Below are 215,041 nucleotides of genomic sequence, written 5' to 3'. Positions count from 1 at the left end.
AAGGCGGGGCCGTATCCGTAGCCGTGGTCGAGGAGTCGTTCGTAGACGTCCTCGAGGTCTGTCTCCTCGGCGTCGACGGGGGGCCACTGCGACAGATCCCCGTCGACCACCGGTACGGCGTCCTCGGCGGCCGCTGCCAGTGAACCGGTGGCGTGCAGAACCCAGTTGGTCTCGTCGTCGGCACCGGCGGGACGGGCGTGCAGCGAGAAGCGGCGCGAGCCGTCCTCGTCGGCGGCCTCCACCACGATCTGGATGGGTGTGTCGCCGTGGTCGGGGATGACGAGGGGTGCGGCGAGGGTGAGTTCGTCGATGCGGTGGCAGCCGACCTGGTCTCCGGCGCGGAGCGCGAGTTCGACGAATGCGGTGCCGGGGAGCAGTGCGGTGTCGTGGAGTCGGTGGTCGGAGAGCCAGGGGTGGGTGCGGAGGGAGAGGCGTCCGGTGAAGACGGTCTCGTCGCGTCCGGCGACGCCGACGGCGGCGCCGAGGAGGGGGTGGTCGGTGGCCATCAGGCCGAGTCCGGAGGCGTCGCCGGCAGTGGTCGGTGCGGCGTCCAGCCAGAAGCGGCTGCGCTGGAACGCGTACGGGGGGAGATCCACCCGACGGGCCCCCGAACCCCCGAAGAACGAGCCCCAGTCCAGCGAGTTGCCCCTCAGATGCAACAGGGTCATCGCCGAGGTCACGGTCTCGGACTCCGGGCGGGCCGAGCGCAGTAGTGGTGCGACGGCGCCCGGCTCATCGGACAGGCACTCCTGGGCCAGCGCGGTGAGCACGCCGTCGGGGCCGAGCTCGAAGAAGTCGGTCACGCCCGCCGCCTCCAGGAACGCCACACCGTCCTGGAAACGGACCGCCTCACGGATGTGGCGGGCCCAGTAGTCCGGCGAGCGGAGCTGCTCCTCGGTGGCGAGCACACCGGTCACGTTGGAGACGACCGGGATGCGCGGCGCGTGGAAGGTGAGACCGGCGACGGTACGACGGAACTCGTCCAGGACCTCGTCCATGCGCGGCGAGTGGAACGCGTGGCTTACCGGCAGCCGCCGCGTCTTGCGCCCCCGCTCGCGCCAGACCGCGGTGATCCGGTCGACGGCATCCTCGTCACCCGACACGACCGTGGACTCGGGCCCGTTGACCGCGGCGACCACGACCGTGTCGCCGCAGCCGTCGAGCGACTCGCGTACCTCCTGCTCGCCCGCCCGGATCGCGGCCATCGCACCGCCGGGGCGCGCGGACTGCATCAGCCGTCCGCGGGTGGCGACCAGGACGCACGCCTCGGCCAGCGAGAGGACGCCGGCCAGATGCGCCGCCGTGACCTCGCCGATCGAGTGGCCGAGCAGGTAGTCGGGGGTGATGCCGTGGTGCTCCAACAGCCGGAACAACGCGACCTCCAGTGCGAACAACGACGCCTGCGTGTAGACGGTCCGGTGGATCAGGTCCGCGTCGGCGGAGTCCGGAGCGGCGAACAGCACCTCCTTCAGCGGCCTGTCGAGCAGCGGATCGAGGTGGGCGCACACGGCGTCGAGGGCTTCGGCGAAGAACGGCGAGGCTGCGTACAGCTCACGGCCGGCCCCCAGGCGCTGGCTGCCCTGCCCGGTCAGGAGGAACGCGGTCCTGCCCGCCGGGGAGCCGGAGCCCCGCACGACGTCCGGCGACGTCCCGCCGTCGGCCAGCACTCGCAGCGCGTCCAGCAGTCCGGCCCTCTCGGAGCCGACGACCGCGGCCCGCTGCTCCAGCAGGCCCCGGGACGTGGCCAGCGACAGGGCGACGTCGGCGGGGGCGAGGGCGGGATGTTCGGTGAGGTACGTGTGCAGCCGGTCGGCCTGGACCCGCAGGGACTGCTCGTCCCGCGCCGACAACACCCACGGCACCACACCGCCGACCGCGGAGCCGACCGTGGTGCGCTCGGGCTCCTGACCGGTCGACGCCTTACCGGTCGACTCCTCACCGGCCGACTCCAGTCCCGCCAGGGTCCCTTCGGTCACGGTCGGGTCGCCCACGGCCGCATCTGCTGCCGTAGGTCCGGCGGCGGGCTGCTCGATGATCACGTGGGCGTTGGTGCCGCTTATGCCGAAGGACGACACACCCGCCCGGCGGGGCCGGCCGCCCGTCTCGGGCCACGGACGCTGCTCGGTGAGCAGCTCGACCTCGCCGGCGTCCCACTCCACGTGCGGCGTCGGTTCGTCGACGTGGAGCGTCCTGGGCAGCACACCGTGCCGCATCGCCTCGATCATCTTGATCACACCGCCCACACCGGCCGCCGCCTGCGCGTGGCCGATGTTGGACTTCAACGAGCCGACCCACAGCGGCCGGTCCGCCGCACGGCCCTGGCCGTACGTGGCGAGCAGCGCCTGGGCCTCGATCGGGTCGCCCAGCGGCGTGCCCGTCCCATGGGCCTCGACGGCGTCCACATCGGCCGACGACAGACGCGCGGCGGCGAGCGCCTGCTGGATGACGCGCTCCTGCGACGGCCCGTTGGGAGCCGTCAGACCGTTGCTGGCGCCGTCCTGGTTGACGGCGGAGCCGCGCACCACGGCCAGCACGCGGTGGCCGTTCCGGCGGGCGTCGGACAGCCGCTCCAGGAGCAGCAGGCCGGCACCCTCCGACCACGCGGTGCCCGCGGCGGATGCCGCGAACGAGCGGGCGCGCCCGTCGGCCGCCAGGCCGCGCTGGCGGGAGAACTCCACGAAGGTGCCGGGCCCCGACATCACGGTCACGCCTCCGGCCAGCGCGAGGTCGCATTCTCCCTGCCGCAGCGAGCCCGCCGCGAGATGCAGCGAGACCAGCGACGACGAGCAGGCGGTGTCGACCGTGACGGCCGGGCCCTCCAGACCGTAGGTGTAGGCGAGCCTGCCCGAGACGACACTGGAGAGGTTGCCGGCCAGCAGGAAGCCCTCGAACTCCTGAGGGGCCTTCGCCAGTCGCGAGGCGTAGTCGTCGTACATGGCGCCGGTGAACACGCCCGTGCGGCTGCCCCTGAGAGTGGCCGGATCGATGCCCGCGCTCTCCAGCGTCTGCCAGGCGGTCTCCAGGAGCAGCCGCTGCTGCGGGTCCGTGGCGGTCGCCTCACGAGGCGACATGCCGAAGAACGCGGCGTCGAACTGGTCCGCGTCGTGCAGGAATCCGCCGTGCCGGGTGTACGAGGTGCCCGGCTGCTCGGGGTCGGGGTCGTACAGGTTCTCCAGGTCCCAGCCGCGGTTGTCCGGGAACTCGCTGATCGCGTCGACGCCCTCGGCGACCAGGCGCCACAGCTCCTCGGGGGAGGACACCCCGCCGGGGAAGCGGCACGCCATGCCCACGATCGCGATCGGCTCGTCGTCGGTGGTCGTACGGGCGACCGGCACCGAGGCCGTGGCCGCGGGCGTGCCCGAGACCTGCCGGCACAGGAACGCGGCGAGCGCCGTGGCGGAGGGGTGGTCGAAGACGGCCGTGGCGGGCAGCCTGACCCCGCTCCGGGCGGTGAGCCGGTTGCGCAGCTCCACGCCGCCCAGCGAGTCCAGGCCCAGCTCCTTGAAGGCCCGCCCGGGGGCGATCGTGGCCGCGTCGGTGTGGCCGAGGACCGTGGCCAGGACGTCGCGGACCAGATCCACGGCGGCCGCCTGCCGGGCCTCTTCACCGAGCGAGGAGACCGACTGCGCCCAGGACGACCCGTTCGTCGTCCGGGGCTCGCCGGACGCGGCGCGCCGCGTCCTCGGCGGCACGAGTCCGCGCAGCAGCGCGGGCGGTTCGTCGGTCCTGGTGCGGTAGCTGCCGAGATCCAGTGCCGTCGGCACGAGCAGCGGCTCCCCGTCGGCGGCCAGGGCCGCGTCGAACAGCGCGAGGCCCTGCCGCGGCGTCAGCGGTACGGAGCCGGTGCGGGCCCAGCGGGCGCGTGCGGCGTCGTCGAGCAGGGCGCCCATGCCGTGCGTGCCGTCCCACAGACCCCAGGCCAGCGAGGTGGCGGGCAGGCCGGCGGCCGCGCGGTGGGCGGCGAGCGCGTCGAGATAGGTGTTGGCGGCAGCGTAGTTGGACTGTCCCGCCGATCCCGTGATGCCGGAGACGGAGGAGAACAGGACGAACGCGGCGAGGCCGGCGTCGCGGGTCAGCTCGTGCAGGTTCCAGGCGCCGTCCGCCTTGGGACGCAGTACGGCATCGAGGCGGGCGGCGTCCAGAGACTCGACGGTCGCGTCGTCGAGGACACCCGCCGTGTGCACGACGGCGGTCAGCGGATGCTCGTCGGGCACGCCGTCCAGTACGGCCGCCAGGGCGTCGCGGTCGGCGGCGTCGGCCGCCGCCACGGTGATGTCCACGCCGAACCCGGCGAGCTCCGCCACGAGCTCCCGCGTGCCCTCCGCGGCCGCGCCGCGCCGGCTGACGAGCAGCAGGTGGCGCACGCCGTGCTCGGTGGCGAGGTGCCGGGCGAACAGGCCGCCGAGGCCGCCGGTGCCGCCGGTGATCAGCACGGTGCCCTCGGGGTCGAACCCGGCCGTTCGGTGCGCGGTCTTCGTGCGGGCGAGCCGCGGCGCGTGCAGCTTCCCCTGCCGTATCGCGAGCTGGGGCTCGCCCGTGGCGAGCGCGGCGGGCAGCAGGGCGGGCACCGTGGCCGGGTCGTCGGAGTCGACCAGCACGACGCGGTCCGGGTGTTCGCTCTGCACGGACCGGACCAGGCCCCACACCGGTGCGGCGGCCAGATCCGTCACGTCGCCGCCGAGCACCGCCACGGCGCCCCGGGTGACGACCGCCAGCCGGGAATCGGCCGGCCGCGTCTCGTCGGACAGCCACTCCTGGACGAGCGCCAGTGCCTGGCGCGCCACCCCATGGGCGGCCTCCGGGCCCGCGCCCCCGTCACGGCCCCCGCCGCCGATCGTCACGACGGCGACGTCGTGGTCGCCGGCCGGGACCGGCGCCTCCACGCTCGCCTCGGCGAGCCGCACACCGGGCGCCTCGGGAGCTGCCACCTCCGGCCAGGTCAGGTGGAACAGCCCATGGTGGCCTGCGTCGCCGGTCCGGCGCAGCCGCTCCTTGGGAGCCGGACGCAGCACCAGCTCCGCCACGCTCGCCACCGGCGCCCCCGAAGGGTCGCTGATCCTCAGGTCGTACGTGCCCGAGCCGAGCGGTCGGACACGGGCACGCAGCGCCGTGGCGCCCGTGGCGTGCACAGTGGCCGAGTGGAAGGAGAACGGCAGCAGGATGTCGTCCGTGGACCGCTCGTCCCGGTCGTCGCCGGAGGCGGCGTCGAGGACGAGCGGATGCAGCACGGCGTCGAGGAGGGCGGGGTGCAGTACGAACCCGGCGGCGGCCTCGTGCAGGTCCGCGTCGAGCCGGACCTCTGCGAGCACGTCGTCGCCGTCCCGCCACATCGCCGTCACCGCCCGGAACGCCGACCCGTATCCGTAACCGAGGTCGTTCAGCCGCTCGTACACGTCCTCGATCGGCAACGGGACCGCGCTCGACGGCGGCCACGGGGTGGGCGTGCCGTCCTCCGCCCCGGTTCCGGCCCCTGCCGGTGACGAGAGGAGTGTGCCGGAGGCGTGCCGGGTCCACCCGGCGCCGTCGCCACCGGCGTCCGGCCGGGAGTGGACGGAGAACGCGACCGCACCGGCCGCGTCCGGGGAGCCGAGCACGACCTGGATGCGCCGGGCCTGGTCCTCCGCAAGGACGAGCGGGCTTTCCACGGTGAGTTCGCCGACACCTCCCGCACCGACGTGGTCGCCCGCGGCGACGGCCAGCTCCACGAAACCGGTGGCCGGGAACAGCACGGTGCCGACGATCGCGTGGTCGGCCAGCCACGGGTGGGCCGTCGGCGACAGCAGGCCCGTGAACACCGTCTCGTCGCGCTCGGCGACCTCGACGACGGACGTCAGCAGCGGATGCCCGAGCGGGGAGAGCCCCAGGCTGCGCGCATCGGTGCGCGGCTCCGCGGCCAGCCAGAAACGCCGTCGCCTGAACGCGTACGTCGGCAGGTCCACCAGGTGGCCGGCGCCCCGGAAGAACGAGGCCCAGTCCACCTCCGCGCCCGCGGCATGGGCGCCCGCGAGGCCGGTGAGGAACGCGTCGGGCTCGGCGCGTCCGGCACGCAGCAGCGGAACCGCGGTGGCCGCCTCGTCCGAGGCGCCGGCCACCAGAGGGGTGAGCACCGCGTCGGGTCCCACCTCGACGAACACGGTCGCCCCCTGCTCCCGCAGGCAGCGCACCGCGTCGGCGAAGCGCACCGTCTGCCGGATCTGCTGCGCCCAGTAGTCCGGGGACGTCATCTCCAGGGCGGAGGCGAGCTCGCCGGTGACGGACGACACCAGCGCGATCGCGGGCGGACCGAAGGTCAGGTTCTCGGCGACCTCGCGGAACTCGGCCACCGCGTCGTCCATGTGCGGCGAGTGGAAGGCGTGGCTGACCTGCAGCCGCCGGGTCTTGTGACCCTGCTCCCGCCACAGCGACGCCACCTCCTCGGCGGCGTCCTCGTCACCGGAGACGACCACCGCGCGGGGACCGTTGACGGCGGCGAGGGTGACACGGCCCTCGTACGGTGCCAGCGACCGCTCGACCTCCTCCTCCGCGCCTTCGATCGCGATCATCGCGCCACCGCTGCGCGCCGCCTGCATCAGGCGGCCCCGGGCTGCGACGAGCGCGGCCGCGTCCGGCAGCGACAGCACACCGGCGACGTGCGCGGCGGCCAGCTCGCCGACCGAGTGTCCGGCCAGCAGGTCGGGGACGAGGCCGTGGTGTTCGAGGAGCCGGAACAACGCCACCTCCAGGGCGAACAGCGCCGGCTGGGTGTAGCGGGTCTCGTGCAGCAGGTCGGCCTCGTCCGTGCCCTCCTCGGCGAACACGACCTCGCGCAGCGGCTGTTCGAGGTGCGCGTCCAGCGCCGCGAACACCCGGTCCAGCGCGTCCGCGAACACCGGATACGTGCCGTACAGCTCCCGGCCCATGCCCAGACGCTGGGCGCCCTGCCCGGTGAAGACGAACGCCGACCGGCCCGCCGTCGACGCGTCGCCCGTCATTACGTTCCGCGCCGGCTCGTCCGAGGCGAGGGAGGCAAGTCCGGCCAGGAAGTCGTCCGTGCCGCGGCCGACCACGACGGCACGCCGCGGGAAGCGGGTCCGGTGGGTGAGCGACCGGCCGATGTCCGCCGGCTGTACCTCCACCGCCCCCGCGGCGTACGCGTGCAGTCGGGCCGCCTGAGCCTTCAGGGAGTCCTCGTCCGGGGCGGACACCACCCACGGCACCGGCAACGGCTCAGGCGCCCCGTCCGCCGCCTCCGTCACGGCGGACGTGTCCGTCACGGCGGACGGCGCCGCGGTGTCCGGCGCCGCCGTGGCGGCCGTCTCCCGCACGGTCTCCGCCGGGGCCGCGGGCAGCTCGGACGCGAGCGGTGCGCTCGGCCTGCCCTGCTCGATGACCACGTGGGCGTTGGTGCCGCTGATGCCGAAGGACGACACCGCGGCGCGCCGGGGCCTGCCCGTCTCGGGCCACGGCTGCTCCTGGTCGAGCAGACGCACCGCCCCCGAGCTCCAGTCGACGTGCGGGGTGGGGACCTCGGCGTGCAGGGTCCTCGGCAGCACCCCGTGGAGCATGGCCTGCACCATCTTCATCACACCGCCGATGCCGGCGGCGGCCTGGGTGTGTCCGATGTTGGACTTCAACGAGCCCAGGTACAGCGGCTCCTGCCGGTTCTGTCCGTACGTGGCGAGGATCGCCTCGGCCTCGATCGGGTCTCCCAGACGCGTGCCGGTGCCGTGTGCCTCCACCGCGTCGACCTCGGTCGCCGACAGTCCGGCGTCGGCCAGCGCCTGCCGGATGACACGCTGCTGGGAGGGGCCGTTGGGGGCGGTGAGCCCGTTGGAGGCGCCGTCCTGGTTGACGGCCGTGCCCCGGATCACCGCCAGCACCTGGTGGCCGTTGCGCACCGCGTCCGAGAGCCGCTCGACCAGCACGAGGCCGACGCCCTCGGCCCACGAGGTGCCGTCCGCTTCGGCGGAGAACGCCTTGCTGCGGCCGTCGGACGCGAGGCCGCGCTGCCGCGAGAACTCCACGAACATCCCCGGGGCCGACATCACGCTCGCCCCGCCGGCCAGCGCCAGAGTCGACTCGCCCGACCGCAGTGAACCGACCGCCATGTGGAGAGCGACGAGGGAGGAGGAGCAGGCGGTGTCGACGGTGACCGCCGGGCCGGTCAGAGCGAGCTGGTAGGCGATCCGTCCGGACATGACGCTGGGCGTGGTGCCGGTCAGGACGTACCCCTCGACGCTCTGCGGCGCGTCGGCCATGCGCGGCCCGTAGTCGCCGGCCGTCGCGCCGACGAACACGCCCGTTCGGCTGCCGCCCAGCGCCCGCGGGTCGATGCCGGCCCGCTCCACCGCCTCCCACGCGGTCTCCAGCAGCAGCCGCTGCTGCGGGTCCATGGACAGTGCCTCGCGCGGCGAGATCCCGAAGAAGTCCGCGTCGAACTCCGCGGCGTCGTGCAGGAATCCGCCCTCGCGCACCGCGCTCCCGCCCGAGCGCTCAGGATCGCCGTCGTACAGGTCCGCGGCCCAGCCCCGGTCCGTGGGGAAGCCGGAGATCGCGTCACGGCCCTCGCTCACGAGCCGCCACAGGTCCTCGGGAGAGGACACCCCGCCCGGGTAGCGGGCGGCCATCCCGATGATCGCGATCGGCTCGTCCGACGCGGTGCGGGGCACGTCCTCGTCCGCCGCCGTCGGCTCCGACTCCTCCAGCCGTGAGCGGAGGTGGCCCGCGAGCGCGCCGGGCGTCGGATGGTCGAAGAGCAGGCCGCTGGGCAGGGAGAGCCCGGTCGCCGCGCCGAGGGCGTCCCGCAGTTCCACGGCCATGAGGGAGTCGAAGCCGAGGTCCTTGAACGTGCTCCGGAAGTCGACCCGGCGGTCCGGTCCGTACTCCAGCACCGCACCCACGTGCGCCGCCACCAGGGCCGCGGTGTCCAGGCTCTGCCCGCCCGCGGCACCGGGACCCCCGGCCGTGCGCGGCGAGGCATCGCCGAGGCCGTCCGCCCGGGCGGGACGCGTCCGCGCCGGTGCGCCGCGCAGGGTGTGGTCGATCCAGTGCCGCTCGCGCTGGAACGGATAGGTCGGCAGGTCCGTACGCCCGGCGCCGCCGACGGCGTCGTACACCGTCGTCCAGTCCACCGCCGTACCGCGGACGTACGCCGCGGCCAGCGCGGCCGTAGCCGTGCGCTCCTCGTCCCGGCCGGCCCGCAGCAGGGACACGGCGCTCACCGCGCCCGGGTCGAGCACGCAGGCGGCGGCCATCGCCGAGCAGACCCCGTCGGGGCCGAGCTCGAGGAAGGTGGTGACGCCCTCGGCCTCCATGGCCCGGACCGCGTCGAGGAAGCGGACCGGCCGGCGCACCTGGTCCACCCAGTACTCGGGCGAGGACCACTCGTCCGTGACCGGACGGCCGGTGACGGTGGAGACCACCCCAAGGCGCGGGGCATGGAAGGTCAGCTCCCGCACCACCTCGCGGAACGCGTCCTGCATGGGCTCCATGAGCGGCGAGTGGAAGGCGTGGCTGACGTCGAGCCGCTTCGTCCTGCGGCCGTCCTGCGCGGCCTCCCGGGCGACCGCGAGGACGGCGTCCTCCGCACCGGCGACGACCACCGCGCGGGGACCGTTCACCGCGGCCACGTCGACCCGCTCCCGCCGGCCCTCCACGAACGGCTCGACCTCCTCCGAGGAGGCCTCGACGGCGACCATCGCCCCACCGCCCGGCAGCGCCTCCATGAGCCGCCCCCGGGCCGCGACCAGGCGAGCGGCGTCGGACAGCGACAGCACACCGGCGACGTGCGCGGCGGCGACCTCGCCGATCGAATGCCCGGCCAGGACATCGGCCCGCACTCCGAACGACTCCACCAGCCGGAACAGCGCCACCTCGACCGCGAACAGGGCCGGCTGCGTGCGGCCGGTCCGCTCCAGCCCCTCGCCGGATGCGATGACCTCGCCCAACGGCCGCTCCAGCAGCGGATCGAGGTGACGGCAGACCTCGTCGAAGGCATCCCGGAACACCGGGAACGCCCGGTACAGCTCCAACCCCATCCCGATGCGCTGCGACCCCTGCCCGGTGAACAGCAGACCCAGCTTCCCCGGCCGCGCCTCACCGCGCACGAGGCCCGCGGCGGGTGCCTCGCCGGCCAGTGCCTCCAGGCCCGCGAGCAGCTCGTCGTGGGACGTGCCCAGGACGACGGCACGGTGCTCGAAGGCGGTACGGGTCGCGGCCAGGGACCAGCCGATGTCGGCCGGCCGGGGGGCGTCGCCGTCCGCGGCGAAGGCGCGCAGCTGCCGTGCCTGGGCGCGCAGCGCGGCGGGGGAGCGCCCCGACAGCACCCAGGGGAGGGTCACGGCACCGGTCCCGTCCTGCGCCCGGCCCGGCGGTGTGCCGTGCCCGGTGCCGGCCCACTCGCCCAGGACGACATGGCAGTTGGTACCGCCCATGCCGAACGAGCTCACACCGGCGACCAGAGGCCGGTCGGGCCTCGGCCAGCCGGTCAGCTCCTGCTGCACGGTGAGGTTGAGCTGCTCCAGGGGGATGAGCGGGTGCGGCGACGCGAAGTTGAGGGAGGGCGGCAGCTGACGGTGCCGCATGCTCAGCAGCACCTTGAGCAGGCCGACGATGCCCGCCGCACCTTCGAGGTGCCCGATGTTGGTCTTCACCGACCCGACCCGCACAGCCGGTCCGGCGAAGTCCCCGGAGTCACCCTTCGTGCCCCGCGCGACGACGGCGCCACGTCCGTCGGCGGCGAGCACGGCCCCCAGAGCCGCTCCGAGCGCGGAGGCCTCGATCGGATCGCCCACCGGCGTGCCCGTACCGTGCAGTTCGACATACTGGAGCTCCCCGGCCGCCACGCCCGCCCGCTCCCACGCCGTGCGCAGCACCCGCTCCTGGGCATCGGCGCTCGGTACGGTCAGGCCCGGGGTGGCGCCGTCGTTGTTGACGGCGCTGCCGCGGATGATCCCGTGCACGCGGTCGCCGTCCGCCAGCGCCTTCCGCAGCGGTTTGAGGACCAGTACCGCGCCGCCCTCTCCGGGCACGAAGCCGTTGGCACGGGCGTCGAAGGTGTAGCTGCGCCCGTCCGGCGACAGGGCACCGAACCGTTCCTCGGTGAGCGCGTTCTCGGTGAGGATGTTGAGGTTCACACCCGCGGCGATCGCGGTCTCCGACTCGCCCGACCGCAGGCTCTCGCACGCCAGGTGCACGGCCACCAGGGAAGAGGACTGGGCGGCGTCCACTGTCAGACTCGGGCCCCGCAGACCCAGGTGGTACGAGACCCGGTTCGCGATCACACCCCGGTTCAGGCCGGTCATGGTGTGCTGGGTGATGGCCGCCGCGCCGTGCTGGTACAGCAGGGCGGCGTAGTCGTCGCGGAGCGAGCCGACGAACATCGCGGTACGGCTGCCCCGGAGACGCTCGGGCAGTGTGCCCGCGTCCTCCAGGGCCTCCCAGACCAGTTCCATGACCAGTCGCTGCTGGGGATCCATGGTGGCGGCCTCACGCGGCGAGATACCGAAGAACGTCGCGTCGAATTCATCGACCGCGTCGATGAATCCACCCCGCAGGCCGGCTCGTTCCTCCTGAGGCAGACCTTCCCAGCGGCCTTCCGGAACCTCGGTCACACCACTGGAACCGCTGCGCAGCAGCTCCCAGAAAGCGGCGGTGCCGTTCGCCTCGGGGAGTCGGCAGGACATTCCGACAACAGCGATTTCCTCAACCCACTCGGCGTTTTCCACGGAGTCGCGCTCGCCTGCCATCACGATCGGCTGCCCCTTCATTTCTGACCCCACCGGGCCCCGTTGTCCGCGCGGCTCTCGAATTCGCCAGTCGCGTGCATTCCACGTGCAGGGGAGTCATGTTAGGGAGATTCCGCACTGGCTCTTCAGCGGCCGGTAACGGCCCGTCAACCAGCTGTCTCGGCCGGCCGACGACCGGCCGATTACCGGCCGGTTCGCGGCCGGTTCCGGTGCTGCGGATAACTTGCTCAGCGGTCGCCGCCGGTCCGGCCTGGCGACACCCGTTCAGGACCCAGTACCTGGAGGTATTCCCGTATGACCGCCACCGCGAACACGACCGTCCACGCCGGCGGCGTGGCCGAGCACGTCGAGAACTTCGTGCGCACCTTCAATTCCGGCGACTTCGACGCGACGAACGCGCTCTATGCGGAGGACGCCATCTCCGTGTGGGAGCCGGGAAATCCGCTCAGCGGTCAGGCCCGCAAGGACGCACTCGCGGAATTCATCGCCATCAGGCCGGTGCTGAGCGCGAAGATCCGCGAGTCGTACGTGACGAACGACACCGCCCTGCTCATCACCGACTGGACCCTCGACGTCCCGAACGAGTCCGGCGGGGTGGACCACCTCGAGGGCATCGGCACGGACGTCATGCGCCGCGACCCCGCGGGCAAGTGGCGCTACGTCGTCGACGAGCCGTACGGCGACCCCCGCAACAAGTAGGCGCCGCCGCCCCTTTCCGCCCCTCCGCTCCACCCGGTCGATCACAAAGGACCCCGTCATGACAACTGGCCAGACCGCTGCGGACGCCGTCGTGCAGGCTGTGGCGGACATCGTTCCGACACTCCGTGACAACGGCCCGAAGGCCGAGCAGCAGCGCTGGATCCCGGACGAGAACATCGAACTCCTGGAGAAGGCGGACGTATTCCGCATCGCGACCCCCGGCCGGTTCGGCGGTCTCGACCTGCCGCTGGCCGACCAGGCGAGGATCCTCGCGGAGATCGCACGGGGCTGCCCCTCGACCGGGTGGCTGGCGATGGTGTGGGCGTCGAACGCCTGGTGCGCCACGCTGTACCCCGACCGCACCCAGGAGGAGGTCTTCGCCGACCCCTCGGTGCGTATCTCCGGTGGTTTCACGCCGTCGGGAACGCTCACCCCCAGCGGTGACGGCTATCTGCTCAACGGCAGCTGGCGTTTCAACTCCGGTTGCCGGGGCGCCGACTGGAACATCGCCGCGGCGATCCTGGAGCTGCCGGACGGCACGCACGACGAGGTCGTCGCCATCGTGCCCATGTCCGAGTTCACCATCGCCGACGACTGGCACACCTCGTCCGCCGAGGCCACGGGCAGCTCCACGACCACGGCCAAGGACGTCGCGGTGCCGGCGCATCGCGTCATCGGCTTCGGCGACGCCATCTTCAACAGCACCGCCGGCCGTACGCAGCTCACGCCGGGCCGCGGGTACGGGCTGTTCAGCTTCGTGGTCGCCGAGTGCGCGGCGACCTTCCTGGGCATGGCGCGCGGAGCGTACGAACTGTTCCTGGAGCGCGTTCCCGGGCGGCCGATCACCTACACCTCCTGGACCGACCAGCGGGAGCACCCGCTGACCCAGATCCAGCTGGCCACCGCCGCCAACAAGATCGCCGCCGCGGAGGGCATCGCCGCGAGCTGGTGGCCGCTGCTGCAGGGCCGTGCCGACGCCGGCGAGCAGCCGACCACGGAGGAGAAGGCCCTCGTGCGCGGCCAGAGCGCCTACGTCATCCAGCTGGCCAAGGAGGCGGTGGAGATCCTCTACAACGCCAGCGGCGCCTCGGCCATCCAGCGCAGCGTCCCCATCCAGCGCTTCTTCCGCGACACGCAGGGGTTCTCGCTCCACGCGCTGCTGCTGCTCAGCACCAACCTCGAGGTCCAGGGGCGCGTTCTGCTCGGCCTCGACCCCGACACCCCGCTGCTCTGATTCCCCTTCACCGCCCTGCACGAGCCGACGTGATTTCCGAGGAAGACATGAACCCTGGCACGGCATCGACCTCTCCTGATCCGGAGCGGCGGATCGAACGCCGCGGGCTGCTGAAGGCAGCCGCCGCCACCGCGCTGACCGCCGGTGCCCTCGCGACCGCGACGCCGGTCGCCGCCGCCTCCACCGGCCGGGCGGCCGCCACGCCGCGCTCGGTCGACGCGGTGGTCGTCGGCGCCGGATACGCCGGCGTCACGGCTGCCCGGGAGCTTGCCGCCAGGGGGCTGCGCCCCGTCGTACTGGAAGCACGCGACCGGATCGGTGGCCGCACCTGGACCACGCAGTTCGCCGGCGAGCAGATCGAGCTCGGCGGCGCGTGGGTGAGCGATCTGCACCCGCTCGTGATGGCGGAGCTCAAGCGCTACGGGATCAGGACCGTGGCCGGCGGCGGCCCGCCGGAGCGCTCGTTCTACCCGACGCCCGGCGGTCCGCGGGAGTTCGACGCCGAAGAGGCCGGCGCCCGTCTCGGCGGGCTCATGACCAAGCTCTTCGAGGGCTCCGAGCGCTACTTCGAGCGGCCGTACGAGCCGCTCCACCGCAAGGACCTGCTGGAGACGGTCGACCGGCTCTCGCTGCGGGACCGGCTGGCGCAGATGCGCCTGTCCGCCCAGGACGAGCTGTGGCTCAGCGGTGTGACCGCTTCGCAGTCCGGCGGATCCAGCTCCTACGGGGCGCTGACGGCGCTCGCCCAGTGGTGGGCGCTGTCGGGCTGGAACATGGAGGGCTGGGACGGTCTGGTCAAGTACCGCCCCGAGGGCGGTATGGTCCGCCTCCTGGAGGCGATCCTGGGCGACGCGCACGCGGAACTGCGGCTCGACTCCCCGGTGGCCCGGATCGCCGACGAGGGCCGCCGCGTGGTCGTCACCACCCGGGCCGGCGAGCGGTTCTCCGCCGCCACCGTCGTGGTCGCCGTACCGGTCAACTCCTGGCGGACCATCGACTTCCGGCCCGGCCTGCCGAAGGTGCACCGGCGGGCCACCACGCAGCGCGTGGGCGTCCCGTACGCCACGAAGCTGTGGGTCCGTCTGGACGGGAGCGTCGGCCGGGTCTACGCGGCCGGGTCCGAGGGCTATCCGTTCTCCACGGTGATACCCCACACGGAACTGCCGGGCGGGGACCAGCTGGCGATCGCGTTCTCGCACGATCCGCTGCTGGATCCGAACAGCAAGCGGCAGGTCGAGGCGGGGCTGCGGCATCTGATCCCCGACGCGAAGGTGGTGGACCTGGTCTCCCAGGACTGGGGCCGCGACCCGTTCTCGCAGGGAGCCTGGGGCATGCGGCAGCCCGGCCAGCTCCTCGCGCAGCTGCCGGACATCCAGCGGCCGCAGGGCCGGATCGCGTTCGCCACCGGTGACATCGCGACCGGATGGAACGGCGGGTTCATCGACGGCGCCATCGAGTCCGGACTCCTGGCGGCGCAGCAGGCCGCGGACGCGGCCTGACGGGTGGGCGACCGCGCCGCCCCCGGCGCGGTCGCCCACCTCGATCGCACACCAGGAGGTGAGCCATGAGGGACGAGGATTTCGACTACGTGATCGTGGGTGCCGGTTCGGCGGGCTGTGTGCTCGCCGCCCGGCTCTCCGCGTCACCCGACACCAGGGTCGCGCTCGTCGAGTCGGGCGGAGAGGACAAGGGCGAGGACTTCAGGGTCCCCCTGGGCGCCGTGAACCTGCTGGGTTCGTCGAGCGACTGGGGCTACAGCACGCAGGAGCAGGACGGTCTGGCGGGCCGCCGTGTGTACTGGCCGCGAGGGAAGGTGCTCGGCGGGTCCTCGTCCACCAACTTCCAGATGTGGATCCCGGGCCACCGCCTCGACTACGAGGCGTGGGAGGAGGCCGCCGGACCGTCGTGGTCCTGGGAGACCGTCCGACCGTACTACCGCCGGACGGAACGCTGGAACGGACACCCGGACCAGGGCGGGGCGTTCGGGACCGGGGGACCGCTGTGGATCTCCCCGCCCCGCGACCCCGATCCGTCGACGGCCCGCTTCCTGGAGGCCTGCGCGGAGGCCGGCCTGCCGCCGATCACCGGCGGTCTGGACGGCGCGGACGACAGCGGTGCCACGCTCACGCCGCTCAACCAGCTGCGGGGAACCCGCTGGAGCGCGGCCGACGGGTATCTGCACCCGGTCCGGGACCGCGAGAACCTGAGCGTGTTCACCGGGGAGACCGTTCGACGGGTGCTCCTGGAAGGCGGCCGGGCCACCGGCGTCGAACTGTCCGCCGGACGCCTCACGGCCCGCCGCGAGGTGATCCTCAGCGCCGGCACGGTGGGCTCACCTCAGCTGCTGATGCTCTCCGGCATCGGTGACCCCCACGCCCTGCGCCGCGCCGGCGTCGAGCCCCGTGTCGCTCTGGACGGAGTCGGACGGAACCTGCACGACCATGTCGGCCTCGACGTGGTCATGAAGGCGACCGGTCCGGTCCGCCTGGCGCGCGCGGACACACCCGCGAACCGGCGACTGTACGAAGAGGACAGGCTCGGCCCGCTGACCTCGAACATGACCGAGGCCGTCGCGTTCCTCCGGGCGGACGGCGCGGCCGGGCCTCCCGACCTGGAACTCATCTGGGCCCCGGTCGCCTTCACCGACGACAGCCCGGAAGGTACGGACGGGCTCACCGTCGCCGTCGTCCTCCTGCAACCGGACAGCCGCGGCACCATCACCCTGGCCACCGCCGACCCGTCGGCCCCGCCCCTGATCGACCCCGGCTATCTGACGGAACCGTCCGACCTGAAGACCTTCGTGGCCGGAGTCCGCTTCGCCGAGCGTCTCTTCGAGACGGAGGCGCTGCGACCTCTGGTGGACGGAGCCCTGGCGCCCTGGCGGGGCGGACTCGGCGACGACGCGCTGGCCCGCACCGTACGGGAACGGGCGCAGACGCTCTTCCACCCCGTCGGCACGTGCCGGATGGGTCACCGCCCCGACGAGGGCGCCGTGGTCGACAGCCGGCTGAAGGTGCACGGAGTCGAGGGCCTGCGGGTGGCGGACGCCTCCGTCGTCCCGCGTATCACCCGAGGCCACACCCACGCACCGGCCGTGATGATCGGCGAGCGGGCGGCGGATCTCGTGCTGCGTGAGGCCCGTCTCCAGCCGTCGCACTGACCCGTGCGCATCCCACCCATCCCACCCTTCAAGAGGAATGATCAAGTGACGAAGTACGCAGGCAAGAAGGCCGTGATCTCCGGCGGGACGCACGGCATGGGGCTGGCCGTCGCTCGGGCGCTCGTCGCCGAGGGCGCCGAGGTGGTGGTCACGGGACGCGACGAGGCGAACCTGGCCGCCGCGCGGGACGCGCTCGGACCGGGTGCCCACGTGGTGCGCTGCGATGTGACGGACCTGGCCGAGATCGGGGCCCTGGGCAGGGCCGTGGAAGAGCGGCTGGGAGGGGTCGACTTCCTCTTCGTCAACGCCGGTTACGCCAAGCTGGAGCCGTTCGAGCTGGTCACCGAGGCGGTGTACGACCGCATCTTCGCCGTCAACACCAAGGGCGCGTACTTCACCGTGCAGCGGCTGGCGCCCCTGCTGCGCGAGGGCGGCTCGGTCGTCTTCACCACGTCGATCGCCCATCACTCCGGCACGGCCGGCATGAGCGCCTACGCCGGTGCCAAGGCCGCCGTCCGGTCCTTCGCGCAGGTGTTCGCCGCCGAGCTGCTTCCGCGGGGCATCCGGGTCAACACGGTCGGTCCCGGCTTCATCAAGACGCCGAGCATGGGCGTCGAGGCCTCGGCGGAGGAGCGGGCCGTGTTCGAGAAGATCGGGGACGAGATCACGCCGATGAAGCGGCACGGGTCGGTCGAGGAGATCTCCCGGGCCGTGCTGTTCCTCGCCTTCGACGCCACGTTCACGACCGGTACCGAGATCACCGTCGACGGCGGGCTCACCGAAGTGCTGACTCTGCCCGCGCCGTAGCCCTCGCACCCGTCGAAGTACACCCGCCTCCGAGGCGCCCGGCGGATCCCCGGCCGGGCGCCCGGAGCCCCCACCGCTGGCCTTGGAGGGCCGATGACAGAGACTCAGTGCCCCTACCACATGGACCTTTCGGGTCGCGACGTGCACGGCGAGGCCGAACTGCTGCGCAAGCGCGGCCGGGCCACCCAGGTGGAGCTTCCCGACGGCGTCGTGGTCTGGAACGTCACGGACTACGCGCTGGCCAAACAGCTGCTGACCGACCCCCGTGTGTCACGGGACGCCTACCAGCACTGGCCGGCCTGGGAGAACGGTGAGGGAGAACTGGCCAGGAGCTGGCCGCTGGCGATCTGGGTGGCCGACCGGAACATGATGGCCGCCTACGGCGCGGAGCACACCCGGCTGCGCAAGCTCGTGGCGAAGGCCTTCACGGCCCGGCGCTCGGCCGCTCTCAGGCCGCGCATCGAGGCGATCACGTCCGAGCTCCTCGACGGCCTCGCGGCGACGCCTTCCGGTGAACCGGTCGATCTGCGTGAGCAGTTCGCCTACCCGCTGCCCACACGGGTGATCTCGGAACTTCTCGGCATGCCCGACGACGTACGGGACTCCCTGCTCGGCTTCGTGCACAAGATCTTCGACACCCAGGCCTCGGTGGAGGAGGCCAGGGCCAACGAGGAGGGGCTGTACACGCTGCTGGCCGAACTGGTCGCCGTGAAGCGGGAGTCGCCGGGCGACGACCTGATCACCGGCCTGATCCAGGTACGTGACGCAGACGGCGGCTCGGGTCTGAGCGAGCGGGAACTCGTCGACACCGTCCTGCTGATGTTCACCGCCGGCCACGAGACCACCGTGAACCTGCTGGACCACGCCGTGTATTCGCTGCTGCGCCACCCGGAGCAGCTGGCCCGGGTCCACGGCGGCGACAGCACCTGGGAGGACGTCATCGAGGAGACGCTCCGTCTGGAGGCGCCGCTGGCCAACATGCCGATGCGGTACGCGGTGGAGACCCTCGAACTCGGCGACGTGACGATCCCCGCGGGCGACGCGATGATCATCTCCTTCGGGGGAGCGGGCCGTGACCCGTCGCAGCACGGCGACACCGCGGGCGAGTTCGACATCGCGCGGGACACCCGCCGTGACCATCTCGCCTTCGGCCACGGTGTGCACCACTGCCTGGGGGCCCCGCTGGCACGGCTCGAGGCGTCGATCGCCCTGGCGGCCCTGTTCGATCGCTTCCCCGGCCTCGATCTGGCCGTTCCGCCGCAGGAGATCGTTCCGCTGGGATCCTTCATCTCCAACGGCCACCTGTCGCTTCCCGTCAGGCTCGGTCACTGACGTGCCACCGAGAGGGCGTCACCGTCGCGGGCGGGTGACGGTGTCCGCCCCGGACGTCAGGTCAGCTGGGCGAGCACGGCGTCGAGCAGACCGGGGAAACGCGCGTCGAGATCCTTGCGCCGCAGGCTGACGTAGCGGGTGCGGCCCTCGATCTCGGTCCAGGTCACCCCCGACTCACGCAGTACCCGGTAGTGGTGGGACATCGTCGTCCTGTGGACGTCGATGCTCTCGCCCACCGCCGAGCAGCTGTCGCGGCCCTTGTCGGCCAGTTGGGCGACGATCTGGAGGCGTACGGGGTCCGCCAGCGCGTGAAAGACCTCGACGAGCCTGATCTCCTCCGTCGCCGGTTGCGTCACGTCGCGCATCGGCGGTCCATCCGTGGCGTCATGCCTCAACCGTAACTCACGATTGGATACGTGGACAACCATCCACGTGTTTGCTACTTTGCCACTCTCGAAGCCATCCCCACACCCCTCAGCAGCGGAAAGAGTGCATCGTGTACAAGCGGTTAACCCCCCTGGCGCTCGCGACGTTCGCCGTCGGCACCGACGGCTTCGTCATCGCAGGCCTGCTTCCCGCCATCGCCGAAGACCTGAACGTCAGCATTCCCGCGGCGGGCCAGCTGGTCACCGCCTTCGCGCTGACCCTGGCCGTCGCCGCCCCCGTCCTGGGCTGGGCCACCAGTTCCATGGACCGCCGCAAGGCCCTGATGATGGCCCTGGTCGTCTTCGCGATCGGCAACGTCGTCACGGCGCTCGGCACCACGTACGCCGTCGTCCTGACGGCCCGCATCATCACCGCGGCCGGCGCCGGCATCATCACCTCCACGGCCTCCAGCGCCGCGGCCGTGGTCGCCCCGCCGGAACAGCGCGGCCGGGCCCTGGCCTTCGTCCTGGGCGGTCTCACCCTCTCCAGCGCCATCGGTCTGCCGCTCGGCACCCTCATCGGCAGCAGCGACTGGCACGTGACCCTGTGGGCGGTCGCCGGACTGGGCGTCGTGGCGGCCCTCGGCGTGGCGTTCGCCCTGCCGAAGATCATGCTCCCGGCCACGACGTTCCGCGCCCGCCTCGAGCCCCTCAAGGAGCGCTGGGTCCTCGGCACCCTGGCCGTCACCATGCTGGCCCTGACCGGCGCGTACCTGCTGTACACGTACATCGGAGCCGCGCTCGAGGACACCGTCGACGGCTCCGAGACCACACTCACCTGGGTGCTGTTCGTCTACGGCATCGGTGTCCTGGCGGGCAACCTCCTGGCCGGACGCCTCTCGGACCGCTATCCGGCCGAGCGGTTGCTGCTCGGCGCCCTGGTCGTCTTCGTCGTCGTCCTGGTCCTCGCCCGCCCCGCCATCGAGAGCCTGGCCACCACCTTCGTCTGGGCGGCGGTGTGGGGTGTCCTGGTGGGTGTTCCCACCGTCCTTCAGCAGCACCGGCTCGTCGCCCACGCACCCGCCGCCACGCCCGTACTGCTCGGGCTGAACTCCTCGGCGATCTACCTCGGCGTCGCCCTGGGCGGGGCCCTCGGCGGACTCTTCCAGAACTGGATCTCGCCCGTCTGGCTGGGGCTTCCGGCAGCCGGGGTCACCCTGCTGGCGTTCCTCCTCACCCTGGTGAGCGCCCAGAGCCGCAAGCGCGTGGCCGCCGAGGAACCGAGCCTCGCCGCCGGCTGACCGGCCGCGCGTACCGAGCCGGGCCCCGTCCCGTCCCGCACCCGGCCCCCCGGGCGACGGGCCTGACGGGCCCCGGCTCGTCGGCGTCCCCGGGAGACGGGTACGCCGCCACGAGCCGGACAGACCCTCGCGACCCGGAAGCACCCCTGAACGGCCGCCGCATCCCACCGACGCGACTCCACCGTCGCCCGTACCCGGAGGACCTTCCTTGACCGAGTTCACCATGACGATCGACGGCTCGGCGGCGACGCCGGAGGCGTACTTCGACGTCGTCGACCCCGCCACCGCCCGTGTCTTCGCCCAGGCGCCCGACTGCACCCCAGGACAGCTCGACGCCGCCATGGCCGCGGCCGCCGGGGCGCAGCCCGCATGGAGCCGGGACGAACGGAGCCGCCGCCACGCCCTGAACGAGGCCGCCGCCGTCATCGAGGCCCACGCCGGGCCACTGGCCGCCCTCGTCACGGCGGAGCAGGGCAAGCCCCTCGCCCAGGCCCGAGACGAGGTCATGGCGTCCGCCGTCTGGCTCCGCCACTACGCCCGGATGGAGCTGCCGCACGAGATCGTGCAGGACGACGACGAGGGCTACGCCGAGATCGTCGCCCGTCCGCTGGGCGTGGTGGCAGCCATCGCGCCGTGGAACTTCCCCGTCGTCCTCGCCGTGTGGAAGATCGCCCCCGCCCTGCTGGCCGGCAACACCGTGGTCCTCAAGCCCTCCCCGTACACCCCCCTGGCCACTCTGCACATGGGTGAGCTCCTGCGCACGTGCCTGCCCGCCGGAGTCCTCAACGTGATCAGCGGCCGGGATCCGCTGGGGGCCTCGATGACCGCCCACCCCGTTCCGCGCAAGATCAGCTTCACCGGCTCGACGGCGACCGGCCGCCGGGTCGCCGTCGCCGCGGCCGGCGACCTCAAGCGCGTGACCCTCGAACTCGGCGGCAACGACCCGGCCATCGTGCTCCCCGACGCCGAACCCGAGGAGTTCGCCGCCTCCCTCGTCCGGAGTGCTTTCGTCAACAGCGGCCAGGTGTGCTTCGCCGTCAAGCGGATCTACGTACCCGCCGAGCGGCACGACGCATGGGTCCAGGCCCTCACCGTCCACGCGACGGCACTGCGCGTGGGTGCCGGACACGAGGACCAGGTCGAGATGGGCCCGCTCAGCAACCGTGCCCAGCTCGATCGCGTCACTGCGCTGGTGGACGACGCCCGTGCCCGCGGCGCGCTCGTCGCCACCGGAGGCGCCCCCCTCGCGGGCGAGGGCTACTTCTACGCGCCGACGGTGCTGGCCGGGGCCGCCGACGGCATGCCCGTCGTGGACGAGGAGCAGTTCGGCCCGGTGCTGCCCGTCGTGGCCTACCGGGACCCGGGCGACGCCGTCGCCGCCGCCAACGCCTCCGACTACGGACTGACCGCCTCCGTGTGGTCACCCGACACCGACCGCGCGGCCGGGCTCGCCCGGTCCCTGGACTGCGGGCAGGTTTCGCTCAACGCCCATGGCACGGGCGTACGACCCGACCTTCCCTTCGGCGGCTTCAAAGCCAGTGGAACAGGTAGGGAGAACGGCCGTTGGGGGCTCGATGAATTCACCCAGCTCCAGGTTTTCACCCGCCCTCCCAAGGCCTGACAGGATCACTCGCGCCAACGATTACCGGGCAGTGGATACCGAATGGACCTTCGTCCCTACGATCGCCGCATGACCGCAGACAACACCTCGGCAGATCTCGATCTGACCCTCACCGACGACCCCATTCAGCAGAGCGATGTATTCCTGCGCGCCTTCAACACGCATGACGGTGCGATATTCGACCGGCTCTACCGGGACGACTCGATCTCCAACCTCTCCGGCAGGCCGCTGAGCGGGCCCGAGCGCACCAAGGCGATCACCGAACTGCTCGCCCAGAAGCCGCGGATGAAGGCCACCTACAAGCGCTCCTACACCACGAGCGACACCATGCTCGTGGTCGCCGACTACGAGATCGAGGTCCCGACTCCGGACGGCGGCCACACCACCCTGGTCGGCTCCTGCACGGACGTCATGACCAAGGGTGCGGACGGCCGGTGGTTCGTGACGATCGACCGTCCGGTCGACGCCGAGCCCGCCGCCTGACCGACACCCCGGCCGGAAACGGAAGAAGAGCCATCGTGTGACCTTCACACGATGGCTCACCCCGTTTCCCGGAGCCGCTACGGCGTCTGCCGCACTCCCTGGAAATAGCGCCCCGAGAAGAAGACGAGACCGTCCTGTACCGAACCCCGGCTCGAACTCAGCACATTGCTCAGGAATATCGAATGGTCGCCCGACTCGTACGCCTCGGCGATCTCGCACTCGAGCCAGCCCAGAGCCCCGGAGAGCAGCGGCACGCCCGTACTCGGACCCGGGAAGGTGTCGACCTCCTCGAACTGCTCCGGCCCCAGCGGCCGGTTCTTGTCGGCGAAGTACCGCGCCTGCTCCTCCTGGCCGGCCCCCATCACCGACACCCCGAACCGGCCCGCCGCGGTGATCGCACCGTGCATCACCGCGCCGTGGGAGACGCAGCACAGGACCGTCGGCGGATCCAGCGAAACCGAGGTGAACGCGTTCGCGGTCATGCCGTGAATCCGCTCACCGCCCACCGTCAGCACGATCACACCCGTCGCGAACTGCGACATGACCTCCCGCAGCCCGGCGGGCTGTACCGGAGCGTCGACCAGCCCGGAGGGCGACCGCCTGGAACTCGACATGCAATTCTCCCGTCAAAAGCCCAATTATCGACACCCCAAGCTATTCACCCGCCCCTATCCGTCGGCCACCGTGCGGTCACGAGGCGGTAACTGTGCCGAACAGCAGACGAATTGACGCACGATGACCCGGTCCTGAAATGCGGTGAAGTTGCGTCGCTACGATGGCCAGAAATTCTGCCCCATGCGAAAGGAACGGCATGTCTGCCGGAGAAAACGACCTGGAACTCGCCGAACCGCACCTTCGTCAGGTGCTCGCCTCGGTCGGACTCGACATCGGCTACGAAGCGGCCGAAGGGGACATCCTCCACTGCCGGGACGAGACCGGCCGGCTCATACCCGTGCTCGATCTGGTCGGCGGATTCGGATCGCTGATCCTGGGACACAACCACCCGGAGATCAACGCCTACGCCAAGGAACTTCTGGACCTCCGCACACCGGTCCACGCACAGTTCTCCCGTCACCCCCACGCGAACGAGCTCGCCGCCGAGCTGACCAAGGTCATCCGGCGAGAATTCGGGATCGACGAGCCGTACTACGCGATATTCGCCAACAGCGGTGCCGAGGCGATCGAGATCGCCATCAAGCACGCCGAGCTCGACCGCTCGGCGCGCCTCGCCGAGCTGTCCGCGGACATCACCGCGCACATCGACACCGCTCGCGACCTGATCCTCGCCGGTCAGGCGGTTCTCTCCCTGGACGCCTACAGCGCCGCCGGTGTCCCGCAGATCGCCGGCGCCGGTGCCGACGTGGCCTTCGAGCAGCTGGCCGCCGCGATCGACCGCCGGAACGCCGAGCTGCTGTCGAAGCCCCCGCTGTTCCTCGCCCCCGAGGGCTCCTTCCACGGCAAGCTGGTCGGCAGCGTCCAGCTCACGCACAACCCCGCCGTCCGCACCCCCTTCATGTCCCTCGCCGCGCAGGCCCGGTTCGTCCCCCTCGACGACCCGAGTGCCATCCGTAAGACCGTCGAGCAGGAGCAGACCACGCCCCTGCTCGACCTCACCCTCGACGACGGCGTCGTCGGCGTCACCGAACGCCCCCTCCCGGTCTTCGCCGCGTTCGTCCTCGAACCCATCCAGGGCGAAGGGGGAATCCGTCCCGTCTCCCGGGAGTTCGCCGAGGAGATCCGCCGCGTCGCCGACGAACTCGGCTGCCCGGTCGTCGTCGACGAGATCCAGAGCGGCATGGGCCGTACCGGCGCCTTCTTCGCCGGCTCCCACATCGGACTGCACGGCGACTACGTCACCCTCGCCAAGAGCCTCGGGGGCGGCCTCGCCAAGATCTCCGTCACCCTGATCCGCGCCTCCCGGTACCGCCAGGAGTTCGAGATCGTCCACAGCTCCACCTTCGCCAAGGACGGCTTCTCCACCCTCGTCGCGCTCAAGACCCTCAGCCTCCTGGAGGCCGGTGAGGGCCGGGCCTACCGCACCGCCGAAGAACGCGGAATCCGCCTCACGTCGATGCTTCAGGCCATCAAGGCCGACTACCCCGACGTCATCAAGGACGTACGGGGCCGGGGCCTGATGCTCGGCGTGGAGTTCCACGACCAGTCGGCGTCCGCCTCCGAGCCCCTCCAGGCGACCGCCCGTGCCGGGTTCTTCGGCTTCACGCTCGCCGGCTACCTCCTGCGCGCCCACCAGGTCCGCGCGTTCCCCACCGCCAGCGCCGTCAACACCCTCAGGCTCGAGCCGTCCATCGGCCTGACCGACGCCCAGATCGACCAGGTGGAGACCGCGTTCAGGGCCGCCTGCGCACTCCTGCGCGACCAGGACGGCCACGGCCTCACCTCCGGCTGACGCCCGGGGAAGAAGCCGCGTGCGAAAGGACCCTGAGGGGGACCGGGACCGACCGTCCCGTCACCCTCAGGGTCCTCGCCGCGTTCACGGCCGATGGCTCAGCGGCACGCGCCGCACCGGCGCGCTACCCGGCGTACGAGTAGAACCCGCGTCCGGACTTCCGCCCCAGCATCCCGCCCTCGACCATCCGGACCAGCAGCGACGGGGGAGCGTACAGCTGCTCCTTGAACTCCTCGTAGAGGCAGCGGGCGATCGACTCCACGACGTCCAGGCCGATGTGGTCCACCAGCTGCAGCGGCCCCATCGGGTGCGAGCACCCCTGCCGCATCCCCTGGTCGATGACGTCCGGGGAGGCGAAGCCGGACTCCACCATACGGACGGCCGACAACAGGTACGGGATCAGCAGCGCGTTCACCACGAACCCCGTCCGGTCGGGGGAGCGGATCGCGTGCTTGCCCAGGACGTCGGTCACGAACCGTTCGACGTCCGAGGCGACGGCCTCGTCGGTGAGGAGCGACGCGGTGACCTCCACGAGGGGGAGCACCGGCGCCGGGCTGAAGAAGTGCACGCCGATGACCCGCTCCGGCCGCGTGGTGCAGCGCGCCAGCCGCATGATGGGGATGGAGGAGGTGTTGGACGCGAGCACGGCCAGCGGATCCTCGACGATCTTGTCGAGCCGCTCGAACAGCATGGTCTTGGCCGCCTCGTCCTCACGGACGGACTCGATCACGAACTGCCGGTCCGCGAGGTCGTCCAGCTCGGCCGTCAGCGTCACCCTGCCCAGGACGGCGTCCGCCTCGGCCTCGGTGAGCTTCCCCTTGGCCACGGCCCGCGCGACGGAGCCGGCGATGCGCTCGCGCCCGGCGGCGACGGACTCGGGCCGGGAGACGACCACCGTCACATCCAGCGCCGCCTTCGCGCAGACCTCGGCGATGCCCGACCCCATCAGTCCGCACCCCACCACACCGACCCGGCGGATCCCGGCCATGGCGTCGTTCCCTGTCGTGATCATGCGGCAGCTCCCCAGCGAATCAGACCGGCGCCCAGAGACATGCCGCCGCCGAAACCGGCCAGCAGCACGAGGTCGCCGTCGTGGATACGTCCCTGTCGGTGGGCGGCGTCGAGCGTCACGGCGACCGACGCACTGCCCGTGTTCCCGTACCGTTCGAGCGTCCGGTGCGTCTGGGCCCGGCTCAGCCCGCACTCCTCGACGAGCTGCGAGAGCATCACGCCGTTGGGCTGGTGCGGCACGAAATGGTCGATCTGCTCCATGGCGACACCGGAGCGCGCGCACAGCTTGTCCAGGAACACGGGAAGCTCGCCCATCACGAAGTCCCGGACACCGCGGCCCTCCATACGGAAGAAGTGGGCGCCCTCCTCCAGCGTCGCCGCGGAAGCCGGACGGCGGCTGCCGCCCGCCTCGACCCGGATCAGATGGTGGGCGTCGCCGCGCGACCCCAGCTCGAGGTCCAGGAACCCGAACCCCTGCTCGACCTCGCCGACCACCGCCGCGCCGGCCCCGTCACCGAGCAGCACGGCCGTGCGCCGGTCCGAGAAGTCGAGGCTCCGGGAGTACAGGTCGGCGCCGACGACCAGGGCATGGGTGCCCGGCCGCTGCGCGACCAGTGCCCGCGCGAGTGCCAGCCCGTAGACGAACCCGCTGCACACCACGTTGATGTCGAGACAGGCCGCCCCGAACGCGCCGAGCCCGCGCTGGACGTGGTACGCCGTCGGAGGCTGCGGCGAATCCGGGGTGGAGGTCGAGACGATCAGATGGTCGATCTGCGCCGCCGACAGACCGGCCTGCTCCAGGGCCTGCTCGGCAGCCCGCAGGGCAAGGTCCGAGGTCGCCTCGTCGTCGGCCGCGTAACGTCGGCCGAGGATCTGCGTACGGCTCTCGATCCACTCCTCGGTGGTGCCGACCCGGGCGGCGATCTCGGCGTTCGTGACCACCCGCTCCGGCAGGTACGCCCCGGTCCCGAGGATCCCTGTGCCCACCGGGCCCATCACAGCCCCCGCAGCGGGTTCAGGGCGGCGGTGCCGATCTTCTCCCGCAGCACCGGGTCCGTGACGCCCAGCCCCTCCGCGGGGGCCTGGCACAGCACCGCGACCTTGCCGATGTGCTGGTTCGTCTGGACCAGCCGGGCCGCCTCACCCACCGCGCCGAGCGGGTGGACGTCCGACATCACCGGACGGATCCGGCCCAGCGAGACGAGGCGGTTGAGCTCGGACTGCTCCTGCAGGTTGGCCGCGTGGCTGCCCACGATCCGCTTGGAGTTCATCCAGAGGTACCGGTTGTCGTACAGGTGCTGGTAGCCGGTGCTGGACCCGCACGTCACCACGGTGCCGCCACGCCGTACCACGAACACCGACAGGCCGAAGGTGGCGCGCCCCACGTAGTCGAACGCGACATGCGGGTCCTCGCCCACCTCGCGCCGGATCGCCCTGCCCAGCCGCTTGCCCTGCTCGATGACGTCCTCGGGCGTCTCGGGCTCCGTCAGTCCGAGCTCCTCCCGATTGATGATCACGTCACAGCCCAGCGCCTGCAGCGCCTTCGCCTTGCGCTCCGAACCGACGACCCCCACCGGGATCCCGCCGGCCTCCCGCACCAGCTGCACCGCGTACGCCCCGAGCCCGCCCGTGGCACCCCAGATCAGCACCACGTCACCCAGCTTGATCCGGGCACCCTTGTCGCTGATCAGCATCCGGTACGAGGTGGCGGCCGTGAGCATCACGCTCGCGGACTCCTCCCACGTCAAGTGCCCGGGTTTCGGCAGCACCTGACTGGCCTTCACCACGGCGTAGTGCGCCAGGCCGCCGAAGTTCGTCTCGTACCCCCAGGCGCGCTGCTCGGCGCCGAGCATGGCGTCCGCGTGCGTGGCGGGCTCGTGGTCGTCCACCTGGATGCAGCTGACCACGACATGGTCACCCGTCCTCCACCGCGAGACTCCGGCACCGGCCCGCACCACGACGCCGGAGGCGTCCGAGCCCACCACGTGGTACGGCTGGTCGTGCCGCGCGGCGAACCCGCCCTGCCGGCCGTAACGCTTCAGGAACCCGAACGTGGGCAGCGGCTCGAACGTGGCCGACCAGATGGTGTTGTAGTTGATGGAGCTGGCCATCACCGCCACCAGCACCTCGTCCGGCGCGAGCTCCGGCATCGGCACCTTCCCGACCCGAAGCGACCTGCGTACGTCCCTGTCGTCGACGCCCTCGAACATGCCGACGTCCTCGGCGCGCAGATGCGCGGCGGTGTAGTCCTGCGGAACATCACCCCGAGCGACCTCCGTCGCACCCGACAGGACAGCCTCGGTCAGAGAATCCATCGTGATCCATTCTCGTTTCGATCGGGGCCGACCAGCCGATGCGCGAACGGCCCGAGAAAAGGGGCGAGATCGTCGCCGGAAACGGAATGGGTCAGACAGAATTCCGGATTCTGAAAAAGCCGTCCGTGAGGCGACGAAATTGCCCCCACAACCTAACGAGAACGCCCCATCGCCCAGTCATCGCGGAACCTGCGGACGTCAGGGAACGCGCGATGACCGCCCTGTTACCGCCCGAAAGGCGAGAATGCCGGGGCGGCGGAGGGAGCAGGGAAAAAGGAGGTCTGCCGGTACGGGCCCTCAGGCGTGCGGGACCGTCACCGCGGTTGCCACCAGGCCCTGACGGACGATCCACCGTCCCGTGAAGTGTCCGATTCGACGACCCGTCACCATCGGTCCTGGTACGAGGAGTTCCGCGCGGAAGTGGCCCTGTGTCCTGTCTTCGGCGGCCGCGTGGACCTCGATGTCCGCGTCCTCGAATCCGAGCGGCTTCCCGGTCAGCGGGAACCACGCCTTGTAGACGGACTCCTTCGCGCTGAACAGCAGCCGGTCCCAGTGGACCGCGTGGTGGCGGGCGGTCAGCCGCGCGAGGCGCTCCCGCTCGGCGGGCAGCGAGACGGACTCCAGGACGTCGGGGGGCAGCGGAGCGTGGGGTTCTGCGTCGATCCCGACAGATGCCAGGGCCGCGGCCGGCGCGAGGACGGCGGCGCGATAGCCGTCGCAGTGGGTCATGCTGCCCACCACTGCCTCCGGCCAGAGCGGGGCTCCCCGCTCGCCGATCAGTACGGCCTGCGGCGGCAGGCCGAGCTTGACCATGGCACGGCGCGCACAGGAGCGGACCGCGGTGAACTCGCGGCGGCGTTTCTCCACCGCCCGGGCGACGATCGCCTCTTCGCCGGGGAACAGGGGGGACCGGTCGGCGCCGTCGTCACCGTACGACTCCACGGCGACCACCGAGTCGGGCAGCAGTTCATCGATCACCGGGTCCGGCCTCCGTCGTCAGGATGCGGCGCAGCTCACCCGGGGGCTTGGCACGCTTTCGCCACTCGCGGGGATAGCCCACGGACACCTCTTCGAAGCGGACGCCCTCGTGGTAGGTGGTCCGCGGGATGTGGAGGTGGCCGTAGACCATGGCGGCCACGCGGAACCGGTGGTGCCAGTCCGCGGTCAGCCGGGTACCGCACCACATCGCGAACTCGGGGTGCCACAGGACGTCCATGGGGTGGCGGTGGAGGGGGTAGTGGTTGACGAGGACGGTGGGCAGGTCGTCGGGCAGTTCGGCGAGCCTGCGCTCGGTCTCGGCGACCCGGGCCCGGCACCACGCCTCGCGACTCGGGTAGGGGTCGGGATGCAGCAGGTACTCGTCGTTGCAGACGATGCCCGTGCTCTCGGCGTACGCCAGCCCCTCGGCCTTGGTGGTGCATCCGGCCGGCAGGAAGCTGTAGTCGTAGAGCGTGAACAGGGGTGCCACGACGACCGGGCCACCGGGGCCGTCCCAGACGGGATAGGCGTCCTCCGGGGTGGTCACGCCCAACTCCCGGCACATTTCCACCAGGAACGCGTAGCGGTCCACGCCTCGCAGGGTGACGGTGTCCGCCGGATGGCTCCACAGTTCGTGGTTGCCCGGGGCCCAGACGACCTTGCGGAAGCGGCTCGCCAGAGTCTTCAGGGCCCAGCGGATGTCGTCCACGTTCTCGGAGACGTCCCCGGCGACGAGCAGCCAGTCGTCGTCGGATTCGGGGTGCATCCTCTCGACGAGGGCGCGGTTCTCCTCGTAGCCGATGTGAAGATCGCTGACGGCCAGCAGCTGCCCGCCCCTACCGGCCGCAGATGTCACCTCTAGCTCCTTCGTCGTCCATGATCCCGATCCACAGGAACACATCCGGCGGCGTCCGGACAAGGGTGCTGGGCGCCTTCGGCATGTCCCCGGCGGCCGGAAATCGACGGTGGCACCCCTCGCACTCCCACGCCCACGGGGCAGGTGCACTGTCTGACGGCCATGGGGGCGGGGCGGCTACGTGGCGTGTTCGTGCAGGCCGCAGGGGTGACGTCGTTCTGCATACTGTTTAATTGCGAGTCGTTCGCAACAACAGTTGATCTTCAAGAGAGGTGTGGGCACGATGACCGCCCGATCCATACGCGGCATGGCCGCCGTGACGCTGGCCGGGTCTATGGCCCTCGCCGCGGCAGCCTGTTCGAACCCGGGCGGGACCGCCGCGGGCTCCGGCGGTCCGAAGGACTCCGCGGTCGTCGGCATCGCCTACGAGCCGGAGACCCTCAGCCCCCTCCTCGGCTACGGCAAGGACGGCAACTCCAAGATCTTCGACGGGCTCCTCGCCTTCGACGCCGACCTCAAGCTCCGCCCGGCCCTCGCCGCCGAGCTGCCCCAGGTGAACCCGGACGGACTGACGTACACGTACAAGCTCCACAAGGGCGTGACGTTCAGCGACGGCAAGCCCTTCTCGGCCAAGGACGTCGTCTTCACGTACAAGAGCGTGCTCGACCCGAAGACCAACAACCCCTCCAAGACCGAGCTGGACGCCCTGAAGGACGTCAAGGCCGTCGGCGAGGACACCGTCGTCTTCACCCTGAAGTACCCCTACGCGCCCTTCGCCGAGCGCACCGTCCTCGCCATCGCCCCCGAGCACATCGCCGGGAAGCAGGACGTCAACACCGGCGCCTTCACCACCCGGCCGATCGGCACCGGCCCGTACGTCCTCACCGACTGGTCCAAGGGCGAGAAGCTCGGCTTCAAGGCCAACCCCACCTACTGGGGCGGCGCTCCGCAGGTGAAGAAGTTCACCATGGCGATCATCAAGGACGACGACGTCCGCGCCACCCGCCTCCGCGCCGGAGACCTCGACGGCGCCATCCTGCCGCCCAACCTCGCCGCCGGCTTCAAGGGCGACAAGGCGAAGAAGACGTACGCCGCCAAGACGTACGACTACCGGACCGTCACGCTCCCCACCCACAACAAGGTCACCGGGGACACCGCCGTCCGCCGCGCCCTCGATGTCGCCGTCGACCGGCAGACCATGGTCGACAAGATCCTCGAAGGCGCCGGAAAGCCCGCCTACGGGCCGGTCCCCACAGACAGCGAGTGGTTCGCCAAGGGCACCGAGCGCCGCCACGACCTCGACGCCGCCAAGAAGATCCTCGACGAGGCCGGCTGGAAGCCCGGCGCCGACGGCGTCCGTGTGAAGGACGGCGTGCGGGCCGAGTTCCCGCTCTGGTACCTCTCCGGCGACAAGCTCCGCCAGGACCACGCCCTCGCCTACGCCTCCGACGCCAAGAAGGCCGGCATCGCCATCAGGACCCAGGGCGGCACCTGGGAGGTCATCGAACCCCGGATGAAGACCGACGCGGTCCTCGCCGGCGGCGGTTCGCCCGGCGACCCCGACTTCGACCAGTACCTCCTGCTGACGTCCCGTCTCGGCGGCGACGGCTTCAACAACATGGCCTGGTACGACAACAAGACCGTCGACAAGGCCCTGGAGGACGGCCGCCGCACGAACGACACCGTCAAGCGGCGCGCCGCCTACTCCATCGTCCAGCGCGAGCTGGTGAAGAACCCCGGCTACACCTTCCTCACCCACATCGACCACCTGTACGTCGTGAACGACGGCTGGGACGGCCTGACCACCCAGACCGAGCCGCACGACCACGGCCTCGCCTCCGGCCCCTGGTGGAACGTCGAGGCGTGGAAGCCCAAGGGTGCGGAGAAGGCCGAGAAGTGAGCCGACGCCTCCCCTGGGGGGCCATGGCCCGGATGACGGGACGGCGGGCGCTGTTCGCCGTCCCGGTCCTCCTCGCCGTCACCTTCGCGGTCTTCGCCGTCGCCGCGGCCTCCCCCTTCGACCCCGTCAAGGCGTACGCCGGCACCGCCGGACTCACCGCCTCGCAGGAGAACCTCGACCAGCTCCGCGCCAACCTCGGCGTCGAGCAGCCCCTCACCACCCGCTGGTGGGAGTGGCTCACCTCCGCGCTCCACGGCGACCTGGGCGACTCCAGCGTCATGCGCCAGCCCGTCGCGGACGTCATCGCCGAGCGGATCGGCTGGTCGGCGCTGCTCGCCACGACCGCCTTCCTCGTCGCCATCGTGCTCGGCACGGTCCTCGGCGTCCTCGCCGGGCGACGCCGCGGCGGTCTGCTCGACCGGGCCGTCAGCTCCGCCGCGTACACCCTGGAAGCCGCCCCGGCCTTCTGGCTCGGCCTGCTCGCCATCTGGTTCTTCGCCCTGAAGCTCGGCGCCCTGCCGGCCGGCGGACTCACCGACACCGCCAGCGACACGGTCACCTTCGACCAGGTCGCCACCCACCTCGTGCTGCCCGCCCTGGTCCTCGGCATCTCGCAACTGCCGTGGTTCTTCCTGTACGTCCGCCAGGGCGTCGGCGACGCGCTGGAGGAGGACCCCGTACGCGGCGCACGCGCGCGGGGACTGCGGGACCGGACCGTCCTGCTCGGTCACGCGCTGCGCTCCGGCATGCTCCCCATGCTCACCCTCGTCGGCTCCCGCGTCCCCGAACTCATCACCGGGGCCCTGCTCGTGGAGACCGTCTTCAGCTGGCCCGGCATCGCCGCCGCGACCGTCCAGGCCGCCACCTCCGTCGACTTCCCGCTGCTCGCCGCGCTCACCGTGCTCGCCACCGCCGCCGTCCTCCTCGGCAACCTCCTCTCCGACCTGCTGTACGGGCTCGCCGACCCGAGGGTGGGCTTCGATGGCTGAGCTCCGCACCCGGCGACTGCGCCTGTGGTCCTCCGCCGGGATCGTCGGCGCGGTCCTCCTCGCCGTCCTCCTCGTCCCGCCGCTGGTCCAGCTCGACGAACAGGCCGTCGACCTGTCCCTGAAACTCCTGCCGCCGTCCTGGGAGCACCCCTTCGGCACCGATGACGTCGGCCGGGACCTGCTGCTGCGCTGCGTCTACGGACTGCGGATCTCGCTCCTCGTCGGACTGGTCGCCGCGCTCGTCGCCACCGTCATCGGCACGGCCGTCGGCGCCGCGGCCGCCTCCCTCGGCGGCTGGACCGACCGGGTCGTGATGCGGATCGTGGACGCCTTCTCCTCCGTACCGCACCTGCTGCTCGGCATCTTCATCGTCGCCATGTTCCGGCCCGGGGTGTGGCCGGTCATCGTCTCCGTCGCGCTCACCCACTGGCTGTCGACCGCCCGGATCGTCCGCTCCGAGGTCCTCTCGCTGCGCTCGCGCCCCTTCGTCGACGCGGCGATCTCCGGCGGCGCCTCGCGGTGGCGGGTGGCCGTGCGCCATCTGCTGCCCGCCGTCCTGCCGCAGGCCGGACTCGCCGCCGTGCTGATGGTGCCGCACGCCATGTGGCACGAGTCCGCGCTCTCCTTCCTCGGCCTCGGCCTGCCCAGCCACCAGGCCAGCCTCGGCAACCTCGTCCAGTCCGCGCGCTCCTCGCTGCTTGCCGGCGACTGGTGGCCGACGCTCTTCCCCGGCCTGCTCCTCATCGTGCCGACCCTGGCCATCGCCGGGCTCGCCGGAGTCTGGCGGGACCGGCTCAACCCGCGCCGCCGATCGGAGCTGATGCTGTGACCGCCCCGGACTCGCGTGTCGTACGCGCCCTGAAGGCGGTCACCGCTGAGGGTCCCCCCGCCGCAGGGAGGGGGAGCGCCGGTGAGGCCGTGCTCAGCGTGCGCGGGCTCTCCGTCCGCTTCCGGATGCGCGGCGGCCGGCACGTCGCCGCCGTCACCGACGCCGACTTCGACCTGGCGCCGGGGGAGTGCCTCGCCCTCGTCGGCGAGAGCGGCTGCGGCAAGTCGGTCCTCGCCTCCGCGCTCCTCGGGCTGCTGCCAGGGAACGCCGAGACGTCCGGCACGGCACTGCTCGACGGCGTCGACCTGCTCGCCGCCGACGAGCGGACCCTGGCCCGTACGGTACGAGGACGGCGCATCGGCCTCGTACCGCAGAGCCCCGCCGCCCACCTCACCCCCGTGCGGACCGTGCGTGCCCAGCTGGAGGAGACCGTCCGCGAACTGACCGGCACCCCGCGGCGGGAGCGTCGGGCGGCGGTCGAGGCGGCGGCGGAACGGGCCGCGTTCCCGGCCGGGCACCTCGACCGGTACCCGCACGAACTCTCCGGCGGGCTCGCACAGCGCGCCGCCACCGCGCTCGCCCTCATCGGCGACGCACCGCTCCTTCTCGCCGACGAGCCGACCACCGGTCTCGACCGTGACCTCGTCGAGCGGACGGTCGACGAACTGCGCCGCCACGCCGACGACGGGCGTGCGCTGCTGCTCATCACGCACGACCTGGCCGCGGCGGAACGCGTCGCCGACCGGGTCGCCGTGATGTACGCCGGGCGGATCGTCGAGACGACCGCCGCCCACCGTTTCTTCGGGCAGCCGGGCCCCCGTCACCCGTACGCCCGGGGCCTCCTGAACGCCCTGCCCGACCGCGCGTTCACCCCGATCCCCGGTATGCCCCCCGAGCTGACCGCGCTGCCACCCGGCTGCGCGTTCGCCCCGAGGTGCCCACGGGCGACGGAGAGCTGCGCCACGCTCCCGGCACCGGTGGCAGGCGTGGCCTGCCACCACCCGGTGGGGGAGGCCCCCGATGCGTGACGCCCGGCCCGCGTACGAAACCGCCACCCGGCGTCATCCGGTGGTGTGCCCGCCCCCGCGTGTCGGCGGTCGCCGCGGCCGTGGCCGTTCGGTGTCCCCCGGCGCGTTCAAGCGGAGGGCCGACACCCGGCGGCCGGCCGCCGATCGCCTCGCCCACGGGCGCCTTCGGCGGCTCACCCGTGCTCGTACCCGCCCGGCGGTCGGCGGTCGTCCCCTCGCTCCCGTCGCACCAGGAGTACCCCGTGCTTGAACTCGACTCCGTCACCGCGGGCTACGACCGCCGTGCCCCCGTCTTCGTCGACACCTCGCTCACCCTCTCGCCCGGCCAGTCCGTCGGCCTGCTCGGGCCGAGCGGGTGCGGAAAGTCCACGCTCGCCCGAGTCGCCGCACTGCTCCACCGGCCGGAGGCGGGCCGTGTCACCGTCGACGGGGAGGAGGTGCGGGGCTGGCGCCACGCCGCGCCGCGCGCACTGCGGACCGCGATCGGCATGGTGTTCCAACAGCCGCGGATGTCGGCCGACCCCCGGCTTCGCCTGCGTGATCTGATCGCCGAGCCGCTCCGGGCGGGCGGCCGTCGCGCGGAGGTGCCGGAGCGGCTCGCGGCGCTCGCCCCGGCCGTCGGTCTCACCGACGACCTGCTGGCCCGCCGGCCCCACGAGGTCAGCGACGGCCAGCTGCAACGCGCCTGCCTGGCGCGGGCATTGGTGCTGCGCCCGCGCTGGCTCGTCTGTGACGAGATGACGGCCATGCTCGACGCGTCGACGACGGCGGCCCTGGTCGCCGCCGTGGAGGCGTACCGCGCGGAATCGGGCGCGGGCCTGCTCGCGGTCGGTCATGACCGCGTCCTCCTGAACCGCTGGTGCGACCGCACGGTCGAGTGGTCCGACCTCGTGGCCGGGAACCGGAGCGGCGCGAAGGCCGGGGCGGCCTCCGGGGCATAGCGGGTCCACCCGCACGGCACGCCGGGCGAACCACCGGCGACCGGGCGACGTCGTCCGGGACAACTCTTTTCCTCCGAGGGCCTGTTGGGCGTGAGGTCCGCACATACTCGTGCGGGTCCCCAGTCCCGACACCCCCGGAGTCACCCCATGGCGCCCCTGTCCCGCCGTACCGTCGTCGTCGCTCTGGCCGCCGCCGCGACCTCCGTCGCCCTGCCCGGCACCGCCGTCGCCGCTCACCGCGTCCGGCCGTTGCAGCTCGCGCACGCGCACAACGACTACCTGCACCCGCGGCCCCTCCGCGACGCCCTCGCCCACGGGTTCACCAGCGTCGAGGCCGACATCTTCCTCGTCGACGGGGAACTGCTCGTCGCCCACGAGCCCGCCGAGCTCGACCCGAGCCGTACGCTCCGGTCCCTCTACCTCGACCCGCTCCTCGCCCGCGTGCGCGCCAACCACGGTTCCGTGTACGGCGGTTACCGCCGCCCCGTGCAGCTGCTCATCGACATCAAGGCCGACGGTGTCGCCGCGTACCAGGAACTCCACCGCCAACTCCGCCCGTACCGGAGGATGCTGTCCACCGTCACCGCCGGCCGCGTCCAGCTCGGCGCCGTCACCCCCGTCGTCTCCGGCGACCGCGCCGCCCGCGGCCCCATGGAGGCCCAGCGGGTCCGGCACGCGTTCTACGACGGCCGGCTCGACGACCTCGCGGCGCAGAACCCCGCGCCCGCGTCCTTCATCCCGCTCATCAGCTCCAACTGGACCCAGTCCTTCGGCTGGCGCGGCGAAGGGCCCTTCCCCGCCGCGGAGCGGGCTCGGCTGGCCTCGATCGTCGGCACCGCCCACGAGCGCGGACAGCGGGTCCGCTTCTGGGCCACGCCCGACCGCCCCGGACCCGCCCGCGACGCCCTCTGGAGCGAGCTGCGCGCCGCCGGCGTCGACCACATCAACACCGACGACCTCGCCGGGCTCCGGGACTTCCTGAACCGCTGACGGCGAATCTCACCCGTTCGGCAGACATGCCGTACGGCCGGACGGCGCTCCCACTGCGCCACACTGGCCGCCGAACGCCGCGATTCCGGCGCGGCGCAAGGAGGGTGTGGGCGATGGCCGTGTCCGTTTCTGTCGTACTGCTGCTGCTCGTCCTGGCGGTGATCTTCCTCCGCAACGGCGGTCTCAAGTTCTCCCACGCGCTGGTCTGCGCCCTGCTCGGCTTCTTCCTCGCGGGCACGAGCATGGCGCCGACCATCCAGAACGGGGTCGCCGCCACCGCCAACGTCGTCAGCAGCCTCAAGCCCTGAACCACCGCAGCCGTAACGTTTCACGGCCGTGAAGTGGCCATGAAACCAGCGGCAGTTCCATGTACATCTCACGCACTCGGGCCTAACGTCGGCCGCCGGCGCGACCGACGTACGCACCCGAGGAGCCGCATTGACCACCCCCCGCAGACGAGCCCGTGTGCTCGCCCTGATCGCCGCGGTGAGCGCGATCGCGCTCGCGTTCGCCACCCCCGTCGCTCTCGCCGACGACATACCCCTGGCCCCCGGCCACCGGCTCGTCGCCTCGTACGACGGCGCCCCCGCGACCGCCCGGCCCGTGCCGGGCGCCGCGCCCGCCCAGCATCCGTACCTCGCGCCCAACGGGCGCAGCGGAATGCACGCCGACGGCGCCGGCAGCGGCACGCACCCCTTCTCCGGCCCGATGGGCCGCGACCCGAAGGTCTCCAGCGAGAAGATCGCCGCCGTCGGCGGCGAGTGCGCCACGGTCACCTTCGACTCGGGCGGCCGCCTGGTCACGGTCTGCGGCACGTTCTCCGGATTCCTGCTGAAGCTGCTCGATCCCCGCAGCCTGGACACGCTCGCCGAGTACAAGCTGCCGCAGCGCTCCTCGACCGTCGAGGCGATCACCCGCCTCGACTTCGAGAAGATCTTCAAGGACACCTCCGGCGGCGCCTACTTCTACCTCGACGACCGGGACCGGGTCGTCCTCGCCGACTCCCGCCAGCACGTCCTGCGTATCGCGCACCGTCAGAAGACGGACGGGGTCTGGGAGTTCGTGGTCGAGGACGACTGGGACCTGACCTCGCTCGTCCCGCACGACTGCGTCAGCTGGACCAATCTCTTCCCGAGCGGCGTCTGCGACCCCGTCACCTCCGTCATGCCCGACTGGGACGGCCGCATCTGGTGGGTGACCCGGCTCGGCCGGGTCGGCACCATCGACCCCGCCACCGGTACGCTCCGCTCGATCCGGCTGACCGGAGAGGAGATCCAGAACTCCTTCTCCGTCGCCGAGGACGGCGTCTCCATCGTCTCCGACCACGCCCTCTACAGCTTCCGCGCCGATACCGACGGCACCCCGCGGATCCAGTGGCGTCAGACGTACGACCGGGGGACCGGCACCAAGCCCGGTTCGGTGAACCAGGGTTCGGGCACCACGCCCGACCTCTTCGGCGGTGAGGGCTCCGAGAAGTACGTCGCGATCACCGACAACGCCGACGACCGGATGAACGTCCTCGTCTACCGGCGCGGCGCCGACGTCCCCGCCGCGCAGCGCCTGGTCTGCAAGGTCCCGGTCTTCGGCTCCGGCGCCTCCACCACCGACAACTCCCTGATCAGCTGGGGCGACAGCCTGATCGTCGAGAACAACTACGGCTACGAGAACCCGACCACGCTGACCTTCGGCCGCAGCGTGGTCGGCGGCGCCACCCGGATCGACGTCCGCCGCGACGGCAGCGGCTGCGACATCGTGTGGGAGAGCGACGTACGCTCGCCCTCCACCGTCCCCAAGCTCTCGACCGCCAACGGCCTGCTCTACTTCTACGAGAAGCAGCCGAACCCCCTCGGCGTCGACGCCTGGTACCTGACGGCGGTCGACTTCCGCACCGGGAAGCGCGCCTGGAAGAGGCTCACCGGCACCGGGGTGGCCTACGACAACAACTGGGCCCCGATCACGATCGGACCCGACGGGACGGCGTACGTCGGCGTCTTCAACGGGATCGTCGCGGTGCGCGACGGCGGCTGAGACGCGACGGTGCCCGGGCCCGCGCGGGCCCGGGCACCCTCGTGTTCAGACCATGTCGGGCACGTCGCCCACGGTGGTCTTGGTGTCGATCACGGCGAACGCCGCGCCCTGCGGGTCGACGATCGCGGCGAAGCGGCCGAAGGGGCTGTCCATCGGCCCGAAGACCTTCTGGCCGCCGAGGTTCACGGCCTTGTCGACCGCCCGGTCGCAGTTGTCGACGCCGAAGTAGACCTGGATGTACGACGGGATCTCGGCCGGGAAGTCCTCCGGCGTCATCGTCATCCGCCCCAGGACCGGCATCTCGCCGCCCAGGTCGAAGACCTTGTAGTCCATCTGCTCGTCGACCATCTTCTTGGCGTTGTAGCCGAACACCGACGTGAGGAAGTCGTCCGATTTCGCGGGCTCCCGCGTGAAGACCTCGGCCCAGGCGTAGGAGCCGTTCTCGCCCTCGAGCTCGAACCCCTCGTGGGTGCCGGGCTGCCAGACGCCGAAGACGACGCCTGCCGGGTCCTGCGCCAGGCACATGGAACCGAAGTCGCCGACGGCCATCGGCTCCATGAGGACCGTGCCCCCGCTGTTCTTGATCTTCTCGGCCGTGGCGGCGGCATCGGGCGAGGCGAAGTACAGACACCAGGCCGACTGCTGGGAGCCGTCCTGGCCCGGCATCGGCGGGACGACGGCCGCGACCGCCTTGCCGTCACGATACGCCTGGGTGTAGTTGCCGTACTCCGAGGACGATTCGCCGAAGGTCCAGCCCAGCACGTCGCCGTAGAACGTCTTGGCGCCTTCGACGTCGTTGAACATCGCGTCGGCCCAGCAGGGTGTGCCTTCAGGTCGTGCGGCCATGACAGTAACTCTCTTCCGATCGATGAGGCCCGCTCGTGGTTGCCGAGTCCCACGCTAGTCAGGGCGGGCCCGACCCGCTCGGTGACGGACCGTGTCCGTGTGGGGTCAGCGGCGGGAGAAGATCCCCACGGCGTTCGGCACCGGCCGCTCGGCACCCCCGGCGGGATGGTTGCGCACGGTGACGGCCGGGGCGCCGGGGTCCCGGGTCACCAGCGTGGACGAGCCTCCGCCGTCGAGACCGAAACCGTCCTCCGCGCCCACCTGGCCGAGGAGCGACGCCACCTCGGCGATCGTCAGTCCCGTGCGGAACTCGGAGGAGCCGTCCAGCGCCATGAGCAGGAGCCGCCGTCCGTCGTCCGCGACGCCCGCCGCGGAGCGGACGGCCGAGGTGCGCGGGTCGAGGCCGGGCAGCGGTGCGCCCGCCCGAAGCACCGGATACCCGCCCACCGCGAAGACGTAGGGGACGCGGGAGCCCTCCGCGACCAGCCGGTGTCGTACCCGCACCCGGTCGCCGAGGGCCAGCTCCCGCAGCCGCCGTGCGCCCGCCTCCCGGCCCACGAGGACCTCGCCGCCCTCGGCGATCGGGCCGCGTCCCGGCGTGTCGGCCACCGCGACGACCCGCCCGTCGCGCACCGTCACCTCGTACGTCTCCGAGGAACACGGCGCCGCGCGCTCGGTGTCCGTACCGCAGGTGGCGCGGATCCGCGAGGCCTCGCCCCAGCCGGACGTGAACGCCCCGACCGAGCCGACCGGCAGCGCGTACTGGTCGAGGCCGCCGAGCGGCAGCCGGCCGCCGGGCGTGGACACCGTGCCGTCCAGGGTGAGGCGCCCGAGCCGGGCCCTGCGGTCGACGCCGACGCCCAGCACCTCGCGCGTGTCGGTGCCCGGCGGCAGCGCGGGGCCGAAGCGCTGGCCGACGGGCACGGCCGCCTTCAGTTCCCGGCCGGAGGCGATCGCCGGGCCGACCGGGGCGCCGGTCGCCTCGACGCCCGGGTGCTGGCTCTCGGTGATGTGGAAGAAGTCCCCGTTGACCCCGGCGACCGCGCCGCGCGCGTCGGCGAGCGCCGACAGCGGTGCGCGCGCCGCGACCGCCCCGGGCGTGAGGAGGTCGACGCCGACCCCCGGGTCGCGCAGATCCACGGAGACCAGATGGACCCGGGCCGGGCCCTTGAGGCCCGCCACGTCGAAGGCGCGGTACGTGACGCCCGGCGCCACCGTCGTCCATGTGGCGTCGGCCGTACCCGGGGTGGCTCCGGCCAACAGGGCGCACCAGGCCACCAGGACGGCCGCCAGTGCGCGTGTGCGCGTACTCGGACTCCGCACGATCTCCCCTGGTGTCCTGCCCATGTCGCCCAAGCGTCAGGTGGATGTGACCAGACGTCAGTTACGGTGGTCCGGAACGGAGTCGACGAGCCGGGAACGGACGAGGAAACGGACGCCTTCCGGGGCCTCGAGGGAGAATCCGCTGCCGCGCCCCGGTACGACGTCCACGATCAGGCGGGTGTGGCTCCACAGCTCGAACTGCGCCTTCGACATCCAGAACGGCACGGGCTCCGCGACGCCGGTGACCTCCAGGGAAGCGAGCAGCACGTCCGCGGCGCCGGTGCGGAACTCCCCGTCGGGGTAGCACATGGGCGCGCTGCCGTCGCAGCAGCCGCCCGACTGGTGGAACATCAGCGGCCCGTGCGTCTCCCGCAGCCGCCGCAGCAGGGCGGCCGCTTCGGGCGTCAACTCCACGCGCGCTCCGGGTCGATCCATCTTCCGCCCCCTCCTCGTGCGTCCGCCGGGGCTCCAGCGAACACCGGCGGAGGTTGCGAGAGGGTTGCGGCCGCCGAAATCGTCCGCACCCCTAGGAACTGACGGTCCGTCAGGTTACTCTTCCCCGCATGATTCCGACCGTTGTCTGGGGAACCGGAAATGTCGGCCGCGCGGCCATACGGGCCGTCGACGCCCACCCGGCGCTCGCCCTCACCGCCGTCCTCGTCCACGACCCCGGCAAGGTCGGCCGTGACGCGGGGGCGCTCGCCGGACTCGACCGCTCCCTCGGGGTGGCGGTGACCGACGACATCGACGCCGTGCTCGCCGCCCGCCCCCGCGCGGTGGTGTACGCCGCCTCCGGCGACATCAGGCCCGACGAGGCGCTCGCCGACGTCGTCAGGGCCGTCCGCGGCGGCGCTGTCGTCGTGACCCCGGCCCTCTACCCGCTCTACGACCACCGCGGCGCCCCGCCCGAGTTCCGGGACCCGGTCCTCGCCGCCGTGGCCGAGGGCGGCGGCTCCCTCTTCGTCTCCGGCGTCGACCCCGGCTGGGGCAACGACGTCCTGCCCCTGCTGGTCAGCGGTCTCGGCTCCACCGTGGACGTCGTCCGCTGCCAGGAGATCTTCGACTACTCCACGTACGAGCAGGAGGACTCGGTCCGCCATCTCATCGGCATGGGGCACCCGATGGAGTACGAACCCCTGATGCTCGCCCCCTCCATCCCGACCATGGTGTGGGGCGGTCAGATCCGGCTCATGGCGCGGGCCCTCGGCGTCGAACTCGACGAGATCCGCGAGACCATGGCGCGCCGCCCCCTCGATGCCACCGTGACCACCCGCACGATGGGCGTCTTCGAGGCCGGCACCCAGGGCGCCGTACGGTTCGAGGTCCAGGGGATCGTGGGCGGAGAACCCCGCATCGTCATCGAACACATCACCCGGATCCACCCCTCCTGCGCCCCCGACTGGCCCACCCCGCCCGACGGTGCGGGCGCCCACCGGGTGGTCATCGAGGGCCGCCCGCGCATCGAGGTCACGGTCGAGGCCACCGACGAGGGCGAGAACCGCTCCGCGGGCGGCAACGCCACGGCCGTCGGCCGGCTCGTGAACGCCGTCGACTGGCTCGTGGACGCGAAACCCGGACTCTACGACGCGCTCGACGTCCCGCTGCGCCCCGCGGTGGGCCGACTGGGAAGGAAACGGCCATGAGGATCGACGTCCCCGAGGGCAGGCACCCGATCGAGTACGTCTGGGGCGAGATCGTCCCCGAGATCGGGACCGCCGCAGCGAACTTCTCCCTCTCCGTCTACGCCCATACGACCCTGGGGCTGCGCGAGTTCGAGGCCGCGCGGCTGCGCATCGCGCAGGTCAACGGCTGTCTGTTCTGCCTGGACTGGCGGACCGACCGCGACGGCGAGAAGGTCGAGGAGTCGTTCGCGGAGGCGGTGACCCAGTGGCGTACCACCGATGCGTTCGACGACCGCACGCGGCTGGCCGCGGAGTACGCCGAGCGGTACGCCCTGGATCATCACGGTCTCGACGAGGACTTCTGGACTCGTATGACCGCTCACTACAGCCAGCCCGAGATCGTGGAGCTGACGATGAGCATCGGCTCCTGGCTGTCGTTCGGCCGGCTCAACCGGGTGCTGGGCCTCGATGCGGTGTGTGTGCTGCCCACCCAGTGACACGGAGGTGCTTCAGAGGTCGGTGGCGATGATCTTCTCGATGTTGCGTTCGGCGAGCGCGGTGATGGTGACGAACGGGTTGACGCTGGCGTTGCCCGGGATCAGCGCGCCGTCGATCACATAGAGGCCCGGATGGCCGTGGAGGCGGCCGTAGTTGTCGGTGGCCCGGCCGAGCACGGCGCCACCGAGCGGGTGGTACGTGAGGTGGTCGCCCCAGATCTTGTAGGCGCCGAACAGGTCCGTGCGGTAGATCGTCCCCTCCTTGGCGTTGATCTTGTCGAAGATCGTCTTGGCCGCGTTGATGGACGGCTGCTTCCACGCGGTCTGCCAGTTGAGCTCGACCCGGCCCGCCGTGGGGTTCCACGAGAACTCGGCGCGGTGCGGGTTCTTGGTGATGGACAGATAGAACGAGGCGTACGTCTCGATGCCGGTGGGCAGCGGCGCCACCTCCGCGAACGCGCCCCCCGCGTCCCAGTTGTCGATGCCGGCCGTCGGCATGGACGACTGGAGCTTCCCCGTCGGGTCCCACATGTGGTTGGCGCGCCCGCACATGACGTTGCCGTTGTCGCCCCAGCCCTTGCCGATCTCGCCGTTGAGGCCGGGCAGCGCCCCGGTGGCCCTCAACTTGGTCAGCAGCTTGCTGGTGCCGACGCTGCCGGCCGCGAAGAACACCCGGTCCGCCAGGATCGTCTCGGTGGACGTGGTGTTCCCGCCGGTGTCCAGCCGGTCCACGACCACCGTGTAGCCGCCGCCCGCGGCCGGGGACACGGACGTCACCCTGTGCAGCGGTGAGACGGTGACCCGGCCGGTCGCCCGGGCCTGCGCGAGATAGGTCTTCTGCAGGGTCTTCTTGCCGTGGTTGTTGCCGTAGAGCACCTCGCCGGCCAGCGCCGACTTGGGCACGGCGCCGGCGGCCTCCTGCTTCATGTACTCCCAGTCGTACACATTGGGCACGAAGACGAAGGGGAAGCCGGAGCGCTGGGCGTGCTTACGGCCCACCCGGGCGTACTGGTAGCACGCCGTGCTCTCCCACCAGGCCGGGTCGACGTGGTTCACGCCGAGCCCGGCGTTGGCGCGCGGATAGTAGACGTCGTACATCTCGGCGACGTCGACGGACGGAAGGATCGCGGGGAAGTTCTCCCGGCGCGGGGTGACCGCCATACCGCCGTTGACCAGGGAGCCGCCTCCGACGCCCCGGCCCTGGTAGACGGTGATGCCGCCGAACTCCTCGGCGTCCAGGATGCCCGTGTGACGGGGGACGTCCTTGTCGAGCGGGAAGCCGAGGAACTGGCTGAGGGGCTGCTTGGTGCGGGTGCGCAGCCAGAAGGACCGGTGGTCGGGGGTGGTCGTGTTGGCGAAGATCTTGCCGTCGGGGCCCGGGGTGTCCCAGGCCATGCCCATCTCGACCATGCGTACGTCGACGCCCGCCTGGGCGAGCCTCAGTGCGGCGACCGAGCCGCCGTAGCCGGTGCCGATCACCAGGGCGGGGATTCGGGACTGGATGGCCGAGGCATAGGCGTGGGCGGGGAGTGCCAGAGTGCCGAGAATAGAACCTGTTCCCGTGATGAATCCACGGCGTGTAACAGCCATGAGGAGCCCTCACTGTCGGTGGAATGGGAACGAGTTCTACTGCCGCCTGCATGACAAGTCACGGCATACCGATAGGTAACTTTTGGCTGGATCGCTCAAGAATGTTCAGGACAAAGCCGACATTCCGATGAGTGAGAGTCCACCGAGCCCGGAGTGCGCATGTCCCTGCCGACCCTTGCCCCCGACGTCCTCGACCGCGCGGCCGTCACACTCCACGACAGCGCCGTCTGGCAGGAGATCGTCCGCCACTGGGACGTTCCGTACGAGGAGCCGGCCGCCGCTCAGGACGACTGGCGCCGGCTGCTCTCCGTCCCCGTCGACCAGCTCGTGGCCACCGCCCTCGCCGGCCTCACCCCGCCCCCGCCCACCGAACGGCGCCTCCCCGGCCGGATCGGAGCCGTCCTGCCCGACCGGCTGCACACCTGGCGGCGCATCGGCCAGAGCGACGTCCGCCCCTCCGTCCACCTCGCCCACGCCCGCCACGTCCTCGTCGAGTGGGGCTGGCAGAACAAGCCGTACCGCCTCCGCGACGCGCGGGGCGCCCGCTGCCTCTGCGGCGCGCTGCTCACCGCGCACCGCCTCGGCCACGGCAGCGCCGACACCATGAACCGCTCCGCCGCCTGGATCGTCACCGAACTGCGTGCCCAGGGCTGGACCGGGCTCATCGGCCCCTGGAACCGCGCCCCGGGACGCACCGCCGACCAGGCCCTGGCTCTCCTCGACGCCACGATCCGGCGCGCCGCCCATGCGGGGGAGTGACCGCACCCCCCGTCCGGCGGCACCGCACTCCGGCGCCGTGGGTCACTCCACGCTGTCCGCCACCGTGAACAGCCCGCCGTCGGGATCACGCAGGGTGACACGCCGGCCGTTGCCCGAGGGACTCACCGGCGAGGTGGTCGTCCCACCGAGCCGGAGGGCCGCCTCGACCGCCTCGTCGACATCGGGGACACGGAAGTGCACATGCCAGCGCGGCCGTACCTGCGGATCAGGGGCCGCCTCCACCGCACCGCCGAAGAGCCGGGCGACCGTGACACCCGCATGGCTCAGCACGACGTGGTCGTCCTCGTAACTCACCTGGCAGCAGCCCGGCCGCTCACCTGCCCAGTCCAGTACCTCGGCGTAGAAGATCGCCGCGTCGAAGGCGTTCCGGGTCCGCAGCTCCAGCCAGGCCGGAGCCCCGCCCTTGCCGACACTCCAGTCGGGGATCACCTCGCCCTCCCAGATGCCGAAGACGGCCCCCTCGCGGTCCGAGGCGAGCGCCGCGCGTCCCGTCCCGAACCGCAGCGGCCCCACGGCGACCGTGGCGCTGCGCTCCCGGATGCGTGCCGCGGTCACATCGGCGTCGTCGACGGCGAAGTACGGGGTCCAGGCGATGGCCACCGCGAGGCGCGGCGCCAGCGCGCCGATCCCGGCGACCGGGGCCCCGTCGCGCAGGGCGACGGAGAACTCCTCACCCAACCGGGTGGACCGGAACTCCCAACCGAACACACCCCCGTAGAAGGTCTCGGCAGCGCGGAGATCCCGGGTCATGAGACTGACCCAGCAGGGGGCGCCGGACACCGCATGGCTCGAGGTCGACACAACCTTCATCCATCCGTCGTGGACGCGTGATCGGTTCCCATCCCACCGTACCCCCGGCGAGATCGCCATTCCGGCGGGCCGTACCGGTACGGAGTGCGAAGAGTCCCCCGGTACGAAAACCTGAAAGCGTGAGGGACGTGCGCGCTGCGCTACGAAGAGTGGTGGCCGACCTGTCCGCGCGGCGCCGGGATCCGGCGGTCGTGCAGACCGTCAGGTCCACGGCCGCGGCCACGATCTCCTATGTCGTCGCCCTCCAGCTGAGCAGCGAACCCGCACCCCTCACCGCTCCGCTCACCGCGCTGCTCGTCGTCCAGGTCACCCTGTACTCCACGCTCACCACCGGCGTCCGACGGGTCAACGCGGTGGTCGTCGGCGTCGTCATCGCCATCGCGTTCAGCGCCCTCGTCGGTCTCACCTGGTGGAGCCTCGGGCTGATCATCCTGGCCTCGCTGGTGGTGGGCCGCTTCGTGCGCGTCGACGAGTTCGTGCCCGAGGTCGCGATCAGCGCCATGCTCGTCCTCGGTGTCACCCAGGTCACCGACACCGCCTGGGACAGGGTCCTGGAGACCCTCATCGGCGCGATCGTCGGTCTGACGTTCAACACGGTCCTCGCCCCGCCGGTCTGGGTCGGCTCGGCGGGCGAGTCCATCGAAGACCTCGCGCGCCGCATGCGCCGGCTGATGCTGGGCATGGGCGAGGAACTCACCACCCCCACACCCGTCGCACGCGCCGCCGCGCGCCTGCACGAAGCCCGCCGGCTCGACAACGACGTGGCCGACGTCGACGCGGCGCTGCGCCAGGCGGAGGACAGCCTCCGGCTCAACCCCCGGGTCAAGGAACAGGAAGGAGTCCTGCACCGCATCGTGCTGCGCACCGGGCTCGACACCCTGGAGATCTGCGCCGTCGTCCTGCGGGTCCTGGCCCGCACGCTCACCGACCTCGCCAAGGAGCGCAAGGACGCGGGCCTCTTCCCCGAGGACCTCGCGCTCGCGCTCGAAGACCTCCTGGCACGCATCGCCGACACGCTCGTGAGCTTCGCCGTCCTCGTCTCCACCCATGTCAGCGCGGACGCCGACGCCGCCGAGGAACGCCTCGCCGGCGAACTCCGCGCCGCCCGCGCGGTGCGCGACCACGCGGCGGACCTGCTGCTCCGGGCCGTCCAGAGCGACCCGAGCCAGTGGCAGCTGTACGGAGCGCTGCTCACCGAGGTCGACCGGATCCTCGACGAACTCGACCTCGACCACCGCGGGCGCCGCCTCATGGAAGAACTCGACCGCCACTCGCGCGAACGCGCCGAGCGACGGCCGAGACTGTCGGCGCTCCGCGACCGACTGGGGGTCTGAGGGACATCGGGGAATTCGGAAATCCGGCTGTCAACGCCGGTCGTTCATCAGCTCCTGGAACGAACTCATACAAGGGGTGCAGTGACGGTCGGTCCTCTCGCGCTCCTCCAACGGCTCCTCGTGGAGCGACTGCCCGCACAGGGCGGTCGCGGTGCCGATGGCGGCCACGTGCCAGACGAAGATCCCGTCACGGGGCGCTATGCCGACGTGCATTTCGTACATGGTCGTCTCCATGCTCGGCGGACGCTTGCCCCTCCAGTGCACCCGACGGAGGGCCGGTTGCACGCCCGGAGGGCGGCTGTTCGGGTGACGCGCCCCGTGCCGCCGCCGACCAGGCTGCCCCGGTGGTGGATGGCTACGCTGGAGCAGGGGGCGAGGACGGCGAACCGGTCGGAGGCGACCCCATGAGACGACGCCACCACTTTCATATCGACCACGCGGGGCACTCCGTCAGCGTCACGGTCCAGACCGGCCACAAGGCCGTCGTCGAGGTCCTCGTCGACGGCAAGGAGACGGGGTACGCCACGACCGGCTCCGACCGGCCGGTGACCGTGCACATCGAACTGCCGACCGACCCGCCGACACCCGCGTCCGTCCGCGCGGCGGCCGGGCCCGGCATCCCCCGCTGCGTCCTCGAAGTGCCGGGCACCGAGCCGCAGGTCATGTCCCCACGGCTCTACTGACCGCCCCCGCCAGGCGGCGTGGACCGTCCGCCCCGGTCCCGAACCGCCCCGTCCGTACACCGTACGGCCCACGCCGTCGTCGTCCAGCACGCTCGTGGTGCCGTACGGCCCCGCGGGCTGCTCGGCGGGGGCCTGGGCGTCCCCCCAGGGCTGGGCGCCGCGGGGGTGCGGGGCGTCGCCGCAGGTGACGGCGAGCGCCGCCGTCCGCCGCGACCAGCCGGGCTCCTCCGTGGCCGCAGTCCCTGTCGCGCCCGGAGTCCTCGCCGCGCCCGCCGCCCCTCGCCACGCTCGGAGCCCCCGCCGCGGCGGGGGCTCCGTGACGTGCGCGGCCGTGTCCCCGGAGGAGGGCATCCGGTCGAAGACCGCGCTGTCGTCGGACGTGACGAAGAGCGCCTCGTCCGCCGGAAGAAGATCCGCGGCCTCGTCGACGGTGAACCCGCCGGCCACCCCGAAACGCGGATCCCCGTCGTCCTCGACCAGCCGCACCCGCACGCCGCCACCCTGACGAACCGCCCACAGAGGAGGAAAACCTCCCTGGCCGACACACCGTCAGATCAACACTGTGTAACGCCAACGTGCTTGTCCGGTTGAAGACTTCCTTCCGCATGCGGTCCTCTGGGATCTTGCCTCCCACCCCCTACAACAAAGGGCTCGGCAGGCGCCACCAGCGTCACCGGGCCATCGGAGGACGCATTGTTTTCCCAGATATCCAGCCGGCTGAGATTCTCCGCCGTGGCCGTCGCCGCTCTCGGCTCGGCCGTCGCGCTCACCGTGCCCGTCGGAGCCGCTCAGGCCGCTCCGACGACCATCCCGGAGCCCTCGGCCGCCTCCGCGGCCCAGGCCGGCTCCACCGCGTCGGCCGCGTCCGCCTCCGCCGCCCGCAGCGCACGGGCGGCCGTCCCGGCGGCCTGGGCGGCCGGCACCCGTGCCTACCTCGTGATCACCGCTCCCGGTGACACCACGGCGGTCCGTACGGCGGTCACGAACAACGGCGGTACGGTCTTCGCCTCGTACGACGCCATCGGCGTCGTGGTGGCCCACTCGTCGTCGGCGAGCTTCGCCCCGACGATGCGCGGGGTCGCCGGCGTCCAGCAGGTCGGCGCCACCCGTACCTCCGACGTCCCCGCCGACGCCTACAACCCGGCGCTGCCGAGCAACCCGTCCCAGTCCGCGGCGCCGGCCACCGAGCCGGTCCGGTCGGACATGACGCAGATCAAGGCCGACCAGGCCTGGGCGGTCAGCACCGGCTCTCCGTCGGTCAAGGTCGGCATCCTGGACACCGGTGTGGACGACCAGCACCAGGACCTGGCGCCGAACTTCAACGCCGCCGACTCGGTCTCCTGCGCGTACGGCAAGGCGGACACCCGGGCCGGCGCGTGGCGTGACGTCGACACCCACGGCACGCACGTCGCCGGTACGGTCGCGGCCGCCAAGAACGGCAAGGGCGCCATCGGTGTCGCGCCGGGCGTGAAGATCTCCTCGGTCCGCATCGCGGAGCCGGGCAGCACGCTGTTCTTCGCCGAGAACACCATCTGCGGGCTCGTCTGGGCCGGTGACCACGGCTTCAAGGTCACCAACAACAGCTACTACACGGACCCGTGGCAGTTCAACTGCCCGAACAACGTCGACCAGGCGGCCATTCTGGAGGGTGTGGGCCGCGCCCAGAAGTACGCGGAGGGCAAGGGCTCGCTGCAGGTCGCGGCGGCCGGCAACGCCAACTACGACCTGGCGAACAAGACCACCGACACCTCCTCGCCCAACGACTCCACCCCGGTGACCCGGACCATCACCAACGACTGCCTGGACATCCCGGCCGAGCTGCCGGGCGTCGTCACGGTCGCGGCGAACGGCACCAACGGCTCGTCCAAGGCGTCCTTCTCCAACTTCGGACGGAACGTCATCGAGGTGTCGGCGCCCGGTGAGTCGGTCTACAGCACCATCCCCGGCGGCAAGTACTCCTCGCTGAGCGGCACCTCGATGGCCTCCCCGCACGTCGCGGGCGTGGCCGCGCTGCTCGCGAGCGCGAACCCGGGCGACACCCCGGCGGACATCCGTACGAAGCTGGGCGTGCAGGCCACCGACCTGGCCTGCCCCTCGGACAGCCGGTGCACCGGCACCACGGCCAACAACAGCTTCTTCGGCGAGGGCCGCGTCGACGCGCTGAAGGCGGTCGGCGGCACCACCCCGCCCCCCGGAAAGTACTTCGAGAACCTCACCGACGTCGCGATCGCCGACAACACCACCGTCGAGAGCGCCCTCACGGTCAGCGGCGTCACGGGCAACGCCCCGGCCACCCTCAAGGTGGGCGTGGACATCAAGCACACGTACATCGGTGACCTGAAGGTCGACCTGATCGCCCCCGACGGCACGGTCTACACGGTGCACAACCGGACCGGCAGCGGCACGGACAACATCGTCCAGACCTTCACCGTCAACGCCTCGGCCGAGGTCGCGAACGGCGTCTGGAAGCTCCGTGTGAACGACAACGCCAGCCAGGACACCGGCAAGATCGACGCCTGGAACCTGACCTTCTAGGCCTTACCCGGGCGCCCCTCGCCGGTCCGGCGGGGGCGCCCGGACTCCGTGCCGGAGTAGAGGTGGTCGACCTCGGGCCGCAGATCGAGTATGTCGAGGAACTCCGCCAGCTCGGCCGGGTCGGTCGTCCGGCTCGCGACGGCGCGCCGAGCGGCACGACGGCGGTCTCCGGGCCCCCGGGGGCCCGGCGAACCGTCGCTCTCCTCAGTGACGTCCATGACGAGATCCGACCACACCCCGGCCCGCAGCGCACGGTCAGTACACGCCGAGGAAGATGCCTCCGGGCGTGTTCAGGTTGTCGTTGTGCAGGTGGAACGCGCGCAGCGACCGGGCGATCTCCCGCTGCGAGATGAACGCGTCACGGTCCAGGTCGAGACGTTCGAAGACCACCGGGTCCTGCTCCCCGGTGACACCCCAGACGGCGAGATACGCGGCGAACTCCTCCCCGCTGACCCGCTTGTCGCCCTTGGTGTCCATGATGCGGAAGATGGCCGCCGCGAGGTTCTCGAGGAGTTCGGGGCGGTCGCTGTCGTAGCCCACCGCGCGGTGGGCCGCGACGAAGCCGTCCTGGTCCAGCCTTTCCCGCCCCGGTACCGACTGGGTGAGCAGCCCGAGCCACTGCGCCCAGTACGCCCGCTCCAGGGCCGCGATCCTGGGATCGTCCGCCGCGAGCCCGTAGGCCGTCGCGTACGCCGCCACGATCCGCTCATGGTCGGACCAGGTGACGAATCCGTCGCCGTCGGAGTCCAGTACCTCGAAGAGGCGCCGGAGCCTACGTGTGATCGGATCGAGCGTCGGCATTGCGGGGGTCCTTCCGTCGGAGGGGGTCGTATGGAGAGGGACGGCGGAACCCCCAGTGTGGTTGCTCGGGCGCGCCCGCGTCGTGTACGCCACCATCGACGCCATGGAGGCAGGTCCTGACGTGACCGCCCTCGTCCGGGAGCTGACCGGTCGAGCCGATCCCGCGCGCCTGCGGGACGACGTCGCGTTTCTCGCCGACCGCCCGCGCGGCCGGACCCACGCGCCCGAGGCCATGCTCCGCGCCGAGGCCCATGTGGCGCGCCGGCTGGCGGAGGCGGGCTGGCGGACCGAGCGGCAGCCGTTCGACGTCCGGTGGCGCCCGGGCTGCACCGACCGCCCCGGCGGAGCCCGCCTGTCGCCCTTCCGCTTCCGCGTGCACCGACGCCTGACCGGAGCCAACCTGCTGGCCGAGCTGGAGGACGAGGGCGACGGTCCCGTCGTGCTCGTCGGAGCCCATCTGGACACCGTCGCGGGCAGCCCCGGAGCCGACGACAACGCCTCCGGTGTCGCCGCCCTCCTGGAGGTCGCCCGGCTGCTCGGCGGGCTGCCCCGGCCGCCCGCGGTGCGCCTCGCCTGCTTCGACATGGAGGAGCTGGGCTTCGTCGGCGCCCGGGTCGCCGCCCGCGCGGCGGGGCCCGGCCGGCGCGTCGCCGGCATGCTCTGCCTGGAGTCCGTCGGCTGCTTCACCACCGCACCCGGAACGCAGACGATCCCGGCCGGGTTCGGCGCGGTCTTCCCGGACGCGGCCGGTGCCGTCCACGCCACCGGGCGGCGGGGCGACTTCGTGCTCGTCGTCCACCGCCGTTCCTCGGACACGGCTGCCGACCTGTGGCGCCGGGCGGCCGGGGCCGCGGACCCGCCCCTGCCCGCCGTCACCCTCCGCGACCCCCGTCCCGACGGCCCCCTCGGCGCCGTCGCCGGACTCGCCGTGCCCCCGATGAACCATCTCGGCCGCAGCGACCACGCGGCCTTCTGGAACGCGGGAGTCCCGGCCGTGCTGCTCACGGGCACGGCGAACTTCCGGAACCCGCGCTACCACCGCCCCACCGACACCCCGGACACCGTCGACCACGAGCGCCTGACGGCCGTCGCCGTCGCCACCGCGGCCACCGCCGCGCTCTGGCGCCCGCCCGGCCCGTCGCACCCGCGCCGTCACCGCCGGTAGCCGTCTCGGAGGCGGAATCGGGCCTTCGGCCCTACGGTGGTCGAAGAGCGCGATCACGACCGATCCCGTTACCGAGGAGGCTGCGATGGAGCAGCGCTTTGTCTGGGTGACCACGCGCCGCATCACGCCGGGCGCACTGGAGGAGTTCGAGCGGGCCTGGCGCCCCGGATTCTCACCCGACGGTCTGCACAAGGCGTACGCCTACTGGACCGAGGACGGCCAGGAGATCACCGGCGTCTCGCTCTGGGACTCGAAGGAGGCGTGCGACGCCTGGCGGTCCTCCGACGCGGAGCGGGCCCGCCGCGAGACCATGGCCCCGTATGTCGTCGAGGAGAACGAAGCCTTCTACCGGGGCGGCGAACTCGGCCTTCCCGGACGGTGACCGCACACGGCGCTACGGATACGTCCGTACGTCGTCCGTGTACTCGCGCGCCCGCTCCCGTACGAGCTCCGGCAGCCCGCCCGACGCCAGGTCCGCCAGGGTCGTGCCCTCGAGGACCTGGCGCAGACTCGCCCGCACCGCGCGCCACACGTCCGGCAGGGGCGCCGCCGCCCCCTGGTACTCCAGACCGGTCAGCTTCAGGTCACGCACGCTCACCAGCGGACCGTCCATCGCCCGGAGCACATCGGCGAGGGTTATCTCCGAGGCCGGCCTGGCGAGGGTGTAGCCGCCGTCCGGGCCGCGCACGCTCCGGACCAGCCGGGCCTGCCGCAACTCGCTGAGGACGACGAAGAGGAAGCGGACCGGGATGTCCTGCCGGCCGGCGACGTCCTCCGCCTTGAGCGGCCGGTCGGGGGAGCAGGCCAGCTCCGCCATGGCCCTGACCGCGTAGTCCGTTCGTGCTGAGATCCTCACCGCCTCAATGTCTCACGAGTGGCGCGAAACCGATCCGGACCTCAGGTGAAAGGGTGGTGCGCCCTTGTCCGTTCACATTGTTCATCGACATAGTGAACAACGTCGTCCACCACCCCCCGGCCGGAGGTCCCCTCGTGCCCACGCCCCAGACCGCGTCCACGCCCCGGACCGTCTCCGTCCGTCCGCGACCGACCGTGGCCGTCGTCGGCGCGGGCGCCGCCGGGGCGCTCGTCGCCGTCCAGCTCTGCGAGACTGCCGCCCGCCGGCGCACCCCGCTCGACCTCGTCCTCGTCGACCCGGCCGCCGAGGCCGGACGCGGCACGGCGTACGCCACCGAGGTCCCCGAGCACCGGCTCAACGTGCCGGTCGGCGGGATGAGCTGCTACCCGGACGACCCCGGCCACTTCCGGCGCTGGCTCTGCCGGCACGGCGAATCCACCGTCACCGAAAGGGACTTCGCGTCCCGGCACCGCTTTGGCTCCTACCTCGCCGACACCCTCGGCCGCGCCATCATCACCGCCCACGGCACCGTCGCCGTACGCCGGCTGCGAACCCGGGCGACCCGCTGCACGGACACGGCCGACGGGCGGTTCGAGCTGCAACTCGCCGACGGCGGGACGGTCACGGCCGACACCGTCGTCCTGGCCACCGGGCCCGCCGCGGGCACCGCCCGCTGGGCCCCGGCCGAACTGCGGGGCTCCGATCGGTTCATCGGCAGCCCCTGGTCGCCCGGCGCGCTCGACGCGGTGGGGCCGAGCGACGACGTACTGCTCGTCGGCGCGGGACTGACCGCCGTCGACCTCGCGCTCGTCCTCGACCGGCCCGGCCGCACCGTGCGCGCCCTCTCGCGCAGCGGCCTGCTGCCCCGGCCGCACGCCGTCGCACCGCTTCCGGCCGTACCCGCTCCGCCCGGCCTCACGGCCCTCCCGCTCCACCGGCTGCGCACCGCGCTCCGCCGCCACTTCGCCGCCTCGCTGCGCGACCACGGAGACTGGCGCCCCGCCCTCGACGGTCTGCGCCCCGCGATCGCCGCGCTCTGGCAGGGGCTCACCGACGAGGAGCGGGCCGAGTTCCTCGAACGCGACGCGACGCGGTGGAACGTCCACCGCCACCGGATGGCCCCCGCCACCGCCGAGACCATCGCCCGGGCCCGCGCCGCCCGCCGCCTGCACGTCCACTCCGGCCGGATCACCGCCGCCCGGACGCTCGACGACGGCCGGATCGCCGTCGCGCTCACCGACGGCCGGGAACTGACCGCGGGATGGGTCGTCGACTGCACCGGGCCCGGACTGCGCACCGACCCGGCCGACGACCCGCTCTGGGGCGGGCTGCTCGCCGCCGGCCTCGCCGCCCCCGGACCGCTCGGCATCGGCGTCGCCACCGACGCCGGCCGGCTCCGCGACGCCCGGGGCGGCACCGCCAGACCGCTGTTCACCCTCGGCGCGCCCCGGCGCGGCGAGCTGTGGGAGACGACCGCGATCCCCGAGATCAGGGCGCAGGCCAGGGAGATCGCCGAGGCCGTGCTCGCCCCACTCACCCGTGCCCCGCAGTCGACCCGTCGCCGGCCCACCGACCAGTTCGGGCTGTCGCTGTCGACCCACGCCGCGGCGGCCGCGGCCTTCCGCAGCGGCCTCGGCCGGGTCGTCACCGTACGGGCGAAGGCCGCCGAGGCGTTCTCCCGGGCCACCGCCCTCGACCCCGGCTTCGCCCTCGGGCACGCCGCACTCGCCCTGCTCGGCCACGAGTGCGGCGCGGACCTCGACGTACAGCGCGAACTCGCCGACGCCCAGCGCAGCGTGGCCGAGCGCGGCGACGAGCGGGAACGCTCCTTCGTCGACGTCGTCACCCGCCGGATCCGGGCGCACGACGGCGGCGCGGCGGCGGACGGCAGCGGGGGAGCGGACGGCGACCGCGCGCTCGTCGCCCACCTCGACCGCTACCCCGGCGACGCCTTCGCGCTGAGCATCGCCGTGCCCACCATCGCCTTCTCCGGCGTCGGCGACATCGACGGCACACTGGCCCGCCGCATCGTCGAGCACACCGCGCCCGCCTACGACGGGCACTGGTTCCCCACCTCGCTGCTGGCCTTCGTCCGCCAGGAGCAGGGCCGCATCGACGAGGCCGGCGCCCTCGCCACGGCGGCCCTCGCCGTCGAACCCGCCTCCGGCCACGCCGTGCACGCCCTCGCCCACGTCCACTACGAGTCCGGCGACCACCGCGCGGGACGCGACTGGCTCGACGGCTGGATCGGCGGCCAGGGTCGGGGCGCCGTGCACCGGGCCCACTTCTCCTGGCACGTCGCGCTCCACGAACTCGCCCTGGACGACTCCGAGGCCGTTCGCCGCCGCTGGTTCGCCCAGCTCGCACCGCGCCAGGTGAACGGCGTGCGGGCACTGGTCGACTCCGGCTCGCTCCTGTGGCGGGCGAGGATGACGCGGAACTGGACCGGAGCCGTACCCGTCGACGGGGTGCTCGACGCCGTCGAGCGCGACCTCCTCGAACGCCCCGCGAGCGCGTTCACCGCCCTCCACGGCGCGGTCGCCCTCACCGCGGCCGGCGATCTGCCCGCGCTCCGCCGGCTGCGCACCCACGCCACCGGAGCCGACCCCGTCCAGCGCGAGGTCATCGCCCCGCTCTGCCGGGCCCTCGAAGCCGTCCTGGAGGAACAGTGGACGACCGCGGTGGAGGGGCTGCGCGGACTGCAGCCCGCCCTCCGCCGCGTGGGCGGTAGCGCCGCGCAGCGCGAGGTCGTCGAGGAGACCCTGCTCTACGCACTCCTGGAGGCGGGCCAGAGCGACGCGGCCCGCCACCTCCTGGAGGAACGGCTCGACCGCCGCGCCTCCCCGCTCGACCGGCGACGGCTGGCCGACCTGCCGGGGTGAGGGAGGATCAACCCCCTTCGATCAGACGGTGCAGCAGCTCCGCGGCGGCGCGGCCGAACGACGGGTCGTTGAGGTGCGTGTCGGCCTCCACCACCTCGACCGCGCTGCCGCGCAGCCCGTCCCGTACGGCGGTGAACAGCACCTCGTCCACCACCGGATCGTGGTACGGCCCGCCCGGCTCCCCGAGCGTGGACAGCCCGCGCAGCGGCAGCAGGACGGTCGTGGGGCCGGTCGCGGACCGCAGCTTCGCCGCGACACGCGCGCCGAGCTCGGCGCACTCCTCGGCCGTCGTCCGGACCACCGAGATCGACGGGTTGTGCACCCGCACATCACGGTCGAGCACACGCTCGGGGACCGTGTCGAGGGGGCCGAACTTCACCAGGTCGAGCGCCCCCGGGCTCACCACCTGCGGCACCCCCGCGCGCCCGGCGGCGAGCAGCCGGTCGGGCCCCGCCGTCAGGATGCCCCCGCAGAGGTCGTCCGCCAGCTCGCAGAGCGTCAGATCCAGGACGCCCGCGAAGAGCCGCTGCTCCGCCAGCGACTCCAGCGTCCGGCCCCCCGCCCCGCTCGCGTGGAAGACCAGCACCTCGTAGCCGAGTTCGGTCAGCCGCGCCCGCGCCGCGTCGACGCCGGGCGTCGTCACCCCCGCCATGCTGGCGGCGATCAGCGGCCGGTCGCCACCCGGGGCCGGCGCGGGCGCCGCCGTCGCGAAACCCCGCGCCATCCCGGCGACCGCGTCGACGGCGTTCGCCAGTATCGGAGCCGACACCCGGTTGACCCCGGCGATGTCGACCACGCTGTACATCAGCGTGATGTCCGCCGAGCCGACGTAGGGCGCGACATCGCCCGAGGCCATCGAGGAGACCATCACCTTCGGCACCCCGAGCGGCAGCGCCCGCATCGCCCGCGTCGCTATCGACGTCCCACCGCTGCCGCCCAGAGCGAGCACCCCGTGGAGCCTGCCCTCCGCGTGCAGCCGCCGGACGACCTCGGCCGCCCCGCGCGCCATCGCGGTCACGGCCGCGCCCCGGTCCCCCTCGCTCCGTAACCGCTCCAGCCGTACGCCCGCCGCCCGCGCCACCTCGGCGCGGGGGACGTCGGCGGATATCTTCGGGGTCCCGATCACCCCCGTGTCGACCACGATGACCTCGACCCCGCGGCGCTCCAGCCGCTCACGCAGCCATCCGTACTCCAGACCCTTGGTGTCCAACGTGCCCACCAGCACAACGATCGCCATTCCCGTACTGTCCGTTGAAGTCGACAAGACGACAAGAGTGTGGCGGCCCGACGCCAGACGGCATACTGACCCCCCTTGATCACCACGACACATCAGGAGGAGTCATGACCGCCAGTTTCAGGACCGTCATCGAGGTGGGTCCGGACCATCTCGACCAGGCCCGGGCCATCGACCGGCTGTTCCAGGAGGCGATCGCGCCGGCCACCGTCAACTTCGACTTCGAGAACATCCATCAGGCCGCGGCCACCATCCCCGACAGCGCCGTCGTGAAGATGGTGCGCGGCTGGGGGCTCCAGGAGCACGCCCCCGTCATGGTCATGGTGCTCTCCCTCAAGGAGGCCGTGCGCCAGGCGCTGCCCGGCGAGTTCGCCGACGCCTCGTTCTGGGACACCGTCGAGAAGGAGCTCGCCGACGCGTTCACCGGCCTCGCCGCGCAGGAGGGCGAGCCGGGACTCTCGTACTACGACGAGGGCCCGGACCGGACCAGTTACTACCGGGACCTGTTCTTCGCCCTCCAGGACGAGGAGACCGGGGACCACATGTACGCGATCGCCTTCTGTATCGACGTGACCGTCGGACTGGAGAAGGAGAAGGCCGCCGCCCTCGAGATCATGGACATCGCGCCCTACACGATCCGGCTCAACGCGATCGTCCTGCGGCAGGAGTTGCGCCTCGCGGCCTGACGGCCGTCCCAAGGTGCGGTGACCCGCACCGGCCCGCCGTCCCGGGCCGGACCCGCGGGGAACCTAGACTGCCCGCATGGCGAAGTACTTCGACGTGCACCCCGAGAACCCTCAGCGGCGCACCATCAGCAGTGTGGCCGACAGCATCCGCTCCGGCGCGCTCATCGCGTACCCGACGGATTCCTGCTACGCGCTGGGATGCCGGATCGGCAGCCGCGACGGCATCGGCCGGATCCGCACGATCCGTGAGCTCGACGACCGCCACCACTTCACCCTGGTGTGCCAGAACTTCGCGCAGCTCGGCCAGTTCGTGCACGTCGACAACGACGTGTTCCGCGCCGTCAAGGCGGCGACACCCGGCAGTTACACCTTCATCCTGCCGGCGACGAAGGAAGTCCCGCGTCAGCTGCTGCACCCCAAGAAGAAGACCGTCGGCGTCCGCATCCCCGACCATGTCGTGACCCAGGCCCTCCTGGAGGAGCTCGGCGAACCGCTGCTCTCCAGCACCCTGCTCCTGCCCGGCGAGGACGAACCGATGACCCAGGGCTGGGAGATCAAGGAGCGGCTCGACCACGCGGTGGACGCCGTCCTCGACTCCGGTGACTGCGGCACGGAACCCACGACCGTCATCGACTTCTCGAGCGGCGAGCCGGAGGTCGTACGCCGAGGAGCGGGCGACACCTCGCGGTTCGAGTAGCCGGGGCGATCGCGACATGACCGCCATGTCCCCGCGCCACGGCCTCCTTCTGGCGGCGGCCGCCGTCCTGACCGCCGGGTGCGGTCTCGGGGCCGAACTCGACCGCGAGGCCGACCCCGGGCGGACCGGTGCCCACACCTCCGCCGAGCCGTTGCCCGTCCCGGTGCGCGAGCCGTCGGACCGGGTGGCCGAACCGCCCGCGCCCACCGCCACGGAAGGCTGCCCGGCGTCGGGCGTCCGGGTGACCACCGGCATGGTCAACGTGGCGATGGGGCTGCGGGCCATGCCCGTGACGCTCACCAACTGCGGTGCGGGCGAGCAGCGCGTCGACGGGTATCCGGACGTACGGGTACGGGACGTCGAGCGCCGCCCCATGGACGTCACGGTGCTGAAGGGTCCGGGCCCCATCACCCGGCTCGACGACCCCGGGCCGCACCCCGTGGCGCTGAAGCCGGGGGAGTCCGCGCGCAGCGTGTTCGTCTGGCGCTACTCGGCCGTCGACGCGTCGACCCGGCGGGGGAGCGGGGTGTACGTCGACATCGCCCCGGCCGCCGGAGCGGAGCGCCAGACGGTGGAGCCGGACGGCGGCCTCGACATCGGCGAGACGGGCCTGCTGGGAACGACGGCCTGGGACAAGGTCACGGACTAGGGGCGCGGGCCTGACATGCCCGCTCAGATCGGGCGGCGTAGGCGGCTGCCCCGTGCCGCGGCCACCAGGTCCGCCACCGTGGTGAGTTTGACCCGTGGCCGGCCGGTCTCGCGGCCCCGGGTCCGTTCGGCGCGGTCGATGGCCGCCAGACCCCGGGCGTCGACGACCTGCGCGCCGCGTCCGCGGGCGAGCCGTCGGAATGCCCGGGGCGTACGGGACGGAGCCGGCAGCGCGCCCGCGACGGCGTCGGCGAGGAGGGTGCCGACCGTCTCGGCCGCGCAGGTCCGGTTGGCGCCGATCCCGCCCGAGGGGCCGCGCTTGATCCAGCCGACGACGTACGTCCCGGACATCCCGGCCACCCGGCCCCGGTCGTGCGGCACGGTGCCGGTCGCCTCGTCGAACGGCAGCCCCGGCACCGGCACGCCCCGGTAGCCGACCGCCCGCAGCACCAGCTCGGCCGGGATCTCCCGCTCGTCCGTACCCTCCGTCACCCGAGCGGCCCGTACGGACCCCTCGCCGGCCAGCGCGACCGGTGCGGAGTGGAACCTCAGCACGATGCGCCGCTCACCCGTCGCCGACGGCGGTCGCGTCCAGTCCACGGCCTCCCGCGCCATGTCCCTTAGCAGCGCGGCCTTCTCGCGCGGCCCGGCGCCGTCGATCGCCGCACCGGTCCGGGGATCGTGGTCGTCGACGACGAGCCGCACCCCGGGCAGGTGGGTGAGGGCGAGGAGTTCGGAGGCGGTGTACGCGGCGTCCTCCGGGCCCCGCCGCCCGAGCAGGACCACCTCGCGGACCCGCGACGCCCGCAGGGCGGCGAGCGCGTGGTCGGCGATGTCGGTACCGGCCAGGGTCTCCGGGTCCATGACCAGGATCCGGGCGACGTCGAGCGCGACATTGCCGTTGCCGACCACCACGACCCGCTCGGCACCGGTCAGGCCGATCGCGTCCGCGGCGCACTCCGGGTGGGCGTTGTACCAGGAGACGAAGGCCGTCGCCGAGACGCTCCCCGGCAACTCCTCGCCGGGAACGCCGAGCCGGCGGTCGGTGGAGGCGCCCACGGCGTACACGACCGCGTCGTGGTGCGCGGCGAGTTCCTCCGCCGTGACGTCCTTGCCGACCTCGACGCCCAGCCGCATCCGTACCCGGGGGTGGGTGTGGAAGCGGGCGAACGTGTCGCCGACCTTCTTGGTCGCCGGGTGGTCCGGCGCCACGCCGTACCGGACGAGTCCGCCCGCCACGGGCAGCCGGTCGACCAGGGTCACCTCGGCGTTGGTGTGCAGCAGCAGGTCCTCGGCGGCGTACATGCCCGCCGGGCCGGTGCCGACGACCGCGACCCGGATCGGCGCGAAGTCGGACGGCAGGCCGCGCTCGAAGGCCGGCGCGCCCCAGGAGTGGAAGTTCGGCCCCGGGTGCTGGGCCGGAGGCTCCTTGTCGGCGAAGTACGCGGCGTTGACGGCCGCGTACCCGGCGTCGGCCGCCGAGAGGCTGTCCACCGGGAAGATCGCGTCCACCGGGCACGCGTCGGCGCAGGCGCCGCAGTCGATGCAGGTGGCCGGATCGATGTGGAGCATCTCCGTGCTGCCGAACTCCCGTTCCTCTGGGGTCGGGTGGATGCAGTTGACGGGGCACACGGCGACACAGGTGGCGTCGCTGCAACACGTCTGGGTGATGGCGTAGGTCATGTCGTCGGCTCAGCTCGGGTCGGCTCGGTCGGCTTCGGTCAGATCAGGTGGGCGCGCTTGTAGAAGGCGAGGGCCGGCCTGGTGAGGAGTCCGGCGGAGGACAGGAACTCCATCAGGCCCGCGCAACTGGACCGCATCAGGGACTTGTGGTGTTCGTTCGCCCTGGCCTCGCGGACGGCGCGATCGACGTCGAGTCCGGCGCTCTCGTAGACCTTGCGGCCCACCATGCTGGTGACGATGACGTACGACGCGATCGCGATGACCAGCGCGTGGAACTGACGGCGCGCCCGGCTCGCGCCGCGCAGCCGCCTGCGCGTCTCCTCGCGGGCGAACTTCATGTGCCGCGACTCCTCCACGACATGGATGTTGTTGATCGTGCGGACGAACGGCACGACCCGCTCGTCGCGCATCCAGTCGCGCTGCATCACGTCGAGGACCTCCTCGGCGACCAGGATCGCGGCGTACGCCGCCTCGCCGAACGCGACCGTCTTGAACGCCCGGCCGAGTTCGACGGCGAGCCGGTGCGGCCGGTAGGCCGGGGCGCCGAGCTTCGCGGCGCCGCGGGCGAACATGATCGAGTGCCGGCACTCGTCGGCGACCTCGGTGAGCGCCCACTGGAAGCGGGGCTCGGTCGGGTCCTTGGCGTACATGTCGCGCAGCACCATCTGCTGGAGGATCATCTCGAACCAGATGCCGGTGCTGGCCACCGACGCCGCCTCCTGACGGGTCAGCTCCTTGCGCTGGGGCTCGGTCAACTCGCCCCAGTACGCGGTGCCGTAGAGCGTGCTCCACTCCGGGCTCGCGCCGTGGAAGTCCTTGTCCAGCGGGGTGTCCCAGTCCACCTCGGTGGCCGGGTCGTACGACAGTTTCGCGGCCGAGTCGAGCAGCCGCCGGGCGACCTCCTGCTCGGCGTGCCGGTCCGCGCTCCCCGGTGGGACGGTGCTGCTCGCCATGTGCGGCTCCTTGGATCGAGACGTCGCACGCTTGTTAGATGCGACGTCTAGCAAGCTGTTAGACGGAACGTATAACAAGGGGGCGGTGCGGGCCTACCCCCGTGCGGGAAATCCCTCGATCTCTCCACGCGCGCGGCCCGTTCCGCGATCGGACGTCTCCACGAGGCAACCCACGGCGGTCGGTTGCCGTCCTCCGGTCACGAGAGAGGCACCCGCTGACCCCGAGGTGCCCCGCGACACGACCGATCGTGAGGAAGACCGCTTTGATACGTGTCACACGTGCGGTGACCGCGGGATTGGCGCTGCTTGCGCTGACCGCGGCGTCGCCCGGAACGGCGTTCGCCGAACCGTCCCCCGGACCTCTGGCCCGGGCGGGGAACCCGGGACAGCAGGTGAGGGCCGGAGACGAGGGGAAGCTCCCGGAGGGCTGGCGCCTCACCGGCAAGGGCACCGGCCGGGAACTCGTCTGGACGTCCCCCGACCCCGTGCCCATGGGTGACGCCCGCGTCGAGTTCTACGCGGGGAGCCGGCTGCTCGGCATCCCCGCGCCCGCCGCCGACGGAAAGGCGTACCGGCTCAGGGCCGACGGCCTGCGGCTCGGCTCCCCGGGGGACTTGAAGGTGCTCGCCGGCGGGCGCCGTCTGGACACCGGGGCCGACCCTTCCGCGGAGCCCTCCCGGGTCCGGCCCCCCGCGGCCGCGGCCCGGAAGGGGACGGTGCTGCCGGTGAACCCGGTCGACCCCGGAGTTCCGGGGAGCTACCGCACCGTCAGCGGTGAATACGACCTGAAATCCATCCGGTTGCCCGGATACGCCGAGCCCATCGAGATGCGCGCCATGGTCGTCGGACCGGCCGACGCGCCGGGGAAGCGGCCGCTCGCGCTCTTCCTGCACGGCCGCCACGGCACCTGCTACGGCGACGGCGACGACGCGACCGGCCAGTGGCCCTGCCCCACGGGCACCAAGCCGGTACCGAGCCACAAGGGCTATCTGCGCGCCCAGAAACTCCTGGCCTCCCAGGGCTATGTGACGGTCTCGATCTCCGCCAACGGCATCAACGCCCAGGACCACCTCGCCGACGACGCCGGAGCGCAGGCCCGCTCCTCCCTGGTGCGCCAGCACCTCGCCCGCTGGGCCGACTGGTCCGCCGACCGGGCCGGCGCGCCGTCCGCCGTACGCGCGGCCTCGCCGGCCGATCTCTCCCGCGTGCTGCTCGTCGGCCACTCCCGGGGCGGCGAGGGCGTCAACCGCGCCGCGCTCGACAGCCTCCACCGGCCGCCCGCCGACCAGGACGGCTACCAGGGCCCCGTGCGGTGGACGATCCAGGGCAACGTCCTGATCGGTCCCACGATCTTCGGCCAGAACCCGGCCCCCGACGTGCCCTCGATGACCATGCTGCCCGGCTGCGACGGCGACGTCTCGGACCTCCAGGGGCAGATCTACGTCGACGGCACGCGCGGTGTGAGCCGCGGCACCGCGCTTCAGAGCGCGGTGTACATGGTCGGCGCCAACCACAACTTCTTCAACAGCGAGTGGACTCCGGGCCAGGCCGAGGCGCCCGCGTTCGACGACTTCTACGAGGGCGAAACCCCCGACCCCGTGTGCTCGCCGGGCACCGGGACCCGGCTGACGGCCACGCAGCAGCAGGCCGCGGGGGCCACCTACATCGCCGCGGCGGCCCACCTGTTCGTCGCCGGCGACGACCGCGTCCGTCCGCTCCTCGACGGCACCGGCCGGCGTGCGCTGTCGGCAGGCCCCGCCCGCGTCCTCAGCCACGCCGTCGGCGCGCACCGCACGCCCGGGTTCCTGCCCGGCCCCTCGACCTCCGTGACCGGCGGCCGGGTGTGCGCGCAGATCGATCCGGACCCGAAACGCGCCTGCCTGTCGACCGACGGATCCGGCCGGTCGCCGCACTTCGCCTTCTGGGAGGCATCGCCCGAGCCGGGACGCGACGCCGTCGCGTTCACATGGCCGGCCGGCCGTACGGGCTCCGCGGTGTCGGTCCGTTCCCCCCAGCCCGTCTCTTTGAAGGGCTCCGAGTCCCTGGCGCTGCGCGTCATCGTGCCGCCCAACGCCGCCGGTACACGCCTGGACGTCACGCTGGTCGACGCCTCCGGCCGCCGGGCGCACCTGGGCCGGGCGCAGGTCGACGGGCTTCCCGGCAGTGAGCGGACCGCGTCCCACTGGGCCCGCGAGGTCCGCGTCCCGCTGACCCCCGCCGCGCGCGGCGGCCTCGACCTGACGCGGATCACGACCCTGGAACTGACCCCGCGCGGCGGCTCCGGAAGCGCCTGGCTGATGGACGCCTGGGGCTGGCGCCCCGGCACTCCCGCGGCCGGCTCGGCGACCGCCATGCCCCGTGTCGACATCGGCCGGCTGACCGTCGACGAGGGCGACTCCGGGGTCCGTACCTACCGGGTCCCGGTCCATGTCTCGGGCCAGGGCAGCGGCCAGGTCCGCGTGTTCGTCCCCGAGCCGGGCACGGACGAGACCACGTCCCGGCTCGTGACGGTACGCCCCGGCAGCCAGGACATCGACGTGCCGGTCGAGGTGCGGGGCAACACCCGCTACGGCTACGACTCCTCGCAGGACGTGTCCGTGAAGGCGGTACGCGGCGTGGCCGTCGGCTCGCACCGGGGCGGGGTGACCACGCGGAACGACGACGCGATGCCCACGGCGACGCTGACCCCCGTCGCCGCCGACGTCACCGAGGGCAAGCCGCTGACCTGGCGGCTGACCCTCTCCGCTGCCGCCGACGTGGAGATGGGCGGCTCGCTCTCCCTCCTGCCGGTCACCGGTGGGGCCGAGCTGTCCACCGCGGATGTCGGACGGAGCTGGCTGGAGGAGTACTTCGGCGAGCCCCCGGCCCGGCCGGTGCCGCTCTCGAGGCTGTGGGACGGCCAGGACCCGTCCTTCTCGGTGACCGTGCCCGCCGGGCAGACGAGCGCCGAGGTGCAGGTTCCGACGGTCGCTGACACGGTGCGCGAACCGACCGAGTACCTGCGGACCCGTCTGATCACGTACGACGCGGACTGGGAACCGCACGAGGGCCCGGAGTTCACGGGCTCGGTGCGGGACGCCGGGTAAGACGTGGTCGAACCCAGGGACCGGACGGCGTGCTCGCGGCTCAGCGGCCGCGGCCGTCGTCCGGTCCCCCCGGTGGCCTGGAGATCAGGCTCATGCCGGTACGGGAAAGCCGCAGGCCCGATGACGTCGTACAGCGAGGAACGCCCATGACCGACACTTCGCACTCCTTCCAGCTCCTCCCCGGAGCTCCGGACTCCCCGGTGCTCCTGCATGTGCCGCACTCCTCCCGCGAGCTGCCCCCGGACGTCCGCGACGGCATCGTGCTCGGGGACGAGGAGCTCGCGCGCGAGCTGGACCACATCACCGACTCCCACACCGCCGGCATCGCCGCCGTCGCCGCGCGGACCGCAGCCGTCACGCCCTGGCGGTTCGTCAACCGGCTCTCGCGGCTGGTCGTCGACCCGGAGCGGTTCCCCGACGAGCGCGAGGAGATGCGCGCGGTCGGCATGGGCGCTGTCTACACCCGCACCACGCACCGCGCCGAGCTCCGGCCGGACGCGTTCGACCCGCGGCCCCTCCTGGACCGGTACTTCACGCCGTACGCCGGGGCCATGACGGCCGCCGTCGAGGAGCGGCTCGCGGCGGCCGGCCGCGCCGTGATCATCGACGTGCACTCGTACCCGACCGAAGCCCTGCCCTACGAGCTGCACGGCGACGGTCCCCGCCCGCCGATCTGCCTCGGGACGGACCCCTTCCACACGCCGCCCGCGCTGGTGGACGCGGCACGGAAGGCGTTCGCCTCGTTCGGCGGGATCGGCACGGACAGCCCCTTCGCGGGAACGTACGTACCGCTCGACCACTACGGGCGTGACCGGCGCGTCACCGCCCTGATGATCGAGATCCGCCGCGACGTCTACATGGCGGAGCCCGGCGGCCCCGCGGGACCCGGCCTCGACGCCCTCGGCGCCGCCCTGGCGGCCCTGATCGAAGAGGCGGGGGCGGCGCGCGGCTGAAATCCCCCACGCGAAGGCCCTCTCCCGCAGATGCTGGGACGCATGAACGCCACCAGCTCCCTCCGGCCGCCGACCCGCACGGACCGGCTTCTCGCCGCGCTCGGCGGGGTCCTCTCCGGCTATGTCGCCCTGGCCGTGGCCGACCTCGTCGCCGGCTGGGTCCGCCCCGAGGCGGGCCCGGTCACGGCCGTCGGTGACGTCCTCGTCGACCGGACGCCGACGGCGGTCGAACAGTGGGCGATCCGTACCTTCGGCGAGAGCGACAAGGCCGTCCTCCTGCTGGGCATCCTGCTCGTCCTCGCCCTGATCGCCGCCGCCCTGGGGCTGCTCGCCCTGCGCCGGCGCCTGGCCGCGGCCGTCGGCGTCCTCGGCTTCGGCGTCATCGGCGCCCTCGCGGCCGTGAGCCGGCCCGACTCCGACTCCGCCCTCGACGCCGTGCCCTCGCTCGTGGGGGCGGCGGCCGGCGGTGTCCTGCTGTACGTCCTCGTCGGCAGGCTGCTCGCCCCGGACCGCGGGGAGCTGCCCGACGGGGCCGCCCGGGCGGACCGCAGGAGCTTCCTCGTCGTCGCCGCCGCGACGGGCCTCGCGGCGACCGCCGCCGCCGCGCTCGGCCGGGCTGCCGGTTCGGCCGGCGAGAGCGCCACGGCGTCCCGCGACGCGCTGCGGCTGCCCCGGCCCGCCTCGCCCGCGCCGGCCGTGCCCCCAGGGGCGCAGCTCGACGTCCCGGGCATCGGCCCCTTCATCACCCCGAACAGGGACTTCTACCGCGTCGACACCGCGCTCGTCGTTCCCGGGGTGGACGCCGACGGCTGGCGCCTGCGCGTCCACGGGACGGGGGTACGCCGTGAACTCTCGCTCACGCTCCCGGAACTGATGTCCCGTACGGTCGTGGAGCGGGACATCACCCTCGCCTGTGTCTCCAACGAGGTCGGCGGAGACCTGGTCGGCAACGCCCGCTGGCTCGGCGTACGCCTCGCCGATCTGCTCCGCGAGGCCGGGGTGCGCCCGCCCTCCGAAGGCGGGCCCGCCGACCAGCTCGTGGCCCGTTCCGTCGACGGCATGACCCTCGGCACCCCCGTCGCGGACGTCATGGACGGCCGCGACGCCCTGCTCGCCTTCGGCATGAACGGCGAGCCCCTGCCCCTGGACCACGGCTTCCCGGTCCGCATGATCGTCCCGGGCCTGTACGGCTACGTCTCCGCCTGCAAATGGATCGAGTCCATCGAGCTGACCACCTTCGACGCCTACGACGCCTACTGGGTCCCGCGCGGCTGGGCGGCCCAGGCGCCGGTCAAGACGCAGTCCCGGATCGACACCCCCCGGGCGCTCGCCCGGCCCGGCGCGGGCACGGTCATGATCGCCGGGGTGGCCTGGGCCCAGCACCGCGGCATCGCGCGCGTGGAGGTCAGGGTCGACGACGGACCCTGGGAGGTGGCGCGGCTCGGCGCGGAGGACAGCCAGGACACCTGGCGCCAGTGGGTCCACCCCTGGCAGGCCGCGCCCGGCCGCCACACCCTCACGGTCCGGGCCACCGACGGCACCAGCGCGACCCAGCCCGAGGCGCGCACCGACACCATGCCGGACGGGGCCACCGGCCGGCACTCGGTCGTGGTGATTGTCGAGGAGTCCTGAACCGGACGGAGGTGCCGGACAGCCCCCGGGAACGGCCCCGGGAACGGCCCCGGGACGGGCTCCGGGAGGGGCCCCGGGAAAGATCAAAAGTTCGACGGGTTAGCATATGAGCACCGCCTAGCTCGAAAGATGAACTCGTGACTGTCAATGACGACTCGTTCACCAGCTGGAAGAACCGCGAGGAGATCGCGGAGTCGATGATCCCGATCATCGGGAAGTTGCACCGGGAGCGGGACGTCACGGTCCTGGTCCACAGCCGATCCTTGGTGAACAAGTCGGTTGTCAGCATCCTCAAGACCCACCGGTTCGCCCGCCAGATCGCCGGCGAGGAGCTCTCGGTCACCGAGACGCTGCCGTTCCTGCAGGCGCTCACCACGCTCGACCTCGGCCCGTCGCAGATCGACATCGCGCTGCTCGCCGAGGCCTACAAGAGCGACGACCGGGGCCTCTCGGTGGAGGAATTCACCGCCTCCGCGGTCGCCGGTGCCACGGGTGCCAACAAGATCGAGCGCCGTGACGGCCGCGACGTCGTCCTCTACGGCTTCGGCCGCATCGGCCGCCTCGTCGCCCGCCTGCTGATCGAGAAGGCCGGCTCCGGCAACGGTCTGCGCCTGCGCGCCATCGTCGTCCGCCAGGGCGGTGACCAGGACATCGTCAAGCGCGCCTCCCTGCTCCGCCGCGACTCGATCCACGGCCAGTTCCAGGGCACGATCACGGTGGACGAGGCGACCAGCACGATCGTCGCCAACGGCAACACCATCAAGGTGATCTACGCGAACGACCCGTCCGAGGTCGACTACACGGCGTACGGCATCAAGGACGCCATCCTCATCGACAACACGGGCAAGTGGCGCGACCGCGAGGGTCTCTCCAAGCACCTGCGCCCCGGCATCGACAAGGTCGTCCTGACGGCCCCGGGCAAGGGCGACGTCCCGAACATCGTCCACGGCGTCAACCACGACACGATCAAGCCGGACGAGCAGATCCTCTCCTGCGCCTCCTGCACCACCAACGCGATCGTCCCGCCGCTGAAGGCGATGGACGACGAGTACGGCGTGCTGCGCGGCCACGTGGAGACCGTCCACTCGTTCACCAACGACCAGAACCTTCTGGACAACTACCACAAGGCCGACCGTCGTGGCCGCTCCGCGCCGCTGAACATGGTCATCACCGAGACCGGTGCCGCCTCCGCCGTCGCCAAGGCACTGCCGGACCTCAAGGCCCCGATCACCGGCAGCTCGATCCGCGTCCCCGTCCCGGACGTCTCGATCGCCATCCTCAGCCTGCGCCTGGGCCGTGAGACCACGCGCGAGGAGGTCCTCGACCACCTCCGCGACGTCTCGCTGCACTCGCCGCTGAAGCGCCAGATCGACTTCACCACCGCGCCCGACGCCGTCTCCATGGACTTCGTCGGCTCGCGCCACGCCTCGATCGTCGACGCGGGCGCGACGAAGGTCGACGGCGACAACGCGATCCTCTACCTGTGGTACGACAACGAGTTCGGCTACTCGTGCCAGGTCATCCGGGTCGTCCAGCACGTCTCGGGCGTCGAGTACCCGACGTACCCCGCCCCGGCGGTCTGATCCGGACACACCGGCGCACGCGCACGAAACCGAGGCCCCTGCCGTTCCCGGCAGGGGCCTCGGCCCTTCCCGGCCGCCTACGCGGTGGGGGAACCTCGCCTCCCTGGCGGCCGAGGCGCTCTGTGAGGAGTACGGAAAGGCCGCCGGCCGCTGCGGCGCGGCCGGCGGCCTCCGGCTAGGAGCCGACCTTGCGCTTGTTCCACACGTCGAAGCCGACCGCCGCGAGCAGCACCAGACCCTTGATCACCTGCTGCCAGTCCGTACCGATCCCGACGAGGTTCATGCCGTTGTTGAGCACGCCGAGGACCAGACCGCCGATGATCGCGCCCAGGACCGTGCCCACCCCGCCGCTCATCGACGCGCCGCCGATGAACGAGGCGGCGATCGCCTCCAGTTCGAAGTTGATGCCCGCCTTGGGCGAGGCGGCGTTGAACCGGGCGGCGAAGACCAGACCGGCGAGCGCGGCGAGCACCCCCATGTTCAGGAAGACCAGGAACGTGACCTTCTTGTCCCGTACGCCCGAGAGCTTGGCCGCCGGCAGGTTGCCGCCGATCGCGTACACATGGCGTCCCACGATCGCGTTCCGCATGACGTGGCCGAAGCCGACCAGGAGCGCCGCAAGGATCAGGAGCACCACCGGCGCTCCCTTGTAGCTGGCGAGCAGCAGGGTGAAGACCAGGACCGTGGCGACGAGCGCCGCCAGCTTCACGGCGAACAGCCCGACGGGCGCGACCTCCAGGGCGTACTCCCGCTGACGACGGCGGTCCCGCACCTCCTGCCACACGACGAAGACCGTGAGGGCCAGGCCGAGCAGCAGCGTCAGATTGTGGTAGTCGGTGCTCGGGCCGACCTCCGGCAGGAAGCCGTTGGAGACCGTCTGGAGCCCGTCGGGGAAGGGCCCGATCGTCTGCCCCTTGAGGAAGATCTCGGTGAGACCGCGGAAGAGCAGCATTCCGGCGAGGGTCACGATGAACGAGGGAATGCCGAGATACGCGATGAAGAAGCCCTGCATCGCCCCCGCCGCCGCGCCGAGCAGCAGCACGAGCACCACCGCCAGCGGCCACGCCATCCGGTGCTCGACCATCAGCACGGCGGCCACCGCGCCGACGAAGGCGGTGAGCGAGCCCACGGACAGATCGATGTGGCCCGAGATGATGACGATCATCATGCCGATCGCCAGGATCAGGATGTAGCTGTTCTGCAGGACCAGATTGGAGACATTGCGCGGCAGCAGCAGATCGCCGCCCGTCCAGACCGCGAACAGCGCCACGATCAGTCCGAGCGCGATCAGCATGCCGTACTGCCGCATGTTGCCGCGCAACCCGTCGAGGATCAGCCGGCCGACGCCGGACCGGCCCTCCGCGGGCGGGCCGGACGGAGGCTTCCCCGTGTCGTCGGCCTGGGTCCCGGCCGTGAGATCGGTGCTCATGCGTGCTCGCTCCTGTCCTTCGTCATGTGCCGCATCAGCAGCTCCTGGGTCGCCTCGGCGCGGGACACCTCACCTGTGAGCCGGCCCGCCGCCATGGTGTAGACGCGGTCGCACATGCCGAGCAGCTCGGGGAGTTCCGAGGAGATGAAGAGGACCGCCTTGCCCCCGGCGGCCAGCCGGTCGATGACCGTGTAGATCTCGTACTTGGCGCCCACGTCGATCCCGCGGGTCGGCTCGTCCAGGATCAGGACGTCGGGTCCCGCGAAGATCCACTTGCTGAGGACGACCTTCTGCTGGTTGCCCCCCGACAGCCGGCCGACCGGCTCGAAGACCGTCGGCGCCTTGATGTTCATCGACCGGCGGAAGCCCTCGGAGACCTTGGCCTCCTCGTGCTCGTCGACGATGCCGCGCCGGGCGACCTTGGGCAGCGCGCTCAGGGAGATGTTGCGGTTGATCGTGTCGATCAGGTTGAGGCCGTAGTGCTTGCGGTCCTCGGTGACGTACGCGATGCCGTGCCCGACCGCCTCGGGGACCGTACGCGTACGGATCTCCACGCCGTCCTTGAGAACGGTGCCGCCGCCGTACCGGCCGTAACTGCGGCCGAAGACGCTCATCGCCAGCTCGGTGCGGCCCGCGCCCATCAGCCCCGCGATCCCGACGATCTCGCCCCGCCGGACGCTCAGCGAGACCCCGTCGACGACCTTGCGCTGCTGGTCGATCGGGTGGTGCACGGTCCAGTCCCGGATCTCCAGCGCCGGTGCCGCGCCCCGCTCCGGCTCGTGCGGCGTCCGCTCGGGGAAGCGGTGGTCCAGATCGCGGCCCACCATGCCCCGGATGATCCGCTCCTCGGTGGTCTCCGGTGCCTTCACGTCGAGGGTCTCGATCGACCGGCCGTCCCGCAGGATCGTCACCGAGTCCGCCACCCGGGCGATCTCGTTGAGCTTGTGCGAGATGATGATCGACGTGATGCCCTGACCCTTCAGCTCCTCGATGAGGCCGAGGAGCTTGCCGCTGTCCTCGTCGTTGAGCGCGGCCGTGGGTTCGTCGAGGATCAGCAGCTTCACCTCCTTGGCGAGCGCCTTGGCGATCTCCACCAGCTGCTGCTTGCCCACGCCGATGTCCGCGACCCGGGTCTGCGGATGCTCGTCCAGACCCACGCGGCGCAGCAGCTCCGCCGCGTGCCGCAGGGTGCGGTCCCAGCTGATCACACCGCGGGTGGCGTGCTCGTTGCCGAGGAAGATGTTCTCCGCGAGCGAGAGGTACGGCACCAGCGCCAGCTCCTGGTGGATGATCACGATGCCGCGCTTCTCGCTCGCCCCGATGTCCCTGAACCGGCAGGGCTCACCCTGGAAGAGCACCTCCCCCTCGTAACTGCCGTGCGGATGAACGCCGCTGAGGATCTTCATCAGCGTCGACTTGCCCGCTCCGTTCTCCCCGCAGATGGCATGGACCTCGCCCGCCCGGACGGTCAGGGAGACGTCAGACAGCGCCGTCACGCCGGGAAAGGTCTTGATGATCGAGCGCATGTCCAGGACGGGTCCCGCCATGGCACACCCACCCCTCTCCGGTCGAGGTCTAGTTGAGGTCGCTCGCCTTGATGTAGCCGGAATCGACCAGCACACCCTGGTAGTTGGACTTGTCGACGCTCACCGGGTCGAGCAGGAAGGCGGGGACGACCTTCTTCTCGTTGTCGTACGTCGTGGTGTCGTTGACCTCGGGCTTCTTGCCCTCGAAGAGCGCGTTGACCATCTGCGCGGCGACCTTGGCCAGTTCGCGGGTGTCCTTGTAGACCGTCTGGGTCTGTTCTCCCGCGATGATCGACTTCACGGAGGCGACCTCGGCGTCCTGCCCGGTCACGACGGGCAGCGGCTTGCTCGCGCTGCCGTAGTCGTCGGACTTCAGGGCCGAAAGGATGCCGATGGAGATGCCGTCGTACGGCGAGAGGACCGCGTCCACCCGCTCCTTCGCGTACGAGGAGGTGAGCAGGTCGTCCATGCGCTTCTGGGCCTGGCCGCCGTCCCAGCGCAGCGTCGTCACCTGGTTGAGCCGGGTCTGGCCGGACCTGACGACCAGCTGCTTCTTGTCGATGTACGGCTGGAGGACGTTCATGGCGCCCTGGAAGAAGTAGCGGGTGTTGTTGTCGTCGTTCGAACCGGCGAACAGTTCGATGTTGAAGGGGCCCTTCTCGCTGCCGTCCTCGAGGCCGAGCTTCTCGACGAGATAGCCGCCCTGGAGCTCGCCGACCTTCTCGTTGTCGAAGGAGGCGTAGTAGTCGACGTTCGGCGAGCCGAGGATGAGCCGGTCGTAGGAGATCACCGGGATCTTCGCGTCCGCCGCCTGCTGGAGCACATTGGCGAGCGCCCGGCCGTCGATGGCCGCGACCACCAGGGCGTCGACGCCCTGGGTGATCATGTTCTCGATCTGCGAGACCTGCTGGTCCGGGTCGTCCTCGCCGTACTGGAGGGTCGTCCGGTAGCCGTACTTCTCCAGGCTGCTCACCATGTTCCTGCCGTCGGCGATCCAGCGTTCGGAGGACTTGGTGGGCATCGCGATGCCCACCGTCAGCTCCTCGGCGTCCTTCTCCTCCTTGGCGCCGCCCGCGCCGCTCTGGCCGCAGGCGGAGAGGACGACGGCGAGAGCGGTCGCGAGGACGGTGGCGGAGGCGGCACTGCGGATACGCATGTCATCAGTCCTTGTCGGTGTGGTGGATCGGGTCGGGGAAGCGGTGCAGCGGGCCGGGCAGCCGCGAGCCGAGCGGGGACATCCCGCCGTCCGCGCCGTGCCGGGCCAGCAGGTCCAGGGCGAGCCGGCCGCGGCGCACCCGCTCGCGGGCGGTGGCGAGCACGGTCTCGCGCAGATGCAGGCCGGAGGGGTAGAGCGAGGGCGCCTTCGACAGACCGAACTTGAGATACAGCGGGGCGCCGCGGCGGATCAGCTCGGCGACCTCGTACATCCGGACGTAGCCGCCCAGGTCGTCGGGCGCCTCGATGTACATGTCCATCGGCGCGGCGCTCACCCGGCGGATCTCGGTGAGATGGGCGAGCGGAAGATCGCTCGGTACGTTCACCGAGTCGGCGCCCAGGCGCTCATGGACGGCGTACGCGGCGGGGTTCACGGGGCCGATCAGCGCCGAGACCTTCAGCGTGGTGTCGGCTGGGATCACCCCGTGGCACCGGGCCCGGTGCAGCGTCCACAGCACGCCCTCGTCCGCCACCAGCAGGCACCGGACACCGAGTGCGGTGGCGCGGACGGCGTCCTCCACGCAGCCGGCGACCGCGTCATGGCCGCGAGCGCGCAGGCCGCCGCCCCGGGAGTCGCTGCGGACCGAGCCGCCGATGTCCCAGGTGCCGCGGGGGCCGGTGAACAGACAGAGTTCGACGGAGCGTTCGGCGGCCGCGTGCACCATCCCGGTGATCTCGCCGTCCGTGAGCATCCAGACGCCGCTGCCCTGGCTGACCCGGTGGACCGGCACGTCGAGCCGTGCGGACTCCTCCAGGACCGCCTCCAGCGCCTCGGGTCCTTCCACGGACGGCACCTCGGTCCGCCAGGTGCCGCCGTCCGGGAAGGAGTGCGGGGAAGCGTCCGCGGGGGAGGGGGCGGGGGAGCCGAGCCCGAGGACGGCGAGGGCGTGTTCGCCGGGGCGCCGGGGCGCGGAAGGCGGAGCTTCGGTCACGAGCGGTCCTCCGTGTTCGATATTTCGGACAAGGTTCGGAATTGTGGGTGTGGGTGGGCCGGTACGGGTCCGGACCTCCGGGCGCACGGGGCCTGGGCGCGGGCCGTGGGGGCTTCCGGGTGTCAGGGCCGCAGCAGCACCTTCCCGACCTTGGGGTCACCGGATCCCATCAGCTCGATGGCCTGCGGGAACGCGGAGAGGGGCAGCTCGTGCGTCACCAGCGCGGCGAGGTCGAGCAGGCCCGCCCCGAAGGCGCGTACGGCATGGGCCCAGGCTGCGGGCGGCGCGCCGAAGACCGTGTGCAGGGTCAGCCGACGGGTGACCAGCGCCGCGGGGTCGAGGCCCGTCGCTCCGGGGCCGGGGATACCGGTGAGCACGACCCGGCCACCCCTGCGGGCGAGGTCCACGGCGGTGCGGGCGGAGCCAGGGGCCCCGGCGGCCTCCAGGACCAGATCGCACCGGCCGTCCGTCTCCTGCGCCGCCCCGACGACGGTGGTCGCCCCGAACTCCCGTGCCGCCTCGGCCCGTTCACGCCGGGGCTCCACCACGTACAGCTCGGCGGGCGAGGAGGCGGCCAGCAGCTGGACGGCGATCTGCCCCAGGGTCCCCGCACCGACGACGGCGACGCGTTCGCCCGGCCGTGGAGCCGCCGCGAGCGTCGCGGCCGCCACACAGGCGGCCGGCTCCAGAAGGGCGGCCGCCGCCAGATCGGCGTCGTCCGGGAGTACGTGGAGCAGCCGGGCCGGGAGCGTCAGCGTGGGCGCCATCGCGCCCGGCCGGGTGAACCCGGTCTCGTCGTACCCGGCCGTGCAGAGCGTGGTGTTGCCCGTATGACAACGTTCGCAGACCTGGCAGCCGCGGAAGCCCTCGCCGACCACCTTCCTGCCGACGAGCTCCTCGGGGACGCCCGCGCCGACCTGGGCCACCGTCCCCGACCACTCGTGGCCGGGCGTGAGCGGGTACCGCACGAACCCCTCGGGCCGGGTGCCCCGGTACACCTCGCGGTCACTGCCGCAGACACCGCTCGCGTACACCCGTACCAGCGCCTCCCCGGGCCCGGGCGGGACCGGTTCGTGCGGGACCAGGCGGTGCTCCCCCGGGGCGTCGACGACGACCGCGAGGCCGGGGCCGCCCGGTGCGCCGCTCACGCGCCGCCGCCCCGCGTCGCGGGGGCGCGCCGCTCCCAGCCGTCCGCCCACAGGTCGAAGCGGGCCTGCTGCTGCGGGAACTCGGCCGCCGCGTCCGTGTCGAGCTCGACGCCGAGACCGGGCGCCTCCGAGAGGTGGAAGTAGCCGTCCACCACCTGGGGCGCGCCCTTGACGACCTTCTTGATCTCCGCGTCCGCGAAGTCGTTGAAGTGCTCCAGGATCTTGAAGTTCGGCGCGGTGAAGCCGACCTGGAGGGAGGCGGCGGTGAGCACCGGACCGCCGACGTTGTGCGGGGCGACCATCATGTAGTGCGTCTCGGCGGTCGCGGCCAGCTTCCGGGTCTCCCAGATGCCGCCGAGGTGGCCGACGTCCGGCTGGAGGATGTCGACGGCCTGGCTCTCGAACAGCTCACGGAACTCGATCCGGTCGTGGACCCGTTCACCCGTCGCGATCGGGAGGTCCACCTTGGCCGCCACCTTCTCCAGCGCCTTAAGATTCTCGGGTGGTACCGGTTCCTCCAGCCAGGCCGGGCGGAACGGTGCCATCTCCCGGGCCAGCCTGATCGCCGTGGCCGGCGAGAAGCGCCCGTGCATCTCCAGCATGAGTTCGGCGTCCGGCCCGATGGCGTCCCGTACCGCCTCGATCAGGGAGATCGCGTACAGCGTGTCCTGGTGCGACAGTTCGAGGTGCCCGGTTCCGAACGGGTCGATCTTCAGGGCCTGGTAGCCCCGCTCGATCACCGCGCGCGCGGCCTTGTGGTACGCCTCCGGGGTCCGCTCGGTGGTGTACCAGCCGTTGGCGTACGCCTTGACCCGGTCGGTCACCTTCCCGCCGAGCAGCTGCCAGACCGGCACCCCGAGCGCCTTGCCCTTGATGTCCCAGCAGGCCATCTCGACCACCGCGATGCCCGACATCACGATCTCGCCCGCCCGCCCGAAGTCCCCGTACTTCATCCGGCGGACCAGGTCCTCGACGGCGAACGGGTCGGAACCGGCGATGTGGTTGGCCTCCGCCTCGCGGAGGTAGCCGAGCAGCGCGTCGGTGTGGCCGAGCATGCGGGTCTCACCCACGCCCGTCAGTCCCTCGTCGGTGTGGACGAGCACATAGGTGAGGTTGCGCCAGGGAGTTCCGACGACATGAGTGCTGATTCCCGTGATACGCACGGCAGTTGCCCCTCGGTCTCGTTCGAAATTTCGTCACACGTTCGAAATGTAGGCGTGACCGTAGGGGCTGGTCGGGAACCTGTCAACGGATCGCGCGGCCGTTGCCGGATGAAGAGGCCTGTGGTTAGCCTGTGTTCGCGATATCGGTCACCGGCCGGAATACCGAACGAGGCCGGACACGAGGGGTGGGTGAGCGGCGATGGGGCGACAGGTTCCCGCGGTGAGCAGGGCGCTGGACATACTGGAGCTGTTCCTGACGGGCGACGAGACACTCTCCGCCCCGGACGTCGTCCGCAGGCTCCGGCTCCCGCGCACCACCGTGCACGAGCTGCTCACCACGCTGGCCGCCCGCAACTACCTCGTGCCCGTCCCCGAACAGCCCGGCCGCTACCGGCTGGGCGTGCGGACCTACCAGCTCGGCAGCCGGTACGCGGAGCAGCTGGACCTCGCGGCCGAGGGGCGGCAGGTGGCCTGCGAGGTCGCCGCGATCTGCGACGAGACCGTCCACGTCGCGCTCCTGGAGGACACCGACGTCATCTACGTCGCCAAGGTGGACTCCACCCACGCGGTCCGCATGGTCTCGGCCGCTGGCCGCAGGCTCCCCGCGCACTGCACCGCCGTCGGCAAGATGCTGCTCGCCTCCCTGCCGCCGGCCGAGCTGGACAGCCGGATCGACGGGCGCGAGCTGGTCGGGATGACGCCGAACAGCATCACTGGCCACGACGCGCTGCGCGCCGCCCTCACCGAGATCCGCGAGCGGGGCGTCGCCGTCGAACACCAGGAGTCCAACCCGGACGTGAGCTGTGTCGCCGCCCCCGTCCGCGACAGCTCAGGGCGGGTCGTCGCGGCGCTCTCCGTCTCCGTGCCGGTGATCCGCTGGAGCGAGGACCGGGAGCGGGAGCTCGCGGAGCTGGCCGCCAAGGGCGCCGCCGACCTCTCCGTACGGCTCGGTCACCGGGGCACACGATGAGCGCCGGCCTCGCGGTCGCGGTGCGCGAGGAGGCGGCACTGGGCGAGGGACCCACCTGGGACGCGGCCGCGCAGCGGCTGATCTGGGTCGACATCCTCGGCTCGCGCGTCCACACCTACAGCCCGGCCACCGGCCGGCGCACCGTCATGGCCACCGAGCAGCACGTCGGCGCGGCGAAGCCCTGCGCGGATGGCGGCCTCGTGGTCAACCTCCGGGACGGCATAGGGCGGTACGCCCGGGACGGCGCCTTCGCCTGGCTCCTGCGCGACCCCGTGCCGGGCCGCCGTGGCAACGACGCCGCCGTGGCCCCCGACGGGGCGCTCTGGGCGGGCACCATGCGCTACGACGAGGCACCCGGCGGCGGCAACCTCGTCCGCCTCGCCCCCGACGGCACCGCGCACGAGGCCCTTCCCGGGGTGACGGTCAGCAACGGCATCGGCTGGAGCCCGGACGGCTCCCTCATGTACTACGTCGACAGCCCCACGCGCCGCATCGACGTCTGCCCCACCGGCGCCGAACTCGCCACCCACCGCCGCCCCTTCGTGACGATCGAGCCCGGCGCGGGCTTCCCCGACGGGCTCACGGTCGACGCGGACGGCTGCGTCTGGGTCGCGCTCTGGGACGGCGCACAGATCCGCCGGTACACCCCGGACGGCACCCTGGACCGCGTCGTCCCGCTCCCGGTGCGGCGCCCCACGGCCTGCGCCTTCGGCGGCCCGGAGCGGCGGGACCTGTACATCACCACGGCCCGCACCGGTGGGGCCCGCCCTCACCCGCTGGCCGGTTCCCTGCTCGTCCTGCGGGCCGCGGGCCAGGGCCTGCCGGGTGTCGCCTTCGGCGGCTGAGGCCCGGCGAGGAAGGACCGTGCCCGGCTCTTGCCCGGCCCGATGCCGTCCAGGACCATGGCGAGGACTGCCGGGGTCTGCGGGGGGACACGGATGGAGTTCTTGGTCGGTGGCTTGATAACGGTCCTGGGCGTGCTGGTCGGCGGCGGACTGAGCTGGTTCTCCACCACGAGGCGCGATCGTCTGGTGATGGCGTTCGACATGCACCGTGAGCTGCACGGTACGGAGTTACTCCACGCGCGGTACAGAGCGGGCGCGGCGGTGAGACGCCACCAGGGCCGGACGTACCTCGAACTGGAGCAGGAGCTGGGCCCCGAAACGGCTCACGACCTGCGGCTGGTCGTCCACTTCTTCGAACGCCTGTGGCTGGCCATCGAGCACGACGCGATCGAGCGGAAGTGCGTTCCGAGGCTCTTCGGCGACACGTTCTACTGGTGGTACGCCGCCTCCTTCCGCCATCAGTTCGTTCCCCTTTCCAGCGAGGTCGGCCTCAACATCCAGAGTCTCTGGGACTGGCTGGAGGCCCATGCCTCGGAGGCGCAGAAGCGAGGATGGCGGCACGGCAACGAACGATGGCTGCCCGCTCAGCCCGCGGACCAGGAGTGACCGTGGCCTCCCCCGTCGGAGACCTCGAACGTCGCGACCTCGACCGCCTCGTGGAAGCCGAGCCGCTTGTACAGGTCGATGGCCCCGTGATTGCCGGTGTTGACCCCCAGCCCCACGGCGCCCGTGCCGGCGATCAGCCGCCGTGTCATGGCGGCCGTGAGCGCGGTGCCGAGCCCTTCCCGGCGACGCCCCGGCCTGACCGTGATCGCCGCGAGGTATCCGACGCCCCCGAAGCTGCGATCGGCACCGCAGGCCACCAGTTGACCGCCTTCCCAGATGCCGTACCACCCGTGGATGCCCCGGGCCCGGGCGCGGACCACGGTGTCGGGGTTCCCCACGCGCAGCAGCTCTTCCAACGCGTCGTAGTGGGCCGTTGAGATGAGGGCCACCTCGGCCTCCCTCGTGTGGACGGGCGGCTCGCTGGTCGTCCAGCGGAACTGCCATTCCTCGCGCAGGCGGACACCGGGGAGGCCGTGGAAGCGCCGGGCCGGAAGCGGCACCCTCAGCCAGGACCCGTCGGGAATCCTGCCGGACCGGCGCAGCTCCATGAACAGCTCGGCCGCGGCCTCCGAGTTCGTGTTCAGGGAGACCAGAGACGCCCACGGGGTCCGGGTGAGCCACGCGACGGTGCGATCGGTGACGTACGCGGTCGACTGCGGGGACAACGCCATACGCGTATAGGGGGTGTCGCCCACTGTCGCGAGGATGTCCGCGTACCCGGCGACACGATCCGTATCGAAGGACATGAACGGACCCTAGTTCCTTGACGGGACGACGTCATCGGTGCGCCTCAGGCCGGGGTCGCGGCCATGGGCGCGTTGTCGAGCAACAAGCGCAGCCCGCCGTCCTCCGGGCACCGAAGGCCGGCCGAGACGGCCCGCACCGACGCCTCCCCGTCGAGGACCAGCGCGACCGCCACCTGGAACACTCCGTGCCCCTCGGGGCACGAGAGGTAGCCCGCCGGGGCGGGGGAGGGGCAGGGCAGGGTCTGTGAGGGCGTGAGGGTCCACGGGACACCGCTGAGGGCGCCGGTCCGTCGGAAGGTGGTGGTCAGGACGTCTGCGTCGATCGGCAGGAGGCAGCCCACGCAGAAGCACTCGCCTTCCCACACCTCGAACTCGGCCGACGCGACGCCCCCCGCTCCGCATCGCTCGCACACGACGACCGCCGTCACCACCCGCCCGCCCGGCAGCCCGCGGGCCGCCTGCTCCACCTTCCGCAGCAGATCGTCGGGCCCGGTGTCCGCATCGCCGACGGGTCCCGCGCTCCAGGCGTCTTCAGGCTCCATGATCGACATCCTCGCACGGCCATCACGCCCGGCCCGTACGGGCCTTGTCGGCGCGGGCGTGGGCTTCGCGCGCCGCCCGCACCGCCTCCTTCGCCGCCTTCCGGGCCGTCCGCTGTTCCGATCTCGCCTCGCGCAGCCGGTCCTCGAGCGCGACCACGCGGTCGTCCACCTCCTTCGCACGGGCCTCCGCCGCCTGGAGCTCCCCGTCCTTGCGACGCGCTTCGGCGGCCGCCTCCTGCGCTGCCTCGGCCGCTTCTGCCGCCGCCTTCTCCGCCGCCTTCTCCGCCGCCGCGCGGGCGCGGGCGTCCGGCTGGGCGCGGCGCTGCGGCTCGGGGCGTGGCGGGAGGGTCTCGGGGACGATCGAGCCGAAGCCCACCGGGCCCTCCGGGGCTTTCACCAGGCGACCCGCCGACCATTCCGCCGCGATGTCCGGGTCTGCGAGAACCGCGCGGAAGAGCTGCTCGACCTCCTGGCGGACCGAGGCGCTCAGCGGGTGACCCGCCTCGTCGGCGACCGCCGCCGCCTCCCGGACCTCGGCGGCGATCACCTTGTTCTGCACGCCGACGGCCTCGCGCATCTTCGTCGCGTCCAGCAGACGGGTGGCCTCCTGGAGCGTCTCGCCGAGCGTGAGCAGCCGCCGGACGTCCTCCGGCCGTTCCCGTACGAACCGGTTCGAGGCCCAGGCGGCCAGCGTGGGGCGGCGCAGCGCGGCGATCCGCTGCGCATCGGCCGCGTCCCCGGCCTTGCGCGCCTCTGCCGTCCGGGCGTCACGGGCCGCCACGAACTCCTCCGGCGCGACCCCGTACAGCTCGTCGATGACCTGCTCGACGTCCATGGCCTTCACTGTCGCACCGCCGGGTCGGCCGCCCCCGGATCGCCCTCGGCGGCCTCGCGCGCGTCCCGCAGCTCCGTGTAGACCGCCCAGGCCACCGACACCATCGGCACCGCCACCACCGCCCCCACGACACCCGCGGCGATCGCCCCCGCGATCACCGAGATGGCCACCACCAGCGGATGCAGCCGTACGGCCCAGCTCATCACGAGCGGGTGCAGCAGATGCCCCTCGATCTGACCGATGACCACGATCAGGGCGACCACGATCGCCGCCACCCAGGGGCCCTGCGAGGCCAGCGCCACGATCGCGGCGACGGCCAGCGCGATCGGCGAGCCGATCAGCGGGACGAAGGCGGCCATGAACTCGAGCAGCGCCAGCGGGACCGCCAGCGGAACGCCGAGCAGCCAGAGGGCGAGACCGACGAGCACCGCGTTCACCGCGGCGACCAGCACGATGCCGTGCGTGTACCCGGTGAACGTACGCCAAGCCGCGCGGCCGCCGATGTCCATGCGCACGCGTACCGTCCCGGGCAGCTGCTCGCGCAGCCACGCCCACTGCCGGTCACCCGAGTGGATGAAGAACACCGAACAGAACAGCGCCAGGGCCAGCGTGGTCAGCACCGCCACCAGCCGGTGCGCCCCGCTCATCGCCTCGCTGATCAGCGTCGAGCGGTGGCTGGAGAGGAACTGTCCGATCCTGCCCTGGACGTCCGAGAGCGCCTCCGGGTTCAGCCGGAACGGCGGGCGCTCCAGCCAGTCCTCGATCCGGTCGATGCCCTCACGGAACTCGCGTACCAGCGTGGTCCGGTCATGCTCCACCGCCTCGCCGACCAGCGCGAGGACGCCGAGGACCAGGGCGATGCTGCCGAGGATGGTGACGGTCACCGCCAGCGGCCGGGGCAGCCCCTTGGCGACCAGATCGGCCACCGGGCGCAGCAGCGCGGTGACCACCAGGCCGAGGAACACGGCCACGCCGATCTCGTGGAAACGCCCGAGGACGGCGAACAGGCTGTAGACCAGCGCCCCGACGACGAGCAGCCGCCACGCGTACGCGGCGGCGGTACGGAGGAACGGGATCACCGGCGGCGGTGTGCCTTGCTGCATGGCCAACGACGTACCACCCTGAGCCGCGCGGGCCACGCCCGAGGCCCGGTATTCGGCCGACCGGGCTCAGGAGCGGCGCGTACAGGGTGAACCCGGTGCCCGGGCCGGTGTCGGCGCCGGGCCGCCGACCGATGCCGGTGAGTATCGGAGGATGGGCGTCGTCCTGCCGGTTCTCTTCGCGTTCTGCGCCGCGTTCAGCAACGCGCTCGCCACCGTGCTGCAGCGCCGTGCCGCGCTCACCGTCCGTCAGACCGACTCGTTCCGGCCCGGCCTGATCCTCGATCTGCTGAAGCGCCCGCTCTGGCTCGCCGGCATCCTCGCGGTGATCGTCGCCGGCGTGGGACAGGCGGCGGCCCTGGCGACCGGCCCGCTGGCGCTCGTACAACCACTGTTCGTGCTCGAGCTTCCGCTCGCGCTGTTGCTCGCCTCGCTGATGTCACGGGAGCGGCTCCCGTCGGCACAGTGGCTGGCGGTGGCCGCGGTGGTGGCGGGGCTCGGGGTGGCCCTCATGGCGGCCTCGCCCGACGGGAACCGTACGCACGTGCCGCTGGACCGCTGGGTACCGGCCCTCGTGGTGTGCGCCGCCGCGGTGGTGGCCCTGACCACGGTCGGCCTGCGCAGACCTCCGGGCCGGGCCCGTGCCGGGTGCCTCGGCGCCGCCACGGCGATCTGTTACGCGCTCACGGCCGGCCTGATGAAGACGTCCATGCACATCCTGGACGACGGCGGTGTGACCGCGTTTCTGACGGCCTGGCAGACGTACGCCTTCTGCGTCGCCGGGATCGCGGCCCTCCTGCTGCTCGAACACGCCATGCAGGGCGGGCCCCTGGTCGCCTCCCAGCCCGCGCTGACCCTCGGCGACGCCACGGTGAGTCTGATGCTGGGCATCCTGATCTACGAGGAGAACGTACGCATGGGATGGTGGCTGGTCCCGGAGCTGGTGGGCGTCGGTCTGATCGTCCTCGGCGTCTTCTCCCTGGCCCGCGCCGGGGTGTCGGGATGAGCCGCGCGACCGCTCCGTCCCGGCGCGCCCCCCGCCGCGACCGGCACCTCGGCTATGTGGCGGCGGCCGTGGTCTTCGCCATCGGCATGGCGGGCACGACGCTGCCCACACCGCTCTACGGGCTGTACCGCGAGGAGCTCGGCTTCTCCGAGCTGATGGTCACGGTGATCTTCGCCAGCTACGCCGTGGGCGTCATCGCCACCCTGCTGCTCGTGGGCAACCACTCGGACGTGGTGGGGCGCCGCCCCGTCCTGTGGACGGCGCTGGGCCTGGCCGCGGCGAGTGCGCTCTGCTTCCTGTTCGAGGACGGACTGCCGTTCCTGTTCGCGGGCCGGCTGCTGTCCGGCTTCTCGGCGGGGCTGCTGAGCGGGGCGGGGACGGTCACCGTCCTGGAGCTCGCGCGGCCGGAACGGAAGTCGCGTGCGGGGTTCGCCGCGACCGCCGCGAACATGGGCGGCCTCGGGTGCGGACCGCTGCTCTCCGGGCTCCTCGCGCAGTACGCCCCGAGGCCGCTGGAGCTGCCGTTCCTGGCCCACCTCGCGCTGGTCGTCGTGGGCTGCGTCATCGTGCTGTTCCTGCCGGAGACGGTCGCGGAACCACGGCTCGGGGCCCGGCCGAGGCCGCAGGGTCTGTACGTACCGGCCGAGGTCCGGGGCATCTTCACGCCCGCGGCGCTCGCCGCCTTCGCCGGGTTCTCGCTGCTCGGCCTCTTCACCGCCGTGGCGCCGAGCTTCGTCTCGCACACGCTCGGGATCACCAACCTGGCCGTCTCGGGCCTCGTGGTCTTCTCGGTGTTCCTCTCCTCCACCGTGGGACAGTCGTGGACCTCCAGGATGGCCGTACGCGTCGCCCTGCCCCTCGGCTGCCTGGTGCTGGTCGTCGGCCTCCTCCTCGTCGGCGCGTCCCTGTGGGTGGAGGCGCTGCCGCTGCTGGTGGCCGGAGCGGTCTGCGGCGGGATCGGCCAGGGCCTCGCCTTCCGTGCCGGCCTGATCGCCGTCGGCGAGGCGGCACCGCCCGCGCACCGGGCGGCGACGGTCTCCTCGTTCTTCGTAGTCGCCTACGCGGGCATCTCCCTGCCGGTCGTGGGCGTCGGGGCGCTGACGGAGTGGGTCGGCCTCGACGACGCCGGACTGATCTTCACCGGCTGTGTGACGCTCCTCGCCACGGCCACCGGCCTCCACCTGGCCCGCCGCCCGGCCCGCGGGGACGCCTGACACACGGTGTCCGGCTGCCGGGCGCGATCCGGGTCAGCTCAACTGGCGGCGGACCAGCTCGTGGAAGAGCCCGGTCGTGTCCGCGAGCAGCTCCGCCGGCGACCCCTGCTGGACGATCCGGCCGTCCGCCATCGCGATCACCCGGTCGGCGTCCATGATCGTGGACAGCCGGTGGGCGATCACGACGCGGGTCGCCTTCAGCGCGCGCGTCGACTCGATGACCACCCGCTGGGCCTCGTTGTCGAGCGCGCTCGTCGCCTCGTCGAAGAAGAGGATCCGGGGCCGGCGGATCAGCGCCTGGGCGATCATCAGCCGTTGGCGCTGGCCGCCCGAGATGGTGCCCCCGCCGTCGGACAGCATCGTGTGCAGGCCCATCGGCATGGCCTTGATGTCCTCGGCCAGACCCGCCATCGCGGCCGCGGCCCACACGTCCTCCAGCGGAAACGTCTCCGCGCCGCAGATGCAGTCGAGGATCGAGCCGGAGAACGGCTGCGCGTTCTGCAGCACGACACCGCACTGGCGGCGCACGGCCGCCTGGTCGAGGGCCGCCAGATCCTGGCCGTCGTAGCGGACAGCGCCGGACGTCGGCCTGTCGAAGCCGATGAGCAGCCGCAGCAGCGTCGACTTGCCGCAGCCGCTGGCGCCGACGATCGCCACGAACTCGCCGGGCCGCACCTGGAAGCCGACACCGTCGAGGACCGGCGGACCGTCGTCGGTGTAGCGGAAGGACAGGCCCTCGGCCTCGATCGCCCCGCTCAGCTCGCCCGGCTGGGCGCTGGAGCCTCGGACCTCGGGCGTCTCCCGGAGCACAGGCTTGACCTGTTCGAACATCGGCTGCACGGCCGCTGCCGACAGCAGCGCGCCGGTCAGCTGGGTGACCGACGACAGCAGCATGGTCACCGCCGTGCTGAACGTGAGGAACTCGCTTGCGGACATCGACCCGCGGGCCGGTCCGGCGAGCAGCATGAACATCACCAGCGTGCACAGCGGCAGACAGACCGCGCCGAGCACCGTGAGGACGTTCTTGATCCGCCCGATGCGCTGTTGCAGCTCACGGGTCCGGGCGAACTCGCCCGCCCATGCGGCGTACGCGAAGCTCTCGGCCGCCGCCACGCGCAGCTTCGACAGCCCGCGCAGCGTCTGGAAGGCCTGGTTGTTCAGCTTGTTGCCGATCCGGATCAGCTGCCGCTGGTACCGCAGTTGCCACAGCCCGAGGCCCAGGAAGACCGCCGCGATGACGAGCAGCATGGCGAGCGCGGCCAGCGCCAGCGGGACGCTGTAGACGAGCAGCAGGACCAGGTTCATCGTGCCGACCGTGCCCGCCTGGACGACGACCGGTCCGATGCCGGACAGCACCCTGCGGATGGCGCTGATGCCCATGGCCGCGCTGGCCAGTTCACCGGTGGAGCGGCCCGTGAAGAAGGTCGTGGGCAGCCGGAGCAGCCGGTCCCAGACCGCGGGCTGGAGGGTCGCCTCGATCCGGCCCTCCATACGCAGGATGGAGATGTTCTGGAGCAGCATGAAGGCGGCCGAGACGACGCTCGTGGCGATGATCGCCAGCGCGGTCTGCACGATGAGACCGTTCTCCGCCCGGGGGACGTACTCGCCGAGCACCTTGCCCGTCGCGATGGGCACCAGGGCGCCCAGGCCGACCGCGACGAGCCCGCTCAGCAGCAGCGTCCGCAGCTCCGCGCGGGTGCCGAGCAGGCTGAACCGCACCAGCCCGGGCAGGCTCGACGGCCGGTCGGGCAGCGGACGGTAGAGCATCACGGCGCGCGGTTCGAAGGCCGCCGCGTTGGCCTTTCCCACGCGCTCGCGCTCGCCGGTGGCGGGGTCGACGGCCTCGTACCGGCCACGCCGCCACAGCAGCGCGACCGGGCTCGCGTCCTCCTCGCGCCGCCCCACGAGCGGCCCGCTGTACTCCCGCCACCACCGCCCGCCGAGCCGCACGACACGCGTACGGATCCGTGAGGCGAGCGCGACCCGTTCGACGGGGTCGAGGCGCCCGGGCAGGCCCATCGCCTCCGCCGGGCCGGCCAGCGTGATCCGGGCCTCGCCGGCCACCAGACGGCACACGGCGTACGTCGCGTCGTCGCTCGCCCGTCCCCGGGAGCCCCGGCCCGCGGCGCCGCCCCGGCCCGCGCCCGAAGCACCGGAGCCCGACCGGCCGATGGAGGCCAGCAGCGCCTGGTCCGCCTCGGTCCGGGCGGCCCTGCCCGCCTCGATCCCGGCCGCCGTACGGTCCTCGTGGGCGCGCTCCAGCTGCTCGATCCAGCTGTCCAGGGCGTACAGCAGCCGGAACTGCTGGTCGACCATGCCCTGCCACATCGTCGGGTCGACGAGGAGGGTCCCGGCGGCGTCGTCCCCGTACCCCTCGTACGCCGCGCCGTACCGCACGCTGCCCGGGGCGATCTGCATCCACAGGACGTCGTCGTCCGCCGCGCCGGCCTCGTTGCCGGGGCGGCCGTCCAGCGGCGCCTGGTAGAGCACGCGCAGGCCACGGCCGATGCCGAGGGAGAAGGCGTGTTCGAGCGGGCTGAGCTGCGGCTCGGCGGTGCCGTACGGATCCGGGTCGGCGTACCACTGCCCCTCGTACCACTGCCCGCCGGCGAACGACAGCTCGCGCAGTTCCACGCGACGCAGCAGGCACCCCTCCAGCGGCCGTCCGATCAGGGTGTGCTCGGGCCCCTCCACAGGGCCGAGCAGCAGCGTGCCCGCCTCCAGCCGGCCGAGGAAGTGCCAGGGGCCGAGCTGTGCGGCGTCGACGGCGAACAGGTCCATGGCGCCCTCGACGACCAGCCACACCACGTGCGGGCCTTCGAGGGGGACACTGCGCATGCCGGTGCAGTCGACCGTCGTGCCCAGAGCGCCGAGGGCCGCGACGACGGGATCCACGACGACCGTGGACGGGTGCGTCGGCTGGTGAGGGAACGTCACCTCAGTGCTCCTTGACCAGTTCGGCGTACGCGCCGCCGGCGGCGACCAGGTACGCGTGACGGCCGCGCTCCACGACCGTGCCCCGGTCGAGCACCACGATCTCGTCGCTGTCGCGCACCGTGCTCAGCCGGTGGGCGATGACCACGCAGGCGCAGCCCCGGCGCCGCAGGTTGTCGATGATGACCTGCTCGGTCGCCGCGTCCAGCGCGCTGGTCACCTCGTCGAGGACCATGACGCTGGGGCGGCGCACCAGGGCCCGGGCGATCTCCAGACGCTGCCGCTGCCCGCCGGAGAAGTTGCGGCCGTCCTGCTCGACCCGGCTGTGGATCCCGCCGGGGCGGCGCGCGACCACGTCGTACACGGCCGCGTCCTCCAGGGCGGCGACGACGGCCTCGTCCGGGACGGAGGGGTCCCACAGCGCGATGTTGTCGCGGACCGTGCCCTCGAAGAGGAAGACGTCCTGGTCGACGAAGGAGACGGAGGCCGCCAAGGCGCCACGCGGGATGTCCTCCAGACGCATCCCGTCGATCCGGATGGCACCCTCCCACGGGGTGTAGAGGCCGGAGATAAGCCGGGAGACCGTCGACTTGCCGCTGCCGGAGCCGCCGACCAGCGCGACCTGCTGTCCGGGGCCCACCGAGAGCGAGAAGTCCTTCAGGAGCGGGGCGTCCAGAGGGCTGTAGCCGAAGGTGACGGCGTCCAGCTCCACATGGCCCTTCAGACGGCGGGTCCTGGCCGGCGGCTCGCGCCGCGTGTGGACCGGGTCGACGGGGAAGTTCTCGACGTCCTTGAGGCGGGCGACGTCCGCCGCGAAGTCCTGGATCCTGCCCGCCACGCCGTTGAGACGGGTGATCGGCGCGGTGAAGCTGGTGACCAACGCCTGGAAGGCGACGAGCAGACCGACGGAGAGATGCCCCTCCACCGCCCGCAGTCCGCCGATCATCAGGATCAGCGCGCTGTTCAGCGCCGCCAGGGTGGGCGCGACGACCGCCAGCCAGGCGCTGGGCACGCCCAGCCGCTGCTGGACGTCGAGCGTGGTGGCGTGCTGCCCGGCCCAGCGGCGGAAGAAGCCGTTCTCGCCGCCGGTCGCCTTCATCGTCTCGATGAGCTGAAGACCGCTGTACGAGGTGTTGGTCAGCCGGGCGCTCTCGGCGCGCAGCTTCTGTGTGTCGGTGGCCCGCAGCTGGATCACGATCCGCATGGCCACCACGTTCAGGAGCGCGATCAGCACGCCGACGACGGTGAGTTGCGGGTCGTACGTCCACAGCAGCACCGCGTAGAGGAGCACCACGACGGCGTCCACGCCCGCGGCGGCGAGGTCGCGGGCGAGGGTCTCGGCGACCGCGTCGTTGGACTGCAGACGCTGGACCAGATCGGCCGGGTTCCGCTGGGCGTAGAACGTGAGGGGGAGTCGGAGCAGGTGCCGCAGGAAGCGGGCGCTTCCGAGTGTGGAGGCGATGATGCGCCCGCGCAGCAGGTTGGCCTGTTGCAGCGCGGTGAGCGTCGCGGTGAGGACGAGGGTGGTCGCCATCGCCGCGAAGAGCACGCTCAGCAGCGACGTCTGGTTCCCGATGAGGAACATGTCGATGTACGTACGGCTCAGCGCGGGCACCCACGCACCGACGACGACCAGCAGCAGGCTGGAGATCACCGCGGCGGCCATCGTGCCGGACGTGCCGCGCAGCCGGTCGGGCAGGGCGCCCATGACGCCCGGCCTGCGGCCGCCCCGACGGAAGCCGGGGCCGGGCTCGAAGGTGAGCACGATCCCGGTGAAGCTCGTGTCGAACTCGTCCATCGGCACGAACCTGCGCCCCTTGCCGGGGTCGTTGACGTACACGCCCCTGCGGCCGAAGCGGCGCCCCATGCCGTCGTAGACGACGTAGTGGTTGAACTCCCAGAACAGGACGGCCGGGGCGGCCACGTCGGCGAGGGCCGCCAGGTCCATCTGCATGCCCTTGGCCTGGAGGCCGTAACCGCGCGCCGCCTTCAGGAGGTTGCTCGCGCGGGACCCGTCGCGGGAGACGCCGCAGGCGATGCGCAGCTCCTCCAGGGGGACGAAGCGGCCGTAGTGGCTGAGCACCATCGCCAGGGCGGCGGCGCCGCACTCGACGGCCTCCATCTGGAGCACGGTGGGTGTGCGTACGGTACGGGGCCGCCGGCCCTTGGGCACGGGCCCGCGGCGGCGTCGGGCGGGCGGCAGCCGGCGCGCCGAGGCCCGGGACCGGGAGCGGCCGCGGTCCCGTGTGGACTCCACCGGCGCGGTCACGGCAGCAGCCAGTCGACGGGGCGCTGCGCGGAGAGGTGGACGGCGCCCGTGACCGGCGTACCGGAGTCGATCGGGTGCGGGGGCCCGTCCGTGGAGGACCAGGTGTAGCCGGACGGTGTGGAGGAGGAGCGGTCGAGGCGCACGAGCACCGCGACGGGGTTGCCCTGCCGGGAGAACTGCGTGGCGAGCCCGCTGTCGCCGAGGAAGGCGCCGATCTGCTCCCGTGTCTGGGGAGTACGGCTCACGGCCTCCACCCGCCCGCGCAGGACGCCGTAACGGTCACGGGGGACGGACTGGACGCCGAGGTCGACCCGCGCGCCCACCTGGAGCGTCGATGCGCCGTCGCCCGGGAGGTACAACATGGCCACCAGCGGGTCCTTCGGGTCGGTCACGCGCTCCACCGTCGCCACGTCCGCGCCGGTCGTGACGACCGCGCCCATCCGGGCGAAGAGTGTGGTCACCCGGCCGCCCGCCACCGCGCGCACGGGCCGGTCACCCTTGTCCGTACGGACGGTCAGCACCGGCGTCCCGGGGGAGACGGACCGGCCCTCCTCGACGAGGACGTCGGTGACCTGTCCGGCTACGGGACTCTGCAGCAGGTAGCTGCCCTCGGCGTGGGTGAGGACGCCGGGCGCGCTCAGCTTGGACGCCACCGTGCCGGTGAGGGCCCAGTAGCCCGCGACGGCGATGACGACGACCGTGACGGCCAGCACGAGGCGCCCCTGCGGGCGCGCGAAACGTACCGGCACATCGAGTTCTTCGGGTGATTGCAGCTTGGAAAGCGCCTTCTGGCGGAACTGCACGGACTATTCCCTCGACTGCATTCGAAACGTTCGGGTACGGGGGAGCCCATGAACCCCGGAACCGGGGGAGGTTCCGGGGTTCACGGGCGATATTCGGCTCAGAGGCCGGCGAGACCGGTGATGCCGGCGGTGTTCACCGAGACGCCGGTGATGCCCTGGGCAAGGCCGGGGACGCCGGTGGCGAGACCCTCGACACCCTGGACCGTCTGGAGGGAACCGACGGTGCCGAGCAGGCCCGTGACGTCGCTGGTCACAGCGCCGGCGAGGCCACCGGAGACGGCGACGAGACCGCCGGAAACGGCGTCCAGCTCGGCGTCGGAGATCTCTACCGTCTCAAGGTCGTGACGCATGATGCGCACCCTTCATTTGTTGGGGGGGAATCCGTTTCTGCGGCCGCAGGTGGCCGATCAAAGCATGCGAACGGGTTACCGGACCAATTCAGTTGACGCTTCGTCGCGGGCGGTTGTGTACCTCGGGCGACGTACGTGACTCCACATTCACGGGATGCCGACACCTTCTTCGCAGGATCGAGTAACAGATTCCGGAGCCCTGCCACGCGGCGGGAATGTAAGGGGACAGAAAAGGGCGACCCGGACGGCTTCCGTCCCGTCCCGGTCGAGGAATCGTGAAGGGGGCCGCCCCCAACACGGGCACGATGTGCAGGTTTCCGGCAGGCGCGAGGGCGGCGACCGGCGGCACAATGCGGTGTGTGACCGATGACGATCCGTATCTGTGGCTGGAAGACGTCGAGAGCGAGGCCGCGCTGGAGTGGGTGGCCGAGCGGAACGCCGAGACGGCGGCCGAACTCACCGCCGACGACGGCTTCGTCTCCCTCAAGGAACGACTGCGGGAGGCGCTGGACGCCTCGGACCGCATCCCGTACACGACCCGGCGCGGCGCCTTCCTCTACAACTACTGGCGGGACGCCGGAAACGTGCGGGGAGTGTGGCGGCGCACGACGCTGGAGCGGTACCGCAAGGACGAGCCCGAGTGGGAGGTCCTGCTCAACGTCGACGCGCTCGCCGAGGCGGAGGGGGTCCCCTGGGTGTGGGCGGGCGCGCGGGTGCGCCGGCCCGAGGACGACCTGGCGCTGGTGTGTCTGTCGCGCGACGGCGGTGACGCCGTGGAGGTCCGCGAGTTCGACCTCGCCACCCGGTCCTTCGTCGACGGGGGCTTCCGGGTGCCGGAGGCGAAGACGCGGATCGGGTGGATCGACGCCGACACCGTCTTCGTCGGCACCGACCTCGGCCCGGGCTCGCTGACCGACGCCGGCTATCCGCGCACGGTACGCCGGTGGCGGCGGGGCACGCCGCTGGAGGAGGCGGCCATGGTCTTCGAGGCCGAGTCCTCGGACGTGTCGGCTTGGGGGGCCCGCGACACCACACCCGGTTTCGAGCGGGATTTCGTCGGCCGCGCCAGGGACTTCTACCGCAGCGAGATGTACCTCCTGAAACCCGACGGGGCCCTCGTGAAGATCGACATCCCCGAGGACGCCCGCGCCTACGCCCATCGCCGGTACCTGATCGTCACCCTGAAGTCCGAGTGGCTCGGGCAGCCGGCCGGCTCCCTGCTGGCCTTCGACCTCGACGCCTTCCTGGCGGGCGACCGCACCGCGGAGGTGCTCTTCACCCCCGACGAGCGGACCGCGCTGGCCGGGCACTGCTGGACCCGCCACCATCTGCTCCTGGAGACGATGCGCGACGTCAGCACCCGGATCGAGATCCTCACCCCGACCGCCGGGGGCGGCGCCTGGGCGCGCGAGCCGCTCACCGACGTACCTCCGCTGTCCGCCGTCACCGTCGTGGACACCGACCCCGACGTCTCCGACGAGTACTTCCTCGACGTGTCGGGGTTCCTGCAGCCCTCCACCCTCTACCGGGGGCGGATCGGCGCCGAGACGGAGATCCTCAAGCAGGCCCCGGCGCGCTTCGACACGGCCGGCCTGACGGTGGAGCAGTTCTTCGCGACCTCACGGGACGGCACCCGCGTGCCGTACTTCGCGATCGGCCCGGACCGCGCCCTCACCGGCCCCGGGCCCACGCTGCTGTACGGCTACGGCGGCTTCGAGGTCTCCCTCACCCCCTCCTACGGATCCGTGCGCGGACGGGCCTGGCTGGAGCGGGGCGGAACCTACGTGATCGCGAACATCCGAGGCGGCGGGGAGTACGGACCGGACTGGCACCGGGCGGCGCTCGGGGCCGACCGGCCGCGGGCCTTCGAGGACTTCGCGGCCGTCGCCGAGGACCTCGTCGCGCGCGGCATCACCACTCCCGCCATGCTCGGCGCCGCGGGCGGCAGCAACGGCGGTCTGCTCATGGGTGCGATGCTCACCCGCCACCCGGAACTCTTCGGCGCGATCGTCGCCCAGGTGCCGCTGCTCGACATGATCCGCTTCCACCGGCTGCTCGCGGGTGCGTCCTGGATCGCCGAGTACGGCAACCCGGACGACGAGGCGGACCGCCCCCACCTCCGTGCGCTCTCCCCCTACCACCGGCTCGCCGCGGACCGCGTCTACCCGCCGGTCCTGCTGATGACCTCCACCCGCGACGACCGCGTCCACCCGGGCCACGCCCGGAAGACGGCCGCCCGCCTGCGCGAACTCGGGCACCGGGTGCTGCTGCACGAGAACACCGGGGGCGGGCACGCGGGTGCCAGTGACAATGAACAGTCAGCCCACAACAACGCCCTGATGCACACCTTCCTCTGGCGGCATCTCGCACGAGGTGAAGAACCCGCGCATATTCTGTGACGCATTCGCGCCGCCGTGGTGTCCGAACTCGTCGTCAACTCACCACGAAACTCTGGGTTCATCGTCCGCTCACTGCTCTGACCTGGGGAAATCCGGGCAGGGTGGTGAGGGCCGAATCGAGCCTTCATGGAATCCCGGCCGCGGGGTAGGGTCAAGCCCGTTCGCACACCCGTACCCCATGTCGAGGGCGAGATATACCACCATCTTCGCAGTGACGGGTGTGCTTGCGTGGAATTCCGATAGCGAGAGGGAAATCGGGGCACACTCGGACCCCATGGGCGAAGACCGACCGAAAGACGTTCGAGGCGAGGCAAACCGATGGATGGTCCGACCACCATGTCGGCCGACGGCGCGAGCTCAGGCGGCGACAGTCGGAACGGAGGCTGGTTCGGTCGAGGCCCGGGCGGTACCCCGGGCGGTACGGCACCCACACCGCAGGCACCGCCCACCAGGCCCGCAGCGCCGTCGCAGTCCGAGCACGCGGCGCCCTCCGTGCCGGAACAGCGGACCGCGCCCTCGGCGCCGTTCCAGGCGTTCGGACCCTCCCCCTCCGCGGCCACCACGCGGCCCGCGCCGTCCACGCCGCCCGTAGCGCCCGCGCCTGCCGCGTCTCCCGCGCCGGAGCAGCGCGCCGCGGCCCCCGAAGACACATCCGACGCCGCTCTCCTGCGCCGCACCCTCGCCGAGATCGAGCCGATCGCCGACAAGGTCACCTCGCACTTCTACGCGCTGCTCTTCCTCAAGCACCCGGACCTGCGTGCCCTGTTCCCCGCTGCGATGGACACCCAGCGGGACCGGCTCTTCACCGCGCTGCTCACCGCCGCGACCCATGTGGACGACGCCGCCACCCTCACCGCGTACCTCTCCCGGCTCGGCCGCGGACACCGGAAGTACGGCACGCTCCCCGAGCACTACCCGGCCGTCGGCGAGGCCCTTCTCGGCGCCCTTTCCCACTACGCCTCGGAGAGCTGGGGGCCGAGGACCGAAGCGGCCTGGGTGGGCGCCTACACCGCGATCTCCCAGATCATGATCGACGCGGCGGCCGAGGACGAGCTCCGCGCCCCCGCCTGGTGGCAGGCCGAGGTCGTCGCCCACGAGATGCGTACCCGCGACATCGCGGTCGTGACGGTCCGGCCCGACCAGCCGTACCCCTTCCTCGCCGGGCAGTACGCCTCTGTGGAGACCCCCTGGTGGCCGCGCGTCTGGCGGCACTACTCCTTCGCCTCCGCACCCCGCTCCGACGGACTGCTCTCGTTCCACGTCAAGGCCGTGCCGGCGGGCTGGGTCTCCAACGCCCTGGTGCACCGCGCACGTCCGGGGCACGTGATCCGTCTCGGCGGGCCCGCGGGGTCCATGACCGTGGACCACACCACGGACAACGGGCTGCTGTGCCTCGGCGGCGGCACCGGCATCGCCCCCATCAAGGCCCTGGTCGAGGACGTGGCCCAGCACGGCAGGCGCCGCTCCGTCCAGGTCTTCTACGGGGCCCGCCGCGACCACGACCTGTACGACATCGACACCATGCTCCGGATGCAGCAGTCGCACCCCTGGCTCTCGGTCCGACCGGTCGTCGACGACGGACCCACCGGCGAGCTGTGCGGCCAACTGCCCGACGCCGTCTGTCAGTACGGACCGTGGCACACCTACGACGCCTATCTCTCCGGCCCGCCCGGCATGATCCGTCGCGGCGTCGACACCCTGGTCGGCATCGGCATCCCGACCCACCGCATACGGCACGACTCCATCGAGGAACTGGTCGGGGCAAGGAATTGAGCACTTTCGAACACACCGGGTACCGGCAGCCGACGCCGGTGCGCACCCTCCGCCCGGGGAGCGACGGCGAGCACCTCGTCCAGCAGCGCATGGGCACCACCGAGCGAGCCGACAGGTTCTACGCCGATCAGGTCCTCGACCGGCTCAACACACGGATGCGGGAGTTCGTGACCCGCCAGGAGATGTTCTTCCTGGCGACCGCCGACCGGCACGGCGAGTGCGACAACACCTTCCGGGCCGGCCCGCCCGGCTTCCTCCACGTCCTGGACGACCGGACCCTCGCGTACCCCGAGTACCGGGGCAACGGCGTACAGGCCAGCCTCGGCAACATCGAGGAGAACCCGCACGTCGGCATCCTCATGATGGACTTCCTCCGGGACCGTATCGGGCTCCACGTCAACGGGCGGGCGCGGGTCGTGTCGGACGACGCCATGCGCCAGGCCCACGAGGGCCTCCCGTACGACTCCGTGCCGGGCCGCCGCGCCCAGGTGTGGGTGGAGGTCGCCGTGGAGGAGGCGTACATCCACTGCGCCAAGCACATTCCCCATCTGCAGAAGGTGCCCCGGGACGGGACCGGACGCGCGTGGGGGACGGACGACATGAAGCGCAAGGGCGGCGACTTCTTCGGAGCCGCGGCCGAATCACCGGAACGCGGCCCCTTCCTGCCCCCGCCGCGCGCGGACGCGGCGACCTGGCGCGCCGAGGCCGAGCGGGTCCTGGAGCAGGCCGAGCAGCGCCAGAGCGCCGACGAGGAGCGCGCGTTCACGGGCTGGTTCGCCAGAAACGTGACCGCTTGACCGGTCGCCCCGGGCGGGGCAGCGGCGGCGTCGCGGCGCACCTGACACGCGCCCCCGCTTCGCCGGCGTGTCGTCCGGCGGCGCAGGTCTGGCTTCGACCGCGTGTCGCCCGGCGGCGCGTGTCCGGTCCCGGAGACGCGTCGCCCTCGGCACAGCCCCCACTTCGCGGCGCGTCGCGCTCCGCACACGCCCATTCGGGCTCCACCCGCCCGCGTACAACGCGGCGGAGGCGACCGAGCGGCTTACCGTGGGCCGATGCGACCTGTTCCTCGATGGGCTCTGGTGTCGTCGGGGTGCGCCCCTGTCCTGCTGGTCGGCGGCTGGATGCTCGCGGCCCATCTGGAGGGGCCCTCCTACGATCCCGTCACCCAGAACATCAGCGTCCTCGGCGCCTACGGATCCGAGGGCTTCTGGGTGATGACCGGAGCGCTGCTCGCGCTGGGCGCCTGCCATCTGCTCACCGCCTGGGGGCTGCGCGCGGCCGCGCCCGCCGGACGGGTGACGCTGGCGGCCGGCGGGGTGGCGGCCTTCGTGGTGGCGATGCTCCCGACGCCCAGCAGCGGGGGGTCCCTGGAACACGGCTCGGTCGCCGTCATCGGTTTCGTCCTGCTCGCGGCGTGGCCGGTCCTGGCCGCCGTCCGGACCGGCGCCGCACCCTGGGGGCTGCGGCTCGCGCCCTCGGTCGCGGCGTCCCTCCTGATGGGCGTCGGCGCGGCCTGGTATCTGATCGAGACACACCGTCATGGCGCTCCAGGTGTCGCCGAACGCCTCGTGACCTGCATGCAGTCGGTGTGGCCCTTCATCGTCGTCGCCTCCTGCGTCAGCTACAGGGAGCAGAGGGCGCGGGCGACGGCGGACGTACCGAGTGACGACGGCCGGTCCCGGCCCAGCTGAACGGCTGGTCCCCGCACCGCACTCGGAACCGCACCCGACACCCGCACCCGACACCGGTCCGCAGGGGAACCGGTGTTCACATCACTGAATTTACTGTCGGACGGAATCTTGCCAGCCGAACTGACGGCGCCCTATTGTCGCCGAGCAGAAAGCGCTTTCTCCTCGCAAGGAACCACCCCGGTGCAGCGACCGCGGAGTCGCCACCGATCCGGCATCCGGCACGGAGCTCCACCCGGGCCGCCGGCGCGTCAGGACCTGCCGTGAGGCAGGCCGGTGACCGCGATCGGCCCGCCGGCGCACGACCCCGTACGCAGCAGATCACCTGGCATGCGACGACGCGTGCCGAAGACGATTGGGAGATCAGAATGGGACGAGCAGTCGCACCACGACTTGGCGCGGTGCTGGCCACAGCGGCCCTGGTGGCAGCGGGTGGCGCGGTGCTGGCGATGCCAGCGGCATCGGCGGCGACCGGCAGCGCCACCGGCTACGCGACCCAGAACGGCGGGACCACCGGAGGCGCGGGCGGGCAGACCGTACGGGCCACCACGGGGACCGCGATCCACGCGGCTCTGTGCGCCCGCCCCAGTACGAGCACGCCGCTCGTCATCGAGGTCGAGGGAACCATCAACCACGGCAACACCAGCAAGGTGTCGGGCACCGGCTGCAACACCGCCGACGGGGTGATCGAGCTCAAGCAGATCAGCAACGTCACGATCGTCGGCGTCGGCGCCGGGGCGCTCTTCGATCAACTCGGCATCCACATACGTGAATCCAGCAACATCATCATCCAGAACGTCACCGTACGGAACGTCAAGAAGTCGGGCTCGCCCATCTCCAACGGCGGCGACGCCATCGGCATGGAGAGCGGCGTCCGCAACGTGTGGGTCGACCACGTCAGCCTGGAGGCGTCGGGCGGGGAGTCGGAAGGGTTCGACGGCCTCTTCGACATGAAGGACAACACCCAGTACGTGACCCTGTCCTACAGCACCCTGCGCAATTCCGGCCGCGGCGGCCTCATCGGCTCCAGCGAGAGCGACCTGTCGAACGGCTTCATCACGTACCACCACAACCTGTACGAGAACATCGACTCCCGCGCGCCCCTCCTGCGCGGCGGCACGGCCCACATCTACAACAACCACTACGTGAGCCTCAACGAGTCCGGCATCAACTCCCGGGCAGGAGCCCGCGCCAAGGTGGACAACAACTACTTCGAGGACTCCAAGGACGTCCTCGGCACCTTCTACACGGACGCGGCCGGATACTGGCAGGTCAGCGGCAACATCTTCGACAACGTGACCTGGTCCGCGCCCGGCACCGACAACAACCCGGCCGGCCCGAACCCGCAGTCCAACACGACGGTCGCCATCCCCTACGCGTACAGCCTCGACAACGCCAGTTGCGTACCGGCCGTCGTGAGCCAGACGGCGGGCGCGAACAAGGGTCTGCGGGTGTCGGACGGCAGCTGCTCTCCGCAGACACCGGCGCCGACCACCCCGCAGCCGACCCCGACCACTCCGCAGCCGACCACCCCGGCGCCCACCACCCCCGCGCCGACCCCGCCCGCCGGGACCAACCTCTCCATCGGAGCCGGCGCCGACGGCTCCAGCAAGGCCGACGGCACGAGTTACGGCAATGTGCGCGACGGTGACCTGAGCACCTTCTGGTCACCGGTCGGAGCCACCGGTTCCGTCTCGGTCAAGTGGGGCTCCGCCACCACCGTGTCCCGGATCGTCATCAGGGAGGCGGCGGGCTCGGCCGGCGCCATCGGCTCCTGGCGGGTCGTCAACGGCGACACCGGCGCGGTCCTGACGTCCGGCAGCGGGGCGGGTGCCATCACCTTCCCCGCGACCTCCCTGAAGAAGGTCACGTTCGAGATCACCGGCTCGACCGGCACACCGAAGGTCGCCGAGTTCGAGACCTACGCGTCCTAGCCGGCGCCGCGGCCGGATCACCCACCCGGCGGGGCGTCCCAGGCCTTCGCCAGCCCCTCCAGCCAGACGGGAGGGAGTTCCACCCGGTCCCACTCCTCCCGCAGCGCGTCGGGCGCCGAGACGAGACGCTCGAGCACGGCGATGCTGCTGGGGGAGTGGAGCAGGGAGTGGCGGCCGTGGATGGAGACGTCGCTGCCGGGGCCGTACTCCGCGTACAAGCGGGTCAGGCGCTCGCTCCAGGACTCGGCGAACTCGTCCAGATGTCCGGCGTATCCGGCCCGTTCCGCGGTGCTCATCGTCCCGAGGACGGCGACGAGGACGTCCTCCGACACCTCGGGGTCGAGGTCGGAGACGTGGGTGCACGCGAGGTAGAGCGGGGTCACGGCCACCTTGGCCCGCTCCACGTCCACCCCTGTGACCGGGGGGTGGACGTGCGCCGTGTCCGCCGACCCCTCGGCGGCGGAGCTCGGGGCGTCGGGGCCCATGGCCCGCCGCAGAGCGCGTTCGGTGCTGCCGCGGAGCGCGTCGTCGGCGGTCCGGGTGCCGTCGGTCCACCCGAGGCGGTACCGCTCTCCCCGATCCTGGGGAGCGCTCGCCACGACCTGGGCGACCGCATCGCGGGCCTCGGCGAGGGCGCCGGCCTCGACGAGCGCGATCAGTTGGCCCGTCTCGTCCTCGGGTACGCCCGTGCGCGCGAGGAGTCCGAGGAGGGTCGTCCTCGCATTCCTGACGTCGGCCGCGTTCGGCCGGGTGGCCAGGGGGACGTCTTTCGCTTCGTGCGACGGCGGCTGCTCCGAGTTCATGGTCACCATGCTGCCTGACAGCGGTCACGCGCCGACTCCTGATCGCCGGAGTCGGCGCGTGAAGGTCCGGTGACTCAGCTGATCGTCAGCGGCGTTCCCGGCGCGAGCTCGGCCGCGATGAGCTCGGCGACGTCCTCGGCCGTGTTTCCGGCGGGCGTGTCCGCGGTCTTGGTCGTGGAGACGGCGATGGCGAGACCCGCGGAGGGGAGGTACGCCTGGATCGCCGCGTAGCCGGAGAACGACGGGTTCTGCACCAGCCAGGTGTTGGCCACGATGATGCCGAGCCCGAAGTGCCAGGCCTCGGTCTGCGGCAGACAGATCGTGGCGGGACAGGTGGCGGTCGGGACGCCGAGGCCGACCGTGCCCGGGTTGACGAACGTGCGGTAGGAGCGGGGCGAGAGAAGCTCGCCCGTGCCCATGGCCCGCGCGGAACGGGCCAGGTCACAGATGTCGGTCGTGATGACCGCGCCGGGCGCGGTGGTCCACGAGGGGTTCCAGTAGGTGGACTCCTCGTAGAGGCCGCGGTCGGAGGTGAAGGCGTGCAGGACCGGAAGCGGGATCTCCGGGGTGAAGTTGTTCTGCGTGTTGCGCAGCCCGAGGGGACGCCAGACCCGCTCCTTCAGGAGCTCGTCGATGCGGGTACCGGTGATCTTCTCCAGCGCGATGCTCAGGAGCAGGTAGTTGGCGTGGGAGTAGCTCCAGTTGGTGCCCGGCTCGTACCAGAACGAGTGGCTGAAGGGGTACGCGAGGAGCTGCTGCGGGGTCCAGTGGCGGAACGGATGGGCCGTCAGCTCGGCGAGGAAGGCCGGGTCGGTGACGTAGTCGTGGAGGCCGGAGGTGTTGGTGGCCAGCATCCGCAGGGTGATCCGGTCGGCCTTCGGCACGAAGGGCAGCCAGCGCTCCACCGTGTCGTCGAGACGGACCTTGCGCTCCTCCACCAGCTGGAGGAGTGCCGTCCCGATGTGCGCGAAGGCCACAGAGCCGGCGCGGAAGTGCATGTCCGGCCGCGCGGGGACACCGGTCATGGACTCGCCGAGCGCGTCGGTGACCACCTCGCGTCCGTCGACCGTGACCCGCAGCTCGACGGAGTTCAGCTTGAGGTCGGTCCTGGCCTTGCGGGCGATGTCCAGGACCTCGCGTGCCTGGCCGCCGAGGGGGCGCTCGGTCCTCACACAGTCGCGTCCGCCCGGGCCGCCGGGACCTTCGGCGAGCGCGGGCGCGACGCCGGTGGTCTGAACCGTGACGGCGAGGAGGGCGGCACAGAGCAGGGCCGCCCGGCGAGCACCCGCACGAGCGCGCGGGCGTGTGGGGGAGGGGGTGCGTGTCATGAGCGCACTATGGAGGGAGGCCGGTGAGGAAGCGGCCGAACACTCCGTGGAAGGCGCCAGACCCGCCCATGTGGGGCAGGGCGCGCCACCCCCACGGCCCCCGGGGGCCGGGCTCCCCGCCCGTGGCGCGGAGCCCGGCGGACCACGACCGGACTACCAGATCGCCTCGACCCATTCCGGGTGGTCGATGAACGGGTTCCGGTTGCCCTGGTAGGTGCCGAAGATGATGTCGTTGCGGCGCTCCTCGAAGGCGCTCGGCGGGTCCTGCTCGTTCCACTGCTTCAGGACCGAGAGCCGGCCGTGCCAGGGGACGCTGCCGTTGGAGGTCGACTCGTTCGGCTCCAGGTCGGCCCAGGCGTCGTCGCCCTCGTAGCGGACGGCCATGTAGAGGATCATGCGGGCCACATCGCCCTTGTCCGCGTTGCGCGGCTCGAACGAGTTGGAGTCGGTGTAGCTGCCGGGCGCGCCGCTGACCGCGCTGCCGCCGTTGTCGAAGTCCTTGTTGCCACGGATGCCGTTGACCTGGACGTCCGCCGGACGCAGGTGGTGCAGGTCGGTGCCGGGGCCTGCCGAGGTGCCGAAGTTGCCGTGGGACTGGGCCCAGACGTGCTCACGGTTCCAGTCGCCCACGTCGCCGCCGTTGAGGCTCTTGCTGCGCGAGACGCCGCTGTACAGCAGGATCACGTTGCCGCTGTTGTTCGGGTCCTGGTCCGTGACCTTGAGCGCGTTCCAGACCGCGTCGTACGAGATCCTGCTCTGGCTGCTGATGATCGTGTGCAGCGAGGACTTCAGGCTCGTGCCGGTCTTGCCGATGGCGTTCTTGTAGTACGTGCTGTCGTACGCGGTGGTCGTGGCACTCGCGGGGGTCGCGGCGACCGTCGGGAGGGTGAGACCGATGATGACCGCGGATATGGCCGCGGCCAGGGCCTTCCATCTGCCGCTGGGCACAAAGGACATGGGGGGACCTTTCGGGGGGACGGGACGCGCCGGGCGTGCGGCGCCGGGCTCAACGGCGCCGCGATCTACGCGGGTTGAATTTCTGCCAGCGGGAGCGTGCCATGGGGGAGTGGCCGGATGTGTAACCCGGAGAAGGCTTTTCCATGACGTTCTCGCATACGGCCGGCCCCGGTCGTTCCCCCGTCCGGCACCTCGAAGATCACTCGCGAACGGTGATCGGTATCGTGAGCCCTCCGGGCTCCCGCACGGGGGACAGCGGTGCCGACCGCCCCCCGGCGCGAGGACGGATGGTGTGCTGTGGAGGGATCCATGGGCGGGTCACGTACGGTCGACGTTCCCCCTGCCGCGACCGTGTGCGTCATCGGTGCGGGCCTGTCGGGCCTCGCGACGGCACACGCGCTCTCCGCCAGGGGGATCGACTTCGTCTGCCTGGAGCAGGCGCCGGACGTCGGAGGGATCTGGCGTCAGCCGGGGGCGGGCGAGCGGGGGCCCGGCTACCGGTCCCTGCACCTGAACACAGCCAAGGATCTGACCGGGTACAGCGACTTCCCGATGCCGGCGGAACTGCCCCTCTACCCGGGACATGCCGATGTCGCCGCCTATCTACGGGCGTTCGCCGAGTGGGCCGGGCTGCTGCCGCGTGTCGAGACGCGTACCGAAGTGCTCTCCGTACGACAGGACGGCCGGCGGGACGGCGGTGCCGGCGGCTGGACCGTCACCAGCCGGGACGCGCGGGGCGAGGTGACGGAACGGCGCTTCGCGCACGTGGTCGTCGCTTCCGGTCACAACACGGTGGCGGCGCCGCCGAATCCTCTGCCGCCGGGCTCCGAGTCGTTCACCGGAACGGTTCTGCACTCCCTCGACTTCCATGACGGAGCCGACTTCGCCGGACAGCGGGTCGTCGTCGTGGGGATGGGGGCGTCGGGTGTGGACATCGCCTCGGACCTCTCCCGGCACGCGGCGCGGACCGTGCTCTCCGTCCGCCGGGGGCTGCACGTCGTCCCCAAGCAGCTCTTCGGCATGTCCGTGGACCTCATCGCCGACGCGCCCTGGTGGCAGGACATGTCCTTCACCGAGCAGCGGAACTTCGTCGAGCAGGCGCTGCTCGTGGCCCGCGGGAAGCTCTCGGACTACGGCCTGCCCGAGCCCGACCATCCGATCCTCTCCTCCGCCGTGACCATCTCCGACGAGATACTCAGCCGGATCCGGCACGGCGGTGTGATCCCCAGACCCGCGATCGACTCCCTCGACGGCGATCGGGTGACCTTCACCGACGGAAGCGTGGAGGAGGCCGACGCGATCGTCCACTGCACCGGGTTCCGGATGGACTTCCCCTTCCTGCCCACCGGTTGTCCGGCGGGCGAACGGCAGGGGGTGGTCGAGCTGTACGGACGCGTGGTCGCACCCGACCGGCCCGGCCTGTACTTCGTCGGGCTGATCCGCCCCGTCGGCTCGATCACGCGCCTCGTCGAGGCCCAGGCGCGGTGGGTGGCGGGGATCGTCGGGGGTGACGTCACCCTGCCGCCCGTCGACGTCATGCGTGAGGAGATCGACGGCTATCTCAAGGGCATCGAGGCGCGCTACGGGCGGACGGAGGGCGCGGCCTCCATCCAGGTGGACGTCGGCCCCTATCTCGGGGAACTGCGCGAGCTGCAGGACACGTAGCGACCGTCCGGGGCGAGCGGTCAGTGGACGGCCTGGGTCGTGCGCGGAACAGCCTCGGCCGCGCGCGGCACCGGTACGGCGACCGGCGGCCTGACCTGGTACGCCTCCGAGGAGATGTAGGCGGTCACCCGAGTCGGCTTCCCCCGCTGGTGGACCAGGGCCAGGTAGGCGATCAGACCCACGCCGTCCTCGGGCCGCCGGCCGGTGACGGCGCTCAGGGCCCGGACGAGCGGGGCGGGGTCCATGCCGTGCCGTCGCAGCAGGGTCACCGCCCGGTCCAGGGCCTCGCCGTCGTGCCGGGCGTAGTCCCGGACGGGGATGTGCAGGGTGAACCCGCTGGGCAGGTCCGCACCGGCCTCGGTGAAGGCGTGGCAGGTCAGTCCCGGCCGCCGGTCCAGCGGTACGTCGAGACCCTCCAGCGCGTCGAGCCCGCCCAGGGGGCCGAGGCCGTCGGCGTCGGCATCCGAGCCGGCGGAGGTGTCGAGCCCCGCGGCCGTGCGGAAGAAACGTGAGATGTCCCCGCCCCGCGGACCGCCGGTCATCCGGGAGAGACCGGCCGCCTTCCGGGCGGACAGGTCGTCGTGCACGAGGTAGACCTTCACCCGGGGTTCGTTCCAGTCACCCAGGTCCAGGGCGACGAAGAGATGACGGTCGCTCGGGGGCAGCGCCGCGAACGCCTGCCCGTGGCCGAGCCGGCGCAGGGCCTCCCGTACCGTCCCGGCGGAACGTTCCTGCCCGGAGGCCGCCGGATTCAGATACACCTTGACCTTGGGCACGCCGCCCGGGAGCAGCTCCAGCGCGCACCAGAGCGCCAGCGGCCCCTCGGGGTGCTCGGGGAAGAACAGGTCCTCCAGCTCGTCGAGCCGCACCGTGTCGAAGCCCCAGCGCCGCGCCATCGCGCGGACGGCCCGCAGACCGACACGCCCGTTCTCCGCCAGGCCCCCCGCCTCGCACCCCGGCTCGAGGAGGACCCGCAGCGTCGGTCCCGAACCGGCGGTGAAGGCGAGCGAGAACTCCAGCGGCGTGTGGTCGTCGGAGAGGAAGGAGGCGTAAGGCGGCGGCAGTTCGAGCGGCCGCTCGGCCACCGGGCCCATGACCGTGAGCAGCGTCCGGGCGTACTCCGCGGAATCGGAGCCGCTCAACCCCGCGACCTCGCACAGCCGCAGGGCCTGTCTCGCCATATGACCCCCGAGCGTCTCCCCGGGTCTGGGCGCCCAAGAAGATACCCGCCCCGAGGGGCGGGTATCGAGGGGGCCGGACCCGGGGAGGTGACGCATGACATCGGGGTCGGTGGATATCTGCTCCATCGACACCTCCTCAGCCTCGTAAGCACGCCTGAACAACGCGGTGCTCACTACCCCCGAGGTGAACGGTTCATGCGGCGCCGGACGAGCCGGTGAGAGTTGCCTTGGTCACTTCGCCAGCCAGTTGAGGAACTGGCTCCACATTCCGCCGCGCTTGCGGCCGCCCGGCTCGGCCGAGGCGTCGGTCGCGGGCCGGGCCTGCGACGTGTCGGCCGTCCGGCGCACGGTCTCGACCGGCGTGAACCGGACGGGCAGCGTGGTGAGGCCCCGGTTGAACGGGCCCGGGCGCCAGACGAGGCTCTCCTCCGGAACGGCCAGGTCGACGTCGGGGAGTTGGTTGAGCAGCTTCTCGATGGCCGTGACGGTGATCTGCCGCGCGGGCTCCTTCGACGGGCAGGCGTGCGGGCCCGCGCTCCACGCCAGATGGGACCGGTTGCTGCCGGACGCGCGTGCGGCGGACAGGTTCGGCCCGGTGTTGGCTGCCGCGAAACTGACCAGCATCAGGTCGCCCGCCTGGAGCTTCGTCCCGGCGAACTCCATGTCGGTGGCCGGGTAGTGCGGCGCGTAGTTGGGCATGGGCGGGTTGTCCCACAGGGTGTCGTCGAGGGCCTCGTCGATCAGACCCCCGCCGTCGGCGTAGCGGTCGTGGGTCAGCAGCCGGTGCAGGGTGTTGCCGAGCAGATTGCCCAGGGGATCGGTTCCCGCGCCCAGGAGCAGGGCGACCTGGTGGATCATCTCCTCGTCGGTCAGCCGCGCCTGATGCTGCATCAGCCAGGTGGTGACATCATCACCGGGCCTGGCCCGCTTCAGCGCCACCAGTTCGCCGACGGCGCCGAACAGCACCTCGACGGCCCGCTCGGCGTTGACGCCGTCGAACATGCCGGTGATGCCGAACAGCACGCGGTCGCCGATGTCGGCCGGGCAGCCGAAGAGTTCGTTGAACACGAAGAGCGGCAGCTGCCGCGCGTAGTCACCGAGAAGGTCCGCGGAGCCCCGTGCGCCGAACCGCGAGACGAGGTACTCGGAGACCTGATCCGTGGTCCGGCTCAGCTTGCGCGCGTCGACGCGGGCCATGCTGTCCGTGACCGCCTGGCGCAGCCGCAGATGTTCGGCGCCGTCGCTGAACATGGCGTTGGGACGGTACGCCAGCACCGGCACGACCGGGTTGTCCGGGCTGATGAGCCCCTCGTTGAGGTGCCGCCAGCGGCGCGCGTCCTTGCGGAAGGAGCCCGAGTCCTGGAGGAGTTGCAGGGCTGTCGCGTAGTCCGTGACGAGGGTGGCCTCCACCCCGGGAGCGAGCTCCACGGGCGCGGTCGGACCGAAGTGGCGCAGATAGGCGTAGTACGCCTGCGGATCGGCCTGGAACTCCGGCCCGTACAGCGGTACCCGGCCGCCGTCGGCGTGCGCGGGGCACCCGGGCGGGGGCACGGGTGCGGTGGAACGAGCGTCCATGATGTCTCTCTGCTTCTAGTGAGCGCGGTCCAGCAAATAGCGGACGAGGGTGATCAGCGCGTCGGCGGACGACTTCTCGTCGCGCGCGTCGCAGGTGACGACCGGGGTGTCGTCGAGCAGGTCCAGCGCCTCGCGCAGCGCCCGCTCCTCGCGGTCCCTCGTGCCGTCGAAGTGGTTGACGGCGATCGCGTAGTCGAGGCCGTACTGCTCGATCAGATCGATGACGGCGAACGAGTCGGCCAGCCGCTCGGGGTCGACCAGCACCAGCGCCCCGAGCGCGCCGCGCGCCATGTCCTCCCACATCTGCACGAAGCGCTGCTGCCCGGGCGTCCCGAACAGGTACAGCACCACGCGTTCGCTGATGGTCAGCCTGCCGAAGTCCATGGCCACCGTGGTGGTGGTCTTGCTCCGGACTCCCTTGAGGTCGTCGTACGACTCGCCGGCGCGGGTCATCGTCTCTTCGGTGGTCAGCGGAGGGATCTCCGAGATCGCACCGATGAAGGTGGTCTTGCCCACGGCGAAGTGACCGACGACGAGGATCTTCACGGCGGTCTGCGTCGCGCCGGCGCGCACATAGGCCTGCTCATCCAAACTTGGCGCGGAGCCCATTCAGTACCTCCTCGAGAATGTCTCGGTCCGCGAGCGCGGCACGCTGCACGGGTGGGCGGGTGATGAGGTAGCCGCCCTCGTCGAGGGCGGAGAGCAGGATCCTCACCACACCGATGGGCAGCCGGGTGTGGCCCGCGACCTCGGCGACCGAGAGATAGCCGGCGGTGCACAGGTCCAGCAGGCTCTGCTCCTCGGGAGAGAGCCGGGTCGGGCGCCGCTGCTGCCCCTCCTCGGCCGCGGTGACCAGCGTGACGAGGGACAGCTGCTCCTCGTCGGGCAGGCCGCGGCCCTTGGTGATGACGTACGGGCGGACTAACTCCGCCGCCTCGGGGCCCAGTTCGTCGAAGCCGCTCATGAGCGGACGCCGAGGTTCTCGCGCGGCGGTGTCGTCAGGGCCTTGCCCAGCTGGCCGACGAGCTGCTGCATCCGGAACGTGATGTCCTGCATGTCGACGTCCGGCGAGGCGGAGACGCCGAGATACGCGCCCTCCCCGGCGGAGATGAGGAAGACCCAGCCACCGTCGAACTCGACCAGCGTCTGGCGCCACTGGAGGCGCCCCTCCTGGACGAAGAACCCGAGTGAGCGGCTGAGCGACTGCATGCCGCTCATCGCGGCGGCGACGGTGTCCGCGTTGTCCTTCTCGAAGTCCCTCGTCCGGGCCATCAGCAGACCGTCGGCGGAGACCAGGACCGCGTGCAGCGCCCCCGGTATCTCCAAGGCACTGTCAAGCATCCATGACAGATCGTCGTTCACGAGATCTCAGGCCCTTCGCTGCTCGCATCACGTGTGCTGCTCGTCTGATCCGCCGCGTCCGGGCGCGTGGCCCGACCGGACTGCGTGCCTCGCTGGAAGGCCCCCATGATCGCCGCGGTCTCCGCGCCGGAGCGGGTCGACGCGGGTGCGGGTGCCTGGGTGCCGCTGACGATGGCCATCGGCCGCTTGCGGCGGCGCCGCGGCAGACCGTCGTCGGTCGTGGACGCGGTCGCCGCGGGCGACGGCCCGCTCGGGTCCGTCACGGCGGCGGCGGGCACGGACGGCGCCGGGGCCTTCTTCTCCGGCATGCCGGTGAGCATCTCGTGCGGCAGGAGGAGGACCGCACGGACACCTCCGTACGGGGAACTGGAGTCCACGGAGACCTCGAATCCGAAGCGCTCACAGAGCACGCCGATGACGGCGAAACCGAACTGCGGCGGGCTGCCGAGTCCGGAGACACCGGAAACGCGCTCGCTCGTCAGGAGTTTCGCCGCACGGGCCCGCTCCTCGTCGTTCATACCGACACCGGCATCGTCGACGACGATGCAAATGCCCTTGGGCACGGTACGGATATTGATTTCGACGACGGTGTCCGGGCTGGAATAGCTGGTGGCGTTGTCGAGCAGCTCGGCGAGAGCCAGTGCCACCGGTTCGACGGCCCGGCTCGTGATACCGAAGTCGACCTGCGAGAGGATTTCGACCCGACGGTAGTGCCGGATCCTTCCCTGCGCGCTGCGGACCACGTCGTACACCGACGCGACCTCACGCTGCCGCCCCAGCCAGCCGTCGCACAGCACGGCGATGGACTGAGCGCGCCGGCCGAACTGGGAATTGGTGTGGTCGATCTCCAGGAGATCATGGAGAATGACGGAGTCGCCGTACTTGCTCTGCAGTCCCGAAATGACCAACTGCTGCTCGGCGGCAAGGCCCTGGAGCGTCCGCATGGCGGACTTGAGGACCGATTTCGTCGAGTCCTGGGCCCGCTCCTTCTCGTCCTCCACGGATTTCGAGTAGCTGTTCTCCAACTCGGCGTAGTGGGCCTTGAGCTCTTCGGCCTCCTGTCGTAAAGTCCGTATCGCCTTGCGCTGGCGAATGATTACGACTACGGCGCCGATCGTGGCGGCCAGGAGGACCCAGAGTGCTGGGTTCTGTGCGTAATGCGTCATAGGGCTCTCTTCAGGCGATCGACGGTCAGTCGCTGAATTCCGTCAATACGGGTGGACCGGCGGACCGTCCGTACCGGGGTACTGCCCGGATGGTCGCCGTGGTCGGAGATGTCGTCGTGCATCCATCCACCGCTCCGCAAGCGTCGTGATCTTATCACCGGACGAACAGGTGATCGATCGTCATCAAACGGACGTACGAGGGCCATTGGCACCGCAAGTGACGGATTCCCTTGATGTGAAAGGGCGTTGATTTCCTCCGCTCGGGACGGCTCTTCTCAGAGCCAGCCGTGGCGCTGCGCCTGCAAAGCCATCTGGAAGCGGTTCGCGGCGCCCAGACGGGCCATCAGAATCTGCAGCCGACGGAACAGGGTGCGGCGGCTGATGCCCAGTTCACGGGCGATGACGTCGTCGGTCGCACCACCCGCGAGCAGCCACAGCAGACGGCGGTCGGCGGGAGGCAGGCCGCCCGGGCGGGTGGTGCGGCCGTGGAAGGGCAGGGCGTTCTGCCAGGACTGTTCGAACAGGGCGACGAGCGCGGAGAGCAGCCCGCTCGGCTGCACCACCAGCAGCGTGTTGACCACGTCCGCCTCCTTGATCGACAGCGACACGAGCGCGTACGCGTCGTCGATGATCAGGAGCTTGACCGGCACCGACGGCAGCACCCTGGCCTGTTCGCCGGCCTCGACGCACGGTTCGATGGCCCCCTTCAGACGGCCGGGATGCTCCAGCGACTCCCGTGAGTACACGACCCGCTGCGTCACCCCGCGGGCGAGCGTGGCCAGCGCGTCCTCCGTCGCCCCGGGCAGCGGGACGTACGGGGGCGATTCGAGCTGCCGGATCTGTTCGCGGGCGCTCGCCCATGCCTGGCGCATCCTCGGACCGACGGCGTCCCCGGTGACGACCTCGACGAGATGGTCGTCGTACGCGGCGAGCCGCCGGCGCCGGAACGAATCGAACGCGCCGCCGACGGCGATACGCGACTCCTCCAGCTCGGCCGCGCGGTGCCGGGCGAGGATCTCCAGGCCCGCCGCGGGCGACACCGGAGCCACCACGTCCGCGTGCTCTTCCGCGGCACTGGCAAGCCCGGCATCGGCCAGTTCGCCGTAGGCCGAGGCGAGCTCCGCCCCGCCCAGACCCGTCGCCGTGCCGATCGCGCTCAGCGGAGCCGGCGCCCGTTCGAGCAGCGCCAGGTAGACCCGGCAGGCGGCCTCGCCGACGCCCAGGAGCCGAAGGGCCTCGCCGAGTTTCGCGTTCGTCATGGGTCGCATTATCGACCGGACCGGCGTCCCGGAGTGGCCGATCTGTGCCAGTGGCACTCCTGGGCACCCGGCGCGCGCGTCCCGGACTACCGTCCGCACCGCGTCCTGCCCCGCGCAGTACGCGATCCAGGAACGAGTACGCAGTCCAGGAACCCACCGGCACCAACGGGAAGAAGGGGAACGCCGTGGCCAAGGGCCGAAAGAACGGTCTGTACGCAGGGATCTCCGAGGAGCTGTCCGCCCTCATGCGCACGGGGTGGGCCGATACCGAGCGGCACGACCTGACGCTCGACGAACAGGCTCCGTACGCGGCCCGCCGCCGCGCCGCGCTCTCCGCGCGTTTCCCCGGCGAACGCCTCGTGATCCCCTCGGGGAGCCTCAAGGTCCGCTCGAACGACGACCCCTACCCCTTCCGGCCGTACTCCGGCTATGTGCACATGACCGGGGACCAGGCACGGGACGGCGCGCTCGTCCTCGAACCCCGCGCGGAAGGCGGCCACGACGCCTACTGCTACCAGCTGCCCCGGGACAGCAGGGACGACGACGAATTCTGGACGGGCCCCACGGCCGAACTGTGGATGGGCCGGCGCCGCTCCCTCGCCGAGTCCGAGCGCGTGCTCGGACTCGCCTGCCGCGACGTCCGCACCGCGGCCGACGACCTGGCCGCCGGCACCGGCGTGCCCACCCGGATCGTCCGCGGTGTCGATCCGGCGCTGGAGGCCGCCGTCACCACCGACGAGGAGCGCGACGACGCGCTGGAGGAGGCGCTCAGCGATCTCCGGCTCGTCAAGGACGCCTGGGAGCTGGGCGAGATGCGCAAGGCCGTGGACTCCACGGTGCGCGGCTTCACCGACGCCATCGGGGAGCTCTCCCGGGCGGTCGCCTCGTCCGAGCGCTGGATCGAGGGGACCTTCTTCCGCCGGGCGCGTCTGGAGGGCAACTCCGTCGGCTACGGATCGATCTGCGCCGCCGGCGAGCACGCCACGATCATGCACTGGACGGACAACGACGGGCCGGTACGCCCGGGAGAGCTGCTCCTCTTCGACGCCGGCGTCGAGACGCGCACGCTCTACACCGCCGACGTCACGCGCACGCTCCCCGTCAGCGGCACGTTCACACCGGTGCAGCGCGCGGTCTACGACGCCGTGTACGAGGCCCAGGAGGCGGGCATGGCCGCCGTCAAGCCGGGCGCCGCCTACCGCGACTTCCACGAGGCGTCCCAGCGCCACCTGGCGGCCCGGCTGGTCGAGTGGGGCTTCATCGAGGGCCCCGCCGAGCGGGCGTACGAGCTCGGACTCCAGCGCCGCTTCACCATGGCCGGCACCGGTCACATGCTCGGCCTGGACGTCCACGACTGCGCGCACGCCAGGAACGAGGAGTACGTCGACGGCGTCCTGGAGCCCGGCATGGTGCTCACCGTCGAGCCCGGCCTCTACTTCCAGCCCGACGATCTCACCGTGCCCGAGGAGTGGCGCGGCATCGGCGTCCGCATCGAGGACGACCTGGTCGTCACCGACGACGGCCACGAGAACCTGTCGGCGGGGCTGCCGCGGTCCGCCGACGAGGTCGAGGCGTGGATGGCCCGCGTGGCGGGCTGACGACTCCGTCGCGACACTCCCCGGCCCGGGCGGTTGTCCACAGGTCCGGTGGACGGGCCGGGGGTGTCGGCGCACGCCGTTAGGCTTGTCGAATGGCCCTTCCGGATGCTTCCCCCACGATCTCCGACCCTCTCCAGGTGCTCCACCGCGTCTTCGGCTACAGCTCCTTCCGAGGCGAACAGCAGGAGATCGTCGAGCAGGTCGTCGGGGGCGGCGACGCCCTCGTCCTGATGCCCACCGGCGGCGGCAAGTCGCTCTGCTATCAGATCCCGGCGCTGGTGAGAGACGGCACGGGCATCGTGATCTCGCCCCTCATCGCGCTGATGCAGGACCAGGTGGACGCGCTCAACGCCCTCGGGGTGCGGGCCGGATTCCTGAACTCCACCCAGGACCCGTACGAGCGGCAGACCGTCGAGCAGGCCTTCCTCGCCGGCGAGCTCGACCTGCTCTACCTGGCCCCCGAGCGGCTGCGCTCCGAGGGGACGCAGCGGCTGCTCGACCGGGGCACGGTGTCGCTCTTCGCGATCGACGAGGCGCACTGCGTCGCCCAGTGGGGCCACGACTTCCGCCCCGACTACCTCGCGCTCTCCATGCTGCACGAGCGGTGGCCGAAGGTCCCGCGGATCGCGCTGACCGCGACGGCCACAGAGGCCACCCACGCGGAGATCGCGGCGCGCCTCGGTCTCCAGGACGCCCGTCACTTCGTCGCGAGCTTCGACCGGCCCAACATCCAGTACCGCATCGTCCCCAAGAACAGTCCCCAGAAGCAGGTCCTGGAGCTGATCCGCACCGAGCACGAGGGGGACGCCGGAGTCGTCTACTGCCTCTCGCGCGCCTCGGTCGAGAAGACCGCGGCCTTTCTCGTCGAGCAGGGGATCGACGCCCTGCCGTACCACGCCGGCATGGACGCCCGCGCGCGTGCGGCGAACCAGGCCCGCTTCCTGCGGGAGGACGGGGTCGTGATGGTGGCGACGATCGCCTTCGGCATGGGCATCGACAAGCCGGACGTCCGCTTCGTGGCCCACCTCGACCTGCCGAAGTCGGTCGAGGGCTACTACCAGGAGACCGGCCGGGCCGGCCGCGACGGGGAGCCGGCCACGGCATGGCTGGCGTACGGGCTGCAGGACGTGGTCCAGCAGCGCAAGATGATCGACGGCTCCGAGGGCGACGAGACGCACCGCCGCTCGCTGGCCGCGCATCTGGACGCGATGCTCGCGCTCTGCGAGACGGTCGAATGCCGCCGGGTGCGGCTGCTGGAGTACTTCGGACAGTCGGGCCGACCCTGCGGGAACTGCGACACCTGTCTGACACCGGCCGAGTCCTGGGACGGGACGGTCGCCGCGCAGAAGCTGCTGTCCACGGTCTGGCGCCTGGCGAAGGAGCGGCGCCAGAAGTTCGGCGCCGGTCAGATCATCGACATCCTCCAGGGCAAGAAGACCGCCAAGGTGATCCAGTTCGACCACGACGCGCTGTCGGTGTTCGGCGTCGGGGCGGACCTCGGCACGGCGGAGTGGCGCGGGGTCGTGCGCCAGCTCCTGGCGCAGCGACTGCTCGCGGTCGAGGGCGACTACGGAACGCTGGTGCTGACGGAGGCCAGCGGCGAGGTACTGGGCGGGCGCCGTACCGTACCGATGCGCAAGGAGAAGGCGCCCGCCGCCGCGGCCCGGACGGGTTCCGGCTCGCGCTCCGGCAAGGGCGCCCGGGTGCCCGTCGACCTGCCGGCCGAGGCCGTCCCGGTCTTCGAGGCCCTGCGGGCCTGGCGGGCCGCGACGGCCAAGGAGCAGGGCGTCCCGGCGTACGTCGTCTTCCACGACGCGACGCTGCGCGAGATCGCGACCCGGTTCCCGGCCACGGCCGCGGAGCTGGGCACCGTCGGCGGCGTGGGCGAGGCCAAGCTCACCAAGTACGCCCAGGGTGTCCTGGACACCCTGGGCGAGTGCCGCGCCCCCGGGGCGCCGGCGGCCGACCCCGCCGCGGCGTCGCCCGCGCCCGCGGCGTCGCCCGCGCCCGCCCGGCGGGACCCGGACCCGGACCCGTTCGACGACGAGCCGCCCGCCGACCCGGACGAGGAGCTGGACCCGCCGCCCTGGGACGACTGGCAGTAGGGTGCCGGTCCGCGTGACCGGGCCCGTCAGGGCTGATGGACGAGGAGCTCCCCTTCGGAGGGGAAGTACTCCTCCGCGGACATCTCCCGACCCGCTTCCGTGCGTAACCGGCGCAGCACCAGGCCCTGTTCGCCGCTCGTGGGGGCCTTCGCTCCCGTGACGATCACCACGCCCTCGTCCTCGTGGTGGAGCACGAGCCCGGGGGCGCCGGAGTAGGTCCGCTCGGAGACCGTCGCGGCGAGGAGTTCGAGACGTCGGCCCTGGTGGTGCGTGTAGGCGGTCGGGTACTGGTCGCGCCGGGCCTCGACCAGCCGGGCGATCCTCTCGGCCGGATGCGTCCAGTCGATCCGGCCGTCCTCGACGGAGTCCGTGCGGGCCGGGATCTCGTACCGCGCGGACTCATGGACCACGCTGGCCGGCGCCGGTTCGAGGTGACGGTGGACGCGGCGCAGGAGGGAGGCGAGCTGCTCGCGTTCCTCCGTGTCCAGCGGGGCGAGGATGTCGTCGTCGGTCGAGGCGATGTCCGCGTTGAGGAGATCGAGGAAGGAGCGGCCCTCAGGCGTCAGCCGTACGACGACGCGGCGCCGGTCGGCGGGATCCCGGCCGCAGTCGACATGGCCCGTCCTGACCAGATCGTTGACGATCTTCACCAGGTCGCTGGCGTTCATGTCCAGACGGGAGGCGAGGACCGTCTTCATCTGGGGGCCCAGGTCGGCGACCATCGCCATCACGGTCAGATGCCACAGGCGCAGTCCGTGGGCGGTCAGCCTGTCGGTGAGTCTGCGGCGCGCGGCCTTGCCGATCGCGTACATCAGATAGGCGTTGAGGTTCAGCACACTGGGCGGTGTCGTACTGAGCGAGGGCGGGCCGGAGGTGGCGGGGGAGCGGGGCCCGTCGTCGCCGGAGGTCACGGCGCCGGCGGTGTCGCTCCCGGCTCCGGCCTCGTTCCCGGTGACGTCGAGGTCGACGGTGCCGATCGTGAGATCCGCGTTGGCGAGCGAGCTGAAGACCTGTGCCCAGTCGGTCGGCATGTTCGATATGCCGACGACGGCGAACCGTGTGCCGTTCGCATCGTGCGCGGTGCCGGAGGTAACCCGTGGTTGCATCGATGTACCTGTTCGCAGTGCAAGTTAGGTGACCCTAACCAATCGGTTCGGAAGGATACCGGCGCCCCCAGGACCGTCTGGGGGCGCCGGAGTTCGGCGGTGCGGGGCGGGGAAGGCCGTCAGGGGCGGCTGGTGAGGTAACCGCCCATCGCGGTGAAGTAGTCGGTCGCGGACAGCTCCTGGCCGTCCTCGGTCCGTACGCGCGTGATGGCCAGGCCGTGGTTGCGGCCGGTGCGGGCGTCCGCGCCGGCGACGATCACCACACCCTCGCCCTCGCGGTAGAAGATGCGCCCGGGCGTGCCGCCGTAACGGCCCTCGGACACCACGGCGGCGAGGACTTCGAGGCGCCGGCCCTTGTGGAAGGTGAACGCGGCCGGGTAGGGCGCGGACTGGGCGCGGACCAGGCGCTCCAGGGCGTCGGCGGGCCAGTCCCAGTTGATCCGGATGTCTTCCTCGGACCGCTTGTGGAAGAAGCTGGCCTGCGAGCGGTCCTGCTTCGTGAACTCGGTCTGACCGGAGGCGATCAGATCCAGGGCGCCGACCGTGACGGGGGCGATGAGGTCGACCGTCTTGTGGAACAGGTCGGTCGCGGTGTCCGTGGGCTCCACCGTCACCGCGCGCTGGTCCACGATGTCGCCGGCGTCGAGCACCTCGTCCATCATGTGGGCCGTGACGCCGACTTCGGTCTCGCCGTTGATGAGGGCCCAGATGAGCGGGGAGAAGCCGGCGTACTTGGGCAGCAGGGAGTCGTGGACGTTGAGCGTGCCGTGGCGGGGGAGGGTGTAGATCCGCGGCGGGATCCAGGTGCGCCAGTTGTTGGCCACGATGATGTCGGGGTCGGCCTCCTTGAGGCGCTGGAACAGCTCGTCGTCGTCAGGCCTGTTGCGGATGACGACGGGGACGCCGTGCTCCTCGGCCAGGTCGGCGACGGAGTCGCTCCAGATCTTCTCGTAGGCGTGCTCGCTCTTGGGGTGTGTCACGACCAACACCACGTCGTGCTCGGAGTCCAGGAGAGCTTGCAGGGTGCGATGCCCCCAGGTCTGGTAACCGAACATGACGACCCGCATGGGGTTCCTCCTCAGAAGAGCGAATGACCGCCGCCAAGTAAAGCAAGGCTTACCTAAGGATGCAACGGCCCCTGTTTTCGGGCGTGTTCAGTGCCGTTTTCTCTTCCGCGCCCGATTCGTCCGGTCGACAGGTCGGGGCAAGTCAGGTTAGCTTTACCTAAGTTCGCCCTGGCCGACGTCACCGGCGGGCTCGGCGTCTCGTACTTTTCATCCTCGCCTGACAGGCGGCTGTCCCGCACGATGGGAGTGACATGTCTCAGGTTCTTCCTGGCGACGCACCTCTGATCCATGACCTCATAGGAATCGGCTTCGGGCCGTCCAACGTGGCCATGGCGATTGCGCTCAGCGAGCACAATGCTCGCGTCGGCAGGCAGGAGGCGGTCACTGCTCACTTCTTCGAGCGCCAGCCCAACTTCGGCTGGCACCGCGGCATGCTCATCGACGACGCCACGATGCAAGTGTCCTTCCTCAAGGACCTGGTGACGCTCCGTAACCCGTCCAGCGAGTACACCTTCCTGCGCTATCTGCAGAGCAAGGGCCGGCTGATCGACTTCGTCAACCACAAGAACCTCTTCCCGCTCCGCGTGGAGTTCCACGACTACTTCGAGTGGGCGGCGGCGAAGGTCGACGACATGGTCTCCTACGGCCACGAGGTCGTCTCCGTCGAGCCCGTCGTCCGCGACGGAGTCGTGGAGTACCTCGACGTGACGGCCCGCTCGGGCTCCGAGACCGTGGTCCACCGCGCCCGGAACCTCGTCATCGGCACGGGACTTCGCCCCCTCATGCCGGAGGGTGTCGAGCGGAGCGACCGCGTCTGGCACAACTCCGACCTGCTCGCCAAGGTGGACGGCCTGGAGGGCACCGACCCGACCCGCTTCATCGTGGTCGGCGCCGGCCAGAGCGCCGCCGAGAACGTGGCGTACCTGCACCGCCGCTTCCCCGACGCCGAGGTCTGTGCCGTCTTCTCCCGCTACGGCTACAGCCCGGCGGACGACAGCAGCTTCGCCAACCGCATCTTCGACCCCGAGGCGGTCGACGAGTACTTCACGGCTCCCGACGACATCAAGCGCCGGCTGATGGACTATCACGGGAACACCAACTACTCGGTCGTGGACATCGACCTGATCGACGAGCTCTACCGGGTCGCGTACCAGGAGAAGGTGCTCGGCACCGAGCGGCTGCGCTTCCTCAACATCTCGCGCCTGACCGGCGTCGAGGAGACCCCGGACACGGTCCGCGCCACCGTCACCTCCCTGGTCACCGGCGAGGAGAACGTGCTGGACGCCGATGTCGTGGTCCTGGCCACCGGCTACAGCCCCGCCGAGCCCCTGGGCATCCTCGGTGAGGTCGCGAAGAGCTGCCACCGCGACGAGCAGGGCCGGGTCCGCGTCGAGCGCGACTACCGCATCTCGACGGACCCCGAACTGCGCTGCGGCATCTATCTGCAGGGCGGCACCGAGCACACCCACGGCATCACCTCGTCGCTGCTCTCCAACACCGCGATCAGGGTCGGCGAGATCCTGGACTCGATCCTCGACCGCGGTCCGGAGCCTGTCCAGGACGAGCCGCGCCCGGTCGCCGACGGCATCGGCTCGGCCCGCTGACCTCCGCCTCCTCCCGCCAGGCCTCCACGTCCCCACCCCCCATCGCCCCACCGGCTCCACCCGCCCCCGGCTGCCTCGTAGCGTCCTCGTACGTGGCGGTCGTGGCACGCACCGTGTAATCCCCGTGAAAGGAACATCCGTGTCCACTGGTACGCGCCCCGCTCTGACGCGGTTCGTCAGACACTTCCCGCAGGTGGCCGTCGCCACCGTCGCCGCGCTCGCGCTGTCCGCCTGTGGGGGCGGCACCGAGAAGACCGAGGCCAAGCCCTCGGGCGAGGCGAGCAGCTCGACGTCCGCCGCCTTCCCCGTGACGGTGGAGCACAAGTACGGCTCCACCACCATCGACGCGGAGCCGAAGAGGGTCGTCACCCTGGGCCTGTCGGACCAGGACGCGGTTCTGGCGCTCGGGATCAAGCCGGTCGGCGCGGTGGACTGGTTCAAGGAGCAGCCGTACGGCAAGTGGCCGTGGGCGAAGGACAAGTGGGGGTCCACGAAGCCCGAGATCGTCGGTGAGCGCGACGAGTACAACATCGAGAAGATCGCGGCGCTGAAGCCCGACCTCGTCATCGCGCAGTACTCGGGGATGAAGAAGGAGCAGTACGACACGCTCTCGAAGTTCACCAAGGTCGTGGCGCAGCCCAAGGGCCTGCCCGACTACGGCGCGTCCTGGCAGGTCATGACGCGGCAGATCGGCAAGTCCCTCGGCAAGGACGCGGAGACCGAGAAGCTGATCTCCGGCATCGACGCGCGCTTCAAGGCCGTCCGCGACAAGCACCCCGAGTTCGCCCAGAAGACCATCGCCGTCGCCGACAGCTTCGAGGCCGGCAAGTACTCCGCCTTCACGAAGACCGACCCGAAGGCGATCTTCTTCAACGAGCTCGGCTTCAAGCTGAAGCCCGAGATCGACACCCTGGCGAAGCCGGGCTGGAACGTCGCCGAGCTGAGCGCCGAGAAGCTGAACGTGCTCGACGTCGACCGCCTCGTCTGGGTCACCTCCAGCACCGAGGCCAACGACCGCATCAAGGCCGAGCCGCTCTACAAGAAGCTGAAGGTCAACTCGGAGAAGCGCGACCTGTTCGTGCCCTACCAGGACCCGGACATCGGTGCCGCCTTCTCCTTCAACACCGTCCTGTCGATCCCGTACGCCATCGACGAGGTCGAGCCGCTGATCGCGGCCATCAAGTAAGCGCCCGTCACCGGCGTCCGGCCCGTCCGCCGGCACCCCGCCCGTCCCCCGGCAGCACCCGGCCCGTCCGCCGGCGCCGCCGGGGGCGGGCGGTGCCCTCGCCCTCCGCGCCCCGTTCCCGGCAGCACCGCGCCCCGCCACCGTGACGTACGGCGGCCCCTCCCCGGCGCGGGCCGGGAGCGGGGCGCACCGGACACACCTCACTGACGCATCACCAGGGAAAGGCCCATTCGAACGATGTTTGACGTCGAGTCGGACCGGACGTCCACCTCCGGCATACCCGTCACGGGCGGGCAATCCGGGATCTGGCTTGCCCAGCAGATCGACCCGGAGAGCTCCGCCTACAACATCGTGTTCGCCCTGGACCTGCACGGCGACGCCGACGTCGAGCGCCTCACCGCCTGTGTGCGGCAGGCCGTCCAGGAGGCCGAGAGCCTGCACGTGCGCGTCCGCGCGGGAGACGGCGGTCCCCGCCAGACACCCGCTCCCGCGCCGTTCGCCGTTCCCGTCGTCGACCTGCGCGCCGCCGCCGACCCCGAGCGGGCCGCCGCCGACTGGATGTCCGCCGACCGCGAGCGCCCCATGGATCTCGCCCAGGGCCCCCTCTTCGGCCATGCCGTGCTGCGTCTCGCCGACGACCACGCCGTCTGGTACCAGCGCTACCACCACATCGTCATCGACGGCATGGGCGTCGCGCTCATCACCCGCCGGGCCGGTGAGCTGTACACCGCGGGTGACACCGCTCCCGCACCCCGCGACTGGGCGGTCTCCCGCCTGGTCGACGCCGAGCGCGCCTACCGCGCCTCCGCCTCGCACGAGGAGGACCGCGCCTACTGGCTGGCCCGCATTGCCGACCGGCCCGAGCCCGTACGCCTCGTCGAGCGCGCCCCCCTGCCCATGACCCGGCGGCTGCGGCGTACGTCGGAGCTGACGGCCGACCAGAGCCGACGGCTCCACGCCGCCGCCGAGCGCGCCGGCACCCGGCCGTCCCGCGTGCTCGTCGCCGCCGTGGCCGCCTACCTCCACCGGGTCAGCGGCGAGCAGGACCTCGTCCTCGGCCTGCCGATCGCCGCCCGCCAGGACGCGGTCTGCGCCGAGGTCCCCGGCATGGTCTCCAACATCGTGCCGCTGCGCCTCTCCATCCGCCCCGGCACCACCGTCGCCGAACTCCTCGCCGGTGTACGGCACGCGGTCGGCGAGGCCGTCGCCCACGGGCGCTACCGGGCCGAGGACCTGGCCAGGGAACTGGGCCTGCCCGACGGCGTGCACGAACTCGTCGGCCCCACGGTCAACGTCCTCCCGCGCCCGGACGACCTGCGGTTCCGTGATCTCGAGACCGAACTCGAACCGGTCTGGCTCGGCCCGGTCAGCGACCTGGCCCTCAGCTTCGCCGAGTGCAGCGACGGGCTCGGGATCTGCGTCCACCTCGACGCCGACGCCGAGGTCTGCGACGAGGAGACACTGCGGGACCACGAGCGCCGCTTCCTCGCCCTCCTCCACGCGTTCGTCGCGGACCCCGACCGCCCGGTCGGCCACCTCGAACTGACCTCGTCCCCGGAACGGACCCGGCTCCTCGACGAGTTCGGCGACAAGCCCCGGGAGTCGGCCGAGCTCTCCTGGCCCGCCGCCTTCGAGGCCCAGGTCAGCCGCACCCCGGACGCCGTCGCCCTCGTCTGCGAGGACCGGGAACTCACGTACGCCGACCTGAACGTGGCCGCCAACCGGCTCGCCCGCCTCCTGGCCTCCCGTGGCGTCGGAGCCGAGGACGTCGTCGCCGTCGCCGTCCCGCGCTCCGTCGACCTCGTCGTCTCCCTGCTCGCGGTGATGAAGGCGGGCGCGGCCTACCTGCCGCTGGACGCCGATCACCCGCAGGACCGCATCGCCTACATGCTGGCCGACGCCGGCGCGCGCACGGTCGTCACCACCCGCGAGCTGTCCGACGCGCTGCCCGACGCCCCCGGCGTCGCCCGCCTGCTCCTCGACGAGCCGTCCCTGACGGCCGAGCGCGACGCCCTCGACGGCGCGGACCTGGGCCTCGACATCGCCCTGGACCGTGCGGCGTACGTCATCTACACCTCGGGCTCCACCGGCCGCCCCAAGGGCGTCGTCGTCTCCCACGACGGCGTCGGCAGCCTCATCGCCACCGCCACCGACCGCATCGGGATCACCGCCGACAGCCGGGTCGTCCAGTTCGCCTCCGTGGGCTTCGACGTGACGGTCTGGGACCTGATCATGTCGCTGTGCGTCGGCGGCCGGATCATCGTGGTCCCCACCGAGCGCCGCGTCGCCGGACCCGCGCTCACCGAGTACGTCGCCCGCCACGGCGCCACCCACATGATCCTCCCGCCGTCCCTCGTCTCGGCCCTGCCGCAGGACTGCGAGCTGCCGGACGGCGCCGTCCTGATCGTCGGCACCGAGGCGGTGCCCAGCGAGCTGATCGCCCGCTGGGCCGGACGGCTCCAGGTCGTGGTCGCGTACGGCCTCACCGAGGCGACCGTCAACTCCACGCTCTGGGTCGCCACCCCCGACCGGCCCGGACCCGCGCCGATCGGCGAACCCGACCCCAACACCCGTGCCTACGTGCTCGATTCGGCGCTCCGTCTGGTGCCCGTCGGCACCGAGGGCGAGCTGTACGTCTCCGGCCGCGGCCTCGCCCGCGGCTACCTGGGCCGACCGGGACTCACCTCCGAACGCTTCGTCGCCGACCCGTACGCCACCGAGCCCGGCGCCCGGATGTACCGCACGGGCGACCGCGTCCGCTGGGGCGACGACGGCAACCTGGAGTTCCTCGGCCGCGCCGACGGCCAGATCAAGATCCGCGGCCACCGCATCGAGCCCGGCGAGATCGAGAGCGCCTTCATGGCCTGCCCGGGCATCGCCCAGGCCGCCGTCCTCGTCCGCGAGGACCACCGGAGCGCCAAGCGGCTCGTCGCCTACCTCGTCGCCGAGGCCGGTACGGACCCCGAGGCCTCCGTCACCGAGGCGCGGGCCCGGATCGCCGGGACGCTGCCCGACTACATGGTCCCGTCCGCCGTCGTACGCCTCGACGGGCCGCTGCCGCTGACGCCCAACGGCAAGCTCGACCGCCGCGCCCTGCCCGAGCCCCGGTGGACCGCGACGGCCGGCGGCGACGCGCCCACCACCCCCGCCGAGACCGCGCTCGCCGCGCTCTTCGCCGAGGTGCTCAGCCTTCCCTCGGTCGGCGTCCACGACAGCTTCTTCGAACTGGGCGGCGACAGCATCGTCGCGATCCAGCTCGTCAACCTCGCCCGCGAGGCCGGGCTCGCGATCACCCCGCGTGACGTCTTCCGGCAGCGGACCGTGGCGGGGCTCGCCCGGACCGCCGCACCGCTCACCGCCGACGCGTCCACCGAGGACCCCCGAGCGGTGGAGCTCGACGAGGACGCGCTGCCCGTCTCCCCGCTCCAGGAAGGTTTCTTCTTCCACGCGGAATTCGACCAGGAGGCCGCCGACCTCTACGTCGTCCAGGAACTCCTCGACCTCGCGGGCACTGTCGAACCGGACCGGCTCCGGCGGTCGCTCCAGCTGCTCCTCGACCGGCACGCGCTGCTGCGCGCCTCCTTCCGCCAGCTCCCCGGCGGCGAGGTCGTCCAGCGGATCGCCGACCGCACCGACCTTCCGTGGCGCGAGGCCGACACCGCCCGCACCCCCGTGGAGGACATTCTGCGGCAGGACCGCGCCGAGGGTTTCGACCTCGCCCGGCCGCCGCTGATGCGGGCCACCCTGATCCGCGACGGGCAGCGCCACCGGCTGCTGCTCACGCTGCACCACATCATCGCCGACGGCTGGTCGGTCTCCGTCATGCTGCGTGAACTGACCGCCGCCTACCGGGGTGACGCCCTGCCCGAGGCGCCCGCCTCGCGGGCGTACCTGGGCTGGCTCGCGAGCCGCGACCTCGACGCCGCCCGCGACGCGTGGCGCCACGCCCTGGCCGGCCTGGACGGCCCGACCCGGCTGCCCGCCCTCGCCTCCGCCACGGACGACCACCAGGCCGCGCCGGTCGCCAGACCCGAGCACGTCGACGTCCGGCTGCCCGAGTCCCTCACCGCCGACCTCACGGCCCGCGCCCGCAGCCACGGGCTCACCCTCGGCACCGTCCTGAACGGCGGCTGGGCGCTGCTCCTCGGCGGTCTGACCGGCAGCCAGGACGTCGTGTTCGGCACCACCGTATCCGGACGTACGACCGAGGTCAGGGGCCTGGACTCGGCCGTCGGCCTGTTCATCAACACCGTGCCGGCCCGCGTCACCCTGCGCGGCGGCGAGTCGCTCGCCGAGCTGCTGCGCCGTGTCCAGGACGAGCACGGGGCCCTCCTGGACCACCAGCACCTCGGGCTCGCCGAGATCCAGCGGCTCGCGGGCGGCGGGGAACTCTTCGACACGCTCGTGGTTTTCGAGAACTTCCCCTCCGGCGACCTGTCCACCGCACAGGACACCGCGCACGACACCGCGCAGGTCCAGGAGACGCTGCGCGTCACCGGGGCCGAGGTCTTCGACGCGGTGCACTACCCGCTCGCCCTGATCGTCGAGCACGACGGCGACCACCTCTCGCTGCGTTTCAAGTACGACGCGGCCCGGCTCGACCAGCTGACCGTGGCGGTCGTGGCCCACCGGTTCGAGGCCCTGCTGCGGACGCTCGTCGACGACCCCGCCCGCCCGGTCGCCCGCGTCGGGACGCTCTCCGACCGCGAGCAGGAGCGCCTCACCGCGCTGAACGACACGGCCCACCCGCTGCCCGACGCGGACGCCACCCTCGCCTCCCTCTTCGCCGCGCAGGTGGCACGGACGCCCGACGCCCCCGCCGTCGTCTTCGAGGGCACCACCCTGTCCTACGCCGAACTCGACCGGCGCGCCGAGGCGCTGGCCCGGCGGCTGCGGGCCCGGGGCGCCGGCCCCGAGCGGTTCGTCGCGGTCGCGGTGCCCCGCTCCGCCGAGCTCATGGTCGCGCTGCTCGGCGTCCACAAGGCGGGCGCCGCCTACCTGCCCCTCGACCTCGACTACCCCGCCGACCGGGTGGCGTTCATGCTCGCCGACTCCGGGGCCCGTACGGTCGTGACCACCGGCGACGCGGCCGGGCGGCTGCCCGACGTACCCGGGCTCGCACACGTCCTGGTGGACGGCGACGACGAGGCGGCCGACACGCCGGCCGCGCACGCGCGACCCGACCACCCCGCCTACCTCATCTACACCTCGGGCTCCACCGGGCGCCCCAAGGGCGTCGCCGTCACCCACCGCGCGATCGTCAACCGACTCGCCTGGATGCAGCACGAATACGGACTCACCGTCCACGACCGCGTGCTCCAGAAGACCCCGTCCAGCTTCGACGTGTCCGTCTGGGAGTTCTTCTGGGCCCTCGTCGAAGGCGCGACCGTCGTCCTCGCCCGCCCCGACGGACACCGCGACCCGGCCTACCTCGCCGAGCTGATCCGGACCGAGCGCATCACGACGACGCACTTCGTGCCCTCGATGCTGGCCGCGTTCGTCCAGGTCATGGAGGCCGCCCCGGGCGCCCCCGAGTGGGCCACGAGCCTGCGTCGCGTGTTCTGCAGCGGCGAGGCCCTCACCGGCCCCGACGCCCGCCGATGGGCGGAGCTGACCTCCCGCAGGGGCCACGGCCCCGTGCCGCTGCACAACCTCTACGGCCCCACCGAGGCCGCCGTCGACGTCACGTACTTCCCGTACGAGGGTGGCGACGAGCTCGCCGTCCCGATCGGCCACCCCGTCTGGAACACGCGCCTCCACGTCCTCGACTCCTTCCTGCGCCCCGTCCCGGACGGTGTGCCCGGCGAGCTGTACCTCGCCGGCGTCCAGCTGGCCCGCGGCTACCACGACCGGCACGCACTGACCGCCGAGCGGTTCGTCGCCGACCCGTTCGGGGAGCCCGGCGCCCGGATGTACCGGACCGGCGACCTGGTCAGCCGGCGCGCCGACGGCGCCGTCGAGTACCTCGGCCGCACCGACCGCCAGGTCAAGGTGCGCGGCAACCGCGTCGAACTGGGAGAGATCGAGGCCGCCCTGGCCGCCCTCCCGGGTGTCGCCCGGGCCGCCGTAGTCGTCCGGGACGGAACGCTCCTCGGCTACGCGGTACCGGCTCCCGGAGGCACCGCCCCGGACGGCGAGGCCCTCCACGCGGCGCTCGCCGAGGCGTTGCCCGCGGCGATGGTGCCGACGGCCGTCGTGGCCCTCGACGAGCTGCCGCTGACGCCCAGCGGCAAGCTCGACCAGAACGCCCTGCCCTCACCGTCCGTCGCCCCCCGGGCCGGCGGTCGCGCGCCGCGCGACGAGCGCGAGCGCGCCCTCTGCGAGATCTTCACCGATGTCCTCGGCATGGCCGGGATCGGTGCCGACGACGACTTCTTCGTCCTGGGCGGCGACAGCCTCACCTCGATCGCCGTCGCCACCCGGGCCCGTGAAAGGGGACTGACCATCAGCCCGCGCGATGTGTTCGAGCACCGCACGCCCGCCGCGCTCGCCGCGACGGCCACGAACGTGCCGGACGAACCCGCCGTCGAGGCCGCTCCAGAAGCGCCCGCCGCCGGGGTGACCATGTCCGCCACCGACGCCGGACAGGCCGCCGCCGCCCTCCAGGCGATGCTCGCCGCACAGCAGCAGTCCGGCGCGGCCGTCGACCCGGCCCTCCAGGCACTGCTCGACCAGCTGACCGCCGCCGCCCCGGCGGAGCCCCCGGCCCCGGCCCCGCTCGGCGGCCTCGAACTGACCTCCGAGGAGACCGGACGCATCGAGGCCGTCTCAGGCCTCCCGGTCGCCGACGTCTGGCCGCTCTCCCCGCTCCAGGAGGGCATGTACTTCCACGCCACCTACGACACCGGTGACGCCCTCGACGTCTACCTGTCGCAGGAGACCCTGGACTTCGACCGCCCCCTGGACGCCGACCGGCTGCGCGCCGCATGCCGGGCGCTCCTGGAGCGCAACGCGAGCCTGCGCGCCGGGTTCACCAGCGACGGCCTGCCCCGGCCCGTCCAATTCATCGCCGACGGCGCCGAGATCCCGCTGACCGAGACCGATCTGTCCGCGCTGCCCGCCGACGAGCGGTGCGCCCGCGTGGACGCGCTCCTCGCCGCCGACCGCCGGCAGCGCTTCGACCTGTCCGCGCCGCCGCTCTGCCGCCTCCAGCTGATCCGGCTCGGCGACGGCCGCGACCGGCTCGTCGTCACCCACCACCTCATCCTGTGGGACGGCTGGTCGGCCTGGCTGTTCCTCGAGGAGCTGTTCACGCTGTACGAGCGGGCCGGCGACACCACCGGTCTGCCCGCCCCCGGCTCGTACCGCGACTACCTGGCCTGGCTGGACCGGCAGGACACGGACCAGGCCCTCGACGCCTGGCGCGGCGCCCTCTCCGGCTTCGACGAGCCGACGCTCGTGGCGCCGGCCGGCCGCGACGCCGGCCCGGTCATCCCGGCCGACTTCGACGCCGTCCTGACCAAGGAGACCAGCGACCGGCTCCGCGCCCTGGCCCGCCAGCACGGCCTCACCCTGAACACCGTGCTCAACGCCGCCTGGGGCCTGGTCCTCTCGGCGATGACGGGCCGCGGCGACGTCGCCTTCGGCACCGCGGTCGCCGGACGCCCGGCGGACGTGCCGGACGTCGCCGGCATCATCGGCATGTTCCTCAACACCATCCCGGCACGCGTCGCGTTCGCGCCCGACGAGCCGCTGCTCGACCTGCTGCGCCGCATGCAGTCCGAGCGGGCCGGCGTCATGCCGTACGAGTACGTCGGCCTCGGCACCCTCCAGCAGGAGACCGGCCACCGCCGTCTGTTCGACACCCTCTTCGTGCTGCGCTCCGCCGACGGCGAGGACCGTGCCGCATCGCTCCGGCAGCGGCACGGCATCACCGACGTATCGAACGTGGACGGCACGCACTTCCCGCTCACCCTGATCGTCACGCCCGAGACCCGGCTGCGGGTCACCCTGGCGGCACGGCCCGACCTGTTCGACGCGGAGGCCGCGACCACGATCCTCGGCCGGTTCACGACCGTCCTGGAGCGGCTCGTCGAGCTCCTCTCCGCCCCGGACGCCGTCTCCGCGCTCACCGTCGGCGTGGACCTGCTGCTGCCGCCGGAGCGCGCCGCCCTCGCGGCCGAGCGGGCCGGCAGCCGCGAACCCGTGCCGAACGAGACCATCGCCGACATGCTGACGGCCCAGGTCGCCCGTACCCCCGACGCGGTCGCGCTCGTCTTCGGCGAACGCGCCCTCACGTACGCCGAACTGGACGCGCACATCAACCGGATCGCCCGGCTGCTGCTCGCCCGGGGCGCGGGTCCGGAGAAGGTCGTGGCGCTCGCCCTGCCGCGCTCCATCGACATGGTCGCCGCCCTGTTCGCCGTACTGCGGACCGGCGCCGCGTACCTGCCGCTCGACCTGGACCACCCGGCCGACCGGCTGCGGCTGATGGTCGAGGACACCGGGCCCCTGTGCCTGGTCTCCACCAAGGCCGTCGCCCCGACCCTCCGGGGACCCCAGGGCGCCGTCGCCCCCGAACTCCTGCTGGACGACGAGGCCCTGGCCGCCGAGCTGGCCGCCCTGCCCGGCGGGGAGATCACCGACGCCGAGCGGCCCGCCTTCGCCCACGACATCGCGGACCGGCTCGAACACCCGGCGTACGTCATCTACACCTCCGGCTCGACCGGCCGGCCCAAGGGCGTCGTCACGCCCTACCGGGGTCTGACGAACATGCAGCTCAACCACCAGAAGGAGATCTTCGACCCGGCGATCGCCTCGGCCGGCGGACGGCGACTGCGCATCGCGCACACCGTCTCCTTCGCCTTCGACATGTCCTGGGAGGAGCTGCTCTGGCTCGTCGAGGGCCACGAGGTCCACGTCTGCGACGAGGAGCTGCGCCGCGACGCCGAGGCACTGGTCGCCTACTGCGACCGGCACCAGGTCGACGTCGTCAACGTGACCCCCACCTACGCCCAGTTGCTCATCGAGGAGGGGCTTCTCGACCGCGACGAGACGGCCGGGAAGCACCGTCCCGCGCTGGTCCTGCTCGGCGGCGAGGCCGTGTCCGACACCGTGTGGAGCACGCTGCGCCGCACCGACGGGACGTACGGCTACAACCTCTACGGGCCGACCGAATACACCATCAACACCCTCGGCGGCTCCACCACGGACAGCGCGACCTCCACGGTCGGCATGCCCATCCGCAACACCCGCGCCCACGTCCTGGACGCCATGCTGCGCCCGGTCCCGCCCGGCTGCCCCGGCGAGCTGTACATCGCCGGCACGGGCCTGGCCCGCGGCTACCACGACCGTCCCGGCCTGACCGCCGAGCGTTTCGTCGCCGACCCCTTCGGCGAGCCGGGCGAGCGGATGTACCGCACCGGTGACCTCGTACGGCAGCGGCTCGACGGGCTGCTCGACTTCCTGGGCCGCACCGACGACCAGGTGAAGATCCGCGGCTACCGGATCGAACTCGGTGAGATCTCCACGGCCCTCTCCTCGCACCCCGACGTCGCCCACGCGGCCGTCGTCGTCAACGAGAGCACCGGCACCAAGCGTCTCGTCGGCTACTTCGCGCCGGAGGACGGCACGGAGCCCGGCGATGAGCTGCTCCAGCGGCTGCGCGACCACCTGAAGGCCGCGCTGCCCGACTACATGGTCCCCTCCGCGCTCGTCCCCGTGGACACCCTTCCGCTCACCGTCAACGGCAAGCTCGACGTACGGGCCCTGCCCGCCCCGGACTTCGCCGGAACCGGTACGAGCCGCGCCCCCCGCACGGAGCGGGAGGAGACGCTCTGCGCGCTCTTCGCCGAGGTGCTTGGCCTGCCGGAAGGCAGCGTCGGCATCGACAGCGACTTCTTCGAGCTGGGCGGCCACTCGCTACTGGCCACCCGCCTCGTCAGCCGGGCCCGCACCGCCCTGGACGCCGAACTCGCCATCCGCGACCTCTTCGAGGCACCCACGGTGGCCGAACTGGTCGAGCGCGCGGACCGCTCCGACGGCGCCGCCCGACCCGCGCTGACCGCGGGGGAGCGGCCCGACGAGCTGCCGCTCTCGCACGCCCAGCAGCGGCTCTGGGTCATCCAGCAGATCGAATGCACCTCGGCCGCGTACAACTTCCCGCTGGTCATGCGGCTGCGCGGCGCCCTCGACGTCGAGGCGTGGGGGACGGCGCTCGCCGACGTGACCGCCCGGCACGAAGCCCTGCGGACGGTGTTCGTGGAGCACGAGGGCCAGGCCGTCCAGCGCGTGCTGCCCGCCGACGAGGCCCGGCCCGTGGTGGAGCGGCTGCGGGGCACCGAGGACGAGGTCCCCGACCTCGTCGAGGCCGCCGTCAACCGACCCTTCGACCTCGCGACCGAACTGCCGCTGCGCGCCACGGTCGTGGAGCTGGCACCGGGGGAACACGTCGTCGTCCTGCTGCTCCACCACATCACCACCGACGAGTGGTCGGACCGCCCCTTCCTGCGCGACCTGGCCACCGCCTACGCGGCCCGCGTCGACGGCGCGGCCCCCCGGTGGGAGCCGCTGCCCGTCCAGTACGCCGACTACGCCCTCTGGCAGCAGCGGCTGCTCGGCGACCCGGCGGAGGCGGACAGCCTGGCCGCACGGCAGCTGGAGTACTGGCGCACGACCCTGGACGGCGCCCCCGAAGAGCTGGAACTGCCCACGGACCGTCCCCGCCCGGCCCGGCCGGCGTTCTCCGGCGCCGAGCTGGACATCGCCTTCGACGCCGATGTCCACGAGGGCCTGAAGCGGCTCGCCCGCGAGTCCGGCGCCAGCATGTTCATGGTCGTCCACGCGGCCGTGGCCGCCCTGCTGCACCGCCTGGGCGCCGGTACGGACATCCCCCTCGGCTCGCCCATCGCGGGGCGCGGCGACGAAGCCCTCGACGACCTGGTCGGCTTCTTCGTCAACACGCTGGTGCTGCGCACCGACCTGAGCGGCGACCCGAGCTTCACCGAGCTGCTCGCCCGGGTCCGGGAGACCGACCTGGCCGCGTTCTCGCACGCGGACGTGCCGTTCGAGTCCGTGGTGGAGAAGCTCAACCCCACCCGCTCCCTCTCCAGGAACCCGCTCTTCCAGGTGATGGTCGGCTACCACGCCCGCACGGGCGACGGACTGGAACTGTCCGGCCTCAGCGCCGACCACGTCCCCTTCCGCATCCGCTCGGCCAAGTTCGACCTCGTGTTCAGCTTCACCGAGCACACGCCGGCCGACGGCGGCGCCGGCTCGCTCGGCTGCCGACTGGAGTTCGCCACCGAGCTCTTCGACCACACCACCGCCGAGCGCCTCGGCGAGCGCCTCCGCGCGCTCGTCGCGGCCCTCGTCGCCGCGCCCGGCCAGCCCGTCTCGCGGGCCGAGATCCTCGCCGACGACGAGCGGCAGCTGGTCCTGGAAGGCTTCAACGGCACGGCCCGCGAGGTCGACGAGGAGTCGTTCCCGGACCTGTTCGCGCAGCGGCTCGCCGAGCGCCCCGACGCGGTCGCCGTCGTCGACCGCGACCGGTCCGTGACGTACGCGGAGCTCGACGCCCGCGCCAACCGCCTCGCCCGGCTCCTCGCGGCCCGCGGAGTCGGTGCCGAGAGCGTCGTCGGCGTGGCCGTGCCCCGCTCCGTCGACATGGTCGCCACGGTGCTCGCCGCGCTGAAGCTGGGCGCCGCGTTCCTGCCCCTCGACCTGGTCCACCCGGCCGACCGGCTGACGTACATGATCGAGGACTCGCGGGCGGCGCTCGTGGTCGGCACCGAGCCGGTCGCGGGCAAGATCCCCGAGGTGACGGGCGTGCCGGTGGTGCTGCTCGACGAACCGTCGGTCGCCGCCGAGCTGGAGACCCTGCCGGAGACCGCGGTCGACGGGAAGCCGGTCCTCCTGGACCAGGCCGCGTACGTCATCTACACCTCCGGCTCCACCGGACGCCCCAAGGGTGTCGTCGTCCCGCACGAAGGCGTCTCCAGCCTCGTCGCCACCGCCGTCGACCGCATGGGCCTGGAACACGACAGCCACGTCCTGCAGTTCGCGTCGATCGGCTTCGACGTCTTCGCCTTCGAACTGGCGATGGCGCTCTGCCACGGCGGCCGGCTCGTCCTCATCACGGACGAGGCTCGGGTCGCGGGACCGGCGCTCACCGACTTCCTCGCGCAGCAGCGGATCACCCACATGATCCTGCCCCCGTCCCTCGTCTCGGCCCTGCCGCCCGGCTGCGAGCTGCCCGAAGGATCGACCGTCCTGGTCGGCACGGAGACCGTGCCGCCGGACGTCTTCGAACGGTTCGGCGCCACGGCCCACCTGATCTGCGCCTACGGACTCACCGAGGCGACGGTCAACTCCACGCTGTGGCCCTCGCGCGAGCATGGGGGCCGCCCGTCCGGCAGGGTGCCCATCGGCCGGCCCGACCCCAACACCCGCTGCTACGTCCTGGACGAGCACCTGCGGCCGGTCCCGCCGGGCGTCGTCGGTGAGCTGTACGTGGCCGGACGCGGCCTCGCCCGCGGCTACCTCGGCAAGACCGCGCTGACCTCGGAGCGGTTCGTCGCCGACCCGTACGGCCCGCCCGGCAGCCGGATGTACCGCACCGGTGACCGCGCCCGCTGGCGCGCGGACGGCAACCTCGACTTCCTCGGGCGCGTCGACACCCAGGTCAAGGTCCGCGGCTTCCGCATCGAGCTGGGAGAGATCGAGGCCGCTCTCGCCGGACACCCGTCGGTCGCCCAGGCAGCCGTGCTGCCCGACCGCGACGGCGACATCGTCCGACTCGTCGGCTACGCCGTCCCCGAGGCGGGGGAGTCCGTGGAGCTCGACCCGCAGGAGCTGCGCGCCCACGTCGCCGGGCAGCTGCCCGAGTACATGGTCCCCGCGCTCGTCGTGCCGCTGGACGGCCCGCTGCCGCTGACCCCCAACGGCAAGCTGGACCGCAAGGCGCTGCCCGTGCCGGACTGGGCGGCGATGACCGGCGACGCGCTGCCGGCCAACGAGACGCAGGCCAGGCTCGCCGCCCTCTTCGGTGAGATCCTCAAGCTGGAGCGGGTCGGCGTCCACGACAACTTCTTCGCGCTCGGCGGCCATTCGATGGCCTCCATGCGGCTCCTCGGCCGTATCCGCGCCGAGTTCGGCGTCGAACTGAGCATCAGGGACGTCTTCGACGCGCTGACCGTCGCCGGAATCGAGGGCAAGCTCAAGGGCGCGTCGACGGCCCGCCCGGCGCTGCGCCCGGCCGAGGTCCGCCAGGAGCCGCTCCTCGCCGCCCCCGTCCAGCGCTGGCAGTGGGACGCCTACCTGCGTACGCCCCGCTTCGACCACGCGCTGGTACTGCGCTCGCCCGGCGGCCTGGACGCGGACCTGCTGTCGGCGGCGCTCGCCGACGTCGCGGCCCGTCACGAGCCCCTGCGAACGGCCTTCACGGAGCACGACCGCGCGCTCCACCACCGGCCCGTCCAGCCCCCGGTGCTCGTCCTGGAGGAGTGCGCGGACCTGGAGGCGCGCCTGACCGAACTGGCCGCAGGAGCTCCGGAGCCGGACCGTGCGGCACCGCTCGGCGCCTGCCTGCTGACGGCGGCCACCGGCGAGCAGGCGCTGCTCCTGACCATGCACTACCTGGCGGTGGACGAATGGTCGGTGGTCCCGCTCTTCCGTGACCTGACGGCGGCCTACGGGGCACGTACGGAGGGCCGCGCGCCCGAGTGGCAGCCGCTGCCGGTCTCGTACGCCGACTACGCCCACTGGGCCCGCGAGGTCCTGGGCGACCTGGACGACCCGGACAGCCGAGGCGGCCGGCAGCTCGCCTACTGGCGCGACACCTTGAAGGACGTACCCACCGAGCTGGCCCTCCCGGCGGACGGCCCGCGCTCGTCCACGCCCGGCGCGGACCATGTGGGCTTCGTCCTCGACGAGCGGCTTCACGCGGCCGTGGACGACCTGGCCCGGGCGACCGGCACCAGCATGTTCATGGTGCTGCACGCCGCCCTGGCGGCGCTGCTCACGGCCCACGGCGCGGGCACCGACCTGCCCATCGGCACGATGGTCGCCGGCCGTACGGACGACCAACTGGCCGACCTGGTCGGCTGCTTCTTCAACACGGTCGTGCTGCGCACCGACACGGGCGGCGACCCGACGTTCGCGGAGCTGCTGTCCCGCGTACGGGAGACCACGCTCGGCGCCCTCGACCGGCAGGACGTCCCGTTCGAGGAGGTCGTCCGGGCGACCGGACTGCCCCAGGAGGGCCCGCAGGTCATGGTGATCCACCATGAGCAGGCGGACCTGGAGCAGTTGGAGGGCGGGGTCGGATCCCTCGACGCCGTACCGACCGGCTCGACCAGGGCGCGGCTGACCCTCAGCTTCTACGAGCCGCGGGGCGACGGTCCGGTCCACTGCGGCCTGATCCACGCCACCGACCTGCTCGGTACGGCCAAGGCACGGCGACTCGCCGACGAACTTCAGAGGCTGCTGCACGCCGTGGCAGCCGATCCCGGACAGCCGCTCTCGGAGCTGTTCACCACCATGACCGCGCGTTCGACAAGGAGTGACAACGCATGAGCACCAACCCGTTCGAGGACCCGCAGGGCCGCTTCCTGGTCCTCGTCAACGACGAGAACCAGCACTCGCTGTGGCCCTCCTTCGCCGAGGTGCCCGCCGGCTGGCGCACCGCCTTCGGCGAGGAGACGCGCGAGGCGTGCCTGGCGTACGTCGAGGAACACTGGACGGACCTCCGCCCGGCGAGCCTCGCCGCGCAGCAGGCCTGACGCACCCGCCTGAACGCCGCCGCCCTGGAGGGACCTCCACGGGCGGCGGCGTTCGTGCTCGGGGGCTTGTCGGCGTGGACGGGCCACGAGCCCCCGGCCGACGCTTGGGTTCGCCGGTACGGGCCCTGCGGGGTCACGGGGCCAGGCCGAGGTTTGCGTTCCGCCGGTACGCGCCCGCACGGGCCGCCGGCCCGGGCGGCGGCCGACGGGTCCGTTGTCCTCGCCCGCGGGCCAGGAGGACGAAAAAGGCTCCCGCCCCGGAATCCCGGGCGGGAGCCTTTGCGGGCAACGCGCGCAGCGTTACGCCGGGACCGCCGGCTCGCGGCGGCTGTCGGACCAGGCCGACCAGAGTTCGGCGTACCGGCCGCCCGCCGCGACCAGTTCCTCGTGCGTGCCGGTCTCCACGACGCGGCCCTGGTCCAGCACGACCACGCGGTCCGCGGTCGCCGCCTGGGGGAGGCGGTGGGCCACCATCAGGCCCGTACGGCCCTCCAGGGCGCGCAGCGCGGCCGTCTCGAGGACGCGGGCTCCCGCGCTGCCGGCGTCGGCCGTGGCCTCGTCGAGGATCGCGATGGGCGGGTCGGTGAGGACCAGCCGGGCCAGGGCCAGGTGCTGGGCCTGGGTCACCGTGAGGCGGTGGCCGCCCTCGCCCACGACGGTGGCCAGCCCCTCGGGCAGCCCGTCGACCCACTCCAGGGCGTCGACATGGGCCAGCGCGGCGCGCAAGTCCTCGTCCGTCGCCCCCGGGCGAGCCAGCCGCAGGTCCTCGGAGAGCGGTCCGGCGAAGACGTGGACCTCCTGGCTGATCAGCGTGACCGCCCGCCGGACCCCGGCCGGGCCCAGCTCCCGGGAGTCCACGCCGCCCAGCGAGATCGTCCCGGTCGACGGGTCGTGCACGCCCGCGATCAGCTTCGCCAGCGTGGTCTTGCCCGCGCCGCTGGCGCCGACCAGGGCCACGCGCTCGCCGTCCCGGACCTCCAGGTCCACCCCGGAGAGGACCGGGTGGCCGTCCACGTACGCGTGGCCGAGGTCCGTCACCTTGACCGAGCCGTCCACCGGTACGGCGGCCCGCTCGTCGGTCTCCCGCTCGGCCGGGAGGCTCGACACGCCGACGAGTCGGGCGAGGCTCGCCCCGGCGGACTGGGCGTCGTCGATGAGGAAGAGCGCGGCGTTGATCGGGTTGAACAGGCCGTGGAAGTAGAGCGCCGCCGCCGTCGCCGTACCGATGCTCACCGAGCCGTTGTCGACCAGGAGGAATCCGGTGAGGAGGATGGACGTCATGCCGATGAACTCGGCGATGTTGAGGCGGGAGAAGAAGCCCGAGACCAGGCGCATTCCGCGCGCCGCCAGGTCGACCGCCGTCTGCGACCGCTGCTCCAGGAGCTCCGCGTGCCGGTCGTTCAGACGGAACGCGCGCACGGTTCGCACGCCGCCGATGCTGTCGAGCAACTGGTGCTGCAGGGCGCCGGTCGCCACCCGGTGCTCGCCGTAGATGCTCGCGGCGCGCGGGATGTACCAGCGCACCGTGAGGACGTGGACCGGGACGGCGATCAGCACGGCGAGGAGGAAGCGCCAGTCGAGGACGGTGAGACCCACCAGCGTCAGGATGATGGTGAGGAAGGCGCCGGCGAACTCGGGAAGGGCCTGCCGTACCGCCCTCGCGATCAGGGTGACGTCGCCCGTCACCCGCGAGGTGAGGTCGCCCGAACCGGCCTGCTCGACCCGTTCGAGCGGCAGCCGCAGCGCCCGGGCGATGAACCGTTCCCGCAGGTCCGCGAGGACCGTCTCGCCGAGCCTGGCCACGAGGGACTTGCCGATCGCGGTCGCGACACCCCGGGCGACGGCGACGGCGAGGAGGAGCAGCATCGGGACGGTCAGCGCGGACGCGCCGCTCCTGTCCACGACCAGGTCCACGATCCGGCCGAGCAGGGGAGCGGTCAGCAGACCGATGGCCGTGCCGACGACCAGGACGGTCACCGCGCCCACCGCGAGGAGCCGGTGATGGCGCAGCAGTTCGCGGACGACGGCGAGGGTCTGGGCGCCGGTGGCGGTGGGCAGGAGCTCACGTTCGGGTGTGCCGGGTCCGCTCATCGTCCGTCCTTCGTCCTGCGGGTCTCGGTCGTGCGCGTCGCGGCCCTGCGGCTCCCGCGCGTCTCGGTCCTGCGTGGCCGTCATGCGAGCACCGCCGAGCGGTACGTCTCGTGGGCGGCCACCAGCTCCGGGTGGCTGCCTTCGGCGGCCACGCGGCCGTCGTCGAGCATGACCACCACGTCCGTCCCGGCGAGCAGCGCGGGGCTCGTGGTGACCAGGACCGTGGTGCGGCCGCGGCGCAGGTCCCTCAGGCGGCCGGCGATGCGGGCCTCGGTGACGGTGTCGACGGCCGTGGTCGGGTCGTGGACGACGAGGACCGGCGGGTCGGCGGCCAGGGCCCTGGCGAGTGCGACGCGCTGGCGCTGGCCGCCGGAGAGCGACTTGCCGCGCTCGGTGAGGAGGGTGTCCACACCGTCGGGCAGGGCCTGGGCGACGTCGTCCGCGGCCGAGGCGGCGAGCGCCGGGCCCACGGCCGCGCCGTCGGGCTCCGCCCCGGCCCGTACGTTGGCGAGGAGGCTGTCCTCGAACAGGTCGGCGTCGTGGTGGGCGACCAGGATCGCGCGGCGTGCGTCGTCGGGGCCGAGGTCGGTCAGCGGTACGCCGTCGAGCTCGACGCTCCCTTCGGCGGGGTCGAGTTCGCGGCCCAGACAGAGCAGCAGGTCGTTCGCGGCCGCCGCGTCACGGGCGACCACACCGACGAGGCTGCCGGGCGCGATGTCGAGGTCGACACCGCGCAGCGCCCCCTGGGTGACCCCCCGGAGGCGCAGTCGCCCGGCGACCGGGTCCGGCAGTGCGGCCGTGCCCGCCGGGACGGCGGGAGGCGAGGCGAGGACCTCGGCGATGCGCTCGGCGGAGGCCCGGCCCTGGGCGAACTCGCCGTTGACGTAGGTGAGGAGCTGGAAGGGGCCGAGGAGGTACTGGGCGAGGCCGACGGCCGCCACCAGCTCACCCACGGTGATGCTGCCGCTCATCGCGAGATGCGCGCCGACGAGCCCGATGGCCGCGATGAAGATGCCCGTCAGGGCGAGGATCGCGCCGTCGTGCCAGGCGCGGCTCGTCGCGGCCCGCAGCGCGGAGGCCAGTGAGCTGCGGCTCGTCTCCCGGTACCGGGAGACCGCCGCCGCCTCGGCACCGATGCCCTTGAGCACGCGCAGACCGGCGACCAGGTCCGCGGCGACCCCGGACGCGTGGGCGGCGTGCTCCTGCTCCGCCTCGCTGCGCCGCTCGAGCGGGCGGCTGATGACGTGGCCGAGCCACAGCAGCGGCGGGACCCCGAGGAGGACCAGCAGGCCGAGCGGTACGGAGATGCGGAGCAGCGCCACCGCGCTGATCGCGAGTCCGGCGACGGCTGACAGGGTGTACGGGAGTGCTGCGGCGACCGAGCCGACACGCTTGGCGTCACCGGTCGCGACGGCGGTCAGCGCGCCGGGCAGCCGCCCGCTGTCGGCGCCGCCCCGAGGGTCGAGCACCCGGGCGGCGAGGTCCTGCCGGATCCGGTGCGCGGCCGACTCGCCCGCGCCCTCGGCGAGCCGCGCCGAGTTCCGGTAGCAGGTGGACAGCACGAGGAAGAGGCCGGCGAGCACCAGCAGCCACCGCAGGAGGGCGCCGGAGGAACCGGTCGCCACCGCCTCGTCGATGACCAGACCGATGACGACCGGGACGAGAGCCTCGCACGCCTGATGCGCCATGCCGAGGAGCGAGGCTCCGGTGACACGGCGCCGTTGATCGGCGAGTGCTCTGCGGAGGACGAAGCCTCCCGTTGGTCCGCCAGCGGGCATGCGACGCCTCCACAGAAACAGAGCTGGATTGTTAGGTAAGGCTACCTTAAACATGGCTGCTGCCAAGGGTGCCCGGGGGCTCCCGCGACGTCTGTGTGCGCGGCTGAAGTGGTGTGCGTTGACGCCACGTTGACCTGTTCGCGGCGTACGGTTAGGCTCACCTAAGTTCGATCGGCGGTGTGTCGTGTCCGTCTGCCGCACCACCGTGTTCCACGCTTCGCGCCGCCCGCGGGGCGCTCGATTCCGCCGCCAGGGGAGTGGTCGTTGTCCGTCGAAACCCGGGCGGCGCCCGGAAGCGAGACCGTGGGCCCCGCCGAGCCCGTCATGCCCACGGCACGTCCGACCACGGTGGCCCTGCGGAGTCTCGGGCTCCTCGTGTCGCTCGGCGCACTGGTCCTCGTCTCGCTGCTCAGTGTCTGGGTCGGCACCCGCGGCATCCCGTTCGCCGCGACCTGGGACCTCCTCTGGGCACCCGACGGCTCGGAAGCCGCCGTCATCGTCCACGACTACCGGATCCCGCGGACCCTCCTCGGCCTTCTCGTCGGCGTGGCCCTCGGACTCTCCGGCGCCCTGATGCAGGCACTGACCCGTAACCCGCTCGCCGACCCCGGACTGCTCGGGGTGAACCTGGGTGCCTCCGCCGGCGTCGTCGTGGCCATCGCCTTCCTGGGTGTCGCCGCGCCGCTCGGATACCTGTGGTTCGCCCTCGCCGGCGCCGCCGCCGCGTCGGTGGGCGTCTACCTCCTCGGTTCCTCCGGGCGGAAGCTGGCCACCCCCGACCGGCTCGTCGTCGCGGGAGCGGCGGTCACCGCCGTGCTGTACGCCTTCAACTGGGCCGTACTGCTCTTCGACCCGGAGGCGTTCGACCAGTTCCGCTTCTGGACCGTGGGTTCCCTCGCGGGCCGGTACTACGACATCGTGCTGCTCGTCCTGCCGTTCGTCGTCGTCGGACTGATCGTCGCCTTCCTGCTCGCCCCGTCCCTCAACGCCCTGGCCATGGGCGATCAGATGGGCCGCTCCCTCGGCGTCCACGTCGGGCGCACCCGGGTGCTCGCGGCGGTCGCCGTGATGCTGCTCTGCGGGGCGGCCACCGCCGCCGCCGGGCCGATCAGCTTCGTGGGCCTGGCCGTTCCGCACATCGCCCGGTTCATCGTGGGGGCCGACCAGCGCTGGGTGTTCGCGTACTCGATGGTGCTCGCCCCGGTCCTGCTCATCGGCTCGGACGTCATCGGCCGGGTGCTCGGCGCGCCGGGCGAGGTGCAGGTCGGCATCGTCACCGCCTTCATCGGGGCCCCCTTGTTCATCGCGCTGTGCCGTCGTCGAAAGCTGGTCATGCTGTGAGCGCCGTAGGGGAGTCCACAGGCTCCGTGCCCCGATCCACGAAGAACCACGTTCCCGCCGCCCCTGCCGCCTTCCGTGTCATCAGCGGCCGGGTCGTTCGAACGGGCGGTCTCTCGCTGCGCGTTCAGGGCCGTGCCGTGGCCGTCACCGCCCTGCTGGTCGTCCTGCTGGTCGTCGTCATGGGCATCACCCTGACCACCGGCGACTTCCCGCTCACCGTCGGCGAGGTCGTCGGCGCCCTGACCGGAAACGGCTCCGGAGCCGCCGACTTCGTCGTCAACACCCTGCGCATGCCGCGCATCCTGACCGCGGTCTTCGTCGGTGCCGCCCTCGCGGTGAGCGGGGCGATCCTGCAGAGCCTCACCCGCAACTCCCTCGGCAGCCCCGACATCATCGGCTTCACCAACGGCTCGGCCGTGGGCGCGCTCGTCGTCATCATCGTGCTGCACGGCAGCATGACCCAGATCGCGCTCGGCGCGCTCGTCGGCGGCCTCGCCACGGCCCTCGCCGCCCATCTCCTCCTGATCGGCCGTGGGCTGCAGGGCTTCCGACTGGTCGTCATCGGCATCGGCGTCAGCGCCCTGCTGCTCGCCGCCAACTCGTACCTGATCACCCGGGCGACCTTCCAGGAGGCCCAGGAGGCCCAGGCCTGGCTGATCGGCAGCCTGGGGAACCGGCTCTGGATGCACGCCAACGCCATCGGCATCGCCGTCGCCGTCCTGCTGCCGCCGGCCTTCCTGCTCTCCCGCCGCCTCGCCATGGTCGAGATGGGCGACATCACGGCGACGGCCCTCGGCGTCAACGTGGCGCGGACCCGCACGATCCTCCTCGTCATCAGCGTCGCCCTCGCCGCGTTCGCCACCGCCGTCACCGGTCCCATCTGGTTCATCGCCCTGGCCGCGCCCCAGGTGGTCCGCAGGCTCACCGGGTCCTCCGCGCCCGCGCTGCTGTCGTCCGCCCTGATGGGCGCCCTCCTGCTCGCCCTGAGCGACCTCGTCGTGCAACGGGTCTTCGCGCCCGCGCTCCTCCCGGTGGGCACGGCGACCGGCGCCATCGGCGGGCTCTACCTCATCTGGCTGCTGATCACCGAGTCGCGAAAGAGCCGCGCATGACTGGAACCAACTCCCCGCAGCCCCGGCTGCGCGCCGAGGACCTGACGCTCTCCTACGACCAGCGGACGGTCGCTTCGTCCCTGAGCGTGGACATCCCCGACCACTCCTTCACGGTCATCATCGGACCGAACGCCTGCGGCAAGTCGACGCTGCTCACGGCGCTCGCGCGGATGCTCAGGCCCAAGGCCGGACAGGTCTACCTCGACGGCGCGGCCATCGCCTCGTACCGCTCCCGTGAGGTCGCACGCCGACTCGGCCTGCTCCCGCAGTCCTCCAGCGCACCCGGCGGCATCACGGTCGGCGACCTCGTGGCCCGCGGCCGGTACCCGCACCAGCGACTGCTGAAGCAGTGGTCCGCCGAGGACGAGGCGGCCGTCGTCGAGGCGATGCGCCAGACCGGCGTACTGGAACTCGCCGACCGTCCCGTGGACGACCTCTCCGGCGGCCAGCGGCAGCGCGTCTGGCTGTCCATGGTGCTGGCCCAGCAGACGTCCATCCTGCTGCTCGACGAGCCGACCACCTTCCTCGACATCGCCCACCAGGTCGAGGTGCTCGACCTGTGCGCCGAGCTGCACGCCCGCAAGGGCCACACCGTCGTGGCGGTCCTGCACGACCTCAACCAGGCGTGCCGGTACGCCACGCACCTCATCGTGATGCGGCCCGGCGGCGTGATCGCGGCCCAGGGCGACCCTGCCACGGTCATGACCGCCGCACTCGTCGAGGACGTGTTCGGCCTGCCCTGCCGGATCATCGACGACCCGGAGACCGGGACCCCGCTGATGGTCCCGGCCGCACCCCGGCGGTTCGACCCGGAGGCCGGAGCGGCCCCCGCACCGGACGCGGCCGACGACGCCGTACTCGCCGAAACCTCCTAGGACGGACAGCGCATGATGCTCTGCACGAGGCTGACGAACGCGCGCATCCTCACCCTGGATCCCGACCACCCCGTCGCCCACGACCTGGGCATCTGGCAGGGCAGGATCGTGGGCCTGGACGAGGCCGTGACCTCCCTGCCGGCCCGTGAGGTCATCGACCTCCAGGGCGCCACCGTCCTGCCCGGCTTCATCGACAACCACGTCCACCTGTCGTGGACCGGCCTCCGTGCGAGCTCCCCGAGCATCGCCGGTCTCGGCCGCGTGGAGGACGTCCTCGACGTCGTGGCGGAGGCCGTGTCCCGCAAGAGCACCCCCGGCGCGTGGGTCAGCATCGGCGGATACGACCAGCGGATCCTCGGGCGGCACCTGACGGCCGAGGAACTCGACCGCGTCAGCCAGCGCCACCGGGTGTTCGTGATGCACGACTCCGGCCACGCCTGCGTGGTCAACAGTGCCGTGCTCGACCTGCTCCCGCCGGAGGTCCCGCACGACAACGGGGTCCTCGTGGAGAGCGCCATGGGCGCCGTGCGCCGGCTCCGCCTGCCGTACGCGCAGGAGGAACTCGCCGACGCCATCGAGTACGCGGCACGTGTCTGCCTCGCCGAAGGCGTCACCGCCTGCGCCGAGGCCGGGATCGGCGGCGGCCTGCTCGGCCACAGCCCCGTCGAGCTCGGCGCGTACCAACTCCTGCGCGACCAGGGCCGCCTGCCCCTGCGGGTGCAGCTCATGCCGGGCGGTGACACGCTGCGGCCGCAGGGCGCACACGAGCGCGACGGCATCCCGCGCGGGCTCGACCTCGGCCTGCGCACGGGGTTCGGTGACGACTGGCTGTCCGTCGGCGCCCTCAAGATCTACACCGACGGCGGCATGATGGCCCGGACGGCCGCCCTCACCGCCCCGTACGAGGGCATGGACCACACGGGTCAGCTCCAGGACGACCCCGAACGCCTCACCTCGCTCATCGTCGACGGCCACCTCGCCGGATGGCAGCTCGCCGTCCACGCGATCGGTGACCGGGCCGCCGACCTCGCCCTGGACGCCCTGGAGCAGGCGCAGGAGCTGCGGCCCCGCACCGACGCCCGCCACCGCATCGAGCACGCCGGGCTCATCCGGCCCGATCAGCTCCCGCGCTTCGCCCGGCTGGGACTCAGCGCCGTCGTCCAGCCCAACTTCCTGCGCTACTTCGGCGACGACTACGCGGCCGTCATGGGCCCCGAGCGCGCGCCCTGGATGTACCGCGGCCGGGGCTTCCTCGACCACGGGGTGACGCTCGTCGGCAGCTCCGACCGGCCCGTCACCGACGGATCACCCCTGCGGGCCATCCAGTTCATGGTGGAACGCGCCTCCGTCTCGGGGCAGCTCATCGGCCCCGACGAGGCGATCACGGTCGACGAGGCGCTGCGCGCCTACACTGTCGCCGGTGCCTACGCCTGCCGCTGGGAGGACAGCGCCGGCACGCTCAGCCCCGGCAAGCGCGCCGACCTCGTCGTCCTCGGCGACGACCCGCACCGCGTCGACCCCTCGCGGATCGGCGACATCGAGGTCGTCGCGACCTTCGTGGACGGACGTGAGGCGACGGAGGGACGGAAGCTGTGAGCGGGCCGACCGACCCCCTGTCAGGGCACTCCGTCCTGTGGCAGGCTCCCGCCGCCCCGCCCCGCTGGGTCGTCTGGCATGTGCGGGAGGGCGAAGTGCTGGTGTTCGACCGGGAGTTGAACATCCCGGTCGACGTGGACGACGCGGCTCTGCCGGAGATCGTCCGCCGTATGCGGGAGGCCGGGGCGCCCGAGAGCGACGACTACCCGGGCCGCCCGTGCTGACCGGGACGGTGCCGGCCCACCTGGGTGAGGACCCGCTGCCGGGGCCCTGGCGCACCGGACAGGGGCCGCGACTGTGGATCGCGCCCGTGAGCGCGTACGGGGCGAGGGCGGACGAGCTGCGCGAGCTGCTCGACGACGACGAACGGACCCGCCTCCAGGGCTTCGTACGGGCAGCCGACCGTGCCCGCTACCGGGTGGCGCATGTCGTTCTGCGGCAGCTGCTCGGGGCGTACCTGGAGCGGGACCCGGCGCAGCTGCGCTTCGTCCGTGAGACGTGCCCCGGGTGCGGTGGCCCGCACGGCCGCCCGGCCGTTGCCCCGGCCCTCCTGCCGGTACCGCTCCACTTCTCGCTCTCGCACTCCGGCGACGTGGTCCTGCTGGGCTTCGCGGACACGCCGGTGGGCGTGGACGTCGAGGCGGTGCCGGCCCCGGAGGTTGCCGCAGAGGTGGCCGAGGCGCTCCACCGCACCGAGCGCGCCGAGCTGGCGGCGCTGCCGGAGCCCCGCCGCGCCGCCGCCACGGGGCGCTGCTGGGCCCGTAAGGAGGCGTATCTCAAGGGGGTCGGCATCGGCCTCGGTGAGGATCCGTCCGTCACCTTCGTGGGGACGGGGAGCGTTCCGGCCGCCGTTCCCGGCTGGTCGCTGAGCGACGTGCCGGTGCCTCCGGGCTACGCGGCGGCGTGCGCCACCCGGACGCCCGAAGGGCAGCGCCGCTGACGGGAGAGGCGTGGGCTCTCGGCGGGCCGAGGCGAGCCGACTTGGCCGTCAACTTAGCGAAGGCTAACCTTAGTTCGACTGTTTCACCGGGTTGGGCGGCGATCCCACCGCCCCTTCGCGCACGGTGGAACCGAGGAAGGAAAGCCTTGACCACGGCCACGCCGCGCCAGGCCACGCAGTCGCCTCGCGTACTCGAATCTCCCGGCCTCCCCCCGCTCTCCCTGCGGCCCGCGCGCCCCGAGGACGCCGCCGCGCTCGCCGAACTCTCCCGGCCGTTCGTCCGCTCGGGAGCGCTCCGAGAACGCCCGCTCTCCCTGTACGCCGACCGAGCCGCCGACTTCCTCGTCGCGGAGACCCCCGGGGGCACGGTGGACGGCTGCATCGGCCTCGCCGCCCACGCCGCCGACGCGTCGGCCGGCCGGCCCGCCGCGGGAGTCCTCTACAACTTCTGTGTCGCCGGGCGGCGACAAGGGTGCGGGACGGGAGCCCGGCTGCTGAACGCCGCGCTGGCGCGCGCCCGGAGCCAGGCCCTGCGCACCCTGTTCACGGCGACGACCGGCGGAGGCCATCTCTTCCTCCGGCACGGCTTCGCACCGGCCTCCGCGAGCCTCGCACCGGTGGCCTGGGCGCAGTCCCTCGACCCCCGCCGCAATGCAACGATCCTGACCCGCGCCCTCTAGCCCTCCACGGGCGAGCGGCGCGAAGGGCGGGCCCGGAGCCGTACAGGCTCTCGGGCCCGCCCTTCGCGAACAGGCCGCGCGGTTGCGGGTCAGGCGGCGTCGAGGATCGCCGGGAGCGCCTTCACCAGCTGGTCGACCTGATGTTCCGTCACTGTCAGGGCAGGGGCCAGACGTACGATGCCCGGCGCCGCCGCGTTCACGAGGAACCCGGCGTCCTGCGCCGCCCCGAGGACGGACGTGGCCACCGGTTCGGTGAGGACGACACCCAGGAGGAGGCCCGCGCCCCGCACCTCGGCGACCCGGGGGTGCGCCGCCGCCTCGATGCCGTGGCGCAGCCGCTCACCCACCCGTACGACGTGGGCGAGCAGCCCCTCGGCCTCGATGGTGTCCAGGACGGCCAGACCGGCCGCGCACGCCACCGGGTTGCCGCCGAAGGTGGAGCCGTGCTGGCCGGGCTCGAGCAGCCCGGCGGCCGGACCGAAGGCCACGGTCGCGCCGATCGGAAGCCCGCCGCCCAGCCCCTTGGCGAGCGTGATCACGTCCGGGTCCACCCCCTCGGCCGCCTGGTGCGCGAACCAGCGGCCGGTGCGGCCGATCCCGGTCTGCACCTCGTCGAGGACGAGCAGGCTCCCGGTCGCCCGGGTGATCTCGCGGGCGGCCCGCAGATATCCGTCCGGCGCCGGAACGACACCGGCCTCACCCTGGACCGGTTCGAGGACGACCGCCGCGGTGTCCTCCGTCACGGCCGCGCGCAGCGCCTCGACGTCCCCGAAGGGCACATGGGTCACATCGCCGGGCAGCGGCAGGAAGGGGGCCCGCTTCGCCGGCTGGCCGGTCAGGGCCAGCGCACCCAGCGTGCGCCCGTGGAATCCACCCTGCGCGGCGACGAGGTGCGCACGCCCCGTCCGCCGGGCGATCTTGAAGGCGGCCTCGACCGCCTCCGTACCGGAGTTGGCGAAGAACACCCGGCCGCCCTCCCGACGGCCCAGCAGAGCGAGCAGCCGTTCGGCCAGCGCCACGGGCGGCTCGGCGACGAACAGGTTCGAGACGTGCGCCAGCCGGCCGATCTGGGCGGTGACGGCCGAGACGACGGCGGGGTGGGCGTGGCCGAGTGTGGTGACCGCGATCCCGCCGGTGAAGTCCGTGTACGCGCGGCCCGACTCGTCCCAGACGGTGCTGCCCTCGCCCCGGACGAGCGCGAGCGGCGGCGTGCCGTACGTGTCCATCATGACCGCGCTCCAGCGGTGCGCGAGGGGTGCGGTGCCTGCGGCTGCGGTCACGTGCGGTCCTCCAAGGCTCTCCTGGTCTCGTGGGACTCCTCGGTGGACCTGGGCTCCTCGGTGCCGGGACGCTGGTCGGGGACGATCGTCGTACCCGGCCCCTCCTCGGCGAAGACGCCGCGCAGCAGGGCGTGCGGCACCCGGCCGTCCAGCACATGGGCTCGACGGACCCCCTCGCGTACCGCCCGCAGGCAGCCCTCCATCTTCGGGAGCATCCCGCTCGTGAGGGCCGGCAGCAGGGCGTCCAGTTCACCGGCCGTGAGCCGGGGGATCACCTCGGTGCTGCGCGGCCAGTCCGCGTACAGCCCCTCGACATCGGTCAGCACGACCAGCCGTTCGGCCCCGAGCGCCACCGCCAGCGCCGACGCCGCGAGATCGGCGTTGACGTTGTAGACCTCCCCGTCCGCACCCCGCGCGACGGGGGACACCACCGGGATACGGCCCTCGTCGAGGAGCATCCGTACGGTCCCGGGATCCACGGCGACGACCTCACCGACGAGGCCGATGTCCACCGGGCGTCCGTCCACCCACGCCGGGCGTCGCACCGCCGTCATCGTGTGCGCGTCCTCGCCCGACATGCCCACCGCGAACGGCCCGTGGGCGTTCAGGGCGCCGACGAGATCCCGCTGGACCTGGCCCGTCAGCACCATGCGGACCACCTCCATCGTCTCCGGCGTCGTGACGCGTAAACCCGCCTCGAAGCGCGTCTCCAGATCGAGGCGGTCGAGCATCGCGCTGATCTGCGGTCCGCCGCCATGCACGACGACCGGGCGCAGCCCGGCGTGCCACAGCTCCACGACGTCCTGGGCGAACGTCCGGTGCAGCGCCGGATCCACCATGGCGTTGCCGCCGAACTTGACGACCACCGTGCGGCCCTGGAGTTCCTCGAGCCACGGCATCTCGGCGACGTTCAGTCCGGTGGTCGTCCGGTCGCCGGTGCTCCGGCCCACCGTCCGGCCGGCGGTCGCGTCGACGCGCTGGGGGGAGAGCGATCTCATCCGTGTGGTCCCCTGGCCCTTCATGAGCTGTACGCGCTGTTCTCGTGGACGTACTCGGCGGTGAGGTCGTTGGTCCAGAGCACCGCGGAGGATTCCCCGGCGTTCAGATCCACCGTGATCGTGATCCGGCGGCCCGACAGGTCGACCTTCTCCCTGGCCTCGCCCGCCGCGCCGTTCCGGCACACCCGGACGTCGTTGATCGCCACGTCCAGCCGGTCGGGGTCGAAGGCCGCCGAGGTGGTGCCGATCGCGGACAGCACCCGGCCCCAGTTCGGGTCCTCCCCGTGCAGCGCGCACTTGAGGAGGTTGTTCCGTGCCACGGACCGCCCGACCTCGACGGCGTCCTCCTCCGAGGCCGCGCCGACGACCGTCACCTCGATCTCCTTGGACGCGCCCTCCGCGTCCGCCACCAGCTGGCGGGCCAGGTCGAGGCAGACCGCGTGCACGGCCTCGGTGAAGTCCGCCGGATCGGGGGCGACTTCCGAGGTGCCCGAGGCGAGCAGCAGCACGGTGTCGTTGGTGGACATGCAGCCGTCGGAGTCCACCCGGTCGAACGTGGTGCGCACCGCCCGGCGGAGCGCCGAGTCGAGCGCGTCCGCGTCGACGTCGGCGTCCGTGGTGAGGACGACCAGCATGGTGGCGAGACCGGGCGCGAGCATGCCCGCGCCCTTGGCCATGCCGCCCACCGTCCAGCCGTCACCGGACACCACGGCGGTCTTGTGCACCGAGTCCGTGGTTCTGATCGCGACGGCCGCGTCCTCCCCGCCGTCCCCCGTCAGCCGTTCCACGGCGGTGTCGATGCCGGCCGTGACCCGCTCCATCGGCAGCCGGACGCCGATGAGGCCCGTGGAGCAGACCGCGACCTCGTGCGCGTCCACGTCCAGGGCCCGCGCGGTGCGCTCGGCCATCAGCAGCGCGTCGACCGCGCCCGCCTGCCCCGTACAGGCGTTGGCGCCACCGGAGTTGAGGACGACGGCCGTGAGGCTGCCGTCGGCCAGTGCGCGGCGGGACCAGCGTACGGGCGCGGCCTGTACGCGGTTGGAGGTGAAGACGCCGGCGGCGGCGCGTGACGGACCTCGGTTCACCACGAGGGCCAGATCGCGATCACCGGATTCCTTGATGCCGGCGGCCACGCCGCTCGCAAGGAATCCACGGGCAGCGGTCACACTCACGGAGCCACTCCATTCGTGGGCAGGCCCAGCCGCTCCGGCAGGCCGAGGGCGAGATTCATGCACTGCACCGCGGCACCCGCGGTGCCCTTCACCAGGTTGTCGACGGCGCTCACGCAGATCAGCCGGCCCGCGTCCGGGTCCACGGCGATCTGGACCTGGGCGGTGTTGGAGCCGAGGACGGCGGCGGTCGAGGGCCACTGCCCGGGCGGCAGCAGGCGCACGAAGGGCTCGTCGGCGTAAGCGGCTTCGTAGACGGCGCGCGCCCGGTCCTCCGTGGACGTGTCGGGGCGGAGGCGGGCCGAACAGGTGGCGAGGATGCCTCGGGGCATCGGAGCCAGGGTCGGGGTGAAGGAGACCGTCACATGCTCGCCGGCCACCAGGGAGAGGTTCTGTGTCAGCTCCGGGGTGTGGCGGTGCCCGCCGCCCACCCCGTACGGACTCATGGAGCCCATCACCTCGGCGCCCAGCAGATGCGGTCCGAGCGCGCGGCCGGCGCCCGACGTACCGCTGGCCGCGACGATCACCGCTTCCGGCTCGACCAGGCGGGCCGCGTACGCGGGGAACAGCGCCAGCGTGACCGCCGAGGGGTAGCACCCCGGTACCGCGATCCGGGTGGCACCCTTCAACTCCTCGCGCACGCCGGGGAGTTCCGGCAGTCCGTAGGGCCAGGTGCCGGCGTGGGCGGAGCCGTAGAACCGCTCCCAGGCCGCCGGGTCGCGGAGCCGGAAGTCGGCTCCGCAGTCCACGATCACCGTCTCGGGAGCGAGCTCCCGCGCGAGCGCGGCCGACTGTCCGTGCGGCAGGGCCAGGAAGACCACGTCGTGGCCGCGCAGCGACTCCGCCGAGGTCTCCTCGAGAACGCGGTCGGCGAACGCGGCCAGCTGCGGCTGTACGGACGAGAGCGGGCGGCCGGCGCTGCTGTGCGCGGTGAGCGCGCCGATCTCCACTCCGGGATGGGCGTCCAGCAGGCGGAGGATCTCTCCGCCCGCGTAGCCGCTGGCACCGGCCACGGCGACCCGTACGGTCATCTTCTTCGTCTCTTCCTGTGCGTGTGGGGGCTGCGGTGACAGAGTCGGCGCCGCAGGTCGCCGTCAGAGGGACCCGGTCACGCGTCCCGGTGAACGGCTGGTGGAACCCTGTTGAGCAGGAGGTCGCGGAGCATGGCCTCGGTCGTGCAGACGACACCGCTGCGCGCGGCCCAGCGCAGCGCCATGGCGTGTTCCTCGGGGGAGAAGTCCGCCACGGCGTCGGCGACGACGAAGGGCTGGATGTCGTTCATGAAGGCGTCGGCGGCCGTCAGGAGGACGCCGAGATGGGCGTACACCCCGCAGACGATCAGCTGGTCGCGGCCCTCCGAACGCAGCAGCCTCCCGAGATGGCTGCGGAGGAAGGCGTTCTGGCGCACGTTGGGCAGCAGATGCTCGCCCGTACGGGGGGTGAGCGGCGCGATGATCGCGGCCGCCTCGGGTTCGTCGCCGATGCCGGGGCCCCAGATGTCGGCGACGAGCCCGCGCTGACCGGGCCGCTGGGCGGCCGGCTCGGCGCTGAAGACGACGGGCATGCCGAGGGCCCCGGCGAGTTCACGCAGGGCCGCGATGTTCTCGACGAGCTCCACCACCGGGCTCTGCCCGGCCGGGAAGACCTCCACGAAGTGGTTCTGCATGTCGTGGACCAGGAGCGCGGCACGGCCCGGATCGATGGACCAGGAGGCGCAGGACCGGGGGAGGGCCGCGCGGTCGGGCAGGGGGTAGGGGCCGACGGTCGGCAGGCCCATGGTGGTTCCTCCCCCCGGGTGGCGTGCGCGTGTCGGCGCCACCACCTCTCGCAGATGGTTTAGCTTAGCCTAACCTAAGTTGGCGCGAGAGGGTGGGGCAACTGCTCCTCGGATGTGGCGAGTTGACGTCACGGCCGGGTCGAAGGGCGCCGGTGGTGCGAGCAGGAGGGGGTCGTCAGGAGCCTCCGGACCTGCTCCCCGGCCTCGGCGGCGTCCCGCGCCTCGACGGGGAACGGCAGGCGGACGTCGCAGTGGCCCTCGCGGTACTCGCAGCGCAGGGTGATGCCGTGCCGGTCGACGGCGAGCGGAAGGGCCCGCACCACTCCGAACGGCAGCCGCGAGCCGGCGAGGACGATCAGATCCGCGACCATGTCCTCGTGGGCGTCGGCGAGATGTGTGAGCATCGCCGCCTCTTCCACGGCGAGCGGGTCGGGCTGCGCGAGCGTGAAACGGTCGAGGTCGACGTCCTGGGTGCCGGCGGCGGTCCGCAGGGTGACGCGCGCCAGGTCGAGGCGCAGTCCGTCCTCCTCCGGCCCGGCCGGGGTCAGCCAGCCCGAGATGGTCACCCTGGCCCGCACCCGGTCGCGCAGGGGCGTCGGCGCGATGTCGGTGAACTCAAGCAGCGCGGCGAGGCTGCCGCGCGGAGCGGCGGCGACCTGGGCCTCCAGGGGGCTGTCCGGCTGGGGCGTGAGGAAGATGCGTCCGTTGCGGCCGATCGAGTGCATGCCGATCAGGTCGTAGCACTGCGCGTCCGTGGTGAGGGACAGGGATACCGCCCGGGCGAGCACGGAGCGGACCAGCTCCGCCGCGGCCTGCTCGTGCGGGGCGGTGTCGGTGGCGGCGTTCAACGGAACTCCTCGCGGGGCGGTGGAAGTCGGGGCGGATTCGGAGAGGGCGGCGACCGACTCTGACTAAGGTAAGCCTAACCTAAGTCACCCTGTGGAGCGGTGTCCAGCCCCGCGCGTGTCCGGCGATCCGCCGGACACGCGCGGGGCTGCGCGGCCCCACCCGCCGGATCAGCCCTCTCCGTCAGCGCTCCACGCGCGGAGCTTCTCCGGATTGCGGACCGCCCAGATACGGGTGACGCGCTCCCCGGTGACGCCGAACGCGGCCACGGTCACGGTGACGCCCGCGTGTTGGGCGACCAGGCCGGGGCGGCCGTTAACCGTCCGTTCCAGCAGCGTCAGACCGGGCGCCTTGTCGGCGATGTGGATGAGGTACTGGGCGATGCGCTCGGCGCCCTCGACCGGGCGGAGCACGGCGCCGACCAGGCCGCCGCCGTCCGCCGTCATCGTGGCGCCGGGGTCGAGCAGGCCGACGAGTGCCGCGATGTCCCTGGCCTCCCATGCCTCCTTGAAATGCCGCACCAGTCGGGCCTGCCCGCCCGTCGGAGCCCCCGGGGTCCGCGCGGACCGCACGCGCCGACGGGCGGACGACGCCAGCTGCCGGCAGGCCGCGGGCGACCGGCCGACGATGGCGGCGACCTCGGCGAAGGGGTACCGGAAGACGTCGTGCAGGACGAACGCCACGCGTTCGGCGGGCGTCATCGCCTCCAGTACGACGAGAAAGGCCATGCTCACCGACTCGTCCAGGGTGATCCGGTCGGCGGGGTCGGCCGGCTCGGCCCGGCCTGCCCCCGCTCGTCCACTGCTCCACTCCGTACGGTCGGGCACCGGCTCGGGTATCCACGCACCGACGTACCGCTCGCGCCGGGCCCTCGCGGAGCCGAGCATGTCCAGACAGACGCGGCCCGCCACGGTCGTGAGCCAGGCGCCGGGCGACTCGACGGCCTGCTGTTGCGGCCGCGTCATCGCGTACCAGCGGGCGTAGGTCTCCTGGATGGCGTCCTCGGCCTCGGCCACCGAACCGAGCAGCCGGTAGGCGAGGTTGATCAGCTGCCGCCGCTCGCCGACGACCGCGCTCAGGTCCGGCTCGGATGGGGTGATGCTCATGTTCGTGACCGCTCCCTCGTCCCTACTGGTCCGGTTCCGCTCTCGCCCTCTTCGACGAGACAGCGCACCGGAACGTGAGGCGGGAGCCGCGCCCAGGGGCGTCGGCCTCACATTTCACGGGCCTGTGTCGTCGGACTTCCGGGACAGTACCGATCCACCGCCGCGAGGCAGAAGAGGGGACCACGTCATGGCCACCGAGACGACGACCGTACAGAGCGGCTTCACCTTCCTGAAGGTCGCGAGCGCCCTCCAGAGCTTGTCCCTCCTCTTCCAGGCCGCCAGCGCGGGTCTGCTGCTGTCCGCCTCCTACGGCGAGGTGCTGCACAGCGTCGGGGCGCGCGTGATGTACGGCGCCTCGATGCTCTACCTGCTCGCCGCGATCCTGGCCTGGCGCCCGGGCGGCGGATCACCCCGCCCCATCCTGTACGCCGCCGGCTTCCTCGCCCTCGCCTCGGCGCAGGTGGTCCTGGGCATCGCGCACGTACCGTCGTGGCACGTCCCTCTGGGCGTCCTGATGTTCGGCCTCAGCGTCCTGGCCCTCGTCCCGCACCGGTCGAAGTAGCGGCCCGTGGTGGGGGTCCGGGTCGGGGAGGAGACGGACCGCCGGCCGGACGGCTTCGTTCCGTACCGCAGACGGTGCTGTCGGCAGGTTCGCGCGTGGGCGGGCGCCACGCGTCCGGCCGCGGTGTCGCGCATCGGGTCAGGAGGGTGATCCGGAGCGGGCGACGAAGCGGCCGAGGTCGTCGGCCGCGCCGCGCGGCAGATCGGCGAGCGCGGCACGGGGGAGGGCCGCGACCACGGCGGCCAGCTCCTCCGCGAGGTCCGGCAGCGGGTGCCACGCCCTCTCCGGCACCGTGACGGCCGCCAGCAGCAGGTCACCCTCGTAGAAGTACGCGTCCAGCAGCGGCTCTTCGAGGAGTATGCGCACCGCCGGGGGGAGCACGAACGGCAGGGCCACCTGCTGGGCGAGGAGCGTCCGCAGATCCGCGGGGGCGAGCTCCCGTAGCGGCACGCGCCGCAGCGCGTGCACCGTGCGGACCAGATGGGTCGCGTCGGCGGCGGGCTCCGCCCAGCGGGGAGGGTCCAGCTCGTCGAGCGTACGGTCGAGGTGCAGGAGGCGGTTCACGGGCCCATTCTCCGTCGTCGCAGGCTCCGCCGTTGCCTCATGGGCGAGGCCGGCGGCCCCCGAGGGGACCACCGGCCCGTGTGCTTCGTCGGCGCGTGCTAGAAGACGCTCACGCCGTACGCGCTCAGAGCCTCCGTCACCGGCTGGAAGAACGTGGTCCCGCCGCTGCTGCAGTTGCCGCTGCCGCCCGAGGTGAGACCGAGCGCGGTCGTGCCCGAGAACAGGGCGCCGCCGCTGTCGCCCGGCTCGGCGCAGACGTTGGTCTGGATCATGCCGTAGACGACGTCGCCGCCGCCGTAGTTGACGGTGGCGTTGAGGCCGGTGACCGTACCGCCGCGCAGGCCGGTCGTGCTGCCGCTGCGCTGCACGGACTGGCCCACGGACGCGTTGCCGGCGCCGGTGATGTCGCGGTAGCTGCCGTTGTAGAGGTAGACCCGGCCGTCGGCGGCCGAAGCGTTGGAGTGGCGGATGATGCCGTAGTCGTTGGTCGGGAAGCTGGAACCGGCCCGGGTGCCGAGCACGGTGGTGTTGGCCGAGTTCGTGTACCAGGTGCTGCCGATGTTGGTGCAGTGCCCGGCCGTCAGGGCGTAGTAGGTCGAGCCGCTGCGGACGTTGAAGCCGAGCGAGCAGCGTCCGCCGCCCGCGTAGATGGCCTGACCGCCCGCGATGAGCTTGGTGAACGTGCCGGGCGTCCGCTTGATCTCCAGGTCGGCCGCGCGGTCGCCCGCCGCCTTCCTGATCGTGGCGATCTCGGCGGCGGAGACGGTGGAGTCGGCGGTGACGACGACCTTCCCGGTCGCCGCGTCGGTGTACCACGCGGTGCCGGGCACGTCCGCTCCGCGTACGGCCTGGTCGGTGACGGCGAGTTGGGCGGCGGTGGCCCGGCCGTCGTCGACCGTCGCCGCGGACGACATGGGGGCGGCAAGCGCCGAGGCGGCGAGCAGCGCGGACGCGACGGCGATCAGCCGTGCGCCCTTGGCGACGCCGCCGAGGGGGGACAGACGCTTGAGGTTCACTACATCCTCCGGTTGGGGGGAGCGGGGGGCCCGCTGGGTGGGCGGACCCTTGCCGAGGAGCCGGCAGGTTCACGGGCGGAGGACGGACGTTCAGGGATCCCGCCATGGACCTGTCAAGCTCGACAAGGGGAATCCTCGAATCCGAAGGCCGTGGCGGCAAGAACACCTTTCGGCCGATCTACGCGCGTCCATGCGGTCCGGAGCGTGAAGGGGGGTCACGTACGAGCGGATCCGTCGCCGTGCCCGGTGTGCGGGACCGGGCAGGTGCAAATGCTTACGGCAATTTGCTGACTGCCTTTCAGGGGTGAGCTTTCCGAGTCGAGTGGGGCACGATGAGGGAGTTCAGGAAGCGGAAGGTGTTGCCCCGTTTCTCCTGTTCACCCACCGGGGCGTCCTCATGTCCGCGCATCGCGCACCCGCGGCCGGTGGCGCACCGGCGAGCGGGCCTCGGCCGGGCGCGGGAGCGGTAGCGGGCGCACAGATCCGGCCGCGAGGCGAGGTGCGTGGGGCGGGCGAGGGACGTGTGGTGCGCGGCGGTGAGGCGGTCGATTCGGGGCGGTGGGCGCCGAGTGGTACAGGTGCCCGGCGCCCCCCAATGCCCCGCATTCGTTCTTTCCGTCCCGGCCGGCCGGGTGTCCGGTTCCCGGTGTCAGAGCGCCTCGTACACAGCGGCTATCAGAGCCGTCTTGCGTGGGTCGTCCGCGATGTGGGGTCCCATACGGTTCATCACATATCCCAGAGACACCCCTGATTCAGGGTCCGCGAGGCCGCAGGAGCCGCCGAAGCCGTCGTGTCCGAAGGCGCGCGGATTGGGGCCGTACGAGGCGTTGGGGCCGCTCAGCCACAGCCCGAGCGCGCACTCCGTGTCGTGGGCGAATCCCGCGCCGAGCACCAGGTCACGGCAGACCCCCTGGCCCTCGCGGGCCCGTTCGGCGGCCGGTTCGGATAGGATCCGGAGCTCGCCGTACCGGCCGCGCCCGGCGAAGACGCCGTACAGCTGCGCGACCGCCCGGGCCGTTCCGTGGCCGTTGGCCGCCGGCAGTTCGGCGGCACGCCACTCGGGGCTGTTGGCCTGGTCGGCGCCGACGGGCGGGTTGGCCAGGGCGGCCTGCGCCGCGGGCTCCAACTGGGCGAACATCGCCGCCTGTTCGCTCGCCGACGAGGTCCGGGGGTGCACGAGCTCGGCCGCCCGGTCCGCCTCCTTCTCCGGCAGACCGATGGTGAAGTCGATGCCGAGCGGTCCGGTGATCTCATGGCGGAGAAAGGCGCCGGGCAGCTCGCCGGTGACGCGCCGGATCACCTCGCCGACCAGGAAGCCGTACGTCATGGCGTGGTACCCGGAGCGCGTGCCGGGCTCCCACCACGGCTCCATCGCGGCGAGTCGGGCGGTCGTCACCTCCCAGTCGTAGAACTCGGCGAGAGAGAGCGGCTCGCGCAGGCCGGACAGCCCCGCGCGGTGGGACAGGAGATGACGTACGGGAAGCGTCTCCTTGCCTGCCGCGCCGAACTCGGGCCAGTACGAGGCGACCGGCGCGTCCAGGTCGAGCAACCCTCGGTCCGCGAGCAGGTGGGCGCAGAGCGCCGTCACGCCCTTGGTCGTGGACCAGACGTTGACGACGGTGTCACGCTCCCACGGCCGTGTGCGAGCGGCGTCCGCCCAGCCGCCCCACAGGTCGACCACGGTCTCGCCGTGCACCTGGACCGTCACCGCCGCGCCGAGTTCGTCCCTCCTACGGAAGTTGGCCTCGAAGGCGTCGCGTACAGCGGCGAAACGGGGATCGCAGTGACCCTCGATCGCGAGGGTGTGCGAAGGGGCCGGGTCGGGCTCGGGCATGACGTCCTCCAGGGGTTCCTCGACGGTCCCGCGCAACATACCGACTGGTCGGACCGGCGGAAAGGGTGCGCGCATCCCCTACGGCAGCGGCGGCTCGTCCTGCCGCCGCGTCGTTCGCCCGGTCGGTTGCTCCATGTTGCCGAATCGGGCCATGACGGGTTGCGTGGGGACCGAGACGGCGCGCGGCACCGGAACGCCCGAGCCGAGGCGGAAGCGAGGTCCCGGGTGCCCGGCTATCCACCTATCGCGGACCATGGACTGATCGGCGACCTCCAGTGCGCCGCGCTGGTCTCCGCAGGCGGCGCGGTCGACTGGTTCTGCGCACCCCGCTTCGACTCGCCGAGCATCTTCGCCTCCCTCCTCGACCAGGAGCGGGGCGGCCACTTCACCATCGCTCCCACGGCGGACGAGGTCACCGTCCGCCAGCTCTACCTGCCCGACACGGCCGTCCTGATCACCAGGTTCCTCACCCCCGAGGGGGTGGGCGAGGTGGTCGACTTCATGCCGGTGGGCGAGCAGCCGGACGTGCCCACCGACCGGCACCGCATGGTGCGGGCGCTGCGCGTGGTGCGCGGGACCCTCACCTTCCATGTGCAGTGCAGGCCGCGCTTCGACTACGGCCGCGCACCGCACACCCTCACGCTCGACGGCGACGCCGCCACGTTCCACGGCCCCGGCCTCGACGTGCATCTGCGGAGCACCGTGCCTCTGGAGGCCGACGGCCAGGACGTCCGTGCCACCCTCACCCTCCGGCAGGGCGAGATCGCCGGAATCGTGCTGGAGACCGCGTCGCCCTCCCCGGGAGCGGCGCCCGCCGCCGGCCCCGCCCCGGTCACGGCGCACACACTGGAGGAGGACATCAAGGAGACCCACGCCTTCTGGCACGGGTGGATCCGCCGCTGCCGCTACCAGGGGCGCTGGCAGCACATGGTCAACCGCTCGGCCATCACCCTCAAGCTGCTCATCTACGCCCCGACCGGCGCGCCGATCGCCGCCGCCACCATGGGCCTGCCCGAACAGATCGGCGGTGAGCGGAACTGGGACTACCGCTACACCTGGATCCGCGACGCGTCGCTCTCGGTGCGCGTCCTGCTCGACCTCGGCTTCGTCGAGGAGGCGGACGCCTTCCGCCGCTGGCTCAGCCTGCGCGCCCACGCGCCCCGCTCGCCGGGCGGCGAGCCGATGCAGATCATGTACCGGATCGACGGTGACCCGCACCTGACCGAGGAGACCCTGGACCATCTGTCCGGCTACCGCGACTCCGCCCCCGTACGGGCCGGGAACGGGGCGGCCGAGCAACTCCAGCTCGACATCTACGGTGAACTCGCCTACGCGATGACCCACTCCCCGGATCTGGCCGATCTCGCCGGCTACGAGGGGTGGCAGAGGTTCGCGGGACTCCTCGACTGGCTCTGTGACAACTGGGACCGCCCCGACGAGGGCATCTGGGAGACCCGCGGCGGCCGGAAGCACTTCACGTACAGCCGGGTGATGTGCTGGGTCGCGCTCGACCGCGGCATCCGCCTCGCCAACGAGTACGCCCGTCCGGCCGATCTGGCGCGCTGGACGGTCCAGCGCAACGCGATCCTCACCCAGGTGATGGAACGCGGCTGGAACCCCGCGCGCGCGGCGTTCGTGCAGCACTACGACAGCGAGGTCCTCGACGCCTCGCTGCTGCTCATACCGCTGGTCGGCTTCATCTCCCCGAGGTCGTCCCGATGGCTGTCCACGCTGGACGCCATGGACCGCGAACTCGTCACGGACAGCCTCGTCTACCGCTACAACCCCGAGGCGTCCCCCGACGGCCTGCGCGGCTTCGAGGGCACCTTCTCGCTCTGCAGCTTCCTCTACGTCGAGGCGACGGCCCGGGCGGGCCGCCTGGACAAGGCCCGCTACGCGATGGACAAGATGCTCACCTACGCCAACCACGTCGGGCTCTTCGCGGAGGAGATCGGCCCGACGGGCGAGCAACTCGGCAACTTCCCGCAGGCGTTCACCCATCTAGCCCTCATCACGGCGGCGATGGCCCTCGACGAGGAACTCGACAAGGCCGCCGCCCGCGACTGATGCCTGGTGATCGGCGCGACCGGGCCCGGTGCTAGCGTCGCGGTGCGTGAACAGGATCATGCGCGAGCAGCACGAGGCGATGCGGCGCCACTTCCAACAGGCCGCCGAGCAGCGGAATTCACCCTCGCACCGGCGCAGGAGCAGGCGGCCGAACGGCTCTGCCTGCTCGCCGGTGAACTGGCTGCCTCGGAAGGCTGGTTCCGTCGCTCCCGCCCCGCGCCCCGCAACCTCTACGTGTGGGGCCCTGTCGGGCGCGGCAAGAGCTGGCTCGTGGACACCTTCTTCGAGGGCCTGCCGACCACGCGCAAGCGGCGGCTGCACTTCCACGACTTCTTCCGCGCCCTGCACGACGGCGTCGCCCGTGAGGGGCACGCCGGGGAGCGTCCGGCCCGTGACGGCCGGCACAGCGCCGTCGACCGCGCGGTCGACAAGCTGCTCGGAGACTGCCGGATCCTGGTCTTCGACGAGTTCCACGCGCACGACGCGGGCGACGCGATGCTGGTGGCCCGGCTCCTCCGTACGCTCCTCGACCGGCACATCACGCTCGTCACGACCTCCAACTATCCGCCCGCCGGCCTGATGCCGAACCTGCTCCACCACCATCTCTTCGAGCCCACGATCCAACTGATCGAGGAGCGCATGGACGTCCTGGACGTGTCCGGCCCCACCGACTTCCGGCGCCTGCCCGCACCGAGCCCCGGCTCACGGCGGTTCGCGGAGGGGGCCTGCCTCCCGGAGGGGGCCGATGCCCTCCCGGACGAGCCGGGACTGCGCGCACCGCACCCGGGCGAAGCGACCCTCGTCCCCGTCCACCATCGAGAGCTGCCCGCCAAGGCCGTGCGCGCGTCCCTGGTGTGGCTCGGCTTCGGCGAGCTGTGCGAGGGCGCCACCGCGGCCCCCGACTACCTGGCCCTCGCCGAGCGCTTCGACACCCTGGCCCTGGACGGCGTTCCGCCGCTCGGCTGCTGCACGGCGGACGGGCGCCGGCGGTTCGCCAACCTGGTGGACGTCTGCTGCGACCGTGACATACGGCTCTTCCTGATCGGCGCCGACCCACTGGCGGGGCTGCCCGAGGATTCCGGTCTGCTGCGCGACCTGGACCGTACGGCCAGCCGGCTGGCGATGCTCCGCCGCGCGGACGTCGCCCGGTAGCCGTCGAGCCGCTCCCTGACCTCGTCGCCCGGGCCGCCCGGGTGAGCCGCGTCTCACCCGGGCGGTCGCGCTTGCCTATGCAACGAGTTGCATAGAAGGATTCGGGTGTGGCGATCGAACACGCGATTCTTGTGTCCCTGCTGGAGAAACCCGGTTCCGGCTACGAGCTGGCCCGGCGCTTCGAGCGGTCCATCGGATACTTCTGGACCGCCAGCCATCAGCAGATCTACCGCGTGCTCAAGCGGATGGAGAGCGAGGGCTGGGTCGACGTCCAGGACGTGCAGCAGCAGGGCCGTCCGGACAAGAAGGAGTACTCCGTCGCGGCCCTCGGACGGACCGTGCTGTCCACCTGGCTGCACGAGCCCATCGAGCCCGAGAGCATCCGGCACGACCTCGCCGTGAAGATCCGGGGGGCAGCGTTCGACGACCCCGCCGCGCTGATCGGCGAGGTGGAGCGGCACCGGCAGGCGCACACCGAGCGCCTCGCCCGCTACCTCGCGGGCGAGGAACGGGACTTCACGGGACCGGACGCGCCCGGTGCGACGGCCGGCGACCCGCCCGGTGCGACCGGCGGCCAGGCCCATGCGTCGTCCGGCGGCTCGCTCGACGCGGGGAGGGAACTCCAGCACGTCGTGCTGCGCGGAGGCATCGCGTACGAACGGATGACGCTCGCCTGGCTCGACGACGTCCTCGCCACCCTCCACCGGCTCGGTGCCGGGCGCTGACCGTGCCCGCCCCGCCCCACCCCCGCGCCACCACGCCCACGCACCCTCATCGGACCGAAAGACGGAGCTCATGGCCGACTCGCTGCTCTTCAACCCGCACACCTACGACCCGGCACACTTCGATCCCGAGACCCGCCGACTGCTGCGCGCCACCGTCGACTGGTTCGAGGAGCGCGGAAAGCGCCGGCTGATCGAGGACTACCGCACCCGCGCCTGGCTGGGGGACTTCCTCGCCTTCTCCGCCAAGGAAGGGCTCTTCGAGACCTTCCTGACGCCCTCCTCCGAGGCCGCCGAGGGGCAGCGGGACAAGCGCTGGGACACCGCCCGTATCGCCGCCCTCAACGAGATCCTCGGCTTCTACGGGCTCGACTACTGGTACGCCTGGCAGGTCACCATCCTCGGCCTCGGCCCGGTCTGGCAGAGCGACAACGCCGCCGCCCGCGCCCGCGCCGCGGAACTCCTCTCCCAGGGCGAGGTGTTCGCCTTCGGCCTCTCCGAGAAGACCCACGGCGCCGACATCTACTCCACCGACATGCTGCTCGAGCCCGACGGTGCGGGCGGCTTCCGGGCCACCGGGTCCAAGTACTACATCGGCAACGGCAACGCGGCCGGGCTCGTCTCCGTCTTCGGCCGCCGCACGGACGTCGAGGGCCCCGACGGCTACGTCTTCTTCGCCGCCGACAGCCGCCACCCCGCGTACCACCTCGTGAAGAACGTCGTCGACTCCTCGAAGTTCGTCAGCGAGTTCCGGCTGGAGGACTACCCCGTCGCCGCGGAGGACGTCCTGCACACCGGCCGAGCCGCCTTCGACGCCGCGCTCAACACCGTCAACGTCGGAAAGTTCAACCTCTGCACCGCCTCGATCGGCATCTGCGAGCACGCGATGTACGAGGCCGTCACCCATGCCCACAACCGCATCCTCTACGGCCGCCCCGTCACCGCCTTCCCGCACGTGCGCCGTGAGCTGACCGACGCGTACGTCCGTCTCGTCGGCATGAAGCTCTTCAGCGACCGCGCGGTCGACTACTTCCGCACCGCCGGACCGGACGACCGCCGCTACCTCCTCTTCAACCCGATGACGAAGATGAAGGTGACCACGGAGGGCGAGAAGGTCATCGACCTGATGTGGGACGTCATCGCCGCCAAGGGCTTCGAGAAGGACAACTACTTCGCCCAGGCGGCCGTCGAGATCCGGGGCCTCCCGAAGCTGGAGGGCACGGTCCACGTCAACCTGGCGCTGATCCTGAAGTTCATGCGGAACCACCTCCTGGACCCGGCGGCGTACGAGCCCGTCCCGACCCGCCTGGACGGCACCGACGACACGTTCCTCTTCCGCCAGGGGCCGGCCCGCGGTCTGGGGTCCGTGCGCTTCCACGACTGGCGCCCGGCGTACGACACGTACGCGCACCTGCCCAACGTCGGCCGCTTCCGCGAGCAGGCGGACGCGCTGTGCGAGTTCGTCCGCACCGCCGCGCCCGACGAGGAGCAGAGCCGCGACCTGGATCTCCTGCTCGCCGTCGGCCAGCTGTTCGCGCTCGTCGTCCACGGCCAGCTGGTCCTGGAGCAGGCGCGCCTCACGGATCTCGACGAGGACGTGCTGGACGAGCTGTTCGCCGTCCTCGTACGGGACTTCTCCGCGCACGCGGTCGAGCTGCACGGCAAGGACTCCGCCACCGAGCAGCAGCAGGCCTGGTCGCTGGGGGCCGTGCGCCGCCCGGTCGTCGACGAGCCGCGCTCGGACCGCGTCTGGCAGCGCGTCGAGGCGCTCTCGGGTACGTACGAGATGGCCGAGTAGCCACCCGCCCTCCTCATGCAGGGGTCCGTCCACGACCGGTCGTGGACGGACCCCGACGGCGTCGGTCCCTCGTCGCGGCCTCACCGAGGACCACACCACCGACTGCTTCCGCCACGCCGAACTCGCTCCTTGACGCCCGCTCCCGCCGGACGCCCGTGTTCCCGGCGCTCCGTAGGGGAGGCGTGAAGAGAGGGGCGCGGTGCGTATGGACGCCGACAAGAAGGCTCGGGGTCCCGCCGTACGGCGGTCACGCTGTTCCTCGATCTGTCCCGTTCGGAGGAACCAGCACCATGTCCCTGCACCCAGGCAAGCCGACCACAGCGCCAGAGGAGACCGGCGCGGAGGAACCCCCCGATACCGGCGCCGGTGAGCGGCACAGGCTCACCGCGCTCCAAGGTCTCGCCGCGCTGTCCTTGGTGCTCGCGCTGGCCGTCGTCTCCGCCGCGCTGCTGGTCGTCTCCGGCGGCGACACGAACACCCTCGTCCCCCTCTTCGCGATCGGTGTGTTCGTCGGCTTCACCATCTGCCAGGCCGGCATGGTCCGCCACTGGCACGGCGAGCGGGGCGGGCCCTGGCGGGCGAAGGCCGTACTGAACGGTTTCGGCGCCCTGTTGACCGGTGCCGCCGCGATCGTCGTCACCGCCACCAAGTTCACCGAGGGCGCGTGGCTGATCGTCCTCGCCCTGCCACTGCTCGTCCTCGGCTTCGAGAAGGTCCACCGCGCCTACGGCCGTATCGGCGAACGCCTGGAGCTGGGCCGTGTCCCCGAACCGCCGCAGCGCGCCCACTCGCTGGTCGTCGTCCCCGTCTCCGGTCTTTCCAAGCTGACCTGCACGGCGCTCACCGCAGCCCGCTCGCTGGGCGACGAGGTGCTCGCCGTCACCGTCACCCACCCGGCGCCCGAGGACCGACGCACGGCCGAAGCGCTGCGCCGCGACTGGGAGTTGTGGAACCCGGGCGTCGAAGTCGTCGAGCTCGGCTCACCGACGCGCGCGCTGGGCCGCCCGGTCTCCGGGTACGTCCGCGAACTGGCCGACACACACCCCGCCTCCCAGATCACCGTACTGATCCCGGAGACCGAGCCCGCGCACCTCTGGCAGCGCCTGCTCCAGAACCAGCGCGGCTCCGTCGTCGCGCACGCCGTGCGCCGCGACACCGACGCGGTGATCTGCCGCCTCCGCTTCCGTGTCACCGACGACGAGCGCTGACACCTCCCCGCCGCCGACGCCCCGCCTGCCGACCCTCGGCAGGCGGGGCGTTCTCGGCTACGCCCCCGGCCTCACGGCCCCCACCCCCTGGCCGGCCGACCCGGCGACGGCGCCATACGACGACCGCCGGACCGTCGCTCTCACAGCGACGGTCCGGCGGGGGCCACGAGGGACGGGGCGGGGGCCTACTCGCCGACGTCCCGGCTGCGGAGGTCGTCCAGCGTCTCGCGCCGTACCAGGAGACGGGCCGTGCCGCCGTCCACCGCGACCACCGGGGGACGGCCGACCATGTTGTAACCGGAGGCCATGGACAGCTGGTACGCCCCCGCCACCGGTACCGCGAGCAGATCGCCGGGCCGGGTGTCACCGGGCAGCTCGACGTCCGCGGCGAGGATGTCTCCCGCCTCGCAGTGCCGGCCCACCACCGTGGTCGTCCGGGCGCCCGCGGTGGAGTGGCGGCCGACCAGACGAGGGGCGTAGCGCACCCCGTACAGCGCCGGGCGTGGGTTGTCGCTCATGCCGCCGTCCACGGCGACGAACACCTGATCGCCGGTGGTCTTCACGGCCAGCACCCGATAGAGCGCCACACCCGCCGGGCCCGCGACGGCCCGCCCGGGTTCGATGGCGAGCCGGGGCACCGGGAGCGCGGCCGCCGCACAGCTCGCGGCGAGTTCGGTGCGGAGCCCGCGGGCCAGGGCCGTGAGGTCGAGGGCGGGTTCGCCCGGGCGGTACGCGATGCCGTGGCCTCTGCCCATGTCGAGTTCGGGCAGCACCGGACCGTGGGTGTCGCGGATACGGGCCATCAGGCCCACCATGCGGCGCAGAGCCGCGACGTACGGCTTCACGCTCGTGATCTGGGACCCGATGTGGCAGTGCAGCCCGACCAACTGGAGTTGAGGCTGGGTCAGCACGCGGGCGATGGCGTGCTGCGCGGTGCCGTCGGTGAGGGACAGGCCGAACTTCTGGCCGTCCGTGCCGGTACGGATCTTCTCGTGGCCGCCGGCCGAGACGCCGGGCACGACACGCACCAGCACCTTCTGCCGGCCGCGCGGACCCACCGCGGCGGCGAGCCGCGCGATCTCCGACGGGCTGTCGATGACGATCCGGCCCACCCCGAGCCGCAGGGCCGTCCCGATGTCGCGCGGCGACTTCGCGTTGCCGTGCAGGACGATCCGGTCCGGCGGAAAGCCGGAGGTGACGGCGAGTTCGAGCTCGCCTGCCGAGCGCACGTCGAGGCCGAGGCCCTCCTCGGCGACCCAGCGGACCATGGTCCGGGAGAGGAACGCCTTGGCGGCGTACAGAACGTCGGCGTCGGGGAAGGCATCCCGGTAGGCCCGGCAGCGGGCCCGTACCTCGCCCTCGTCCAGGACGTACGCCGGCGTGTCGAAGCGCTCGGCGACATCGGCGAGCGACACCCCGCCGACGGCGAGACCGCCGTGGGGGAGCGGGGTGGTGGACGCCGGCCACACCGACAGATCGTCCGCGCCCGCGGCGATCTCGGAGACCAGAGCTGTGGTCATGGAACTCGTCCCCCTCTCAGACGGCCCGGAGGGCCTGGACCGGCAACAGGTCCGGCGTCGGCGCGGCCCCCTTGGGGACCGCGGGAGCCGACAGCGTCGGGTCGACGGTGACCAGACTCGCGCCGAGCGGCTCGCACAGGTCCCGCAGGACGGCCTCCGAGAGCCGGATGTACGCCTGGTTCTCGCCCAGCACCGTGGTCAGCCGGTGCGTACTGGTGAAGCCGACGGCGGTACGCGCGCCCAGCGGCGTGCGGAACAGCCGGATCACGGTCTCCGCGCCGCTTCCCGGCCGGACGGGCACGTACAGCGGTCCGGCCGGGACCTGTTCTTCGGGCTCGGGGTCGTCGTCGTACCGGAACAGACACATGGGGCCCTCCCTGAGGAGCCGCGAACGGTCGGTGAGGCCCCGGTCGCCGTGAGGCGGTCCGGGGCGTGCACCGAAGCTATCCCCGACTCCGTACCGCCGGGGCAGCGCTCTGACGCCGTCTTGACGGCGATCGGCCGGTTCTCTACACATCGCTGACGACCGACGGGGCATCGCGTCAGAACCCCACCAGAGATGCCGTCCCCGGCGTCAGAAGACCGTCAGAAGCACCGCCCCGCGCCACGCTTGGAGCCGTTGGACGTGGGTGCGCCACTCCGACTCGTCCTGGGTCTCGAAGAGCGCGCTCCAGTGCCCGGAGGCCGGGACGGAGCGCTCCGCTCCGTACTGCTGACGCTTTCGTTTCCGCTGCCCCGGCATCGGCACAGCATCGCCGAGCCGATGCCGGGGCGGCAAGGCACGTGTCTACCGCTCCTCGGGCAGGCCCTCGTCCATGCCGGAGATCCGGAACACCGCTCGGGCCGTCTCCCGGTCGAGGCACCGGCCAAGCCGCTCCAGTTCGGCGCTGCCGCGGACCAGGGTGCCGCGGGCACGGGAGGTTCGGGCGTCCGCTTCCAGGAGGTACCACAGGGGCGGGTTGGCGACGAAGACGCGCGGATCGACCTCGGCGCGCCCGCCCTTGGAGTCGCACAGGATCAGTCGCTGGGCGACGCCGTCGGACCAGTCGACGGAGGCCAGCCGGTCGGTGTGCACGGTCCGCCGGCACGTCAGGCCGCGGACGGTCAGCCGCCCCGGCGCGGCCTCCACCCGCGGCGGCACGAGGATCAAGAACAACAGCGCGGAGAGCCCGCACCACAGGAACGCGTGGACGGGGCTCAGGCTGTGGTTCCCGGCCTCGACGGTGAGGGACATGCCGAGCAGCGTCACCGCGAACCCGACGGCGGCCCGCAGGTCCGAGGGCCAGCCCATGTCGTGTACGGCACGGGGCGAGTGGTTCTCCGAAGGCACGAAGGGGAGTTCCATGGAACGAACGCTATGGCGGGAAACGGAGATCCGGCCCGGCCCTTTACGGACTCGCTGTGCGGCGGTGGCGAGCCCTGACGCGCTGCCGCCCGGCCCCGCGGACCGCCCCCGGCTCCTGTCGACCGGACCTCGGCCGACCGTCGGGCCCCGGGGTTCCGTGACCCCCGCCATAGCGCCGTACAGGACGCGTAAAGAGCGCGCCGCGGGCCGTATGGGGGCCGTTAACGGACGCCGCGACCTGGCTGAAAAGCGGTTTCCTCATCACGTCCGAGAATCCGTTCTTCACTCAGGAGCTCACGATGGCCGACGTGGCCTTCGTCGTCACCACGATCGCGATCTTCGCGCTGGTGGCTCTCATCGCCAAGGGGGTGGCCAAGCTGTGACCGCCGAGAACATCGTCGGGCTGATCGTGGCCGTCGCCCTGCTGGTCTATCTCGTCCTCGCCCTCGTCAAGCCGGAGAGGTTCTGAGTACGGATATGAGTCCCGTCCTCGCTGGTGTGCTCCAGCTCCTCGCCTTGGTCGCCGCTCTCGGTCTGGCCTACCGGCCGCTGGGTGACCACATGGCCCGCGTCTACTCCTCCGACAAGCACCTGCGGGTGGAGAAGTGGATCTACAAGGCCATCGGCGCCAACCCGAACATGGAGATGCGCTGGCCCGCCTACCTGCGCGGAGTCCTCGCCTTCTCGGCGGTGGGCGTCCTCTTCCTCTACCTGCTCCAGCGGATGCAGGGCTCGCTACCCGGCTCGCTCGGCTTCGCCTCGATCGACCCGGACCAGGCGTTCAACACGGCCGCGTCCTTCGTGGCGAACACGAACTGGCAGTCGTACTACGGCGAGCAGGCCATGGGTCACGTCGTGCAGACCGGCGGCCTGGCGGTGCAGAACTTCGTCTCGGCGGCGGTGGGGATCGCCGTCGCGGTCGCCCTCGTACGTGGCTTCGCCCGGTCCCGTACGGGTGAGCTGGGCAACTTCTGGTCGGACCTGGTGCGCGGCACGGTCCGCGTCCTGCTGCCGATCTCGGTCGTGGGCGCGCTCGTGCTGGTCGCCTGCGGCGCGATCCAGAACTTCGCCGGAATCCACGAGGTCGGCCAGTTCATGGGCGGCACCCAGCAGTGGAACGGCGGTGCGGTCGCCTCGCAGGAGGTCATCAAGGAGCTGGGGACGAACGGTGGCGGTTACTTCAACGCCAACTCGGCCCACCCCTTCGAGAACCCCAACGGGCTCTCCAACCTCTTCGAGATCTTCCTGATCCTCGTCATCCCGTTCGCGCTGACCCGCACCTTCGGCCGCATGGTCGGCTCGCTCAGGCAGGGGTACGCGATCCTGGCGACGATGGCCACGATCTGGCTCGGCTTCACCGCGCTGATGATGTGGACCGAGTTCGCCCACAACGGCCCCGCGTTCGACCTCGCGGGCGGTGCCATGGAGGGCAAGGAGACCCGGTTCGGGATCGGCGGCTCGTCGATCTTCGCCGTGGCCACCACGCTGACCTCCACCGGCGCGGTCAACTCGTTCCACTCCTCGTACACCGGCTTCGGCGGCGGCATCACCATGCTGGGCATGCAGCTCGGCGAGATCGCGCCCGGCGGTGTCGGCTCCGGCCTCTACGGCATGCTGATCATGGCGATCATCGCGGTGTTCATCGCCGGTCTGATGGTCGGCCGTACCCCCGAGTACCTGGGCAAGAAGATCGGCACCCGCGAGATCAAGTTCGCGGCGTGCTACATCCTCGTCACCCCGGCGCTGGTGCTGTGCTTCACGGCGGCCTCGTTCGCCCTGGACACTCCGGCGAACTCCATGACGAACTCCGGGGCACACGGCTTCTCCGAGATCCTCTACGCCTTCACCTCCGGCGCCAACAACAACGGCTCCGCGTTCGCCGGTCTGAACGCCGACACCCAGTGGTTCAACTCGACGATCGGCATCGCGATGCTGCTCGGCCGGTTCCTGCCGATGGTGTTCGTCCTGGCGCTCGCGGGCTCGCTCGCCGAGCAGACGCCCGTCCCGGAGACCGCGGGCACCCTGCGGACCGAGAAACCGCTGTTCACCGGTCTGCTGGTCGGCACCATCATGATCATCACCGGTCTCACCTACTTCCCGGCCCTCGCGCTGGGACCGCTCGCCGAAGGGCTCGCGGCATGAACATCGACGTGAAGAAGCAAGAGGGCGGCGTGTCCACCACAGCCACTCCGGCCGAGGCGCCGCACGGCGACCTGTCCGCCGGACACAAGCCGGCAGGGCGTGTCGGCGGGGGTCTGTTCGACCCCAAGCAGCTGGTCAAGTCCTTCCCGGACGCGATCAGGAAGCTCGACCCGCGCGTGATGATCACGTCGCCGGTGATGTTCGTGGTGCTGATCGGCTCGGTGGTCACCACCGTCCTGGCGATCAGGAACCCGGGGGACTGGTTCGGCTGGGCGATCACCGCCTGGCTGTGGCTGACCACGATCTTCGCCAACCTGGCGGAGGCCGTGGCCGAGGGCCGCGGCAAGGCGCAGGCCGACACCCTGCGCAAGGCCAAGACCGACACCGTCGCCCGCCGCCTGATCGGCACGAACGAGGAGCGGGTGCCGGGCACCGAGCTGAAGATCGGTGACCTGGTCGTCTGCGAGGCCGGCGACATCATCCCCGGCGACGGTGACGTCGTCGAGGGCGTGGCTTCGGTCGACGAGTCGGCGATCACGGGTGAGTCGGCTCCGGTCATCCGCGAGTCCGGCGGTGACCGCTCGGCCGTCACCGGCGGTACGAAGGTGCTGTCCGACCGGATCGTCGTCAAGATCACGACGAAGCCCGGCGAGACCTTCATCGACCGGATGATCAACCTGGTCGAGGGCGCCTCCCGGCAGAAGACCCCGAACGAGATCGCCCTCAACATCCTGCTGGCGTCCCTCACGATCGTCTTCCTGCTCGCCGTCGTCACGCTGAAGCCGTTCGCCGTCTACGCGGGCGCCGACAAGCAGACCTCGATGATCGTCCTGACCGCGCTCCTCGTCTGCCTCATCCCGACGACGATCGGCGCGCTGCTGTCCGCGATCGGCATCGCCGGCATGGACCGGCTCGTGCAGCGCAACGTGCTCGCGATGTCGGGTCGTGCGGTCGAGGCCGCCGGTGACGTCTCCACCCTGCTCCTGGACAAGACCGGCACCATCACCCTGGGCAACCGCCAGGCGTCGGAGTTCGTCCCGGTCAAGGGCGCCACGGAGGCCGAACTCGCCGACGCCGCCCAGCTCTCCTCGCTGGCCGACGAGACGCCCGAGGGCCGTTCCGTCGTCGTCCTCGCCAAGGAGAGGTACGGCCTGCGCGAGCGCCACCAGGGCGAGCTGTCCCACGCCGAGTGGATCGCGTTCACCGCCCAGACCCGTATGTCGGGCGTCGACCTCGTCGAGAACGGGGTCGGACGGAAGGTCCGCAAGGGCGCGACCGGCTCGGTCGTGGCCTGGGTGCAGGAACAGGGCGGGAACGTCTCGGAGGACGCGCAGGCGCTCACCGACCGGATCTCCCAGGCCGGCGGCACGCCGCTGCTGGTGGCCGTCGAGGACGGCGAGGGCGCGCGCGTCGTGGGTGTCATCCACCTGAAGGACGTCGTCAAGGAGGGCATGCGGGAGCGGTTCGACGAGCTGCGCCGCATGGGCATCAGGACGGTCATGATCACGGGTGACAACCCGCTGACCGCGAAGGCCATCGCCGAGGAGGCGGGTGTCGACGACTTTCTCGCCGAGGCCACCCCCGAGGACAAGATGGCCCTCATCAAGCGGGAGCAGGCGGGCGGCAAGCTCGTCGCGATGACCGGCGACGGCACCAACGACGCCCCTGCCCTCGCGCAGGCCGATGTCGGCGTGGCCATGAACACCGGCACCTCGGCCGCCAAGGAGGCCGGGAACATGGTGGACCTGGACTCCAACCCGACGAAGCTCATCGAGATCGTCGGGATCGGCAAGCAGCTCCTCATCACCCGAGGCGCGTTGACGACCTTCTCGATCGCCAACGACGTGGCGAAGTACTTCGCGATCATCCCCGCGATGTTCGCGGTCGCCCACCCGTCGCTGGACAAGCTCAACATCATGGGCCTGGCCTCGCCGGAGTCCGCGATCCTGTCCGCCGTCATCTTCAACGCGCTGATCATCGTCGCGCTCGTCCCGCTCGCGCTCAAGGGCGTGCGGTACCGGCCGACCAGCGCGGACAGGATGCTCCGCCGGAACCTCGGGATCTACGGCCTCGGCGGCCTGATCGCCCCGTTCATCGGCATCAAGATCATCGACCTCCTCATCTCCCTCATCCCCGGGCTGCGTTAATCCGAAGGCGTGCTGACCATGAACAACTCCGTAGGAAACGCAGGGCGCTTGCTCTGGGCCGGACTCCGTGCCCTGCTCGTCCTGACCGTGGTGACGGGCGTGCTCTACCCGCTGGCCGTCACGGGCATCGCCCAGGTCGCGTTCGGCGACAAGGCCAACGGGTCCGAGATCGAGAGCGAGGGCAAGGTCGTCGGCTCCGCACTCATCGGCCAGACCTACAATCTGCCCCTCGAGGACGGGGAGGAGACGGCCACACCGGATCTGAAGTGGTTCCAGCCCCGTCCCTCCAACGGCCTGGGCACCAACAGCGTCAACACCCAGTACTCGATCATCCTCTCCGGCGCCACGAACCGCTCGGGCGACAACGAGGACCTGATCACCTGGGTCACGGACGCCAAGGCCGCCGTGGTGAAGGACAACTCCACCGCCACCTACAAGGTCAAGCCCTCGGACGTGCCGGCCGACGCCGTCACCTCCTCCGGCTCCGGCCTCGACCCGCACATCTCGCCGGAGTACGCGCAACTCCAGGTCCACCGGGTCGCGGAGAGGAACGACCTCACCGTCGCCCAGGTCGACAAGCTCGTCGCCGATCACACCGACGACCGGATCCTCGGCTTCATCGGCGAACCGCGCGTCAACGTCCTCCAGCTCAACATCGCCCTCAAGCAAGTGGTGAACAAGGGCTGATGGCCCATCGTGACGGGAGAGGACACCCTCCGGGGGAGGCCTGACCATGGTCCTCGGCCTGCGGACGGCCGAGGCCGCCGCCGTCCCGCCCGGAGCTCTCTGCGGGGACGACGACCTGACATCGGGCGAGCCGGGGCGGGACGGCACCGGCCGGCGCTCAGGAGAGCGCCGGCCGGTGACATGCGACGGGAACGGTCAGTTGTGGTCGAGGATCGCCGTGACGACCTCACGCAACGCCGCCTCGGGATCGGACGCCGCCCCGTCGGAGCGCCACGCGACGAACCCGTCCGGGCGGACGAGGACCGCGCCGTCCGCCGTGACACCGTGGACCTCCGCCCAGTCCAGACCCTCGGAGGACAGCTCCGCCTCGGGCCCGTCGCCGATCCGGTACGGGACGAGGGGCAACGACAGCTCCTCCGCCACGCGAGCCGCAGCCGTGTGCCACCCCGCGCTGCTCCCGGAACTCAGGAGCACCAGGGTCCGCTCGTACAGGTCGAGGGTGGAGACCCGCTCACCGGCGCGCTTCACCCACATGTGGGGAGCCCTGCTCCCGGGCTCGCCCGTCAACCGCAGGGAGTCGGGCACGACCGGCACCGTCAGGTCGGCACCCCGCACCGCCCCCCGCGGATAGCGGTAGCCCAGCGCCACGTTGAGGATGCCGCCCTTCCTTCCGCCGGGGCCGCCTGCTCCCGGCTCGGGGGCGTACCCGGGGTGGCTGTGCTCGACCGAACGCGACGAGGCGCGGGAACTCGTCGCCTCCGCGACCGGCCGGCGCTCCTCGTCGTACGACGCGAGCAGACCGGGCCCGGCCCAGCCGGCCAGCACGGCGGCCAGCTTCCACGCGATGTTGTGCGCGTCCTGGATACCCGTGTTGGAGCCGAACGCCCCGGTGGGCGGCATCTCGTGGGCGGCGTCACCGACGAGGAACACCCGCCCGTCCGCGTACCGCTGGGCGACCCTCTGCGCGGCGTGCCAGGGGGCCCGGCCCTTGATCTCCACATCGAGGTCCGGCACCCCCACGGCCCGCCGGATGTGCTCGGCGCACCGCTCGTCGGTGAACTCCTCCAGCGTCTCACCGAGTTCGGGGTGCCAGGGCGCGTGGAACACCCAGTGCTCCTGGTTGTCGACGGGCAGCAGGGCCCCGTCGGCCTCCGGATTCGTCAAGTAGCACACCACGAAGCGCCGGTCGCCGACGACGTCGGCGAGGCCGCGCGAGACGAACATGACGCTCACGTTGTGGAACAGGTCGCCCGGGCCGCTCTGCCCGATGCCGAGCTGCTCGCGCACGGGGCTGCGCGGGCCGTCCGCCGCGACGAGGTAGTCCGCCCGGATGGTGACATGCTCACCCGTCTCGCGGCTCTTGACCCGAGCGGTCACCCCCTCGGCGTCCTGCTCGAACGACATCAGCTCCGACGAGAACCGCAGGTCTCCGCCGAGCTGCCGAGCGGTCTCCAGGAGCACCGGCTCGAGATCGTTCTGGCTGCACAGGCACCAGCCGGCGGGACTGAAGCGGGCGAGTCCGCCGCCCGGATCGATCTCCTTGAACAGCCATTCGCCGGCATCGCCGACCAGGCTCGGCGTCTGCAGGATGCCGTTGTTCCGTCCCAGGACGGACGCGGCCTCCTCGATGCGCTGCTGCACACCGGCGCCTCGGAACAGCTCCATCGTGCGCACGTTGTTGCCGCGCCCCCGGGGGTGGATCGACGTGGCCGCGTGGCGCTCGACGAGGATGTGCGGCACACCGAGACGCCCCAGGAACAGCGACGTGGACAAGCCCACCAGAGAGCCGCCGACGATGAGGACGGGCGTCCGGTGAACGACCTCGCCGGCGTCTTCGGATCGGTTCATTGAATGCCTCCAGCGTCACCTGCGACGCGAGTCAGGGGTGGGATGCAGATGCATGCCCTCCGAGGGGCGGTGCGCGCGCTCGGAGCACCCGATTGACGCGGGGTTCACTCGTCCGCCCCGTGGGGCTCGCGTGGATCGGGGTGCCCGCCGACGATCGGCACATGACGACCCCGGCGCCTTCATCGGGCACGGCGGTCCCTCCCGACCCTCCGTGAAGAGAGAAGAGGTGCGCCGGATGAGCAACTCGGGACGCATATCTCAGTCGGCTTTCGACGGCTCCAGGCTGCGGGTGATTCTGCTCCTCGACCTGTACGAAGGCGCCCAGCAGCAGTTCCTGGACGCGTACGAGCTCATGCGCCGGCAGGTCGCCTCCGTCCCCGGTCACATCAGCGACCAGCTCTGCCAGTCCATCGAGAACCCCTCGCAGTGGCTCATCACCAGCGAGTGGGAGAGCGCTCCTCCCTTCCTCGCCTGGGTGAACAGCGAGGAGCATGTCGAGACCGTCAGGCCGATGCACAGCTGCGTCCGGGACACCCGGTCTATGCGGTACAGCATCGTCCGCGAGACCGGCCCCCGACAGCCGCTCACGCAGGAGCCGGCGTCCGCGCACGAGCAGGTCGCGGCCCGGGTCGGCGACGGTGTGGCACGCCACGCCCTCACCTTCACCGTCAAGCCGGGATCCGAGTCGAAGGTCGCGGAACTCCTGGCCGGGTACCAGTCGCCCAAGGCCCAGGTCGACGAGAACACCCGTCTGCGCCGCACCTCGCTCTTCATGCACGGCAACCGCGTCGTGCGAGCCGTGGAAGTGGAGGGCGACCTCCTCGCGGCCCTGCGCCACGTCGCCCGGCAGCCCGAGGTACGCGCGGTCGAGGAGGCCATCAACCCGTACCTGGAGCAGGACCGGGACCTGACCGACCCCGAGTCGGCGCGGGTCTTCTTCACCCGGGCGGCCCTCCCTGCCGTGCACCACGTGGTGTCCGGGCGGCCGGCCCCCGAGGGCCTGCGGCGCCACGCGCTGTACTACCCGGCGAAGGAAGGCCGCGGCATGGACCTGGCCCGCCTGCTGGCGCAGCAGGACGAGGCCGCGGCGGACGACCCGAAGAGCCCCGTGTGGGGGAGCACCGTCTTCCAGCGCGACGACATCGTGGTGCGCCTCATCGACATCACGGGCGACCTCGACGTCGACCCCATCGCCTCCCTCGGCCTCAAGGGTCCCCGCAAGGCGGCCGTCCTCGAACGTCTCCTCGACGGCGCCGCGATCGGCGTCGAGGGCTCCCTGGAGACGGACCGCAACATCAACCGGCTCCTGTCGCACGCCGACATGCTGCCCGTCACCGACCGCAGCTCGGCGGACTCCTGACGTTCGGCCGCGGCCTTCGGGCCGCGGCCCTCTCCCCGGCACGTCACTGCCACACTCGGAGGTAACAACCATGCTCAAGCAGCACCCTCGCATCGTCACCCTGAGCGAGACGGAACCCAACCGCAGGCGCGGAGGTGACCTGCGGGCCATGCTCACGCCGGCCACCGTGGGTTCCACCAGCGGCTTCATGGGCCTGGCCATCGTCCAACCCGGCGAGCGCATCGGTGAGCACTACCACCCGTACTCCGAGGAGTTCGTGTACGTCGTCTCGGGCGCGCTCGAAGTCGATCTGGACGGTGAGACGTACGCGCTCCAGCCCGACCACGGGCTCCTGATCCCCATCGACGTGCGGCACCGCTTCCGCAACGTCGGCGACGTCGAGGCCCGCATGGTCTTCCACCTCGGCCCGCTCGCGCCGCGTCCGAGCCTCGGCCACGTCGACACGGAGGTCACCGACGAGGCGCAGCTCGCCGCCGCGGGCCCGCACCTGACCGTGGGCGACCCGGCACAGGTGTCCGAGCGAAGCGGGGCCATCGAGTGACCCGGCGAGTGGCCGTCACCGGTATCGGTGTGGTCGCTCCGGGCGGCACCGGAGCGAAGGCGTTCTGGGACCTCCTCGCCAACGGCCGTACCGCGACCCGCGGCATCACCCTGTTCGATCCGACCGGCCTGCGCTCCCGCATAGCCGCCGAGTGCGACTTCGACCCGATGGCACACGGCCTGGACCCGGAGCTGAGCCAACACGCCGACCGGTACATCCAGTTCGCCGTCGTCGCCGCCGATGAAGCCGTACGCGACTCCGGCCTCGACACCGGCACCGAAGACCCCTGGCGCGTCGCCGTCTCCCTGGGCAGCGCCGTCGGCGGCACCACCCGGCTCGAACACGACTACGTCCTCGTCAGCGAGGGCGGCCGGCGGTGGGACGTGGACCACCGCGTGGCCGACCCGAAGCTGCACATGGCGTTCTCGCCGAGCACGCTCGCCTCCGTCGTCGCCGAACAGTTCGGCGCCCGCGGCCCCGTGCAGACCGTCTCCACGGGCTGCACCTCCGGCCTCGACGCCGTCGGCTACGCCTTCCACACCATCGAGGAAGGCCGGGCGGACGTCTGCATCGCCGGTGCGTCCGACTCACCGATATCGCCGATCACCATGGCCTGCTTCGACGCCATCAAGGCGACGTCACCCGACAACGACGACCCCGAGCACGCCTCCCGGCCCTTCGACGACCACCGCAACGGGTTCGTCATGGGCGAGGGCGCGGCGGTCCTCGTCCTGGAGGAGTACGAGCACGCCAGGGCCCGCGGTGCGCACGTGTACTGCGAGATCAGCGGCTACGCCACGTACGGCAACGCCTACCACATGACCGGTCTGACCAGCGAAGGGCTCGAAATGGCCCGGGCGATCGACACCACGCTGGACCAGGCCCGGCTCGACCCCACCCTGATCGACTACGTCAACGCGCACGGCTCGGGCACCCGGCAGAACGACCGGCACGAGACCGCCGCCGTGAAGCGTTCCCTGGGCGCGCACGCCTACGACACGCCCATGAGCTCCATCAAATCCATGGTGGGGCACTCCCTCGGCGCGATCGGCGCGATCGAGGTCGTCGCCTGCGTCCTCGCGCTGCAACACCAGGTGGTACCTCCGACGGCGAACTACGAGACCCCCGACCCCGAGTGCGACCTGGACTACGTGCCGCGCACCGCCCGCCCACGGAAGCTGAGGAACGTCCTCTCCGTCGGCAGCGGATTCGGCGGCTTCCAGTCCGCGGTCCTGCTGACCGGGCCGGGTGGGAGGTCACGATGAGCACTGAGCGCCCACGGCGGGCGGTCGTCACCGGGATCGGTGTGATCGCTCCCAACGGACAGCACGCGGACGCGTACTGGAAGTCCGTCCGGGAAGGCCTCGGCGTCCTGGACAGGATCACCCGCGAGGGATGCGACCAGCTGCCGCTGAAGGTCGCGGGCGAGGTACGGGGCTTCGACGCCTCGGCCCTGATCGAGGAGCGCTTCCTCGTCCAGACCGACCGCTTCAGCCACTACGCCATGGCAGCGGCCTCCCTGGCCCTCGACGACGCCGGGATCGCCCGGGACGACCCGGAGGAGCCCTTCTCCATCGGGGTGGTCACCGCGGCCGGGTCCGGCGGCGGCGAGTTCGGCCAGCGGGAGCTGCAGAAGCTCTGGGGTCAGGGATCCAAGTTCGTCGGCCCGTACCAGTCCATCGCCTGGTTCTACGCGGCGAGCACCGGCCAGATCTCCATCCGGAGCGGCTTCAAGGGCCCCTGCGGAGTGGTCGCGAGCGACGAGGCCGGCGGCCTGGACGCCCTCGCCCACGCCGCCCGGGCCGTACGGCGCGGCACGGGCGCGGTGATCGTCGGCGCCGCCGAGGCGCCCCTCGCCCCGTACTCGATGGTGTGCCAGCTCGGCTACCCCGAGCTCAGCACCGTCGAGGAGCCGGACCGTGCCTACCGGCCCTTCACCGCCGGAGCCTGCGGCTTCGTCCCGGCCGAGGGCGGCGCCATGCTCGTCGTGGAGGACGAGGCCCGCGCCCGCGACCGGGGGGCGGCCGTCCGGGCCGTGGTGGCCGGCCATGCCGCCACCTTCACCGGCGCCTCCCGCTGGGAGGAGTCCCGCGAGGGACTCGCGCGCGCGATCCGGGGCGCCCTCGACGAGGCCGACTGCGCCCCCGAGGAGATCGACGTCGTGTTCGCCGACGCCCTGGGTGTACCGGAGGCGGACCGCGCCGAAGCGCTGGCCATCGCCGACGCCCTGGGAGCGCACGCCGCCCGCGTACCCGTCACGGCGCCCAAGACCGGGATCGGCCGTGCCTACTGCGGGGCTCCCGTCCTCGACACCGCGGCCGCCGTGCTCGCCATGGAACACGGCCTGGTGCCCCCCACCCCCAACGTGTTCGACATCTGCCACGACCTCGATCTGGTGATGTCCCGCGCTCGCCCCGCCGAGCTGCGCACGGCCCTCGTCCTCAGCAGGGGACTCATGGGATCCAACGCGGCGCTGGTCGTGCGCCGCGGCGGCGACTCCGCCCGGTAGGACCGGGCGGGAAGGAGAACACACATGATCACCACCGCACTGACCTTCGACGAGCTCGCCACATTGATGAAGCAGGCCGCCGGAGTCACGGTCGACCCCAAGGAACTCGCGAAGGCGCCGGACGCGCCCTTCAACACCATCGGCCTCGACTCGCTCGGCCTGCTCGGCATCGTCGGCGAGCTGGAGAACCGGTACAGCGTGGCGCTGCCCACCGACGCGGAGCGCTGCAAGACGCCCGCCGAGTTCGTCGACCTGGTCAACACCACCCTCAAGACGGGAGTCTGACGTGTCCGGACACACCGACAACAGCATCACCATCGACGCTCCGCTCGACCTCGTCTGGGACATCACCAACGACATCGAGAACTGGCCCAACCTCTTCAGCGAGTACGCCTCCGTCGAGGTGCTCTCCCGGGAGGGCGACTCCACCACCTTCCGCCTGACCATGCACCCGGACGAGAACGGGAAGGTCTGGAGCTGGGTGTCGGAGCGCACCGTCGACCGCCCGAAGCGGACCGTCCGTGCCCGCCGCGTCGAGACCGGCCCCTTCGCCCACATGGACATCCGGTGGGAGTACGAGGAGACGCCGGCCGGTGTCCACATGCGCTGGGTGCAGGACTTCGCGATGAAGCCCGAGGCTCCGGTCGACGACGACTGGATGACCGACAACATCAACCGCAACTCGCGCACCCAGATGTCCCTGATCCGGGACCGTATCGAGCAGGTCGCCCGCGACCGCCGGAGCGCCTCGGTCCTGCCCGGCTGACCGCGGGACCGGCACCCGCCCGACCCGCACCCCCACATGAGGAAGGACGCTCGATGCACCACGCCCTGATCGTCGCCCGCATGGCGCCCGGTTCGGCGCCGGCGATCGCCGACGTGTTCGCCGCCTCCGACCGCGGCGAACTCCCGCACCTGGTCGGCGTCACCCGCCGTCGCCTCTTCCAGTTCGGCGACGTGTACCTGCACCTCATCGAGGCCGAGCAGGACCCGGCGCCGGCCATCGCGAAGCTCGCCGGCCACCCGGAGTTCCGGGACACCAGCGAGAAGCTGTCGGCGTACGTCAGCGCGTACGACCCGGCGACCTGGCGCAGCCCCAAGGACGCCATGGCGCAGTGCTTCTACCGCTGGGAGGCGGACGCCCGTTCCTGAACTCCCGAGCGTACGCACGGCAGAGAAACCCGAGGCCGCCCGCCCCGCGAACGACGCGGAGCGGGCGGCCTCGGGTTCTCGGTCTTCCCGTCAGGCGGGAACGGTGCACTCGAAGGCGTGGAGGTACGCGTTGACCGGGCGGATCTCGTCGATCACCAGCCCCGCGTCCGTCAGCCGGTCGACCATGCTCTGCCGGGTGTGCTTCGCACCGCCGACGTTGAGGAGCAGCAGCAGGTCCATGGCCGTGGTGAACCTCATCGAGGGAGTGTCGTCCACGAGGTTCTCGATCACGACGACGCGAGCGCCGGGCCGGGCCGCCTTCCGGACGTTGGCCAGCGCCCTGCGGGTGCTGTCGTCGTCCCACTCCAGGATGTTCTTGATGATGTACACGTCCGCCTGGACCGGGATGTCCTCGCGGCAGTCCCCGGCCACGACACGGACCCGGGAGCCCAGCGCGCTCGCGTCCCGCAGCCGGGGATCGGCGTTCTCCACCACACCCGGCAGATCGAGCAGCGTGCCGTGCAGAGTGGGGTGCCGCTCCAGCAGACTCGCCAGGACGTGCCCCTGACCGCCGCCGATGTCCGCGACCGAGGCCACCCCCTCCAGGTCGAGCAGGTCGGCCACGTCCTGCGCGGACTGCCGGCTCGACGTCGTCATGGCCCGGTTGAAGACGTACGCGGACTCGGGGGCCTCTTCGTTGAGATAGGTGAAGAACTCCCTCTCGTACACCTCCTCGAAGACGTTACGGCCGGAGCGGACCGCCTCGTCGAGCTTGGGCCAGACGTCCCACGTCCACGGCTCGGTGCACCACAGCGCGATGTACCGCAGGCTGTGCGGATCGTCCTCGCGCAGCAGCCGGGACATCTCCGTGTGGGCGAAGGTGCCGTCGGGTTGCTCCGTGAAGACGCCCTGGCAGGACAGCGCGCGCAGGAGCCGGCGCAGTGTCCGCGGCTGGGTCTTCACCGCCGCCGCCAGGTCCTCGACGGTCATGGGCGTGTCGTCCAGGGCGTCCGCCACACCGAGACGGGCGGCCGCGCGTACGGCGGCGGCGCACGCCGCCCCGAATACGAGCTCCCTCAGCCGCATGGGCGGCGGGGGAGCCGGATCAACAGTCGTCATCTGTCGCCTTGTCTGTGCTGTCGTGCCGTGGGTGGGGGAGCGGAGCCGACCGTTCAGCACATGCCCGCGGGCTCCGAGACCTCACAGGTGTTGCCGCTGAAGGTGTTGCCCTTGCCGGTGTCCCGGTTGGCCAGGTCGGCCGAGCCGTTGCGGAGTACGACGTTGTCGCGGATCTCGTTGCGTTCGTTGAGGGCGCCGACGAAGCTTTTGAACAGCACGATGCCGCCGGACAGCGGCGAGGCGCCCACGTTGTCCTCGATCCTGTTCTTCGCCACCAGCGTCTCCTCGGCGCCGGTGAGGACGATTCCCGAGCCCTGCAGGAAGGGCAGCCGGGGGGTCTTGGGGCAGTGCTTGTTGTTGGAGTGGATGTAGTTCCGGCGCAGGCTCATGGCCCCGGCGCGCGGGGTGGACTCGTCGCCCACCACGAACACCGCGGCGCAGTTCCCGGTCGCCTCGTTGCGGTCGACGGTCAGGTTCCTCAGGCGCCGTACCGTGACGCCGATCCGGTTGCCGGACACACGGTTGCGGGTGATCACCGTCCCCTGGGCGTCGACGGCTCCCGCCTCCGTGTCGGTGGTGTTGGACACGAAGAGACCGGCGTCGGCGTTGTCCCGGGCGATGTTGTGGCTCAGCACGCTGCGTACGGACCGCTCCTGGGCGATGCCCCAGTTGCCGTTCTTCTCGGCGGTCACCCTGTGGACCTTCAGGCGGTCGGTACGCGACGCCCACAGGCCGTTCTTGGCGAAGCCCCGGACCGTCAGGGAGCGTACGGTGACGCCCTCGACGGGGTTGCCGTCCGTGCCGGTCACGCAGATGCCGTGGCCCGCCTTGGCGCACACGTCGGTGTCGGCCGCGTCGGGGACGAGGACGGTGGGGAAGACGGTCGAGCCCCGCAGGGTCACGTTCGAGGTGGTGATGCGGACGCTCTCACGGTAGGTGCCGGGAGAGAGGACGACGGTGTCCCCCGGCTTCGCGGCGTCCACGGCTTGCTGGATCGATTCGCCGGGCTTGACCCGGTGCACGGTACGGTGCTCGGCCGTCGGGGCGGCGGCTCCCAGCCCCGAGGTCACAAGAGCCACGGTGCATGCCAGGTAGGCGATCTGTCGTTTGGTCATATGCCGAAGCTATGAGGGGGTGTTCCGGCCCGCCACCGCTGATCACCCGGCTGGGCAGCCCTTCCCCCGAACGTCGGCCGGGCCGGGTGATCCGACCACCCCGCCCCGGGGCGGGGCTAGCCCGTTCGCCCGCTGGACGCTGTCGTTCTCGCCGCGCCGGGTCCGCCACCGTGACCTGCGGTGACGGGGCGACAGACGACGATCAAGCCGCCGACCGGGGGACACGCGCGCACCTCGCTCGCGTTGCGGTGCTCGGGGGCTGGCGCTTGCCTCGTGCACGGAGCACAGCACAGGTGCCGCGCAGACTCGCCGGCCGAGAACTGCTCCGTCGAAGGAGAAACCATGCGTCTCGCACGTACCGGCCCCGCGCTCGCGCTGATCATCGGCGCCCTCACCCTGTCCGCCCCCGTGGCCTCAGCCGCCGAGGGGGAGTCCGCCGTCGGTGAAGCGACGGCGAACGTCCGCATCACCCCGGGGAAGGTGTCCCCGGGCACCACCGTCACCGTCAGCACCACGGCCTGTGGCCAGGAGACCTACGGCAAGGGCGAGTCGGCGCTCGCCGGGCAGTTCCACCTCTTCCCGGGCGAACGGAAGGGTGTCCTGGTGGGCGAGTTCCAGGTGCCGGAGAACGCCGCCTCCGGCACGGACACCGTGACCCTCAAGTGCCCGCCGCGGACGAAGCTGACCTCCACCTATCAGATCTCCGGCCGCCCGAACGGTCCCGTCGACGCCGGCTTCGGAGGGTCCGCCGACAAGGAGACGGAGTTCGGCCTCGGCTGGCTGCTGCTGGGCGGTGCCGTCGCGGGCGGGGCGGTCGTCCTGCACCGGCGCACCGCGGCCGGCAGGACGTCGGCCTGACGGTAAGCCGGGTGACCCGATCGTGGGCCCCGGCCGGCCGTGTGTCCGCACCGTACCTCCGTCCCCGGCCCCGCGAGGGGGCCCGGGGACGGAGGTGTTCCGGCGCCGAACGAAGGCACCACCACCATGAGGAAAGACCCCAGGAGGACGCCCGCCGGCCCGCCGCCGCGCTCCACCCCACCGGTCAGGATGCTCGCCTGGGCCGCGCTCGCCGGAACTCTGCTGCTCGCCGACGCGATGCGCGACGACGACCCCCCGCGCCCGACGGCACAGACCCGGCAGACCGCCGAGCGGACCGCCGAGCACGGCGCCCGCGAACGCCCCGCCCCCGAACCGCTGCCCGCCTCGGATCCCGTACGGATCCGGATTCCGGCCATCGGGGTCGACGCGTTCCTGATGCGTCTGGAGCTGGACGCGAAGGGGGCGCTGCAGCCTCCGCCCGCGACGGCCCCCGCCTTGGCCGGCTGGTACGCCGACGGCACCGCGCCCGGCTCGCTCGGGACGGCGGTCGTGGCAGGACACGTGGACACCCCCGCGGGCCCCGCCGTCTTCCACCAGCTCGGCGCCCTGGAGCGGGGTGCCGAGATCGCGGTCGACCGCGGGGACGGACGTACCGCCCTCTTCTCGGTCGACGCGGTCGAGGAGCACGCGAAGGGCCGGTTCCCCGACGACAAGGTCTACGGCGACTCCGGGCGCCCGGAACTGCGGTTGATCACCTGCGGAGGCGCCTGGTCCGAGGGCACCGGCTACCCGGCGAACACCGTCGTCTACGCCACGCTGAGCGGGGTGCGGGCGGTTTGAGGGTTGACACCCAAAAGTGTGAGTGATTGAGTACTCACATGAAGAGCGAACGCCCCCGTCAGTTGTCCACCGCCGAAGAGCGCCGCGAGACGGTGCTGCGCACCGCCATCGGCGCCTTCGCCGCCCGAGGCTACTGGGGCACCACCACCACCGAGGTGGCCAAGGCGGCCGGCATCTCGCAGGCGTACGTCTACCGCCTCTTCCCGAGCAAGGAGCTTCTGTTCACCGCCGTGGTCGAGCACTGCTTCGTACGGGTGCGGGCGAGCCTGGAGCAGGCCGCGGCCGAGGCGCAGGGCAGTTCGGCGGAGGTGGTCCTGAAGGCCATGGGGGACGCCTATGCCCAGCTCATCAGCAACAACGACCTGATGCTGATCCAGCTCCACGCCCAGGCGGCGGCGGTGTCCGAGCCGGCGGTGCGCGAGACGGTCCGGCAGGGCTACGCCCGGCTGGTCGAGTACGTACGCGGCGCCTCCGGCGGAACCGAGGCGCAGGTGCAGGAGTTCTTCGCGATCGGCATGCTCTGTCATCTCATCGTCTCCATGGGCGCCGACGAGGTCGACGCGCCCTGGACCCGGACGCTTGCGGCCGGTATCCGGCACTACTGACGCCCGTCGCCACGGCGCACCGGGCAGGCAGGCGGGGCACATGGCCCCGCCCTTTCTTGGGCGTCACGTGTGAGTGGTCAACCACACAGGGGGAATCGTGAAGTCCACCGACACCATCCGCCGCGGCCGCGGAGCCGCTCTCGCGGCCCTGGCCGCCGCGCAGTTCACCGTCATGCTGGCGACCTCGATCGTGAACGTCGCCCTGCCTCAGATCCGCGCCGGTGCGGGACTGTCCGACAACGGCACCACATGGGTGGTCAACGCCTACGGCCTCGCCTTCGGGGCACTGCTGCTGGCGGGAGGCCGCGCGGCCGACCTCCTGGGCCGCCGCCGGGTCCTGCTCGCAGGGCTGGCGGTCTTCGCGGTCTCCTCGGCGGCGGCGGGCCTGGCCACCTCGCCGACCGTACTGATCGCGGCGCGCGCCGTGCAGGGGCTGGGCGCGGCGGCGATCGCCCCCGCGGCACTGGCCCTGGTGGCGGGACTGTTCCCACCAGGCTCCGGCCGAGGCCGCGCGTGGGGAGTGTGGGGAGCGGTGTCCGGGGCCGGCGGCGCGGCCGGAGTCCTCCTCGGCGGGATCCTGACGCAGGTCTGGGGCTGGCCGTGGATCTTCCACGCGGTGGCCATCGGCGCGCTCGTCGTCCTGGCCGCCGCTGCCGCGACCGTGCCGCGCACCCCGGTCGCGGAGAGCGGACGCTTCGACCTGCTGGGCACCACAGCCGTCACCCTGGCGCTCACCGCCCTCGTGTGGGGCCTGACGTCGGCCCGCAGCTCGGGCTGGACGGACCCCACGGTCCTCGGAGCCTTCGCCCTGGCCGCCGTCCTGCTCACCGCGTTCGTCGTGGTCGAGCGCCGGCACCCGAACCCGCTGCTGCCGCCCCTCCTGTTCCGCACCGGACGGGTCGCCGCCGGCAATGTGCTGATGGCGCTGCTGGGTTCGGTGTGGATCGCGCTGTTCTTCTTCCTGCCCCTCTACCAACAGCAGGTCCTCGGCCTCGGCCCCCTGGCCACCGGAGCCGGGCAACTCCCGCCGGCCGCCGCCATCATGCTCGGCTCCGCGCTCGCGCCACGGATCTCCCGCCGTGTCGGCTCCACCGCGACGGTCACCGGCGCACTCCTGGCGGAGGCGGCCGGACTGCTGTGGCTGGCCCGTATCGGTGCCCACGGCAGCTACCTCGCCGACGTCCTCGGCCCCAGCATCCTGATCGGTCTGGGCCTGAGCATCGCCTTCGTCCAGCTGACCTCCCTGTCCGTCGAGGGCGTTCCGCAGCAGGACGCGGGTCTGGCCGGCGGTCTGGTCAACACCACACGCCAGGTCGGGGGAGCGGTCGGACTCGCCGTCCTGGCCACACTGGCCGGCGCCACCACCGGCCACGCGACGGCCGCCCACCAGCCACACCTGGAAGCGCTGACCGCCGGCTACCGCACCGCCTTCGGCATCTCCGCCGCGGTCCTCGCGGCCGCCGCCGTCCTCGCTCTGGTCCTCGCCCGCCGCCGTACGTACCGGCCCGGCGAGGCCGGGCCCGCGGCCCGCCCCGTGACCAACGGCAGCCGCTGACCCTCCCGACGTCACGCATCCGTGCAGCACCCCACCAACCGAGAGGAACGCACGCCATGTTCACCATCGACGAGACCGCGCCCGTCATCGTCCGTCTGTCCACCGTGATCGACGCCCCGCTGGAGCGCGTCTGGGCCCTGCACACCGGCATCGACGCCTGGGCCGACTGGAACGCGGACATCGACCGGGCCGAGCTCGAGGGCCCGCTGCTGCCCGGCCACTCCTTCACCTGGACGACCCACGGGATGGACATCACCTCCACCGTCCACGAGATCGTCCCCGGCGAGCGCCTGGTCTGGGGCGGGCCCGCCCACGGCATCGAGGGCATCCACGTCTGGACCTTCGAGCGGACCGGAAGCCGGATCACCACCGTGCACACCGAGGAGTCCTGGAGCGGCGCCCCCGTCGACGCCGCCACCGAGGAGCTCGGCCAGGCCCTGAACGCGTCGCTGACCGCCTGGCTCGCAGCGCTGAAGGCACGCGCCGAGCAGACCGTCTGACTCCCGGATCCACCGCCACCCGCACCCTCCCCCGTCACGGAATCGAGGCTCCTGCCATGACCACCGAGAAGCCCTACCTGATCGGCCACTACACCCCGGCCGTGGACGAGATCACCGCCACCGGGCTGACCGTCGAGGGCGCCCTGCCGCCGGAGCTGACCGGCCGGCTGATCCGCAACAGCCACAACCCCAGGCCCGGCGTCACGCCCACCCACTGGTTCAAGGGCAGCGGCATGGTCCACGGCATCCGCCTCCGCGAGGGCCGCGCCGAGTGGTACCGCAACCGGTGGGTGCACACCCCCGCCCTCGACGGCGCGCCCTACATGACCGAGCGGGGCCCGGACCTGACCGCCAGCACGGCCGGCACACACGTCATCGAGCACGCCGGACGCCTCCTGGCCCTGTGTGAGGCCAACCTCCCCTTCGAGCTCACCCGCGACCTGGACACCGTCGGCGCCTACGACTTCGGCGGCACGCTGCGCGGTGCGATGACCGCACACCCCAAGACCGACCCGGTCACGGGCGAACTGCACTTCTTCGGCTCCTCACCCTTCCCGCCGTTCCTCACGTACTACGTCGCCGACGCGCAGGGCGAGATCACCCACACCGCCGAGGTCCCCGGCGCGAGCCCTGCCCTGAAGCACGACTTCGCCGTCACCCGACACCACGTCGTCTTCGTCGAGGGCTCCGTCACCTTCGACGCCACCGAGCACTCCGGGATCCCGTACGCCTGGAAGGACGACCAGCCGGCCCGCATCGGCGTCATGCCCCGGGGCGCGGACGGCGCGGGCAAGATCCGCTGGTTCCCCGTCGCTCCCGGGAGCATGCTCCACGCCGCCAACGCCTACGAGGACGCCAAGGGCCGCATCGTCCTGGAGGGGCCCACCGTCGACCGCGAGGGGTTCCAGCTCTCCTGGAACTGGTGGGTCGGCGCCCCGGGCCGTGGCACCGAGCCCAACACCCGCTCGTACACCCGCCGTTGGATCATCGACCTGGCTGCCGGCAGCGTCGACGAGCGGGTCGTCGACGACCTGGCCGTGGAGTTCCCCACGCTGAACGAGGACTTCCTCGGTGCCGAGCACCGCTACCAGTACGCCGTCTCCTTCCCCGACCAGCAGGGCCGCGGCGGCTACGGCATCGTCAAGTACGACCGCGCCACCGGCGCCCGCCGGATCCACGAGGCCGGCGACGCGCGCCTGCCCAGCGAGGCGGTCTTCGTCCCGGCGGACGGGGGCACCCGCGAGGACGACGGCTATCTGCTCACGGTCGTCTCGGACCTGAAGCAGGACGCGTCCCAACTCCTGGTCCTGGACGCCTCCGGCCTCGACCGCATCGCCACGGTCCACCTCCCGCGCCGGGTGACGGGCGGCATCCACGGCTCCTGGATCCCGGACGCCTCCCACTAGCGCCTGTGGCAGCCGGTCGGGCCCCGGGGATTCGCTCCCCGGGGCCCGGTTCGTCCTGGCGGGACGGGAGCCGTCACTGCTCCCGCCGGGGCGGGACGAAGGGGCCGGTCGCGGGCGCGACGCACTTCTCGATTGCGGGCTCCTCACCGCCGGCCGAGCCGTCCACGCAGAGCCGGCCGCCGTTCATGCGCAGGTCGAGGAGGAAGCGTGTGGTCGCATCGGACTGCTCGAGGCCGTGGATGCGCTCGTCGATGTAGCCGAGATCGTTGAGGATCTTCCGCACCGTGGCGGGGGTGGGATCCGCCAGATCCGAGAGCGCCACGGTGATGCGCTGCTCGTGCCGGACGCCCGCGCACCAGTCACGGGCGTCCAGCTCCCGTTCGCGGTGCATGCGCACAGCTTCCGTCCCGTCCGACGGACCGCACGTGAGTACGCGTACTCACCAAGACCGGTGCCGGCGACTCGACTTCGGGCCGCAGCGGAGCTCAGCGTGGCGCTGTCAGCGACGCGTGAACGGTGGTGAGGATCTCCTCCGAGAGTGGAGAGCCGGCGGTGGCGCGGGACAGGACGAGGGCGCCGACCATCATGCACAGGCGGGTCATGCCGTCCTGGTCGTCGGTGGCGAGCCACTCGGCGAAGTCGGCCACGCCCTCGCCGTAGACGCGGTGGGCCTCGCGGTCTCCGGGGTCCCGCGCCATGTCGGTGGCGAGGGCGGCGGCCGGGCAGCCCTCCGCCGCGTTGTCCCGGTGTGCGGGGGAGAGGTAGACGTCGATCAGTGCCCGCTGGGCGGCCTCCCGCTGTCCGGCGTGCTGCTCAAGTCCGGCAGTGCGGCGCCGTGTGAGCTCGTCGAAGGCGTGGGCGGTGGCTTCGTCGACGAGCGCCTCCTTGGAGGCGAACTGCTTGTAGAAGCCGCCGTGGGTCAATCCGGCTGCCTTCATCAGGTCGGCCACGCTGACCTGTGTTCCCTGCTCACGGAACATCCGGGAGGCGGTCTCCACGACCCGCCTGCGGTTCTCCTCGGCTTGCGCCTGCGACACGCGGCCCATCAGCCACCTCCCTATTGGATGTCGGTTGACATCTATCCTACACCCGCTTTAGATTATGACCATCATCCAAATCGCGGTCGGCCGCTGCCCGACCCGCAACGCCAGGAGTACAGACATGGAACTCAAGGACTCCGTCGCCGTGGTCACGGGCGCCAACCGGGGGCTGGGCCGGCATCTGGCCGAGCAGCTCCTCCAGCGCGGAGCGAAGGTGTACGCGGCCGCCCGCCGTCCCGAGACGGTCGACCTGCCAGGTGCTGTTCCGCTCCAGCTGGACGTGACGGACGCGGAGTCGATCCGCTCCGCCGCCGGCATCGCGTCCGACGCGACGCTGCTCGTCAACAACGCGGGCATCTCCACCTCCACACCGCTTATCGCGGGCGACCTGGACGCGGTGCGCCGGGAGATGGAGACGAACTTCTTCGGCCCGCTCGCCGTGACACGGGCCTTCGCTCCCGTCATCGAGCGCAACGGCGGCGGCTCCGTGCTCAACGTCCTGTCCGTGCTGTCCTGGCTCCATCCGGCCGGCCTCGGGTCCTACGCGGCGGCGAAGGCCGCGGCATGGGCGCTGACCGGCGCGGCCCGGGAGGAACTGGCGCCGCGCGGCATCACCGTCTCCGCGCTCCACGTGGCCTACATGGACACCGACATGGCCGCGGCTGTCCCCGCCGAGCAGAAGACCGATCCGGCCGAGGTCGCCGCCCAGGCCCTGCTCGGCATCGAGGCGGGCCTGACCGAGATCCTCGCCGACGACACCACCCGGTACGTCAAGCAGAGCCTGGCCGCCACGCCGAACGCGGCCTGAGGCCCCCTGCCGCCGAAGTCGCTGTGCAAGCGCCTGGCGCCCGACAAGCACGGACACGGCTCACGCCGTCCGCGTTCGTCGGCTCCTGGGTGGTGGAACGGGACGGCGGCAGCGTCGGGCCACATCGGCCTGTCCCGCGGCGGCGCCGGAGACGCCGCACCCGGTCCGTGGAGCGCACGGACCGATGTGAGCGTCGACGCGACCGCCGTGGCCGACCGGCGCGCTAGGCCTCCCAGTCCCACGAGCCGAAGTACGCCGTCGCGCCCGTGCGCCGCGCGTCCATCACGGCCGTCAGGCGGGCGAAGTCCTGGGCCGGCATGAGCGACTGCCACTCCGTCAGGGGCAGTGCGCGGACCTCGTCGTGCTCCTCCGGGGCGAGTCGGATGCCTGCCAGCCGCCGAGCGGAGAGCCGGCCGCCGTCGAAGACGAACCCGGCCGTGGCATAAGGCCATTCGGCCCCCGGCAGCCCGAACACCGCCGCCAGGAGCCGGGGAGGTCCTGGAACGATCAGCCCGGTCTCCTCCTCGCACTCCCGTACGGCGGTCTCCCACGGACGCTCTCCGTCCTCGGTCACCCCGCCGGGCCACTGCCACGGGTGAGCCGTCGTGTAGACGGCCCGCAGGTGGACCGGGTGGTCGTGCTCGTCGGTGAAGAACACCGAACCGAAGACGGTCGCCTTCGGCAGGGTCTTGGCGTACTCCTCGGGCGGAAGCCAGGTGCCGCTGGTCTGCATGATGGTGGTCTCCTTCGTCAGAGGGGCGCAGCGGTGGACGTCAGGGGCGGCGGTCCCGGCCGTCGCCGTCCGAGTCGTGTGCTGACCGGAGAACACGAGTCTGTCGCCGCCGGTTCCGATCTCCCGAATGGACCCGTCGGCCCGCGGCGCGCAACCTGGAAAGGTGAAGACCGAGACACCCACCACGCATCGCGGTGCTGTCGCCGGTTTCCTGGAGAACCCGGTCGTCGGGATGGCGCCGTGGATCGTGTTCTCGCTGCTCGTCGGACCCGGTCGGTTCGAGATCGCGGTCGCGCTCGCCCTGGCCACGACGATCGTGCTCGTCACGGCCGGGCGGATCGTCAACCGGGGCACCTCCTGGAAGCTGCTGGAACTCGCCGACATGGTGTTCTTCGCCGTGCTGGCCGTCGTCGGCATCCTCGCGAGCGAAGGCACGCTGCACTGGCTGGAGACGTACGCGGGTGAGGTGTCCAACCTCGCCCTCGTCCTGATCGCGTTCGGCTCCATGGCGTTCCGCACGCCCTTCACCCTCCAGTACGCGCGGGAACAGGTCGATCCCTCCTACTGGCACACGCCCACCTTCGTGCGGGCCAACTACGTCATCACCGGAGTGTGGGGGCTGGCCTTCCTGGTCGCCGCCATCGCGGGCGCGTACGGCGACCTGGTCCTGCACAACCCGAACAACATCTGGACCGGGTGGATCATCCAGATCCTGGCCATCATGGCCGCCCTCCGCTTCACCGAGTGGTACCCGGACGTCGTACGTGCCCGTGCCCGGCACGCGGCGGACAGTTCAGCGCCCGAGCCACCGCACCTGGCGGGGATGCTCCTGCCGCTGGCGGGGCTGCTCGTCCCCATCGGAATCGCGGTCCTGATCTTCGACAGCAACGTGTGGTGGCTGGGTGCGGCCCTGATCGTGGGTGGTGGGTACCTCACGAAGACGTTGGCGTCGGGTCGTCAGGGAGCGCGGTGACTCCGGGGCCGCCGCCGGGGGGTCAGCCGGCCGCGCCGTGCGGGAGCGCCGTGAACGTGGCCTCGGTGAACTCCGTGACGTCGGAGAAGCCGAGCCGCCGGTAGAGCCCCACGGCCGTGGCGTTGTCCGCCCTGACATTCAGCCCGATGTGGTCGACGGACCTTCCGAGCCGCCGGCACAACGCGGCCACGCATGCTCCGCCCGCGCCCTGCCCGCGCAGCTCGGGGTGGGTGGTGACGTTCCCGATGGCGGCGACGCGGTACGCGGGCGAGTAGACGTGCACCCCGGCGACGGCGACCAGCCGTCCGTCCCGCCGGGCTCCCATGTACTGCCCGGTGTCCAGCATCCGGTCGTCGAACCAGTTGCCCGGATACGCCTGCGCGAACAGCTCCAGAAGCTCCGGCAGGTCACCCGGGTCCAGCGGGGCGGGCTGCCACGGGCCGTCGGGGTGGGCAGCGGTGGGACCGGGATCGGTGAGGGCCATCCGCAGCAGGACACCGTGCCGCTTCACCTCGTACACGGACTCCAGCACCTTGGCGGCCTCTCCGGTCAGATGGCCGAAGAAGCGACGGGGAAGGACGGGCAGCAGCGCGCCCGCGAGCTCCTCCAGCTCCGCCGCTTCCCCGGGACGGGAGAAGGCGAGCAGGGTGGGAATGTCGCCGACCGCGTAGAGGAGCGCGACCGGGCCGCTCCGCGACACGGTGTACCAACTGGTGTGCGGCCACAGCAGATCGTCGAGATCGCCGAGCTCCATCAGGTGCATCGCCGGATCCCGGTCGAAGCGGTCGGCCAGGACGGATCGGTCGTGAAGAGCGCGCAGGGTCACCCGTAGAGCGTACGGCGCCGGTCGCACGGCGACGGGAAGAGGTCCGGCATGCGATCGCACGGTCCGGACAACCCGGCCCCGCCGCTCGCCCTCCCGGAGGGCGAACCCATCGTGACCTCCGCCGCCCGGGCGAGTACGGGGCGGGCGGCTCTTCTTGCGTACTGACCGAGGTCAACGGGGTCCCCCTTGGCGGTCGCGGCTGGGTCACCCGGCTCCACGACCCCGCCCGGATTTCGAACGCCTGTTTTTCGGACGGACCGCGACCCCGGAATCGCGCGCGTCGGACGGTGCCGGATGCACCGACCCCGGCCGCGCAACGGGCATGCCGGTACGCACTGTTGGCCGAAACGCCGACACCAGCCCCGGCGCGTTCGCGCGGGCCTGAGCCCCTCAGCCCCTCAGGACCGTGACGTCAGTCCCTCAGCCCCGTGACCTCGGCGACGTGCCGCAGGCTCGGGTCGAGGAGAATGCCGTGCAGCTGCTGGAAGACCTGCCGTGCGGCCACCGCGTTCCAGTCGGCCGGCAGCAGCTCGGTCGGCAGGCCCGGGTCCAGGTACGGCAGACGCCGCCACTGGGTGAGCAGCGGAACGTAGTGCCGGAAGGCCTCGGCGGGCTCCGGCTCAGCCTCTGCCGCCGCCCACCGGGCGGCCACCGGCGCGTACGTGTCGGTGAACGCCGCGTACTGCGTCTGGATCGCCGGGAAGTCCCACCACGAGCTCACCGTGCCCGGCAGGTCGCTGAAGGCCGCGTACTCGGCCGCGAACAGATGGACGTAGTCGCTCAGCCCGAGCCGTACGAGCATGCTCCGCGCGTCCTCCAGGAGCCGGCCCGGCGCCAGCCACACGCCCGGGGCGATGTTGCCGAAGCCGAGCCAGGTCAGGCGGGTGCGCAGCTGGTAGCGGTGCGAACGTTCCGACTCGGGTACGGAGAACACCGCCATCGCCCAGCCGTCCGCCAGGTCGGCAGGCTCCAGGCTGGCGAAGATCCGCCGGTCGCCCTCGTCGAAGACGGGAAGAACGGCCGGGCTCAGCCGGTAGCCCGTGGCGCCCCGGCGATCCGGTTCCAGGACGCCGCGCTTCTTCAGCCGGGAGATCGCCGAGCGCACCGCCGGGGCGTCGACGTCCAGTTCCCCCATCAGCGTGATCAGGTCGGCGATGGAGATCCAGCCGCCGAGGCGGCGCAGGAACGCACCGTAGACCGTGTTGATCAACGAGCTGGGCCTGAGGGGGCTGTCCGACATGATCGCCTTCCGTTGTACGCGGTCGCGATCATATCGAGGCCCCCTCCGGGCCCACGGGGGTCAGGCGTACGCCCCCGACAGCAGATGTCCGGCACCGGGGGCCTCGGCCCGCAGGCCCAGGGCGCGCAGCATCTGGTGGGCCGTGCACACGGCGGCCGACACGACCGGCTTGCCCAGGAGCTGTTCGGCCTCCTCGATGACGCCGAGCGAGGGCATCTGCACACAGGCCGAGAGGACGACCGCGTCGGCATCGGCGTGGTCGAGCGCGCGGGCGAGACCGGGCAGCCTGGCCGGGTCGTGGGCGGCCACGTCCAGGTTGTTCGGGATCTCCAGGGCCCGGTGGTCGAGGACGTCGATGCCCTCCCGGGTGAGGTAGTCCACGACCGTCTGCGTGAGGGGGCGCATGTACGGGGCGAGCAGGGCGATCCTCTTGGCACCGATGGTGTTCAGTCCGTGGACCAGGGCGCCCGCGCTGGTGACGACGGGCGCGGCTGCGCCGTTCTCGACCGTACGCAGGTGCAGCCGCTCCTCGGAGACCCGGTGGTAGCCCGGTCCCATGCTCATGATGGCGACGAGACAGGCGTACCCGAGTACGTCGACCCGGGCGTCGGACAGTTCCACGGCGCAGCGGTCGGAGTCGGCGTCCATGGCCTTGAGCTGTTCCGGGGTCACATGGGTCATGCGCATCCGGCTCGAGTGGAAGGTGAAACCCTCGTCCGGCGCGACGGCCGCGCGGGCGCGCAGGATAGCGGGGACCTCGGTCTCCATGGTGACGTTCGAGCTCGGCACGATCTGGCCGATGCGGAAGGTACGGGGCGGCACGGGTGACTCCTCGGTTCTCGTACGTATGTGTCCGACGGGGATCAACGGGCGTCGACCACGGGGTTGGTGAGGGTGCCGATCAGCTCGACCGTGGCCTCCACCGTGTCACCGGGCGCGAGGAACTCCGGCGGGACCATGCCGGCCCCGACCCCGGAGGGCGAACCGGTCGCGATCACGTCGCCGGGCTCCAGCGTCACGCCGGAGCTGATGTCGGCGATCAGCCGGGCGATCGGGAAGAGCATGTGCCGCGTGTTCGACTTCTGCTTGGTGACGCCGTTGACGCGCAGCGAGAGGTCCAGGGCCATCGGGTCCGGGATCGCGTCGGCGGTGACGACCACCGGGCCGAAGGGCGCGTACGAGTCCTGCCCCTTCGAGAAGAACCACTGGCCGGAGCGGCGCTGGTCGCGGGCGCTGATGTCGTTGACGATGCTGAAGCCGAAGATGTGGTCGTACGCATCCTCCTCGCTCACCCGGAACGCCGTCCGGCCGATGACGACGGCGAGTTCGCACTCCCAGTCCAGCTGCGCGGTGAGATCGGCGTTGTGCAGGATGGGCGCGCCCGGGCCGGTGACGGCGGTGGCGGGCTTGCTGAACAGCACGGGACGGGGCGGGAGTTCCTTGTCGGTGTCGAGACTGCGGCTGGACTCCTCGACGTGCTCGACGTAGTTGAGGCCGACCCCGATGATCTTGCCGGGCCGGAAGGGCGCGCCCAGCCGGACGTCCTCGGTCCGGTGGACGGCGTGGGCCGGATACGCGCCGTCGAGCAGTCGGCGCGCGGCGTCGAGACCGGCCGGGCCGGCCTGGACCAGGCCGAGCAGGTCGTGCGGGAGCTCCACGCGCGCGTGGGCGGCGAGGGCGGTGAGATCGAGGACGTGGCCGTCGGTCTCGACGCCCGGCCGGGGATCGGCGGCGGTGGTGGTCGTGAACGTCAGCAGACGCATGGGAGGGTCTCCTTCTGGGTCAGACGGCGGGGTCGGCGGTGACGGGCTGGTGGCCGCCGTTGTCGGGGTACGCCTCTTCGCGGTGGAAGCCGAGCGAGCGCATGACGGGGAAGTCGTTGAAGGAGAAGAGGCAGGCGTCCTCGGACGGGTCGAGGTTGTGGTGCTCGTGCCAGGCCCAGGACGGGACGCAGAAGATGTCCCCTTCCCGCCACTCGAAGCGCCGTCCGGCGATCACCGACGCGCCCCGGCCCTTGGCGACGGTGTAGATCACCGAGCCGGTGTGGCGGTGGGCCGCGGTGGCCTGGCCGGGGCGCAGAAGCTGCATGTGGGCGCCCATGGTCGGCATCACCGAGCCGCCGGTCACCGGGTTGGTGTACTCGGCGATGACCCCGTCGTACGGGGAGCCCTCGGTCGCCTCGGCGAGGCCGCGCAGGGCCTCGTACGTCGGCTCCCACGGGTAGGCGAGGAGCGGCGAGTAGGGGCGGGTCCACTTCTCCACGCCGTACGGGAGCAGGGTGCCGGAGTAGGTGAGGACGGAGGAGTTGACCACCTTCCCGGGCGTCTGGTGCAGGTCGGGGTGCACCTCGTAGAACCCGGCGTCCAGGGCGTTGACCAGGGGGATGTCCAGACCGTCCTGCCAGATCACCGGGGCTTCGGTCCCGTCGTTGCCGTGTTCGTGCCAGGTGCCGTTCGGGGTGATGGCGAAGTCGCGCGGGCCGACCTTGAGCTTCTCGCCGTCGACGATCGTCCACGCGCCGGTGCCCTCGTGGACGAAGCGCAGGGCGGCGGCCTGGTGGCGGTGGGCGGTCATCGCCTCACCCGGGCCCATGATCTGGAGACCCGTGTAGAGCAGACCGGCGGCCGCGCTGACGTCCTTGCGGCCGGGGTTGACCAGCATCACGACGCGGCGGCCCGCGTCGTCGGCCTTGACGAGACCGAGGGCCTTGTGGACCAGGGGCCGCAGCTCCTCGTAACGCCACAGCACGGGAACGGACCTGGGCTGCGGGTACCAGGGCTCGATGTCGTTGGCGACGGTCCACAGCGCGCCGGCGTCCAGCGCCTCGAGCTCGCCGTAGTACGCGGTGAGCTCCGGGGTGTCGGAGACCCGGGCGCGGCCGAGCATCGTGTCGTCCTGCTCGATGGTCATACGTCCTCCTCAGGGGCGGTGGTGGTCACGGGGCCCGTCGGTGGCACGGTGAACGTCACCGGCGGACGTGGGGTGTTGTCGACTTCGAGGCGGAAGATGTCGAAGCGGTTGTAGTGACCGGTGATGTCGTGCATCTGCTTGGGCTGGATGCAGCGGCCGAGGTCGATCTCGCCGTAGACGATGCCCTCGTCGTCGACGAGCGGCTCGGTGACGGGCCGGCCGTCGGGGCCGAAGACCCCGGACAGCGCGCTGCGCGGCCGCTGGAACAGGGCACGCAGCTCCTCGTCGTCCCCGGCGAGCATGTCGACGATCTCCGGGGAGACGGTGGAGCAGGCGACGACGGAGAAGACCTTCCCCTCGAAGCTGTGGGCCGCGGTGCGGACGGCGATCGCGTCCGCCATGTCGTAGTCGGCCGGGGCGACGGGCAGCGCGATGTAGCAGGAGGCGTGGACGAGTTCGCCCTGCGCGAGGAGGGTGAACCGGGCCAGTGTGTTGGTGTTCTCGCCGCAGGCGAGGGCTCCGAGCGGGCCGACGGGCGTCCGGTGGACGCGCAGCGAACTGCCGTCGCCGCCGGTCCAGGTGAGCTTCTCGGCCCAGGTCGGGACCAACTTGCGGTGCACGCCCAGGATGTCGCCGTCGGGGCCGATGGTGAGCAGGGTGTTGTAGAGGACGCCGAGGCTGTGCGCGGCACGCTCGTTGACGCCGATGACCAGGACCACGCCGTACTGGCGGGCCGCCGAGCGCAGGGTGTCGACGTACGGGCCGGGGATGTCGACGGACGCGCGCTGGAGGCGCTCGAACCAGGGCGAGCCCTGGACCGGGTTCATCGTCCAGTTCCAGTACGGGTATCCCGGGACGAACACCTCCGGGAACACGACCAGTCGGGCACCGTTCCCGGCAGCCTCGGCGATCAGGGCGACGGCCTTGTCGACGGTGGCGGCGGGGTCGAGGTAGACAGGCGCTGCCTGGACGGCGGCGGCCGTGAACCGGGGCAGGTCGTCAAGGGGCGGATGTGGCACGGGGGTTCTCCCCTTTCAGTGGGCGAGGGAGGCGGCGGCGACCTCGGCGGGCCCGCCGTCCGTCGCGAGCGCGTGGGCGGCGGATCCGGCGCGGGCGGCGGCGACGCGCGGCAGCCAGCGCTGATGAACGGGCGCGACGGGCTGCCGCAGGAGTTCGAGACGCGGCGGCACCCGGTCCGTACGGCCCGCGGGCGGTCGGCCGCTGCCCGCCCGCCACGACGGGGCCCAGGGCGCGGCCGGCCCGCGGTAGCCCTGGGCGGCGGCCGCGTGCAGCGTCCACAGCGGGTCGTGGAGCTGGGCCCGGCCCACCCCGCACAGATCGGCGCGGCCGGCCAGGATGATCGAGTTCACGTCGTCGTACGTCGAGATGGCACCGACGGCGATGGTCGGCACCCCGGTTGCGTTACGGATCAGGTCGGCGTACGGAGTCTGGTAGCTGCGGCCGAAGCGGGGCCGCTCGTGGGGGACGACCTCGCCGGTGGAGACGTCGATGGCGTCGGCGCCCGCCTCGGCGAGGGCACGGGCGATGCCCACCGCGTCGGCCTCGCTCAGGCCGCCCTCCGCCCAGTCGGCCGCGGAGATCCGCACCAGCAGCGCCTTGCCCGCGGGCCATGACTCCCGTACGGCGGACAGCACTTCCAGCGGGAAGCGCAGCCGCCCTGCCAGATCGCCGCCGTACTCGTCGGTGCGCCGATTGGTCAGCGGAGAGAGGAAGCCGGACATCAGATGCCCGTGCCCGTACTGGAGTTCCAGGGCGTCGAAACCCGCCCGGTCGGCGCGCCGGGCCGCGCGCACGAAGTCCCGTACGACCAGATCCATGTCGCCGCGCGTCGCCTCGCGCGGCACCGGCCCCTGCTCGTCCCAGGGCAGCGGGGAGGCGGCAAGGAGCGGTCCGGCGGCCGCGCGGCGCCCCGCGTGGGTGAGCTGGACGCCGAGACACGTGTCGCTCTGGCCGTGCACGAAGCCGGTGATGCGCCGCCAGGCGGCCTCCTGCTCGTCGTTCCAGAGACCGGGGCAGCCCGGGTCGGGGCGGGCGTCGGCACTGACGGCGGTCATGCCGGCGACGACCAGACCGGCCCCGCCGAGAGCCTGGGTGCTCAGATGGACGAGGTCGAAGTCGCCCGGGACGCCGTCACGGGCCGTGGCGAGCGCGGTGGGCGGGACGACGACACGGTTGCGCAGGTGCAGCCCGCCGACGCGGAAGGGCCGGAACATCGGCGGGACGGGTGCGGTGGTGTTGACGGCGGTGGTGAAGGCCTCGTCGCGGACGCGCAGGTTGTCGTACGTGACGCGGCGGCTGCGGGTCAGCAGGTTGAAGGCGAACTGGTGCGGGTCCTGACCGGTGTACCGGTCGATGTTCTCGAACCATTCGAGGCTGGCCTGCGCGGCCCGCTGGGTGGACTCCACGACCGGCCTGCGCTCGTCCTCGTACGCGGCGAGCGCGCCCGGGATGTCCCCCGGGTGCTCGTGCAGGCAGGCCGCGAGGGCGAGGGCGTCCTCCATGGCGAGCTTGGTGCCGGAGCCGATCGAGAAGTGGGCCGTGTGGGCGGCGTCGCCGAGCAGGACCACGTTCCCGTGCCGCCAGGTGCGGTTGCGTACCGTCGTGAAGCGGAGCCACTTGGAGTTGTTGGGCAGGAGCCGGTGGCCGTCCAGGTGACCGGCGAGGATCTCCTCGCAGCGCCGGATGCTCTCCTCGTCGCTCGCCCCCGGCGGGTACGCAAGGCCGGCGGACTCCGCGAAACCGGCGCGCCGCCAGGCGTCCTCGTCCAGCTCGACGATGAAGGTGGAGCGCTCGTCGTCGTACGGGTACGCGTGCACCTGGAGCGTGCCGAAGTCCCGCTCCTCCACGATGAAGGTGAAGGCCTCGAAGACCTTGTCGGTGCCCAGCCACATGTAGCGGCCGGAGCGCTCGTCGAGGTCCGGGCCGAACGTGTCGGCATAGCCGGCGCGGGTGGCCGAGCGGACGCCGTCGCACGCCACCACCAGGTCGTACTCGGCCGAGAGCTGCTCCGCGGCCGGTGCCTGGGTGCGGTAGCGGACGTCCACGGCGAGGTCGGCGCAGCGGTCCTGGAGGATCCGCAGCAGACTCCTGCGGCCCAGCGCGGCGAAGCCGTGGCCGCCGGAGGTGAGGGTCTGCCCCCGGTAACGGACGTCGATGTCGCTCCAGCGGGCGAACTCCGCCGACATGGCGGCGTGGACGACCGGATCGGCGGTCGCGATGCCGTCCAGGGTCTCGTCGGAGAAGACGACCCCGAAGCCGAACGTGTCTTGGGGGGCGTTGCGCTCCCAGACCGTGACCTCCCAGTCCGGGGAGAGCTGCTTGGCCAGGGCCGCGAAGTACAGGCCGCCCGGCCCTCCTCCGATGACTGCTACGCGCACGGGGTACCTCCTGTGGTTCCGGTGATCAGCTCGGGGGCCTGCGGGCCCGCCATGGTGAGGACCTCGCGTACCTCCGCGGGCCAGGGGGTGGTTCCGGTGGCCCGGGCCGCCGAGTGGGCGATGACCATGCGCCCGGTCGCGGCCTCCGCCCCCTCCGCGCCGAGGACGGTGAAGGCGTAGTGCAGAGAGCTCGTGCCGACCTTGGTGACGCGCAGCTCGGTGCGGACCGCCTCGCCGAACCAGAGCCGGGCGCGGTAGTCGGCCTCGAAGTGGACGCGTGGCGTACTGCCGAAGAGGTGCGACAGGCCCAGGCGGCGCAGCAGTACGGCTTCGGCCGCCTCGACCCAGCGCACGACGGTGGAGTGGTGGTAGTGGCCGGCGGCGTCCGTGTCGGGCCACTCCACGCGGCGCTCGACCGTGACACTCGGCAGACGCGGGACCAGCGACTCGGCGGCCCCGGCGGCGCAACTGTCCCCGCCCGCATGGGCTGTCGTACGGGATGCGTGGGCTTCGGCGGCTTCCGTACGGGTGGTGTCGTCGGGGCCGGCCGGTACGGCGCGGGTGTCTTCGGCGCGGGCCTCGGCCCTGGCGCGTTGGCGCAGCTCACCGCGCTGGAGCTTGCCGTTGGCCGTCCTCGGGAGATCCGCGACGAACTCGACGGCCCTGGGGTACTTGTACGGCGCGATGGCCTGCTTGACGTGAGCCTGGAGCTCCCGGGCCGTGGCCTCGGCCGCCGGGGTGCCGTCGCGCAGGACGACGTACGCCTTGACGATCATGCCGCGCCGCACGTCGGGGGCGCCGACGACCCCGCAGTCCTCGACGTACGGATGGGCGGCGAGGGCCTTCTCGACCTCCGGCCCCGCGATGTTGTACCCGGAGGAGACGATCATGTCGTCGCTGCGGGCCACGTACCAGAAGTACCCGTCGGCATCCCGTATGTAGGTGTCGCCGGTGATGTTCCAGCCGTTCCTGACGTACGTGGTCTGCCGCGGGTCGGAGAGGTAGCGGCAGCCCGTCGGGCCCGTCACGGCGAGCAGTCCCGGCTGGCCGTCCGGTACCGGATCGCCCTGCTCGTCGACCACGGCGGCGCGGTACCCGGGGACGGGCCGGCCCGTGGAGCCGGGACGGATGTCCTCGTCCGCGGCGGAGATGAAGACGTGCAGCATCTCGGTGGCACCGATGCCGTCGATGATGCGCAGGCCCGTGGAGGCGTGGAAATCCTCCCAGACGGTGGCGGGCAGGGGTTCGCCTGCCGACACGCAGCGACGGAGACCGGACAGCTTGCCGGTCGCGCCGGCGGCCATGATCGCCCGGTAGGCGGTGGGCGCGGTGAACAAGACGGTCACGCCGTGCGCGGAGACCAGCTCGGCCAGCTCCTCGGGGGCGGCCTGCTCGATCAGCAGGGTCGCGGCGCCCACGTGCAGCGGGAAGACCACGAGCCCGCCGAGGCCGAACGTGAAGGCGAGCGGCGGTGTGCCGGTGAAGACGTCGTCCGGACCGGGCTTGAGGACGTGCCGCGAGAATGTGTCGGCGTTGGCGAGGACGTCCCGGTGGAAGTGGAGGGTCGCCTTGGGGCGTCCCGTCGTGCCCGAGGTGAAGGCGATCAGCGCCACGTCGTCGGCGGCCGTCTCGACGGCGGTGAACCGGCCTTCCTTCGTGGCGCACAGGGCGGTCAGATCAGCCGCGTCGGGGCCCCCGTAGGGGATGACGGGCAGGCGGCCCGGCAGGCCGGGGCTTCCCGGTGGGCCCGGCGGGTCCGCGGCGTCGAGTTCCGCGACGTAGCGGTGGTCGCACAGGGCGACCGTGGGACTGCTGATCTCGCACAGTTCGGCGAGTTCGGCCGAGCGCAGCAGCGGCATCGTCGTGACGGCCACACCGCCGGCCTTGAGGACGCCGAACCACGCGGCCACGAGCCAGGGGTTGTTGGGGCCGCGCAGCAGGACGCGGTTGCCGGGCCGGAGCCCGTGGTCCTCGGTGAGCACCTGGGCGACCTGATCGGCGCGCCGCTGGAGCTCGCCGTAGGTCCAGCGCTCGGTCGGGGTCAGCAGACAGGGACGGTCGGGGCCCCAGCGCTCGACCGCTTCGTCGAGCAGGCGGCGGGTGCAGTTGAGCCGGTCGGGATAGTTCAACTCCGGTAGATCGAAGTGGAGTTCGGGCCAGAGGGAGAAGTCGGGAAGCCGGTCGCGGCAGAAGGAATCGGCGTGCGCCGAAGGGGAGAGCTCCATGGGGCGGCACCTCAATCAGGGAGCAGCGGGAGATGGGGCAAGTATCTCGATAATTTGGCGGCCGTCAATTTTCCGCGATATTTCCGAGTCTCGCGGCGTCGTCCGGGCGGCTCAGGCGAGGGGGACCCGCACCCGCACGCACTTGCCCAACTCGTGGACGAGAAAAGCGAGTTCGCCGCCCAGTTCGGCGGCCATCAGCTGGATCAGGAGCAGGCCCCGCCCGCCCTCGGCGTCCGGGTCGACCTCGGCGGCGGGCTCGGGCAGGCGGGGCGGGGCGGCCGCGCCGTCCGCGACCTGCAGGCACAGCCAGCCCTCGCCGCGGGAGACGGCGACGCTCATCCGGCCGGTCGCGGCAGCGGCGTGCTGGACGACATTGCCGACGAGCTCGCTGACGGCCAGCAGGAGGGTGTCCGCGACATCGGTGGTGATCCGCCACCTGTCGAGCAGGGCGCGGACGCGTGAGCGGATCAGGGGAACGGTCGCGGCGGTGGGCTCGGGCACCCAGTGAACGAAGACCCGTGTGGGGGCGGAGGCCTGGATGTGGTCCGAGGGGCGGCTCGGGGCGGCGCCGGGGGAGTCGGCGAGGGTGCGGCCCGGGGCGCGGGGCGTGGCGGGGACCGAGTGGCGGTCAGTGGCCGGAACGCGGGGTGCGGGGTGGGCGGTGGCGGCGAGCATGACGTGCTCCCAGAGGGGGATGCGCAACGCGACCGGTCGGTCACTCGTGTAACCAACTCGAGAGTCGGACAGCTTTTGGGCTTGTCGTCAGCGGAAACGCGTCGCTAGAGTTTTGATAACACGTGTAACACGTTACGTCTCCCCGGGCGCCAGGCGCAAGCATTTCGGACAAATTGCGCCGAACCCCGGGGCCGGCAGAAGGGCCGCAATGACGCAATCCCACCCGGCCGAGCTCGACCTGGCCGACATGACCTGGCCGCCCCCGCCCTACCAGCCCCCGGTGCCGCCCGTGACGGACGAGCACGGGGTGCGCCGCTTCCACGGGGTCACGTACGCCACCACGCCCGGCTACCGCCCGCGGCTCCTCGATGTCCAAGTCCCGTCAGGGGAAGGGCCGTTCCCTGTGGTCGTCTGGATCCACGGCGGAGGATGGCTGGACGGCGACCGCCGCTACCCGCCGCCGACCGTGCCGGTCGCTCTGCTGCACGGATCGGTCCTGGCCGCCGGGCTCGCGCTCGTCTCCATCGACTACCGGCACAGCCTCGAAGCCCCCTTCCCGGCCCAGCTGCACGACGTGAAGGCCGCGATCCGTTACGTCCGCCGGTTCGCCGACGACCTCGGCATCGACCCGGACCGGATCGCCGTCTGGGGCGAGTCGGCGGGCGGCCACCTGGCCGCCCTCGCCGGTCTCGTCGGCCCGGACAGCGCCGACGCCGAGGCGCTGGAGGGCGCGCACGGGGTGGGCGCCGGGGACACCGGTGTCCGGGCGGTCGTCGACTGGTACGGGGTCTCCGACCTCGCCGCCCTGGCCGGTCACCCGCTGCCGGGGATGCCCCCCGGCGGCGACTTCCCCGACCCGTACGACGCCCTGCTCGGGGGGACCGAGGCGGAGCGCCCGGCGCTGGCTCGGACCGCGAGCCCCGTCACGTACGCCGCGGGCTCGACCCCACCGCCTTTCCTGCTGATCCACGGCACGCGGGACGGCCTGGTCCCCTACAGCCAGAGCGAGGCGCTCGCCGAGGCCCTCGCGGGGGCGGGCGGCGATGTGACCCTGCGACCCGTCGAGGGCGCCGACCACATCTTCCTCGGCTCCACGGACATCGCGGGGATCGTCGCGGAAAGCGTCGCGTTCCTGGCGCGGCATCTGGACGCGAAGGTCTGAGGCCGCTGGGCGGCCGGACTCGGGGGCCGGAAGGTTCCCGAGCCGGTGCACCACCGTCGGCCCGCGTACTCCCTCCCTGTTCCACTCCTTCCTCCCCCTTCTTCCGCTGCCGTCGGCGGTCCGGCCCGTCCGAACGGGCCCCGTCCCGCAGGTCCTGCGGATACGCCGACCACCCCAAGGGCCGCGCCATCCCCCGCGGTCGCGAGAGGCACTCATGTCCACCCATCCGGTCATCCCCTCCCCGCACCCCGAGAGACCGCCTGTCACCGAGAGACCGCCGCTCGCCGAGAGGCCGTCCCGTACGGACAGGCCGACCGAGGCGGGGTCGGCGCGCCGGCCCGGTGTCCTCGCGGCGGGGCTCCTGCTGCTCGGCGCCGCCACGCTGCCCGCCCTCGCCGTCCGGCCCGACCCGGCCGAACCGCCGTTCCAGGGCCTGGACGACCAGTGGCTGGCCTGGATGGGCGGCCCGCACGACGGGCCGTACGCCGTCCTCGCCGCGGCCCTGAACTGGTTCGGCGGCCCACTGGGTGTCGTCGTACCGCTCGCCCTGCTGCTCTTCCTGCTCCTCCGCGGGCGCTGGGTCTCCGTCGGCTTCCTGCTCGGCGTCTATCTCGCCGGCAATCTGCTCGTCGTCCAGGGGCTCAAGCACCTGGTGGACCGGCCACGACCGGCGAACCCGCTGGTCCGTGTCGACCACGGCTCGTTCCCGTCCGGCCATGTGGCCGGGGCGGCGCTGCTCGTCGTACTCGTCGGGGTGCTGCTGGTCCCGGCCGCCCGGCGGCGGGCATGGTGGCTCGGGGGAGTGGTGTTCACGCTGGCCATGATGTGGAGCCGTACGTGGCTCCACGCGCACTGGCTCACCGACACGGCTGCCGGTGCGGCCGCCGGTGCCGGCGCGGGCCTGCTGGCGTGGTGGCTCTGCGCTCCGGCGCTCGCCCGGGAAGCCGCTCGCGGCCGCCGGGGGGCGGCCGCGACGGCCCCGGACACCGCCCCGGCGGCTCCGTAGCAGCCTTCCCTCGAGCGCGCTTCGGCCGACGCGCGGTGCGACCGACCGCGCGCGGCCCGACCCACCGCGTGCGGCTCAACCTTCCGCGCGCGGCCCGGCCGCGCCCACGCCGACGGCGCCCTGGCCCTGCGCGGGCCCGGGCGCCGTCGGGGATTCGTACCGCATGGGGATGCGGAAGCTCAGGACGTCTGGCGGTGGACGAGTACGGCCCTTATGGCCGGGAGGGGTGCGGTCGAACCGGTCTCGATCAGCTCGTGCAGGGCGTTCGCGACCTGCGCCGGCGAGGCGAGATCCAGGCGGACCGTGGTGAGCGCGGGCTGCTGGAACGCGGAGAGGACGAGGTCGTCGGAGCCGACGATCGCCACCTCGTCCGGTACGGCGATCCCCTCGGCCCGGAGCGCGTGCAGGAGCAGCGCGGCGTACTCGTCGTTGTAGGCGAAGACGGAGTCGAGGTCCAGGCTCGCCCAGCGCCGGGCGAGCGCGGTCGCCGACTCCCGGGTGTAGGCGAGCTCCAGCGGGGTGACCGTGGCCATGTGCCGGGCGGCCACCGATTCCGCTCCCGCGAGGCGCGGCTCGGCGAGCGCGCCGAGGCCGCGCTCCTGGGGCATGACGACGCCGATCCGGGTCCGGCCGCGCGCGATCAGGTGCTCGGCGGCCACGGCGCCGATGTGGGCGTGGTCGAAGCCGATGGTGTGGACGCCGGACACGGGGTGGGACGCGAAGGCCAGGATCCCGCGGACCCCCGCGCGGCGCAGCAACTCGGCGGCCTGCGGGGTGAGTCGGTCGCCGTCGAGGGCGACGACCGCCGCGGGGCGCAGCTCGGCCCAGGCCCGGGCGGCGTCGACGGGATCGCTGAAGCGACCCGCGTGGAGGACGGCCGTGTAGCCGTGGCGGTCGAGTTCGCTGTGCAGGTCGTCGACCCAGTCGCTGACGAGCCGGCCGATCGCGGAGATCGACGCGGGCATCAGGACGAGATTGCTGCGTCCCGCGCGCAGGGACCGGGCGGCGGCGTGCGGGACGTATCCGAGCCGGTCGGCCGCGTCCAGGACGCGGGCGCGCGTGCTCTCGCTGACGCGGTGGCCCGGGGTGTCGTTCAGTACGAAGGAGACGGTGGCACGTGACACTCCGGCGAGGCGTGCCACATCGGCGCTCGTGATCGAGGCGGGGACGGGGGTTTCTTCTGCCATGACGTCCCGTGACGCTCCTTGCAAGGTTCGTGTCTGCGGTTGTGCCTGCTTTCTCCGTCGAGGTTACACGAGTTAGATCACGAGTGCGGTGGGCCGCGCGTGACTTTCGCGCGGCCCACCTGTCACGACCTCGGCTCCTACGCGTCCGTTCCGTGCAGGCGGCGCGAGTCACCGGCGAGGTCCCCGACGGCGGTCACCACCGAGTCGAAGCGCATCGTGGTGCGGCTCTCCCTGTCGTACGGGTCCCATGCCGGCATCTCCGGATGGTTGGGGTCGCCCGTGCGGGCGAAGGCGATCCATGCCTGGTGCATGGTCCGCGCCAGGCCGTCGCGGACCGCCGGGTCGAGTCCGGCCACGAACGGCGCGTGCGCCCACTGGTCGAAGTTGGCGAAGACGAAGGGGAGTTCGAGGCAGTGGGCGGCACCCAGCCGGCCGTCGTGCGCCGGCGTGGGGAGATCGAACTGGTAGGCCCAGACAGGCCGCCCCGACTCCGCCCTGGCCTCGGCGAGTCGAAGGGCGGGTACGCGGAAGAGCTCGTCCGTGATCAGGTCCATCAGTACATCGGCGGGGCGCGCGCCGGGCCGGGAACGCTCGTACGCCGTGTACACCCCGGGCGCGGCGTCGCCCCCGAAGGTCTCGGCGATCCGGGCGGTCACCTGCTCGCGGTCGGCGGCGGCGTACCCGGGGTCGAGGGCGAAGCCGAAGTTGGCCTCCTCGCGGGTCCAGCCGATCATCACGTCGACACCGGTCGCGGCTCCGTGCAGCAGGGCCTCCACCGGATGGCGTGTCAGGGTGACACCGTCGAGGACGGGCAGGAACGGGGTCGGCCAGTAGCCCCACCGCGTCGTGCGGGCGAAGAGCCCGCCCGTCGCGCCCATCAGCGCGGGCCAGGGCAGCTCGCGCAGCTCCGTGACGGTCTTGACGCCGGCCAGTTCCAGGAAGGCGGCGGTGCGGTCCGCGTACGCGTCAGGGCCGGGGAGGTCCAGGCCGAACGGCGGGCTCTGCAGGATCACGCGCTTGATCAGCCCCGCGGCCTCGGGGAGCCCGGCGAGAGCAGCCGTGGACAGGGCGCCGCCCGACTGACCGGCGACGGTGATGTTCTCCGGGTCGCCGCCGAAGGAGGCGATGTGGGCCGCGATCCAGCGCAGGGCGGCCAGCTGGTCGCTGAGCCAGGGATTGCCGGCGCCTTCGGGGTTGCCCTCCTCGGGTCCTGTGTACAGATAACCCAGCGGTCCGATGCGGTAGTTGACGCTCACCATCACGAGATCGCCGTCCCTGGCGAAGGTCTCGCCGGAGTAGTTCCGCAGCGATCCCGAACCCGAGACGAAGCCGCCTCCGTGGATCCAAACGAGCACGGGGCGGCGGCCCTCGTCGGCCGCCGGGGTCCAGATGTTGAGGGTGAGACAGTCCTCGTCGAAGGGGGGCGACCCATGGCCGCCGAGGACCGGGTCTCCGCCCTCCATGTACAGCTGCGGGGCGCTGGGACCGTCGGCGGTCGCGTCCCGGGTCCCGCTCCAGCCCGGGTGCGGCCGGGCCGGACGCCAGCGCAGGTCGCCGACCGGGGGAGCGGCGTAGGGCACTGCGCGGAACACGGCGACCCCGTCTTCGACCACGCCGCGCAGGCGCCCTGCGGGGAGGTCGACCAACGTGTGGTCCGGGCCTGGGGTGAGAGCCATGAGTCGATCCTTCCTGGGCCGCGCGCCGAACACGCGCCGGCCTTTCGAGAGTATTGCGGAAATCTGTCGACCGTCAATTGATCGCCATATCGCGGTGATCCGGCCTCTCACAGCCAGAGGCTGTTGCTCGCCGTTCGCTCCGCTTCCGTCTTCAGGAGTGGCGCGAAGGCCCGCCACAGCACCAGGCAGGTCCCGGCTCCGGCCAGCGCGCCGGCCAGGGTGTCGCTGAGCCACTGTGCGTGCAGCCAGGTGCGGCTCCACATCATGGCGACGACGTACGCGGCGCCGAACAGCCACCACCAGCGTCGCGCACGCGGCGGGAACAGCACGATCGCGGCCGCGGTCATCAGCGTCACGGCGCTGAAGACCTGGCCGGACGGGAACGAGCCGTCGTTGACGAGGACCCAGGGGTGGGGCGGGCGCGGGCGGTCGACCAGATCCTTGAGGGGGAGCACCACGATGACGCTGGAGAGCACGGCGGCCGCGCAGACGTACAGCGCCGAGCGCCAGCGGCCGTAGATGCAGAGGCAGCCGCCCAGGATGAGCGGCAGGATCACCCCGAGCGGGCCGCCGAGCCGGTCGAGGACGGTGGCGAACCCGGTGGCAGCGTCGGCGCGCGAGCCGTCCATGGCGGCTGCCCAGCGATCGTCGAGCGCCTGGAGGAACGGGCGGTCGCCGACCCGGATCAGCAGCCCGATCAGCAGCGACAGGGCGAGAAGTGTGATCCCCGCGGCGAGCGCGTGGCGCGGCGGAGCCGATGGGAGGTGATGGGTGGGGAGGGTGCGCGGGGCGCGGGGGAGGGGGGCGTCGGAGGGACGCGACATGGCGGGCCTTTCACGGTCTTTCACCCCGGGCGGTGGGGCACGCGGGAAGGCGGTCACGGGGCTGAGCGGAGCGCAGTGCACCTGAGGGCGCGAACACCGGAGAGCGGGGGGAGGGGCGGCGGCGGGGGAGGGGGCTGCCGCGCTCGCCGGGTGGTACGGCCGGAGGGTCGTACGCCGCACGGGCGTTCGGGGTCGGCTCGGGCTGCCGGAGGTGTGCCGGAGCAGCGCCTGAGCGATGGGGTCCTCGCGGTGGGCACGGAGTATTGCGGATGCGTGACCCCCGCCACAAGAGCAAGCCGGCTTCGAGGTGCGATCGCCCTGGTCAGTGTGGCCTGTCGGATGGTTACACGTGCTCCACGTGCGCATCTCCCCTCGGTCACGATCTGCGCAACGACCCTGCGCAAGCTCTAGCCGAGTCCGGAAATGGGTGCTACACAGTGTCCAAGCGCTGCGGGTAACACGTGTAACAACATCATGTCGGCCGCAGCTGTCAGCGGCGGCTTCCGGTGACACCGCCGCCCCCGCGCGACCGCTCACGCGGCGTCTCCCTCACCCGGCCCGCCCGCCACCCGCGAACCCGGAACCGGTGCATCACCCGCCAGCACCCCGACCCACCCGGTTCCCGCACACCTCCATCTCCCCGCTCCGTCCTCCCAGGAGTCGTCATGGCCACGAACGAGCTCACCGATCCGATCGATCCGCCCGCCGCCGGCACCGGTACCACCGCCGCCACCACCTCGGAACCGGAAGCTCCGCGCCAGCGCGGGCTCATGCCCCTGCTGCTGGTCGCCAACTCCGCCATGATGGCGGTCTACATGGGAGTCGGCTCCGTCCTCCTGCCCACCCAGGTCGCCGCGATCGCACCCGACGACAAGGTCGCCGTCCTGGGCCTGATCGGGGGCATCAGCGCCATCTTCGCGACGGCCTTCAACCCGATCGCGGGCGCCCTCTCCGACCGCAGCGGCCGCCGCAACCCCTGGATCCTCGGCGGCGCGATCGGCGCGCTGATCGCGCTGGCCTTCCTCGGCAGTGTCTCCACCGCGCTGCTCGTCGGCATCGGCTGGTGCCTGGTCCAGGCGACGATGAACACCTACCAGGCGGCGGTCACGGCGATCGTGCCCGACCGCGTCCCCGCCGCCCGTCGCGGAACGGCATCGGCGCTCGTGGGCCTCGGCATGCCGATCGGCGGAACCGCCGGCGTCCTCGTCGCCTCGCAGACCGCGACCCATCTGCGTACCGGATACCTGATCTTCGGCGCGATCGTCGCAGTCGCCGCCCTGCTCCTCTCCGTCTTCTGCCGCGACACTCCTCGCACCGAGCCCGTGCAGAAGGCCCCCAAGGGCTCGCAACTCGCGGCATTTCTCTCCGCTCTGGCGAACCACGACTTCCGCTGGGCCTTCATCGGCCGCGCCCTGATGGTCCTGGGTTACTTCTCCGTCGTCGGCTACCAGCTGTACATCCTGGGCGACCACGTCGCGCTGCCCGCCGGGCTGAACCCGCCCGCGGCGATGGCGATCCTCACGCCGGTGTCGATGGTCGCGGTGGCACTCTCGACCGTCGTCGGGGGGTTGCTGTCCGACCGCTGGAACCGCCGAAAGGTGTTCGTCGGGGTGTCGGCCGCGCTGGCCGGACTGGTCATGGTGGTGCCCGTCGTCAGCCCCACCTGGACCGGCATGCTCGTCTTCAGCGCCCTCAACGGCCTCGCCTTCGGCTGCTTCATGGCCGTCGACACCGCGCTCGTCACCCTGGTCCTGCCCCGGGCGGAGGACGCGGCCCGTGACATGGGCGTCCTCAACATCGCGAACGCCGGGCCGCAGATCATCGCCCCGTTCGTCGCCTCCGCCATCGTCACCGGCCTGGGCGGGTACACCCCCCTCTTCCTGGCCGGGGGTGCCCTGTCGCTGATCGGCGCGCTCGCCATCCTCCCGATCCGCGGCGTGCGCTGATCCCGGCCGGTCCGTGCCGACCGCTGCCCGTGCCGGCTGCCGCCCGTGTCGGCCGCAGCCCGCGGGGAGGCACCCGCGCCGAAGCGACCGGCCGCCCTTGCTCCGGCGGGCGCATGCCGAGGGTCACGTGCCCGCCGGTTCAGCACCACCACCCTCGCTCCCCCAGTCCCACCTGCTCCACCAGCTCCGCCACCCTCGCCTCGCCCCACCGGCACCCTTCCCCTCCCTCTTCCAAGGAGCCCCCTGTGAGTCGCACGCGAGTTCTGCCGCCGGCCCTGCTGATCCTGTGCACGGCGGCCCTCGCCGGTACCGCGCCCGCCGCCGCCGTCGCGCCCGACGTCGCCTCGCCGCAGAACGCCCCCGCGCCGACGCGGCCCGCGGCCCCCCTGCGGATCCTGCTCACCAATGACGACGGCTACAACGCGCCTGGCATCCGCAAGGCGTTCGAGCGGCTCACCGCCGCCGGGCACGACGTCACCATCGTCGCCCCGCTCACCAACCAGAGCGGCACCGGCACGAAGATGTCGAACGCCCCCACGATCACGGTGAAGCACCCTGAGCCGAAGGTGTGGGCCGTCGACGGATCCCCCGGCGACTCGGTGGCCTTCGGTCTCTCCGAGGTGTTCGAGGGCGACGCCCCCGACCTGGTGGTGTCCGGTACCAACTTCGGGCCGAACGTCGCCGGGCTCGCCACCCACTCCGGTACGGTCGGCGGCGCCGTCGCCGCGGTGGAGTCGGGCGTACCGGCCATCGCACTGAGCACGGGCGGCCTCTCCGTGCCCGATCCGGTCACCACCGTCAACGCGATGGGTCCGACGCTCGACTTCGCCGTCAAGCTCATCGACCGGCTGCGTGTACGGGCGAAGTCGGGGCCGCTGCTGCCCAAGGGCGTCGGCCTGAACGTGAACCACCCTGTCGTCGGCACCGACGGCAAGGGCACCGCCGCCGGGGTGTCCACCACCTTCCAGGACTCGCAGACGCTCCTCGAACCGGACTTCGCGGACTCCGGCGACGGCACCTGGAAGGTCGAGGTGACGGTGGACCTGGGGTCGCCGGCGAAGGGCGGGGACCTGGAGGCCGTCGGTGCCGGCCGGATCGCCGTCAGTCCGATCAACGCCAACTGGAACACCGGTCCCGCCGACCACGCCACCACATCGGCCCTGATCGCGGGTCTGCGTCCCTGACCGCCGCTCCACACCAGCCCACTCAGGAGGACGGATGAAGCGGCCCGGAAAGCGGCTCACTCCGGCAAGACCCCTGCTCGGTACGGCCCTCGCGCTGCTGGCGCTGTTCACGTCGGCGGCTCCCACCACCGCGGCCCCCGCGCCCGACGCGGGGCCGCGACCCGTGGTCACCGTGGCACAGGGCAAGCTGCGCGGACAGAACCACGACGGAGCACAGGAGTTCCTCGGCGTCCCGTACGCCGCGCCCCCGGTCGGGGAGGCCCGGCTGCGGGCGCCCCGTGAGCCGCGCCGCTGGAGCGGCGTGCGCGAGGCGGACCGCCAGGCGCCGGCCTGTGTGCAGTTCTCGCCGTTCGGTCTCGCCGACCCCTCGGCCGTCAGCGAGGACTGCCTCTACCTGGACGTGTACCGGCCCAAGGGGGCCCGGGCGGGGGCCCGACTGCCGGTGATCCTCTGGATCCACGGGGGTGCGTACAGCCAGGGCACCGGCACCCAGTTCGGTGGCCGGACGATGGCCGACCTCACCGACAGCGTCGTGGTCAGCATCAACTACCGGCTGGGGCAGCTGGGTTACCTGGCGCTTCCCGAACTCGTACGGGAGAATGCACGGCGCTCCGGCTCCTTCGGCCTGTTGGATCAGGTCGAGGCGCTGCGCTGGACGCGGCAGAACATCGCGGGGTTCGGCGGAAACCCCGGCAATGTGACCGTCTCGGGCCAGTCGGCGGGCAGCGGCTCGGTGTGCGGGCTGCTCGCGGCGCCCTCGGCGGCCGGCCTGTTCCACCGTGCCGTGCTGCAGAGCGGGCCGTGCACCCTGATCCGCACGCCCGACAGCGCGCGGGCCGCCACGCAGGCCCGGGAGTTCGCCGAAGCGGCCGGCTGCACCGACCCGGACCGGGTCGCCGCGTGCCTGCGCGCCGCCCCGGCTGGTGCGCTGGTCGAGGCGGCGCGCACGCTGCCGACCTCGGGACCGGCCTCGGGCGACGGGCTGCTTCCGGTGGATCCGGCGGCGGCGATCGGAAGCGGGGACTGGAACAAGGTGCCCGTGCTCATCGGGAGCACCCGTTCCGAGTCGCGGCTGTTCGTGGCGCTGTCGCAGCCGCGGCTGACGGAGGCGGAGTACACGGCGCAGATCCTCGCGGGGTACGGCACGGCGGGCCCGGAGGTGCTCGCGCGCTACCCGGTCTCGGTGTACGGCTCGCCGTACCTGGCGCTGTCGGCGGTCATGACCGACTCCTCGTTCGCGTGTCACACGGCGTGGACGGCGCGGCTCCTCTCCTCGCAGGTGCCGACGTTCGTCTACGAGTTCGACGACCCCGACTCCCCGACCCTGGCGGGTGCGCAGGTTCCCGGCCTCGACATGTCGAACGCGCACAGCGCCGAGCTGGCGTACCTGCACGACTTCACGGCGGGCGACCGGCCCCTGACCCCGGTCCAGACGGCGCTCGCGACGCGGATGAAGCGCTACTGGGGCGCCTTCGCACGCTTCGGCGCGCCGACCGTACCGGGCCAGACCCCCTGGCCCGCGGCCCGAACCGGAGCCGGGAACGGTTCCGGGGCGGCCACGGTGCTCACGCTCAACCCGGAGGCAACGCAGCCCAGTTCGACGTTCGCGTCGGACCACCAGTGCGCCTTCTGGCAGACCCGGCCGGGCGGACAGCCGCTGTAGCGCCACCGCCGGCCGCACCGGCCACGATGCCCCTGACGCCCGGCAGTCCGGAGTCTCACTGGACGGCCGGGCGAACGGGCCGAGCGGCGGCCCGCGGCGAGCGCCTCGGCCCGCGGCGCCGGCCAGGGGCTGTTCTCTGCACCGACCGCCGGCAGTCGAGTGGTCAGCGGAGACGAGCCGGCGTCGCCACGGCGATGCGAGCTCCGTACCGGTCGGGCCGCCCAGCCGGCTCCCCGTCGTCCGGACGACGCCTACGCGCTGAATCGGGGACTACGCGGCATCATCGGAGGTGACGCGAGGGCCGTGCCGCGCCCCGGCGGGGCGGAGGCGGAACGAAGGAGTGTTGCACCATGCGCATCCTCATGGTGGGGGCGGGAGGTGTGGGCACGGCGATCACCAGGATCGCGGCCCGCCGCTCCTTCTTCGAACACATCGTCGTCGCCGACTACGACCCGACCCGGGCCGAGGCGGCCGTCGCCGCCCTCGGGGCCGAAGAGCGCAGATTCTCCGCCGCCCGGCTCGATGCCTCGGACGCGGACGCGGTACGAGCGGCCCTGGCCGAGCACCGCTGCGACGTCCTGCTGAACGCCACCGATCCACGCTTCGTCCTGCCCCTCTTCGAGGCCGCGCTCGCCGAGCACGCCCACTACCTCGACATGGCCATGTCCCTGTCCCGGCCCCACCCGTCGCGCCCGTACGAGGAGTGCGGCGTCAAGCTGGGAGACGAGCAGTTCGCTCGTACGGCCGAGTGGGAGGCGGCCGACCGGCTCGCGCTCGTGGGCATGGGCGTGGAGCCGGGCCTGTCCGACGTGTTCGCCCGCTACGCCTCCGACACGCTCTTCGACGAGATCGAGGAGATCGGCATCCGCGACGGCGCCGACCTCGTCGTCCACGGATACGACTTCGCACCGTCGTTCAGCATCTGGACGACGATCGAGGAGTGCCTCAACGCGCCCGTCGTCTACGAGGAGGGGCGTGGCTGGTTCACGACCGCACCCTTCAGTGAACCGGAGGTCTTCGACTTCCCGGAGGGCATCGGGCCCGTGGAGTGCGTCAACGTCGAACACGAAGAGGTGCTGCTGGTCCCCAGGTGGCTGAAGGCCCGCCGGGTCACCTTCAAGTACGGCCTCGGCGACGAGTTCATCGGCGTCCTGCGCACCCTCCACAAACTGGGGCTCGACAGCACCGACCCGGTGACCGTGGACGGCGCCACGGGCAAGGTCGCCGTCTCGCCGCGTGACGTCGTCGCCGCTTGTCTGCCCGACCCGGCGACCCTCGGTGACCGGATGAGCGGCAAGACGTGCGCGGGCACGTGGGTAAAGGGAACCAAGGACGGCCGGCCCCGGGAGGTCTACCTCTACCACGTCGTCGACAACGAGTGGTCGATGCGTGAGTACGGCTCCCAGGCCGTCGTGTGGCAGACCGCCATCAACCCCGTGGCCGCCCTCGAACTCGTCGCGTCCGGCGCCTGGCACGGCCGGGGCGTACTCGGCCCCGAGGCGATGGAGCCGCAGCCCTTCCTCGACCTGCTCACGGAGTACGGCGCGCCATGGGGCATGCGCGAGCAGTGACACGGCTCCGACACGGTCGGCCCACGTGCGCATGCAGGGACGGAAGAGCCTCCCTACGATGAAGGCGTAGGTCTCGCTGTTCTGTCTGGCTCGACGGGAGCGAGGGAACATGACCGCCGAGGATGCTGCGCCCGCCGGGCGCCCCGAGGGTCTGAAAGCCAACGCGATCGGATTTGTCGATGCGCTCGTCATCGGGCTCAACTCGACCTCCCCCGCGTACTCGCTCGCCGCCGTCATCGGCCCGATCGTCGCTCTGGTCGGGATCTATGCGCCGGGCGTGATGTTCGCGTCCTTCGTGCCGATGCTGCTGATCGCCTCGGCCTTCTACTACCTGAACAAGGTCGACCAGGACTGCGGTACGACCTTCTCCTGGGTCACACGCGCCATGGGCCCATGGGCCGGCTGGCTCGGCGGCTGGGCCATCGCGATGACCGGGGTCCTGGTCGTCGGCTCGCTCGCCGACGTGGCCGTGAGCTTCGCCCTGCTCGCGTTCGGACTCGACAGCTGGGTGGACAACACCTTCGTACGCCAGCTGCTCACCGTGCTGGTCATCCTGGTGATGACGGCCGTCTGTGTCATCGGCACCGAGCTGTCGGCCAAGGTGCAGAACGTCCTCATCCTGGCGCAGGTCGCCTGCCTGCTGATCTTCGTGGTCGTGGCGCTCTACAGCGTCTACGCCGGCACGAGCAAGTACCCGTCGGTAGACCCCGAATTCAGCTGGCTGAATCCGTTCGGTGCCGGCGGTGCGGCGCTGACCGGTGGGCTCCTCCTGGGTGTCTTCATCTACTGGGGCTGGGAATCGGCGGTCAATCTCACCGAAGAGGTGGAGGACTCCGCGACCGCCCCGGGCAAGGCCGGCCTCTGGTCGACCGTCATCCTGCTCGTGACGTACGTGTCCGTGGGCTTCGCGGTCGTCGCCTACGCCGGTCCGACGTTCCTGGCCGAGAACGCCGGCGAGGAGGAGTTCATCTTCGCCCAGCTCGCCGGGGACGTACTGGGCGGGTGGGACTGGGTCCTGCTCCTCGCCGTCGCCACCTCCGCCATCGCCTCCACCCAGACGACGATCATCCCGGCGTCGCGCACCGCCCTGTCCATGGCGCGCCGCCGGGCGCTGCCCGCGCACTACGGCCACATCAGCCCCCGGTTCCGCACCCCTGACGTCAGTACGTGGTGGGTCGCCGCGATCGCCATCGCCTGGTACCTGGCGGTGAGCCAGATCAGCTCCAACGCCCTCTACGACTCGCTCACCGCGCTGTCGCTGCTGATCGCCTTCTACTACGCGCTCACGGGCCTGGCCTGCGCGGTCTACTATCGCCGCCATCTCTTCGAGAGCGTCCACAACTTCCTGCTGATCGGCCTGGGGCCCCTGGTCGGTGCCGGGCTGCTGACCTGGCTCCTCGTGAGGTCCGTCGCCGACATGTCGGACCCGGCGAACTCCTACAGCGGCACGTCGTGGTTCGGCCTCGGCCCGCCGCTGGTCATCGGCATCGGCATCGCCGTCACCGGTGTGGTCATCATGCTCGTGTGGCGTCTGCGGGCTCCCGCGTTCTGGCGGGAGCGCCCGGGCGTGGCGGACCCCGAACTGGTCCACGGTGGCGGCCACGGCAAGGAGACCTGAGATGTCGGTCGTTCTGGGCTACGACGAATCACCCGGCGCCGCCCGCGCGCTGCGCATCGCGGTCGAGGTGGCCGCCGCGTTCGACGAGCGTCTCGTACTGGTCTACGGCGCCGCGGCCCCCGGCCCGACGGGCGAGGAGTACGCGTCCCATCACGAAGCGGTCCGTCAGGCCGGCCGGATCGGCCTGGAACACGCCGTCACGGAGGCCGACCGCGCGGGCGTCCCGACCACCGTCGAGGTCATCGACGACAAGCCGGCCCCGGCCCTGATCGATGCGGCGAACCGCCATGGCGCACGCGTGATCGTGGTGGGCAGCTGGGGCGAGAGCCCCATGCGGGGCGCGCTGCTGGGCTCGACGCCCCACAAACTCCTCCACATGTCGACCGTCCCCGTGCTGTGCGTCCCGCCGGAGGAATGAGGGCCGGACGCGGAGGGTGTCCGGCGTCGACCGATGAGTTCCGTCGTGATCCACAGTCAGAGATCATGATGGGTACCGGCCGACCCGCCGGGCACGCGACGAGACACTGGGGATTGCACGATGCGCACTCTGATCAGCACGGCCTTCATCTCGCTCGACGGCGTCGTGGAGGGCCCGGGCGGCGAGCCCGGCTACCGGAACTCCGGGTGGACCTTCAAGAACATCGAGTTCCTCCCCGAGGCGTACGA

Annotated in this window: 170 protein-coding genes and 3 pseudogenes; 92 read left to right on the top strand and 81 right to left on the bottom strand. The window is 72.0% G+C overall.

What is annotated here, in order from left to right; translation table 11 throughout:
• On the bottom strand, positions 1 to 11,663 hold an 11,663-nt coding region (locus tag ACZ3OF_RS30690), incomplete at its 3' end, for a type I polyketide synthase (RefSeq protein ID WP_467308012.1).
• 357 nt (positions 11,664 to 12,020) lie between these two features.
• Between ACZ3OF_RS30690 and ACZ3OF_RS30685 the strand changes: the two genes are divergently transcribed.
• The 6 genes from ACZ3OF_RS30685 (at position 12,021) to ACZ3OF_RS30660 (ending at position 18,958) form a co-directional block, all read left to right on the top strand.
• On the top strand, positions 12,021 to 12,425 hold the full coding sequence (locus ACZ3OF_RS30685) for a YybH family protein (protein WP_361675836.1): 405 nt from the start codon (positions 12,021 to 12,023) through the stop codon (positions 12,423 to 12,425).
• Positions 12,426 to 12,483: 58 nt separating this feature from the next.
• Positions 12,484 to 13,659, top strand: coding sequence for an acyl-CoA dehydrogenase family protein (locus ACZ3OF_RS30680; RefSeq protein WP_467308010.1), 1,176 nt, complete (start codon positions 12,484 to 12,486; stop codon positions 13,657 to 13,659).
• A 47-nt stretch (positions 13,660 to 13,706) separates the two neighbouring features.
• Entirely contained in the window at positions 13,707 to 15,158 is a 1,452-nt protein-coding gene (locus ACZ3OF_RS30675) for a flavin monoamine oxidase family protein (RefSeq protein WP_467308007.1), read from the top strand.
• Between the two features lie 65 nt (positions 15,159 to 15,223).
• Positions 15,224 to 16,819, top strand: a complete 1,596-nt coding sequence (locus ACZ3OF_RS30670) for a GMC family oxidoreductase (protein WP_467308005.1) — start codon at positions 15,224 to 15,226, stop codon at positions 16,817 to 16,819.
• A 45-nt stretch (positions 16,820 to 16,864) separates the two neighbouring features.
• A complete protein-coding gene (locus tag ACZ3OF_RS30665; RefSeq protein WP_467308003.1) occupies positions 16,865 to 17,626 on the top strand; it encodes an SDR family oxidoreductase in 762 nt (253 codons plus the stop codon).
• 93 nt (positions 17,627 to 17,719) lie between these two features.
• On the top strand, positions 17,720 to 18,958 hold the full coding sequence (locus ACZ3OF_RS30660; protein ID WP_467308001.1) for a cytochrome P450 family protein: 1,239 nt from the start codon (positions 17,720 to 17,722) through the stop codon (positions 18,956 to 18,958).
• A gap of 56 nt (positions 18,959 to 19,014) precedes the next feature.
• Here the strand turns inward: ACZ3OF_RS30660 and ACZ3OF_RS30655 are convergent, their stop codons facing one another.
• On the bottom strand, positions 19,015 to 19,323 hold the full coding sequence (locus tag ACZ3OF_RS30655) for an ArsR/SmtB family transcription factor (protein ID WP_361605503.1): 309 nt from the start codon (positions 19,321 to 19,323) through the stop codon (positions 19,015 to 19,017).
• 131 nt (positions 19,324 to 19,454) lie between these two features.
• On the opposite strand from ACZ3OF_RS30655, the gene ACZ3OF_RS30650 reads away from it, so the two are divergent.
• The 3 genes from ACZ3OF_RS30650 to ACZ3OF_RS30640 all read left to right on the top strand — a co-directional run bounded on the left by ACZ3OF_RS30650 (position 19,455) and on the right by ACZ3OF_RS30640 (position 22,728).
• Positions 19,455 to 20,624, top strand: coding sequence for an MFS transporter (locus ACZ3OF_RS30650; RefSeq protein WP_467307999.1), 1,170 nt, complete (start codon positions 19,455 to 19,457; stop codon positions 20,622 to 20,624).
• Between the two features lie 208 nt (positions 20,625 to 20,832).
• Entirely contained in the window at positions 20,833 to 22,245 is a 1,413-nt protein-coding gene (locus ACZ3OF_RS30645; RefSeq protein WP_467307997.1) for an aldehyde dehydrogenase family protein, read from the top strand.
• Positions 22,246 to 22,314: 69 nt separating this feature from the next.
• On the top strand, positions 22,315 to 22,728 hold the full coding sequence (locus tag ACZ3OF_RS30640) for a YybH family protein (protein WP_361675859.1): 414 nt from the start codon (positions 22,315 to 22,317) through the stop codon (positions 22,726 to 22,728).
• 77 nt (positions 22,729 to 22,805) lie between these two features.
• Here ACZ3OF_RS30640 and ACZ3OF_RS30635 read toward each other — a convergent pair whose 3' ends face one another.
• Positions 22,806 to 23,342, bottom strand: a complete 537-nt coding sequence (locus ACZ3OF_RS30635) for a flavin reductase family protein (RefSeq protein ID WP_361605491.1) — start codon at positions 23,340 to 23,342, stop codon at positions 22,806 to 22,808.
• 197 nt (positions 23,343 to 23,539) lie between these two features.
• Between ACZ3OF_RS30635 and ACZ3OF_RS30630 the strand changes: the two genes are divergently transcribed.
• Complete coding sequence (locus ACZ3OF_RS30630) at positions 23,540 to 25,135, top strand: aspartate aminotransferase family protein (RefSeq protein ID WP_467307994.1); 1,596 nt, start codon at positions 23,540 to 23,542, stop codon at positions 25,133 to 25,135.
• Positions 25,136 to 25,259: 124 nt separating this feature from the next.
• Here ACZ3OF_RS30630 and ACZ3OF_RS30625 read toward each other — a convergent pair whose 3' ends face one another.
• From ACZ3OF_RS30625 to ACZ3OF_RS30605, 5 genes are all read right to left on the bottom strand, one after another.
• The gene (locus ACZ3OF_RS30625; protein ID WP_467307992.1) at positions 25,260 to 26,147 is read right to left on the bottom strand and encodes a 3-hydroxybutyryl-CoA dehydrogenase; all 888 of its coding nucleotides are present in this window, start codon (positions 26,145 to 26,147) and stop codon (positions 25,260 to 25,262) included.
• Entirely contained in the window at positions 26,144 to 27,142 is a 999-nt protein-coding gene (locus ACZ3OF_RS30620) for a 3-oxoacyl-ACP synthase III family protein (RefSeq protein WP_361675868.1), read from the bottom strand. The genes ACZ3OF_RS30625 and ACZ3OF_RS30620 overlap by 4 nt, the downstream gene beginning before the upstream one ends.
• The gene (gene ccrA, locus ACZ3OF_RS30615; RefSeq protein WP_361675871.1) at positions 27,142 to 28,461 is read right to left on the bottom strand and encodes a crotonyl-CoA carboxylase/reductase; all 1,320 of its coding nucleotides are present in this window, start codon (positions 28,459 to 28,461) and stop codon (positions 27,142 to 27,144) included. Before ccrA ends, ACZ3OF_RS30620 begins: the two co-directional genes overlap by 1 nt.
• Positions 28,462 to 28,758: 297 nt before the next feature.
• Complete coding sequence (locus ACZ3OF_RS30610) at positions 28,759 to 29,439, bottom strand: 4'-phosphopantetheinyl transferase family protein (RefSeq protein WP_467307988.1); 681 nt, start codon at positions 29,437 to 29,439, stop codon at positions 28,759 to 28,761.
• Positions 29,429 to 30,295, bottom strand: coding sequence for a metallophosphoesterase family protein (locus ACZ3OF_RS30605; protein WP_361675876.1), 867 nt, complete (start codon positions 30,293 to 30,295; stop codon positions 29,429 to 29,431). The genes ACZ3OF_RS30610 and ACZ3OF_RS30605 overlap by 11 nt, the downstream gene beginning before the upstream one ends.
• Positions 30,296 to 30,578: 283 nt before the next feature.
• Between ACZ3OF_RS30605 and ACZ3OF_RS30600 the strand changes: the two genes are divergently transcribed.
• From ACZ3OF_RS30600 to ACZ3OF_RS30565, 8 genes are all read left to right on the top strand, one after another.
• Positions 30,579 to 32,195 carry an ABC transporter substrate-binding protein gene (locus ACZ3OF_RS30600; protein WP_467307986.1) on the top strand — a complete coding sequence of 539 codons (1,617 nt, stop codon included), beginning with the start codon at positions 30,579 to 30,581 and terminating at the stop codon, positions 32,193 to 32,195.
• Entirely contained in the window at positions 32,192 to 33,184 is a 993-nt protein-coding gene (locus ACZ3OF_RS30595) for an ABC transporter permease (protein WP_467307984.1), read from the top strand. Before ACZ3OF_RS30600 ends, ACZ3OF_RS30595 begins: the two co-directional genes overlap by 4 nt.
• Positions 33,177 to 34,013: an ABC transporter permease gene (locus tag ACZ3OF_RS30590; protein ID WP_467307982.1), complete on the top strand. Its 837-nt coding sequence runs from the start codon at positions 33,177 to 33,179 to the stop codon at positions 34,011 to 34,013. The genes ACZ3OF_RS30595 and ACZ3OF_RS30590 overlap by 8 nt, the downstream gene beginning before the upstream one ends.
• 125 nt (positions 34,014 to 34,138) lie before the next feature.
• On the top strand, positions 34,139 to 35,041 hold the full coding sequence (locus tag ACZ3OF_RS30585; protein ID WP_361676256.1) for an ABC transporter ATP-binding protein: 903 nt from the start codon (positions 34,139 to 34,141) through the stop codon (positions 35,039 to 35,041).
• 242 nt (positions 35,042 to 35,283) lie between these two features.
• Positions 35,284 to 35,982, top strand: a complete 699-nt coding sequence (locus tag ACZ3OF_RS30580) for an ABC transporter ATP-binding protein (protein WP_361675888.1) — start codon at positions 35,284 to 35,286, stop codon at positions 35,980 to 35,982.
• Positions 35,983 to 36,129: 147 nt separating this feature from the next.
• A complete protein-coding gene (locus tag ACZ3OF_RS30575) occupies positions 36,130 to 36,972 on the top strand; it encodes a phosphatidylinositol-specific phospholipase C/glycerophosphodiester phosphodiesterase family protein (protein WP_361675891.1) in 843 nt (280 codons plus the stop codon).
• 113 nt (positions 36,973 to 37,085) lie between these two features.
• A complete protein-coding gene (locus tag ACZ3OF_RS30570) occupies positions 37,086 to 37,280 on the top strand; it encodes a hypothetical protein (RefSeq protein WP_352190023.1) in 195 nt (64 codons plus the stop codon).
• A 130-nt stretch (positions 37,281 to 37,410) separates the two neighbouring features.
• A complete protein-coding gene (locus ACZ3OF_RS30565) occupies positions 37,411 to 39,000 on the top strand; it encodes a hypothetical protein (protein WP_467307979.1) in 1,590 nt (529 codons plus the stop codon).
• A gap of 45 nt (positions 39,001 to 39,045) precedes the next feature.
• Here ACZ3OF_RS30565 and ACZ3OF_RS30560 read toward each other — a convergent pair whose 3' ends face one another.
• The 3 genes from ACZ3OF_RS30560 to ACZ3OF_RS30550 all read right to left on the bottom strand — a co-directional run bounded on the left by ACZ3OF_RS30560 (position 39,046) and on the right by ACZ3OF_RS30550 (position 41,604).
• Positions 39,046 to 39,846: a VOC family protein gene (locus ACZ3OF_RS30560; RefSeq protein ID WP_361675897.1), complete on the bottom strand. Its 801-nt coding sequence runs from the start codon at positions 39,844 to 39,846 to the stop codon at positions 39,046 to 39,048.
• A 105-nt stretch (positions 39,847 to 39,951) separates the two neighbouring features.
• Positions 39,952 to 41,193: a phosphodiester glycosidase family protein gene (locus ACZ3OF_RS30555; RefSeq protein WP_361675900.1), complete on the bottom strand. Its 1,242-nt coding sequence runs from the start codon at positions 41,191 to 41,193 to the stop codon at positions 39,952 to 39,954.
• Between the two features lie 33 nt (positions 41,194 to 41,226).
• Positions 41,227 to 41,604 carry a DUF779 domain-containing protein gene (locus tag ACZ3OF_RS30550; protein WP_361675903.1) on the bottom strand — a complete coding sequence of 126 codons (378 nt, stop codon included), beginning with the start codon at positions 41,602 to 41,604 and terminating at the stop codon, positions 41,227 to 41,229.
• A gap of 128 nt (positions 41,605 to 41,732) precedes the next feature.
• On the opposite strand from ACZ3OF_RS30550, the gene ACZ3OF_RS30545 reads away from it, so the two are divergent.
• Complete coding sequence (locus ACZ3OF_RS30545; protein ID WP_467307975.1) at positions 41,733 to 42,812, top strand: NAD(P)H-dependent amine dehydrogenase family protein; 1,080 nt, start codon at positions 41,733 to 41,735, stop codon at positions 42,810 to 42,812.
• Positions 42,809 to 43,288 carry a carboxymuconolactone decarboxylase family protein gene (locus ACZ3OF_RS30540; protein WP_361675909.1) on the top strand — a complete coding sequence of 160 codons (480 nt, stop codon included), beginning with the start codon at positions 42,809 to 42,811 and terminating at the stop codon, positions 43,286 to 43,288. The genes ACZ3OF_RS30545 and ACZ3OF_RS30540 overlap by 4 nt, the downstream gene beginning before the upstream one ends.
• Positions 43,289 to 43,300: 12 nt before the next feature.
• On the opposite strand, the gene ACZ3OF_RS30535 is transcribed toward ACZ3OF_RS30540, so the two are convergent.
• Positions 43,301 to 44,878: a GMC oxidoreductase gene (locus ACZ3OF_RS30535; RefSeq protein ID WP_361675912.1), complete on the bottom strand. Its 1,578-nt coding sequence runs from the start codon at positions 44,876 to 44,878 to the stop codon at positions 43,301 to 43,303.
• A 159-nt stretch (positions 44,879 to 45,037) separates the two neighbouring features.
• Here ACZ3OF_RS30535 and ACZ3OF_RS30530 point away from each other — a divergent pair, with 159 nt between their 5' ends.
• Entirely contained in the window at positions 45,038 to 45,637 is a 600-nt protein-coding gene (locus ACZ3OF_RS30530; RefSeq protein ID WP_361675915.1) for a DUF6197 family protein, read from the top strand.
• Positions 45,638 to 45,679: 42 nt separating this feature from the next.
• Here ACZ3OF_RS30530 and ACZ3OF_RS30525 read toward each other — a convergent pair whose 3' ends face one another.
• The gene (locus ACZ3OF_RS30525; protein WP_361675918.1) at positions 45,680 to 46,408 is read right to left on the bottom strand and encodes a VOC family protein; all 729 of its coding nucleotides are present in this window, start codon (positions 46,406 to 46,408) and stop codon (positions 45,680 to 45,682) included.
• 179 nt (positions 46,409 to 46,587) lie between these two features.
• Between ACZ3OF_RS30525 and ACZ3OF_RS30520 the strand changes: the two genes are divergently transcribed.
• Positions 46,588 to 47,802, top strand: a complete 1,215-nt coding sequence (locus ACZ3OF_RS30520) for an FUSC family protein (RefSeq protein ID WP_361675921.1) — start codon at positions 46,588 to 46,590, stop codon at positions 47,800 to 47,802.
• 30 nt (positions 47,803 to 47,832) lie between these two features.
• Here ACZ3OF_RS30520 and ACZ3OF_RS30515 read toward each other — a convergent pair whose 3' ends face one another.
• Positions 47,833 to 48,024, bottom strand: a complete 192-nt coding sequence (locus ACZ3OF_RS30515; protein ID WP_352188955.1) for a hypothetical protein — start codon at positions 48,022 to 48,024, stop codon at positions 47,833 to 47,835.
• Positions 48,025 to 48,206: 182 nt separating this feature from the next.
• Between ACZ3OF_RS30515 and ACZ3OF_RS30510 the strand changes: the two genes are divergently transcribed.
• Together ACZ3OF_RS30510 and ACZ3OF_RS30505 are read left to right on the top strand one after the other, a co-directional pair.
• Positions 48,207 to 48,485, top strand: coding sequence for a hypothetical protein (locus ACZ3OF_RS30510; protein ID WP_361675924.1), 279 nt, complete (start codon positions 48,207 to 48,209; stop codon positions 48,483 to 48,485).
• A 732-nt stretch (positions 48,486 to 49,217) separates the two neighbouring features.
• Entirely contained in the window at positions 49,218 to 51,020 is a 1,803-nt protein-coding gene (locus ACZ3OF_RS30505) for a S8 family peptidase (RefSeq protein ID WP_361675930.1), read from the top strand.
• Here the strand turns inward: ACZ3OF_RS30505 and ACZ3OF_RS30500 are convergent.
• Positions 51,017 to 51,238, bottom strand: a complete 222-nt coding sequence (locus ACZ3OF_RS30500; RefSeq protein ID WP_361675934.1) for a hypothetical protein — start codon at positions 51,236 to 51,238, stop codon at positions 51,017 to 51,019. The two genes, ACZ3OF_RS30505 and ACZ3OF_RS30500, sit on opposite strands and share 4 nt — an antisense overlap.
• A gap of 37 nt (positions 51,239 to 51,275) precedes the next feature.
• Positions 51,276 to 51,821 (bottom strand): EF-hand domain-containing protein, encoded by a 546-nt coding sequence (locus ACZ3OF_RS30495; protein WP_361675937.1) that lies wholly within the window; start codon positions 51,819 to 51,821, stop codon positions 51,276 to 51,278.
• A 103-nt stretch (positions 51,822 to 51,924) separates the two neighbouring features.
• On the opposite strand from ACZ3OF_RS30495, the gene ACZ3OF_RS30490 reads away from it, so the two are divergent.
• Both ACZ3OF_RS30490 and ACZ3OF_RS30485 read left to right on the top strand, forming a co-directional pair.
• A complete protein-coding gene (locus ACZ3OF_RS30490; protein ID WP_361675940.1) occupies positions 51,925 to 52,986 on the top strand; it encodes a M28 family peptidase in 1,062 nt (353 codons plus the stop codon).
• 85 nt (positions 52,987 to 53,071) lie between these two features.
• Positions 53,072 to 53,368, top strand: coding sequence for an antibiotic biosynthesis monooxygenase (locus ACZ3OF_RS30485; RefSeq protein WP_361675942.1), 297 nt, complete (start codon positions 53,072 to 53,074; stop codon positions 53,366 to 53,368).
• Between the two features lie 12 nt (positions 53,369 to 53,380).
• On the opposite strand, the gene ACZ3OF_RS30480 is transcribed toward ACZ3OF_RS30485, so the two are convergent.
• Entirely contained in the window at positions 53,381 to 53,842 is a 462-nt protein-coding gene (locus ACZ3OF_RS30480) for an RrF2 family transcriptional regulator (protein ID WP_361675945.1), read from the bottom strand.
• Positions 53,843 to 53,976: 134 nt separating this feature from the next.
• Between ACZ3OF_RS30480 and ACZ3OF_RS30475 the strand changes: the two genes are divergently transcribed.
• A complete protein-coding gene (locus ACZ3OF_RS30475; RefSeq protein ID WP_467307970.1) occupies positions 53,977 to 56,724 on the top strand; it encodes an FAD/NAD(P)-binding protein in 2,748 nt (915 codons plus the stop codon).
• A gap of 7 nt (positions 56,725 to 56,731) precedes the next feature.
• Here the strand turns inward: ACZ3OF_RS30475 and ACZ3OF_RS30470 are convergent, their stop codons facing one another.
• Positions 56,732 to 57,961: a Tm-1-like ATP-binding domain-containing protein gene (locus ACZ3OF_RS30470; RefSeq protein WP_467307969.1), complete on the bottom strand. Its 1,230-nt coding sequence runs from the start codon at positions 57,959 to 57,961 to the stop codon at positions 56,732 to 56,734.
• Positions 57,962 to 58,065: 104 nt separating this feature from the next.
• Here ACZ3OF_RS30470 and ACZ3OF_RS30465 point away from each other — a divergent pair, with 104 nt between their 5' ends.
• The 3 genes from ACZ3OF_RS30465 to ACZ3OF_RS30455 all read left to right on the top strand — a co-directional run bounded on the left by ACZ3OF_RS30465 (position 58,066) and on the right by ACZ3OF_RS30455 (position 59,990).
• A complete protein-coding gene (locus tag ACZ3OF_RS30465; RefSeq protein WP_361675951.1) occupies positions 58,066 to 58,644 on the top strand; it encodes a Type-2Aa cytolytic delta-endotoxin in 579 nt (192 codons plus the stop codon).
• Positions 58,645 to 58,720: 76 nt separating this feature from the next.
• Positions 58,721 to 59,341, top strand: coding sequence for an L-threonylcarbamoyladenylate synthase (locus tag ACZ3OF_RS30460; RefSeq protein ID WP_361605411.1), 621 nt, complete (start codon positions 58,721 to 58,723; stop codon positions 59,339 to 59,341).
• 16 nt (positions 59,342 to 59,357) lie between these two features.
• Positions 59,358 to 59,990, top strand: coding sequence for a DUF4232 domain-containing protein (locus tag ACZ3OF_RS30455; protein WP_361675954.1), 633 nt, complete (start codon positions 59,358 to 59,360; stop codon positions 59,988 to 59,990).
• A gap of 23 nt (positions 59,991 to 60,013) precedes the next feature.
• On the opposite strand, the gene ACZ3OF_RS30450 is transcribed toward ACZ3OF_RS30455, so the two are convergent.
• Entirely contained in the window at positions 60,014 to 61,672 is a 1,659-nt protein-coding gene (locus tag ACZ3OF_RS30450) for an FAD-dependent oxidoreductase (RefSeq protein WP_467307965.1), read from the bottom strand.
• Positions 61,673 to 61,710: 38 nt separating this feature from the next.
• Positions 61,711 to 62,625, bottom strand: coding sequence for an AurF N-oxygenase family protein (locus tag ACZ3OF_RS30445; RefSeq protein WP_467307963.1), 915 nt, complete (start codon positions 62,623 to 62,625; stop codon positions 61,711 to 61,713).
• Between the two features lie 263 nt (positions 62,626 to 62,888).
• On the opposite strand from ACZ3OF_RS30445, the gene ACZ3OF_RS30440 reads away from it, so the two are divergent.
• From ACZ3OF_RS30440 to ACZ3OF_RS30425, 4 genes are all read left to right on the top strand, one after another.
• Positions 62,889 to 65,711 (top strand): alpha/beta hydrolase, encoded by a 2,823-nt coding sequence (locus ACZ3OF_RS30440; protein WP_361675963.1) that lies wholly within the window; start codon positions 62,889 to 62,891, stop codon positions 65,709 to 65,711.
• Positions 65,712 to 65,857: 146 nt separating this feature from the next.
• Complete coding sequence (locus ACZ3OF_RS30435) at positions 65,858 to 66,664, top strand: N-formylglutamate amidohydrolase (RefSeq protein WP_467307961.1); 807 nt, start codon at positions 65,858 to 65,860, stop codon at positions 66,662 to 66,664.
• Positions 66,665 to 66,706: 42 nt separating this feature from the next.
• Complete coding sequence (locus ACZ3OF_RS30430) at positions 66,707 to 68,296, top strand: molybdopterin-dependent oxidoreductase (RefSeq protein WP_467307959.1); 1,590 nt, start codon at positions 66,707 to 66,709, stop codon at positions 68,294 to 68,296.
• A 137-nt stretch (positions 68,297 to 68,433) separates the two neighbouring features.
• Positions 68,434 to 69,879, top strand: a complete 1,446-nt coding sequence (locus ACZ3OF_RS30425; RefSeq protein WP_361675972.1) for a glyceraldehyde-3-phosphate dehydrogenase — start codon at positions 68,434 to 68,436, stop codon at positions 69,877 to 69,879.
• A gap of 175 nt (positions 69,880 to 70,054) precedes the next feature.
• On the opposite strand, the gene mmsB is transcribed toward ACZ3OF_RS30425, so the two are convergent.
• The 6 genes from mmsB to ACZ3OF_RS30395 form a co-directional block, all read right to left on the bottom strand.
• Positions 70,055 to 71,308: a multiple monosaccharide ABC transporter permease gene (gene mmsB / locus ACZ3OF_RS30420; RefSeq protein WP_467307956.1), complete on the bottom strand. Its 1,254-nt coding sequence runs from the start codon at positions 71,306 to 71,308 to the stop codon at positions 70,055 to 70,057.
• Positions 71,305 to 72,855, bottom strand: a complete 1,551-nt coding sequence (mmsA, locus tag ACZ3OF_RS30415; protein WP_361675978.1) for a multiple monosaccharide ABC transporter ATP-binding protein — start codon at positions 72,853 to 72,855, stop codon at positions 71,305 to 71,307. The genes mmsB and mmsA overlap by 4 nt, the downstream gene beginning before the upstream one ends.
• A gap of 28 nt (positions 72,856 to 72,883) precedes the next feature.
• Complete coding sequence (chvE, locus tag ACZ3OF_RS30410) at positions 72,884 to 73,990, bottom strand: multiple monosaccharide ABC transporter substrate-binding protein (RefSeq protein ID WP_361675981.1); 1,107 nt, start codon at positions 73,988 to 73,990, stop codon at positions 72,884 to 72,886.
• Positions 73,991 to 73,994: 4 nt separating this feature from the next.
• The gene (locus ACZ3OF_RS30405) at positions 73,995 to 74,981 is read right to left on the bottom strand and encodes a hypothetical protein (RefSeq protein WP_467307953.1); all 987 of its coding nucleotides are present in this window, start codon (positions 74,979 to 74,981) and stop codon (positions 73,995 to 73,997) included.
• A 122-nt stretch (positions 74,982 to 75,103) separates the two neighbouring features.
• Complete coding sequence (locus tag ACZ3OF_RS30400; RefSeq protein ID WP_361675987.1) at positions 75,104 to 76,129, bottom strand: zinc-dependent alcohol dehydrogenase; 1,026 nt, start codon at positions 76,127 to 76,129, stop codon at positions 75,104 to 75,106.
• Positions 76,126 to 77,292, bottom strand: a complete 1,167-nt coding sequence (locus tag ACZ3OF_RS30395) for a mandelate racemase/muconate lactonizing enzyme family protein (RefSeq protein ID WP_361675990.1) — start codon at positions 77,290 to 77,292, stop codon at positions 76,126 to 76,128. Before ACZ3OF_RS30395 ends, ACZ3OF_RS30400 begins: the two co-directional genes overlap by 4 nt.
• A 199-nt stretch (positions 77,293 to 77,491) precedes the next feature.
• On the opposite strand from ACZ3OF_RS30395, the gene ACZ3OF_RS30390 reads away from it, so the two are divergent.
• The 3 genes from ACZ3OF_RS30390 (at position 77,492) to ACZ3OF_RS30380 (ending at position 79,713) form a co-directional block, all read left to right on the top strand.
• Entirely contained in the window at positions 77,492 to 78,262 is a 771-nt protein-coding gene (locus tag ACZ3OF_RS30390) for an IclR family transcriptional regulator (RefSeq protein ID WP_361675993.1), read from the top strand.
• Positions 78,259 to 79,107 (top strand): SMP-30/gluconolactonase/LRE family protein, encoded by an 849-nt coding sequence (locus ACZ3OF_RS30385; protein ID WP_361675996.1) that lies wholly within the window; start codon positions 78,259 to 78,261, stop codon positions 79,105 to 79,107. Before ACZ3OF_RS30390 ends, ACZ3OF_RS30385 begins: the two co-directional genes overlap by 4 nt.
• 93 nt (positions 79,108 to 79,200) lie before the next feature.
• Positions 79,201 to 79,713, top strand: coding sequence for a hypothetical protein (locus ACZ3OF_RS30380; protein ID WP_361675999.1), 513 nt, complete (start codon positions 79,201 to 79,203; stop codon positions 79,711 to 79,713).
• Here ACZ3OF_RS30380 and ACZ3OF_RS30375 read toward each other — a convergent pair.
• From ACZ3OF_RS30375 to ACZ3OF_RS30360, 4 genes are read right to left on the bottom strand one after another with little or no spacing between them, the layout of a single operon-like run.
• A complete protein-coding gene (locus tag ACZ3OF_RS30375) occupies positions 79,692 to 80,459 on the bottom strand; it encodes a GNAT family N-acetyltransferase (protein ID WP_467307950.1) in 768 nt (255 codons plus the stop codon). The two genes, ACZ3OF_RS30380 and ACZ3OF_RS30375, sit on opposite strands and share 22 nt — an antisense overlap.
• A 44-nt stretch (positions 80,460 to 80,503) precedes the next feature.
• Positions 80,504 to 81,001 carry a hypothetical protein gene (locus tag ACZ3OF_RS30370; protein ID WP_361676005.1) on the bottom strand — a complete coding sequence of 166 codons (498 nt, stop codon included), beginning with the start codon at positions 80,999 to 81,001 and terminating at the stop codon, positions 80,504 to 80,506.
• Between the two features lie 22 nt (positions 81,002 to 81,023).
• Positions 81,024 to 81,836 (bottom strand): hypothetical protein, encoded by an 813-nt coding sequence (locus ACZ3OF_RS30365; RefSeq protein WP_467307947.1) that lies wholly within the window; start codon positions 81,834 to 81,836, stop codon positions 81,024 to 81,026.
• 5 nt (positions 81,837 to 81,841) lie between these two features.
• Positions 81,842 to 82,939 carry an AI-2E family transporter gene (locus tag ACZ3OF_RS30360; protein WP_361676011.1) on the bottom strand — a complete coding sequence of 366 codons (1,098 nt, stop codon included), beginning with the start codon at positions 82,937 to 82,939 and terminating at the stop codon, positions 81,842 to 81,844.
• A gap of 151 nt (positions 82,940 to 83,090) precedes the next feature.
• On the opposite strand from ACZ3OF_RS30360, the gene ACZ3OF_RS30355 reads away from it, so the two are divergent.
• Both ACZ3OF_RS30355 and ACZ3OF_RS30350 read left to right on the top strand, forming a co-directional pair.
• On the top strand, positions 83,091 to 83,942 hold the full coding sequence (locus ACZ3OF_RS30355) for a DMT family transporter (RefSeq protein ID WP_361676013.1): 852 nt from the start codon (positions 83,091 to 83,093) through the stop codon (positions 83,940 to 83,942).
• Positions 83,939 to 85,156 (top strand): MFS transporter, encoded by a 1,218-nt coding sequence (locus ACZ3OF_RS30350; protein ID WP_467307944.1) that lies wholly within the window; start codon positions 83,939 to 83,941, stop codon positions 85,154 to 85,156. The genes ACZ3OF_RS30355 and ACZ3OF_RS30350 overlap by 4 nt, the downstream gene beginning before the upstream one ends.
• A gap of 33 nt (positions 85,157 to 85,189) precedes the next feature.
• On the opposite strand, the gene ACZ3OF_RS30345 is transcribed toward ACZ3OF_RS30350, so the two are convergent.
• From ACZ3OF_RS30345 to ACZ3OF_RS30330, 4 genes are all read right to left on the bottom strand, one after another.
• Positions 85,190 to 88,093: an NHLP bacteriocin export ABC transporter permease/ATPase subunit gene (locus ACZ3OF_RS30345; RefSeq protein WP_467307942.1), complete on the bottom strand. Its 2,904-nt coding sequence runs from the start codon at positions 88,091 to 88,093 to the stop codon at positions 85,190 to 85,192.
• A 1-nt stretch (position 88,094) separates the two neighbouring features.
• The gene (locus ACZ3OF_RS30340) at positions 88,095 to 90,371 is read right to left on the bottom strand and encodes an NHLP family bacteriocin export ABC transporter peptidase/permease/ATPase subunit (protein ID WP_467308018.1); all 2,277 of its coding nucleotides are present in this window, start codon (positions 90,369 to 90,371) and stop codon (positions 88,095 to 88,097) included.
• Positions 90,356 to 91,162 carry a biotin/lipoyl-containing protein gene (locus ACZ3OF_RS30335; RefSeq protein ID WP_361676025.1) on the bottom strand — a complete coding sequence of 269 codons (807 nt, stop codon included), beginning with the start codon at positions 91,160 to 91,162 and terminating at the stop codon, positions 90,356 to 90,358. Before ACZ3OF_RS30335 ends, ACZ3OF_RS30340 begins: the two co-directional genes overlap by 16 nt.
• A gap of 98 nt (positions 91,163 to 91,260) precedes the next feature.
• Positions 91,261 to 91,512, bottom strand: coding sequence for a hypothetical protein (locus ACZ3OF_RS30330; protein ID WP_361431809.1), 252 nt, complete (start codon positions 91,510 to 91,512; stop codon positions 91,261 to 91,263).
• Positions 91,513 to 91,862: 350 nt separating this feature from the next.
• On the opposite strand from ACZ3OF_RS30330, the gene ACZ3OF_RS30325 reads away from it, so the two are divergent.
• The 5 genes from ACZ3OF_RS30325 to ACZ3OF_RS30305 all read left to right on the top strand — a co-directional run bounded on the left by ACZ3OF_RS30325 (position 91,863) and on the right by ACZ3OF_RS30305 (position 99,306).
• A complete protein-coding gene (locus ACZ3OF_RS30325) occupies positions 91,863 to 93,911 on the top strand; it encodes a prolyl oligopeptidase family serine peptidase (protein WP_467307939.1) in 2,049 nt (682 codons plus the stop codon).
• 318 nt (positions 93,912 to 94,229) lie between these two features.
• Complete coding sequence (locus tag ACZ3OF_RS30320) at positions 94,230 to 95,684, top strand: globin domain-containing protein (RefSeq protein ID WP_361676031.1); 1,455 nt, start codon at positions 94,230 to 94,232, stop codon at positions 95,682 to 95,684.
• A complete protein-coding gene (locus tag ACZ3OF_RS30315; protein ID WP_467307936.1) occupies positions 95,681 to 96,481 on the top strand; it encodes a pyridoxamine 5'-phosphate oxidase family protein in 801 nt (266 codons plus the stop codon). Before ACZ3OF_RS30320 ends, ACZ3OF_RS30315 begins: the two co-directional genes overlap by 4 nt.
• Before the next feature lie 255 nt (positions 96,482 to 96,736).
• Positions 96,737 to 97,375: a DUF998 domain-containing protein gene (locus ACZ3OF_RS30310; RefSeq protein WP_361676033.1), complete on the top strand. Its 639-nt coding sequence runs from the start codon at positions 96,737 to 96,739 to the stop codon at positions 97,373 to 97,375.
• Positions 97,376 to 97,740: 365 nt separating this feature from the next.
• A complete protein-coding gene (locus tag ACZ3OF_RS30305) occupies positions 97,741 to 99,306 on the top strand; it encodes a pectate lyase family protein (RefSeq protein WP_361676035.1) in 1,566 nt (521 codons plus the stop codon).
• Positions 99,307 to 99,323: 17 nt separating this feature from the next.
• Here the strand turns inward: ACZ3OF_RS30305 and ACZ3OF_RS30300 are convergent, their stop codons facing one another.
• The 3 genes from ACZ3OF_RS30300 to ACZ3OF_RS30290 form a co-directional block, all read right to left on the bottom strand.
• The gene (locus tag ACZ3OF_RS30300) at positions 99,324 to 100,109 is read right to left on the bottom strand and encodes a hypothetical protein (protein WP_467307933.1); all 786 of its coding nucleotides are present in this window, start codon (positions 100,107 to 100,109) and stop codon (positions 99,324 to 99,326) included.
• Between the two features lie 74 nt (positions 100,110 to 100,183).
• Positions 100,184 to 101,437: a serine hydrolase domain-containing protein gene (locus tag ACZ3OF_RS30295; RefSeq protein WP_361676040.1), complete on the bottom strand. Its 1,254-nt coding sequence runs from the start codon at positions 101,435 to 101,437 to the stop codon at positions 100,184 to 100,186.
• 153 nt (positions 101,438 to 101,590) lie between these two features.
• Positions 101,591 to 102,394, bottom strand: a complete 804-nt coding sequence (locus ACZ3OF_RS30290) for an endonuclease I family protein (protein ID WP_361676043.1) — start codon at positions 102,392 to 102,394, stop codon at positions 101,591 to 101,593.
• 309 nt (positions 102,395 to 102,703) lie between these two features.
• Between ACZ3OF_RS30290 and ACZ3OF_RS30285 the strand changes: the two genes are divergently transcribed.
• On the top strand, positions 102,704 to 104,059 hold the full coding sequence (locus tag ACZ3OF_RS30285; RefSeq protein WP_361676046.1) for a flavin-containing monooxygenase: 1,356 nt from the start codon (positions 102,704 to 102,706) through the stop codon (positions 104,057 to 104,059).
• Between the two features lie 20 nt (positions 104,060 to 104,079).
• Here ACZ3OF_RS30285 and ACZ3OF_RS30280 read toward each other — a convergent pair whose 3' ends face one another.
• The 7 genes from ACZ3OF_RS30280 to ACZ3OF_RS30250 all read right to left on the bottom strand — a co-directional run bounded on the left by ACZ3OF_RS30280 (position 104,080) and on the right by ACZ3OF_RS30250 (position 110,602).
• Positions 104,080 to 105,240 carry a tryptophan dimethylallyltransferase family protein gene (locus tag ACZ3OF_RS30280; protein ID WP_361676049.1) on the bottom strand — a complete coding sequence of 387 codons (1,161 nt, stop codon included), beginning with the start codon at positions 105,238 to 105,240 and terminating at the stop codon, positions 104,080 to 104,082.
• A gap of 231 nt (positions 105,241 to 105,471) precedes the next feature.
• Positions 105,472 to 106,815, bottom strand: coding sequence for a cytochrome P450 (locus ACZ3OF_RS30275; RefSeq protein WP_361676051.1), 1,344 nt, complete (start codon positions 106,813 to 106,815; stop codon positions 105,472 to 105,474).
• Between the two features lie 15 nt (positions 106,816 to 106,830).
• A complete protein-coding gene (locus tag ACZ3OF_RS30270) occupies positions 106,831 to 107,424 on the bottom strand; it encodes a GTP-binding protein (protein WP_361431839.1) in 594 nt (197 codons plus the stop codon).
• Positions 107,399 to 107,779, bottom strand: coding sequence for a DUF742 domain-containing protein (locus tag ACZ3OF_RS30265; RefSeq protein WP_361676054.1), 381 nt, complete (start codon positions 107,777 to 107,779; stop codon positions 107,399 to 107,401). The genes ACZ3OF_RS30270 and ACZ3OF_RS30265 overlap by 26 nt, the downstream gene beginning before the upstream one ends.
• Complete coding sequence (locus tag ACZ3OF_RS30260; RefSeq protein WP_361676057.1) at positions 107,776 to 108,177, bottom strand: roadblock/LC7 domain-containing protein; 402 nt, start codon at positions 108,175 to 108,177, stop codon at positions 107,776 to 107,778. Before ACZ3OF_RS30260 ends, ACZ3OF_RS30265 begins: the two co-directional genes overlap by 4 nt.
• Positions 108,174 to 109,343 carry an ATP-binding protein gene (locus ACZ3OF_RS30255; protein WP_467307927.1) on the bottom strand — a complete coding sequence of 390 codons (1,170 nt, stop codon included), beginning with the start codon at positions 109,341 to 109,343 and terminating at the stop codon, positions 108,174 to 108,176. Before ACZ3OF_RS30255 ends, ACZ3OF_RS30260 begins: the two co-directional genes overlap by 4 nt.
• Before the next feature lie 275 nt (positions 109,344 to 109,618).
• Complete coding sequence (locus ACZ3OF_RS30250; protein ID WP_467307925.1) at positions 109,619 to 110,602, bottom strand: LuxR family transcriptional regulator; 984 nt, start codon at positions 110,600 to 110,602, stop codon at positions 109,619 to 109,621.
• A 185-nt stretch (positions 110,603 to 110,787) separates the two neighbouring features.
• On the opposite strand from ACZ3OF_RS30250, the gene ACZ3OF_RS30245 reads away from it, so the two are divergent.
• Both ACZ3OF_RS30245 and recQ read left to right on the top strand, forming a co-directional pair.
• Positions 110,788 to 112,200 (top strand): aminopeptidase P family protein, encoded by a 1,413-nt coding sequence (locus tag ACZ3OF_RS30245; protein ID WP_361676065.1) that lies wholly within the window; start codon positions 110,788 to 110,790, stop codon positions 112,198 to 112,200.
• A gap of 92 nt (positions 112,201 to 112,292) precedes the next feature.
• On the top strand, positions 112,293 to 114,305 hold the full coding sequence (gene recQ, locus ACZ3OF_RS30240; RefSeq protein WP_467307923.1) for a DNA helicase RecQ: 2,013 nt from the start codon (positions 112,293 to 112,295) through the stop codon (positions 114,303 to 114,305).
• 26 nt (positions 114,306 to 114,331) lie between these two features.
• On the opposite strand, the gene ACZ3OF_RS30235 is transcribed toward recQ, so the two are convergent.
• Entirely contained in the window at positions 114,332 to 115,411 is a 1,080-nt protein-coding gene (locus ACZ3OF_RS30235) for a winged helix DNA-binding protein (RefSeq protein WP_361676071.1), read from the bottom strand.
• A gap of 119 nt (positions 115,412 to 115,530) precedes the next feature.
• On the bottom strand, positions 115,531 to 116,478 hold the full coding sequence (locus ACZ3OF_RS30230) for a methionyl-tRNA formyltransferase (protein ID WP_361676074.1): 948 nt from the start codon (positions 116,476 to 116,478) through the stop codon (positions 115,531 to 115,533).
• Positions 116,479 to 116,729: 251 nt separating this feature from the next.
• On the opposite strand from ACZ3OF_RS30230, the gene ACZ3OF_RS30225 reads away from it, so the two are divergent.
• The 4 genes from ACZ3OF_RS30225 (at position 116,730) to ACZ3OF_RS30210 (ending at position 133,988) form a co-directional block, all read left to right on the top strand.
• Positions 116,730 to 118,082 carry a lysine N(6)-hydroxylase/L-ornithine N(5)-oxygenase family protein gene (locus tag ACZ3OF_RS30225; RefSeq protein ID WP_361676077.1) on the top strand — a complete coding sequence of 451 codons (1,353 nt, stop codon included), beginning with the start codon at positions 116,730 to 116,732 and terminating at the stop codon, positions 118,080 to 118,082.
• 139 nt (positions 118,083 to 118,221) lie between these two features.
• Positions 118,222 to 119,268 carry an iron-siderophore ABC transporter substrate-binding protein gene (locus ACZ3OF_RS30220; RefSeq protein WP_361676080.1) on the top strand — a complete coding sequence of 349 codons (1,047 nt, stop codon included), beginning with the start codon at positions 118,222 to 118,224 and terminating at the stop codon, positions 119,266 to 119,268.
• 237 nt (positions 119,269 to 119,505) lie between these two features.
• A complete protein-coding gene (locus ACZ3OF_RS30215; protein WP_467307920.1) occupies positions 119,506 to 133,782 on the top strand; it encodes an amino acid adenylation domain-containing protein in 14,277 nt (4,758 codons plus the stop codon).
• Complete coding sequence (locus ACZ3OF_RS30210) at positions 133,779 to 133,988, top strand: MbtH family protein (protein ID WP_361431872.1); 210 nt, start codon at positions 133,779 to 133,781, stop codon at positions 133,986 to 133,988. Before ACZ3OF_RS30215 ends, ACZ3OF_RS30210 begins: the two co-directional genes overlap by 4 nt.
• A 300-nt stretch (positions 133,989 to 134,288) precedes the next feature.
• On the opposite strand, the gene ACZ3OF_RS30205 is transcribed toward ACZ3OF_RS30210, so the two are convergent.
• Both ACZ3OF_RS30205 and ACZ3OF_RS30200 read right to left on the bottom strand, forming a co-directional pair.
• Positions 134,289 to 136,163 carry an ABC transporter ATP-binding protein gene (locus tag ACZ3OF_RS30205; RefSeq protein WP_467307917.1) on the bottom strand — a complete coding sequence of 625 codons (1,875 nt, stop codon included), beginning with the start codon at positions 136,161 to 136,163 and terminating at the stop codon, positions 134,289 to 134,291.
• Positions 136,160 to 137,857: an ABC transporter ATP-binding protein gene (locus ACZ3OF_RS30200; RefSeq protein ID WP_361676086.1), complete on the bottom strand. Its 1,698-nt coding sequence runs from the start codon at positions 137,855 to 137,857 to the stop codon at positions 136,160 to 136,162. Before ACZ3OF_RS30200 ends, ACZ3OF_RS30205 begins: the two co-directional genes overlap by 4 nt.
• 264 nt (positions 137,858 to 138,121) lie before the next feature.
• On the opposite strand from ACZ3OF_RS30200, the gene ACZ3OF_RS30195 reads away from it, so the two are divergent.
• From ACZ3OF_RS30195 to ACZ3OF_RS30165, 7 genes are all read left to right on the top strand, one after another.
• Positions 138,122 to 139,198: a FecCD family ABC transporter permease gene (locus tag ACZ3OF_RS30195; RefSeq protein ID WP_467307916.1), complete on the top strand. Its 1,077-nt coding sequence runs from the start codon at positions 138,122 to 138,124 to the stop codon at positions 139,196 to 139,198.
• A 26-nt stretch (positions 139,199 to 139,224) separates the two neighbouring features.
• Positions 139,225 to 140,310 carry a FecCD family ABC transporter permease gene (locus ACZ3OF_RS30190; protein WP_361676089.1) on the top strand — a complete coding sequence of 362 codons (1,086 nt, stop codon included), beginning with the start codon at positions 139,225 to 139,227 and terminating at the stop codon, positions 140,308 to 140,310.
• Positions 140,307 to 141,185 carry an ABC transporter ATP-binding protein gene (locus tag ACZ3OF_RS30185; protein ID WP_361676092.1) on the top strand — a complete coding sequence of 293 codons (879 nt, stop codon included), beginning with the start codon at positions 140,307 to 140,309 and terminating at the stop codon, positions 141,183 to 141,185. The genes ACZ3OF_RS30190 and ACZ3OF_RS30185 overlap by 4 nt, the downstream gene beginning before the upstream one ends.
• A gap of 15 nt (positions 141,186 to 141,200) precedes the next feature.
• A complete protein-coding gene (locus ACZ3OF_RS30180; RefSeq protein WP_361676269.1) occupies positions 141,201 to 142,781 on the top strand; it encodes an amidohydrolase in 1,581 nt (526 codons plus the stop codon).
• Positions 142,778 to 143,005, top strand: coding sequence for a hypothetical protein (locus tag ACZ3OF_RS30175; protein WP_361676096.1), 228 nt, complete (start codon positions 142,778 to 142,780; stop codon positions 143,003 to 143,005). The genes ACZ3OF_RS30180 and ACZ3OF_RS30175 overlap by 4 nt, the downstream gene beginning before the upstream one ends.
• Positions 142,999 to 143,721, top strand: a complete 723-nt coding sequence (locus ACZ3OF_RS30170; protein WP_467307913.1) for a 4'-phosphopantetheinyl transferase family protein — start codon at positions 142,999 to 143,001, stop codon at positions 143,719 to 143,721. The genes ACZ3OF_RS30175 and ACZ3OF_RS30170 overlap by 7 nt, the downstream gene beginning before the upstream one ends.
• Positions 143,722 to 143,867: 146 nt before the next feature.
• Complete coding sequence (locus ACZ3OF_RS30165; protein ID WP_467307911.1) at positions 143,868 to 144,401, top strand: GNAT family N-acetyltransferase; 534 nt, start codon at positions 143,868 to 143,870, stop codon at positions 144,399 to 144,401.
• An 89-nt stretch (positions 144,402 to 144,490) separates the two neighbouring features.
• On the opposite strand, the gene ACZ3OF_RS30160 is transcribed toward ACZ3OF_RS30165, so the two are convergent.
• From ACZ3OF_RS30160 to sigJ, 7 genes are all read right to left on the bottom strand, one after another.
• Positions 144,491 to 145,681: an acetylornithine transaminase gene (locus tag ACZ3OF_RS30160; RefSeq protein ID WP_467307909.1), complete on the bottom strand. Its 1,191-nt coding sequence runs from the start codon at positions 145,679 to 145,681 to the stop codon at positions 144,491 to 144,493.
• Entirely contained in the window at positions 145,678 to 146,580 is a 903-nt protein-coding gene (argB, locus tag ACZ3OF_RS30155; protein WP_467308017.1) for an acetylglutamate kinase, read from the bottom strand. The genes ACZ3OF_RS30160 and argB overlap by 4 nt, the downstream gene beginning before the upstream one ends.
• 119 nt (positions 146,581 to 146,699) lie before the next feature.
• A complete protein-coding gene (argJ, locus tag ACZ3OF_RS30150; protein ID WP_361676102.1) occupies positions 146,700 to 147,851 on the bottom strand; it encodes a bifunctional glutamate N-acetyltransferase/amino-acid acetyltransferase ArgJ in 1,152 nt (383 codons plus the stop codon).
• Complete coding sequence (gene argC / locus ACZ3OF_RS30145) at positions 147,848 to 148,879, bottom strand: N-acetyl-gamma-glutamyl-phosphate reductase (RefSeq protein WP_467307907.1); 1,032 nt, start codon at positions 148,877 to 148,879, stop codon at positions 147,848 to 147,850. Before argC ends, argJ begins: the two co-directional genes overlap by 4 nt.
• A 77-nt stretch (positions 148,880 to 148,956) precedes the next feature.
• Positions 148,957 to 149,625, bottom strand: coding sequence for an isochorismatase family protein (locus ACZ3OF_RS30140; RefSeq protein WP_361676108.1), 669 nt, complete (start codon positions 149,623 to 149,625; stop codon positions 148,957 to 148,959).
• A 128-nt stretch (positions 149,626 to 149,753) separates the two neighbouring features.
• A complete protein-coding gene (locus tag ACZ3OF_RS30135; RefSeq protein WP_467307904.1) occupies positions 149,754 to 150,473 on the bottom strand; it encodes a DUF2470 domain-containing protein in 720 nt (239 codons plus the stop codon).
• A gap of 168 nt (positions 150,474 to 150,641) precedes the next feature.
• Positions 150,642 to 151,577: an RNA polymerase sigma factor SigJ gene (gene sigJ, locus ACZ3OF_RS30130; RefSeq protein ID WP_361676114.1), complete on the bottom strand. Its 936-nt coding sequence runs from the start codon at positions 151,575 to 151,577 to the stop codon at positions 150,642 to 150,644.
• A gap of 187 nt (positions 151,578 to 151,764) precedes the next feature.
• Here sigJ and ACZ3OF_RS30125 point away from each other — a divergent pair, with 187 nt between their 5' ends.
• Complete coding sequence (locus ACZ3OF_RS30125; RefSeq protein ID WP_361676117.1) at positions 151,765 to 152,139, top strand: hypothetical protein; 375 nt, start codon at positions 151,765 to 151,767, stop codon at positions 152,137 to 152,139.
• Between the two features lie 138 nt (positions 152,140 to 152,277).
• Here ACZ3OF_RS30125 and ACZ3OF_RS30120 read toward each other — a convergent pair whose 3' ends face one another.
• From ACZ3OF_RS30120 to ACZ3OF_RS30110, 3 genes are all read right to left on the bottom strand, one after another.
• Positions 152,278 to 152,703 carry a contact-dependent growth inhibition system immunity protein gene (locus ACZ3OF_RS30120; protein ID WP_467307902.1) on the bottom strand — a complete coding sequence of 142 codons (426 nt, stop codon included), beginning with the start codon at positions 152,701 to 152,703 and terminating at the stop codon, positions 152,278 to 152,280.
• 98 nt (positions 152,704 to 152,801) lie between these two features.
• Positions 152,802 to 153,719 carry a S1 family peptidase gene (locus ACZ3OF_RS30115; RefSeq protein WP_361676123.1) on the bottom strand — a complete coding sequence of 306 codons (918 nt, stop codon included), beginning with the start codon at positions 153,717 to 153,719 and terminating at the stop codon, positions 152,802 to 152,804.
• 649 nt (positions 153,720 to 154,368) lie between these two features.
• Positions 154,369 to 155,553, bottom strand: a complete 1,185-nt coding sequence (locus ACZ3OF_RS30110; protein WP_467307900.1) for a serine hydrolase domain-containing protein — start codon at positions 155,551 to 155,553, stop codon at positions 154,369 to 154,371.
• A gap of 225 nt (positions 155,554 to 155,778) precedes the next feature.
• On the opposite strand from ACZ3OF_RS30110, the gene ACZ3OF_RS30105 reads away from it, so the two are divergent.
• From ACZ3OF_RS30105 to ACZ3OF_RS30085, 5 genes and pseudogenes are all read left to right on the top strand, one after another.
• Positions 155,779 to 157,620, top strand: coding sequence for a glycoside hydrolase family 15 protein (locus ACZ3OF_RS30105; protein WP_467307899.1), 1,842 nt, complete (start codon positions 155,779 to 155,781; stop codon positions 157,618 to 157,620).
• A gap of 6 nt (positions 157,621 to 157,626) precedes the next feature.
• Entirely contained in the window at positions 157,627 to 158,772 is a 1,146-nt protein-coding gene (gene zapE, locus ACZ3OF_RS30100) for a cell division protein ZapE (protein ID WP_467307898.1), read from the top strand.
• Positions 158,773 to 158,879: 107 nt separating this feature from the next.
• Positions 158,880 to 159,497: a PadR family transcriptional regulator gene (locus ACZ3OF_RS30095; protein ID WP_467307896.1), complete on the top strand. Its 618-nt coding sequence runs from the start codon at positions 158,880 to 158,882 to the stop codon at positions 159,495 to 159,497.
• A gap of 70 nt (positions 159,498 to 159,567) precedes the next feature.
• The gene (locus tag ACZ3OF_RS30090) at positions 159,568 to 161,292 is read left to right on the top strand and encodes an acyl-CoA dehydrogenase family protein (RefSeq protein ID WP_467307894.1); all 1,725 of its coding nucleotides are present in this window, start codon (positions 159,568 to 159,570) and stop codon (positions 161,290 to 161,292) included.
• 416 nt (positions 161,293 to 161,708) lie between these two features.
• Positions 161,709 to 162,500 (top strand): annotated as a pseudogene (locus tag ACZ3OF_RS30085) (amino acid permease); the annotation flags it as partial.
• Between the two features lie 185 nt (positions 162,501 to 162,685).
• Here ACZ3OF_RS30085 and lysA read toward each other — a convergent pair.
• The 4 genes from lysA to ACZ3OF_RS30065 all read right to left on the bottom strand — a co-directional run bounded on the left by lysA (position 162,686) and on the right by ACZ3OF_RS30065 (position 165,365).
• Positions 162,686 to 164,020 (bottom strand): diaminopimelate decarboxylase, encoded by a 1,335-nt coding sequence (gene lysA / locus ACZ3OF_RS30080; RefSeq protein ID WP_467307892.1) that lies wholly within the window; start codon positions 164,018 to 164,020, stop codon positions 162,686 to 162,688.
• A gap of 16 nt (positions 164,021 to 164,036) precedes the next feature.
• Entirely contained in the window at positions 164,037 to 164,387 is a 351-nt protein-coding gene (locus tag ACZ3OF_RS30075; RefSeq protein ID WP_361676139.1) for an SAV_915 family protein, read from the bottom strand.
• A 207-nt stretch (positions 164,388 to 164,594) separates the two neighbouring features.
• A complete protein-coding gene (locus ACZ3OF_RS30070; protein ID WP_467307891.1) occupies positions 164,595 to 164,762 on the bottom strand; it encodes a hypothetical protein in 168 nt (55 codons plus the stop codon).
• A gap of 45 nt (positions 164,763 to 164,807) precedes the next feature.
• Positions 164,808 to 165,365: a hypothetical protein gene (locus ACZ3OF_RS30065; protein WP_467307889.1), complete on the bottom strand. Its 558-nt coding sequence runs from the start codon at positions 165,363 to 165,365 to the stop codon at positions 164,808 to 164,810.
• Between the two features lie 379 nt (positions 165,366 to 165,744).
• On the opposite strand from ACZ3OF_RS30065, the gene kdpF reads away from it, so the two are divergent.
• From kdpF to ACZ3OF_RS30045, 4 genes are read left to right on the top strand one after another with little or no spacing between them, the layout of a single operon-like run.
• The gene (gene kdpF / locus ACZ3OF_RS30060; RefSeq protein WP_329853613.1) at positions 165,745 to 165,834 is read left to right on the top strand and encodes a K(+)-transporting ATPase subunit F; all 90 of its coding nucleotides are present in this window, start codon (positions 165,745 to 165,747) and stop codon (positions 165,832 to 165,834) included.
• An 8-nt stretch (positions 165,835 to 165,842) separates the two neighbouring features.
• Positions 165,843 to 167,507: a potassium-transporting ATPase subunit KdpA gene (gene kdpA, locus ACZ3OF_RS30055; RefSeq protein WP_361676145.1), complete on the top strand. Its 1,665-nt coding sequence runs from the start codon at positions 165,843 to 165,845 to the stop codon at positions 167,505 to 167,507.
• On the top strand, positions 167,504 to 169,654 hold the full coding sequence (gene kdpB / locus ACZ3OF_RS30050; protein ID WP_467307885.1) for a potassium-transporting ATPase subunit KdpB: 2,151 nt from the start codon (positions 167,504 to 167,506) through the stop codon (positions 169,652 to 169,654). The genes kdpA and kdpB overlap by 4 nt, the downstream gene beginning before the upstream one ends.
• Before the next feature lie 18 nt (positions 169,655 to 169,672).
• On the top strand, positions 169,673 to 170,341 hold the full coding sequence (locus tag ACZ3OF_RS30045; protein WP_361676151.1) for a potassium-transporting ATPase subunit C: 669 nt from the start codon (positions 169,673 to 169,675) through the stop codon (positions 170,339 to 170,341).
• Between the two features lie 195 nt (positions 170,342 to 170,536).
• Here ACZ3OF_RS30045 and ACZ3OF_RS30040 read toward each other — a convergent pair whose 3' ends face one another.
• Entirely contained in the window at positions 170,537 to 172,189 is a 1,653-nt protein-coding gene (locus tag ACZ3OF_RS30040) for an FAD-dependent oxidoreductase (protein ID WP_361676154.1), read from the bottom strand.
• Between the two features lie 235 nt (positions 172,190 to 172,424).
• Between ACZ3OF_RS30040 and ACZ3OF_RS30035 the strand changes: the two genes are divergently transcribed.
• From ACZ3OF_RS30035 to ACZ3OF_RS30005, 7 genes are all read left to right on the top strand, one after another.
• On the top strand, positions 172,425 to 173,549 hold the full coding sequence (locus ACZ3OF_RS30035; protein ID WP_361676157.1) for a SchA/CurD-like domain-containing protein: 1,125 nt from the start codon (positions 172,425 to 172,427) through the stop codon (positions 173,547 to 173,549).
• Between the two features lie 70 nt (positions 173,550 to 173,619).
• Positions 173,620 to 174,090, top strand: coding sequence for a cupin domain-containing protein (locus ACZ3OF_RS30030; protein WP_361676160.1), 471 nt, complete (start codon positions 173,620 to 173,622; stop codon positions 174,088 to 174,090).
• Positions 174,087 to 175,355: a beta-ketoacyl-[acyl-carrier-protein] synthase family protein gene (locus ACZ3OF_RS30025; RefSeq protein ID WP_361676163.1), complete on the top strand. Its 1,269-nt coding sequence runs from the start codon at positions 174,087 to 174,089 to the stop codon at positions 175,353 to 175,355. The genes ACZ3OF_RS30030 and ACZ3OF_RS30025 overlap by 4 nt, the downstream gene beginning before the upstream one ends.
• Positions 175,352 to 176,599: a ketosynthase chain-length factor gene (locus ACZ3OF_RS30020; protein ID WP_361676166.1), complete on the top strand. Its 1,248-nt coding sequence runs from the start codon at positions 175,352 to 175,354 to the stop codon at positions 176,597 to 176,599. Before ACZ3OF_RS30025 ends, ACZ3OF_RS30020 begins: the two co-directional genes overlap by 4 nt.
• Positions 176,600 to 176,623: 24 nt before the next feature.
• Positions 176,624 to 176,884 carry an acyl carrier protein gene (locus ACZ3OF_RS30015; protein ID WP_361608814.1) on the top strand — a complete coding sequence of 87 codons (261 nt, stop codon included), beginning with the start codon at positions 176,624 to 176,626 and terminating at the stop codon, positions 176,882 to 176,884.
• A 1-nt stretch (position 176,885) separates the two neighbouring features.
• The gene (locus ACZ3OF_RS30010) at positions 176,886 to 177,365 is read left to right on the top strand and encodes an SRPBCC family protein (RefSeq protein ID WP_361431956.1); all 480 of its coding nucleotides are present in this window, start codon (positions 176,886 to 176,888) and stop codon (positions 177,363 to 177,365) included.
• 53 nt (positions 177,366 to 177,418) lie between these two features.
• Positions 177,419 to 177,751, top strand: a complete 333-nt coding sequence (locus tag ACZ3OF_RS30005) for a TcmI family type II polyketide cyclase (RefSeq protein ID WP_361676169.1) — start codon at positions 177,419 to 177,421, stop codon at positions 177,749 to 177,751.
• A 90-nt stretch (positions 177,752 to 177,841) separates the two neighbouring features.
• Here the strand turns inward: ACZ3OF_RS30005 and ACZ3OF_RS30000 are convergent, their stop codons facing one another.
• Together ACZ3OF_RS30000 and ACZ3OF_RS29995 are read right to left on the bottom strand one after the other, a co-directional pair.
• Complete coding sequence (locus ACZ3OF_RS30000) at positions 177,842 to 178,870, bottom strand: methyltransferase (protein ID WP_361676172.1); 1,029 nt, start codon at positions 178,868 to 178,870, stop codon at positions 177,842 to 177,844.
• A 53-nt stretch (positions 178,871 to 178,923) separates the two neighbouring features.
• Entirely contained in the window at positions 178,924 to 179,985 is a 1,062-nt protein-coding gene (locus ACZ3OF_RS29995; protein ID WP_467307879.1) for a right-handed parallel beta-helix repeat-containing protein, read from the bottom strand.
• Between the two features lie 342 nt (positions 179,986 to 180,327).
• Between ACZ3OF_RS29995 and ACZ3OF_RS29990 the strand changes: the two genes are divergently transcribed.
• The 6 genes from ACZ3OF_RS29990 to ACZ3OF_RS29965 all read left to right on the top strand — a co-directional run bounded on the left by ACZ3OF_RS29990 (position 180,328) and on the right by ACZ3OF_RS29965 (position 185,710).
• Entirely contained in the window at positions 180,328 to 180,843 is a 516-nt protein-coding gene (locus tag ACZ3OF_RS29990; RefSeq protein WP_361676178.1) for a sortase, read from the top strand.
• Positions 180,844 to 180,969: 126 nt separating this feature from the next.
• A complete protein-coding gene (locus ACZ3OF_RS29985; protein ID WP_467307877.1) occupies positions 180,970 to 181,644 on the top strand; it encodes a class F sortase in 675 nt (224 codons plus the stop codon).
• Between the two features lie 38 nt (positions 181,645 to 181,682).
• Complete coding sequence (locus ACZ3OF_RS29980) at positions 181,683 to 182,249, top strand: TetR/AcrR family transcriptional regulator (protein ID WP_361676184.1); 567 nt, start codon at positions 181,683 to 181,685, stop codon at positions 182,247 to 182,249.
• Between the two features lie 97 nt (positions 182,250 to 182,346).
• On the top strand, positions 182,347 to 183,804 hold the full coding sequence (locus tag ACZ3OF_RS29975) for an MFS transporter (RefSeq protein WP_467307874.1): 1,458 nt from the start codon (positions 182,347 to 182,349) through the stop codon (positions 183,802 to 183,804).
• 56 nt (positions 183,805 to 183,860) lie between these two features.
• Positions 183,861 to 184,304 (top strand): SRPBCC family protein, encoded by a 444-nt coding sequence (locus ACZ3OF_RS29970; protein WP_361676190.1) that lies wholly within the window; start codon positions 183,861 to 183,863, stop codon positions 184,302 to 184,304.
• A 56-nt stretch (positions 184,305 to 184,360) separates the two neighbouring features.
• Positions 184,361 to 185,710, top strand: coding sequence for a carotenoid oxygenase family protein (locus ACZ3OF_RS29965; protein WP_467307871.1), 1,350 nt, complete (start codon positions 184,361 to 184,363; stop codon positions 185,708 to 185,710).
• 73 nt (positions 185,711 to 185,783) lie between these two features.
• On the opposite strand, the gene ACZ3OF_RS29960 is transcribed toward ACZ3OF_RS29965, so the two are convergent.
• Entirely contained in the window at positions 185,784 to 186,101 is a 318-nt protein-coding gene (locus tag ACZ3OF_RS29960) for a hypothetical protein (RefSeq protein ID WP_361676195.1), read from the bottom strand.
• A gap of 94 nt (positions 186,102 to 186,195) precedes the next feature.
• Positions 186,196 to 186,756: a TetR/AcrR family transcriptional regulator gene (locus ACZ3OF_RS29955; protein WP_361676198.1), complete on the bottom strand. Its 561-nt coding sequence runs from the start codon at positions 186,754 to 186,756 to the stop codon at positions 186,196 to 186,198.
• Between the two features lie 115 nt (positions 186,757 to 186,871).
• Here ACZ3OF_RS29955 and ACZ3OF_RS29950 point away from each other — a divergent pair, with 115 nt between their 5' ends.
• The gene (locus ACZ3OF_RS29950; RefSeq protein ID WP_361676282.1) at positions 186,872 to 187,558 is read left to right on the top strand and encodes an SDR family oxidoreductase; all 687 of its coding nucleotides are present in this window, start codon (positions 186,872 to 186,874) and stop codon (positions 187,556 to 187,558) included.
• A 223-nt stretch (positions 187,559 to 187,781) separates the two neighbouring features.
• Here the strand turns inward: ACZ3OF_RS29950 and ACZ3OF_RS29945 are convergent, their stop codons facing one another.
• Positions 187,782 to 188,291 (bottom strand): NUDIX domain-containing protein, encoded by a 510-nt coding sequence (locus ACZ3OF_RS29945; protein ID WP_467307867.1) that lies wholly within the window; start codon positions 188,289 to 188,291, stop codon positions 187,782 to 187,784.
• A gap of 163 nt (positions 188,292 to 188,454) precedes the next feature.
• Between ACZ3OF_RS29945 and ACZ3OF_RS29940 the strand changes: the two genes are divergently transcribed.
• Positions 188,455 to 189,264, top strand: a complete 810-nt coding sequence (locus ACZ3OF_RS29940) for a hypothetical protein (RefSeq protein WP_361676204.1) — start codon at positions 188,455 to 188,457, stop codon at positions 189,262 to 189,264.
• A gap of 22 nt (positions 189,265 to 189,286) precedes the next feature.
• On the opposite strand, the gene ACZ3OF_RS29935 is transcribed toward ACZ3OF_RS29940, so the two are convergent.
• The 10 genes and pseudogenes from ACZ3OF_RS29935 to ACZ3OF_RS29890 all read right to left on the bottom strand — a co-directional run bounded on the left by ACZ3OF_RS29935 (position 189,287) and on the right by ACZ3OF_RS29890 (position 200,538).
• Positions 189,287 to 190,090 (bottom strand): GNAT family N-acetyltransferase, encoded by an 804-nt coding sequence (locus tag ACZ3OF_RS29935; protein WP_361676207.1) that lies wholly within the window; start codon positions 190,088 to 190,090, stop codon positions 189,287 to 189,289.
• A gap of 412 nt (positions 190,091 to 190,502) precedes the next feature.
• Complete coding sequence (locus ACZ3OF_RS29930; RefSeq protein ID WP_467307864.1) at positions 190,503 to 191,330, bottom strand: PaaX family transcriptional regulator; 828 nt, start codon at positions 191,328 to 191,330, stop codon at positions 190,503 to 190,505.
• Positions 191,331 to 191,390: 60 nt separating this feature from the next.
• Complete coding sequence (locus ACZ3OF_RS29925; RefSeq protein WP_361676285.1) at positions 191,391 to 192,098, bottom strand: maleate cis-trans isomerase family protein; 708 nt, start codon at positions 192,096 to 192,098, stop codon at positions 191,391 to 191,393.
• A gap of 95 nt (positions 192,099 to 192,193) precedes the next feature.
• Positions 192,194 to 193,093, bottom strand: coding sequence for a fumarylacetoacetate hydrolase family protein (locus ACZ3OF_RS29920; RefSeq protein ID WP_361676212.1), 900 nt, complete (start codon positions 193,091 to 193,093; stop codon positions 192,194 to 192,196).
• 19 nt (positions 193,094 to 193,112) lie between these two features.
• Positions 193,113 to 194,240 carry a cupin domain-containing protein gene (locus tag ACZ3OF_RS29915; RefSeq protein WP_361676215.1) on the bottom strand — a complete coding sequence of 376 codons (1,128 nt, stop codon included), beginning with the start codon at positions 194,238 to 194,240 and terminating at the stop codon, positions 193,113 to 193,115.
• The gene (locus ACZ3OF_RS29910; protein WP_361676218.1) at positions 194,237 to 195,259 is read right to left on the bottom strand and encodes a carbon-nitrogen hydrolase family protein; all 1,023 of its coding nucleotides are present in this window, start codon (positions 195,257 to 195,259) and stop codon (positions 194,237 to 194,239) included. The genes ACZ3OF_RS29915 and ACZ3OF_RS29910 overlap by 4 nt, the downstream gene beginning before the upstream one ends.
• A 15-nt stretch (positions 195,260 to 195,274) precedes the next feature.
• Positions 195,275 to 197,638 (bottom strand): oxidoreductase, encoded by a 2,364-nt coding sequence (locus ACZ3OF_RS29905; protein ID WP_467307860.1) that lies wholly within the window; start codon positions 197,636 to 197,638, stop codon positions 195,275 to 195,277.
• Positions 197,629 to 198,240 (bottom strand): acyl-CoA thioesterase, encoded by a 612-nt coding sequence (locus ACZ3OF_RS29900; RefSeq protein ID WP_467308014.1) that lies wholly within the window; start codon positions 198,238 to 198,240, stop codon positions 197,629 to 197,631. Before ACZ3OF_RS29900 ends, ACZ3OF_RS29905 begins: the two co-directional genes overlap by 10 nt.
• Positions 198,235 to 199,863: pseudogene (locus ACZ3OF_RS29895) on the bottom strand (AMP-binding protein); the annotation flags it as partial. The pseudogene ACZ3OF_RS29895 and the gene ACZ3OF_RS29900, both read right to left, overlap by 6 nt.
• 111 nt (positions 199,864 to 199,974) lie before the next feature.
• Complete coding sequence (locus ACZ3OF_RS29890; protein ID WP_467307858.1) at positions 199,975 to 200,538, bottom strand: ATP-binding protein; 564 nt, start codon at positions 200,536 to 200,538, stop codon at positions 199,975 to 199,977.
• Positions 200,539 to 200,746: 208 nt separating this feature from the next.
• Here ACZ3OF_RS29890 and ACZ3OF_RS29885 point away from each other — a divergent pair, with 208 nt between their 5' ends.
• Both ACZ3OF_RS29885 and ACZ3OF_RS29880 read left to right on the top strand, forming a co-directional pair.
• Positions 200,747 to 201,700 carry an alpha/beta hydrolase gene (locus tag ACZ3OF_RS29885; protein ID WP_361676226.1) on the top strand — a complete coding sequence of 318 codons (954 nt, stop codon included), beginning with the start codon at positions 200,747 to 200,749 and terminating at the stop codon, positions 201,698 to 201,700.
• A gap of 214 nt (positions 201,701 to 201,914) precedes the next feature.
• A complete protein-coding gene (locus tag ACZ3OF_RS29880) occupies positions 201,915 to 202,706 on the top strand; it encodes a phosphatase PAP2 family protein (RefSeq protein ID WP_467307855.1) in 792 nt (263 codons plus the stop codon).
• 179 nt (positions 202,707 to 202,885) lie between these two features.
• On the opposite strand, the gene ACZ3OF_RS29875 is transcribed toward ACZ3OF_RS29880, so the two are convergent.
• The 3 genes from ACZ3OF_RS29875 to ACZ3OF_RS29865 all read right to left on the bottom strand — a co-directional run bounded on the left by ACZ3OF_RS29875 (position 202,886) and on the right by ACZ3OF_RS29865 (position 206,393).
• Positions 202,886 to 203,893 (bottom strand): LacI family DNA-binding transcriptional regulator, encoded by a 1,008-nt coding sequence (locus ACZ3OF_RS29875; protein ID WP_467307853.1) that lies wholly within the window; start codon positions 203,891 to 203,893, stop codon positions 202,886 to 202,888.
• A gap of 137 nt (positions 203,894 to 204,030) precedes the next feature.
• Complete coding sequence (locus ACZ3OF_RS29870; protein WP_361676235.1) at positions 204,031 to 205,569, bottom strand: carboxylesterase/lipase family protein; 1,539 nt, start codon at positions 205,567 to 205,569, stop codon at positions 204,031 to 204,033.
• Between the two features lie 107 nt (positions 205,570 to 205,676).
• On the bottom strand, positions 205,677 to 206,393 hold the full coding sequence (locus tag ACZ3OF_RS29865) for a phosphatase PAP2 family protein (RefSeq protein ID WP_361676238.1): 717 nt from the start codon (positions 206,391 to 206,393) through the stop codon (positions 205,677 to 205,679).
• A 665-nt stretch (positions 206,394 to 207,058) separates the two neighbouring features.
• Between ACZ3OF_RS29865 and ACZ3OF_RS29860 the strand changes: the two genes are divergently transcribed.
• The 7 genes and pseudogenes from ACZ3OF_RS29860 to ACZ3OF_RS29830 all read left to right on the top strand — a co-directional run.
• A complete protein-coding gene (locus ACZ3OF_RS29860) occupies positions 207,059 to 208,339 on the top strand; it encodes an MFS transporter (RefSeq protein ID WP_361676241.1) in 1,281 nt (426 codons plus the stop codon).
• Between the two features lie 245 nt (positions 208,340 to 208,584).
• A complete protein-coding gene (gene surE, locus ACZ3OF_RS29855) occupies positions 208,585 to 209,523 on the top strand; it encodes a 5'/3'-nucleotidase SurE (protein ID WP_361676244.1) in 939 nt (312 codons plus the stop codon).
• A 34-nt stretch (positions 209,524 to 209,557) separates the two neighbouring features.
• Complete coding sequence (locus tag ACZ3OF_RS29850) at positions 209,558 to 211,186, top strand: carboxylesterase/lipase family protein (RefSeq protein ID WP_467307848.1); 1,629 nt, start codon at positions 209,558 to 209,560, stop codon at positions 211,184 to 211,186.
• A 350-nt stretch (positions 211,187 to 211,536) separates the two neighbouring features.
• The gene (locus ACZ3OF_RS29845; protein ID WP_467307846.1) at positions 211,537 to 212,757 is read left to right on the top strand and encodes a saccharopine dehydrogenase family protein; all 1,221 of its coding nucleotides are present in this window, start codon (positions 211,537 to 211,539) and stop codon (positions 212,755 to 212,757) included.
• Positions 212,758 to 212,866: 109 nt separating this feature from the next.
• On the top strand, positions 212,867 to 214,375 hold the full coding sequence (locus ACZ3OF_RS29840) for an APC family permease (protein ID WP_361676253.1): 1,509 nt from the start codon (positions 212,867 to 212,869) through the stop codon (positions 214,373 to 214,375).
• A gap of 1 nt (position 214,376) precedes the next feature.
• Positions 214,377 to 214,793, top strand: coding sequence for a universal stress protein (locus ACZ3OF_RS29835; protein ID WP_361608872.1), 417 nt, complete (start codon positions 214,377 to 214,379; stop codon positions 214,791 to 214,793).
• A gap of 120 nt (positions 214,794 to 214,913) precedes the next feature.
• A pseudogene (locus ACZ3OF_RS29830) lies at positions 214,914 to 215,041 on the top strand (dihydrofolate reductase family protein); the annotation flags it as partial.

This window comes from Streptomyces sp. NPDC022552, assembly GCF_055561875.1.
This window is presented reverse-complemented; position numbering and strand designations above follow the sequence as displayed.

Coding starts and splice junctions, on each gene's coding strand:
- ACZ3OF_RS30685 (WP_361675836.1), top strand. CDS start 12,021: ATGACCGCCACCGCGAACACGACCGTCCACGCCGGCGGCGTGGCCGAG.
- ACZ3OF_RS30680 (WP_467308010.1), top strand. CDS start 12,484: ATGACAACTGGCCAGACCGCTGCGGACGCCGTCGTGCAGGCTGTGGCG.
- ACZ3OF_RS30675 (WP_467308007.1), top strand. CDS start 13,707: ATGAACCCTGGCACGGCATCGACCTCTCCTGATCCGGAGCGGCGGATC.
- ACZ3OF_RS30670 (WP_467308005.1), top strand. CDS start 15,224: ATGAGGGACGAGGATTTCGACTACGTGATCGTGGGTGCCGGTTCGGCG.
- ACZ3OF_RS30660 (WP_467308001.1), top strand. CDS start 17,720: ATGACAGAGACTCAGTGCCCCTACCACATGGACCTTTCGGGTCGCGAC.
- ACZ3OF_RS30655 (WP_361605503.1), bottom strand. CDS start 19,323: ATGCGCGACGTGACGCAACCGGCGACGGAGGAGATCAGGCTCGTCGAG.
- ACZ3OF_RS30640 (WP_361675859.1), top strand. CDS start 22,315: ATGACCGCAGACAACACCTCGGCAGATCTCGATCTGACCCTCACCGAC.
- ACZ3OF_RS30635 (WP_361605491.1), bottom strand. CDS start 23,342: ATGTCGAGTTCCAGGCGGTCGCCCTCCGGGCTGGTCGACGCTCCGGTA.
- ACZ3OF_RS30630 (WP_467307994.1), top strand. CDS start 23,540: ATGTCTGCCGGAGAAAACGACCTGGAACTCGCCGAACCGCACCTTCGT.
- ACZ3OF_RS30625 (WP_467307992.1), bottom strand. CDS start 26,147: ATGATCACGACAGGGAACGACGCCATGGCCGGGATCCGCCGGGTCGGT.
- ACZ3OF_RS30620 (WP_361675868.1), bottom strand. CDS start 27,142: ATGGGCCCGGTGGGCACAGGGATCCTCGGGACCGGGGCGTACCTGCCG.
- ccrA (WP_361675871.1), bottom strand. CDS start 28,461: ATGGATTCTCTGACCGAGGCTGTCCTGTCGGGTGCGACGGAGGTCGCT.
- ACZ3OF_RS30600 (WP_467307986.1), top strand. CDS start 30,579: ATGACCGCCCGATCCATACGCGGCATGGCCGCCGTGACGCTGGCCGGG.
- ACZ3OF_RS30590 (WP_467307982.1), top strand. CDS start 33,177: ATGGCTGAGCTCCGCACCCGGCGACTGCGCCTGTGGTCCTCCGCCGGG.
- ACZ3OF_RS30585 (WP_361676256.1), top strand. CDS start 34,139: ATGCGCGGCGGCCGGCACGTCGCCGCCGTCACCGACGCCGACTTCGAC.
- ACZ3OF_RS30575 (WP_361675891.1), top strand. CDS start 36,130: ATGGCGCCCCTGTCCCGCCGTACCGTCGTCGTCGCTCTGGCCGCCGCC.
- ACZ3OF_RS30570 (WP_352190023.1), top strand. CDS start 37,086: ATGGCCGTGTCCGTTTCTGTCGTACTGCTGCTGCTCGTCCTGGCGGTG.
- ACZ3OF_RS30560 (WP_361675897.1), bottom strand. CDS start 39,846: ATGGCCGCACGACCTGAAGGCACACCCTGCTGGGCCGACGCGATGTTC.
- ACZ3OF_RS30555 (WP_361675900.1), bottom strand. CDS start 41,193: ATGGGCAGGACACCAGGGGAGATCGTGCGGAGTCCGAGTACGCGCACA.
- ACZ3OF_RS30550 (WP_361675903.1), bottom strand. CDS start 41,604: ATGGATCGACCCGGAGCGCGCGTGGAGTTGACGCCCGAAGCGGCCGCC.
- ACZ3OF_RS30545 (WP_467307975.1), top strand. CDS start 41,733: ATGATTCCGACCGTTGTCTGGGGAACCGGAAATGTCGGCCGCGCGGCC.
- ACZ3OF_RS30540 (WP_361675909.1), top strand. CDS start 42,809: ATGAGGATCGACGTCCCCGAGGGCAGGCACCCGATCGAGTACGTCTGG.
- ACZ3OF_RS30535 (WP_361675912.1), bottom strand. CDS start 44,878: ATGGCTGTTACACGCCGTGGATTCATCACGGGAACAGGTTCTATTCTC.
- ACZ3OF_RS30530 (WP_361675915.1), top strand. CDS start 45,038: ATGTCCCTGCCGACCCTTGCCCCCGACGTCCTCGACCGCGCGGCCGTC.
- ACZ3OF_RS30525 (WP_361675918.1), bottom strand. CDS start 46,408: ATGACCCGGGATCTCCGCGCTGCCGAGACCTTCTACGGGGGTGTGTTC.
- ACZ3OF_RS30515 (WP_352188955.1), bottom strand. CDS start 48,024: ATGTACGAAATGCACGTCGGCATAGCGCCCCGTGACGGGATCTTCGTC.
- ACZ3OF_RS30510 (WP_361675924.1), top strand. CDS start 48,207: ATGAGACGACGCCACCACTTTCATATCGACCACGCGGGGCACTCCGTC.
- ACZ3OF_RS30500 (WP_361675934.1), bottom strand. CDS start 51,238: ATGGACGTCACTGAGGAGAGCGACGGTTCGCCGGGCCCCCGGGGGCCC.
- ACZ3OF_RS30495 (WP_361675937.1), bottom strand. CDS start 51,821: ATGCCGACGCTCGATCCGATCACACGTAGGCTCCGGCGCCTCTTCGAG.
- ACZ3OF_RS30490 (WP_361675940.1), top strand. CDS start 51,925: ATGGAGGCAGGTCCTGACGTGACCGCCCTCGTCCGGGAGCTGACCGGT.
- ACZ3OF_RS30485 (WP_361675942.1), top strand. CDS start 53,072: ATGGAGCAGCGCTTTGTCTGGGTGACCACGCGCCGCATCACGCCGGGC.
- ACZ3OF_RS30470 (WP_467307969.1), bottom strand. CDS start 57,961: ATGGCGATCGTTGTGCTGGTGGGCACGTTGGACACCAAGGGTCTGGAG.
- ACZ3OF_RS30465 (WP_361675951.1), top strand. CDS start 58,066: ATGACCGCCAGTTTCAGGACCGTCATCGAGGTGGGTCCGGACCATCTC.
- ACZ3OF_RS30460 (WP_361605411.1), top strand. CDS start 58,721: ATGGCGAAGTACTTCGACGTGCACCCCGAGAACCCTCAGCGGCGCACC.
- ACZ3OF_RS30455 (WP_361675954.1), top strand. CDS start 59,358: ATGACCGCCATGTCCCCGCGCCACGGCCTCCTTCTGGCGGCGGCCGCC.
- ACZ3OF_RS30450 (WP_467307965.1), bottom strand. CDS start 61,672: ATGACCTACGCCATCACCCAGACGTGTTGCAGCGACGCCACCTGTGTC.
- ACZ3OF_RS30445 (WP_467307963.1), bottom strand. CDS start 62,625: ATGGCGAGCAGCACCGTCCCACCGGGGAGCGCGGACCGGCACGCCGAG.
- ACZ3OF_RS30435 (WP_467307961.1), top strand. CDS start 65,858: ATGACCGACACTTCGCACTCCTTCCAGCTCCTCCCCGGAGCTCCGGAC.
- ACZ3OF_RS30430 (WP_467307959.1), top strand. CDS start 66,707: ATGAACGCCACCAGCTCCCTCCGGCCGCCGACCCGCACGGACCGGCTT.
- mmsB (WP_467307956.1), bottom strand. CDS start 71,308: ATGAGCACCGATCTCACGGCCGGGACCCAGGCCGACGACACGGGGAAG.
- mmsA (WP_361675978.1), bottom strand. CDS start 72,855: ATGGCGGGACCCGTCCTGGACATGCGCTCGATCATCAAGACCTTTCCC.
- chvE (WP_361675981.1), bottom strand. CDS start 73,990: ATGCGTATCCGCAGTGCCGCCTCCGCCACCGTCCTCGCGACCGCTCTC.
- ACZ3OF_RS30390 (WP_361675993.1), top strand. CDS start 77,492: ATGGGGCGACAGGTTCCCGCGGTGAGCAGGGCGCTGGACATACTGGAG.
- ACZ3OF_RS30385 (WP_361675996.1), top strand. CDS start 78,259: ATGAGCGCCGGCCTCGCGGTCGCGGTGCGCGAGGAGGCGGCACTGGGC.
- ACZ3OF_RS30380 (WP_361675999.1), top strand. CDS start 79,201: ATGGAGTTCTTGGTCGGTGGCTTGATAACGGTCCTGGGCGTGCTGGTC.
- ACZ3OF_RS30375 (WP_467307950.1), bottom strand. CDS start 80,459: ATGTCCTTCGATACGGATCGTGTCGCCGGGTACGCGGACATCCTCGCG.
- ACZ3OF_RS30370 (WP_361676005.1), bottom strand. CDS start 81,001: ATGGAGCCTGAAGACGCCTGGAGCGCGGGACCCGTCGGCGATGCGGAC.
- ACZ3OF_RS30365 (WP_467307947.1), bottom strand. CDS start 81,836: ATGGACGTCGAGCAGGTCATCGACGAGCTGTACGGGGTCGCGCCGGAG.
- ACZ3OF_RS30360 (WP_361676011.1), bottom strand. CDS start 82,939: ATGCAGCAAGGCACACCGCCGCCGGTGATCCCGTTCCTCCGTACCGCC.
- ACZ3OF_RS30355 (WP_361676013.1), top strand. CDS start 83,091: ATGGGCGTCGTCCTGCCGGTTCTCTTCGCGTTCTGCGCCGCGTTCAGC.
- ACZ3OF_RS30350 (WP_467307944.1), top strand. CDS start 83,939: ATGAGCCGCGCGACCGCTCCGTCCCGGCGCGCCCCCCGCCGCGACCGG.
- ACZ3OF_RS30330 (WP_361431809.1), bottom strand. CDS start 91,512: ATGCGTCACGACCTTGAGACGGTAGAGATCTCCGACGCCGAGCTGGAC.
- ACZ3OF_RS30325 (WP_467307939.1), top strand. CDS start 91,863: ATGCGGTGTGTGACCGATGACGATCCGTATCTGTGGCTGGAAGACGTC.
- ACZ3OF_RS30320 (WP_361676031.1), top strand. CDS start 94,230: ATGGATGGTCCGACCACCATGTCGGCCGACGGCGCGAGCTCAGGCGGC.
- ACZ3OF_RS30310 (WP_361676033.1), top strand. CDS start 96,737: ATGCGACCTGTTCCTCGATGGGCTCTGGTGTCGTCGGGGTGCGCCCCT.
- ACZ3OF_RS30305 (WP_361676035.1), top strand. CDS start 97,741: ATGGGACGAGCAGTCGCACCACGACTTGGCGCGGTGCTGGCCACAGCG.
- ACZ3OF_RS30300 (WP_467307933.1), bottom strand. CDS start 100,109: ATGAACTCGGAGCAGCCGCCGTCGCACGAAGCGAAAGACGTCCCCCTG.
- ACZ3OF_RS30295 (WP_361676040.1), bottom strand. CDS start 101,437: ATGACACGCACCCCCTCCCCCACACGCCCGCGCGCTCGTGCGGGTGCT.
- ACZ3OF_RS30290 (WP_361676043.1), bottom strand. CDS start 102,394: ATGTCCTTTGTGCCCAGCGGCAGATGGAAGGCCCTGGCCGCGGCCATA.
- ACZ3OF_RS30285 (WP_361676046.1), top strand. CDS start 102,704: ATGGGCGGGTCACGTACGGTCGACGTTCCCCCTGCCGCGACCGTGTGC.
- ACZ3OF_RS30280 (WP_361676049.1), bottom strand. CDS start 105,240: ATGGCGAGACAGGCCCTGCGGCTGTGCGAGGTCGCGGGGTTGAGCGGC.
- ACZ3OF_RS30275 (WP_361676051.1), bottom strand. CDS start 106,815: ATGGACGCTCGTTCCACCGCACCCGTGCCCCCGCCCGGGTGCCCCGCG.
- ACZ3OF_RS30270 (WP_361431839.1), bottom strand. CDS start 107,424: ATGGGCTCCGCGCCAAGTTTGGATGAGCAGGCCTATGTGCGCGCCGGC.
- ACZ3OF_RS30265 (WP_361676054.1), bottom strand. CDS start 107,779: ATGAGCGGCTTCGACGAACTGGGCCCCGAGGCGGCGGAGTTAGTCCGC.
- ACZ3OF_RS30255 (WP_467307927.1), bottom strand. CDS start 109,343: ATGACGCATTACGCACAGAACCCAGCACTCTGGGTCCTCCTGGCCGCC.
- ACZ3OF_RS30250 (WP_467307925.1), bottom strand. CDS start 110,602: ATGACGAACGCGAAACTCGGCGAGGCCCTTCGGCTCCTGGGCGTCGGC.
- recQ (WP_467307923.1), top strand. CDS start 112,293: ATGGCCCTTCCGGATGCTTCCCCCACGATCTCCGACCCTCTCCAGGTG.
- ACZ3OF_RS30235 (WP_361676071.1), bottom strand. CDS start 115,411: ATGCAACCACGGGTTACCTCCGGCACCGCGCACGATGCGAACGGCACA.
- ACZ3OF_RS30230 (WP_361676074.1), bottom strand. CDS start 116,478: ATGCGGGTCGTCATGTTCGGTTACCAGACCTGGGGGCATCGCACCCTG.
- ACZ3OF_RS30225 (WP_361676077.1), top strand. CDS start 116,730: ATGTCTCAGGTTCTTCCTGGCGACGCACCTCTGATCCATGACCTCATA.
- ACZ3OF_RS30215 (WP_467307920.1), top strand. CDS start 119,506: ATGTTTGACGTCGAGTCGGACCGGACGTCCACCTCCGGCATACCCGTC.
- ACZ3OF_RS30210 (WP_361431872.1), top strand. CDS start 133,779: ATGAGCACCAACCCGTTCGAGGACCCGCAGGGCCGCTTCCTGGTCCTC.
- ACZ3OF_RS30205 (WP_467307917.1), bottom strand. CDS start 136,163: ATGACGGCCACGCAGGACCGAGACGCGCGGGAGCCGCAGGGCCGCGAC.
- ACZ3OF_RS30200 (WP_361676086.1), bottom strand. CDS start 137,857: ATGCCCGCTGGCGGACCAACGGGAGGCTTCGTCCTCCGCAGAGCACTC.
- ACZ3OF_RS30185 (WP_361676092.1), top strand. CDS start 140,307: ATGACTGGAACCAACTCCCCGCAGCCCCGGCTGCGCGCCGAGGACCTG.
- ACZ3OF_RS30180 (WP_361676269.1), top strand. CDS start 141,201: ATGCTCTGCACGAGGCTGACGAACGCGCGCATCCTCACCCTGGATCCC.
- argB (WP_467308017.1), bottom strand. CDS start 146,580: ATGCCGTGGCTCGAGGAACTCCAGGGCCGCACGGTGGTCGTCAAGTTC.
- argC (WP_467307907.1), bottom strand. CDS start 148,879: ATGACCGTACGGGTCGCCGTGGCCGGTGCCAGCGGCTACGCGGGCGGA.
- ACZ3OF_RS30140 (WP_361676108.1), bottom strand. CDS start 149,625: ATGGGCCTGCCGACCGTCGGCCCCTACCCCCTGCCCGACCGCGCGGCC.
- sigJ (WP_361676114.1), bottom strand. CDS start 151,577: ATGAGCATCACCCCATCCGAGCCGGACCTGAGCGCGGTCGTCGGCGAG.
- ACZ3OF_RS30125 (WP_361676117.1), top strand. CDS start 151,765: ATGGCCACCGAGACGACGACCGTACAGAGCGGCTTCACCTTCCTGAAG.
- ACZ3OF_RS30110 (WP_467307900.1), bottom strand. CDS start 155,553: ATGCCCGAGCCCGACCCGGCCCCTTCGCACACCCTCGCGATCGAGGGT.
- ACZ3OF_RS30090 (WP_467307894.1), top strand. CDS start 159,568: ATGGCCGACTCGCTGCTCTTCAACCCGCACACCTACGACCCGGCACAC.
- lysA (WP_467307892.1), bottom strand. CDS start 164,020: ATGACCACAGCTCTGGTCTCCGAGATCGCCGCGGGCGCGGACGATCTG.
- ACZ3OF_RS30075 (WP_361676139.1), bottom strand. CDS start 164,387: ATGTGTCTGTTCCGGTACGACGACGACCCCGAGCCCGAAGAACAGGTC.
- ACZ3OF_RS30070 (WP_467307891.1), bottom strand. CDS start 164,762: ATGCCGGGGCAGCGGAAACGAAAGCGTCAGCAGTACGGAGCGGAGCGC.
- ACZ3OF_RS30065 (WP_467307889.1), bottom strand. CDS start 165,365: ATGGAACTCCCCTTCGTGCCTTCGGAGAACCACTCGCCCCGTGCCGTA.
- kdpA (WP_361676145.1), top strand. CDS start 165,843: ATGAGTCCCGTCCTCGCTGGTGTGCTCCAGCTCCTCGCCTTGGTCGCC.
- kdpB (WP_467307885.1), top strand. CDS start 167,504: ATGAACATCGACGTGAAGAAGCAAGAGGGCGGCGTGTCCACCACAGCC.
- ACZ3OF_RS30045 (WP_361676151.1), top strand. CDS start 169,673: ATGAACAACTCCGTAGGAAACGCAGGGCGCTTGCTCTGGGCCGGACTC.
- ACZ3OF_RS30040 (WP_361676154.1), bottom strand. CDS start 172,189: ATGAACCGATCCGAAGACGCCGGCGAGGTCGTTCACCGGACGCCCGTC.
- ACZ3OF_RS30035 (WP_361676157.1), top strand. CDS start 172,425: ATGAGCAACTCGGGACGCATATCTCAGTCGGCTTTCGACGGCTCCAGG.
- ACZ3OF_RS30030 (WP_361676160.1), top strand. CDS start 173,620: ATGCTCAAGCAGCACCCTCGCATCGTCACCCTGAGCGAGACGGAACCC.
- ACZ3OF_RS30020 (WP_361676166.1), top strand. CDS start 175,352: ATGAGCACTGAGCGCCCACGGCGGGCGGTCGTCACCGGGATCGGTGTG.
- ACZ3OF_RS30015 (WP_361608814.1), top strand. CDS start 176,624: ATGATCACCACCGCACTGACCTTCGACGAGCTCGCCACATTGATGAAG.
- ACZ3OF_RS30005 (WP_361676169.1), top strand. CDS start 177,419: ATGCACCACGCCCTGATCGTCGCCCGCATGGCGCCCGGTTCGGCGCCG.
- ACZ3OF_RS30000 (WP_361676172.1), bottom strand. CDS start 178,870: ATGACGACTGTTGATCCGGCTCCCCCGCCGCCCATGCGGCTGAGGGAG.
- ACZ3OF_RS29995 (WP_467307879.1), bottom strand. CDS start 179,985: ATGACCAAACGACAGATCGCCTACCTGGCATGCACCGTGGCTCTTGTG.
- ACZ3OF_RS29990 (WP_361676178.1), top strand. CDS start 180,328: ATGCGTCTCGCACGTACCGGCCCCGCGCTCGCGCTGATCATCGGCGCC.
- ACZ3OF_RS29985 (WP_467307877.1), top strand. CDS start 180,970: ATGAGGAAAGACCCCAGGAGGACGCCCGCCGGCCCGCCGCCGCGCTCC.
- ACZ3OF_RS29980 (WP_361676184.1), top strand. CDS start 181,683: ATGAAGAGCGAACGCCCCCGTCAGTTGTCCACCGCCGAAGAGCGCCGC.
- ACZ3OF_RS29970 (WP_361676190.1), top strand. CDS start 183,861: ATGTTCACCATCGACGAGACCGCGCCCGTCATCGTCCGTCTGTCCACC.
- ACZ3OF_RS29965 (WP_467307871.1), top strand. CDS start 184,361: ATGACCACCGAGAAGCCCTACCTGATCGGCCACTACACCCCGGCCGTG.
- ACZ3OF_RS29960 (WP_361676195.1), bottom strand. CDS start 186,101: ATGCACCGCGAACGGGAGCTGGACGCCCGTGACTGGTGCGCGGGCGTC.
- ACZ3OF_RS29955 (WP_361676198.1), bottom strand. CDS start 186,756: ATGGGCCGCGTGTCGCAGGCGCAAGCCGAGGAGAACCGCAGGCGGGTC.
- ACZ3OF_RS29950 (WP_361676282.1), top strand. CDS start 186,872: ATGGAACTCAAGGACTCCGTCGCCGTGGTCACGGGCGCCAACCGGGGG.
- ACZ3OF_RS29945 (WP_467307867.1), bottom strand. CDS start 188,291: ATGCAGACCAGCGGCACCTGGCTTCCGCCCGAGGAGTACGCCAAGACC.
- ACZ3OF_RS29930 (WP_467307864.1), bottom strand. CDS start 191,330: ATGTCGGACAGCCCCCTCAGGCCCAGCTCGTTGATCAACACGGTCTAC.
- ACZ3OF_RS29925 (WP_361676285.1), bottom strand. CDS start 192,098: ATGGAGACCGAGGTCCCCGCTATCCTGCGCGCCCGCGCGGCCGTCGCG.
- ACZ3OF_RS29920 (WP_361676212.1), bottom strand. CDS start 193,093: ATGCGTCTGCTGACGTTCACGACCACCACCGCCGCCGATCCCCGGCCG.
- ACZ3OF_RS29915 (WP_361676215.1), bottom strand. CDS start 194,240: ATGACCATCGAGCAGGACGACACGATGCTCGGCCGCGCCCGGGTCTCC.
- ACZ3OF_RS29890 (WP_467307858.1), bottom strand. CDS start 200,538: ATGCTCGCCGCCACCGCCCACCCCGCACCCCGCGTTCCGGCCACTGAC.
- ACZ3OF_RS29885 (WP_361676226.1), top strand. CDS start 200,747: ATGACGCAATCCCACCCGGCCGAGCTCGACCTGGCCGACATGACCTGG.
- ACZ3OF_RS29880 (WP_467307855.1), top strand. CDS start 201,915: ATGTCCACCCATCCGGTCATCCCCTCCCCGCACCCCGAGAGACCGCCT.
- ACZ3OF_RS29875 (WP_467307853.1), bottom strand. CDS start 203,893: ATGGCAGAAGAAACCCCCGTCCCCGCCTCGATCACGAGCGCCGATGTG.
- ACZ3OF_RS29870 (WP_361676235.1), bottom strand. CDS start 205,569: ATGGCTCTCACCCCAGGCCCGGACCACACGTTGGTCGACCTCCCCGCA.
- ACZ3OF_RS29865 (WP_361676238.1), bottom strand. CDS start 206,393: ATGTCGCGTCCCTCCGACGCCCCCCTCCCCCGCGCCCCGCGCACCCTC.
- ACZ3OF_RS29860 (WP_361676241.1), top strand. CDS start 207,059: ATGGCCACGAACGAGCTCACCGATCCGATCGATCCGCCCGCCGCCGGC.
- ACZ3OF_RS29850 (WP_467307848.1), top strand. CDS start 209,558: ATGAAGCGGCCCGGAAAGCGGCTCACTCCGGCAAGACCCCTGCTCGGT.
- ACZ3OF_RS29845 (WP_467307846.1), top strand. CDS start 211,537: ATGCGCATCCTCATGGTGGGGGCGGGAGGTGTGGGCACGGCGATCACC.
- ACZ3OF_RS29840 (WP_361676253.1), top strand. CDS start 212,867: ATGACCGCCGAGGATGCTGCGCCCGCCGGGCGCCCCGAGGGTCTGAAA.
- ACZ3OF_RS29835 (WP_361608872.1), top strand. CDS start 214,377: ATGTCGGTCGTTCTGGGCTACGACGAATCACCCGGCGCCGCCCGCGCG.